Origin of the sequence: Stutzerimonas kunmingensis, assembly GCF_021432085.1 — a bacterium.
Lineage (GTDB): Bacteria > Pseudomonadota > Gammaproteobacteria > Pseudomonadales > Pseudomonadaceae > Stutzerimonas.
On the sequence record NZ_CP090366.1, the window covers coordinates 1,919,880 to 2,148,127 of the forward strand.

General features: G+C 62.0%; 197 protein-coding genes, 7 tRNA genes, 3 rRNA genes and 8 pseudogenes (2 of these 215 cut by a window edge). 129 read left to right on the forward strand and 86 right to left on the reverse strand.

Going from position 1 to position 228,248, the window contains the following annotated elements:
• Positions 1-1,074: the 3' portion of an ATP-binding protein gene (locus LW136_RS09160; protein ID WP_234175024.1), read on the forward strand. It extends 543 nt beyond the left edge of the window; only the last 1,074 of its 1,617 coding nucleotides appear in the window; its start codon lies beyond the left edge, outside the window; the stop codon is at positions 1,072-1,074.
• Positions 1,075-1,099: 25 nt separating this feature from the next.
• Here the strand turns inward: LW136_RS09160 and LW136_RS09165 are convergent, their stop codons facing one another.
• Complete coding sequence (locus LW136_RS09165) at positions 1,100-1,771, reverse strand: DUF4197 domain-containing protein (protein ID WP_014819999.1); 672 nt, start codon at positions 1,769-1,771, stop codon at positions 1,100-1,102.
• Positions 1,772-1,961: 190 nt separating this feature from the next.
• Here LW136_RS09165 and LW136_RS09170 point away from each other — a divergent pair.
• Positions 1,962-2,389, forward strand: a pseudogene (locus tag LW136_RS09170) (N-acetyltransferase).
• Positions 2,390-2,394: 5 nt separating this feature from the next.
• Here LW136_RS09170 and plsB read toward each other — a convergent pair.
• Positions 2,395-4,893, reverse strand: coding sequence for a glycerol-3-phosphate 1-O-acyltransferase PlsB (gene plsB, locus LW136_RS09175; RefSeq protein WP_045666458.1), 2,499 nt, complete (start codon positions 4,891-4,893; stop codon positions 2,395-2,397).
• 412 nt (positions 4,894-5,305) lie between these two features.
• Here plsB and katG point away from each other — a divergent pair, with 412 nt between their 5' ends.
• Positions 5,306-7,537 (forward strand): catalase/peroxidase HPI, encoded by a 2,232-nt coding sequence (katG, locus tag LW136_RS09180; RefSeq protein ID WP_234175025.1) that lies wholly within the window; start codon positions 5,306-5,308, stop codon positions 7,535-7,537.
• Between the two features lie 17 nt (positions 7,538-7,554).
• On the opposite strand, the gene LW136_RS09185 is transcribed toward katG, so the two are convergent.
• The 7 genes and pseudogenes from LW136_RS09185 to LW136_RS09215 all read right to left on the reverse strand — a co-directional run bounded on the left by LW136_RS09185 (position 7,555) and on the right by LW136_RS09215 (position 13,227).
• Positions 7,555-7,929 (reverse strand): hypothetical protein, encoded by a 375-nt coding sequence (locus tag LW136_RS09185; protein ID WP_228207231.1) that lies wholly within the window; start codon positions 7,927-7,929, stop codon positions 7,555-7,557.
• Between the two features lie 36 nt (positions 7,930-7,965).
• The gene (locus LW136_RS09190; protein WP_234175026.1) at positions 7,966-8,268 is read right to left on the reverse strand and encodes a hypothetical protein; all 303 of its coding nucleotides are present in this window, start codon (positions 8,266-8,268) and stop codon (positions 7,966-7,968) included.
• 170 nt (positions 8,269-8,438) lie between these two features.
• Positions 8,439-9,821, reverse strand: coding sequence for an IS1380 family transposase (locus tag LW136_RS09195; protein WP_034018616.1), 1,383 nt, complete (start codon positions 9,819-9,821; stop codon positions 8,439-8,441).
• Positions 9,822-9,915: 94 nt separating this feature from the next.
• A pseudogene (locus LW136_RS09200) lies at positions 9,916-10,335 on the reverse strand (class I SAM-dependent methyltransferase); the annotation flags it as partial.
• 69 nt (positions 10,336-10,404) lie between these two features.
• On the reverse strand, positions 10,405-11,187 hold the full coding sequence (blaOXA, locus tag LW136_RS09205; RefSeq protein ID WP_234175027.1) for a class D beta-lactamase: 783 nt from the start codon (positions 11,185-11,187) through the stop codon (positions 10,405-10,407).
• A gap of 95 nt (positions 11,188-11,282) precedes the next feature.
• Positions 11,283-11,852, reverse strand: a complete 570-nt coding sequence (locus tag LW136_RS09210) for a GNAT family N-acetyltransferase (RefSeq protein ID WP_234175028.1) — start codon at positions 11,850-11,852, stop codon at positions 11,283-11,285.
• A gap of 10 nt (positions 11,853-11,862) precedes the next feature.
• A complete protein-coding gene (locus tag LW136_RS09215) occupies positions 11,863-13,227 on the reverse strand; it encodes a serine hydrolase domain-containing protein (RefSeq protein ID WP_102833088.1) in 1,365 nt (454 codons plus the stop codon).
• Between the two features lie 270 nt (positions 13,228-13,497).
• On the opposite strand from LW136_RS09215, the gene LW136_RS09220 reads away from it, so the two are divergent.
• From LW136_RS09220 to LW136_RS09235, 4 genes are all read left to right on the forward strand, one after another.
• Positions 13,498-14,421 carry an ABC transporter ATP-binding protein gene (locus LW136_RS09220; protein WP_014820008.1) on the forward strand — a complete coding sequence of 308 codons (924 nt, stop codon included), beginning with the start codon at positions 13,498-13,500 and terminating at the stop codon, positions 14,419-14,421.
• Positions 14,418-15,149, forward strand: coding sequence for an ABC transporter permease subunit (locus LW136_RS09225; protein ID WP_003303946.1), 732 nt, complete (start codon positions 14,418-14,420; stop codon positions 15,147-15,149). Before LW136_RS09220 ends, LW136_RS09225 begins: the two co-directional genes overlap by 4 nt.
• A gap of 10 nt (positions 15,150-15,159) precedes the next feature.
• Positions 15,160-16,995, forward strand: coding sequence for a GldG family protein (locus tag LW136_RS09230; RefSeq protein WP_234175029.1), 1,836 nt, complete (start codon positions 15,160-15,162; stop codon positions 16,993-16,995).
• Between the two features lie 204 nt (positions 16,996-17,199).
• Positions 17,200-17,409, forward strand: coding sequence for a cold-shock protein (locus LW136_RS09235; protein ID WP_003283763.1), 210 nt, complete (start codon positions 17,200-17,202; stop codon positions 17,407-17,409).
• A 99-nt stretch (positions 17,410-17,508) separates the two neighbouring features.
• Here LW136_RS09235 and LW136_RS09240 read toward each other — a convergent pair whose 3' ends face one another.
• Genes LW136_RS09240 through dapE form a run of 3 tightly spaced genes read right to left on the reverse strand, consistent with a single transcriptional unit; the run spans position 17,509 to position 19,885 of the window.
• Entirely contained in the window at positions 17,509-17,880 is a 372-nt protein-coding gene (locus tag LW136_RS09240; protein ID WP_234175030.1) for a hypothetical protein, read from the reverse strand.
• Positions 17,881-17,936: 56 nt separating this feature from the next.
• Positions 17,937-18,743 carry a putative RNA methyltransferase gene (locus LW136_RS09245; protein ID WP_046621181.1) on the reverse strand — a complete coding sequence of 269 codons (807 nt, stop codon included), beginning with the start codon at positions 18,741-18,743 and terminating at the stop codon, positions 17,937-17,939.
• The gene (dapE, locus tag LW136_RS09250; protein WP_234175031.1) at positions 18,737-19,885 is read right to left on the reverse strand and encodes a succinyl-diaminopimelate desuccinylase; all 1,149 of its coding nucleotides are present in this window, start codon (positions 19,883-19,885) and stop codon (positions 18,737-18,739) included. Before dapE ends, LW136_RS09245 begins: the two co-directional genes overlap by 7 nt.
• A gap of 129 nt (positions 19,886-20,014) precedes the next feature.
• On the opposite strand from dapE, the gene tcdA reads away from it, so the two are divergent.
• The 3 genes from tcdA to LW136_RS09265 all read left to right on the forward strand — a co-directional run bounded on the left by tcdA (position 20,015) and on the right by LW136_RS09265 (position 23,495).
• Entirely contained in the window at positions 20,015-20,824 is an 810-nt protein-coding gene (tcdA, locus tag LW136_RS09255; protein WP_044314830.1) for a tRNA cyclic N6-threonylcarbamoyladenosine(37) synthase TcdA, read from the forward strand.
• A gap of 167 nt (positions 20,825-20,991) precedes the next feature.
• Positions 20,992-22,281: an OprO/OprP family phosphate-selective porin gene (locus LW136_RS09260; RefSeq protein ID WP_042928005.1), complete on the forward strand. Its 1,290-nt coding sequence runs from the start codon at positions 20,992-20,994 to the stop codon at positions 22,279-22,281.
• A gap of 83 nt (positions 22,282-22,364) precedes the next feature.
• Entirely contained in the window at positions 22,365-23,495 is a 1,131-nt protein-coding gene (locus LW136_RS09265; RefSeq protein ID WP_234175032.1) for a GNAT family N-acetyltransferase, read from the forward strand.
• A gap of 9 nt (positions 23,496-23,504) precedes the next feature.
• Here the strand turns inward: LW136_RS09265 and LW136_RS09270 are convergent, their stop codons facing one another.
• The 3 genes from LW136_RS09270 to LW136_RS09280 all read right to left on the reverse strand — a co-directional run bounded on the left by LW136_RS09270 (position 23,505) and on the right by LW136_RS09280 (position 25,516).
• The gene (locus tag LW136_RS09270; RefSeq protein WP_014820017.1) at positions 23,505-23,927 is read right to left on the reverse strand and encodes a DUF6306 domain-containing protein; all 423 of its coding nucleotides are present in this window, start codon (positions 23,925-23,927) and stop codon (positions 23,505-23,507) included.
• Between the two features lie 97 nt (positions 23,928-24,024).
• Positions 24,025-24,579 carry a peptidylprolyl isomerase gene (locus tag LW136_RS09275; RefSeq protein WP_041013647.1) on the reverse strand — a complete coding sequence of 185 codons (555 nt, stop codon included), beginning with the start codon at positions 24,577-24,579 and terminating at the stop codon, positions 24,025-24,027.
• A 28-nt stretch (positions 24,580-24,607) separates the two neighbouring features.
• Positions 24,608-25,516: a LysR family transcriptional regulator gene (locus tag LW136_RS09280; RefSeq protein ID WP_014820018.1), complete on the reverse strand. Its 909-nt coding sequence runs from the start codon at positions 25,514-25,516 to the stop codon at positions 24,608-24,610.
• A gap of 61 nt (positions 25,517-25,577) precedes the next feature.
• Between LW136_RS09280 and LW136_RS09285 the strand changes: the two genes are divergently transcribed.
• Positions 25,578-25,898 carry a hypothetical protein gene (locus tag LW136_RS09285; RefSeq protein ID WP_023447110.1) on the forward strand — a complete coding sequence of 107 codons (321 nt, stop codon included), beginning with the start codon at positions 25,578-25,580 and terminating at the stop codon, positions 25,896-25,898.
• A gap of 46 nt (positions 25,899-25,944) precedes the next feature.
• Here LW136_RS09285 and LW136_RS09290 read toward each other — a convergent pair whose 3' ends face one another.
• Positions 25,945-26,379: an anti-virulence regulator CigR family protein gene (locus LW136_RS09290; RefSeq protein ID WP_234175033.1), complete on the reverse strand. Its 435-nt coding sequence runs from the start codon at positions 26,377-26,379 to the stop codon at positions 25,945-25,947.
• A 149-nt stretch (positions 26,380-26,528) separates the two neighbouring features.
• Here LW136_RS09290 and LW136_RS09295 point away from each other — a divergent pair, with 149 nt between their 5' ends.
• A complete protein-coding gene (locus LW136_RS09295; RefSeq protein WP_003303968.1) occupies positions 26,529-27,860 on the forward strand; it encodes a DEAD/DEAH box helicase in 1,332 nt (443 codons plus the stop codon).
• Between the two features lie 16 nt (positions 27,861-27,876).
• On the opposite strand, the gene LW136_RS09300 is transcribed toward LW136_RS09295, so the two are convergent.
• Positions 27,877-28,173, reverse strand: coding sequence for a hypothetical protein (locus tag LW136_RS09300; RefSeq protein ID WP_023447113.1), 297 nt, complete (start codon positions 28,171-28,173; stop codon positions 27,877-27,879).
• 144 nt (positions 28,174-28,317) lie between these two features.
• Here LW136_RS09300 and LW136_RS09305 point away from each other — a divergent pair, with 144 nt between their 5' ends.
• Positions 28,318-28,695, forward strand: a complete 378-nt coding sequence (locus LW136_RS09305; RefSeq protein ID WP_234175034.1) for a transcriptional regulator — start codon at positions 28,318-28,320, stop codon at positions 28,693-28,695.
• Positions 28,696-28,707: 12 nt separating this feature from the next.
• On the opposite strand, the gene LW136_RS09310 is transcribed toward LW136_RS09305, so the two are convergent.
• On the reverse strand, positions 28,708-29,562 hold the full coding sequence (locus LW136_RS09310; RefSeq protein ID WP_003303972.1) for a LysR substrate-binding domain-containing protein: 855 nt from the start codon (positions 29,560-29,562) through the stop codon (positions 28,708-28,710).
• Between the two features lie 96 nt (positions 29,563-29,658).
• Here LW136_RS09310 and LW136_RS09315 point away from each other — a divergent pair, with 96 nt between their 5' ends.
• Positions 29,659-29,895: a DUF1127 domain-containing protein gene (locus LW136_RS09315; protein ID WP_234175248.1), complete on the forward strand. Its 237-nt coding sequence runs from the start codon at positions 29,659-29,661 to the stop codon at positions 29,893-29,895.
• On the opposite strand, the gene LW136_RS09320 is transcribed toward LW136_RS09315, so the two are convergent.
• From LW136_RS09320 to LW136_RS09340, 5 genes are all read right to left on the reverse strand, one after another.
• Positions 29,889-30,644, reverse strand: coding sequence for a sulfite exporter TauE/SafE family protein (locus LW136_RS09320; RefSeq protein ID WP_014820023.1), 756 nt, complete (start codon positions 30,642-30,644; stop codon positions 29,889-29,891). The two genes, LW136_RS09315 and LW136_RS09320, sit on opposite strands and share 7 nt — an antisense overlap.
• Positions 30,645-30,814: 170 nt before the next feature.
• Positions 30,815-31,375: a Tll0287-like domain-containing protein gene (locus tag LW136_RS09325; protein WP_234175035.1), complete on the reverse strand. Its 561-nt coding sequence runs from the start codon at positions 31,373-31,375 to the stop codon at positions 30,815-30,817.
• A 104-nt stretch (positions 31,376-31,479) separates the two neighbouring features.
• Positions 31,480-33,462, reverse strand: coding sequence for a bifunctional tRNA (5-methylaminomethyl-2-thiouridine)(34)-methyltransferase MnmC2/FAD-dependent 5-carboxymethylaminomethyl-2-thiouridine(34) oxidoreductase MnmC1 (gene mnmC, locus LW136_RS09330; protein WP_234175036.1), 1,983 nt, complete (start codon positions 33,460-33,462; stop codon positions 31,480-31,482).
• 71 nt (positions 33,463-33,533) lie between these two features.
• The gene (locus LW136_RS09335; protein ID WP_234175037.1) at positions 33,534-36,290 is read right to left on the reverse strand and encodes a response regulator; all 2,757 of its coding nucleotides are present in this window, start codon (positions 36,288-36,290) and stop codon (positions 33,534-33,536) included.
• Positions 36,291-36,381: 91 nt separating this feature from the next.
• Positions 36,382-37,008 (reverse strand): trimeric intracellular cation channel family protein, encoded by a 627-nt coding sequence (locus LW136_RS09340; RefSeq protein ID WP_234175038.1) that lies wholly within the window; start codon positions 37,006-37,008, stop codon positions 36,382-36,384.
• A gap of 140 nt (positions 37,009-37,148) precedes the next feature.
• Here LW136_RS09340 and LW136_RS09345 point away from each other — a divergent pair, with 140 nt between their 5' ends.
• From LW136_RS09345 to LW136_RS09380, 8 genes are all read left to right on the forward strand, one after another.
• Positions 37,149-38,042: an HTH-type transcriptional regulator ArgP gene (locus LW136_RS09345; protein ID WP_042927996.1), complete on the forward strand. Its 894-nt coding sequence runs from the start codon at positions 37,149-37,151 to the stop codon at positions 38,040-38,042.
• Between the two features lie 115 nt (positions 38,043-38,157).
• Positions 38,158-39,060, forward strand: a complete 903-nt coding sequence (gene cysM / locus LW136_RS09350) for a cysteine synthase CysM (protein WP_234175039.1) — start codon at positions 38,158-38,160, stop codon at positions 39,058-39,060.
• Between the two features lie 85 nt (positions 39,061-39,145).
• A complete protein-coding gene (gene rlmD, locus LW136_RS09355) occupies positions 39,146-40,498 on the forward strand; it encodes a 23S rRNA (uracil(1939)-C(5))-methyltransferase RlmD (RefSeq protein WP_234175040.1) in 1,353 nt (450 codons plus the stop codon).
• A 106-nt stretch (positions 40,499-40,604) separates the two neighbouring features.
• Positions 40,605-42,848: a GTP diphosphokinase gene (gene relA, locus LW136_RS09360; RefSeq protein ID WP_234175041.1), complete on the forward strand. Its 2,244-nt coding sequence runs from the start codon at positions 40,605-40,607 to the stop codon at positions 42,846-42,848.
• 186 nt (positions 42,849-43,034) lie between these two features.
• Positions 43,035-43,865 carry a nucleoside triphosphate pyrophosphohydrolase gene (gene mazG, locus LW136_RS09365; RefSeq protein ID WP_234175042.1) on the forward strand — a complete coding sequence of 277 codons (831 nt, stop codon included), beginning with the start codon at positions 43,035-43,037 and terminating at the stop codon, positions 43,863-43,865.
• Positions 43,866-43,976: 111 nt separating this feature from the next.
• Complete coding sequence (locus LW136_RS09370) at positions 43,977-44,516, forward strand: DUF2058 domain-containing protein (protein ID WP_014820031.1); 540 nt, start codon at positions 43,977-43,979, stop codon at positions 44,514-44,516.
• 108 nt (positions 44,517-44,624) lie between these two features.
• Complete coding sequence (locus LW136_RS09375) at positions 44,625-44,786, forward strand: hypothetical protein (RefSeq protein ID WP_023447123.1); 162 nt, start codon at positions 44,625-44,627, stop codon at positions 44,784-44,786.
• Between the two features lie 322 nt (positions 44,787-45,108).
• The gene (locus LW136_RS09380; protein WP_023447125.1) at positions 45,109-45,342 is read left to right on the forward strand and encodes a hypothetical protein; all 234 of its coding nucleotides are present in this window, start codon (positions 45,109-45,111) and stop codon (positions 45,340-45,342) included.
• On the opposite strand, the gene pdeM is transcribed toward LW136_RS09380, so the two are convergent.
• The 7 genes from pdeM to LW136_RS09415 form a co-directional block, all read right to left on the reverse strand.
• Positions 45,320-46,009, reverse strand: coding sequence for a ligase-associated DNA damage response endonuclease PdeM (gene pdeM, locus LW136_RS09385; protein WP_234175249.1), 690 nt, complete (start codon positions 46,007-46,009; stop codon positions 45,320-45,322). The two genes, LW136_RS09380 and pdeM, sit on opposite strands and share 23 nt — an antisense overlap.
• 28 nt (positions 46,010-46,037) lie before the next feature.
• Positions 46,038-48,686 (reverse strand): ligase-associated DNA damage response DEXH box helicase, encoded by a 2,649-nt coding sequence (locus LW136_RS09390; protein WP_234175043.1) that lies wholly within the window; start codon positions 48,684-48,686, stop codon positions 46,038-46,040.
• A gap of 218 nt (positions 48,687-48,904) precedes the next feature.
• The gene (locus tag LW136_RS09395) at positions 48,905-50,614 is read right to left on the reverse strand and encodes an ATP-dependent DNA ligase (protein WP_234175044.1); all 1,710 of its coding nucleotides are present in this window, start codon (positions 50,612-50,614) and stop codon (positions 48,905-48,907) included.
• 78 nt (positions 50,615-50,692) lie between these two features.
• Positions 50,693-51,709 (reverse strand): ligase-associated DNA damage response exonuclease, encoded by a 1,017-nt coding sequence (locus LW136_RS09400; protein ID WP_234175045.1) that lies wholly within the window; start codon positions 51,707-51,709, stop codon positions 50,693-50,695.
• A 120-nt stretch (positions 51,710-51,829) separates the two neighbouring features.
• Positions 51,830-54,274 carry an acyl-CoA dehydrogenase gene (locus LW136_RS09405; RefSeq protein WP_234175046.1) on the reverse strand — a complete coding sequence of 815 codons (2,445 nt, stop codon included), beginning with the start codon at positions 54,272-54,274 and terminating at the stop codon, positions 51,830-51,832.
• Between the two features lie 113 nt (positions 54,275-54,387).
• Positions 54,388-55,527 (reverse strand): mechanosensitive ion channel family protein, encoded by a 1,140-nt coding sequence (locus LW136_RS09410; protein WP_234175047.1) that lies wholly within the window; start codon positions 55,525-55,527, stop codon positions 54,388-54,390.
• A 132-nt stretch (positions 55,528-55,659) separates the two neighbouring features.
• Positions 55,660-56,016, reverse strand: a complete 357-nt coding sequence (locus LW136_RS09415; RefSeq protein WP_234175048.1) for a rhodanese-like domain-containing protein — start codon at positions 56,014-56,016, stop codon at positions 55,660-55,662.
• A gap of 350 nt (positions 56,017-56,366) precedes the next feature.
• Between LW136_RS09415 and LW136_RS22815 the strand changes: the two genes are divergently transcribed.
• Positions 56,367-56,879 (forward strand): hypothetical protein, encoded by a 513-nt coding sequence (locus LW136_RS22815; RefSeq protein WP_313403273.1) that lies wholly within the window; start codon positions 56,367-56,369, stop codon positions 56,877-56,879.
• Between the two features lie 12 nt (positions 56,880-56,891).
• Here the strand turns inward: LW136_RS22815 and LW136_RS09425 are convergent, their stop codons facing one another.
• Together LW136_RS09425 and LW136_RS09430 are read right to left on the reverse strand one after the other, a co-directional pair.
• Positions 56,892-57,332: a DUF1810 domain-containing protein gene (locus LW136_RS09425; RefSeq protein ID WP_234175049.1), complete on the reverse strand. Its 441-nt coding sequence runs from the start codon at positions 57,330-57,332 to the stop codon at positions 56,892-56,894.
• A gap of 155 nt (positions 57,333-57,487) precedes the next feature.
• A tRNA-Ser gene (locus LW136_RS09430) sits at positions 57,488-57,577 on the reverse strand.
• Between the two features lie 206 nt (positions 57,578-57,783).
• On the opposite strand from LW136_RS09430, the gene LW136_RS09435 reads away from it, so the two are divergent.
• From LW136_RS09435 to queF, 8 genes are all read left to right on the forward strand, one after another.
• Positions 57,784-59,070: an HD-GYP domain-containing protein gene (locus LW136_RS09435; protein ID WP_234175050.1), complete on the forward strand. Its 1,287-nt coding sequence runs from the start codon at positions 57,784-57,786 to the stop codon at positions 59,068-59,070.
• A gap of 129 nt (positions 59,071-59,199) precedes the next feature.
• On the forward strand, positions 59,200-59,889 hold the full coding sequence (locus LW136_RS09440; RefSeq protein ID WP_234175051.1) for a crotonase/enoyl-CoA hydratase family protein: 690 nt from the start codon (positions 59,200-59,202) through the stop codon (positions 59,887-59,889).
• 139 nt (positions 59,890-60,028) lie between these two features.
• A complete protein-coding gene (locus LW136_RS09445; RefSeq protein WP_044314957.1) occupies positions 60,029-61,249 on the forward strand; it encodes an aspartate aminotransferase family protein in 1,221 nt (406 codons plus the stop codon).
• Between the two features lie 57 nt (positions 61,250-61,306).
• A complete protein-coding gene (locus LW136_RS09450) occupies positions 61,307-61,588 on the forward strand; it encodes a hypothetical protein (protein ID WP_003282913.1) in 282 nt (93 codons plus the stop codon).
• Between the two features lie 12 nt (positions 61,589-61,600).
• Positions 61,601-62,593 carry a succinylglutamate desuccinylase gene (locus LW136_RS09455; RefSeq protein ID WP_234175052.1) on the forward strand — a complete coding sequence of 331 codons (993 nt, stop codon included), beginning with the start codon at positions 61,601-61,603 and terminating at the stop codon, positions 62,591-62,593.
• Positions 62,594-62,685: 92 nt separating this feature from the next.
• On the forward strand, positions 62,686-63,615 hold the full coding sequence (locus LW136_RS09460) for an ABC transporter ATP-binding protein (protein ID WP_023447139.1): 930 nt from the start codon (positions 62,686-62,688) through the stop codon (positions 63,613-63,615).
• Complete coding sequence (locus LW136_RS09465; RefSeq protein WP_044314955.1) at positions 63,612-64,391, forward strand: ABC transporter permease; 780 nt, start codon at positions 63,612-63,614, stop codon at positions 64,389-64,391. The genes LW136_RS09460 and LW136_RS09465 overlap by 4 nt, the downstream gene beginning before the upstream one ends.
• Before the next feature lie 93 nt (positions 64,392-64,484).
• Positions 64,485-65,315 (forward strand): NADPH-dependent 7-cyano-7-deazaguanine reductase QueF, encoded by an 831-nt coding sequence (gene queF, locus LW136_RS09470; RefSeq protein ID WP_023447140.1) that lies wholly within the window; start codon positions 64,485-64,487, stop codon positions 65,313-65,315.
• A 39-nt stretch (positions 65,316-65,354) separates the two neighbouring features.
• On the opposite strand, the gene LW136_RS09475 is transcribed toward queF, so the two are convergent.
• On the reverse strand, positions 65,355-65,621 hold the full coding sequence (locus LW136_RS09475; RefSeq protein ID WP_011912816.1) for a DUF4404 family protein: 267 nt from the start codon (positions 65,619-65,621) through the stop codon (positions 65,355-65,357).
• A gap of 229 nt (positions 65,622-65,850) precedes the next feature.
• Here LW136_RS09475 and LW136_RS09480 point away from each other — a divergent pair, with 229 nt between their 5' ends.
• Positions 65,851-66,552 carry an MlaA family lipoprotein gene (locus tag LW136_RS09480; RefSeq protein WP_234175053.1) on the forward strand — a complete coding sequence of 234 codons (702 nt, stop codon included), beginning with the start codon at positions 65,851-65,853 and terminating at the stop codon, positions 66,550-66,552.
• A gap of 39 nt (positions 66,553-66,591) precedes the next feature.
• Here the strand turns inward: LW136_RS09480 and LW136_RS09485 are convergent, their stop codons facing one another.
• Entirely contained in the window at positions 66,592-66,891 is a 300-nt protein-coding gene (locus LW136_RS09485) for a PilZ domain-containing protein (protein WP_014820049.1), read from the reverse strand.
• Positions 66,892-67,085: 194 nt separating this feature from the next.
• On the opposite strand from LW136_RS09485, the gene rssB reads away from it, so the two are divergent.
• Positions 67,086-68,270, forward strand: a complete 1,185-nt coding sequence (gene rssB, locus LW136_RS09490) for a two-component system response regulator RssB (protein WP_014820050.1) — start codon at positions 67,086-67,088, stop codon at positions 68,268-68,270.
• Positions 68,267-68,749, forward strand: a complete 483-nt coding sequence (gene rssC, locus LW136_RS09495) for an anti-sigma factor antagonist RssC (protein WP_003301853.1) — start codon at positions 68,267-68,269, stop codon at positions 68,747-68,749. Before rssB ends, rssC begins: the two co-directional genes overlap by 4 nt.
• Here rssC and tal read toward each other — a convergent pair whose 3' ends face one another.
• Positions 68,750-69,676, reverse strand: a complete 927-nt coding sequence (tal, locus tag LW136_RS09500; protein ID WP_014820051.1) for a transaldolase — start codon at positions 69,674-69,676, stop codon at positions 68,750-68,752.
• 132 nt (positions 69,677-69,808) lie between these two features.
• Entirely contained in the window at positions 69,809-70,747 is a 939-nt protein-coding gene (gene dusA / locus LW136_RS09505) for a tRNA dihydrouridine(20/20a) synthase DusA (RefSeq protein WP_234175054.1), read from the reverse strand.
• A 399-nt stretch (positions 70,748-71,146) separates the two neighbouring features.
• On the opposite strand from dusA, the gene LW136_RS09510 reads away from it, so the two are divergent.
• From LW136_RS09510 to LW136_RS09570, 13 genes and pseudogenes are all read left to right on the forward strand, one after another.
• Positions 71,147-72,100 carry an AraC family transcriptional regulator gene (locus LW136_RS09510; protein WP_104097840.1) on the forward strand — a complete coding sequence of 318 codons (954 nt, stop codon included), beginning with the start codon at positions 71,147-71,149 and terminating at the stop codon, positions 72,098-72,100.
• 237 nt (positions 72,101-72,337) lie between these two features.
• A complete protein-coding gene (benA, locus tag LW136_RS09515; protein ID WP_045666011.1) occupies positions 72,338-73,699 on the forward strand; it encodes a benzoate 1,2-dioxygenase large subunit in 1,362 nt (453 codons plus the stop codon).
• Positions 73,699-74,187, forward strand: a complete 489-nt coding sequence (benB, locus tag LW136_RS09520) for a benzoate 1,2-dioxygenase small subunit (RefSeq protein WP_041013672.1) — start codon at positions 73,699-73,701, stop codon at positions 74,185-74,187. The genes benA and benB overlap by 1 nt, the downstream gene beginning before the upstream one ends.
• Positions 74,188-74,197: 10 nt before the next feature.
• Positions 74,198-75,208 carry a benzoate 1,2-dioxygenase electron transfer component BenC gene (gene benC, locus LW136_RS09525; protein WP_041013673.1) on the forward strand — a complete coding sequence of 337 codons (1,011 nt, stop codon included), beginning with the start codon at positions 74,198-74,200 and terminating at the stop codon, positions 75,206-75,208.
• Positions 75,209-75,279: 71 nt separating this feature from the next.
• Positions 75,280-76,059 (forward strand): 1,6-dihydroxycyclohexa-2,4-diene-1-carboxylate dehydrogenase, encoded by a 780-nt coding sequence (locus tag LW136_RS09530; RefSeq protein ID WP_234175055.1) that lies wholly within the window; start codon positions 75,280-75,282, stop codon positions 76,057-76,059.
• A 104-nt stretch (positions 76,060-76,163) separates the two neighbouring features.
• Positions 76,164-77,507 (forward strand): MFS transporter, encoded by a 1,344-nt coding sequence (locus tag LW136_RS09535; RefSeq protein ID WP_234175056.1) that lies wholly within the window; start codon positions 76,164-76,166, stop codon positions 77,505-77,507.
• 29 nt (positions 77,508-77,536) lie between these two features.
• Positions 77,537-78,658 (forward strand): muconate cycloisomerase family protein, encoded by a 1,122-nt coding sequence (locus LW136_RS09540; protein ID WP_234175057.1) that lies wholly within the window; start codon positions 77,537-77,539, stop codon positions 78,656-78,658.
• A gap of 15 nt (positions 78,659-78,673) precedes the next feature.
• Complete coding sequence (gene catC, locus LW136_RS09545; protein ID WP_023445688.1) at positions 78,674-78,964, forward strand: muconolactone Delta-isomerase; 291 nt, start codon at positions 78,674-78,676, stop codon at positions 78,962-78,964.
• 74 nt (positions 78,965-79,038) lie between these two features.
• Positions 79,039-79,977 carry a catechol 1,2-dioxygenase gene (gene catA, locus LW136_RS09550; protein WP_044315799.1) on the forward strand — a complete coding sequence of 313 codons (939 nt, stop codon included), beginning with the start codon at positions 79,039-79,041 and terminating at the stop codon, positions 79,975-79,977.
• A 159-nt stretch (positions 79,978-80,136) separates the two neighbouring features.
• Positions 80,137-81,342, forward strand: coding sequence for a benzoate/H(+) symporter BenE family transporter (locus tag LW136_RS09555; RefSeq protein WP_044315798.1), 1,206 nt, complete (start codon positions 80,137-80,139; stop codon positions 81,340-81,342).
• A gap of 111 nt (positions 81,343-81,453) precedes the next feature.
• Positions 81,454-82,599, forward strand: a pseudogene (locus LW136_RS09560) (OprD family porin); the annotation flags it as partial.
• Between the two features lie 70 nt (positions 82,600-82,669).
• Positions 82,670-84,040, forward strand: coding sequence for an IS1182-like element ISCfr1 family transposase (locus LW136_RS09565; protein ID WP_003116647.1), 1,371 nt, complete (start codon positions 82,670-82,672; stop codon positions 84,038-84,040).
• A 162-nt stretch (positions 84,041-84,202) separates the two neighbouring features.
• A pseudogene (locus LW136_RS09570) lies at positions 84,203-84,325 on the forward strand (OprD family outer membrane porin); the annotation flags it as partial.
• A gap of 84 nt (positions 84,326-84,409) precedes the next feature.
• Here the strand turns inward: LW136_RS09570 and LW136_RS09575 are convergent.
• On the reverse strand, positions 84,410-84,850 hold the full coding sequence (locus LW136_RS09575) for a hypothetical protein (protein WP_042928852.1): 441 nt from the start codon (positions 84,848-84,850) through the stop codon (positions 84,410-84,412).
• 101 nt (positions 84,851-84,951) lie between these two features.
• Between LW136_RS09575 and LW136_RS09580 the strand changes: the two genes are divergently transcribed.
• The 5 genes from LW136_RS09580 (at position 84,952) to rrf (ending at position 90,155) form a co-directional block, all read left to right on the forward strand.
• A 16S ribosomal RNA gene (locus tag LW136_RS09580) occupies positions 84,952-86,488 on the forward strand.
• Positions 86,489-86,579: 91 nt separating this feature from the next.
• Positions 86,580-86,656: transfer RNA gene (locus tag LW136_RS09585), tRNA-Ile, on the forward strand.
• A 30-nt stretch (positions 86,657-86,686) separates the two neighbouring features.
• A tRNA-Ala gene (locus tag LW136_RS09590) sits at positions 86,687-86,762 on the forward strand.
• A gap of 253 nt (positions 86,763-87,015) precedes the next feature.
• Positions 87,016-89,906 (forward strand): 23S ribosomal RNA (locus LW136_RS09595).
• Between the two features lie 133 nt (positions 89,907-90,039).
• A 5S ribosomal RNA gene (rrf, locus tag LW136_RS09600) occupies positions 90,040-90,155 on the forward strand.
• The 16S, 23S and 5S rRNA genes sit together here with 2 tRNA genes alongside, the layout of an rRNA operon.
• A 363-nt stretch (positions 90,156-90,518) precedes the next feature.
• Here the strand turns inward: rrf and LW136_RS09605 are convergent.
• Positions 90,519-91,913: a class II fumarate hydratase gene (locus tag LW136_RS09605; RefSeq protein ID WP_044315350.1), complete on the reverse strand. Its 1,395-nt coding sequence runs from the start codon at positions 91,911-91,913 to the stop codon at positions 90,519-90,521.
• 146 nt (positions 91,914-92,059) lie between these two features.
• Between LW136_RS09605 and LW136_RS09610 the strand changes: the two genes are divergently transcribed.
• From LW136_RS09610 to LW136_RS09635, 6 genes are all read left to right on the forward strand, one after another.
• Positions 92,060-92,566 (forward strand): DUF2059 domain-containing protein, encoded by a 507-nt coding sequence (locus tag LW136_RS09610; RefSeq protein ID WP_014820627.1) that lies wholly within the window; start codon positions 92,060-92,062, stop codon positions 92,564-92,566.
• Positions 92,567-92,577: 11 nt separating this feature from the next.
• Complete coding sequence (locus LW136_RS09615; protein WP_014820626.1) at positions 92,578-92,874, forward strand: BolA family protein; 297 nt, start codon at positions 92,578-92,580, stop codon at positions 92,872-92,874.
• A 127-nt stretch (positions 92,875-93,001) separates the two neighbouring features.
• Positions 93,002-93,937 (forward strand): oxygen-dependent tRNA uridine(34) hydroxylase TrhO, encoded by a 936-nt coding sequence (gene trhO, locus LW136_RS09620; RefSeq protein WP_044315335.1) that lies wholly within the window; start codon positions 93,002-93,004, stop codon positions 93,935-93,937.
• Positions 93,938-94,008: 71 nt separating this feature from the next.
• Complete coding sequence (locus tag LW136_RS09625) at positions 94,009-94,608, forward strand: DsbA family protein (protein WP_080902113.1); 600 nt, start codon at positions 94,009-94,011, stop codon at positions 94,606-94,608.
• Positions 94,601-96,379 carry an ABC transporter ATP-binding protein gene (locus LW136_RS09630; protein WP_044315337.1) on the forward strand — a complete coding sequence of 593 codons (1,779 nt, stop codon included), beginning with the start codon at positions 94,601-94,603 and terminating at the stop codon, positions 96,377-96,379. Before LW136_RS09625 ends, LW136_RS09630 begins: the two co-directional genes overlap by 8 nt.
• 234 nt (positions 96,380-96,613) lie before the next feature.
• Positions 96,614-98,566, forward strand: coding sequence for a methyl-accepting chemotaxis protein (locus LW136_RS09635; protein ID WP_044315338.1), 1,953 nt, complete (start codon positions 96,614-96,616; stop codon positions 98,564-98,566).
• Positions 98,567-98,610: 44 nt separating this feature from the next.
• On the opposite strand, the gene LW136_RS09640 is transcribed toward LW136_RS09635, so the two are convergent.
• Complete coding sequence (locus LW136_RS09640; protein WP_234175058.1) at positions 98,611-99,654, reverse strand: metal-dependent hydrolase; 1,044 nt, start codon at positions 99,652-99,654, stop codon at positions 98,611-98,613.
• A 136-nt stretch (positions 99,655-99,790) separates the two neighbouring features.
• On the opposite strand from LW136_RS09640, the gene arfB reads away from it, so the two are divergent.
• A complete protein-coding gene (arfB, locus tag LW136_RS09645) occupies positions 99,791-100,204 on the forward strand; it encodes an alternative ribosome rescue aminoacyl-tRNA hydrolase ArfB (RefSeq protein ID WP_046622352.1) in 414 nt (137 codons plus the stop codon).
• 37 nt (positions 100,205-100,241) lie between these two features.
• Here arfB and LW136_RS09650 read toward each other — a convergent pair whose 3' ends face one another.
• Together LW136_RS09650 and LW136_RS09655 are read right to left on the reverse strand one after the other, a co-directional pair.
• The gene (locus LW136_RS09650; RefSeq protein WP_234175059.1) at positions 100,242-101,558 is read right to left on the reverse strand and encodes an MFS transporter; all 1,317 of its coding nucleotides are present in this window, start codon (positions 101,556-101,558) and stop codon (positions 100,242-100,244) included.
• A 387-nt stretch (positions 101,559-101,945) separates the two neighbouring features.
• Positions 101,946-102,305, reverse strand: coding sequence for a YgjP-like metallopeptidase domain-containing protein (locus tag LW136_RS09655; RefSeq protein WP_234175060.1), 360 nt, complete (start codon positions 102,303-102,305; stop codon positions 101,946-101,948).
• On the opposite strand from LW136_RS09655, the pseudogene LW136_RS09660 reads away from it, so the two are divergent.
• The 8 genes and pseudogenes from LW136_RS09660 to LW136_RS09695 all read left to right on the forward strand — a co-directional run.
• Positions 102,286-102,654 (forward strand): annotated as a pseudogene (locus LW136_RS09660) (Arm DNA-binding domain-containing protein); the annotation flags it as partial. The gene LW136_RS09655 and the pseudogene LW136_RS09660 overlap by 20 nt on opposite strands.
• Positions 102,651-102,917, forward strand: a pseudogene (locus LW136_RS09665) (S26 family signal peptidase); the annotation flags it as partial. The pseudogenes LW136_RS09660 and LW136_RS09665, both read left to right, overlap by 4 nt.
• Before the next feature lie 460 nt (positions 102,918-103,377).
• A complete protein-coding gene (locus LW136_RS09670; RefSeq protein WP_191122546.1) occupies positions 103,378-105,369 on the forward strand; it encodes a relaxase/mobilization nuclease domain-containing protein in 1,992 nt (663 codons plus the stop codon).
• Positions 105,370-105,479: 110 nt separating this feature from the next.
• Positions 105,480-105,878 (forward strand): BlaI/MecI/CopY family transcriptional regulator, encoded by a 399-nt coding sequence (locus LW136_RS09675; protein ID WP_023101672.1) that lies wholly within the window; start codon positions 105,480-105,482, stop codon positions 105,876-105,878.
• Positions 105,878-106,873 carry a M56 family metallopeptidase gene (locus tag LW136_RS09680; protein WP_191122549.1) on the forward strand — a complete coding sequence of 332 codons (996 nt, stop codon included), beginning with the start codon at positions 105,878-105,880 and terminating at the stop codon, positions 106,871-106,873. The genes LW136_RS09675 and LW136_RS09680 overlap by 1 nt, the downstream gene beginning before the upstream one ends.
• A 138-nt stretch (positions 106,874-107,011) precedes the next feature.
• Complete coding sequence (locus LW136_RS09685) at positions 107,012-108,259, forward strand: TolC family protein (RefSeq protein WP_191122545.1); 1,248 nt, start codon at positions 107,012-107,014, stop codon at positions 108,257-108,259.
• Positions 108,256-109,485, forward strand: coding sequence for an efflux RND transporter periplasmic adaptor subunit (locus LW136_RS09690; protein ID WP_191122544.1), 1,230 nt, complete (start codon positions 108,256-108,258; stop codon positions 109,483-109,485). Before LW136_RS09685 ends, LW136_RS09690 begins: the two co-directional genes overlap by 4 nt.
• 10 nt (positions 109,486-109,495) lie before the next feature.
• Positions 109,496-112,636: an efflux RND transporter permease subunit gene (locus LW136_RS09695; protein ID WP_234175061.1), complete on the forward strand. Its 3,141-nt coding sequence runs from the start codon at positions 109,496-109,498 to the stop codon at positions 112,634-112,636.
• A 286-nt stretch (positions 112,637-112,922) separates the two neighbouring features.
• Here the strand turns inward: LW136_RS09695 and LW136_RS09700 are convergent.
• Positions 112,923-113,381, reverse strand: a pseudogene (locus tag LW136_RS09700) (IS5 family transposase); the annotation flags it as partial.
• A gap of 72 nt (positions 113,382-113,453) precedes the next feature.
• Positions 113,454-114,959 carry a group II intron reverse transcriptase/maturase gene (gene ltrA / locus LW136_RS09705; RefSeq protein WP_011911882.1) on the reverse strand — a complete coding sequence of 502 codons (1,506 nt, stop codon included), beginning with the start codon at positions 114,957-114,959 and terminating at the stop codon, positions 113,454-113,456.
• Between the two features lie 763 nt (positions 114,960-115,722).
• Between ltrA and LW136_RS09710 the strand changes: the two genes are divergently transcribed.
• Together LW136_RS09710 and LW136_RS22865 are read left to right on the forward strand one after the other, a co-directional pair.
• Positions 115,723-115,986: a hypothetical protein gene (locus LW136_RS09710; RefSeq protein ID WP_191122542.1), complete on the forward strand. Its 264-nt coding sequence runs from the start codon at positions 115,723-115,725 to the stop codon at positions 115,984-115,986.
• Between the two features lie 115 nt (positions 115,987-116,101).
• Positions 116,102-116,194 (forward strand): hypothetical protein, encoded by a 93-nt coding sequence (locus tag LW136_RS22865; protein WP_419586381.1) that lies wholly within the window; start codon positions 116,102-116,104, stop codon positions 116,192-116,194.
• Between the two features lie 127 nt (positions 116,195-116,321).
• On the opposite strand, the gene LW136_RS09715 is transcribed toward LW136_RS22865, so the two are convergent.
• The 4 genes from LW136_RS09715 to LW136_RS09730 are packed head-to-tail and all read right to left on the reverse strand — an operon-like array spanning position 116,322 to position 118,958.
• Entirely contained in the window at positions 116,322-116,723 is a 402-nt protein-coding gene (locus LW136_RS09715; protein WP_191122541.1) for a DUF6957 family protein, read from the reverse strand.
• An 11-nt stretch (positions 116,724-116,734) separates the two neighbouring features.
• Positions 116,735-117,070, reverse strand: a complete 336-nt coding sequence (locus tag LW136_RS09720) for a hypothetical protein (protein ID WP_191122540.1) — start codon at positions 117,068-117,070, stop codon at positions 116,735-116,737.
• Positions 117,067-118,380 carry an N-6 DNA methylase gene (locus LW136_RS09725; protein ID WP_234175062.1) on the reverse strand — a complete coding sequence of 438 codons (1,314 nt, stop codon included), beginning with the start codon at positions 118,378-118,380 and terminating at the stop codon, positions 117,067-117,069. The genes LW136_RS09720 and LW136_RS09725 overlap by 4 nt, the downstream gene beginning before the upstream one ends.
• Positions 118,377-118,958, reverse strand: coding sequence for a restriction endonuclease subunit S domain-containing protein (locus LW136_RS09730; RefSeq protein ID WP_191122538.1), 582 nt, complete (start codon positions 118,956-118,958; stop codon positions 118,377-118,379). Before LW136_RS09730 ends, LW136_RS09725 begins: the two co-directional genes overlap by 4 nt.
• Before the next feature lie 131 nt (positions 118,959-119,089).
• On the opposite strand from LW136_RS09730, the gene LW136_RS09735 reads away from it, so the two are divergent.
• The 4 genes from LW136_RS09735 to LW136_RS09750 are packed head-to-tail and all read left to right on the forward strand — an operon-like array spanning position 119,090 to position 124,076.
• The gene (locus LW136_RS09735; RefSeq protein ID WP_234175063.1) at positions 119,090-119,719 is read left to right on the forward strand and encodes a TnsA endonuclease N-terminal domain-containing protein; all 630 of its coding nucleotides are present in this window, start codon (positions 119,090-119,092) and stop codon (positions 119,717-119,719) included.
• Between the two features lie 2 nt (positions 119,720-119,721).
• Positions 119,722-121,581, forward strand: a complete 1,860-nt coding sequence (locus tag LW136_RS09740; protein ID WP_234175064.1) for a hypothetical protein — start codon at positions 119,722-119,724, stop codon at positions 121,579-121,581.
• The gene (locus LW136_RS09745; protein ID WP_234175065.1) at positions 121,562-122,488 is read left to right on the forward strand and encodes a TniB family NTP-binding protein; all 927 of its coding nucleotides are present in this window, start codon (positions 121,562-121,564) and stop codon (positions 122,486-122,488) included. Before LW136_RS09740 ends, LW136_RS09745 begins: the two co-directional genes overlap by 20 nt.
• Positions 122,481-124,076, forward strand: a complete 1,596-nt coding sequence (locus LW136_RS09750) for a TniQ family protein (protein WP_234175066.1) — start codon at positions 122,481-122,483, stop codon at positions 124,074-124,076. The genes LW136_RS09745 and LW136_RS09750 overlap by 8 nt, the downstream gene beginning before the upstream one ends.
• Before the next feature lie 305 nt (positions 124,077-124,381).
• Here the strand turns inward: LW136_RS09750 and LW136_RS09755 are convergent, their stop codons facing one another.
• Positions 124,382-125,695, reverse strand: coding sequence for a DUF2254 domain-containing protein (locus LW136_RS09755; RefSeq protein ID WP_234175067.1), 1,314 nt, complete (start codon positions 125,693-125,695; stop codon positions 124,382-124,384).
• Positions 125,696-125,769: 74 nt separating this feature from the next.
• Positions 125,770-126,660: a LysR family transcriptional regulator gene (locus LW136_RS09760; RefSeq protein WP_234175068.1), complete on the reverse strand. Its 891-nt coding sequence runs from the start codon at positions 126,658-126,660 to the stop codon at positions 125,770-125,772.
• Between the two features lie 124 nt (positions 126,661-126,784).
• Between LW136_RS09760 and LW136_RS09765 the strand changes: the two genes are divergently transcribed.
• The 9 genes from LW136_RS09765 to LW136_RS09805 all read left to right on the forward strand — a co-directional run bounded on the left by LW136_RS09765 (position 126,785) and on the right by LW136_RS09805 (position 136,973).
• Positions 126,785-127,606 (forward strand): HTD2 family dehydratase, encoded by an 822-nt coding sequence (locus LW136_RS09765; protein ID WP_234175069.1) that lies wholly within the window; start codon positions 126,785-126,787, stop codon positions 127,604-127,606.
• 249 nt (positions 127,607-127,855) lie between these two features.
• Positions 127,856-129,019, forward strand: a complete 1,164-nt coding sequence (locus LW136_RS09770; protein ID WP_234175070.1) for an acyl-CoA dehydrogenase family protein — start codon at positions 127,856-127,858, stop codon at positions 129,017-129,019.
• A gap of 114 nt (positions 129,020-129,133) precedes the next feature.
• A complete protein-coding gene (locus LW136_RS09775; RefSeq protein ID WP_234175071.1) occupies positions 129,134-129,538 on the forward strand; it encodes a VOC family protein in 405 nt (134 codons plus the stop codon).
• A complete protein-coding gene (locus tag LW136_RS09780) occupies positions 129,535-130,887 on the forward strand; it encodes an MmgE/PrpD family protein (RefSeq protein WP_234175072.1) in 1,353 nt (450 codons plus the stop codon). Before LW136_RS09775 ends, LW136_RS09780 begins: the two co-directional genes overlap by 4 nt.
• A 202-nt stretch (positions 130,888-131,089) precedes the next feature.
• Positions 131,090-132,295 carry a CaiB/BaiF CoA transferase family protein gene (locus tag LW136_RS09785; RefSeq protein WP_234175073.1) on the forward strand — a complete coding sequence of 402 codons (1,206 nt, stop codon included), beginning with the start codon at positions 131,090-131,092 and terminating at the stop codon, positions 132,293-132,295.
• 20 nt (positions 132,296-132,315) lie between these two features.
• Positions 132,316-133,143 (forward strand): HpcH/HpaI aldolase/citrate lyase family protein, encoded by an 828-nt coding sequence (locus LW136_RS09790; RefSeq protein WP_234175074.1) that lies wholly within the window; start codon positions 132,316-132,318, stop codon positions 133,141-133,143.
• Between the two features lie 54 nt (positions 133,144-133,197).
• Positions 133,198-134,187 (forward strand): TRAP transporter substrate-binding protein, encoded by a 990-nt coding sequence (locus LW136_RS09795; RefSeq protein WP_234175075.1) that lies wholly within the window; start codon positions 133,198-133,200, stop codon positions 134,185-134,187.
• Positions 134,188-134,306: 119 nt separating this feature from the next.
• Complete coding sequence (locus tag LW136_RS09800) at positions 134,307-135,197, forward strand: alpha/beta fold hydrolase (RefSeq protein WP_234175076.1); 891 nt, start codon at positions 134,307-134,309, stop codon at positions 135,195-135,197.
• A gap of 1,191 nt (positions 135,198-136,388) precedes the next feature.
• Positions 136,389-136,973: a hypothetical protein gene (locus LW136_RS09805; RefSeq protein WP_234175077.1), complete on the forward strand. Its 585-nt coding sequence runs from the start codon at positions 136,389-136,391 to the stop codon at positions 136,971-136,973.
• 223 nt (positions 136,974-137,196) lie between these two features.
• On the opposite strand, the gene LW136_RS09810 is transcribed toward LW136_RS09805, so the two are convergent.
• Entirely contained in the window at positions 137,197-138,132 is a 936-nt protein-coding gene (locus LW136_RS09810; RefSeq protein ID WP_234175078.1) for a hydroxymethylglutaryl-CoA lyase, read from the reverse strand.
• A 191-nt stretch (positions 138,133-138,323) separates the two neighbouring features.
• Positions 138,324-139,526 (reverse strand): CaiB/BaiF CoA transferase family protein, encoded by a 1,203-nt coding sequence (locus LW136_RS09815; RefSeq protein WP_234175079.1) that lies wholly within the window; start codon positions 139,524-139,526, stop codon positions 138,324-138,326.
• A gap of 176 nt (positions 139,527-139,702) precedes the next feature.
• Between LW136_RS09815 and LW136_RS09820 the strand changes: the two genes are divergently transcribed.
• The 3 genes from LW136_RS09820 to acs all read left to right on the forward strand — a co-directional run bounded on the left by LW136_RS09820 (position 139,703) and on the right by acs (position 144,087).
• Complete coding sequence (locus tag LW136_RS09820; RefSeq protein WP_234175080.1) at positions 139,703-140,602, forward strand: LysR family transcriptional regulator; 900 nt, start codon at positions 139,703-139,705, stop codon at positions 140,600-140,602.
• 146 nt (positions 140,603-140,748) lie between these two features.
• Positions 140,749-141,747 carry a TRAP transporter substrate-binding protein gene (locus LW136_RS09825; protein WP_234175081.1) on the forward strand — a complete coding sequence of 333 codons (999 nt, stop codon included), beginning with the start codon at positions 140,749-140,751 and terminating at the stop codon, positions 141,745-141,747.
• Between the two features lie 384 nt (positions 141,748-142,131).
• Positions 142,132-144,087, forward strand: coding sequence for an acetate--CoA ligase (gene acs, locus LW136_RS09830; RefSeq protein WP_234175082.1), 1,956 nt, complete (start codon positions 142,132-142,134; stop codon positions 144,085-144,087).
• Positions 144,088-144,203: 116 nt separating this feature from the next.
• Here the strand turns inward: acs and LW136_RS09835 are convergent, their stop codons facing one another.
• On the reverse strand, positions 144,204-144,566 hold the full coding sequence (locus tag LW136_RS09835; RefSeq protein ID WP_014820602.1) for a YgaP-like transmembrane domain: 363 nt from the start codon (positions 144,564-144,566) through the stop codon (positions 144,204-144,206).
• A gap of 292 nt (positions 144,567-144,858) precedes the next feature.
• Positions 144,859-146,892, reverse strand: coding sequence for a S9 family peptidase (locus LW136_RS09840; RefSeq protein WP_234175083.1), 2,034 nt, complete (start codon positions 146,890-146,892; stop codon positions 144,859-144,861).
• Between the two features lie 439 nt (positions 146,893-147,331).
• Between LW136_RS09840 and fadB the strand changes: the two genes are divergently transcribed.
• The 5 genes from fadB (at position 147,332) to LW136_RS09865 (ending at position 154,589) form a co-directional block, all read left to right on the forward strand.
• Entirely contained in the window at positions 147,332-149,479 is a 2,148-nt protein-coding gene (fadB, locus tag LW136_RS09845) for a fatty acid oxidation complex subunit alpha FadB (protein ID WP_003285578.1), read from the forward strand.
• An 18-nt stretch (positions 149,480-149,497) separates the two neighbouring features.
• Complete coding sequence (fadA, locus tag LW136_RS09850; protein ID WP_003285577.1) at positions 149,498-150,673, forward strand: acetyl-CoA C-acyltransferase FadA; 1,176 nt, start codon at positions 149,498-149,500, stop codon at positions 150,671-150,673.
• Between the two features lie 134 nt (positions 150,674-150,807).
• Complete coding sequence (locus LW136_RS09855; protein WP_003285576.1) at positions 150,808-151,041, forward strand: DUF1653 domain-containing protein; 234 nt, start codon at positions 150,808-150,810, stop codon at positions 151,039-151,041.
• Positions 151,042-151,330: 289 nt separating this feature from the next.
• Positions 151,331-153,934: a type I DNA topoisomerase gene (topA, locus tag LW136_RS09860; protein ID WP_003285574.1), complete on the forward strand. Its 2,604-nt coding sequence runs from the start codon at positions 151,331-151,333 to the stop codon at positions 153,932-153,934.
• 136 nt (positions 153,935-154,070) lie between these two features.
• Positions 154,071-154,589, forward strand: coding sequence for a DUF6586 family protein (locus LW136_RS09865; RefSeq protein ID WP_234175084.1), 519 nt, complete (start codon positions 154,071-154,073; stop codon positions 154,587-154,589).
• A gap of 17 nt (positions 154,590-154,606) precedes the next feature.
• Here the strand turns inward: LW136_RS09865 and LW136_RS09870 are convergent, their stop codons facing one another.
• On the reverse strand, positions 154,607-155,446 hold the full coding sequence (locus LW136_RS09870) for a DMT family transporter (RefSeq protein ID WP_234175085.1): 840 nt from the start codon (positions 155,444-155,446) through the stop codon (positions 154,607-154,609).
• Positions 155,447-155,662: 216 nt separating this feature from the next.
• On the opposite strand from LW136_RS09870, the gene LW136_RS09875 reads away from it, so the two are divergent.
• Entirely contained in the window at positions 155,663-155,899 is a 237-nt protein-coding gene (locus LW136_RS09875; RefSeq protein WP_234175086.1) for a hypothetical protein, read from the forward strand.
• Positions 155,900-155,973: 74 nt separating this feature from the next.
• Here LW136_RS09875 and sulA read toward each other — a convergent pair whose 3' ends face one another.
• On the reverse strand, positions 155,974-156,450 hold the full coding sequence (sulA, locus tag LW136_RS09880) for an SOS-induced cell division inhibitor SulA (RefSeq protein ID WP_003285565.1): 477 nt from the start codon (positions 156,448-156,450) through the stop codon (positions 155,974-155,976).
• An 11-nt stretch (positions 156,451-156,461) separates the two neighbouring features.
• Positions 156,462-157,070: a transcriptional repressor LexA gene (gene lexA, locus LW136_RS09885; RefSeq protein WP_003285564.1), complete on the reverse strand. Its 609-nt coding sequence runs from the start codon at positions 157,068-157,070 to the stop codon at positions 156,462-156,464.
• A 208-nt stretch (positions 157,071-157,278) separates the two neighbouring features.
• Here lexA and LW136_RS09890 point away from each other — a divergent pair, with 208 nt between their 5' ends.
• The 8 genes from LW136_RS09890 to LW136_RS09925 all read left to right on the forward strand — a co-directional run bounded on the left by LW136_RS09890 (position 157,279) and on the right by LW136_RS09925 (position 164,245).
• Complete coding sequence (locus tag LW136_RS09890; protein ID WP_011912890.1) at positions 157,279-157,986, forward strand: TetR/AcrR family transcriptional regulator; 708 nt, start codon at positions 157,279-157,281, stop codon at positions 157,984-157,986.
• Between the two features lie 39 nt (positions 157,987-158,025).
• Complete coding sequence (locus tag LW136_RS09895; protein ID WP_234175087.1) at positions 158,026-158,550, forward strand: L,D-transpeptidase; 525 nt, start codon at positions 158,026-158,028, stop codon at positions 158,548-158,550.
• Positions 158,551-158,564: 14 nt separating this feature from the next.
• The gene (nagZ, locus tag LW136_RS09900) at positions 158,565-159,563 is read left to right on the forward strand and encodes a beta-N-acetylhexosaminidase (protein ID WP_234175088.1); all 999 of its coding nucleotides are present in this window, start codon (positions 158,565-158,567) and stop codon (positions 159,561-159,563) included.
• 24 nt (positions 159,564-159,587) lie between these two features.
• A complete protein-coding gene (locus LW136_RS09905) occupies positions 159,588-160,325 on the forward strand; it encodes an S-methyl-5'-thioinosine phosphorylase (protein ID WP_234175089.1) in 738 nt (245 codons plus the stop codon).
• Positions 160,326-160,469: 144 nt separating this feature from the next.
• Entirely contained in the window at positions 160,470-160,967 is a 498-nt protein-coding gene (locus LW136_RS09910; RefSeq protein WP_376752382.1) for an LEA/WHy family protein, read from the forward strand.
• Positions 160,968-160,974: 7 nt separating this feature from the next.
• A complete protein-coding gene (locus LW136_RS09915) occupies positions 160,975-161,163 on the forward strand; it encodes an SEC-C metal-binding domain-containing protein (RefSeq protein ID WP_003302497.1) in 189 nt (62 codons plus the stop codon).
• A 7-nt stretch (positions 161,164-161,170) separates the two neighbouring features.
• Positions 161,171-161,632: a DUF2489 domain-containing protein gene (locus LW136_RS09920; protein WP_003302495.1), complete on the forward strand. Its 462-nt coding sequence runs from the start codon at positions 161,171-161,173 to the stop codon at positions 161,630-161,632.
• Positions 161,633-161,707: 75 nt separating this feature from the next.
• On the forward strand, positions 161,708-164,245 hold the full coding sequence (locus LW136_RS09925) for a penicillin acylase family protein (RefSeq protein ID WP_234175090.1): 2,538 nt from the start codon (positions 161,708-161,710) through the stop codon (positions 164,243-164,245).
• Positions 164,246-164,264: 19 nt separating this feature from the next.
• Here LW136_RS09925 and tsaA read toward each other — a convergent pair whose 3' ends face one another.
• Both tsaA and trpB read right to left on the reverse strand, forming a co-directional pair.
• Positions 164,265-164,972, reverse strand: coding sequence for a tRNA (N6-threonylcarbamoyladenosine(37)-N6)-methyltransferase TrmO (gene tsaA / locus LW136_RS09930; protein WP_014820585.1), 708 nt, complete (start codon positions 164,970-164,972; stop codon positions 164,265-164,267).
• A gap of 112 nt (positions 164,973-165,084) precedes the next feature.
• A complete protein-coding gene (gene trpB / locus LW136_RS09935) occupies positions 165,085-166,293 on the reverse strand; it encodes a tryptophan synthase subunit beta (RefSeq protein ID WP_234175091.1) in 1,209 nt (402 codons plus the stop codon).
• On the opposite strand from trpB, the gene LW136_RS09940 reads away from it, so the two are divergent.
• The 4 genes from LW136_RS09940 (at position 166,292) to betA (ending at position 172,036) form a co-directional block, all read left to right on the forward strand.
• Positions 166,292-166,687 carry a hypothetical protein gene (locus LW136_RS09940; RefSeq protein ID WP_234175092.1) on the forward strand — a complete coding sequence of 132 codons (396 nt, stop codon included), beginning with the start codon at positions 166,292-166,294 and terminating at the stop codon, positions 166,685-166,687. The genes trpB and LW136_RS09940 overlap by 2 nt on opposite strands.
• 29 nt (positions 166,688-166,716) lie before the next feature.
• Positions 166,717-168,783, forward strand: coding sequence for a choline transporter (locus tag LW136_RS09945; RefSeq protein ID WP_234175093.1), 2,067 nt, complete (start codon positions 166,717-166,719; stop codon positions 168,781-168,783).
• Between the two features lie 92 nt (positions 168,784-168,875).
• On the forward strand, positions 168,876-170,348 hold the full coding sequence (gene betB / locus LW136_RS09950) for a betaine-aldehyde dehydrogenase (RefSeq protein ID WP_234175094.1): 1,473 nt from the start codon (positions 168,876-168,878) through the stop codon (positions 170,346-170,348).
• 14 nt (positions 170,349-170,362) lie between these two features.
• Positions 170,363-172,036, forward strand: a complete 1,674-nt coding sequence (gene betA, locus LW136_RS09955) for a choline dehydrogenase (protein WP_234175095.1) — start codon at positions 170,363-170,365, stop codon at positions 172,034-172,036.
• A gap of 121 nt (positions 172,037-172,157) precedes the next feature.
• On the opposite strand, the gene rimO is transcribed toward betA, so the two are convergent.
• Positions 172,158-173,480 (reverse strand): 30S ribosomal protein S12 methylthiotransferase RimO, encoded by a 1,323-nt coding sequence (gene rimO, locus LW136_RS09960; RefSeq protein ID WP_234175096.1) that lies wholly within the window; start codon positions 173,478-173,480, stop codon positions 172,158-172,160.
• Positions 173,481-173,738: 258 nt separating this feature from the next.
• Between rimO and LW136_RS09965 the strand changes: the two genes are divergently transcribed.
• Complete coding sequence (locus LW136_RS09965; protein WP_046620644.1) at positions 173,739-174,395, forward strand: hypothetical protein; 657 nt, start codon at positions 173,739-173,741, stop codon at positions 174,393-174,395.
• Positions 174,396-174,398: 3 nt separating this feature from the next.
• Here the strand turns inward: LW136_RS09965 and LW136_RS09970 are convergent, their stop codons facing one another.
• The 19 genes from LW136_RS09970 to LW136_RS10060 all read right to left on the reverse strand — a co-directional run bounded on the left by LW136_RS09970 (position 174,399) and on the right by LW136_RS10060 (position 193,978).
• The gene (locus tag LW136_RS09970) at positions 174,399-175,469 is read right to left on the reverse strand and encodes an acyltransferase family protein (RefSeq protein ID WP_234175097.1); all 1,071 of its coding nucleotides are present in this window, start codon (positions 175,467-175,469) and stop codon (positions 174,399-174,401) included.
• A 21-nt stretch (positions 175,470-175,490) separates the two neighbouring features.
• Entirely contained in the window at positions 175,491-176,564 is a 1,074-nt protein-coding gene (locus tag LW136_RS09975) for a glycosyltransferase (protein WP_191122209.1), read from the reverse strand.
• An 11-nt stretch (positions 176,565-176,575) separates the two neighbouring features.
• A complete protein-coding gene (locus tag LW136_RS09980; RefSeq protein ID WP_234175098.1) occupies positions 176,576-176,788 on the reverse strand; it encodes a hypothetical protein in 213 nt (70 codons plus the stop codon).
• A 38-nt stretch (positions 176,789-176,826) separates the two neighbouring features.
• Complete coding sequence (locus LW136_RS09985; RefSeq protein WP_234175099.1) at positions 176,827-177,156, reverse strand: hypothetical protein; 330 nt, start codon at positions 177,154-177,156, stop codon at positions 176,827-176,829.
• A gap of 42 nt (positions 177,157-177,198) precedes the next feature.
• The gene (locus LW136_RS09990; RefSeq protein WP_234175100.1) at positions 177,199-178,407 is read right to left on the reverse strand and encodes a glycosyltransferase family 4 protein; all 1,209 of its coding nucleotides are present in this window, start codon (positions 178,405-178,407) and stop codon (positions 177,199-177,201) included.
• 48 nt (positions 178,408-178,455) lie between these two features.
• Entirely contained in the window at positions 178,456-179,490 is a 1,035-nt protein-coding gene (locus LW136_RS09995; protein ID WP_234175101.1) for an acyltransferase, read from the reverse strand.
• Positions 179,491-179,544: 54 nt separating this feature from the next.
• Positions 179,545-180,651 (reverse strand): glycosyltransferase family 4 protein, encoded by a 1,107-nt coding sequence (locus LW136_RS10000; RefSeq protein WP_230356797.1) that lies wholly within the window; start codon positions 180,649-180,651, stop codon positions 179,545-179,547.
• Between the two features lie 159 nt (positions 180,652-180,810).
• Positions 180,811-182,124: a hypothetical protein gene (locus LW136_RS10005; protein WP_234175102.1), complete on the reverse strand. Its 1,314-nt coding sequence runs from the start codon at positions 182,122-182,124 to the stop codon at positions 180,811-180,813.
• A 24-nt stretch (positions 182,125-182,148) separates the two neighbouring features.
• Entirely contained in the window at positions 182,149-183,447 is a 1,299-nt protein-coding gene (locus LW136_RS10010) for a hypothetical protein (RefSeq protein ID WP_234175103.1), read from the reverse strand.
• On the reverse strand, positions 183,341-184,651 hold the full coding sequence (locus LW136_RS10015; protein WP_234175104.1) for a glycosyltransferase family 4 protein: 1,311 nt from the start codon (positions 184,649-184,651) through the stop codon (positions 183,341-183,343). Before LW136_RS10015 ends, LW136_RS10010 begins: the two co-directional genes overlap by 107 nt.
• 44 nt (positions 184,652-184,695) lie before the next feature.
• Entirely contained in the window at positions 184,696-185,199 is a 504-nt protein-coding gene (rfaH, locus tag LW136_RS10020; protein WP_234175105.1) for a transcription/translation regulatory transformer protein RfaH, read from the reverse strand.
• Positions 185,200-185,252: 53 nt separating this feature from the next.
• Positions 185,253-185,996 (reverse strand): WbqC family protein, encoded by a 744-nt coding sequence (locus tag LW136_RS10025; protein WP_234175106.1) that lies wholly within the window; start codon positions 185,994-185,996, stop codon positions 185,253-185,255.
• A gap of 22 nt (positions 185,997-186,018) precedes the next feature.
• Positions 186,019-188,229 (reverse strand): polysaccharide biosynthesis tyrosine autokinase, encoded by a 2,211-nt coding sequence (locus tag LW136_RS10030; protein WP_234175107.1) that lies wholly within the window; start codon positions 188,227-188,229, stop codon positions 186,019-186,021.
• Between the two features lie 48 nt (positions 188,230-188,277).
• Positions 188,278-189,210: a glycosyltransferase family 2 protein gene (locus LW136_RS10035; RefSeq protein WP_031298155.1), complete on the reverse strand. Its 933-nt coding sequence runs from the start codon at positions 189,208-189,210 to the stop codon at positions 188,278-188,280.
• The gene (locus tag LW136_RS10040; protein WP_023446367.1) at positions 189,179-190,741 is read right to left on the reverse strand and encodes a lipopolysaccharide biosynthesis protein; all 1,563 of its coding nucleotides are present in this window, start codon (positions 190,739-190,741) and stop codon (positions 189,179-189,181) included. The genes LW136_RS10035 and LW136_RS10040 overlap by 32 nt, the downstream gene beginning before the upstream one ends.
• A 3-nt stretch (positions 190,742-190,744) precedes the next feature.
• Complete coding sequence (locus LW136_RS10045; protein ID WP_234175108.1) at positions 190,745-191,947, reverse strand: DegT/DnrJ/EryC1/StrS family aminotransferase; 1,203 nt, start codon at positions 191,945-191,947, stop codon at positions 190,745-190,747.
• Positions 191,948-192,021: 74 nt separating this feature from the next.
• Positions 192,022-192,795: a hypothetical protein gene (locus LW136_RS10050; protein WP_185745431.1), complete on the reverse strand. Its 774-nt coding sequence runs from the start codon at positions 192,793-192,795 to the stop codon at positions 192,022-192,024.
• 860 nt (positions 192,796-193,655) lie between these two features.
• Positions 193,656-193,732, reverse strand: a tRNA-Met gene (locus LW136_RS10055).
• A 169-nt stretch (positions 193,733-193,901) separates the two neighbouring features.
• Positions 193,902-193,978 (reverse strand) — tRNA-Met (locus LW136_RS10060).
• Positions 193,979-194,377: 399 nt separating this feature from the next.
• Between LW136_RS10060 and LW136_RS10070 the strand changes: the two genes are divergently transcribed.
• The 3 genes from LW136_RS10070 (at position 194,378) to LW136_RS10080 (ending at position 196,081) form a co-directional block, all read left to right on the forward strand.
• The gene (locus LW136_RS10070) at positions 194,378-194,698 is read left to right on the forward strand and encodes a hypothetical protein (RefSeq protein WP_102831881.1); all 321 of its coding nucleotides are present in this window, start codon (positions 194,378-194,380) and stop codon (positions 194,696-194,698) included.
• Positions 194,699-194,726: 28 nt separating this feature from the next.
• Complete coding sequence (locus LW136_RS10075) at positions 194,727-195,026, forward strand: hypothetical protein (RefSeq protein ID WP_102831542.1); 300 nt, start codon at positions 194,727-194,729, stop codon at positions 195,024-195,026.
• An 80-nt stretch (positions 195,027-195,106) separates the two neighbouring features.
• Positions 195,107-196,081, forward strand: a complete 975-nt coding sequence (locus LW136_RS10080; protein ID WP_234175109.1) for a tRNA dihydrouridine synthase — start codon at positions 195,107-195,109, stop codon at positions 196,079-196,081.
• A gap of 5 nt (positions 196,082-196,086) precedes the next feature.
• On the opposite strand, the gene LW136_RS10085 is transcribed toward LW136_RS10080, so the two are convergent.
• Positions 196,087-196,833: an SDR family oxidoreductase gene (locus LW136_RS10085; RefSeq protein ID WP_234175110.1), complete on the reverse strand. Its 747-nt coding sequence runs from the start codon at positions 196,831-196,833 to the stop codon at positions 196,087-196,089.
• A 130-nt stretch (positions 196,834-196,963) separates the two neighbouring features.
• On the opposite strand from LW136_RS10085, the gene LW136_RS10090 reads away from it, so the two are divergent.
• Positions 196,964-197,410, forward strand: coding sequence for an Hsp20 family protein (locus LW136_RS10090; RefSeq protein ID WP_272890989.1), 447 nt, complete (start codon positions 196,964-196,966; stop codon positions 197,408-197,410).
• Positions 197,411-197,467: 57 nt separating this feature from the next.
• Here the strand turns inward: LW136_RS10090 and LW136_RS10095 are convergent, their stop codons facing one another.
• Positions 197,468-198,343: a LysR family transcriptional regulator gene (locus LW136_RS10095; RefSeq protein WP_003285298.1), complete on the reverse strand. Its 876-nt coding sequence runs from the start codon at positions 198,341-198,343 to the stop codon at positions 197,468-197,470.
• Positions 198,344-198,496: 153 nt separating this feature from the next.
• On the opposite strand from LW136_RS10095, the gene leuC reads away from it, so the two are divergent.
• From leuC to LW136_RS10165, 14 genes are all read left to right on the forward strand, one after another.
• Complete coding sequence (gene leuC, locus LW136_RS10100) at positions 198,497-199,924, forward strand: 3-isopropylmalate dehydratase large subunit (protein WP_058065902.1); 1,428 nt, start codon at positions 198,497-198,499, stop codon at positions 199,922-199,924.
• A gap of 11 nt (positions 199,925-199,935) precedes the next feature.
• Positions 199,936-200,583 (forward strand): 3-isopropylmalate dehydratase small subunit, encoded by a 648-nt coding sequence (gene leuD, locus LW136_RS10105; RefSeq protein WP_234175111.1) that lies wholly within the window; start codon positions 199,936-199,938, stop codon positions 200,581-200,583.
• A gap of 96 nt (positions 200,584-200,679) precedes the next feature.
• Positions 200,680-201,762 carry a 3-isopropylmalate dehydrogenase gene (gene leuB / locus LW136_RS10110; protein ID WP_234175112.1) on the forward strand — a complete coding sequence of 361 codons (1,083 nt, stop codon included), beginning with the start codon at positions 200,680-200,682 and terminating at the stop codon, positions 201,760-201,762.
• Positions 201,763-201,816: 54 nt separating this feature from the next.
• Positions 201,817-202,929, forward strand: a complete 1,113-nt coding sequence (gene asd, locus LW136_RS10115) for an aspartate-semialdehyde dehydrogenase (RefSeq protein WP_003301359.1) — start codon at positions 201,817-201,819, stop codon at positions 202,927-202,929.
• Between the two features lie 135 nt (positions 202,930-203,064).
• Complete coding sequence (locus LW136_RS10120; RefSeq protein ID WP_234175113.1) at positions 203,065-204,075, forward strand: aspartate-semialdehyde dehydrogenase; 1,011 nt, start codon at positions 203,065-203,067, stop codon at positions 204,073-204,075.
• A 144-nt stretch (positions 204,076-204,219) separates the two neighbouring features.
• Positions 204,220-206,970: a motility hub landmark protein FimV gene (locus tag LW136_RS10125; protein WP_125861798.1), complete on the forward strand. Its 2,751-nt coding sequence runs from the start codon at positions 204,220-204,222 to the stop codon at positions 206,968-206,970.
• 2 nt (positions 206,971-206,972) lie between these two features.
• Positions 206,973-207,833 carry a tRNA pseudouridine(38-40) synthase TruA gene (truA, locus tag LW136_RS10130; RefSeq protein ID WP_041014214.1) on the forward strand — a complete coding sequence of 287 codons (861 nt, stop codon included), beginning with the start codon at positions 206,973-206,975 and terminating at the stop codon, positions 207,831-207,833.
• 89 nt (positions 207,834-207,922) lie between these two features.
• Entirely contained in the window at positions 207,923-208,546 is a 624-nt protein-coding gene (locus tag LW136_RS10135) for a phosphoribosylanthranilate isomerase (RefSeq protein ID WP_234175114.1), read from the forward strand.
• Positions 208,547-208,748: 202 nt separating this feature from the next.
• Positions 208,749-209,642: an acetyl-CoA carboxylase, carboxyltransferase subunit beta gene (accD, locus tag LW136_RS10140; RefSeq protein WP_014820551.1), complete on the forward strand. Its 894-nt coding sequence runs from the start codon at positions 208,749-208,751 to the stop codon at positions 209,640-209,642.
• Positions 209,639-210,925 (forward strand): bifunctional tetrahydrofolate synthase/dihydrofolate synthase, encoded by a 1,287-nt coding sequence (gene folC / locus LW136_RS10145; protein WP_234175115.1) that lies wholly within the window; start codon positions 209,639-209,641, stop codon positions 210,923-210,925. Before accD ends, folC begins: the two co-directional genes overlap by 4 nt.
• Positions 210,926-211,546 (forward strand): SPOR domain-containing protein, encoded by a 621-nt coding sequence (locus tag LW136_RS10150; RefSeq protein ID WP_125898236.1) that lies wholly within the window; start codon positions 210,926-210,928, stop codon positions 211,544-211,546.
• 98 nt (positions 211,547-211,644) lie between these two features.
• Complete coding sequence (locus LW136_RS10155; protein WP_014820548.1) at positions 211,645-212,190, forward strand: CvpA family protein; 546 nt, start codon at positions 211,645-211,647, stop codon at positions 212,188-212,190.
• Positions 212,191-212,261: 71 nt separating this feature from the next.
• A complete protein-coding gene (purF, locus tag LW136_RS10160) occupies positions 212,262-213,767 on the forward strand; it encodes an amidophosphoribosyltransferase (protein WP_041014211.1) in 1,506 nt (501 codons plus the stop codon).
• A 48-nt stretch (positions 213,768-213,815) separates the two neighbouring features.
• Positions 213,816-215,027 (forward strand): O-succinylhomoserine sulfhydrylase, encoded by a 1,212-nt coding sequence (locus LW136_RS10165; RefSeq protein WP_014820547.1) that lies wholly within the window; start codon positions 213,816-213,818, stop codon positions 215,025-215,027.
• A gap of 68 nt (positions 215,028-215,095) precedes the next feature.
• Here LW136_RS10165 and gspD read toward each other — a convergent pair whose 3' ends face one another.
• Positions 215,096-217,033: a type II secretion system secretin GspD gene (gene gspD, locus LW136_RS10170; protein WP_014820546.1), complete on the reverse strand. Its 1,938-nt coding sequence runs from the start codon at positions 217,031-217,033 to the stop codon at positions 215,096-215,098.
• 3 nt (positions 217,034-217,036) lie between these two features.
• Positions 217,037-217,681 carry a type II secretion system protein N gene (locus LW136_RS10175; RefSeq protein ID WP_023446348.1) on the reverse strand — a complete coding sequence of 215 codons (645 nt, stop codon included), beginning with the start codon at positions 217,679-217,681 and terminating at the stop codon, positions 217,037-217,039.
• A 257-nt stretch (positions 217,682-217,938) separates the two neighbouring features.
• Between LW136_RS10175 and LW136_RS10180 the strand changes: the two genes are divergently transcribed.
• A tRNA-Val gene (locus tag LW136_RS10180) sits at positions 217,939-218,014 on the forward strand.
• A gap of 37 nt (positions 218,015-218,051) precedes the next feature.
• A tRNA-Asp gene (locus tag LW136_RS10185) sits at positions 218,052-218,128 on the forward strand.
• A 138-nt stretch (positions 218,129-218,266) separates the two neighbouring features.
• Here the strand turns inward: LW136_RS10185 and LW136_RS10190 are convergent.
• A pseudogene (locus LW136_RS10190) lies at positions 218,267-219,103 on the reverse strand (isocitrate lyase/PEP mutase family protein).
• Between the two features lie 358 nt (positions 219,104-219,461).
• On the opposite strand from LW136_RS10190, the gene LW136_RS10195 reads away from it, so the two are divergent.
• Positions 219,462-220,508, forward strand: a complete 1,047-nt coding sequence (locus LW136_RS10195) for a threonine aldolase family protein (protein WP_234175116.1) — start codon at positions 219,462-219,464, stop codon at positions 220,506-220,508.
• Between the two features lie 103 nt (positions 220,509-220,611).
• Here the strand turns inward: LW136_RS10195 and LW136_RS10200 are convergent, their stop codons facing one another.
• Entirely contained in the window at positions 220,612-221,520 is a 909-nt protein-coding gene (locus LW136_RS10200) for a LysR family transcriptional regulator (protein WP_234175117.1), read from the reverse strand.
• Between the two features lie 101 nt (positions 221,521-221,621).
• On the opposite strand from LW136_RS10200, the gene wrbA reads away from it, so the two are divergent.
• From wrbA to LW136_RS10215, 3 genes are all read left to right on the forward strand, one after another.
• Positions 221,622-222,248 (forward strand): NAD(P)H:quinone oxidoreductase, encoded by a 627-nt coding sequence (gene wrbA / locus LW136_RS10205; protein ID WP_234175118.1) that lies wholly within the window; start codon positions 221,622-221,624, stop codon positions 222,246-222,248.
• The gene (locus tag LW136_RS10210) at positions 222,245-223,474 is read left to right on the forward strand and encodes an MFS transporter (RefSeq protein WP_234175119.1); all 1,230 of its coding nucleotides are present in this window, start codon (positions 222,245-222,247) and stop codon (positions 223,472-223,474) included. The genes wrbA and LW136_RS10210 overlap by 4 nt, the downstream gene beginning before the upstream one ends.
• Before the next feature lie 283 nt (positions 223,475-223,757).
• Positions 223,758-225,893 (forward strand): putative bifunctional diguanylate cyclase/phosphodiesterase, encoded by a 2,136-nt coding sequence (locus LW136_RS10215; protein ID WP_234175120.1) that lies wholly within the window; start codon positions 223,758-223,760, stop codon positions 225,891-225,893.
• Here the strand turns inward: LW136_RS10215 and LW136_RS10220 are convergent.
• Together LW136_RS10220 and LW136_RS10225 are read right to left on the reverse strand one after the other, a co-directional pair.
• Positions 225,890-226,219 (reverse strand): protealysin inhibitor emfourin, encoded by a 330-nt coding sequence (locus LW136_RS10220; protein ID WP_234175121.1) that lies wholly within the window; start codon positions 226,217-226,219, stop codon positions 225,890-225,892. The two genes, LW136_RS10215 and LW136_RS10220, sit on opposite strands and share 4 nt — an antisense overlap.
• Before the next feature lie 9 nt (positions 226,220-226,228).
• Entirely contained in the window at positions 226,229-227,272 is a 1,044-nt protein-coding gene (locus tag LW136_RS10225; protein WP_234175122.1) for a M4 family metallopeptidase, read from the reverse strand.
• A 200-nt stretch (positions 227,273-227,472) separates the two neighbouring features.
• Between LW136_RS10225 and LW136_RS10230 the strand changes: the two genes are divergently transcribed.
• A protein-coding gene (locus LW136_RS10230) for a cytochrome ubiquinol oxidase subunit I (RefSeq protein ID WP_003301388.1) crosses the window boundary here: on the forward strand, positions 227,473-228,248 show its 5' portion. 664 nt of this gene lie beyond the right edge of the window; the window shows 776 of its 1,440 coding nt (coding positions 1-776); the start codon lies at positions 227,473-227,475; the stop codon falls past the right edge of the window.

The window sequence follows — 228,248 nt, forward strand, 5'->3', positions numbered from 1 at the left end:
CTCGATGACGACCAGCGTCGGCGGCTGGACGAGGGCGACACGGTGATGGCGCTCGCTCGCGGCGGTGATGCCGTGCGGGTGTTCGCGGCTATCGCCGGCACCGGCTGGATCATGCAGCTCGGTCCGCTGTACCAGATGAATCCCTATCCGCCGCAGTTGCTGATCTTGATCGGCCTGCTTGGTCTGTCGCTGATCGGTCTCACCGTGTATCTGCTGGTGCGCCAGCTGGAGCAGCGCCTGAGCGTGCTGGAAGGTGCGGCGACCCGTATCGCCGCGGGCAATCTGGAAACCCGCGTGCCGGATGTCGGTACCGATTCGGTCGGGCGCCTGGCGGCGGCGTTCAACGGTATGGCCAGGCATCTGCAGCGTTTGCTGGCGGTGCAGCGGGAGATGGTCAGCGCGGTGGCCCATGAACTGCGCACGCCGGTCGCGCGCCTGCGTTTCGGCCTGGAAATGAGCGCCGAGGCGCAGACCGACGAGGCCCGGCGCAAGTACCTGGAAGGCATGGACGGCGACATCGACGACCTCGATGCGCTGGTCGACGAAATGCTGGTGTATTCGCGGTTGGAGCGCGGCTCGCCGACCCTGCATTTCCTGCAGGTCGACCTGGGTGGGCTGGTCGATCAGGTGATCGGTGAGCTGGCGCCGCTCCGCGCCGATGTCAGCGTCAGCCGCGGAGAATGCACAACGGCAGCCGATGGCAGCTGCTGGGCCGAGGCGGAGCCGCAATACCTGCGCCGCGCCCTGAGCAACCTGATCACCAATGCCATGCGCCATGCCGAGAGTCGGGTGCAGGTCAGCTTCGCCATCGATGGGCAAACGGTGCGGCTGGAGGTGGACGACGATGGCCCCGGCGTGCCGGAAGCGGATTGGGAAAAGGTCTTCACCCCGTTCCTGCGCCTGGACGACAGCCGTACCCGCGCCTCGGGCGGGCACGGGCTGGGCTTGTCCATCGTGCGGCGGATCATCTACTGGCACGGCGGTCGCTCGCAGCTGGGGCACAGCGACCTGGGCGGCGCGCGTTTCAGTCTGGTCTGGCCGCGGCGCAGGGCGGACCGAGCAGCGGCTGGCTGAAGCCAGCGCAGCTCGACCCAATCTCTCAAAGCAGTCCGAACACCTTTTTCGCCAGGCTGGTGGCCGCGGCGGCGGGGTTCTTGCGAATGCTCGCTTCCTGCTCGGCGATCACGGTGAACAGGCCATCGAGCGCCTGTTCGGTGACATAGCTTTCGATATTCGCGTAACTGCCGTTCATGCCAGCCGGCACCTTGGCGGCGACGGCGTTGTATTGCTGCGCCAGGCCGACCTGGTCGGTGGCCTGTTTGACGATGGGCAGGAATTTCGCGCGAATCTGCTCGCGGCTGGACTGGTTGAGGTACTGGGTGGCCGAGTCATCGCCACCGGCGAGAATGGCCTTGGCGTCCTGCACGGTCATCTTGCGCACGGCATCGAGCAGTAGTTGCTGGGCTTCCGGCACCGCCTTCTCGGCGGCCAGGTTCATGCTGTTCTCCAGCTGCTCGACCTGCGCACCCATGCCGAGCATCTTCAGCATCCGCGAGGCCTTGCCGATGTTGCCCGGCAGCTCGATACGCACGTCCGGATCGCTGCTGAAACCGCCAGGGCGACCGAGCTGCTGCACGGCGACCTTGGCGCCCTGGCTCAAGGCATCCTTGAGGCCGGCGCTGGCGTCGCTCTGGGTCAGGTCGGAAAGTGAAAGGGCGAAAGCGCTGGCGGAAAGTGCCAGGCCTGCAACGAGAGTAGTGATGCGCAACATGGCGTTAACCTCATGTTCATTGAATGGTGCGGAAGCAGCGGGCTACTAACTGCCGTATGGTCTGGCGCCGATGCTAAAGCAATGCCGGGCAAGGCGCAGGCGTTTACCAGCAGTATGGGTCAGGCAGGCGGGGGACAGGTTGTTACTGATGCGCTAAGGTTGCGGCCCCGTCGTTATGGAGCCGACTCGCATGATCCGTCCCTTTCGCCCCGATGACCTGGAGCCGGTGCTGGCGATCTGGCTGGCTGCATCGATCCGCGCCCATGACTTCATTGCGCCGGCGTTCTGGGCGTCGAAGCTGGATGACATGCGCGATATCTATCTGCCGGCGGCGCAGATCTGGGTCGATGAGCGTGAAGGCGAGGTGCTGGGTTCGTCGCGCTGGTCGGGGACGTGCTGGCGGCGATCTTCGTGGCGCCGAGCGCCCAGGGCGGCGGTATCGGCTCGGCGCTGATCGAGCAGGCCAAGACCGTGCGTGAGCGGCTCGAGCTGACGGTCTACAGCGCCAATGCCGCCAGCGTCGCCTTCTATCGCCGACATGGCTTTGCCGTGATCAGCGAACAGCTGGACCCGCACACCGGCCATCCCGAACTGGCGATGGCCTGGCAGCGGGACTGACCGCGTCAGGCGGCCTCGGGAGGCGTCGAATCGGAATCGTCGTGATGACGCTCCAGCGCCACCTGACGGATCGACAGGCGAATCTCAGCTGGTAGCACGCGCTTGGCCGCGCCCTCGGCCAGTTCCGCGAGCTTTTCGTGATAGCCGAGCCGGCCGTTTTCATCCGGGCTGACCACGCCCTGTTCCTGCATGCTCTGGATGAAATGGCGGAACAGCGCCTTGTCGAAGAACTCCGGCGCGTTGAGCCCATGCAGGATCGACAGGCGCTGGGCCATGACCGTGCAGAGGTTTTCCAGCTCCTCGGCGCTCAGGCTGTGCTGGCCACTGTTGAGCAGCAGCGAGGTGGCCATGTAGAAGCGCTGCAGGGTCTGCACCACGACGCGAGCGAGAAGGGTGAGCAGGACGAACTGCCGCGAGCTCGGGGCCGGGCGCACGTAGTGGTTGCCGTCCACCTTGAGCAGGCCGCGCTCGACGAAGGCCGCCAGCCACTGGTCGACCACGGCTTCCAGCTCCTCGACTTCCCAGCGCATGAACAGCTCGGCACGCAGGTACGGGTACAGCGCCTCGGTGAAGCGCTGGATCTGCTCGCGGCTGATGCGCGAGCTGCTCTGGAAGAAGCTCGCCAGCAGTGCCGGCAACGCGAAGATGTGCATCACGTTGTTGCGGTAGTAGGTCATCAGGACGGCGTTCTGCTCGTCCAGATAGAGGATGTTGCCCAGCGCGTCCTTCTGTTCGGCGAGCAGGTCGAGGCTCTTCACGTACGCGATCAGCGCGTTGCCGTCGCCTTCCGGCAGCGTGGTGTGCGGCGAGTAGGGCACCGCACGCAACAGCGCCTGATAGAGATCGAGAATCCGCGCCAGGGACTGCTGGTCCAGGGCCTGGCGGCTGGTGGAGAGCATCGCCAGCGCCACCAGGTTGACCGGGTTGACCGCCGCCGCCTCGTTCAGGCGCTGGGCGATGCGCTCGGCCAGGCGATTGGTGGCGTCGTTCAGCCATTCGGGACGGTAATCCGGCGCGTAGGTCTGTTGGCGCCAGCCAGGCTGCTCCTGGTCGAGGAATTCGTTGAGCTTGAGCGGTTCGCCGAAGTTGACCCAGACCTGGCCGAAGCGCTGCTTGAGCGCACCGATGACCTTGAAGATATCGAAGATCGATTCCTTCTTCTTCGCCGCGCCGCGCAGTTCACCCAGGTAGGTGCGGCCTTCCAGCACGCGCTCGTAGCCGATGTAGACCGGCACGAACAGGATCGGCAGGCGTGACGAGCGCACGTAGCTGCGCAGGGTCAGGGCCAGCATGCCGGTCTTGGGTTGCAGCATGCGGCCGGTGCGCGAACGGCCGCCCTCGACGAAATACTCGACGGGGAAGCCGCGGGTGAACAGGTTGTGCAGGTATTCGTTGAACACCGAGGTGTACAGCGGGTTGCCCTTGAACGAGCGGCGCATGAAGAAGGCGCCACCGCGGCGCAGCAGGCTGCCGATCACCGGCATGTTGAGGTTGATGCCGGCGGCGATGTGCGGCGGCGTCAGGCCGTTGCGGAACAGCAGATAGGACAGCAGCAGGTAGTCGATATGGCTGCGATGGCAGGGAACGTAGATCACCTCGTAGCCGCGCACGGCTTCCTGCAGTGGCTCGATATGGTTGACGCGAATGCCGTCGTAGATCTTGTTCCAGAACCAGGACAGCACCACTTCGAGGAAGCGCACGGCGGTGTAGGCATAGTCCGAGGCCACCTCGTTGCCGTAGCGCAGCGCCCTGGCTTCGGCCCGCTCGATGGAAATGTTCTCGCGCTCGGCCTCGTCGCGAATCGCCTGCCGGACCTGCGGTGCGTGCACCAGGCCCTTGACCAGATTGCGCCGGTGCGATAGGTCAGGGCCGATCACGGCGGTCTTCTGGTTGCGGAAATGCACCCTCAGCATGCGGTGGACCATGCGCAGCGTGCGTTCTTGGCCTTTGTTCAGGGCGATCAGCTCGTTGAGCTGAATTGGTGCGGAGAACTGCACGCGGGTCTTGCGTCCCAGCACCAGGATGCTGAGCAGTTTGCGCAGGCGCCCGGTGACCGCCCAGCTGTCGGCGAACAGCAGCTTCCAGGCGCTGGTCTCGCGATTCGGCGACTGCCCCCAGAACACGCTGACCGGGATGATCTGCGCGTTTTCCACCGCGTTGTGCTCCAGTGCGCCGACCAGCCGGACCAGCGTTGGCGGCGCCACCAGACGCGTGCGTCGGCCAAACCAGCTCGTTGCCGGATTGAGAAAGAAGAACGCGGCCGGCTCGACGTGGTCGCCCACCGCCACATCGGCCACCGGGCGTGGTAGCCCGGCCTTGCTGCACTCGACGTCCAGCACCGCGAGATCACTCAGCGAGGGTTGCTGCAGCACGTAGAACACCGGCTTGCTGCGGTCCAGCTTGAGGGTGAAGGCAGACTGGTTGATGGTCTCCGAGCGCACCCAGAAGTACAGCACGCGGCGCAATACGGAGAAGATCAGACGGCGAAGGGGGGAGCGAGTCATACGGCAGATTCGGCTATGGAAGGGGCAATGCCCTCGAAGGCGGCAAGTGTGCCGCAAGCGGCGAGGGCGGGCAAAACTCTCTGCCGGCGAACCGCCAGCGATTGCAGGGCTACCGACGCCCGGATTCTCTGCGCAGACCTAACGCGGACACTGGAGTGTGAGGCGTAAATGGGGCGATAGGATGCGCTGTTTGAGGCTGCGCCTATCGTGCCGATAGGGAAATTCCATACGCGCCATTTCAGCCGCAGTCCGGGTAGCTGGAAGCCGCTTGGTTGCTGCGCTGGCGCCGCTTTCAGCCTCGTTCCTGCAGCCTTGAAAACGCCGTTCTGGCCTTTTGTTCGTTCATGAGCTCGGTGCTAGGTTGTTTCAAGCGGCGCCTGATCGCGTCATCGACAACCGTGAGGAGCAGAACATGAACGAAGAGACTGGCGAAAAGACGGGTGGTGGTTGCCCATTCGGTCATGGCGCTGGTGCGCCCCGCAAACGCCCGAGTAACCGGGACTGGTGGCCTGAAGCGCTGAGCCTCACATCGCTCAACCAGCACTCACCGCGTTCCAATCCATACGGTGGCGATTTCGACTACGCCGCGGAATTCAACTCCCTCGATCTCGACGCTGTGATTGCCGATCTTCACCAGGTGATGACCGATTCCCAGGACTGGTGGCCGGCGGATTTCGGCCATTACGGCGGGCTGTTCATTCGTCTGGCCTGGCACAGCGCCGGGACCTATCGGATCACCGATGGCCGCGGTGGCGCCGGTGGTGGTCAGCAGCGTTTCGCACCGCTCAACAGCTGGCCGGACAACGCCTCGCTGGACAAGGCGCGGCGCCTGCTCTGGCCGATCAAGCAGAAATACGGGCGCAAACTGTCGTGGGCCGACCTCTACGTGCTCACGGGCAACGTGGCGCTGGAATCCATGGGTTTCAAGACCTTTGGTTTCGCCGGCGGCCGTGCTGACACCTGGGAGCCGGAAGAACTCTTCTGGGGCCCCGAAGGCACCTGGCTGGGTGATGAGCGTTACAGCGGCGAGCGGCAGCTGCATCCGGGGCTGGGCGCCGTGCAGATGGGGTTGATCTACGTGAACCCGGAAGGCCCCAACGGCAATCCCGACCCCAAAGCCTCGGCCATCGATATCCGCGAAACCTTCGCCCGCATGGCGATGAACGACTATGAAACCGTGGCGCTGATCGCTGGCGGCCACACCTTTGGCAAAACCCACGGCGCTGGCGACCCCTCGCTGTTAGGGCCGGATCCGGAAGGCGCCGTTATCGAAGACCAGGGCTTGGGTTGGCGCAGCAGATTCCAGACCGGTGCGGGTGCAGACGCCATTACCTCGGGCCTGGAAGTCATCTGGAGTCAGACCCCGACGCAGTGGTCCAACTACTTCTTCGAGAACCTGTTCAACTTCGAATGGGAGCTGACCAAGAGCCCGGCCGGTGCGCATCAGTGGGTCGCAAAGGACGCGGGGGAAATCATTCCCGATCCCTTCGACCCGAACAAGAAGCGCAAGCCAACCATGCTTACCTCGGACCTGGCGCTGCGTTTCGATCCGATCTACGAAAAGATCTCCCGTCACTTCCTGGAGAACCCGGACGAGTTCGCCGATGCCTTTGCCAAGGCGTGGTTCAAGCTGACGCACCGCGACATGGGTCCCATCGGCCGCTACCTCGGGCCACTGGTGCCGCAGGAAAAGCTGATCTGGCAGGACCCGATTCCAGAGCGCGATCACCCGGTGATCGACGAGGCGGACATCGCCGCGCTGAAGCAGCAGCTGCTCGGTATGGGCTTTTCCGTGTCCGAGCTGGTGTCGGTAGCCTGGGCTTCGGCCGCCACCTATCGCGGATCGGACAAGCGCGGAGGCGCCAACGGTGCTCGTATCCGCTTCGCGCCGCAGAAGGATTGGGAGATCAACAACCCGGCCCTGCTGGATCGCGTGCTGCAGAAAATCGGCGAGATCCAGAACGCGTTCAACGCCTCGGCCAGCGGGGGCAAAAAGGTCTCCATGGCGGACCTGATCGTGCTCGCCGGCTGTGCCGCCATCGAGAAAGCGGCACAGGACGGCGGCGTGGCCGTCACCGTGCCCTTCACGCCAGGGCGGATGGATGCGCTCGAAGAGTGGACCGATGGGCCCTCGTTCGAAGCGCTGCGGCCGGTCGCCGATGGCTTCCGCAACTACTACCACGAGTCCCACTTCATGGCGCCCGAGGAAGCGCTGGTCGATAAGGCCCACCTGCTATGGCTGAGCGCGCCGGAAATGACCGTGCTGGTCGGCGGCATGCGTGTGCTCGGCACCAATTCAGACGGCGGTCAAGAGGGCGTCTTCACCAAGCGTGTGGGCACGCTTTCGAACGACTTCTTCGTCAACCTGCTGAGCATGCAGAACGAGTGGGTCGCGACTGAGCACAAGAACCGCTTTCAGGGCCTCGACCGCAAGACCCGCCAGCCCACCTGGACCGCCACTCGCGTGGACCTCATCTTCGGCGCGCAATCGGAACTGCGTGCCCAGGCCGAGGTATATGGCATGGCCGACGGCAACGAGAAGTTCGTGCAGGACTTCGTCAAAGCCTGGGACAAGGTGATGAACGTGGACCGGCTCGATATCGGCAAGCCCGCCGATAATTTCAGCCAGAAGCTCTCAGCCTAGAGCTCGCGGCGGCGCCATCAGGCGCCGCCACGGGGTGGCTGCTGCTTTCGAGCCTGCCATCTGGTTCGGGCTCGGGAGCCGACATAGGCTCCGGCGAGAAAGACCAGGGAGCACAGCAGCACGAACACCAGCCCGACGGGGAGCAATGGCCCTGTCGGCAACCAGCCGAGCAGATACAGAACCTGCCCGGCCACACAGCCTGCGTAGAGCGGCCACAATGGTTTCGGCGAAACGGAGCCACACAATCCGCCGCCCAGGGCCAGCGTTACGGGGTGATACAGGCCGCCGGCATCCCAGGGCTCGACATGGCCCGTCAGCAGCGGCGACAGGCTCCAGATCGCCGCACCGGCCAACGTGGCGAGAAGAAACGAACACAACACGGATCGCTTCATGCTCGGCCGGTCGGATACAGCCGCCATGCCGCGGCGTTATTGCGCATCGACCGTTGACCGCGTCGAGTACCAGGCGTGAATCAGCCCGGCCTGGTAGAACAGGACGGGGTCGGTAAAGCCGCCGGATTCGATGATGGCTGCGACCCGCTCGCGAGGCAGCACCGCCACATCGCGGGAGTAGGCTGCGCGCGTCTGCTCCACACCGGCGGCCGGGATGCCAGCCGCGGTCATCATGTTCATCCAGGTTTCGAGCAGGGCCGTGTATTCGGCTGAGGCGGTATCCGATGCCAGGTCGGAGCTGGCCAGGCGTGCGCCCGGGCGAAGCCGGCTAGCCCGCATTTCTCACAGCCCTGCGCATTGGGCCGTTTTGACGGACGCAGGTCGTCGCAGGTGGCGCAGGCTGCCGACAGCGCTGATTTCGGGCAAGCGCCTGCGAGCGCGCTTGAACAAGGCGCTTGCGGCAGGGTGGACGGGGTGTGATGTGGAGGGGGACGGTGGGTGTGCGGCTGTCAGCGCGCCGCGGCGCTCAAGACATCGAAGGCGTGATCGAACACCTCCTGCTGCGGGAAGGCCGAACTCATGGCCACTTTGACCCGGCGCACGCTCACGGTGATGACCGCGCCGATCTTGAGCAGCTTCAGGCGGATGCTACCGGCCGTGGCCTGGGCCAGTTCGGTCCCCGACAGCGCCAGCCTGCGCAGGCTTTCGAGCAGCACGTAGGCGAACGAGGACAGCCACAGCCGCAGCTGGTTGCTGCGCAGCGTCGCGGTGGAGGTGCGGTCGGCGAACAGGTCGAGCTGACACTCCTTGATGCGGTTCTCCATCTCGCCGCGCGCGCAGTAGAGATCCTCATACAGCGCCTTGTCCGGCCAGTCCCCGACCGCAAGCGTGGTCACCACGAAGCGTGGGTTGGTCTTGCCCGGCAAGGCCTCGGCCTTGGCCACCACCCGGCGCTCGGCGCTCCAGCTTTTCCTCGTGCGGTAGTGCAGTTCCTGGAACACCCGTGCCGGGACTCCCGTCGCTTCGCACTGCGCCTGGGCCTGCCGCAGGCTCGGGCCGATGGCCCGGGTCAGGCGCGCGTTGCGCGCCAGTCCGAAGACATAATCGACCGACTGTGCTTCGCACCAAGTCATCAGGTCATCCCGGCAGAACCCCGAGTCGGCGCGCAGCACGATGCGCGTGTCTGGCCAGCGGGCGCGAATCTGCTTGACGATGCGTTGCACCTCTTCCAGCGCCCCGGCGGCGCCATCGACGTTGGCCGGGCGCAACTTGGCGCACAGCAGGTGACGGCCGCAGAAGATGTACAGCGGCAGGTAACAGTAACCCCCGTAGTAGCCGTGAAAGAACCGGCCCTCCTGCTGCCCATGCAGCGGATCGTCGGTGGCATCCAGATCCAGGATGATCTCCTCTGGCGGCCTGCGGTGGGCGTCCAGAAACAGATCGACGAACAGATCCTCGATCATGCCGGCCTGCGGCCGGATCTTGTGATAGCGCGAACTGCCCTGCGCCTGGAAGCGCTCCAGCCGGTTGAGCGTGCTCTTGCCGGCCAAGGGCGCACAGCGCGCACGTCCGGACTGCAGCTTGCCGATCACCGCGCCCAGCAGCGGGTCGTGGCGCAGTTGCTCGTGATCGTTGAGATCCTCGTAGCCCAGCGCGATGCCCATCACCCGCTGCGCCACCAGCGTGCGCAGCGGAAACTCCACCGCCTCGGGCATCCGATCGTCCTGGAAACAGCCGGCCAGGCGATCGAACAACCCCACCGCTTCATCGGTTTGTTTGAGCAGCAACGCGCCGCCATCCGAACTCACCCGACCGCCATCAAATCCGGCTACCACCGCGCGCCGCCCCACCCCTGAAAACGTGTACTGCTTCGGATTACACTGTGTCTGCATCGGGCCGCTCTCCGTTGTCGCGCTAAATCGTTCTTTGCACAACAATTTTCGCGCATCCGACGGCCCGGTGCATCTCTTCCTGTGAGAAATGCGGGCTAGCGATGGCACGGAAAAACTCCGCACGGGCCCCTGGCTCCAGAATGAATTGCGACACGAGAAAGCACGTCGCGGCATCGAAGGCGTCCTGCTCGGGCAGCGATTGCAGATAGCCCTCATGGAACTGGCAGCGTTCGGCGTAGCCGCCCTCGATCGCCTTGTTGCGGCACACCTCGAGCATTGCACCGGAGGGCTCGACGGCGGTGAAGCTCCAGCGCGGGAAGCGCCTCGCCAGGTATGCGATTTCCTCGCCGGTGCCGGCACCGACGCACAGAATCCGGGCATCGGCTGGGAGGTCCGCAAACACGGCTTCCAGAAGGAAATGCAGAGCCTCGCGAATCGGCGCGGTTCTCGCCCAGCGCTCGTCGTAGCTGGTTGCCTGCTGGTCGAAGATGGCCTTGATTTCATCGTTGCGCATGGCGGATTTCCCAGGAGGTTGTTCAGGATGCGCGCCTAGGCGCGCCACCCGGGTTGCTGCTGAGTTGCTTCAGTCCGCCGGCAGAATGCCTTTGGCTCGCAATGCGTTCAGGGCGATCTGCTGACGCAACGGCAGGTCCCTGACGGTTCGGGTGTCCAGGTTCAAGGCGAACAGCCAGGTATTCTCACCAGTCTCCACGTAGCCGATGTACCAGCCGGTGCCGGGCGTGCTGCGGGCGGCCCAGCCGGTCTTGGCGTAAAGACGATAGTCCTTGGCGGCTTCGGTGAGCATCACTGTCTTCAATGTGTCGTAACTGCTGGTGCGGTACGGCAGGCTGCGCGCGGTCACGCGTTTGAGCAGCTCGATCTGTTGCTCGGCGCTGATGGTCAGCGAGCCATCCAGCCAGAACTCGGTACCGTTGAAGGGCTCGCGCAGCTGACCGTAATGCGCCTGGCGGATGTGTGGCGGATAGTCAGCCGCACCCACCCGCCGCGCCAGCCACTGATAGCACCAGACGCAACTGACCTGGAAGGCGCTCTTCAGCGTCTGGTCTTGGTTCCAGGCCTCGATCTCGTAACGGGTGTTGTCCCACGGGATGATCTCGTCGGCGCCGGCGATGGCGCCTTCCTCCAGCGCGATCAGCGTGTTCAGCACCTTGAATGTGGATGCGGCGGTGAACGGCTGCTTCGCGCGGGCTTCGTTGTGAACGTAGCGCTGGCCGGTTCCAGCCGATTCGATCACCAGTGTTCCGTCCACGCCAGCCTCGTCGAACAGCCGGGCAATATCGGCATCTTCCGCATGAGCGAAGCCGGAAAAGCCGAGGAACAGAAGCGCGAGGAACAGCTGAGGCATTGAAGAATATCCGTAGGGAGGGGGTGAGGGTCCGGCTATGCGCGTGCCGTTCTAACAGGGTTTCCAGCGAAGTCCAGCCAATCGTGAATGAACGGTCATTCAGCTGCAGCCAACTGCGCCGCAAAGCGTTCGCGATCCAGTCGATACAGGCAGTGCCGGCGAAGCGGATGGCCGACGGGAACTCCTGGATGCTCGAACTCCTCCGTTTCACGCATGCCAAGGCGCTCCATCAGCGCACGTGAGCGCCGGTTCTCGATAGCGGTGAAGGACAGGATTTCGGAAAGATCGAGCGTGCCGAACCCTGTCTTTAGCGCGGCGCACGCCGCCTCGCTGGCCAATCCCTGGCCCCAGTAATCAGCCGCCAGGCGCCAACCTATTTCCACACACGGCGAGAACGGCAAGGTTGCCGACGGCGTATGCAGACCGACGAAGCCGATGAATGCGCCGCTGGCTTTCAGCTCGACGGCCCAGAATCCCCAGCCGCGCTCTTCGATCAGTGCCTGACAGCGGTCAGCCATTGCATCGCTCTCGGCCCGGCTGAGCAGGGCGGGGAAGTGCCGCATGACCCTGGGGTCCGCATTCATCGTGGCGAACGGTGCGCGATCGGCTGGCTTCCATTGCCGCAGAAGCAGGCGCTTTGTCTGGAGGTCGCTCAGAACTGTCATCACAGGCCGTTCAATCCAGGGGTGTTCGCACCTTCCGCACGCTATCGGCGGCGTTCAGCAGATGCCTGGCGACCGCTTCATAGGCGGGCAAGGAAGTAGGGTCATTTGCCGCGTTGCTCGCCACTGGATGGCTGGCGAACCGTGCGATCACCATCTCCGCCAGCGGATCTACATAAAGCGCTTGTCCGTGGACCCCGCGGGCCATGAAAGCGCCATGCTCGTTATGGCTGACCCACCACATGTTGCGGTAGCTCCAGCCGGGTAGCAGTCGATAACCGGCTTTCGCAAAGTCGTCTCGATTTGCTCCACCACGGATATCTGCCACGACTTCCGGTGGCAGGATCTGAGTGCCGTTGTATCGACCTTCGTTACGCATCATTTCGCCAAAGCGCACAAGGTCGCGCAGGCTGGCATTCAGGCCGCCACCGGCAAACGGCGTACCGATGGAGTCTACCGACATGTAGGCATCCTGTTCCGCGCCCAATCGACTCCAGATGCGCTCCGACAACAGCTGTGCGACGTTCTGGCCGCTCACTCGCGCAATTACCCAGCCGAGAGCGTCGGAATTTGCGGTGCGGTAATTGAAGGCCTCGCCATGGCGACCTTGCGGTTTGACCGTTTGCAGAAACTCGTAATAGGTCCGTGGCCCCTGGTAATCAGCGGGTTTCGGCAGCGGATTGCCGGCGGCGGCGTGCGCCCATACTTCGGCCTTGGGGTCCGCATAATCCTCGCTGAAGTGAATGCCGGTGGTCATATCCATCAGCTGACGTACGCTGGCATCGCCAAAACCCGACGCTGCCAGCTCGGGAACGTAATCAGCGACCAGACGTTCGGGATCCAGCTTTTCTTCGGCCACAAGAAGCGCCGCCAATGTACCGGTGAAGGTTTTCGTAATCGACATGGCAGCATGCTGTCCTTGCGGCTTCAATACGCCGAAATAGCGCTCGTACACCAATTTCCCTCGGTGAAGGATGATGATGCCGTCGGTGTAATTGGCTTGCAGCGATTGCTGCCAGGTCATTGGCTCGCCCCCACCAAGAGGGACGAATGTCAGCGCATCGATCTCGTTGCTTGGCTGGTGCTCGAGTAGTGAAGACTCACCTAGGCCGCGTGAGACATTGACGGTAGGCATCAGCTGTCGAAAGTTGGCGACGCTCCAGCGCATCTGTGGGAAGCGAAAATAACTGCCATCCTCGAAGCGCAGGATTCGATCAGCCGGTGGCGGCGAGCCAACCATCCATCCCATTGTCGCTGGATCGCTGGTTTGTGCGTCTGGAAACTCCGCAGGCTCACTGGCGTACGCTGAGCACGCCATGGCGCCAAACAAACAGCAGAGATGTACTTTCGCTAGCTCTCTGGACCTGCGTAGTTTCATGGTTTGTCCTTGCTAATGGATCGGCGTGTCGCGGCATGCCTGCCTGGAAGTCTCTCAATCTCTGCCGGCATTCTGGGCGTCTACGATCCGTGCGGCATGGCCTTATAGCGAATTGCGCGCAGAGCGGTGATGAACAGCGTAGTCCTCTCAGTCGAGGGACTGGTTGCATTCGTCGGGTTGCTGTTCTTATAGTGCCGCCGGCATTTTTGCAGGACCTGGCTCGGGTCGCGCGGCGGCACGCCAGGGCCTTTGATGCACTGGTGAGAGTCCATGATCGAAATAAGCAACCTGACCAAGCGTTTCGCCCAGCACACCGCGGTCGACGACCTGTCATTCCAGGTCCAGCGCGGCGAGGTGCTGGGATTTCTCGGCCCGAATGGTGCCGGCAAGTCCACCACTATGAAGATGCTGACCGGCTTTCTCGCGCCGACGTCGGGCACGGCGAGCATCCTCGGCCACGACATTCGCACCCAGACCCTGCAGGCCCAGCGGCAGATCGGTTATCTGCCCGAAGGCGCGCCCTGCTACGGCGACATGACGGTGCGCGGTTTTCTCGAGTTCATCGCTGAAGTCCGCGGCTTCCGTGGGACGGACAAGCGCCAGCGGGTCGAAGCCGCGGTCGCCCAGGTGGAGCTGGAGAACGTGCTGGGGCAGACCATCGAGACGCTGTCCAAGGGCTTCAAGCGTCGCGTCGGCCTGGCCCAGGCGATCCTGCACGATCCGCAGGTGCTGATCCTCGACGAGCCCACCGATGGCCTCGATCCGAACCAGAAACACCAGGTACGTCAGCTGATCCAGGGGCTGGCGCAGGACAAGATTGTCATCATCTCTACGCATATCCTCGAAGAGGTCAGTGCGGTCTGCACCCGCGCGGTGGTCATCGCCCAGGGCCGACTGGTGGCCGACAGCACGCCGCTGGAGCTGGAGAGCCGGTCGAAATATCACCAGGCCGTCACGCTGGTCAGCGACGGTCCGCTGGACGACGTTGCCCTGGCCGCGTTGCCCGGCGTGGCCGGTGTCGAATTCAACGAGCCCGAGCATAGCCTGACGTTGCTGGCGCAGCCCGGGCAGGTGATTTTCCCCCAGGTCAGTGCTCTGATCGCCCAGCATGGCTGGGTGGTGAAGGAGCTGGACGTGGAACGCGGCCGGTTGGATGAGGTGTTCCGTAACCTGACTCGCGGGGAGTCGCTATGACCCAGTTGCCGGTTATCTTCAAGCGCGAGCTGGGCAGCTATTTCGCCACGCCGCTGGCCTACGTGTTCATCGTGATCTTCCTGGTGCTCTCCGGGGTGTTCACGTTCTACCTGGGCGGTTTCTACGAGCGCGGCCAGGCCGACCTCACGCCGTTCTTCAGCTTCCATACCTGGCTGTACCTGTTCCTGGTGCCGGCGATCGCCATGCGCCTGTGGGCGGAGGAGCGCAAGTCCGGCTCGATCGAGCTCTTGATGACGCTGCCGATTACGCGTTTCGAGGCGGTTACCGGCAAGTTCCTCGCCGCCTGGGTATTCGCCGGCATCGCGTTGCTGCTGACCTTCCCGATGGTCATCACCGTCAATTACCTGGGCGAGCCCGACAACGGTGTGATCGTCGCCGGTTATCTCGGCAGCTGGCTGCTGGCGGGTGCGTTTCTGGCGATCGGCTCGTGCATGTCGGCGCTGGCGAAGAACCAGGTGATCGCCTTCATCCTCGCGGTGGCGGTGTGTTTCCTGTTCATCGTGAGTGGCCTGCCGATGGTGCTGGATGCCTTCGCCTGGGCGCCGCAGTGGCTGATCGATGCGGTGGCTTCGCTGAGCTTCCTGATCCGTTTCGATTCCATCAGCAAGGGTGTGATCGACCTGCGTGACCTGCTGTATTTCGTCACGCTGATCGTCGCCTGGCTGGCTGCCACTGCCGTGGTCGTCGATCTGAAGAAAGCCGCCTGAGGGAACAGACATGAAACGAATCATCTATTCCGGTGCCGGGCTGCTGCTGATCGCACTGGCATTTCTGCTGTTCAACGGCGTGTCCGGCATGCTGTTCACCAATGCGCGGCTCGACCTGACCGAGCAGAAGCTCTACACCATTTCCGAGGGCACCGAGCGCATTCTTGACGGCCTGAAGGAACCGATCGAACTGCACTTCTTCTACTCGGACGAGACCTCCAAGGAGCTGGTGGCGCTGCGCAACTACGCACGTCGCGTCGAGGAGATGCTCAAGGCCTACGAGCGGGCCTCCGCTGGCAAGCTCAAGCTGCATGTGATCGACCCGCAGCCGTTCTCCGAAGAGGAGGACCGTGCCGCCGAGTTCGGCCTGCAGGCGGTGCCGCTCAACCAGGGCGGTGACAAGATCTACTTCGGCCTCGCCGGCACCAATGCCGAGGGCAGCACGCAGATCATTCCGTTCTTCCCGCTGGATCAGGAAGAGTTTCTCGAGTACGAGATCAGCCGCCTGGTGCAGGGCCTGGCTAGTGGCGAGCTGCCGGTGGTCGGCGTGCTGTCAGGGTTGCAGCTGACCGGCGGTTTCGACATGCGGACTCAGCAGGCGACGCCGCCGTGGATGGTGCTGGAGGAAGTCCGCCAGCTGTTCCATATCGAAAGCCTGCGCCGCGATGTGGACATGATCCCGACCAACGTCTCGGTGTTGCTGCTGATTCACCCGAAGGATCTGCCCGAGCAGACGCTGTACGCCATCGACCAGTTCGTCCTGCGTGGCGGCAAGCTGCTGGTATTCGTCGATCCGCACAGCGAGGCCGATCCGGGCATGGGCATCGGTCCAGGAGAATTCGGCGAGGAGCGTGCGTCCGACCTCGAGCCACTGTTCAAGGCCTGGGGCGTGCGCATGGTGCCGCAACAGGCGCTGGTCGATGCAGCCTACGCGATGTCGGTTGGCGTCGGTGCGGAGCGCCGTCCGGTGCGCCACGCAGGCTGGTTGAGCCTGCCGCGCAACGCGCTGGATCAGGATGACGTGACCACCGCCGCGCTGGAAAACATCACCATCGCCAGCGCCGGCATTCTGGAGCCGCTGGAGGACGCGACGACGCGCTTCACGCCGCTGTTCGGCAGTTCCGACTACGCCATGCCGGTGGAGGCCGAGCGCTTCGCCACGCTGGACAACCCGGAAACCCTGCTGCTTGGTCTCGAGCCGACCGGCGAGCGCTACACCCTGGCGGCGCGCATCCAGGGGCCGGCGAAAACTGCCTTTCCGGACGGCATCGAAGGCCGTGAAGAGGGCATCAAGGAAAGCCAGAACATCAACGTGATCGCCGTCGCCGATACCGATCTGCTGAGTGACCGCATGTGGGTGCAGGTGCAGGACTTCTTCGGCCAGCGCGTTCCGCAGCCGTGGGCGGACAATGGCGCGTTCGTGATCAATGCGCTGGACAACCTTTCCGGCACCGATGCGCTGATCAGCGTGCGTTCGCGTGGTCGCTTCACCCGTCCGTTCGTGATGGTAGAAACCTTGCAGCGCGAGGCCGAAGATCGTTTCCGCGAGAAGGAAGAAGTGCTGCAGCAGCGCCTGGCTGATACCGAGCAGCAACTGGCCGAGCTGCAGAGTCCGGACCCGGAGCAGGCGCTGGAGCTGACGGCTGAGCAGGAGCAGGCGTTGCGTCAGTTCCAGCAGGAGAAGGCGCGTATCCGCAAGGAGTTGCGTGAGGTGCGCTACCAGCTCAATGCCGACATCGAAGCGCTGGGGCGTACGCTGAAGTTCGCCAACATCGCGCTGGTGCCCTTGCTTCTGACCCTGGGCGTGCTCGCCTTGTGGCTATGGCGACGCCGCCGGAGCGCCTGAACAGAGCACCCGTTCCGGCATTGGCCGGGGCGGGCGAGGGTGTCAAATCCGCAGCGGAAAAAAGAGGCTGACAGCGAAAATCGTTGTTTTATACTCCGGCAACGGTCGCGTTCGAGTCGCATTTGCGCCGGAGCCGAATGCACGAAGGCCTGACCGTCGACCCCTCTTCTGAGGAATAACAAAAAGCGAGTTGGAGAAGTGGTAATGGCTGAGCGCGAGACCGGAACCGTCAAGTGGTTCAACGATGCAAAAGGCTATGGATTCATTCAGCGGGGTAATGGCGCCGACGTGTTCGTGCATTACCGCGCGATCCGTGGCGACGGCCACCGCTCGCTGGCCGAAGGGCAGCAGGTGGAGTTTTCGGTAACCCAGGGCCAGAAGGGCCTGCAGGCCGAAGACGTCGCCGGCGTGTAACTTCGGTTGCGCAATGACAAAGCCCGTCCAAGTGACGGGCTTTGTTTTGCTATTCGGTGGTTTCGGTCCACCACGGATGAGCGATACGGCCGATGCCGTTCAGCCCGTCCGCCAGACGATTTCCTCTTCACCGTCATCGCTGATGCGGATCCAGCGGTCGGCCTCTTCAACGGCTTCCTCTTCCTGCCAGCCGCCTGGCGCGCAGCGGATTTCCACACCCAAAGCCTGATGCGCCGCGCGGGCGCAGGCGAGGTCATCGTCCCAGGGGGTGGCATCGCTTTCCAGCAGCAGACAATGCCATTTGCCCACCGCCTTCGGCAGCCAGGTCACCGGAATGCCGGCGGCGCTGCACTTGAAGGTCTGGCCTTTCTGTTGCCAGGCGGAACATGAGCCAATGGCTTGGGCCAGCCACTCGCCGACGGCCTCCTGACTGGCATCCCTGAGGTAGATCTCGATATCGGGTTGACGCATGGGCGACTGCCTTATGTGGTGGTGCGAGGTTTTGGTCGTAGGCAAATATACGGACGCTAGGGTGTGCGTTCGATCCAGTCGTAGCGTATCGCAACCCGCACGCTGAGGTGACTGTCGATCACGGCGGCGCGGCGCTCGGCGCTGGCGCGCCAGCCGTGCGGGGTCATCGCCAGCAGGTCGGCACGGGCCTGGGCGTTGTCCAGCTGCAGCTCGTAGCTGAGGGTTTCGCTGTGGGCCAGGCGCATGCCTTCGGGAATCAGCGACAGGTGCTTCTCGTCATCGTAGTCGCGTACCTCGTCGTAGAGCCGGGCGCGTAGCTCCCATAGGTGCTCGCGGGTCGGTCCCATGCGCAGCAGTCCGCCGCCGGGTGCGAGCAGGCGTCGCGCCTCCTGCCAGTCCAGCGGGCTGAACACGCTGGCGAGCAGGTCGTAGCTGGCATCGGCCAGCGGCACGCGGGCCATGCTCGCCACCAGCCATTCCAGTTGCGGCGCGCGTTTGCAGGCGCGCTTGACCGCTTCGCGGGAGATGTCCAGTGCATAGCCTTCGGCGTCCGGTAATGCCTCGGCCAGCTGGGCGGTGTAGTAGCCCTCGCCACAGCCGATGTCCAGCCAGCGCTGCGGCGCGCGTTCGGCGGCCAGCTCGGCGAGGCGTCGGGCCAGCGGCGCATAGTGGCCGCCGTCGAGAAAGCGTCGCCGTGCTTCGACCATGGCCTGGTTGTCGCCCGGATCGCGGCTGTTCTTGTGCTGCACCGGAAGCAGGTTCAGGTAACCCTGACGCGCGCGGTCGAAACGGTGGTTGGCCGCGCAGACCACGCCGTTGTCGAGCGCGCTCAGCGGCGCCTGGCAGATCGGGCAGATCAGCATGCGAGCAGGTTCACCAGGGTCTGGTAGTAGATCTCGGTCAGCAGGTCGAGATCGCTGGCCAGGATGTGTTCGTCGACCTGGTGGATGGTCGCGTTGACCGGGCCGAGCTCGACCACCTGGGTGCCGAGGGCGGCGATAAAGCGCCCGTCCGAGGTGCCGCCGCTGGTGGACGGCGTGGTCTCTCGGCCGGTGACGCTGCGGATTGCCTTGGCCACGCCGTCGAGCAGCGCGCCCGGTTCGGTGAGGAACGGCAGGCCGGACAGTGCCCAGTCCACGTTCCAGTCCAGACCGTGCTTGTCGAGAATCGCGGCGGTGCGCTGCTTGAGTTGCTCGACGGTGGATTCGGTGGAGAAGCGGAAGTTGAACACCGCTTCCAGCGTGCCGGGAATGACATTGGTGGCGCCGGTGCCGGCATTCAGGTTGGAGATCTGGAAGCTGGTCGGCGGGAAGAACGCATTGCCATCGTCCCAGTGTTCGGCGGCCAGTTCGGCCAGTGCCGGCGCGGCTAGATGAATAGGGTTGCGCGCCAGATGCGGATAGGCCACATGGCCCTGCTGGCCGCGCACGGTGAGCGTGCCGCCCAGCGAGCCGCGGCGGCCGTTCTTCACCACGTCGCCCACCAGGCTGGTGCTCGAGGGTTCGCCGACGATGCACCAGTCCAGGCGCTGGCCGCGCTCGCGCAGGCGCTCGACCACCGCCTTGGTGCCATGGTGCGCCGGGCCTTCTTCATCGCTGGTGATCAGGAAGGCGATCTGTCCCTTGTGGTCCGGATGGTCGGCGGTGAAGCGTTCCACTGCCACGACCATGGCGGCCAGGCTGCCTTTCATGTCTGCCGCGCCGCGGCCGTGGAGCATGCCCTGCTCGTCGATGCGCGCACTGAACGGCGGGTTCTGCCAAGCCTGCAGCGGGCCGGTGGGGACCACGTCGGTATGGCCGGCGAAGCACAGCACCGGGCCTTCGTTGCCGCGAATGGCCCAGAAGTTCTCCACGTCCTCGATGTGCATCGGCTCGATGGCGAAGCCGCAAGCCGCCAGGCGCTGGCTCATCAGCTGCTGGCAGCCTTCGTCCAGCGGCGTCACGGAGGGGCGGTTGATTAGCTCGCAGGCCAGTGCGAGGGTCGGGGAGAGGGCGGGGGCGGTCATCACGGCTCCGGTACGGCGGGGGAAAGGGCGCCATATTAAAGCAAAGCCGGGGTGGCGGTGACGGCCGGATGCAGTGGTCGGCACGCGGTGAGGTCTTATAATCGCCAGGTTTTTCTCCGGGGAGTCGGCATGTCTATCGATGATCAGCGTTTCGGCGGTATTGCCCGCCTGTATGGCCGCGTCGGCCTCGAGCGGCTGACGGCTGCGCATGTGGCGGTGGTCGGCATCGGTGGCGTCGGCTCGTGGGCGGCCGAGGCGCTGGCGCGCAGCGGGGTAGGCGAGATCAGCCTGTTCGACCTGGACGATGTGTGCATCACCAATACCAACCGGCAGATTCACGCCCTCGATGGCGCAGTGGGCAAAGCCAAGGTCGACGAGATGGCCGCACGTATTCGCGCCATCAACCCGGCCTGCCAGGTTCATGCAGTGGCGGATTTCGTCACCCGCGAAACCATGGCCGAGTACATCACCGAAGACATGGACTGCGTCATCGACTGCATCGACAGCGTGCCGGCCAAGGCGGCGCTGATCGCCTGGTGCAAGCGCCGCAAGATCCAGATCATCACCACCGGCGGCGCCGGCGGGCAGGTCGATCCGACACAGATCCAGGTCACTGATCTGAACAAGACCTTCAACGATCCGCTGGCGGCAAAGGTGCGTTCGCTGCTGCGTCGCGAATACAACTTCTCGCGCACGCCGGGGCGCACCTACAGCGTGCCCTGCGTGTTCTCCACCGAACAGCTGCGCTACCCGAAGCCTGATGGCGGCGTGTGCCAGAGCAAGAGCTTCGTCGGCGAGGGCGTCAAGCTCGACTGCGCCGGTGGCTTCGGCGCGGTGACCATGGTCACCGCCACCTTCGGCATGGTCGCCGCCGCGAAGGCGGTCGACAAACTGGTCGCCGGAGCCCGGCGGCCTAGCGAGCGCAACGCCCGCAGCTGATGAAAACGTGCCGCAGCCGCTCTGCGATGCGGCTCCCCGGAAAGTTCCGCTGTCACAAAAGCTTTACATATCAGTCATTTGGCTGACATACGCCGTCGCCAAGATTGCCCCCAACACAAAGAGCCCATCTCGTGTGTTTCCGACGCTAAACATAAAGGGGAATTTTGATGATCCGTAAGCACTTCGCCGGTTTCGCTGCCAGCGCCCTGGCTCTGGCCGTTTCCGCCCAGGCTTTCGCCGGTACCGTCACCACCGACGGCGCCGATCTCGTTATCAAGACCAAGGGCGGCCTGGAGGTCGGAACCACCGACAAGGAGTTCTCGTTCAAGATCAATGGCCGCCTGCAGGCTGATGCCGACAGCTTCGATGGTTTCTACACCCAGAACGGCGAGCGCGCAGACGAGACCTATTTCCGTCGTGCGCGTCTGGAGATTTCCGGTGTTGCCTTCACCGATTGGGGCTACACCTTCTACCGGAACTTCACCAACGATTCCAGCAACTGGAACGAACTGGCCATCCACTACAACGGCTGGAAGCCGGTCCAGGTTTCGATTGGCCGTATCAAACCGACCTTTGGCCTGGAAGAAGCGGTCAGCTCCAAGTGGATCACCGCCATCGAGCGCTCGGCGATCTATGACCTGGCGCCCTGGCTGAACGACCACGAAGACGGCGAAGGCATCCGCGTGCGTACCACTGTCGGCATGTTCCACGGCGAGGCCGGTGCCTATCGTCAGGATGGTGGCGACGGCGTCGACATGCTCGAGGACGAAGATGGCGCCAACAACACCAGCTTCGTGCTGCGTGGCGTGATCGCCCCGATCGTCGAGAAGGACCAGGTGCTGCACTTGGGCGCGAGCTTCGGTCAGCGTGACGTGGAAGAAGGTTACCTGGAACGCATCCGTCCGCGCCTGTCCGTGCGTGGCACCACCGAAGACAGTGCCAACGGCAACCGCGCCACCTTCGGCGGCACTCGCACCGACGGCAGCGATCAGGCCTGGGGTCTGGAAGCGGCTTACATGATCGGCCCGTTCTCGGTTCAGGGCGAATACCTGACCCGCACCGTCGACGCCATGGAAGGTTTCGAAGACCTCGAAGCCACCGGCTACAACGTCCAGCTGGCCTACACCCTGACCGGCGAGTCGCGTTCCTACAAGCTTGATGGCGGCAAGTTCGACAAGATCAAGCCGGAGAACAAGCAGATCGGTGCTTGGGAAGTGTTCTACCGCTTCGACGATATCACCGTCGATGAAACCGGTGTTGCACCGAGCGGTTATGTCGGTGCGCTGGACAGCGCAGAAGCTGGTGCGAAGACCCACACCATCGGTCTCAACTGGTACGCCAACGAGTCGGTGAAGCTCTCGGCTAACTACCTGAAGACCAGCGTGGACGACGTGGTAAACGCCAATGGCGACGACGACGGCGACGCCATCAGCCTGCGCGCCCAGTACGTGTTCTAAAACATCACCTCATCCGTGATGCTCCATTGAGCCCCGCCCTGGCGGGGCTTTTTTTCGCCTGCGGGACAGGCCAGACTGCGCGCATGCCTATCCAGACCCTGTACCGCCTCGCCGAACTGCCCCCCGCCGAATGGGACGCGCTGCTGAGCGATGATCAGCCCTTCCTTCGTCACGCCTTCCTCTACGCGCTGGAAGACAGCGGCAGCGTGGGGGGGCGTAGCGGCTGGCAACCTGCCCATCTCCTGCTGCGCGACCCGCAGGGCGCGTTGCAGGCAGCCTTGCCGCTGTATCGCAAGTTTCATTCGTACGGTGAGTACGTGTTCGATTGGGCGTGGGCGGATGCCTGCCAGCGGGCCGGCATCGCCTACTACCCCAAGCTGCTTTGCGCGGTGCCTTTCACCCCGGTCACCGGCAGTCGCCTGCTGGGCGACGTACAGGCTGCCGGTGAGCTGCTCGATGTACTCACCGCTGGGCTTGAAAGGCAGGAACTGTCGGGGCTTCACGTGAATTTCAGCGAGCCGCGGGCCGATCAGCTGCTGGCGGGGCGGGATGGCTGGCTGGAGCGCATCGGCTGCCAGTTTCATTGGCACAACCGTGGTTACCGGGATTTTCAGGACTTTCTCGATGCACTGACCTCGCGCAAGCGCAAACAGTTGCGCAAGGAACGCGAACAGGTGGCGGGGCAGGGCATCAGCTTCGAGTGGCGCGATGGGCACGAACTCAGCGAGGCGGAATGGGATTTCGTCTATGCCTGCTACGCCAACACCTATCAGGTCCGCGGTCAGACGCCCTATCTGACTCGGCAATTCTTCAGCCTGTTGGCCGAGCGCATGCCGCAGGCGATTCGCGTGGTGCTGGCATTACAGGGTTCGAGGCCGGTGGCGATGGCCTTCAGCCTGCGCAGTGCGTCTGGCCTGTACGGTCGTTACTGGGGCTGTCTGGCGGAGTTTGACCGGCTGCACTTCGAGACGTGCTTCTACCAGGGTATCGATCAGGCCATCGCGGGCGGCCTGGAGCGGTTCGATGCCGGGACGCAGGGTGAGCACAAGCTCATTCGTGGCTTCGAGCCGGTGATCACGCGCTCCTGGCACTATCTGCAGCACCCCGGTTTGCGCGCCGCGGTAGCGGATTTCCTCCAGCAGGAACGTGCGGGGGTGCTGGCGTACGCCGAGGCGGCGCGCCAGGCGCTGCCGTACCGGCAGGCCGGCAGCTAGTCGTTTGTCTCAGGCGTGGGAGGCGGCGCTGTTCTCCTCGTGGATCAGCAGCATGCGTTGCAGTTCGCTACGCAGCAGCGGGTCCTGGCATCCCGGCAGGTACTCGCGCAGTTTGCGGATCACCCACTGCTGACCCCTGTCGATGAAGGGCAGACGCTCGTCCAGCGATTCGATAGCCATCGCCTTGCCGTAGAAGGCGCCGGTTTCCTTGTTGGGTTCCAGCCCCAGATGTTGCAGGCAGTTGAGCAGCAACTTGCAGCTTTCGATTTCGCCCTGGCGGACCTGCTCGAGCAGTTGCCGTTGCTCCGGTGTGCAGGGTTGTTGCAACGAGTCGCCGGCCACCTTGGCCCCGGCGCGCTCCGCGCTGAGCAGGTCCTGCAGCAGCTGGGCTTCGCCTTCCGGGGTGTTCAGTGGGCTTTGTGGTTCGGTCATGTCGCGATCTCCTGTCGGTTGAGGGTTTCGCACGCTGGCGGCAGCCGGGTATGTGCCGGCAGAAATGAAAAGGGCCGGTGAACCGGCCCCTCGGGGATCAGAGTTTCTTCGCGGTGATGATCTTCACCGGGGTCAGCGGCACGTTCTGCATCATGGCGCGGTTGCCGGTGGGCACCTGGGCGATCTGGTCGACCACCTCCATGCCGCGTACGACCTTGGCGAACACCGCGTAGCCAAAGTCGCGGCCACCGTGATCGAGGAAATCGTTGTCGCGATGGTTGATGAAGAACTGGCTGGTAGCCGAATTCACGTTCTGGGTCCGGGCCATTGCGACGGTGCCGCGCACGTTGTGCAGCCCATTGTCCGCCTCGTTCTTGATCGGGGCCTTGGTCGGCTTCTGGTTCAGGCCTTCGCCGAAGCCGCCGCCCTGGACCATGAAACCTGGAATGACGCGGTGGAACACGGTGCCGTCATAAAAGCCGCTGTCGACGTAGCCGAGGAAGTTCTCGACGCTGATCGGTGCCTTTTCCGCTTCGAGCTCCAGCTCGATCTCGCCCATGCTGGTGGTCAGCAGTACGCGAGGGTTTTCCGCGGCGAACAGGTTGCCGGCCAGCAGAACGGTACAGGCGGCGAGGGCGATGCGTTTCAACATGATGTCTTTCCTGATGTTGGGGAAGCTGTCAGCCGGCCAGTGGAGTGGCCTGGCCAGCATCGTACGTCTTGATCAGCTCGATGAGAATCCGGGTAGCCGGCCCGAGCGGTCTGTCGTGGTTAGTGTAGAGATAGAACAGTGGCCGGCGAATACTGCCTTGGACCAGTGGCAGCGGCTTGAGTATGCCCTCGGCCAGTTCGCGCCCGATCAGATGCCGGGGCAGCCAGGCGAAGCCCAGACCGCTGCTGACGAAGGCCACGGAAGTCGCCAGGCTGCCCACCGTCCAGCGCTGTTCGGCACCCAGCCATCCGGCATCACGAGGTTGGCGCAGGCCCGTATCACGCACCACAATCTGCATCTGGCTCTGCAGGTCCTGCACGCTGAGCTTGCGTCCGAGCTGGTGAAGGGCATGGTTGGCGTGTGCCACGGCGACGAACTCCACGGTACTGAGCTCGCTGCCCAGATAGCCGGTGATGTCCAGGCCGCTGATGGCGAGGTCCGCGGTGCCGTCCTTGAGCACTTCCTCGACCCCGGAGAGCACTTCCTCGCGCAGGCGCACCCGGCAGCCGCGGCTCTTTGGCATGAATTCGGTGAGCGCCTGGATCAGCTTGGCGCTGGGGTAGGCGGCATCGACAACCAGGCGCACCTCGGCTTCCCAGCCTTGTTCCATGTGGTGCGCCAGTTCTTCCAGCTGACTGGCCTGTGTGACCAGCTGTCGCGACCGGCGCAGCAGCACTTCTCCTGCCTCGGTCAGCACTGCCTTGCGCCCGTCTATGCGCAATAGCGGCACGCCCAGTTGTTCCTGCATGCGTGCCACGGTGTAGCTGACCGAAGACTGCGACCGATGCAGCGCTTCGGCCGCCTGGGCGAAGCCGCCGTGATCGATGACCGCCTGCAGGGTGCGCCACTGATCGAGGGTCACACGGGGCACTTTCATTCCTTCGGTTCCTTTAGCAAGGTCTGTTAGGCTGGCCACTCTGTAGAGGAGCCCAGTCAAAATGAAAACAATCGGTTACCTACTCGTCGCCTTGCTGCCACTCACGGCCAATGCGGTCACTTATCCGGTAGACGTCGAGCAGCAGCTCAACGGCGCGGAGATCACCGTCACCCCGCAGACCATTGATCGTGACCTCGCCGGGCTACTGCTGCTCAACTATGGGGGCACGGCTGCAGTGTGTACCGCCGTGTTCCAGAACGGCCCGGAAGCGCCGCGCACGCGACGCACGGAGTTGCAACCAGGTGAGCGCAAGGCACTGACGTCCAAGTTCAAGCGCGACGTGATTCGCCTGCGCATCAAGTTGACCTGCCAGCCAGAGTAGGACGCTAGGCTGCCCTCATCGCGCGGGCTGCCTGAACGCGAACCGATCAATCCAGTATGTTCTCGAGTATTTCGTAAACGATGCCGGTGGCGATGGCGACCAGAACCACGTCGCGGCCGATCTGTTTCCACTCGTAGCCTTCGTAGCGCGGCAGGCGTCCCAGCAGGCGGCTGTCCATGTTCTTGGCGATGCCCGGCGGTAGCGGCTTGCCGCGCGCCAGATTCTTCTGGATGCCCGGTGGCAGAGACGAGACCGGCGCTAGCAGATCGCGATGACTACGCAGGGTGATGCGGACCGAACCAATGTCCACCGACGGACCCTGGTAGCGATGCGGCTGCTGTGCCGAAGGCTGATGCTGTTGTGCGCGGTCGGGCTTGCCCTTGCCAGGGTGATCACTGTTCGGCTGCGCGGCGCCGGCAGCGGCGTATAACGCCAGTGAAAGTGCGCCAGTCAGCAATACCACTCGCTTTTTGGACATCATGCGAACCTCTTGAGTATTAAGCCGCTTCGATCTCCTCAGCTTAGCCTGTGTTTGCCTGGGAAAACATGGCGACCGTTACAGAACGCGCCTTTGCCCTGCAGACGAGTTACCCTATGCCATTGTTTTTTTCGACCTCCGAGGTAGCTCCCTTGTTTGACCAATTCGCCCTGCACGAACGCCTGCTAAAGGCCGTCGCCGAACTCAAATTCGTCGAGCCGACTCCAGTGCAGGTGGCGGCCATTCCGCCGGCGCTGGAAGGGCGTGACCTGCGGGTGACGGCACAGACTGGCAGCGGCAAGACCGCCGCCTTCGTACTGCCGATGCTCAATCGGCTGATTGGCGATGCCGTGGTGCGCACCGATGTTCGGGCGCTGATTCTGTTGCCGACCCGAGAGCTGGCGCAGCAGACGCTGAAGGAGGTCGAGCGTTTCTCGCAATTCACCTTCATCAAGTCGGCGATGATTACCGGTGGCGAGGACTTCAAGGTCCAGGCCGCAGTCATGCGCAAGGTGCCGGACATTCTCATCGGCACGCCTGGGCGCATGATCGAGCACCTGAATGCCGGCACGCTGGTCCTCAAGGATGTCGAGATGCTGATCCTCGACGAAGCCGACCGCATGCTCGACATGGGCTTTGCCGAGGACGTGCAGCGTCTGGTCGGCGAGTGCGCCAAACGCCAGCAGACGCTGCTGTTTTCCGCGACCAGTGGCGGCGCCGCGCTGCGCGAGATGACCGCCAGCGTGCTGCGCGATCCGCTGCACCTGCAGCTCAACCGCGTTAGCGAACTCAACGAAGGCACGCGCCAGCAGATCATCACTGCCGAAAACACCGAACATAAGGAAAAGTTGGTGCACTGGCTGCTCGCCAACGAGACGTACAAGAAGGCAGTGATCTTCACCAACACCCGCGTACAGGCCGACCGCCTCTACGGCCGGCTCGTTGCCGAGGGCGTGAAGGCGTTCGTGCTGCATGGCGACAAGGACCAGAAAGACCGCAAGCTGGCGATCGACCGGGTCAAGGAAGGCGGCGTCAAGGTGCTGGTCGCGACCGACGTGGCGGCGCGCGGGCTGGATATCGAAGGGCTGGATCTGGTGATCAACTTCGACATGCCGCGCTCGGGCGACGAGTACGTGCACCGTATCGGTCGTACGGGGCGCGCCGGTGGCGAAGGGCTGGCGATCTCGCTGATCTGCCACAACGACTGGAACCTGATGTCGAGCATCGAGCGTTATCTCAAGCAGCGTTTCGAGCGGCGGGTGATCAAGGGGCTGAAAGGCAGCTACATGGGCCCGAAGAACCTTAAAGCATCGGGCAAGGCAGCTGGCACCAAGAAGAAAAAGATCGAAAAGAAGAAAGGCACCGAGAAGAAATCCAAACCTGCCGGCAAGCGCCCGAATGGCGCCAAGCGCGAGTCACCGTCGCCGGTGGTGAGCCAGGATGGCATGGCGCCGCTCAAGCGCAAGAAGCCGACGGCCGAGTAACCGTCGGCCTTCAGCCTCAGCGCTGCGCGTCGGCCGGTGGGATGTCGGCCTCGCGTTCCGCTTCCTCGATCTGCTTCAGACGCTTGTCATAGGCCTCGCACTCGTCGCCCAACTGGTCGGCGGTGCGCTTGGCTTCCATCTGGCGAATCTCCTCATTGATTTCCTTGGCGCGCTCCGGATTGCTCTTGGTGAGCTGATTGACGCGTTCGGCCAGCTGTTCGGCCTTGGCATTCACTTCGTCCGGGGTGCACGCGGCGTGCACGGTCGGGCTGGCCAGTGCGGCGGCGGTCAGGGCAATCATCAGCAATTTCATGGCTCGCTCCTCGTTCAATCGGTCTGAACGGTGGATCGCAGCGCAGCCGCTTTAGTTCAGACAACGAACCGGTCGACGTGGTGAAAGGTCCCAATCAGTAGGCGCCTCATTCGCGAGGCGGACATCTGCTGAGGGAGAACGACCATGAGCTATAACTGGGGCCTTATCCAGCGTCTGTTGCATGAAGTTCAACGCGGCGCCAATGACAGTTTCAAGCCACGCCACTACGCCGAAGAACATGCGACGCAGATGGAAAGTGAAGGTCAGCCGATGCCGAATCTTGACAGCCTGCGTGCCGAGGCGGCCGACTACGAAAGCTTGCTATTCGAAGGTGGCTTCATTGTTTCGCGGCCCGAGGAGGAGGGCGGCAATGGCGAGAATTTCGTCCTTACCGAGCGCGGCTCGCGTTTGCTGGCGATTCTCGACGATCCACAGGAGACGCAGCGCCAGCACTTGGCGGAAAAGGGCGATGCGGCGCTAGTGCCGGAAGTGTTCGACGAGATGGCGGCCGGTCGCCCATGACCGGCGTTGTCGTTACAGGCGAAAGCCATCGGCGATGTAGCCGGCGAGCGTTTCGCTGACCGGTGACTGCTGCTGCGGGTTGCGCAGCAGCACGATGCTGGTTTGAGGCAGGCGCGGCAGGCCCTCCTTTTCACCGAGTATCTGCAGATCGGCAGGAATCAGGCTCTGCAGCTGCGCGGTCAGCGCCAATCCTGCCCCCACGATCGCCATGATCGCCGACAGGCTCGGGCTGCTATAGGCGATCCGGTACTCGATTTCCCGCGCATCCAGCGCATTGCATACCCAGGCGCGACAGAAACAATCGGTATTGAACGTTGCCAGCGGCAGGGGGCGATGCTCATGCAGGTCGAAGCCCGGGGCGGCGGCCCAGACCACGTGCTCCTGGCGCAACAACTGGCCAATCTCGGTGCCCGGTTCGCGGGTGACGATGCTCAGGTCCAGATCCCGTCGCTGCAACAACTGGGTCGATGGCTCGCAATGCACCTCGACTTGCACCAGCGGATACGCCTGGGCGAAGCGCGAAAGAATGCCGGGTAGAAAGCGCATGACATAGTCGTCCGGCGTGCCGATGCGTACCGCGCCGACCATGTGTGGCTGGCGCAGGGTGGTCATGACTTCGCCGTGCAGTTTGAGAATGCGCCGCGCGTAGCCCAGCAGTATCTGGCCCTCGGCAGTAAACCTGACCTGCCGACCGTTGCGCTCGAATAGCGGACGCTGCAACACATCCTCTTCCAGGCGTTTCATCTGCATGCTCACCGCCGACTGGGTGCGGTTCACCGCGGCTGCGGCACGGGTGAAACCGCCGTGGTCAGCGATGGCCACGAAGCTGCGCAGCAGCTCGGTGTCGATATTCGGGTAGTTGGCTATTCATCAATCCTCGAGATGCAAGGCATCAGGAACATTCGTTGGATTGATCTTAATCCGGGCGCGAGACTGACGCCAACCCAACTGGAGGGCGTCGTGATGAACATGCACAAAGTCGCTTTGCAATCTTTCCACCTGCCGAAGGCACTTCGGGCACCCGCGCCGGGATTGCTGCTGCAGGCCTGGCACAAGCTGCAGCGCTGGAGCGAACTGGCACGCCAACGGCGCCAGCTGGCCGCGCTCGGTGACGACATGCTCAAGGACATCGGCCGCAGCCGTGCCGACATCGAATGGGAAGTGAACCGGCCGTTCTGGGACGACCCTGATCGTCAGTGACCCAGCACCAGCTTTTGAATCCCCAGCGACAGGCTGACGGTGACCAACATGAGCGCGAACAGGCGCTGCAGCAGACTGCTGTTGAGGTATTGCGCCAAGCGGTTGCCGGCCAGCACGCCGAAGGCACCGCCCAGCGCCAGGCCGCCGAGCAGCGGTAGTGGTGGCTCGGCATCGGTAAGGTAGAGCAGGAAGCCACCGCCGCTGACGACGGCGATCACCGCCATCGATGTGGCCATGGCGCTGAGCAGCGATAGCGAAGTAAACCAGAGCAGCGCCGGGACGATGAGAAAGCCGCCGCCGACACCCATCAGCCCGGAGAGCAGTCCAACGCCAACGCCGATGCCCAGCAGCGCCAGCTGTCGATCCTCGACGTTCTCCTTGGCCGGCAGGTTGGCGCCGCGCCACATGCGCCAGGCGGACCACAGCACCAACAGGCAGAAACCGATGATCAGTGCGCGCTCCGGTATGAACTGCCCGAGCCATTGACCGGCAGCGTTGCCCGGCAAGCCGCAGACAGCCAGCAGCATGACCGGGCGCCAGGCGACCTGGCCGAGCCGCGCCCGCGGAATCGCGCCGATGAGTGCGGACATGGCCACCGCACCGAGGCTGACGCCGATGGCATCGCGCAATGGCAGGTGCAGGCTGAGTAGCAGGGGCAGGGCGACCAACGAGCCACCGGCGCCGGTGAGGCCAAGCAAGAGGCCGAGAATGAGGCCGATGCCCAGTGCTTCCAGCAGTAGAACGTCCATCAGGCAAAGCTGCCGGATGCCAGGGGAATGGTAGGGACCGTATCGGTTTGCATGCGTGCTCCGTCGTCAGCGTTCCATCGTCCATCGTTGGTACGCTCGCGCTGGCGAGCGTTCCTTGGATGAACGGCGGGTCGCAGTGGTGCCACGCACCCGCCGACGGAGTGTAAGGCCTATCGGCGTGGCAGGGCACGGCTGAGGGTGAAGGCGCCGCGCAGATCGCCCTCGCGAAACCCGCGGGCCTGATCCTGCGGGTAGTGCCGGTCGATCAGCTCCACCAGCTCCGGCTTGATCTTTTCGCCGTGACAACCCAGGCAGGCCTCAGCGGTGCCGATCGCCTGCATGTAGCGGTACTCGCCTGCCACTATCTCACCATGCTTGAGCTGTTCGATCGGTTCACCTGCAGCCGAGCGCTTGGCGAACTGCTCCAGCACCGAGCGCTCCCAGGTGTCTGGCGCGTTGTCCGGATTGCGCAGCTTCAGCGCGGTGCGGCCTACCTTCCAGGGCGCCTGGCTATGCTGGCTGGCGATTCCCGGCGCGAGAAGACGGCATGCCTTGACGGCTTCCGCCGGGCCACCGTCTGCCATCGCCTGCTTGACCGTGCCAAGCAACTGCTGCTGGAACGGTGGAATCAGGCTGGCAGCCTCGCCGCGCAGCTGCTCGGTATCGACGTCAGGCGCGGCGTGGGCCTGCAATGCAAACCAGCCGAGCGTCAGCAAAGACAGTGATTTCATGATGCCTCCCAGGATGTGAAATATAGTGGGGGGAGTATCCGTGCGGGCGACGCACGATGCAAGTCGCAGCCTGCGGTAGGCAGCGGCTCGGGCATCGGAGCGTCTCAGGTGCCGCGAATCAGCTTGCGTAGCAGGAAACGATTGGGGTGGCAGGCTTCGGCGACGTCCCGAGGCAGCGGCAACGGTTCGTCGTCCAGCCAGGCGGCCAGCAGCTCGCCGGACAGCGGGGCGCTGATCATTCCGCGCGAGCCATGTGCAGTATTGACGTACAGCCCGCCGAGCCACGGGCAGGGCGCGTGCAGCGACTGACGGGCGTTCTTGCCCAACGCCGCATAGGTTTCGGCGAAGGCCTCGGGCTCGGCCAGGGGCCCTATCAGCGGCAGATAGTCCGGGCTGGTACAGCGAAATGCCACGCGCCCGTCCAGCTCCTCGGTACGTTGCGGGTCCGCCTGCAGACGCTGGTACAGGTCCGCTGAAATCTGCTCGAGCATTTCCAGATTCGCCTGGTGTTCGGCGACGCTGGGGGTATCGTCGGTCTGCTGGAAGTTGAAGCTGGCACCCAGCGTGTGCGTGCCATCTCGGGGTGGCGCGACGTAGCCCTTGGCGCACAGCACGGTGCGCAGCTGGCCGCTCTGGGTGTTCGCCGGCAGGCAGGAAATCTGCCCGCGAATACGCTTGAGCGGCAGCCAGGCGCTCTGGCTGAAACGCGCGGCGTCCGCCGCGCCGGTCAGGATCACCACGGGCGCTTCGGCCAACAATGCTTGGCCGCCCAGCACCTGCCAGGATTGCCCGTTGCGGCGCAATTCGAGCGCTTCATGATGCCTGTGCAGCTCGATTCCCGGTCGCCGCAGCAGCCATTGGCATAGCGCCGGTGGGTTGGCCCAGCCGGCTTCGGGGTAGAACAATCCGCCCTCGGCCAGGGCCACTCCGGCCAGCGCCTCAGCGGCTTCGCGCGACAGCGGATGGACCAGCGAGGCTGGGAAGGCTGCCGCCAGCTCGGCCTGGCGTTCGCGCTCCTTTTCGTCGTAGATCAGTTGCAGTACGCCGCACGCCTGCCAGTCCTGGCCTGCTTGCAGATTGCTCAGCAACCGGCGCGTGTAGCTGAAGCCGCTGACCACCAGCCGCGACAGTGCGGTGCCGTGGGCAGAAAGCTTGAGGTAGAGCACGCCTTGCGGGTTGCCCGAGCCTTCCTGTGCCGCCGCGGCGTGGCGCTCGAGGACCGTCACCTTCCAGCCGCGGGCGGCCAGCGATGCAGCCGTCGCGCAGCCGGCCAGGCCGGCGCCGACGATTACCGCGTGGCGTTCGGCCGTCGTATAGCCCGGGCGAGCGAACCAGGGCTTGTCCGAAATGCTGACGTTGGCGGCTCGCAGGCGCCCGCGCAGAATCTCGCGTTTGTGGCCGTAGCCGGGCACCCGCTGCATGTCGAAGCCGGCCTCGATCAGGCCGCGCCGCACAAAGCCGGCGCTGGTGAACGTGCCCAGCGTTGCGTCGGGCGCGGAAAGCCTGGCCAGCTCGGCGAACAGCATCGGTTGCCACATCTGCGGATTCTTCGCCGGGGCAAAGCCGTCGAGGAACCAGGCATCGACCTGCGCATCCAGGCTCGACAGGCATTCGAGCACGTCGCCGATCAGCAGGGTCAGCACAACGCGGCCGCCAGCGAAGACGAAACGCTGATAGCCCGGATTCAGCGCCACGTACTGTTGCAGCAGTTGCCCGGACTGCGCTTGCAGCTCCGGCCACAGCGCCAGTGCGCGTTGCAAGTCCTCGCGGGTCAGCGGGTGTTTTTCGACGCTGATGAAGTGCAGCCGCGCCTGCGGGTGGGCTACGCGCTCGAACAGATGCCACGCACAAAGAAAGTTCAGCCCGGTACCGAAGCCGGTCTCACCAATCACCAGGCGCTGGTTGTCCTGTAGCGCGGCGAAGCGCCGGGGCAGATCGTTCTGCGTGAGGAACACATGTTCGGTCTCGGCCATGCCGCTGGCGCGGGAGAAGTACACGTCGCCGTACTGGCGGGACTGCGGCAGGCCGTTCTCGTCCCAGTCGAGTTCGGCATGCTGGAAGGCGTCGGAAGCGGGGTGGTCGTTCATGGTGGTTCCTGAAAGGACGGTGCAACGCGATGGGCGTCGCCGGGCGCAGATGAAGCACCCGGCACGGTCGATCAGCTGTCGACCTGGATTTCCTGCTCCAGGCGGCTGATGGCGGCGTCCAGCTCGTCGAGCGCGGCCTCGCTGTCCGGATGGTTCTGCTTGAGCAGGGTCTCGCTCTGCTGACAGGCGTTGCGCAACTGCGGCACGCCGCAATAACGGGTGGCGCCATGCAGGCGGTGTACGCGCTCGATCAACGCCTGGCGATCTCCTGCCTGGCGGGCTTCGCGAATGGTTCGGCGGTCGCCTTCCAGTGACTGCAGCAGCATGCCGAGCATGTCATCGGCGAGATCGGCCTTGCCTGCCGCCAGGCGCAGGCCTTCTTCCTCATCCAGCACTTTCAGGCTCGGTTCAGCCTGCTGCGGCGGCTCCGCTGCACGTTGCGGCTGGCTGCGTAGGGCCAGGCCGGTCCACTTCAGCACCACCTGGGCGAGCTGCCGGTCGCTGATCGGCTTGGTCAGGTAGTCGTCCATGCCGCTCTGCAGCAGCGAGCGTTTCTCGTTCGCCAGTGCATGAGCCGTGAGCGCGATGATCGGTAACGGCGCGCTGTTGTTGGTGTGCTCCCAGTGGCGAATGGCTTCGGTGGCCTGTCGGCCGTCCATGCCGGGCATTTGCACGTCCATAAGGATCAGGTCGAACGCATGCTGCTTGACCGCTTCCAGCGCGGCGTGGCCGTTATCCACCGCAACGACTTCGGCGCCCATATCGCCGAGCAGCGTTTTTACCAGCAGCAGGTTGGCCGGATTGTCATCCACGCAAAGCACACGCGCCGGCCGGTCGGGCGCCGCTGCGGTGGGTTCCGGGTAGCTTTGGTTGGGGCGTACCAGCGCCACCAGTACGCGTTGCAGCTTGCGCGTGCAGGCGGGTTTGCCCTGCAGCTGGGTATAGCTGTGGGCTTCCGGGAGGGCGTCGTGGTAGTGGCCCTGCTCGGTGGTCGGGCACAGCACCACGCATTTGCAGCCGAGCGCCTCGATTTCCATCAGGCGCCGGCTGAGCGCGTCCGGCTCGATTTCGCGGCCGGTGACGCCGAGCACGGCGAGGTCGATCAGCTGGCTGCCCTGGCGCTGAGCGCTGATGGTTTCCTGCATCTGGTCGAGGGTATCGAAGGTATGCACTTCGAGGCCGAGGCTTTCCAGCTGATGCTGCAATGCCTGGCGGGCCAGTGGGTGCTGCTCCAGCAATGCGATCCGCCGGCCCTGCAAGGCCGGGTGCGGCAGGTCTTCGATGTCGTCCCGTGCCTTCGGCAGGCTGAGGCTGATCCAGAACTCGGAGCCTTCGTCGGGGATGCTGTCGACACCGATCTCGCCGCCCATCTGCTCGATCAGTCGTTTGGAAATGACCAGTCCAAGGCCGGTACCGCCTGGCTGGCGCGACATGGAGTTGTCCGCCTGACTGAAGGCCTGGAACAGCGCGCGCAGGTCCTGATCGGTCAGGCCGATGCCGGTGTCCTGCACGCTGATGCGCAGCTGGGCGCGATCGGTATTGTCGTCCTCGACCATGGCGCGGACGGCGATGGTGCCTTCGTTGGTGAACTTGATGGCGTTGCTGATCAGATTGGTCAGCACCTGTTTGAGGCGCAGCGGATCGCCCAGCAGCGACAGCGGCGTGTCGCGATAGACCAGGCTGACCAGCTCCAGATGCTTGGTGTGTGCAGCCGGCGCGAGGATGGTCAGTGTGTCCTCGATCAGATCACGGAGGTTGAACGGGACACTGTCGAGCACCAGCTTGCCGGCCTCGATCTTGGAGAAGTCGAGAATCTCGTTGATGATTCCGAGCAGGCTGTCGGCGGACTGCTCGATGGTGCCCAGATAATCCTGCTGGCGCGGAGTGAGGTCGCTTTTCTGCAGCAGCTGGGTGAAGCCGAGGATGCCGTTCAGTGGCGTGCGGATCTCGTGGCTCATGTTGGCGAGGAATTCGGATTTGATCCGGCTGGCCTCCAGGGCCTCCTTGCGTGCCAGATCCAGTTCGATGTTCTGGATCTCGATGGTTTCCAGGTTCTGCTGCACATCCTCGGTGGCCTGGTCGATGCTCTGCTGCAGTTCTTCACGGGCGCTGAGCAGTGCTTCGGCCATGCGGTTGATGCCGGACGCGAGCTCGTCCATTTCATGGCTGCCCAATGGTGGCAGGCGGGTTTCCAGGTGGCCGTCCTTGAGCTGCGCGACGGCGCCTTTGACACGCTGCAGCGGCAGGCTGATGGCACGGCTCATGCGCAGAGCCAGCAGGGCGGTGATGATCAGGCCGGCACTCACCAGAAACAGGCTGGTCAGCAGGCTGCGATAGCCACGCAGCAGGGTGTTGTGGTGCGACAGCTCCAGCTCCAGCCAGCCGATCAGCTTTTCGTCCGGCCCGCGGGTTTCGTCGGCGAGGTTGAGGTGTCGGCTGAGCACCGGCATGAGGATGCGCGTGTGGTCCATGCTGCTGACGCGGGTCAGGCTCTCCGGATCGCCCGGCGGTGGCGGGGTCAGCATTCGCGGGCCGGCGTGTACGCGTTGAACGCGTTCGGGATCGAGAATGGTCACGGCGCGGACGTCGGCCTGATCCAGCACCTGGGTCAGGATGCGCTGCAGGCGTTTGTCGTAGCCCAGATTCATGGCCGGCGCGGCCAGTGGCGCCAGCTGCTCGGCGATGAGCTGGCCGCGCTCGTCGAGCTGGTGGCGCATCTCGGACAGCTGCATCCAGGTGAAGTAGCCACCGAGCACCACCGCCAGCAAGGTGCTGGGCAGCAGCGTCAGCATCAGCACGCGGCCACGAATTCCTAGGTCTTTCAGCACAGTCCGTCCACCGATCCTGATTGCAGCGCGCTAGTGTAGCGACTCGGCTCGGTGGAATCTGCACGCCAGGTCTAGCCGTGGCGTCGCAGCCTCAGTCGAGGCCGCGGATTTCCTTGCCGTTGAAGTCCGGCAGTTTCCAGTGGAAGGTCATCGCCAGGACGCGGAACAGGAAGCCGCTGCCCAATGCTGCCAGAGTGGCCAGCGTGGTATTGATCTCCAGCCACAGCATGCCGACGTAGAAGACACCGGTGAACAGCGCGACGGTGGCGTACAGCTCGCGCTGCAGGACCATCGGCACCTGGTTGCACAACACGTCGCGCATCAGCCCGCCGAAGATGCCGGTGATCACGCCAGCCAGTACGACGATGGACGGGTGCGCGCCCATGCCCATCGCCACATCGCAACCGATCACGGTGAACGCTACCAGGCCGAGGCCATCCACCAGCAGGAAGACCATGCGCAGGTGATGCAGGTAGCGGGCGATGAAGCCGGTGACGATCGCCGCGCCGATGGTGAAGGTCAGATACTCCGGGTGAGCGATCCAGCCGACCGGATAATGACCGAGCAGCACGTCCCGCGCGGTGCCGCCACCCAGCGCCGTCACGGTGCCGAGAAGGCAGATGCCGAACAGGTCCATGCCGCGGCGCATGCCCATGATGGCGCCGGACATCGCTTCGGCCGTGATGGCGATCAGGTAGATGGTATGCAGCAGTTCCACGACGATACTCCGGACGGGCTGGGCTGCACGCCAGTGGGGCGCTGCAGCGAGGGATGCGCGATTATGGAGCAATGATGGTTAAATTTGTCGTGGCTAAGTATTTTTAGGCCATCCAAACATTTTCTTAATCGGCAGGTCGCATGAATCTCGATCCGAAGCAGACCGAAGCGTTTCGCACGGTGATCCGTACTGGCAGCTTCGAACAGGCTGCGCAGCGCCTGCACCTGACGCCACCGGCGATTTCACAGCGGGTGCGCGCACTGGAGAGTGCGCTGGGCAGCGCCTTGGTTGTGCGCAGTCGACCCTGCCGACCCACCGAAACCGGGCAGCGCCTGCTGCAGTACCTCAAACGCGCCACGCTGCTCGAGGCCGATCTGCTGGCGGACCTCGCCGAGCGCAGCGATGCGCCACTGGTCGTGGTCGCGGCGCTCAATGCCGACAGCCTGGGCACCTGGTTCTTTCCGGCGCTGGCCGAGGTGCTGATTCGCGAGCGGGTCTTGCTCGATCTCACCGTCGAGGACCAGGATCACACCTACAGTCTGCTGGAGACGGGTCTGGCGATCGGTTGCATCAGCACTGAGCCCAAGCCGATGCGTGGCTGCACGGCCAGCCCGCTGGGCAGCATGCGCTACCGACTGGTGGCATCCAGCGAGTTCCGGCAGAAGCATTTTGCCAACGGGCTGACCCGCAACGCCGCGCGCAAGGCGCCGGTGGTCGCCTACACGCGCAAGGACACCCTGCAGTCGTCGTTCCTGCTGCGCCGCTTCGGGCTGCCGGACGGCGCCTATCCCTGCCATTTCGTCCCCGGTGCCGAACCGCATTTCAGCGCGATTCGCTTCGGGCTGGGGTACGGGATGGTGCCGGAACTGTTGCTGCATGATGCGCTGCAGACTGGCGAGGTGGTCGATCTGGCGGCCGACGAACCGCTGGAAATTGCCCTCTACTGGCACACCTGGAAGGTGCAATCACCGCGTATGGAGCACCTTTCGCGGCAGATCATCGAAGCGGCGCCGAAGATCCTCGCGCGGCCATAGTCTGATCGGGAGGGTCGGCGGGTGAGCCGATGTCGTGCCGGACAGGCAGAGACGGTCTGCCCGTCGTCGAGCGTTGCCGGTATCATGGCAACCTTTTCCGCTGCCGTGCGACGCCATGACTACACACTATCCGACCATTGCCGATTGCATCGGCAACACCCCGCTGGTTCGCCTGCAGCGGATGCCGGGTAAGACCAGTAACACCATTCTGGTCAAGCTCGAGGGCAACAATCCGGCCGGTTCGGTCAAGGACCGCCCGGCGCTGTCGATGATCATCCGTGCCGAGATGCGCGGCGACATCCAGCCCGGCGATACCCTGATTGAGGCGACCTCCGGCAATACTGGGATCGCCCTGGCCATGGCGGCGGCGATCAAAGGCTACCGGATGGTCCTGATCATGCCGGACAACTCCACCGCCGAGCGCAAGGCGGCGATGACCGCCTATGGCGCCGAGCTGATCCTGGTCAGCAAGGAAGAGGGCATGGAAGGTGCCCGCGACCTGGCGTTGAAGATGCAGGCTGAAGGTCGCGGCAAGGTGCTCGATCAGTTCGCCAATGGCGACAACCCGGAAGCGCACTACAACAGCACGGGGCCGGAGCTCTGGCGGCAGACTCACGGCAGCATCACCCATTTCATCAGCTCCATGGGTACCACCGGAACCATCATGGGCGTCTCGCGCTACCTCAAGGAGCAGAACGCCGCGGTGCAGATCGTCGGGCTGCAGCCGATGGAGGGGGCGGCTATCCCCGGCATCCGCCGCTGGCCGCAGGAATACCTGCCGAAGATCTATCAGGCCGAGCGCGTCGACCGCGTCGTCGACATGTCCCAGGCCGAGGCCGAGCAGGTCATGCGCCGTCTGGCCCGCGAAGAAGGCATCTTCTGTGGCGTGTCCTCCGGTGGCGCCGTTGCCGCGGCGTTGCGTCTGTCGCAGGAGGTCGAGAACGCGGTGATCGTGGCGATCATCTGCGACCGCGGCGACCGCTATCTGTCGACCGGTGTGTATGACGCGCCCAATTGACTCGCGCATCAGCGGTGCGCTCCCACGCGCCGCATTGCGTCGCCCATGACATTTTCAACGAACACAACAGCGCAGGTTTCAGCTGATGGCCAAACGTAGCGGCGCTCTGCGCTTTCAACCTAGCGGCGGCGAGCGCAAGCCCCAGGTGCCGGTCGGCAAGAAGCAGCGCCTGATTATCGAGCGACTGGCCAATGATGGGCGCGGCATTGCCTTCATCGAGGGGCGCACCTGGTTCGTCGAAGGCGCGCTGGCTGGCGAAGAGGTCGAGGCGCGCGTGCTGGCTGGGCGCAGTCAAATCGTCGAAGCGCGCTGCGAGCGCGTGATCCAGGCCAGTGCGCAGCGTCGGGCCGAACCCTGTCCGCATGCTCGCCGATGTGGCGGCTGCAACCTGCAGCATGTGCCCGTCGCCGATCAGCTTGCGCTGAAACAGCACACGCTCGCCGAGCAGTTCGCGCGGGTGGCCGATTTGCAGCCGGAGGTCTGGGCCGAGCCGCTGGTGGGACCGGCTTTCGGCTATCGCCGTCGCGCTCGGTTGGCGGTGCGCTGGGACGTCAAGCGCAAGCAGCTGGACATCGGTTTCCGCGCCAGCGCCAGCCAGGAAATCGTCTCCATCAGTGAATGCTCGGTTCTGGTACAGCCCTTGCAGACGCTGCTGCCGGCATTGCTGGCTGCATTGCGCGATCTGAGCAAGCCGCAGGCTATCGGCCACGTCGAACTCTTCAGTGGTACGGCCGAGGCGGTGCTGATCCGCCACACCGCAGCCTTGTCGGAAACAGACGTGGCACGTTTGCGCAGCTTCGCCACCGTCAATGGAGCGCAGCTCTGGTGGCAGGGCGAAGGTGAGCCTGAATCGGATGATCCCGCGGCGACGCTGGGTTACCGACTGGATGCCTGGGATCTGGAGCTGGCCTGGCGTCCGGGCGATTTCGTCCAGGTCAACGCGCCGGTCAATGATGCGATGGTCGCTCAGGCTCTGGAATGGCTGGACGCCGGCCAGGATGAGACAGTGCTTGATCTGTTCTGCGGGCTAGGCAATTTCAGCCTGCCGCTGGCGCGCTCGGGCGCTCAAGTAGTGGGTGTCGAGGGTGTAGAGACGATGGTTACGCGGGCGCAGGAAAATGCCCGTCGCAATGCTCTGGCGCACGCGCACTTTTATCGGGCCGACTTGTCGAAGCCGCTGGCTGACGCACCCTGGGCGCGCAATGATTTTGCCGCGGTGCTGCTCGATCCGCCGCGCGACGGCGCGCTGGAAATCGTTCGACAAATGTCGAAGCTGAAGGCGCGGCGCGTGGTCTATGTTTCATGCAATCCGGCCACCCTGGCGCGCGATGCGCGCGAGCTGGCCAGCCAGGGATATCGCCTGAAGCGTGCGGGTGTGCTGGACATGTTCCCGCAGACCGCCCACGTCGAGGCCATGGCGTTGTTCGAGCGGGGTTAGCGCTCGACGCTGCATTCTTGACAGGCGAATTGCCTGTGGTTCAACCGACCGGCACGCAGAATGCCGGCGTTCATGGCGCATTAGCTGCGCAGAAGGGAAGGTTTAGATGGTACAGGTCAGAGCGCTTCAGCCGATCAATACGGACGGTAGTATCAACCTGGATGGCTGGCTCGATCATGTGCTGGGGATGGACCCGGCACTCGACCGCGCGGCTCTTAAGGAGGCCTGCGAGTTTGCCCGCGAGGCGGAACAGCAGGCCAATGCGGCGCAGAACCTCTGGAGTGAAGGCACCTCCAGCTACCAGATCGGCCTCGAGATCGCCGAGATACTCGCCGACCTCAAGCTGGACCAGGACAGCCTGGTCGCCGCCGTTATCTACCGTGGCGTGCGTGAAGGCAAGATCCAGCTGGCCGATGTGAACCAGCGTTTTGGCCCGGTGGTGGCCAAGCTGGTCGAAGGCGTGCTTCGCATGGCGGCGATCAGCGCCAGTCTCAACCCACGCGAATCGCTCGTGCTCGGCTCCCAGGCGCAGGTGGAAAACCTGCGCAAGATGCTGGTGGCCATGGTCGATGACGTGCGCGTCGCGCTGATCAAGCTGGCCGAACGCACCTGTGCCATTCGCGCGGTGAAGCTGGCCGACGACGAGAAGCGTCAACGGGTTGCCCGCGAAGTCTTCGATATCTACGCGCCGCTGGCCCATCGCCTGGGCATCGGCCATATCAAGTGGGAGCTGGAGGACCTGTCCTTCCGCTACCTCGAGCCCGAGCAGTACAAGCAGATCGCCCAGCTCTTGCACGAGCGTCGCCTCGATCGCGAACAGTACATCCAGAACGTCGTGCAGCAACTCAGGGACGAACTGACTGCGACCGGCATCCAGCCCGACATCGACGGGCGTGCCAAGCACATCTATTCCATCTGGCGAAAGATGCAGAAGAAGGGCCTGCAGTTCAGCCAGATCTACGACGTTCGCGCCGTTCGCGTGCTGGTGCCGGAAGTCCGCGATTGCTACACCGCGCTGGGGATCGTGCATACGCTGTGGCGGCACATTCCGAAGGAGTTCGACGACTATATCGCCAACCCCAAGGAGAACGGCTATCGCTCGCTGCACACCGCGGTGATCGGCCCGGAGGGCAAGGTGCTGGAGGTGCAGATTCGCACCCACGCCATGCACGAAGAGGCCGAGCTGGGCGTCTGCGCGCACTGGCGCTACAAGGGCACCGATGTCAATTCCGGCTCCGACCATTACGAGGAGAAGATCGCCTGGTTGCGTCAGGTGCTCGAATGGCACGAAGAGCTCGGCGACATCGGTGGCCTGGCCGACCAGCTGCGGGTGGATATCGAGCCGGATCGGGTCTACGTGTTCACCCCCGACGGCCATGCCATCGACCTGCCCAAGGGCGCCACACCGCTGGACTTCGCCTATCGAGTGCATACCGAGATCGGCCACAACTGCCGCGGCGCCAAGGTCAACGGTCGCATCGTGCCGCTCAACTACAGCCTGCAGACCGGCGAGCAGGTGGAGATCATCACCAGCAAGCACGGCTCGCCGAGCCGCGACTGGCTGAACCCCAACCTGGGCTACATCACCACCTCGCGCTCGCGGGCGAAGATCGTCCACTGGTTCAAACTGCAGGCCCGTGATCAGAACGTCGCCGCCGGCAAGGCGCTGCTGGAGCGCGAACTGGGACGTCTGGATCTGCCGCCGGTGGACTTCGACAAGCTGGCCGAAAAAGCCAACCTGAAGAACGCCGAAGACATGTTTGCCGCGCTGGGTGCTGGCGACCTGCGCCTGGCGCACCTGGTCAACATGGCGCAACAGCTGGTCGAGCCGGAGCGCGGTTACGACCAGCTGGAGCTGATTCCGCGGCGTTCGGCACCGTACAAGCCGGGCAAGCGCGCTGACGTGCAGATCCAGGGCGTCGGCAACCTGCTGACGCAGATGGCCGGCTGCTGCCAGCCGCTGCCGGGCGACCCCATCGTCGGTTACATCACCCAGGGCCGCGGTGTCAGCATCCACCGTCAGGACTGCCCGTCGGTGCTGCAACTGGCCGGGCGCGAGCCGGAGCGGATTATCCAGGTCAGCTGGGGGCCGGTACCGGAGAAGACCTATCCGGTGGAAATCATGATCCGTGCCTACGACCGCGCCGGCCTGCTGCGCGACATCTCGCAGATGCTGCTCAACGAGCGCATCAACGTGCTGTCGATGAACACTCGTTCGAACAAGGAAGACAGCACAGCGCAGATGACGCTGACTATCGAGATTCCGGGGCTGAATGCTCTGGGTCGCCTGCTCAGCCGTATTTCGCAGCTGCCGAACATCATCGAAGCCAAGCGCCAAAGAGCGACGTAAGGCGCAGCGCAGAGGCGGCGCCAACCGCGCCATGGTGGATGGGTGAAGCGTCATCCACCCTACGATGCAATACGGGTTTTTTTGGGCGTTTGGCCCGTGACCGAACCGTAGGGTGGATGTCGCTTTTTACATCCACCGTGATGTCATCAGCGTCCCTCACCAGCCCTCGATTCGCTGAGGAATCCTATGTACCAACTCAACGATCTCCTGCACCTGATGGCCCGGCTGCGTGATCCACAGCATGGATGTCCGTGGGACCTGCAGCAGAACTACGCGAGCATCGTGCCGCATACGCTGGAAGAGGCCTACGAAGTGGCCGATGCCATCGAAAGCGGCGACTTCGATCATCTGCCCGGCGAGTTGGGTGACCTGCTGTTTCAGGTCGTCTACTACAGCCAGATGGCCCGGGAGGAAGGGCGTTTCGAGTTCGCCACGGTGGTCGATGCCATCACCCGCAAGCTGATCCGTCGCCACCCCCACGTGTTCCCCGATGGCGATCTGTACGGCTCGCCGGAGCTGCCGCGCCTCGACGAGATGGCCATCAAGCAGCGCTGGGAAGAGATCAAGGCCGAAGAGCGTGCCGAGAAAGCGGCCGCACCTGAACAATTGTCCCTGCTCGATGACGTGCCCAGCGCGCTGCCGGCGCTCAGCCGGGCCGCGAAACTGCAGAAGCGCGCGGCGCAGGTCGGCTTCGACTGGCCCGAGGCGCTGCCGGTGGTGGACAAGGTGCGCGAGGAACTCGGCGAAGTGCTGGAGGCAATGAGCGAGAACGATCCGCAGGCCATTGCCGAAGAGCTTGGCGATCTGCTGTTCGTCGTGGTCAACCTGGCGCGCCATCTCAAGGTCGATCCGGAGAACGCCTTGCGTGCCGCGAATGGCAAGTTCGAGCGGCGTTTTCGCTTCATCGAGCAGGCCTTGCGTGAGGCGGGGAGGCCAATCGAGAACTGCGATCTCGAAGAGCTTGACGCGCTCTGGGGCGAGGCGAAGAAGGCCGAACGATCGCCGTCCTGCGGCTAACTGCACTTTCCGGGTGGATGTGGCTTTTCACATCCACCACAATGCCGCTCGGTGGGCGGCCGAAGCGTCCACCCGCGTCCCACTTGAATTCACGACGAGACGAGCCGAAACATGAGTCTTTCCCTCCGTGATCAGCTGCTCAAAGCCGGGCTGGTCAACGAAAAGCAGGCCAAGCAGGCCGTCAAGCAGAAGCAGAAGCAGCAGCGCCTGGAGAAGAAAGGCCAGGTCGAGAAGGACGATTCGCAGCGCGAAGCGGCACTGAAGGCGCAGGCGGAAAAGATTGCCCGCGATCAGGAGCTCAACCGTCAGCAGCAGCAAAAGGCCGAACAGAAGGCCCGTACAGCGCAGATCAAGCAGTTGATCGAGACCAGCCGTCTGCCGAAGCTGACCACCGAGGATTACTACAACTTCGTCGACGACAAGAAGGTCAAGCGGCTGTCGGTGAACAAGCTGATGCGTGAAAAGCTGGCCAGCGGCTCGCTGGCCATCGTTCGTCATGGCGGCGGCTACGAAGTGATCCCGCGTGAAGCGGCGCTTAAGATTCAGGAGCGCGACCCGCAGCGGGTGGTGCAGCTCAACATCCGCACCGAAGAGCCGGATGCCGACGATCCCTACGCCGCCTATCAGGTGCCGGACGACCTGATGTGGTAATCCGCTGGGGCAGGTCGGCCGCCCGACGGAAGGTTGGATAGAAAGCGCCTGCCCCGACCTCTACTACAGACCAGCCCGCAGCTGCGGGTTAATGCAGTGGAGGACGTTATGGACGCTCGATCGAATCGCTATTTCCACGCCGCCGAAACCGATGGCTGGCACGCCGCCGGCATTCCGGGTGATCCGGAGGAGCCAGGCGTTCCCACCCAGCCGTCCGAGCCCGGCGAGCCCACCGTGCCCGACCAGCCGCCACCCGCACCTGTCGCCTGACCATTGGCGAGAGGGTCTGACGCGGCTTCCTCCCCGGAGGCCGCTCCGTTCCCGGTTTTTTCAGCTCATTGAATCCAAGGAGCCGGCCTGCTGAGCACATCATCGGGCTCTGCTCTGCGCGCGCTTTCCTGCGCATCGGCCGCCCCCTTGCTATCGCCAAGCCAGCCGCCGCGAGTCCAAGAGATACCTTCCACTCGCGACAAAGCTGCTACCGTTTAAGTGAGGGACCGAACTGCCGACGCCGGATGGGTCTAAGAACTTACAAAAACCAAATTGCGCGTTATTACGCACGACGGGTTGCTTTAAGGCGAGGGGCACTTTCATGACGACTTGGATCATTGCGTACAACAAAGACGGCAACACCGCGACACTGAAGATCGACTCGGCGCACCAGCCGGATATCGATGAGGCTGTGGAACTGGTGAGTCGCAAGGCAGAAGAGCTGTATCCGGATCAGGAGATCGAGCACGAGCACGAGCCCGATCTGGAGGACACCCCGGCCACACGCCTGGCCGAGCGTTATGGCATCACCATCACGGGCATATCCCAGGCCTGACCGGCGCAGGGCGTCTCAGCGGCCAGACCTCTCCATCCCCGATCACATAAATCTGCCAGTTGTCTTCGGCTGCCACCGTCATCGTTCCGGTGAAGTTGCCGAAGGCCGGCAGCAGGCTGAGCCGCGCTCCGATGCAAAAGCACGGCAGGCGCAGGCGCTGGCGGCCGCGGCCATGTAGCTGAAAGGCTGGATGTACGTGGCCAGCGAGTACGTGATGGGTCGGATGCGGGTCCGGCTCATGCTGCAGGGCATAGGGGCCGAGCAGCAACGGCTCGCTGACTACGCTTATGTCTAACTCGCGCGGTGGGTCGCCGGCACGGCGGTCGTGGTTGCCACGCACCAGCGTAATTTCCAATTGCGCATGTTGCGCACGCCATTCGGCCAGACGGGCCAGCGTGGATGGTGCACGGGACTCCGGCGCATGCAGGAAATCACCGAGAAAGATCAGCTGGCGGCAGGCGTACCGCCCCAGCAGATCGTCCAGCTGGCGCAGGTTGGCGTCGGTGGTGCCGTGGGGCACGGGCTGGCCCAGGCGCCGGTAGGCTGCGGCCTTGCCGAAATGTATATCTGCTATCAGCAACGCCTGCTGCTCAGGCCAGTAGACGGCCTTTTCCGCAAGCAGCCAGAGCGTACTGCCGGCCAGTTCGATGGGCTGGTAAGGATTCATGCGAGACATGGGCGTGCTGAGGCTAGCGTCATGGGGCGCGTTTCGGCTTCCTGAGCCGTGGCGTGCCGTCCTTGGTCTGCCGCGGTTTGCGCTTGGGCGCGGTTTCACGTTCGACCATGATGCTGGCATTCGCTTCCGACTGATAGCCGCCGGGACCAGCCGCCTTGTCCAGCTCGGCGACCATGCGGCGGATGCGGTCGGCGAGTTTTTCCGAACTCATGCTTTCGCGAAAGCGTTCGACCATCAACGGAAACGCCAACGGCGTGGTGCGTTTGACCTGATGGATGTCCAGTTGGCGCCCTTGCAGCCTGTTCATGGTCTGCTCCAGCCGCTCGACCTCCAGCTCCTGCCGCAGCACTTCTTCCTCGGCCTGGGTCAGTAAAAGGTTGGCCGGGTCGTATTGACGGAACACGTCGAAGAACAGGCCGCTGGATGCCTGCAGCTGGCGCGCGCTCTTCTGCGCGCCGGGGTAGCCGGAGAAAACTAGCCCCGCGATGCGCGCGATCTCCCGGAAGCGCCGGCGCGCCAGTTCGCCAGCGTTGAGGCTAGCGAGCACGTCCTGCAGCAGATTGTTCTGGCTGAATAGTTCGGGCGTCAGCCATTTCAGCCAGTCCACCTCGGTCGCAGAAAGCAGTTCGAAACCGTAGTCGTTGACCGCAATCGAAAAGGTCAGCGGCTGCTGCTGGCCCATGCGCCAGGCCAGCAGGCTTGCGAGGCCCAGATGTACGTGGCGGCCGGCAAAAGGGTAGAGGAACAGGTGCCAGCCCTCGCGGGACTTCATCACCTCGGCCAGCAGCGTGGTCTCGGTGGGCAGCGCGGACCAGTCCATCTGTACACGGAGCAGGGGCTCGACCAGGCGCATCTCGTCGCTTTCGAAACGGCCACGCGAGGCGGCGCCGAGTTGTTCCACAACCGCATCGGCCAGTTCGCTCGATAGCGGCATGCGGCCGCCGTTCCAGCGGGGCACGGCGGCCTTCTTTCCCGTGGCGCGGCTGACGTAGGCGGTCATGTTTTCGACCCGTACCAGCTCCAGCAAACGGCCGCCGAAGAGGAAGTTGTCGCCCGGGCGCAAGCGCGCGATGAACCCTTCCTCGATGGTGCCCAGCGAACGGCCACTGCCGCCCTTGGCCCAGAACTTCACCGTCAGGCTGGCATCGCTGACGATGGTGCCGATGCTCATGCGATGGCGCAGCGCCACACGGCGGCTCGGTACTTTCCACAGCCCGGTGTCGTCCGGCTCGACACGCTGGTAATCCGGGTAGGCGGTCAGGGAATGTCCGCCGTGCCGCACGAAGGCCAGCGCCCATTGCCAGTGATCGTCAGTGAGATCGCGGTACGACCAGGCTTGCCTAACCTCGTCGAACAATTCTTCCGGACGAAACCCACCGCCCAGCGCCATGCTCACCAGGTGCTGCACCAGTACGTCCAGTGGTCGATGGGACGCGCTGCGGGCTTCGATGCGGCGTTCGGCGATCGCGATCTGGGCGGCGGCGGCTTCCACTACTTCGACGCTGTGTGTAGGCACCAGCGTGACGCGGGAAGTCCGACCCGGCGCATGCCCGGAGCGACCGGCCCGTTGCATCAGCCGCGCCACGCCCTTGGGCGAACCGATCTGCAGGACCCGCTCAACGGGTAAAAAATCGACACCGAGATCCAGGCTCGAGGTGCAGACCACCGCTTTCAGCGCACCTTGTTTGAGGCCCAGCTCCACCCAGTCGCGCACCTCGCGAGCGAGCGAGCCGTGGTGCAACGCGATCAGCCCGGCCCAGTCCGGCCGCGCGCCGAGGATCGCCTGGTACCAGATCTCCGACTGCGAGCGGGTATTGGTAAAGACCAGCGTTGTGGCCGCCGAGTCGATCTGCTCGACCACTTGCGGCAGCATGCGTAGCCCGAGATGGCCGGCCCAGGGGAAGCGTTCAATGCTCGGCGGCAGCAAGGTATCAACACGCAGATCCTTGTCGACCCGACCTTGCACCAGCTTGCCGCGCCCCGGATGCAACAACACCTCCAGCGCATGGGGCTGGTTGCCGAGGGTCGCCGACAGCCCCCACACGATGAGCTCCGGCATCCACTGACGAAGCCGCGCCAGCGCCAGTTGCAGCTGCACGCCCCGCTTATTGCCCAGCAGCTCATGCCACTCGTCCACCACCAGCATGCGCAGGCCCGAGAAGGCCTGGCGCGCATCGGCGCGGGTCAGCAGCAGGGTCAGGCTTTCCGGTGTGGTGACCAGCGCGCTGGGTAGCCTTCGGCCCTGGCGCGCACGCTCGGAACTGCTGGTATCACCGGTGCGCAGGCCGATGCTCCAGTTGATGCCGAGATCATCCAGCGGTGCTTGCAGAGCCCGCGCGGTATCGGCCGCCAATGCGCGCATCGGGGTGATCCAGAGCACCGTCAAAGGCGCTGGCTTGTCCGTCGCGGTGGAAGAGGGTGCCTTGGTCGCAAAGCGATTCAGGGCTCCGAGCCAGACAGCGTAGGTCTTGCCGGAGCCGGTGGTGGCGTGCAGCAGCCCCGATTCGCCATGGCCTATCGCTTGCCACACCTCCTGCTGGAACGGGAAGGGTTGCCAGACACGGCTGGAAAACCAGCCCGCAGCGAGGCTCTCAGCCCCGTCCTTCACCCCCTCTCCCGGAAGGAGAGGGGAGTGATCGTGTGGCTGCTCGGCATCTTCGTCTGGCATGGCTCCGGTCTTGCTCCCTCTCGGAGAGGGTCGGGGTGCGGGCTGGCGCACGTCGGGGTCGCGTAACGCTTCCCTCACCCCCGGCCCCTCTCCCGGAGGGAGAGGGGGGTGATCGCGCGGTTGCTCAGCATTCTCGCCTGGCACTGCTCCGCTCTTGCTCCCTCTCCCTCTGGGAGAGGGTTGGGGTGAGGGCTGAGCGGGTGCCGGGTGACTTGGTTTCATCCCAGCAATTCCCGCAGGGTGGTCAGGGTATCGGCCTCATCCACCGGCTTGTCGAGGCGCCAGCGCAGCATGCGGGGGAAGCGCACGGCGATGCCGCTTTTGTGCCGGCTGCTGGCGGCGATGCCTTCGAAGCCCAGCTCGAACACCAGCGTCGGCGTCACGCTGCGCACGGGGCCGAACTTCTCCACGGTTGTCTTGCGCACGATGGCGTCGACCTTGCGCATCTCTTCGTCGGTCAGCCCGGAGTAGGCCTTGGCGAAGGGAACCAGTTTGCGCTCGGGGTCGCCCGGTTCACCGTCCCAGACGGCAAAGGTGTAGTCGGTGTAGAGGCTGGCGCGGCGGCCATGGCCGCGCTGGGCATAGATCAGCACGGCATCGACGGAGTAGGGGTCGATCTTCCATTTCCACCAGACGCCGACGTCCTTGGTCCGACCGACGCCGTACTGGGCGGCGCGCGCCTTGATCATCATGCCTTCCACGCCCAGCGCGCGGGAGGCTTCGCGCTGGCGGGCCAAGTCCTGCCAATCCGCTCCGCTCACCAGTGGCGAAAGCATCAGCCGCGGGCTGGGGCATTGGCGCACGACCGCCTCGAGCTGCTGGCGGCGTTCGCGGTGCTCGCGCTGCCGCCAGTCGTCGCCCTGCCATTCCAGCAGGTCGTAGGCGAGCACCGCGACGGGGGCGTCAGCCAGCACTTTCGCCGTGAGATTCTTGCGGCCGATACGCTGCTGCAGCAGCGAGAAGGATTGCACGCCGAAGCGTTCGGCTGTCTCTGAATCATCGCTATCGGAATGTTCGAAAAGATTGGTCGTAGGCTCGCCGGGGGCGTGCTTCCAGACCAGGATCTCGCCGTCGATCACAGTACCGTCCGGCAGTTCGCTGGCCAGCTCGCAGAGTTCCGGGAAGCGCTCGCTGACCAGCTCTTCGCCCCGCGACCACACCCAGATCTGCCCGTCGCGCTTGACCAGCTGGGCGCGGATGCCGTCCCACTTCCATTCGACGAACCAGTTCTCCGGCGCGCTGAGCAGGGTGTCGAACTCCTCGACCGGGGCCTGCAGCGGATGGGCGAGAAAGAAGGGGTAGGGCTGGCCGCCGCGCTGCGCATGTTCGTGTTCGGACTCGTCGCCAATCAGCGCGAGGTAGCCTTCGGCGCTGGGACGGTGCGACAGGTCGGTATAGCCAACCAGCCGCTGCGCGACCCGTTTAGGATCGAGATCGACCAGCGAGGCCAGCGCACGAGTGACCAGCAATTTCGACACGCCCACACGAAAGGCGCCAGTGATCAGCTTGATGCAGACCATCAGGCTGAGCCGGTCCAGCTGCGCCCAGAGTGCGGGCAATCGCTCAGCCAATTCTTCCGGCGGCAGGCCGCGCAAGGGCAGCAGCTTGTCCTGCATCCATACGGCCAGTCCGTCCTCGGAGCTGTGCTCGGCCTCGGGCATCAGCAGCGAGATGGTCTCGGCCATATCACCTACGGCCTGATAGCTTTCCTCGAACAGCCATTCCGGTAGCGCAGAAACTTTCATGGCGGTTTCGCGCAATACCTTGGTCGGCACCAGCTGGCGCGGTCTACCGCCGGCGAGGAAGTAGACGGCCCAAGCGGCGTCGGCCGGATCGGCGTCGCGGAAGTAATCGCGCATCGCTGCAAGCTTGGCGTTACTCGAGGTGGTCGCGTCGAGGCGGCTATAGAGCGTGGCGAGCGCTTTCATGCGGCGCCTCCGTACCGGTGTGGTGCGGCCGGTTTGCGCGCAAGCTCGCTCCTACAAGGCGGGTGGTGATCCGCCGAGTCATTCGGCCTCCTGGGTGTTCGCGTCGTCTTCTTCGCCATATTCGGTCTCGAAGGCCTGCGCATCGAGCCCGCGCATCTCACGCAGATAACGGACCAGGATCGGAACGGAACCGTGGGTGACCATCACCCGCTCGGCGCCGGTCTGCTCGATGGCCCAGAGCAGGCCCGGCCAGTCGGCGTGATCGGAGAGCACGAAGCCGCGGTCGACCCCGCGTCGACGACGGGTGCCGCGCAACATCATCCAGCCGCTGGCGAAGGCGTCGGCATAGTCACCGAAACGGCGCATCCAGGTGCTCCCGCCAGCTGACGGCGGCGCGACGATGATGGCCTGCTTCAGCCGAGGGTCGCCCTTTTTCAGGTCGCCGGCATAAATGGTCGGTGGAAGATAGACACCGCCTTCGCGATAGACCTTGTTCAGTGGCTCCACAGCGCCATGGACGACGATGGTGCCGATGTTCTCATCCAATCCGTGAAGGATGCGCTGCGCCTTGCCGAAGGCATAGCAGAACAGCACCGAGGCTCGCCCGGCCGCGGCGTTGGCGCGCCACCAGTCATTGATGTCGCGGAATACCTCGGCCTGGGACGGCCATTTGTAGACCGGCAAACCGAAGGTCGATTCGGTAATGAAGGTGTGGCAGCGCACCGGCTCGAACGGGGCGCAGGTGCCGTCCGGCTCGACCTTGTAGTCGCCTGAGGCCACCCAGACCTCGCCCTTGTATTCCAGTCGCACCTGAGCCGAGCCGAGCACATGGCCGGCCGGGTGGAAGCTGAGCTTTACGCCGTGATGTTCGATGGATTCCCCATAAGCCAGCGTTTGCAGCGGCATATCGGCGGCGATGCGTGAACGCAGAATGCCTTCGCTGTCGCTTGAAGCCAGGTAATGGCCCATGCCCCAGCGCGCGTGGTCGCCGTGAGCGTGGGTAATGACGGCGCGATCGACCGGACGCCAGGGATCGATGTAGAAATCACCGGGTGGGCAGTAGAGGCCTTCGGGACGAGCAACGACAAGATCCATGACGACTGGCAGTTCGATGGGCTTGCAGGGTTGGAGCCCGACGAGGCGTTTGGAGTTCGCTCGCCAGGCTATGGCAGTGGCAGGCCCGTTCAATGAACGGGCTGCAGGGCTGGTCGGAAATCAGCGGATTCGTCCTTCCTGCAACTGCAGGTTCTCCTTGGCGAAGTCGTCCACGTCGATGACTTTGCGCCGTGCGAGTTCTGCCATCTGCAGCTGCTCGGCCTCCACGGCATCTATGACGCCGGCAGCCAGCGCGGCATCGATCGAATTTTCGCCAGCGGCCGGCATAACCGCGCCTGACTTGAGCGCCTTGGCCAGCTTCTTCGCTGCGTCCTGGCTGGTGGCGAGGATCTCGAAGGCGTGCTTCAGCGCGCCGAGCGGCTGCTCGGGATTCTGCGGGCGGTACATGCCATCGAGGATGCGCTCCAAAGCCGGATCGCCTTCCGGGCGGCCGAGGAGGGCGGCGACCTCGGCGTCTAGGACGTCGGACGGCCCCTTGTGACGCGCACCGAAGGGGAACACCAGAGCATGCAGCAGGTGCCCGAGAATGCGGTTGGGGAAGTTGGCCAGCACGTCCTGCAGGGCGGATTCGGCCTTCTCCAGGCAGTCCTCCAGCGCCCAGCGCAGCAGCGGCTCCTGTTCAGTCGGATGGCCGAGGTCATGGAACTGCTTGAGTGCTGCGGAGGCGAGGTAGAGATGGCTGAGCACGTCGCCCAGCCGCGCCGACAGCCGCTCGCGACGCTTGAGCTCGCCGCCGAGCAGCATCATCGACAGATCGGCCAGCATCGCGAATGCCGCGGCGATGCGATTGAGCGCGCGGAAGTAGGGTTGCGTGACGCTCGTCCCCGGCACACGCCCCATCAGACCGAAGCTCAGACCCAGCAGCAGGGTGCTGGCCGTGTTGCTGACGGCGAAGCCGATGTGTTGCATCAACAGGTCATCGAATTTCACAACAGCGGCTTCACGATCCGGCTCGTGGACCAGCTCCATTTCGCGCAGGACGAACGGATGGCAGCGGATTGCGCCCTGGCCGAAGATCATCAGGTTGCGCGAGAGGATGTTGGCACCTTCCACGGTGATGGAGATCGGCGCCGACAGCCATAGGCGTCCGAGGTAATTGTTCGGGCCGAGGATGATGCCCTTGCCGCCGTGGATATCCATGGCGTCGGTGATGCAGGCTCGGCCGCGTTCGGTGAGGTGGTACTTCAGAATCGCCGAGAGCACCGAGGGCTTTTCGCCCAGGTCGACGGCGTTGGCGGTGAGAATTCGCGCCGCGTCCATCAGCCAGGCGTTGCCGCCGATGCGCGCCAACGGCTCCTGAATGCCTTCGAAGGCGGCCAACGGCACGTTGAACTGCTCGCGGACTTGCGCATAGCGACCGCTTACATAGCTGCAGACTTTGGCGGCGCTGGTGCCGGTCGCCGGCAGGGAGATCGAGCGGCCGACCGACAGGCAGTTCATCAGCATCATCCAGCCTTTGCCGATCATGTCGCGGCCGCCGATGATAGCAGCCAGCGGCACGAAGACATCCTTGCCCCAGTTCGGCCCGTTCATGAAGGCCGCACCCAGCGGCAGGTGGCGACGGCCGATGTCCACGCCGGGAGTGTCGGTGGGGATCAGCGCCAGGCTGATGCCGAGTTCTTCCTCATCGCCCAGCAAGTGATCCGGATCGTAGGTCTTGAAAGCTACGCCGAGCAGGGTCGCCACCGGGCCGAGGGTGATGTAGCGCTTCTCCCAGTTCAGCCGCAGGCCGAGCACTTCTTCGCCCTGCCACTGGCCGCGGCAGATCACGCCGCTGTCGTTCATGGCGCCGGCGTCGGAGCCTGCATATGGGCCGGTGAGGGCAAAGCAGGGAATGTCGGTGCCATTGGCCAGGCGCGGCAGGTAGTGGTTGCGCTGCTCATCGGTGCCGTAGTGCATCAGCAGCTCGGCCGGACCGAGAGAGTTGGGCACCATCACGGTGCTGGCCAGGTCACCGCTGCGGGTGGCGAGTTTCATCACGATCTGCGAGTGGGCGTAGGCGGAGAAGCCCTTGCCGCCGTATTCCTTGGGGATGATCAGGGCGAAGAAGCCTTCGGCCTTGATGTAGTCCCAGGCGGCGGGCGGCAGGTCCATGCGCTGGGCGATATCCCATTCGCTGACCAGGGCGCAGAGGGTTTCGGTAGGGCCGTCGAGGAAGGCCTGCTCTTCATCCGTGAGGCGCGCCTTCGGATAGCCGAGCAGGGTGTCCCAGTCCGGCCGGCCGCTGAACAGCTCGCCGTCCCACCAGACGGTGCCGGCGTCGATGGCGTCGCGCTCGGTGGCGGAAATCGGCGGTAGCACCTTCTTGAACCAGTCGAACATCGGCCCGCTGAAGTACTTGCGGCGCACGTCTGCGACCAATAGAGGCACCGCAATGGCGATCAAGGCGAGCCAGAGCAGGAGTACCACCACCCCGGAGGTGTCGGCAGCGGTCATGAAGACCAAGTAGGTGGCGACGATCACCAGTGCCGGCACCGGCGACAGGCGCAGGTGGGCGATTACGGCAATGCCGAGCAGTAGAACCAGCAACCAGAGCAGCGTCATGAGTCTTATCCTTTCAGATTCGAACAGCTTCCGTCTTCAGCATAGGCGCTTGCGCCGCAGCAGCGAAGGGACGAGGTGTCGCCGCCGGCCAACGGGCGGCGACGGGGGATGGTTCAGCTCGGCCGGGTGCCGAGCATTTGCGTGTCGGCATCGTCGGCGTTCTGGTTGGCTGCCGTCTTTTCCTGCGGCACGCCGGCAACATTGATTTCCGGCAATCGCCCACCGATGAATTCGATGCTGCGGGTGGGGAAGGCGAACTGCACGTCCATGTCGCGAATGCCCTGCAGCAGGGCGAGGTTGATCTCCTGCTGAGTGTCCATGTACTTGTTGTAGTCCGAGACCTGCATGATGTAGACGACCTCGAAGGTCAGCTGGCTGTCGTCGAAGCCGAGGAAATGCGCGCGGTCGAACTTCGCCACTTCGATGCCTTCGATGATGCGCTTCACCAGTTCTGCCACCTCTTTCACCTTTTCGGTTGGCGTGTCGTAGGTGATGCCGAACTTGAAGACGATCCGCCGCGTGTTCATGCGCTTGTAGTTGTGCACGATCTGCCGCAACAGGTCGGCGTTGGATACGACCACCTGTTCGCCGCTGAGGGCGCGAATGCGCGTGGTTTTCAGGCCGATGTGCTCGATGTTGCCGGCCACCTCGCCGAATACCACGAAGTCACCGATCTCGAACGGCTTGTCCACGCCGATGGACAGCGAGGCGAAGATGTCGCTGAGCAGCGTCTGTACTGCCAGGGCGATGGCGATACCGCCAACTCCGAGGCTGGCGATCATGGCGGTGATGTCGACACCCAGGTTGGCGAGGATCGATAGCAGCATCATGGTCCAGACCACGATACGGATCATGATGCCGATGATCGTGGTGGTGACCGGATTGCGGGCCTTGCCGTCGCGGGTCAGGCTCTCCATCCACAGGCGCGCGCCGGTGTCCATCCACAGCGCGAACTGGAACGCGAGGGCGATGAACCAGCCGTGGGACATTGTCGATTCCCAGCGGGGCGACAGTTCGACCGTCTTCAGTGCGATCAGTAGCGAGAACGCCAGGATCAGCAGATTGCTGGTGCGTGAAAGCAGTTCGGCGGCGATGCCGATGAACTTGGTCTTGGACCCGGTGGCGAGTTTGTTGAGGCGCCTGGTGACGATCCCGAGGATGGTGCGCAGAACCAGGTAGCTGACGATGGTGATCCCCAGCACGATCGCCAGGTTGATCCAGAGTGTCTCGTTGAGCAGGGCGTCCCAGTTCATCCATATCCTCCGATAAGGGTGCGCATGATGCAGCGAAGGCCACGTTTTTCAGTGGCCCTCGCTGCTCATAAGTTCCCTATGTCGGCGGCGGTATGGGTGGTGCTGGCGGACTTGATGGCCGCCTCGGTGCGATCAGTCGCTTGGTAACACAGTGGCGAGCTCGTCGTAGCCGCCCGCGTTGATGACCTGTGTGTAACCGAGCTTCTCGAGCACGTCCTGCGCTTCGGAGGCACGGCGGCCGCTGCGGCAGTAGAGCACGACCGGTGTGTCCTTTTCCGGGGCCAGTGTTCCGATCCGCTCGGCGATATCCGGAGTCTCGATGCGGACCGCGCCGGGCAGCGCTCCTTCGGCGAACTCGTCAGCAGTCCTTACATCGATCAGTACGGCGTCGGCTCGCTGCAGCATCTGCAGGGCGGTGGGCTGATCGATCTCGCCAGCCGATGCGTGCAGGCTCAGAGCCAGCAGTAGGGAAAGAATCGGGGCGCGCATGGGAACTCCTCGCAGCGCGCCGGTGGCGCGCTCAGCTGAATATACGGGTCAGGTTGGGCAGGATGAGAATCACTGCCGTGGCAATGACGATCAGGGTCGCCTGCCGAAATTTCTTCTGCTTGAGCATGACATGGCCTTTTATTCTTGTGTGTAGCGATTATCGCCTTGCCGAAGGGGCGGAGACGGTACGTGACCGCGATTTCCAGAATCCGACGCCGATAAACGAGACGTGCCGGACATTCGCCCAGACTCAAGAGAAAGCAATTTCCGCACCAGCGAACGCTTCCAGCGATGGAGCTGGTCGCTTCTTTTGGTTGTCTTCCGTTTTACACCGCATCGGAGGACAGACAATGAACAAGCCGAAGTTTCCGCTAGTACTGTTACTCGCCGCCATTTCCAGCGCTGCATTGGCGCAGCAGGAGGACATGACGCTGCAGCAGGAGCGTGACCAGATGGGTGCCGATTTGGAAGAAAATCGCCAGCAGATCGGTCGCGATATCAACCGTATCCGTGAGCCGGGCACCACTCGGGAGCAGACGCCTGGTATCAACCGAGGGGGCGTGCAGAGTGATGCGTACAATCCCCGCCCCAACGTTCCGGGTGCCACGAACCCGCCGACCGCGACCGGTTTGCCGAGTCCGCAGAACAATGTTCGCCAGCCGAACGGTGGCGTGGGCGCGAATCCTGCTCCGGGCACCACCCAGCCGCAGACCGCTCCGGGTGGTGCCAATGGAAACGCCAATCAGGGCGGCGTCACACCGCCGGGTGGAATCGGAACAGGTAGCGGTAACGGTGCAGGCGGGGCCAGCAGCGGCGGTGCGGCCAGCGGCGGCGCAACGGGTGGCGCAGCCGGCCAGCGTTGAGTCGGCCGGCGTTCAGCTGGTGGTGTCGCCGCTGCTCAGAAGTCTCAGGGTGGCCGGATCGGGCTGACCGTCAAAGAAGGCTTGCAGCGCCTGCTCGAACTGGGCGGAGTCTGGCGCTACATGGGCGAAGAGGGTCATGCAGGAGTGAAACTTCAGGTCGTCTGGGCTTCCCAGAATCTGCTGTGCGCAGTTGCGGTGATGCCCTAGCATCGCCTCGGTACAGGCCAGCAGACGTGGCCCCAGCAGCGGATGCTGCAGATAGGCTTCAGCCTCGGCTCGGCTCGAAATCGCGTAGCGCTGTGCCATGGCGCTGCGGCCAAGCCCCTGCAGCTGCGGAAAGATGAACCACATCCAGTGCGTACGTTTGCGCCCGCTGCGCAGTTCTGCCAGCGCCTGCGGATACTGGAGTTGTTGCGCGTCGACGAAGCGCTGCAGGTGGTAGGGATCGGCCATGGAAGTGATTGCATTATGAAAAGGACTGCGAGCAATCTGCTGCAGGGCAGACGGCACGACAATCGCTGACGGACGTATGGTGCCCTCGGATCGGGGCTCTAGAACGCAAAAACCCCTGACTTCGGGGAAGTCAGGGGTTTTGCTTGAATCGAATATGGCGGTGAGGAAGGGATTCGAACCCTTGATACGATTTCTCGTATACACACTTTCCAGGCGTGCTCCTTCAACCGCTCGGACACCTCACCGGATCGACGGAGGTTCATGTCCGTCGAGGCGCGCTAATGTAATCGAACGCACTGCCTTTGGCAAAAACTTTTTTAGCTTATTCATGTGCTTAACAAATTCGTCGCACTCAGGTGACAAGCTGCACGTTCCGCTAGACTCCTGATTGCAGCCTTGGCCGATGCCTGGGTTATTTTGAATAAGAAGCCGAGCGGAGCTCACCTGGTTCATGAAACTGACAAGCAAGTCAGGCAAGCATATCGATACCTTGCTGGTGCCGACCCGGCGTCGGGTTGCTGTCGCCCGTCTGGAATTGGGTATGTATGTCTGCGAGCTGGATCGGCCGTGGAATGAAACGAACTTTGCGTTTCAGGGTTTTCCGCTGCTGACGCCCGGTGAGGTACGCGCGCTGCGCAACTGTTGCGAGTATGTCTATGTCGACGACACGCGCCGGGTTCGCCTGCAGCACGACGCGCCGGTTCCGGTCGTCGGGCCGCGTGTGCGCAAGCCGATACAGCGCCCGCAGCAGGCATTGTCGACCGAAGTGGAGGAGGCCCGCGCTGCCTATCTGGATGGCTCTCGCCTGATTGATCAGGTACTGGCCGATGTGCAGCATGGACGGGTGATCGACACCCGCGCTTGCCATAGTGCGGTGAAGCGCAATCTGGCCAGCATGTTGCGCAATGAAAGCGCCATGCTCTGGCTGATCCGGTTGAAGAACAAGGACCTCTACACAAGCCTGCACTGCCTGTCGGTGTCGATCATGGCGATGGGGTTCGGCAATCATCTCGGCCTGCAGGACGACAAGCTGCAGCTGTTGGGTATGGCGGGATTGCTGCACGACGTCGGCAAGATGCGCATCGATCCGGAAATTCTCAACAAACCCGGGAAACTCACCGCCGAGGAGTTCGAGGTGATCAAGCGGCATCCGGTCTTCGGTCTGGAAGCGCTGCGGGCGCAACCCGGCATTCCGGAGGCTGCACTGCACGCCGCATACGGCCATCACGAGCGGCTCGATGGCACTGGATATCCGCTGGGTTCGGGCCCCGCGCAGATTTCCTACATGACGCGCATCATCACCATTGTCGACGCCTTCGACGCCATTACCAGCCACAGGGCCTACGATTGCGCGCGCCCGGTGCAATCGGCTTTCGAGATCCTGCGCAGTGCCAGCGGCAGGCAGTTCGACGAGGATCTGGTGCGCGAATTCATCCGCTGGCTGGGGGCGTTCCCGGTGGGTACGCTCGTCGAGTTGCATACCGGGGAGGTCGCCGTGGTAGTGGAAAAACATCGGCAATACCAACTCCGCCCCCGTGTGGTGGTGCTGCGCGATGCCGCCAAGCAGCGCTGCACGCCGCGTTATCTGGATCTGGCGCAGATCACCGTGGACGAGGAGGGCGCGCCTTACCGGATATCCGTCGGTCTGCCGGATGGCTCTTTCGGGCTGCATCTCGCCGACCCTGAGCTGCAGGCCATTCTGCACCCCGAGACACTGGCCGACTTCGAATCGAGCTGATCCTTCTGTACAGATACGTTTCGGTGCGGCTTTGACGCCTCTGGCGTGACCGGTCGGTCGGTCATCGCGCTTTACCTGAGCCTGAGCGCTGGGTAACGTCTGCCCACTTTAAAAACAAGGAATCTCGTCATGAGTGAGCTGGTCTCCTACCAATTCGAAGACGGCGTTGCCACGCTGACGCTGTGCAATGGCAAGGTCAACGCCCTTTCGCCTGCCGTGTTCGAGGCGCTCAACGCCGCGCTGGATCGCGCCGAGCAGGACCGTGCCGTCGTGATTCTCACCGGGCAGCCGGGCATCCTGTCCGGCGGCTACGATCTGAAGGTCATGACGTCGAGCCCGCAGAACGCCATGACGCTGGTCGCTACCGGTTCGACCTTCTCCCGCCGGATGCTGGCGCACCCGTTCCCGATCATCGTGGCGTGCCCAGGGCATGCGATCGCCAAGGGCGCCTTCCTGCTGTTGTCCGCCGATTACCGCATTGGTGTCGAAGGGCCATTCCATCTCGGCCTCAATGAGGTGCAGATCGGCATGACCATGCACCATGCAGGCATCGAGTTGGCGCGTGACCGTTTGCGCAAGTCAGCCTTCCATCGCTCGGTGATCAACGGCGAGATGTTCGATCCGATTGGCGCGGTGGATGCCGGTTTTCTCGACAAGGTGGTGCCGACCGGTGAGCTGCTGGCAGTCGCCAAAGCCGCGGCCGAGCAGCTGAAGAAGATCAACATGGTGGCGCACAAGAACACCAAGCTCAAAGTGCGCAAGGCCCTGCTGGAAACCCTGGACCAAGCGATCGCGCTGGACCAGCAGCACTTCGGCTGAAAGAGCGCGCGGAGCGCAAGAGAATTTCTTCTCGAGTGCGCACGAGGGCCGGCCCTGCGTTTACACTGCGCGAGTGACGCCCCGCCGATGGCGGGGCGTTTTCATTTCTCATTCCGTGTCGCCTCGCAGGAGAGCCCCGATGTCCGCCCCGCACACCCCGGTAGAACGCTCCGATTTCGACCAGGTCATTGTTCCCACCTTCGCCCCCGCAGCCTTCGTACCGGTACGTGGCCTGGGTTCGCGAGTATGGGATCAGAGCGGGCGAGAACTGGTGGACTTCGCTGGCGGCATCGCGGTCAACGCACTGGGCCATGCGCATCCGGCGATGGTCGCGGCGCTTACCGAGCAGGCTGGCAAGCTCTGGCACATTTCCAACATCTATACCAACGAGCCGGCGCTGCGCCTGGCGAAGAAGCTGACGGCAGCGACCTTCGCCGACCGCGCGTTCTTCTGCAATTCCGGCGCGGAAGCCAACGAGGCGGCGTTCAAGCTGGCCCGTCGTTACGCCCATGACGTCTACGGGCCGCAGAAATTCGAGATTATCTCGGCGCTCAACAGCTTCCACGGCCGCACCCTGTTCACCGTCACGGTGGGCGGGCAGTCGAAGTACTCCGACGGCTTCGGGCCAAAGATCGAAGGGATTACCCATGTTCCCTTCAACGATCTCGACGCCCTGAAAGCGGCGATCTCCGACAAGACCTGCGCGGTGGTGCTCGAGCCGATCCAGGGCGAGAGCGGCATCCTGCCGGGCGACCAGGCCTATCTGGAAGGCGCTCGCCAGCTGTGCAACGAGCACAACGCGCTGCTCATCTTCGATGAGGTGCAGACCGGCCTCGGCCGTACCGGTGAGCTGTTCGCCTACATGCACTACGGCGTCACGCCGGACATCCTGACCAACGCCAAGAGCCTGGGCGGCGGCTTCCCGATCGGGACGATGCTGACCACCAACGAGATCGCCGCGCACCTGAGCGTCGGCACCCACGGCACCACTTATGGCGGCAATCCGCTGGCCTGCGCAGTTGCCGAGACGGTGCTGGATATCGTCAATACGCCGGAGGTGCTCGAAGGCGTCAAGGCGCGACACGAGCGTTTCAAGGCGCGCCTGATGCAGATCGGTGAGCGCTATGGCGTGTTCAGCCTGGTGCGTGGCCGTGGCCTGCTGATCGGCTGTGTGTTGAGCGAGGCCTGGAAGGGCAAGGCCGGTGCCTTCTGCGCCGCCGCGGAGAAGCAAGCTCTCATGGTGCTGCAGGCCGGCCCCGACGTGGTGCGCCTGGCGCCGAGCCTGGTCATCGACGAAGCTGATATCGACGAAGGGCTGGATCGCCTCGAGCGCGCCGTCGCGACGCTGACCCAGGCCTGACCATTCCCCATGCGCAGCGCCGCGGGCGCCGCGCGTTCTACTAGCGAGAGCAATTCAATGAGCGATAGCCTGCAACTGGTTCTGGAAGATGTCGACGGAACCCAACTGGAAACGTCCTGCACCCGTTTTGCCGTGATTTGGCAGGGCCGCGAGGTCTGGATTCAGCAGGTCGGCAACGGTCAGCTGATGATTGGTGTGGACGTCGAGGACGGCGACACCGAGTACGCCAATCTGGTGCTGCGCCCGTTGGCGACCAACCTGGTCAGCCTGCAGCTGGAAATGGAGCCGGTCGAGGCCGATGACGACGAGCACGTCCACGGCCCTGACTGCAATCACTGACGGCAGACCGGCATGCTCGCTATCGGCAAGCTGCTGGAACTGACCCTCGCCGGGCGCGAGCCCTGCGAGAAAGTCCAGCTCACCCCTCGCGGGGTGAAGCTGCACTGGCTGGCCGAGGGCGCGTTGCTGGTATCGCCGCCGAGCGGCCAGGATCAAGGCGTCGACCTGGTCCTGTCGGCCGGCATACACGGCAATGAACTCATCCCCATACATGTCCTGGATCGCCTGATCCGTGCGCTCGCACGGGGCAATGTGCGGCCCCGTGCGCGACTGTTGCTGCTGTTCGCCAATCCTGCAGCGATGCGTCGCATGGTTCGGTACATCGAACATGACCTTAACCGTCTCTTTCTCGGTGCCCATGCTGATGTATGGGGCGGCGAAGCCATTCGTGCGTCAGAGCTTGAGGCATTGGTCGGAGGCTTCTTCAGCGTGTCCGGACGCCAGCGCCGGCACTATGACCTGCACTCAGCGATGCGCCCGTCGCGTCTCGCCCAGTTTGCGATCTGCCCTTGGCGCGAGGGAGGGGGCGCACAACCCAATGCGTTGGCCCGACTGCATGCTCTGGCAATCGACGGAGTGCTGTTGCAGCGCCAGCCCAGCTCTACCTTCAGTGCCATGACCGCCACGCTTCATGGCGCCGAGGCGTTTACCTTGGAGCTTGCCGAAGGCAAGGACGAGGCCCTGCCGCCGGCAGTGCTGCAGTTCGAGCAGGAGCTGATCGCAATGATCGAGGGGCGCGAGTTGTCTGCGGGTGCAGAGGCGCAACCGCAGCTGCTGAGTATTTCTCGAGAGATCATCAAGCGCAGCTCGCGGTTTCGGCTGTGTCTACCCGCTGACATCGAGAACTTTGCGCCATTGCCGCTTGGCAGCCTGCTTGCCGAGGACGACGGCATGCGCTGGGTGGTCGATGAACCGGACGCGTGCATTCTTTTCCCTATGGCCGATGTTGCCGAAGGACAGCGTGCTGCATTGATCGTTGTGCCATTGGAGCAGTCCGACACGTAGCACTGAGGCGCTCGCTCCGGAAATGGGCGGTTGCAATCGGTCACTTGTGCCCTTATCTAGCTTCACTCCCTTCGCGTTGTGTGCACCTTCTTATGAGTACTGCTCTATCCATCCGGCAGTTGACCAAGACCTACGGCAACGGCTTCCAGGCCCTCAAGGGTATCGATCTGGACGTGGCCGAAGGCGACTTCTTCGCCTTGCTCGGGCCCAATGGCGCCGGCAAGTCCACCACCATCGGCATCCTCTCCACCCTGGTGAACAAGAGCGGCGGCACGGTCAACGTGTTCGGTCACGATCTGGATCGCGACCCGTCCGGGCTCAAGCGCTGCCTGGGCGTGGTGCCGCAGGAATTCAACTTCAACCAGTTCGAGAAAGCCTTCGACATCCTGGTCACCCAGGCCGGCTACTACGGCATCCCGGCGAAGATTGCCAAGGAGCGCGCGGAGCGCTATCTCAACCAGCTGGGATTGTGGGACAAGCGTGATGTTTCCTCGCGGATGCTCTCCGGCGGCATGAAACGCCGCCTGATGATCGCCCGGGCGCTGATTCATCAGCCGCGGCTGTTGATTCTCGACGAGCCCACCGCGGGTGTGGATATCGAGCTGCGCCGCTCGATGTGGTCGTTCCTCACCGAGCTCAATCGTGAAGGCATCACCATCATCCTCACCACCCACTATCTGGAGGAGGCCGAACAGCTGTGCCGCAACATCGGCATCATCGACCATGGCCAGATCGTCAAGAACACCAGCATGCGCGAGCTGCTCTCGCAGCTGCACGTGGAAACCTTTCTGCTGGACCTCAAGGAGTCGCAACTGGTCGCGCCGGAGCTGGGCAGCTATCCGGCGCAGTTGATCGATCATCACACCCTCGAGGTGCAGGTGGAGAAGAGTCAGGGCGTGACCGAATTGTTCCGTCTGCTCAGCGCTCAGGGCATCGAGGTGCTGAGTCTGCGCAACAAGACCAACCGACTGGAGGAGCTGTTCGTGTCGCTGGTGGAGAACAACCTGAAGGTGAAGTCATGAGCGGCGAACTGCGTCCCAACCTGGTCGCGCTGCAGACCATCGTCCAGCGCGAGATCCGTCGCTACACCCGCATCTGGCCGCAGACGCTGCTGCCCCCAGCGATCACCATGGTGCTGTACTTCGTCATCTTCGGCAGCCTGATCGGTGCGCGGATTGGGGACATGGGCGGCTTCAGCTACATGGACTACATCGTCCCAGGCCTGATCATGATGTCGGTGATCACCAACTCCTACAGCAACGTGGTGTCGAGCTTCTTCAGCACCAAGTTCCAGCGCTCCATCGAGGAGCTGCTGGTCTCGCCGGTATCGCCGCATGTGATCGTCATTGGTTTTGCCCTGGGTGGCATCACCCGAGGGCTGGCGGTTGCGGTAATCGTCACGCTGCTGTCGATGTTCTTCACCGATCTGCAGGTGCACCACCTGGGCGTGACCGTTCTGGTGATCACCCTGACGGCGAGCATCTTCGCCCTGGGCGGCTTCATCAACGCGGTGTTCGCGCGCAATTTCGATGATATCTCGATCATCCCGACCTTCGTGCTGACGCCGTTGACCTACCTCGGTGGGGTGTTCTATTCGATCAACCTGCTGTCGCCGTTCTGGCAGACGCTGTCGCTGGCCAACCCGGTTCTGCACATGGTCAACGCTTTCCGTTACGGCATCCTCGGCGTATCCGATATCCGCATCGGTGTGGCGATCAGCTTCATGCTGGTGGCGGTGGCGGCGCTCTATCTGGTCTCCGTCGGGCTGCTCAAGAGTGGACGCGGGATGCGTCAATAGACCGCCGACCGTTCGACGGCTACGTCGATGCCGCTGAAAAGAACGCCGCGAAGCGCTAAACTTCGCGGCGTTTCTCGTTCAGGTCCATTCCCCATGCAGCATCCCGCCGAACATTCCCCGCTGGGCAAGTCCAGTGACTACGTCGCCACCTACAGCCCGCACCTACTGTTTCCGATTCCGCGCGCGCCGAAGTGGGCCGAGCTTGGTCTCACCGCCGAGACGCTGCCCTACCAGGGCGTGGATCTGTGGAATTGCTACGAACTGTCATGGTTGCTGCCTTCCGGCAAGCCGGTGGTGGCGATCGGTGAATTCGAGATTCCGGCGGACTCGCCGAGCATCATCGAATCCAAGTCGTTCAAGCTTTATCTGAACTCGCTGAACCAGTCGGTGTTCGAGTCGCGGGAAGCGCTGGCCGAGGTGATGAGCAGCGATCTTTCTGCGGCAGCCGGCAAGCCGGTGAAGGTGCGCCTGCGCACGCTGGATGAGGTGGCGGCCGAGGGTGTTGCGACGCTGCCGGGGCGCTGCGTCGACGATCTGGACGTGACCATCGAGCATTACGACCATCCTCAACCGGGACTGTTGGCCTGTGATGCCGGGCATATGGTCGAGGAGTCGCTGCACAGCCACTTGCTCAAGTCCAACTGTCCGGTGACCGGTCAGCCGGACTGGGGCAGCGTAGTCGTCGAGTACCGCGGCGCGGCGTTGCAGGCGGAGAGCCTGTTGGCCTATCTGGTGAGCTTCCGTCAGCATGCCGACTTTCACGAGCAATGCGTGGAGCGCATCTTTCTCGATCTGCAGCGTTTGCTGCAGCCGGAGAAGCTGACCGTCTACGCGCGTTACGTGCGCCGTGGCGGGCTGGACATCAATCCGTACCGCAGTACCGAGGCGATGGTCGTGGACAATCGCCGTCTGGTGCGCCAGTAACGCAGCGAGTCAGGGTCGCAGCGCGACCCGTGACCTGCTTCAGATGCCCATGTTGGCCAGGGTCTGCATGATGTTGCGCAGCGTCATGGCCATGCTTGGGTGGCTGACCTCGAAGCGCTCGACGGCCAGGTTGACGCCATCCACCAGCGAGTCGTTGTGGTCGGTGCTGCCCTGCGTCGCCAGGCGAACTTCGATGTCCTGGGCGATCGCTTGCAGCGAAGCCCGCTCCTCATCGGTCAGCGGCGTGTCCTGGGCCAGTTGATAACGCAGTTCTTCGAGCTGCGACTGCAGATCATGTTCCGGCATTTTGCTTCCCTCTCATGGGTTTACGGGCGGCGTGTAATGAACGTCGATAGCTGAAGGTTAAACCAGCGGCCAGGCCTTGTCTGTGCCTTTACCGGCGCTGGCGCAAGCGCCGGCCTGTGCCACGAAAGCCGAATATCCGGCTGACTGCCGAAAACAGGATGTTCACTCTATACTGCGCGGTCTGCGTCGGTGCGCCGCATGCACCAAATACCTAAGGGAGAGAAAAGTGATGCCCAAGATCGCTACGGCCTGGATCGCCGTGCTCAAGGCCGGTTTCGTCGCTACGATCGCCACGCTTGGCGCAGCGCCAGCGTTAGCGGCCGAAGAAGATCCGTGGGAAGGCGTCAACCGCGCGGTGTTTCGTTTCAATGACACCGCTGACACCTACACCCTCAAGCCCTTGGCCCAGGGCTACCAGAAAGTGACGCCGAGCTTCCTCGAGGACGGAATCGGCAATGTGTTCAGTAATCTCGGTGATGTGCTGGTGCTGACCAACGACCTGCTGCAGGGCAAGGTCCGCGATGCCGGCATCGACACCAGTCGTATCCTGTTCAATACCACATTCGGCGTGCTCGGTTTCTTCGACGTTGCCACCAGTATGGGGCTGCACAAGAACGATGAGGACTTCGGCCAGACGCTGGGTGCCTGGGGGCTGGGAAGTGGGCCATATGTCGTGCTGCCGCTGCTTGGGCCAAGCACGGTGCGTGATGCCGTCGGCCGGGTGCCGGATTCCTTCCTCGAACCGTATCCGCACATGGATCATGTGCCGACCCGCAACGTGACGCGGGGTGTGGACCTGGTCGATACGCGCGCAGGACTGCTGTCAGCCGAGAAGATGATTCAGGGTGATCGCTACATCTTCGTACGCAACGCCTACCTTCAGAATCGCGAATTCAGGGTCAAGGACGGGGAAGTCGAAGACGACTTCTGAAGCCTGGCCGCATTTGCTGCGGCCATCGCTGGAGCAGGGTCAGGACATCGAAAGGATTGCCAGACCCAGGCTCTGCCGGCCATCGTCGAGCTGGCTGACGCGTACGACTTCTGTCTGCGCGTCCAGTCCTTTCAGTTCGCTGTGCTCGGATGGAATGAGTACGCGGACCTTGTCGCCCATGCGTAGTTGGGCGCTGGCCAGAACCTGCATGCCGGTACTGGAGAGGTCGATACAGGTGCCGCTCAGTTTTGTATCGCCATGTTCCAGCGCAACGGTGGTTTCGATCTGCATTCGGATGAAATCGCGTTTTTCACTGTAATCGCGGTCTTTCTGGCTCATGGTTTCAACCTTTTATATATGGCTCGCGGCATTCTTATAGCTCCCCTCAATTCGACCTGTAAAGGCGCCAGCCGGTCGGCTTGAAACCCCGATCGTATGGGAGTACCGTCTGCGCCTTGAAACGAACCCAAGCCCGGCGTCATGCGGGGCCAATGTTTTCGCCAATCATCCTGGCGACCCCGCCTGGTAGGAACATGCATAAACCAAGCGCGACGCTGCTGATCATAGATGACGACGATGTGGTTCGAGCCAGTCTGGCTGCCTATCTGGATGACAGTGGTTTTCGTGTCTTGCAGGCCGGCAATGGCCCGCAGGGCATGGAGCTCTTCGAGTCGGAGCAGCCCGATCTGGTGATCTGCGATCTGCGCATGCCGCAGATGGATGGCCTTGAGCTGATCCGTCAGATCAGTGAGCGCCAGCTCGACCTCCCAGTGATCGTGGTTTCCGGTGCCGGCGTGATGAGCGACGCGGTGGAGGCCCTGCGCTTGGGTGCTGCCGACTACCTGATCAAGCCGCTCGAAGACCTGGCGATGCTTGAGCATTCGGTACGCCGGGCGCTGGACCGTTCTCGTCTGCGGCTGGAAAATCGCCGCTATCGTGAACAGCTCGAGACGGCCAATCGTGATTTGCAAGCCAGCCTGCACCTGTTGCAGGAAGACCAGGACGCCGGTCGCCAAGTGCAGATGAACATGCTGCCGGTGACGCCCTGGAGCGTCGATGGCTTCGACTTCGCCCACCAGATCATCCCATCGCTGTACCTGTCCGGTGACTTCGTCGACTATTTTCGCGTGGATGAGCGGCGCATCGGTTTCTACTTGGCCGATGTTTCCGGCCATGGTGCCTCCTCGGCGTTCGTGACCGTGCTGCTCAAGTTCATGACGACCCGCCTGCTGTACGAGTCGCGCCGTGGCGGCACGCTGCGCGAGTTCAAGCCGTCGGAAGTGCTAGATCACATCAACCGCGGGCTGATCAATTGCAAGCTGGGCAAGCACGTGACCATGCTGGGCGGCGTTATCGATCAGGAGCATGACGTGCTGCACTACAGCATTGGCGGTCATCTGCCTATGCCGGTGCTGTACACGGGAGAGGGCGCGCACTACCTCGAAGGGCGCGGGTTGCCGGTCGGGTTGTTCGTCGAGGCGACCTATCAGAATTTCGAGCTGAAGCTGCCCGAGACCTTCAGCTTGACCTTGCTCTCCGACGGCATTTTGGACCTTTTGCCCGGCGACACACTCAAAGAAAAAGAGTCCGCGCTGCCCGGTCTGATTACCGATGCCGGTGGCACGCTGGATGGATTACGTCGAGTCTTCGGGTTGGCCGAGCTGGCTGACATGCCCGACGATATCGCCTTGCTGGTGTTGAGCAGGAACCTTGCATGAGTACTGGTAGAATCCAGTTCGCCGAGATGGATGGCACCTTTGTTCTGAAGTTCATAGGTGAAATCCGTTTGACGCTCTGTTCGGCGCTGGATGCAACGATCGAGAAGATCTTCTCGTCGCGCAATTTTTCTTCGATTGTCATTGATCTGACCGAAAGCCGAAGCATTGACAGCACCACCTTGGGCCTCTTGGCCAAGCTGTCGATACTGTCGCGGCAGAAGGTGGGTATGTTGCCGACGCTGGTTACCACCCACCCGGACATCACCCGGCTGTTGCAGTCTATGGGCTTTGATCAGGTGTTCAATATCGTCGATACGCCGTTGCCTTGCCCGGAATGCCTGGCCGATCTGCCATCGCAGGATCAGTCCGAAGAGGTGGTGAAGGCCAAGGTGCTCGAGGCTCACCGCATCCTGATGAGCCTCAACGAATCCAACCGCGAGGCCTTCCATGACCTCGTCACCGCATTGGAGCGGTCCTGATCAGGCCAGCTTGGCCAGCAGGGCTTCGAGTTTCTCCTGGTCCCGCGCGAACTGACGGATGCCTTCGGCAAGCTTTTCGGTCGCCATCGCATCCTCGTTCAGGCCCCAGCGGAAGCTCTTTTCATCCAGACTGATACGTGCTTCTGACTCGCGGCCGGGCTGCAGTTTGCGTTCCAGCGCGCCGCTGGCTGCGGCCAGGTCGCCGAGCAGTTCCGGGCTGATGGTCAGCCGGTCGCAACCGGCCAGTGCCTCGATCTGTCCGACATTGCGGAAGCTCGCGCCCATCACTACCGTCTTGTATCCGTGAGCCTTGTAGTAGTCGTAGATGCGGCTGACCGACTGCACGCCCGGATCTTCCGCGCCTTGGTAATCACGACCTTCGTGCTTCTTGTACCAGTCATAGATGCGGCCAACGAATGGCGAGATCAGGAAGACGCCGGCCTCGGCGCATGCCACGGCCTGGGTGAAGGAGAACAGCAGGGTAAGGTTGGTCTGGATGCCGGCTTTCTCCAGCTGTTCGGCTGCGCGGATGCCTTCCCAGGTCGAAGCGATCTTGATCAGAACGCGCTCGCGGCTGATGCCAGCCTGCTCGTAAAGGCCGATCAGGCGCTCACCGCGCTGGACCATGGCTTGAGTGTCGAACGACAATCGCGCGTCGACCTCGGTGGAGATGCGCCCGGGGATCAGTTCCAGAATCTGCTTGCCTACCGCGACGGCGAACAGGTCGCACGCCAGACCGATGTCGCCGTGGCACTGCTTCATCGCGTTCGCCAGGTCATCGGCATAACGCGGCATGGCCGCTGCCTTGAGCAGCAGTGAAGGATTGGTGGTGGCGTCCACCGGTTTCAGGCGAGCAATGGCGTCGATGTCGCCAGTATCGGCGACGACAGTGGTGAACTGCTTGAGTTGTTCCAGCTTGGAAGTCATGTAAGAGGGGCTCCGTCCTGTGAGTGGCATGACCTTACCCGAGCCAGTCAGCCCGCTCAACGAGCGAGTGGATCCGGATGCGCCTGGCCTTTGATCGAAATGCCGGGGTTGCGTTCCTTGCGTGCGGAGCCTTCAGTGCCCTTCGAGCAGCGCCACCGCCTGATCGAGCAGCGCAAGGGGGTCGCTCGTCTTGTGGATGTCCACCGAAAGCAACTGGCGGAAGCGCCGCGCGCCGGGAAAGCCCTGACCCAGACCGAGTACATGACGGGTGATGTGATGCATAGCGCCACCGTCGCTCAGGTGCTGCTCGATATAAGGCCGCATGTCGCGCAGTGCCTGTGCCCGGCTGATCACCGGCGCCTCGCTACCGAACAGCTCCCGGTCGACGCGGGCCAGCAGATAGGGGTTGTGGTAGGCCTCGCGCCCTAGCATGACGCCATCGAAGGTTTGCAGGTGCGCGCGACACTCGTCCAGCGTCTTGATGCCGCCGTTCAGGATGATCTCGAGGTCCGGGAAGTCCTTCTTCAGCTGCACGGCGATGTCGTAACGCAATGGCGGCACCTCACGGTTCTGCTTCGGTGACAGCCCTTCGAGGATGGCTATGCGCGCGTGCACGGTGAAACTGCGGCATCCAGCGTCGCGTACCTGACCGACGAAATCGCACAGCTCGGCATAGCTGTCGCGTCCATTGATACCGATGCGATGCTTGACGGTGACCTCGATATCCACTGCATCGCGCATTGCCTTTACGCAATCGGCCACCAGTGGCGGGTGGCCCATCAGGCAGGCGCCGATCATGTTGTTCTGCACCCGATCGCTGGGGCAGCCGACGTTGAGGTTAACCTCGTCATAACCCGCGGCTTCGGCGAGCTTGGCGCACTCGGCCAGCTCCGCCGGCACACTGCCTCCCAGCTGCAGTGCCAGTGGGTGCTCAGTTTCGTCATACCGCAGAAACCGCTGCGCATCGCCATGCAGCAGCGCGCCGGTGGTGACCATCTCGGTGTAGAGCAACGCGTGTTGCGAAAGCTGGCGCAGGAAGTACCTACAGTGCCTATCAGTCCAATCCATCATGGGTGCGACGGAGAACTTTCTACTTGCAACAGACTGATTCGAATGAGGACTTTGCACTATCGGGCCGGATAACTTGGAGAGTCGGTGCAGGCGCACACGAGCGGTAAATGGGGGCGGCATTATACAGGATGCTGCCCATGGGCCAGCCCGGCTTGCAAGCCTGTCGTCCGGTCGGGATCAGCGGCGGCTGCCTTTTCCGAGTGCCCGTCTTGCGGTCCGCCAAAAACCGTGCGGTCACCGAACGACGGGGTGTCGTTCGTTGGTCGAATCTCCTATGCTCGAACGAAGCGATAGTCTTGACGAAGATCAAGCCTGAGCATGCATGTGCGTGGCAGGAATCGCCGCCGGCGTCGTTGACGATGGACCGGCCGACTATAAGAACAATGCGAGTGCCTGGTGATGGAACGACTGCTGAACGAGAAAAGCAGGATCTTCGAGCATGCTGATCCGCATGCCGTTTCGGACTACGTCAATCAGCACGTGGGGGCGCACTGCATCCAGCTGCCGCGCACCGACAGTCCGCAAGCCAGCCTCAGTCATTGCAAGTTCGGCAAGCTTGACCTGTGCCAGATCAGTTATGGCGGCAGCGTTCACGTCACTTCGCCGGCGCTCGAGACCATCTACCACCTGCAGCTGCTGCAGCGCGGCCATTGCCTGTGGCGCGGTCGGGGCCAGGAGCACTATTTCACCCCCGGCGAGCTGCTGCTGATCAATCCGGACGATCCGGTCGACCTGACCTATTCGGATGACTGCGAGAAGCTCATCGTCAAGCTGCCGGCTTCCTTTCTGGAGAAGGCCTGTAGCGAGAACCAGTGGCAGGCTCCGGCGGAGGGGATTCGCTTCGGCAGCAACCGACACGCGCTCAGCGAACTCGATGGGTTTGGCAGCCTGCTTGGATTGATCTGCCAAGAGGCGGGCTCTGAGCAGAGCATTCCGCAGATTCAGGAACAGTACAGCCGCATCATCGCCAGCAAGCTGCTCTGCAGCCTGGCCAGCAACATCCGCCGCGATCCGTTTGGCGACAGTTGCCCGTCCTTCGGGCGGATTGCCGACTATATAGATGAGCATCTGAAGCGTGACATTTCTGTCGAACAGCTGGCCGAGCTGGCCAACATGAGCCTGCGCTCGCTCTATCTGTTGTTCGAGCGCAAGGTCGGCACCACGCCGAAGTCCTATATCCGCCAGCGCAAGCTAGAGCAGATCCATGGCCGGCTAAGCGATCCTTCGGCCAAGGTGCGCAACATCACCGAAATCGCCATGGACTACGGCTTCATGCACCTGGGGCGTTTCTCGGAAAGCTACAAGAGCACCTTCGGTGAGCTACCTTCGGATACGTTGCGCCGCCATCACTGAGTCCCCTTGAGTCGCTGCCGGTCCGACGGAAGCGGCTCTTTTTTCCTTCCCTGCCTGTGCGCATTCGCTGCTCGTCACCCCGTGTGATGCGCGGGCGGGTTCCTGCGTGCCTGCGTCAATCTGTCCGCTTTCGCTTTGCAGAAAACGGATAAAGGTCCTGCAGGAAACGGATATTGATCCCTCTCCCCGCGCCGTAGCCTTCATCACGTAGACACAATAACAATGGAGGCCCCGGCCATGTCCCTGGGATTCGACTACCTTGATTCGCTGCTAGAAGAAGATAAAGAGAAGGGCGTCTTTCGCTGCAAGCGCGAGATGTTCACCGACCCTCGGTTGTTCGATCTGGAGATGAAACACATCTTCGAGGGCAACTGGCTGTACCTCGCTCACGAGAGCCAGATTCCCGAGAAGAACGACTACTACACCACCCAGATGGGGCGTCAGCCGATCTTCATCGCCCGCAACAAGGATGGCGAGCTCAACGCCTTCATCAATGCCTGCAGTCATCGCGGTGCCATGCTGTGCCGCTTCAAGAGCGGCAACAAGGCGACCTACACCTGCCCGTTTCATGGCTGGACCTTCAACAACTCCGGCAAGCTACTGAAGGTCAAGGACCCGAAAGAAGCCGGCTACCCCGACAGCTTCAACTGCGACGGATCCCACGACCTGAAGAAGATCGCCCGTTTCGAGTCCTACCGCGGCTTCCTGTTCGGCAGCTTGCGTGAAGACGTCGCGCCGCTGGAAGACTTCCTCGGCGAATCGAAGAAGATCATCGATATGGTCGTCGACCAGTCGCCGGACGGCATCGAAGTGCTACGCGGCTCGTCCACCTATGTCTATGAAGGCAACTGGAAGCTGCAGGCCGAAAACGGCGCCGACGGCTACCACGTCACCGCCGTACACTGGAACTACGCCGCCACCCAGCAGCAGAGAAAGCTGAAAGAGGCCGGTGACGACATCCGCGCCATGAGCGCCGGCGGCTGGGGCAAGAAGGGCGGTGGCTTTTACTCGTTTGAGAACGGCCACCTGCTGCTCTGGACCCGCTGGGACAACCCGGAAGACCGCCCGCTTTATGCGCGCCGTGACGAGATGATCGCCGAGGTCGGCCAGGCTCGCACCGACTGGATGATCGAAAACTCGCGCAACCTCTGCCTCTACCCGAACCTGTATCTGATGGACCAGTTCGGCTCGCAGCTGCGCATCGCCAAGCCGATCTCCGTCGACAGGACCGAAGTCACCATCTACTGCATCGCACCCAAGGGCGAGAGCGCCGAAGCCCGCGCCCGCCGCATCCGACAGTACGAAGACTTCTTCAACGTCAGCGGCATGGCCACGCCGGATGACCTCGAAGAGTTCCGCGCCTGTCAGCAGGGCTTTGCCGGCCGGGCGATGGAATGGAACGACATGTCCCGCGGTGCCAAGCACTGGATCGATGGCGCCGACGAAGGCGCGCAGGAGATCGACCTGCATCCGCTGATGAGCGGCGTGCGCACCGAGGATGAAGGCCTGTTCGTGCTGCAGCACCACTACTGGCAGCAACAGATGATCAAGGCGGTGCAGCAAGAGCAGGACCAGCTGATCCACGTGGAGGGCGCGTGATGACTCTCTCCTACGAAACTGCGCGCGACTTCCTCTATCGCGAAGCGCGCTATCTGGATGACAAGGACTGGGACGCCTGGCTCGAACTCTATGCGCCGGACGCCACCTTCTGGATGCCGGCCTGGGATGACCGCGACCAGCTGACCCAGGACCCGATGAGCGAAATTTCGCTGATCTGGTACGGCAACCGCAGCGGCCTCGAAGACCGGGTGTTCCGCATCCGCACCGAGCGCTCCAGCGCAACCATTCCGGACACCCGGACGAGCCACAACATCAGCAACCTCGAGTTGCTCGAGCAGGCCGACGGCGTCTGCAAGCTGCGCTTCAACTGGCACACGATGAGCTTTCGCTACAAGACGGTCGACCACTTCTACGGCACCAGCTTCTACACCCTTGATACGCGCGGCGAGAACCCGCTGATCAGGGCCAAGAAAGTCGTGCTGAAGAACGACTACATCCGCCAGATGATCGACGTGTACCACCTCTGAGGGCGCCGCCATGACTCACAAGATCGCATTGAACTTCGAAGACGGCGTCACCCGTTTCATCGACGCCAACTTAGGCGAAACCGTCGCCGATGCCGCCTACCGCCAAGGGATCAACGTCCCGCTGGATTGCCGGGACGGTGCCTGCGGAGCCTGCAAGTGCTTCGCCGAAAGCGGTCGCTACGACCTCGGCGAGGAATACATCGAGGACGCGCTGAGCGAAGCCGAAGCCGAGCAGGGTTACGTGCTGACCTGTCAGATGCGCGCCGAAAGCGACTGCGTGATTCGCGTGCCGGCCGCTTCTGACATCTGCAAGACCCAGCAGGCCAACTACCAGGCTGCGATCAGCAATGTGCGCCAGCTCTCCGAGAGCACCATTGCGCTGTCGATCAAGGGCGAATCGCTGAACCAGCTGGCGTTCCTGCCCGGGCAGTACGTCAATCTGCAGGTGCCTGGCAGCGATCAGACCCGCGCCTATTCCTTCAGCTCGCTGCAAAAGGATGGCGAAGTCAGCTTCCTGATCCGCAACGTGCCGGGCGGGCTGATGAGCAGCTTCCTGACCAACCTTGCCAAGGCTGGCGACAGCGTCAATCTCGCCGGGCCGCTCGGCGCCTTCTATCTGCGCGAGATCAAGCGGCCATTGTTATTGCTGGCCGGCGGCACCGGTCTCGCGCCGTTCACCGCAATGCTGGAGAAGATCGCCGAGCAGGGTAGCGAGCATCCGCTGCACCTGATCTACGGCGTCACCCACGACCACGACCTGGTGGAGATGGAGAAGCTCGAGGCCTTCGCCGCGCGCATCCCCAACTTCACTTACAGCGCCTGCGTCGCCAACCCGGACAGCGCCTATCCGCAGAAGGGCTACGTGACCCAGCACATCGACCCCAGGCACCTCAACGATGGTGAAGTGGACATCTACCTCTGCGGCCCGCCTCCGATGGTCGAGGCGGTCAGCGGCTTCATTCGTGAGCAAGGGCTGGAGCCTGCGAATTTCTACTACGAGAAGTTTGCCGCCAGCGCCTGACAGCCAACCGTAGGGTGGGCAACTGCGCCGCATTGCCCACCGAATTCCTCGCCATTCCAGAGGTTGGGTAGATGAACACACGTTTTCAGAACAAGGTCGCCGTCATCACCGGCGCGGCCCAGGGCATCGGCCGGCGTGTGGCCGAGCGCATGGGCGAAGAGGGTGGACGGCTGATTCTGGTCGACCGTTCCGAACTGGTTCACGAACTGGCCGATGAGCTGGGGGCGACGGGCGTCGAGGTGCTGACGCTCACCGCCGATCTCGAGCAATTTGCCGACTGCCATCGCGTCATGGACGCGGCGAAGGCGCGCTTCGGCCGCCTCGATATCTTGGTCAACAACGTCGGCGGCACCATCTGGGCCAAGCCCTTCGAGCATTACCAGGAACACGAGATCGAGGCCGAAGTGCGCCGCTCGCTGTTCCCCACGCTGTGGTGTTGTCACGCCGCGCTGCCGCACATGCTGGAGCAGGGCGCGGGCGCCATCGTCAACGTCTCTTCGATTGCCACGCGCAGCCTGAATCGCGTGCCCTATGGCGCGGCCAAGGGCGGGGTGAATGCGCTGACTGCGTGCCTGGCCTTCGAGAACGCCGAGCGCGGCATTCGCGTCAACGCCACCGCGCCGGGCGGCACCGAGGCGCCGCCGCGGCGCATTCCGCGCAACAGTGCCGAGCAGACTGAGCAGGAAAAGCTCTGGTACCAGCAGATCGTCGATCAGACCGTCGATTCATCGCTGATGAAGCGCTATGGGACGATCGACGAGCAGACCGGCGCGATCCTTTTCCTGGCATCGGACGACGCGTCCTACATCACCGGCGTGACCCTGCCGGTGGGTGGTGGCGATCTCGGCTGAATCACATAGACCGGCCTGACCGGACAACGCCAAGGCACCTCGGCAGCGCGGTGATTCACCGCTGCGGCCGACCGCGACTAACAAAAACAACAGAGAGTCTTGCCATGCGAAAAGTAGATGTACACGAAATCATCGATAACGCGCGCTTCAGCCGTTTCCATTGGCTCGTCGTGTGCCTCTGCGCACTGCTGCTGATCTTCGACGGCTACGACCTGTTCATCTATGGCGTAGTGCTGCCGGTGATCATGAAGGAATGGGGGCTGACCCCGCTGGAAGCTGGTGCCCTGGGTAGTTACGCGCTGTTCGGGATGATGTTCGGCGCGTTGGTCTTCGGCACCCTGGCTGACCGCATCGGTCGCAAGAAAGGCATTGCTATCTGCTTCGTACTGTTCAGCGGCGCCACCGTGCTCAATGGCTTCGCCAGCACACCGACCGAGTTCGGCATCTTCCGCTTTCTCGCCGGCCTCGGCTGCGGCGGGTTGATGCCCAATGTGGTGGCGCTGATGAATGAATACGCGCCGAAGAAACTGCGTAGCACGCTGGTGGCGGTCATGTTCAGCGGCTACTCGCTGGGCGGCATGCTTTCGGCCGGCCTCGGAATCTACATGCTGCCGCGCTTCGGCTGGGAAGCGATGTTCTTCGCCGCCGCGGTCCCGCTGCTGTTGTTGCCGGTGATCCTCTGGTATCTGCCGGAGTCGGTTGGCTTCCTGGTCCGCCAGGGCCGCGCTGAGCAGGCCCGGGCGTTGCTGAACAAGGTCGACCCGAGCCGCCAACTGACCGCGGCCGATGAACTGGTGATGACTGATGTGAAGGGCAAGAGCGCTTCGGTGCTGGAGCTGTTTCGCGACGGCCGTGGCGTGCGCACCTTCTCCCTGTGGCTGGCGTTCTTCTGCTGCCTGCTGATGGTTTACGCGCTGGGCTCCTGGCTGCCGAAACTGATGGCCAACGCCGGTTACAGCCTGGGCTCCAGCCTGTCGTTCCTGCTGGCGCTGAATTTCGGGGGGATGGCTGGCGCGATTCTCGGCGGCTGGCTGGGCGATCGCTACAACCTGTCCAAGGTAGTGGTGGTGTTCTTCGCCGTGTCGGTGGCCTCGATCAGCCTGCTGGGCTTCAAGACCCCGATGCCGGTGCTGTACACCCTGATCTTCATCGCCGGCGCCACGGTGATCGGCACGCAGATCCTGCTGTACGCGACCGCTGCACAGTTCTATGGCCTGTCGATTCGCTCCACCGGGCTTGGCTGGGCCTCGGGCATCGGCCGCAACGGCGCCATCGTCGGCCCGCTGCTGGGTGGTGCGCTGCTGGGCATCAACCTGCCGCTGCAACTCAACTTCATGGCCTTCGCCGTGCCGGGCGTCGTCGCCGCACTGGCCATGACCGCCTTCGCCATCTCCAGCAAGCGCAGCCCGGAAGCCGCACCAGTCGTGCTGTCGGCGGCCAAGGCGTGAACCCTGACATTGGTAAATCGGAAATCGATATGAGCCCCATCCTGATCGAAAGCATCCAGGCAATCGTCGTCGACCTGCCGACCATCCGCCCGCACAAGCTGGCGATGCACACCATGCAACAACAGACGCTGGTGATCATCCGTGTGCAGTGCAGCGACGGCATCGAAGGTATCGGTGAGTCCACCACCATCGGTGGTCTGGCCTACGGCAACGAGAGCCCGGAAAGCATCAAGCAGAACATCGACAGTCACCTCGGCCCGCTGCTGGTGAGGCAGGATGCGGCCAATATCAATGCGGCCATGCTGCGTCTGGACATGGCGGCCAAGGGCAACACCTTCGCTAAATCCGGCCTGGAAACCGCTTTGCTGGACGCTCAGGGCAAGCGTCTCGGGCTGCCGGTCAGCGAGCTGCTTGGTGGCAGAGTGCGCGACAGCCTGGAAGTGGCCTGGACGCTCGCCAGCGGCGACACCACAAAAGACATCGAGGAAGCCGAGCGCATGCTCGATATCCGCCGCCACCGCATCTTCAAGCTGAAGATCGGCGCGGGCGAAGTGAACGTCGATCTCAAGCACGTCATCGCCATCAAGCAGGCCCTTGGCGAGCGCGCCAGTGTGCGCGTCGATGTCAATCAGGCATGGGACGAGTCGGTGGCGCTGCGTGCCTGCCGCATCCTCGGCGACAACGGTATCGACCTGATCGAACAGCCGATCTCGCGGATCAACCGCGGCGGGCAGATTCGCCTGAATCAGCGCAGCCCGGCACCGATCATGGCCGACGAATCCATCGAGAGCGTCGAAGATGCCTTCAGCCTGGCCGCCGACGGCGCCGCAAGCATCTTCGCCCTGAAGATCGCCAAGAACGGCGGCCCGCGTGCCGTATTGCGCACCGCGCAGATCGCCGAGGCAGCCGGTATTGCGCTGTATGGCGGCACCATGCTCGAAGGCGCCATCGGCACCCTGGCCTCGGCGCATGCCTTCGTCACCCTCAATAAGTTGACCTGGGGCACCGAGCTGTTCGGCCCGCTGCTGCTCACCGAAGAAATCGTCGCCGAGCCGCCGGTCTACCGCGACTTCCATCTGGAAGTGCCGCGCACGCCGGGCCTTGGCCTGACCCTCGACGAAGAGCGCCTGGCGTTCTTCAGTCGCACGTAACCGGAGGCTGAACTGATGCTGTTCCACGTAAAGATGATCGTAAAACTGCCCGTCGATATGGACCCCGGCAAGGCGTTCAAGCTGAAGGCTGACGAGAAGGAACTGGCCCAGGGCCTGATGCGTGAAGGCAAGTGGCGGCACCTCTGGCGCATCGCCGGCCAGTACGCCAACTACAGCGTGTTCGATGTGGCCAGCGTTCAGGAACTGCACGACACCCTGATGCAGCTGCCGCTGTTCCCCTACATGGAGATCGAGGTCAATCCGCTGTGCCGGCATCCGTCCTCGATTCGTGAAGACGATAGCTGATCGAACCTGAAAAAGGCCGGTGTGCGCCGGCCAATCAACCCGCGTCACCACAACTACAAGACGAGGCCTGAGCCATGACTGTGAAAATCTCCCATTCCCCGGAAATCCAGAAGTTCTTCAAGGAAGCCAGCGGCTTCAACAATGACGAAGGCAGCCGCCGCATGAAGACGGTGGTCAACCGCATCCTGATCGATACCGCGAAGATCATCGAGGATCTGGAAATCACCCAGGATGAGTTCTGGAAAGCGGTGGACTACCTGAATCGTCTGGGCGGCCGCCACGAGGCAGGGCTGCTGGTCGCTGGTCTCGGTCTGGAGCATTTTCTCGATTTGCTGGAGGATGCCAAGGACGAACAGCATGGCCTGACTGGCGGCACGCCGCGCACCATCGAAGGCCCGCTGTATGTGGCCGGCGCGCCGATCGCTCAGGGCGTGACACGCATGGACGACGGCAGCGAGGATGATGTTGCCACGACGATGTTCCTGCAGGGTCGCGTCACCGGCCCGGACGGCAAGCCACTTGCCGGTGCGGTAGTCGACCTGTGGCACGCAAACACCAAGGGCAACTATTCCTACTTCGACAAGAGCCAGTCCGACTACAACCTGCGTCGGCGCATCGTCACCGACGAGAACGGCTGTTACCGCGCGCGCAGCATCGTGCCTTCTGGCTATGGCTGCTCGCCCGACGGTCCGACCCAGGAGGTGCTCGACACCCTCGGCCGCCACGGCCAGCGTCCGGCGCACATCCATTTCTTCATCTCCGCGCCGGGCTATCGCCATCTGACTACCCAGATCAACTTGGCCGGCGACAAGTACTTGTGGGACGACTTTGCTTACGCAACTCGCGACGGGCTGGTCGGTGACATTCACTTCATTGATGACGCCGAAGCCGCACGCAGCCGCGGTGTGCAAGGCCGCTTCGCCGAGGTCGACTTCGACTTCCAGCTGCAGAAAGCGCCCGCGCCGAAGGCCGAACAGCGCAGCTCGCGTCCGCGGGCTTTGCAGGAGGCGTAAGGCAGGCATGTCGGCGCCAGCCACGGATGGCTCTGCCGCGCCAACAATTAATGCGGTGCGGCGTGTCCCGCTGCGTTGTCGAGCCACTGAAACGATACACCTACAACAAGAGCCGTCCGGACACTGTCACGGATAGCCAGGCCTGACTTGCGAGGCTTCATGAAGACGCTACTCAGAGACTGTTCGCTTTCTGCCGTGGTCGCGGGGTTCATCGCGACGGTGATTTCGTACGCCGGCCCCCTGGTGATCATCTTCCAGGCAGCCAAGGCGGGTGGGTTGCCCCAAGACGTACTGTCGTCATGGGTCTGGACGATCTCCATCGGCAGCGGCGTGCTCGGCATTCTGCTAAGCCTGCGCTACAAAGTGCCGATCATCATTGCCTGGTCCGCGCCGGGCTCGGCGCTGCTGGTCACCATGCTGCCCGACATCACGCTGAATGAGGCTGTCGGTGCCTATGTCGTCACCAGCGTGGTGGTGTTGTTGGTGGGCCTATCAGGTGCATTCGACCGCATCATCAACCGCCTGCCGGCCGCGATTGCCGCAGGCATGCTCGCGGGGATCCTGTTCCGCTTCGGGACTGGCCTGTTCATCTCCATAAAGGAACAGCCCTGGCTGGTGTTGGCGATGTTCGCCACCTATCTGGCGTTCAAGCGTGCCTTGCCTCGCTACGCGGTGCTCGCGGTGCTGGTTGTCGGCGTAACGATCACCGTCGCCTCTGGCGAATTGCAAAGCGAGGCCCTGGTGATCGGCTTGGCGACGCCGACTTGGATCGCCCCCGAGTTCAGTTGGCAGGTGATGCTGAATATCGCCTTTCCGCTGGTGATGGTGGCGCTGACCGGGCAATTCGTTCCGGGCATGGCTGTTCTGCGCAACGACGGCTACAGCACGCCGGCCAGCCCGTTGATCAGCAGCAGCGCATTGGGTTCGTTGCTGCTGGCGCCGTTCGGTTGCCACGGGCTGAACCTTGCTGCAATCACGGCGGCGATCTGCACGGGCCGGGAAGCTCACGAGAATCCGGCGAAGCGTTACGTTGCGGGCGTATCGGGCGGTGTCTTCTATCTGCTGCTCGGGGTATTCGGCGCGACGCTGGTCTCCATCTTCACCGCGTTTCCCCCGGCTCTGATCGCAGCCCTGGCCGGTCTGGCACTACTGGCCGCAATTGGCGGCGCGCTGAGTGCCGCGATGGCAATGCCCGCAGACCGTGAGGCTGCCTTGATCACCTTTCTGGTGACGGCATCCGGTATGTCGTTCCTCGACCTGTCCGCGGCGTTCTGGGGGCTGATCTTCGGCATTGCTGCCCATCTCTTCTTGAAGCTTCGCCCCGTAGCGGCAAATCACGCGGAGGAGCGACAGCCGGCCCGCTGACCTCGATTTTCTCGGCGCGACAACCTAGTCACCCAACACGTAGTCCTCCCCGGCACCACGCCGGAGAGGTGGCTGCGTGCCCCCAGAAAACAACAACAAGAGACGAATGTCATGCAGAAACGATCAATCTCGAGACTTGCTCTGACCATTGCTGCCGCTTCCGCCGTGCCGTACGTGCATGCCGAGGCCGGTGGGTTCATCGAGGATGCGACTGCCACGCTACAGGCACGCAACTACTACTTCAGCCGCGACTTCTCGGATATCGAGGGGCCAAATCAGCAGTCGAAGGCGGAGGAGTGGGGGCAGGGATTCATTTTCAACTTCAAGTCCGGCTATACGCAGGGCACGGTTGGGGTAGGCGTCGATGCAATCGGGATGCTGGGAGTAAAGCTCGACAGCAGTCCTGATCGGGCGGGGGCGGGGCTCTTGCCGGTGGCCGATGATGGCCGGGGAGCGGATGATTACAGCCGCCTGGGTGCTGCGCTGAAAGTGCGAGTCTCGAGCACCGAATTGCGGATCGGCGAGCTACAGCCAAATCTCCCGGTGTTGGCCTTCAGCGACATCCGCCTGCTACCGCCTACTTATCAGGGCGTCAGTTTCGTTTCCAACGAGATCACCGGCCTTACCTTGCAGGGTGGACACCTGCGCTCGACCAGCCTTCGCAATGAAGCGGGTGATGACCGGATGCGTGCGATGTTGGGCCGCACGCCGCAAGCGGAGTTCAGCGATGCATTCAACTATGCTGGCGGCGATTATGCCTTTAACGCCAAGCGGACGTCGCTGAGTGCCTGGTACGCTCAGCTTGAAGACATATATAACCAGCGCTTCCTCGGTCTGAAGCACAGCGAGCCACTGGGCAGCTGGACGCTTGGCGCCAACCTGGGCGTCTATGACTCGCAGGCAGATGGCAGCAAGCTTGCGGGAGAGATTGATAATCGGGCGTTCTATTCGCTGCTATCTGCCAGGCACGGCGGCCACACATTCTATGTCGGCTCCCAGGCAATGTTCGGGGACAGCGCTTTTCCTCGGGTCTTCGCCAACGTAACGCCGCTCGGCAACGAGGTGCCAACCTACGAATTCGCCGAAAAGGATGAGCGTTCCTGGCAGGCGCGGTACGACTACGATTTCGCCGCGGTCGGCGTTCAGGGCCTGGTTGCAACGGTGCGTTATATCTCGAGCGATAACGTCGATACGGATCGGGGCTTCGAGGGTACCGCTCATGAACGCGACCTGGACGTCAGCTATACGATTGATTCTGTTGAAAAAGTAGCGGCCTCTCCATGCCGTTGGCAAAATTGCTCTGTCAGCGAGCGTGGGGGCGAACAGCATGATGGGGCAGTTACCGGGAGGACAGCAGCGCCTGTTCTACTCGTTCAACCTAGAAGATCACGTCCCGGCTCAACACCTCCTGCGCAGCATCGACCAGTGCCTGGATCTTAGTGATCTGCGCGCCTACCTGGCGGACTTCTATAGTCCCATCGGACGCCCCTCGATTGACCCGGAATTGATGGTGCGCATGCTGGTCGTCGGCTACTGCTATGGCATTCGTTCCGAGCGGCGATTGTGCGAAGAGGTGCACCTGAACCTGGCCTATCGCTGGTTCTGCCGGCTGGGTCTGGAAGACGAAGTCCCCAATCACTCGACCTTCTCGAAGAATCGCCATGGGCGTTTTCGTGACAGCGATCTGTTCCGCTGGTTGTTCAATGAGGTGCTGCGGCGTTGCATGGCAGCCGGCCTAGTCAAGGGCGAAGGTTTTGCCGTCGACGCTAGCATCATCAAGGCGGATGCCAGCCGGCAACGTGGGGTAGCGGGAGATGAGGTCGATTGGAACGATCCAAAGCTCAGCAGCCGCGCAGTGCGCGAGTACCTCGAAGCCCTTGATGAAGAGGCGCTGGCTGAGGCTCTTCCCAAGAAAATTTCGCTCACAGATCCTCAGTCCCGTTGGACAGCAGCGCCAGGTGGGCCGGCCTTTTTTGCCTACTCCACGAATTACCTGATCGACACTGAGCACGGTGTGATCATGGACGTGGAAGCTACCCCGGCGCACCGTACCGCCGAAGTCGATTCGACTAGGACGATGGTCGAGCGTGTCAAAGCTCAGTTCGATCTCACACCGGAACGCCTTATCGGCGATACCGCTTATGGCACCGCCCCGATGCTGGCCTGGATGGTCGAAGAAAAGGACATCGAGCCGCATGTGCCGGTGTGGGACAAGACTGAGCGCAAGGACGACAGCCTCTCCAGTAACGACTTCCACTGGAACCAGGAGGCCAATGAATACCGCTGCCCAGCCGGCAAACCACTACGCAGTGAGTGGCGCGCCTTCACCCAGAAAAGATCGCGGGTGACCAAGGCCAACACCATCATTTATCGCTCCAGCCAAACCGACTGCACTACCTGTCCGCTGAAAGCGAAATGCTGCCCCAACACGCCGAATCGGAAGATCGTCCGCAGTATCCATGAGGCTGCCCGCGATGTGGCCAGGCGCATCGCCAAGACACCGGAATACCTCGTCTCTCGCTGCGAACGAAAGAAGGTGGAGATGCTGTTCGCCCACCTCAAACGGATCATGAAACTCGATCGTTTACGACTGCGCGGCCTGACAGGTGCCACTGACGAATTCACTTTGGCGGCGGCGGTGCAGAACCTGCGACGCATGGCCAAGCTTTTGCCTCAAGGGCCACCGCTCACGGGATAGGTACGCCTGCTGAGAGCAGAAACCTTCAAATTAACCCTCAGGCCTGAGCAAGGACGCTCAGCGAAACGCCGAAAGGCAACCTGAAGTGGCTTGCAGTCACTTCGACAGCAGGCACACCTGATCGGCAGGCCGCCGCTAAACCTACTTTTTCAACAGAATCCGATTCAAAGCGGTCCGTTGAGGAACGTCGGCATTCGTATCCGCAATGTTGCAGCACGCTCTAACTACCGCAGTGACATTGATGAGAACCGGTTAATCCTCAGCTATACATTGGCGCTGTTCTGAATAGCAGATCGCCACCGTGGCAAACATAGGAGGGGCAGCCAGCCAAATCTGGCCTAAGTGGAAATAAACGGTTGACGTTGATTTTCAGGCTCCTATAATGCGCACCACTTCCGGCGCAGTCCTTAAGCAAAACCTCTTGTAAATCAAAAGGTTAGCGAAATAAAAGGGTTGCACGGATGGCGGATTCAGATAGAATGCGCCGGGCTGGCAGGGTGGTGGTTGAATCCTGTTAGCGGCTTCGGTCGGGTTGATCGGAAGCGGTTGAAAGAGGTGGTTGACAGCGGTTTTGAACGCTGTATGATTCGCCTCCCGCTGACGAGAGACGCAGGTTGATCTGAAGCGCAAGCGGTTGAGAAGAAAGAAAAACTTCTTCAAAAACAGCTTGACAGGTAACAAGGCTGCTGTAGAATGCGCGGCCTCGGTTGAGACGAAAGGCTTGATCGAAACGCTCTTTAACAACTGAATCAAGCAATTCGTGTGGGTGCTTGTGAATGTAAGACTGATGGTCAGATAGATTATCAGCATCACAAAGCAACACTCGTTTATTCGAGAGTTACTCTTTACTTGTAAAGAGATTTGCGATTGCTGAGCCAAGTTTAGGGTTTTCTCAAAACCCAAGCAGTATTGAACTGAAGAGTTTGATCATGGCTCAGATTGAACGCTGGCGGCAGGCCTAACACATGCAAGTCGAGCGGATGAAGAGAGCTTGCTCTCTGATTCAGCGGCGGACGGGTGAGTAATGCCTAGGAATCTGCCTGATAGTGGGGGACAACGTTTCGAAAGGAACGCTAATACCGCATACGTCCTACGGGAGAAAGCAGGGGACCTTCGGGCCTTGCGCTATCAGATGAGCCTAGGTCGGATTAGCTAGTTGGTGAGGTAACGGCTCACCAAGGCGACGATCCGTAACTGGTCTGAGAGGATGATCAGTCACACTGGAACTGAGACACGGTCCAGACTCCTACGGGAGGCAGCAGTGGGGAATATTGGACAATGGGCGAAAGCCTGATCCAGCCATGCCGCGTGTGTGAAGAAGGTCTTCGGATTGTAAAGCACTTTAAGTTGGGAGGAAGGGCATTAACCTAATACGTTAGTGTTTTGACGTTACCGACAGAATAAGCACCGGCTAACTTCGTGCCAGCAGCCGCGGTAATACGAAGGGTGCAAGCGTTAATCGGAATTACTGGGCGTAAAGCGCGCGTAGGTGGTTTGTTAAGTTGAATGTGAAAGCCCCGGGCTCAACCTGGGAACTGCATCCAAAACTGGCAAGCTAGAGTATGGCAGAGGGTGGTGGAATTTCCTGTGTAGCGGTGAAATGCGTAGATATAGGAAGGAACACCAGTGGCGAAGGCGACCACCTGGGCTAATACTGACACTGAGGTGCGAAAGCGTGGGGAGCAAACAGGATTAGATACCCTGGTAGTCCACGCCGTAAACGATGTCGACTAGCCGTTGGGATCCTTGAGATCTTAGTGGCGCAGCTAACGCATTAAGTCGACCGCCTGGGGAGTACGGCCGCAAGGTTAAAACTCAAATGAATTGACGGGGGCCCGCACAAGCGGTGGAGCATGTGGTTTAATTCGAAGCAACGCGAAGAACCTTACCAGGCCTTGACATGCAGAGAACTTTCCAGAGATGGATTGGTGCCTTCGGGAACTCTGACACAGGTGCTGCATGGCTGTCGTCAGCTCGTGTCGTGAGATGTTGGGTTAAGTCCCGTAACGAGCGCAACCCTTGTCCTTAGTTACCAGCACGTTAAGGTGGGCACTCTAAGGAGACTGCCGGTGACAAACCGGAGGAAGGTGGGGATGACGTCAAGTCATCATGGCCCTTACGGCCTGGGCTACACACGTGCTACAATGGTCGGTACAAAGGGTTGCCAAGCCGCGAGGTGGAGCTAATCCCATAAAACCGATCGTAGTCCGGATCGCAGTCTGCAACTCGACTGCGTGAAGTCGGAATCGCTAGTAATCGTGAATCAGAATGTCACGGTGAATACGTTCCCGGGCCTTGTACACACCGCCCGTCACACCATGGGAGTGGGTTGCTCCAGAAGTAGCTAGTCTAACCTTCGGGGGGACGGTTACCACGGAGTGATTCATGACTGGGGTGAAGTCGTAACAAGGTAGCCGTAGGGGAACCTGCGGCTGGATCACCTCCTTAATCGAAGACTTCAGCTTCTTCATAAGCTCCCACACGAATTGCTTGATTCACTAGCGAAAAGCGATTGGGTTTCGACCCGAGAGAGACGATTGGGTCTGTAGCTCAGTTGGTTAGAGCGCACCCCTGATAAGGGTGAGGTCGGCAGTTCGAATCTGCCCAGACCCACCAATTGTCATGGGATGTGGCCGATCTGTAGATGGGGCCATAGCTCAGCTGGGAGAGCGCCTGCTTTGCACGCAGGAGGTCAGCGGTTCGATCCCGCTTGGCTCCACCATTAACTCGAAAATCGCTGAAAGCTCAGAAATGAGTGCTGCTTGCGCATCCTGTGATGTGTGAGGGTATTGATTTCTGGTCTTTGCGCCAGAACTGTTCTTTAAAAATTTGGGTATGTGATAGAAGTAGATTTGAGTGGTCACTTTCACTGGTGATTATTCAAGTCAAGGTAAAATTTGCGTGTTCTCTATGCAAATTTTCGGCGAATGTCGTCTTCACGTTATAGACAGTAACCAGATTGCTTGGGGTTATATGGTCAAGTGAAGAAGCGCATACGGTGGATGCCTTGGCAGTCAGAGGCGATGAAAGACGTGGTAGCCTGCGAAAAGCTTCGGGGAGTCGGCAAACAGACTTTGATCCGGAGATGTCTGAATGGGGGAACCCAGCCATCATAAGATGGTTATCACACACTGAATACATAGGTGTGTGAGGCGAACCAGGGGAACTGAAACATCTAAGTACCCTGAGGAAAAGAAATCAACCGAGATTCCCTTAGTAGTGGCGAGCGAACGGGGATTAGCCCTTAAGCTTCTTTGATTTTAGCGGAACGCTCTGGAAAGTGCGGCCATAGTGGGTGATAGCCCTGTACGCGAAAAGGTCTTAGAAGTGAAATCGAGTAGGACGGAGCACGAGAAACTTTGTCTGAATATGGGGGGACCATCCTCCAAGGCTAAATACTACTGACTGACCGATAGTGAACCAGTACCGTGAGGGAAAGGCGAAAAGAACCCCGGAGAGGGGAGTGAAATAGAACCTGAAACCGTATGCGTACAAGCAGTGGGAGCCTACTTTGTTAGGTGACTGCGTACCTTTTGTATAATGGGTCAGCGACTTATTTTCAGTGGCGAGCTTAACCGAATAGGGGAGGCGTAGCGAAAGCGAGTCTTAATAGGGCGTCTAGTCGCTGGGAATAGACCCGAAACCGGGCGATCTATCCATGGGCAGGTTGAAGGTTAGGTAACACTGACTGGAGGACCGAACCGACTACCGTTGAAAAGTTAGCGGATGACCTGTGGATCGGAGTGAAAGGCTAATCAAGCTCGGAGATAGCTGGTTCTCCTCGAAAGCTATTTAGGTAGCGCCTCGTGTATCACTGCTGGGGGTAGAGCACTGTTTCGGCTAGGGGGTCATCCCGACTTACCAAACCGATGCAAACTCCGAATACCAGCAAGTGTCAGCACGGGAGACACACGGCGGGTGCTAACGTCCGTCGTGAAAAGGGAAACAACCCAGACCGTCAGCTAAGGTCCCAAAATCCTGGTTAAGTGGGAAACGATGTGGGAAGGCTTAGACAGCTAGGAGGTTGGCTTAGAAGCAGCCACCCTTTAAAGAAAGCGTAATAGCTCACTAGTCGAGTCGGCCTGCGCGGAAGATGTAACGGGGCTCAAACCAGGTACCGAAGCTACGGGTTCAACGTAAGTTGAGCGGTAGAGGAGCGTTCTGTAAGCCTGTGAAGGTCAGTTGAGAAGCTGGCTGGAGGTATCAGAAGTGCGAATGCTGACATGAGTAACGACAATGCGAGTGAAAAACTCGCACGCCGAAAGACCAAGGGTTCCTGCGCAACGTTAATCGACGCAGGGTGAGTCGGTCCCTAAGGCGAGGCTGAAGAGCGTAGTCGATGGGAAACGGGTTAATATTCCCGTACTTCTAGTTACTGCGATGGGGGGACGGAGAAGGCTAGGCCAGCAAGGCGTTGGTTGTCCTTGTTTAAGGTGGTAGGCAGAGATCTTAGGTAAATCCGGGATCTTAATGCCGAGAGCTGATGACGAGCTTTCTTTTAGAAAGCGAAGTGGTTGATGCCATGCTTCCAGGAAAAGCCTCTAAGCTTCAGGTAACTAGGAACCGTACCCCAAACCGACACAGGTGGTTGGGTAGAGAATACCAAGGCGCTTGAGAGAACTCGGGTGAAGGAACTAGGCAAAATGGCACCGTAACTTCGGGAGAAGGTGCGCCGGTGAGGGTGAAGTATTTACTACGTAAGCCCATGCCGGTCGAAGATACCAGGCCGCTGCGACTGTTTATTAAAAACACAGCACTCTGCAAACACGAAAGTGGACGTATAGGGTGTGACGCCTGCCCGGTGCCGGAAGGTTAATTGATGGGGTTAGCGCAAGCGAAGCTCTTGATCGAAGCCCCGGTAAACGGCGGCCGTAACTATAACGGTCCTAAGGTAGCGAAATTCCTTGTCGGGTAAGTTCCGACCTGCACGAATGGCGTAACGATGGCGGCGCTGTCTCCACCCGAGACTCAGTGAAATTGAAATCGCTGTGAAGATGCAGTGTATCCGCGGCTAGACGGAAAGACCCCGTGAACCTTTACTATAGCTTTGCACTGGACTTTGAATTTGCTTGTGTAGGATAGGTGGGAGGCTTTGAAGCGTGGACGCCAGTTCGCGTGGAGCCAACCTTGAAATACCACCCTGGCAACTTTGAGGTTCTAACTCTGGTCCGTTATCCGGATCGAGGACAGTGTATGGTGGGTAGTTTGACTGGGGCGGTCTCCTCCTAAAGAGTAACGGAGGAGTACGAAGGTGCGCTCAGACCGGTCGGAAATCGGTCGTAGAGTATAAAGGCAAAAGCGCGCTTGACTGCGAGACAGACACGTCGAGCAGGTACGAAAGTAGGTCTTAGTGATCCGGTGGTTCTGTATGGAAGGGCCATCGCTCAACGGATAAAAGGTACTCCGGGGATAACAGGCTGATACCGCCCAAGAGTTCATATCGACGGCGGTGTTTGGCACCTCGATGTCGGCTCATCACATCCTGGGGCTGAAGCCGGTCCCAAGGGTATGGCTGTTCGCCATTTAAAGTGGTACGCGAGCTGGGTTTAGAACGTCGTGAGACAGTTCGGTCCCTATCTGCCGTGGACGTTTGAGATTTGAGAGGGGCTGCTCCTAGTACGAGAGGACCGGAGTGGACGAACCTCTGGTGTTCCGGTTGTCACGCCAGTGGCATTGCCGGGTAGCTACGTTCGGAAGAGATAACCGCTGAAAGCATCTAAGCGGGAAACTTGCCTCAAGATGAGATCTCACTGGAGCCTTGAGCTCCCTGAAGGGCCGTCGAAGACTACGACGTTGATAGGTTGGGTGTGTAAGCGCTGTGAGGCGTTGAGCTAACCAATACTAATTGCCCGTGAGGCTTGACCATATAACACCCAAACAATTTGGCTGTTAGACGGAAAGTCGACAAACAGACCGAAAATCTGCACGAACACGCAATACCAATTCATCACATACCCGATTGGCTGCAGCGGCTAAACCCCGAGGCAGCAACTGAATTGCTTGACGACCATAGAGCGTTGGAACCACCTGATCCCTTCCCGAACTCAGTAGTGAAACGACGCATCGCCGATGGTAGTGTGGGGTCTCCCCATGTGAGAGTAGGTCATCGTCAAGCTCCTTTCCCAAACCCCCGACCCGCGTAAGCTGGTCGGGGGTTTGCTTTTGGGGCAGAGAAAAGCACAAGGCGCTAACGCGGTGCTGGAATTGCCGATAGTGCAGCTTTAGGCTGGTGTTAAAACAGAAGCCTGCCCCCGACAACCACGTAGTGTCAGTCCTAACAGCCCCGAAGTGCTGGAGCAGAGCCAGCCGTTGGGTCTTGGCCGGCACTAGCTAATGCTTGAGCTGGAGCCGCCCGCAGCTGTCGTCTAGATACATTGCTCCGGCTGGTCTTAGGCAGCCCCAGCCGGCACAGCGCGCGACCTAAGGTTCGCGGCAGGCGTGTGAGAGCACACAGCAGACAGACGCTTCCGCTACACCGTTATTCCCTTTGTCCGGCTTCAAGCATCGTCTCTGGACGAACCCATTGATCGAACTCCTCGCTGGTAAGGTAACCAAGCTCCATGGCTGCTTCGCGCAATGTGGTGCCTTGCGCATAGGCCTTCTTGGCGATTTCAGCTGCCCGGTCATAGCCGATATGAGGATTCAGTGCGGTTACCAGCATAAGCCCGCGTTCCAGATGCTCGGCCATACGCGCCGGGTCCGGCTCTAATCCGGAAATGCAATGAGCGTTGAAGTTGCGGCATCCGTCGGACAGCAGTTGGACCGATTGAAGCAGGTTATGAATGATCACCGGCTTGAATACGTTCAATTGCAGATGTCCCTGACTCGCTGCAAAGCTGATCGTCGTGTCATTGCCCATGACCTGGCAAGCGAGCATTGATAAGGCTTCGCATTGGGTTGGATTGACCTTGCCGGGCATGATCGAACTACCTGGTTCGTTGGCTGGCAATCGCACCTCAGCGAATCCCCCGCGCGGACCGGAGCCGAGCAGACGAAGATCATTGGCCAACTTCATCAACGCGACGGCCAGCGTCTTCAGCGCACCGGACATCGCGACCAGCGGCTCATGTCCGGCCAGCGCGGCGAACTTGTTTGGGGCAGAGACGAAGGGGAGGCCCGAGAGAGCGGCCAGCTCCGCTGCGATGGCTTCGGCGAAGCCGTGCGGCGAGTTCAAGCCGGTGCCTACCGCAGTACCCCCCTGCGCCAGTTCATAAACAGCCGGCAGGCACTGACGGATCGTGCGTTCGGCGATATCGAGCTGCGCGACAAACGCCGACATCTCCTGGCCGAAGGTAATCGGAGTTGCATCCATCAGATGGGTGCGTCCGGTCTTGATCAGCTTATTGTGTCGCACTGCAAGCTCTGCCAGTCCACCGGACAGTTCTGCAATGGCAGGCAGCAGTTGGCTGTGCACGGCTTTGGCGGCCGCAATGTGCATTGCTGTCGGGAAGCAGTCGTTGGAGCTCTGCGCGCGATTAACGTGATCGTTCGGATGGACTGGCGCCTTGCCGCCTCGGTTGCCGCCGGCCAGCTCGTTGGCGCGACCCGCGATCACCTCGTTGACGTTCATATTGCTCTGCGTGCCGCTGCCGGTTTGCCAGACGACCAGCGGAAACTGGCCGTCGTGCTGACCATGCAGAACCTCATCCGCGGCTTGCTCGATCAGGCGCGCGATGTCGGGCGGCAGATCACCAATTCGATTGTTTACACGCGCTGCAGCTTTCTTGATCAGCGCTAACGCATGCAGCACCTGGATCGGCATTCGCTCGCTACCAATCGCGAAGTTGCTCAGCGATCGCTGCGTCTGTGCGCCCCAGTAAGCCTGTTCCGGTACTTCGACTTGCCCCAGACTGTCGGTCTCTATACGCGTCATGCCATGCTCCTGCTCAATATTGCTGGTTAGGCTGCCCTGCGGCATCGGCAGTTCCGTAGCTTTGCCTTCGGCCGCTTGAGGCATTGGAACTCCGAGCGCAGAATGTGTCCATTGAGGGCTACCTATAGCCAGCCCAAGGATTTCCAATGTCGACTTTTCGTGTCCAGACCCTGCGCGCTGCAGCGCTGTTCATCTGTATCAGTTCATCGGCTTTTGCCGATAGTGCGAGCCATGCGGGAAGTGCAGAACGTTTTCTGCAGCTTGCCAATGCTGACCGGCTCGCCGTACCTGTTTATGCCCAAGTGCAGCAGATGTTTGCGCAGCGTTTTGCCGAAGCGCAGGCGCCAGATACCAAGAAGGCGCTGCTCGAGCGCTATCAGGCTCAGGCCAATACTGCTTTGGACAAGGCTATAGGGTGGGACAAGCTGAAGCCGGATCTGGTCGCTTTGTACACCAGCCAGTTCTCCGAAACGGAACTGAATCAGCTGATCGATTTTTATGAGTCGCCACTCGGCAAGAAGATGCTCAGCAAGCTGCCGGAGCTCAATGCTCGCTCGGCTCAGCTTACCCAGGTCAAGTTGGAAAGCGCGGTGCCGGAAGTGAATAACCTGCTGTCCGAGATGACGGCCGAACTCGAGAAACAGAAGCCTTAAGAGACCCTGCCATGCGCAAGCTCGATTTGATCCAAGACGCCCTGCAAGCCTTGCAGCCCGAGCACCTTGAAGTGCTCGATGAAAGCCACACACACAGTCGCGGGCAGGAAACACATTACAAAGCCGTGATCGTCAGCGAGCAGTTCACCGGACTGAATTCGGTCAAGCGTCACCAAAAGGCTTATGCCGCGATGGGGGCTCTGATGCAACAGATCCATGCCCTTGCGCTGCATACCTATACGCCTGAGGAGTGGGCGCAACAAGGCACGGCCCCGGCATCACCGGTTTGTGCTGGTGGGCATAAATAGCGTGCCGTCTCGCACGGGACCATTCTTGCCGTTCTTTGTTAGACTTCCTCCCCGCGCCGGCCCACGCCGGCGCTTTCGTTTGTATCCGGTCCACCCTTTACGCGGGTGACCACTGGCGGAAGTACCCATGACACGAAAAATCGTTGTGGCAGCGCTGTACAAGTTCGTATCGCTGCCTGATTACGTTGCGCTGCGCGAACCCCTGCTCGAAACCCTCACGCACAATGGCATCAAGGGCACCTTGTTGTTGGCCGAGGAGGGTATCAACGGCACGGTCTCCGGTACCCGCGAGGCCATCAATGCGCTGCTTGAATGGTTTCGGCTCGATGACCGCCTTACCGACATCGACCACAAGGAATCGTACTGCGACGAGCAGCCGTTCTATCGCACCAAGGTCAAGCTGAAGAAGGAGATCGTCACGCTCGGCGTTGAGGGTGTCGATCCGAATCGGCAGGTTGGAACCTATGTCGAGCCGCAAGACTGGAACGCGCTGATCGCCGATCCGGAAGTGTTGCTGATCGACACCCGTAACGACTACGAAGTGGCAATCGGTACGTTCGAAGGTGCGGTCGACCCGAAGACCAAATCGTTCCGAGACTTTCCTGACTACATCAAGGCTCACTACGACCCGGCAAAGCACAAGAAGGTCGCAATGTTCTGCACCGGCGGCATTCGCTGCGAGAAGGCGTCGAGCTATATGCTTGGTGAGGGCTTTGAGGAGGTTTATCACCTCAAGGGCGGCATCCTCAAGTATCTGGAGGAGGTGCCGGAGACGCAAAGTCGATGGCAAGGCGACTGCTTCGTGTTCGATAACCGCGTGACCGTGCGGCATGACCTCAGCGTCGGTGAGTTCGATCTGTGCCATGCCTGCCGCGCACCGCTATCCGTGGAAGATCGTCAATCGGAGCACTACGCTGCGGGTATCAGCTGTCCGCATTGCTGGGATACGTTAAGTGAGAAGACGCGCGCCGGCGCTCGCGAACGGCAGAAACAGATTGAGCTGGCGCGTCAGCGCAATCAGCCGCATCCCATCGGCCGCGACCCGCGAAAACTAGACCGCTGAGCCAACTGGCTGCTGCGCCAGCCTGCCATTGGAGTATCGAAGTGGCCCGACTGATCTATGTGATGGACCCAATGTGCTCCTGGTGCTGGGGATTCGCGCCGGTAGTGACGGCGCTGGCCGAGCAAGCCGCGGCTCAGGGCGTATCGCTAGGGCTGAGGGTGGGCGGGCTGCGTCGCGAGCAGGGCGTTATGGATCAGGCAGGGCGGCAGCGCACGCTGTCCTACTGGCAGGCCGTGCACTCGGCGACAGGTCAGTCGTTCAATCTGGATAAGGGCTTGCCTGACGCGTTGATCTACGACACAGAGCGCGCTTGCCGTGCGCTTGTCGCTGCTCGCAGCCTCGATGAATCTCGCGTCTGGTCGCTGTCATTGGCGATTCAGCAGGCGTTCTACCAGCACGGGTTCGATGTGACCCTGCCAGCGGTGCTGGTGGACCTGGCCGAGACCGCAGGTCTTTCGCGGAGTCAGTTCGCCGAGCGTTATGACGACCCGGCCACCAAGGCAGCCACCGTGTCTGACTTTACCTGGGTCGAGAACCTCGGCATTGCCGGCTTCCCCACACTGCTGGCCGAGCACGAAGGGCAACTGGCGCTGGTCACCAACGGTTATCAACCGCTGTCTGCACTAAGCCCGCTACTGGAACGCTGGCTGGAGCGTAACGCCCATGCCTGACCAACTCAGCTGGGCAGAGATACGCCGGCTCGCATTGCACCATCGCAAAGCGCTGATCCTGGCGAATCTGGTTGCCGTGCTGGCGACGCTCTGCAGTGTGCCGATTCCGTTGCTGCTGCCGCTGTTGGTCGACGAGGTGCTGCTCGGAGCGGGCGACTCGGCGCTGCAGATCATGGATCGCTTTCTGCCTGCCAGCTGGGAAACCGCTGTTGGCTATATCGGGCTCATGCTCGGCGTGACCCTGGTATTGCGGTCTTCTGCGCTGGTGTTCAACGTGCTGCAGGCGCGCCTGTTCGCTCGGCTTTCGAAGGACATCGTTTATCGCATTCGCGTGCGGCTGATCGAGCGGCTCAAGCGCATTGCCCTGGCGGAATACGAAAGCCTCGGCGGCGGCACGGTGGCGGCGCACCTGGTCACCGATCTGGAGACCATCGACAAGTTCATCGGCGATACGCTCAGCCGTCTGCTGGTGGCCGTGCTGTCGATTTTCGGCACGGCGGCCATTCTGGTGTGGATGCACTGGCAGTTGGCGTTGTTGATTCTCCTGTTCAATCCGCTGGTGATCTACGCCACGGTGCAGCTGGGCAAGCGCGTGAAGCACCTGAAGAAGCTGGAGAACGACAGCACGTCGCGCTTCACCCAGGCACTCACGGAAACCCTCGACGCCATCCAGGAAGTGCGCGCCGGCAACCGGCAGGGATTCTTCCTCGGTCGCCTGGGTTTGCGCGCGCGGGAGGTACGCGACTACGCGGTTGCTTCGCAGTGGAAGACCGACGCGTCCAACCGTGCCAGTGGCCTGCTGTTCCAGTTCGGTATTGACGTGTTTCGCGCCGCGGCAATGCTCACTGTGCTGTTTTCCGATCTGTCGATCGGCCAGATGCTGGCGGTCTTCAGCTACCTCTGGTTCATGATCGGTCCGGTGGAGCAACTGTTGAGCCTGCAGTACGCCTTCTACGCAGCTGGCGGTGCGCTGGGCCGCATCAACCAGCTGCTGGCGCGGGCGGACGAGCCGCAGTACGCCGGAGGACGCGATCCTTTCGCCGGCCAGACGACGGTGGCGATCGATGTACGAGGTCTGCGCTTTGCCTATCAGGATGAACCGATTCTGGAAGGGCTTGATCTCAGCATCGCGCCGGGCGAGAAGGTCGCAATCGTCGGAGCCAGCAGAGGAGGCAAGAGCACCCTGGTGCAGCTGCTGCTGGGGCTGTATCAGGCGCAGGCCGGGCGGATCCAGTTCGGCGGCGTGGCGCTTGAAGAGATCGGGCTGGGCACCGTGCGCGACAACGTTGCAGTAGTGCTGCAGCATCCCGCACTGTTCAACGACAGCGTGCGAGCCAACCTGATGATGGGCCGCGAGCGAGATGACGACGCCTGCTGGCGGGCGCTGGAGATCGCTCAGCTGGCCGATACCATTCGTCAATTACCGAACGGTCTGGACAGCATCGTCGGCCGTTCCGGTGTGCGTCTGTCCGGCGGTCAGCGGCAGCGCCTGGCCGTAGCACGCATGATCCTGGCCGAGCCAAAGGTCGTGATTCTCGATGAAGCCACCTCTGCGCTGGATGCGGCGACGGAGTATGCCCTGCACCAAGGCCTCAATCGTTTCCTTCAGGGGCGTACGACGCTGATCATTGCCCATCGCCTGTCGGCGGTGAAACAGGCGGATCGCGTACTGGTCTTCGACGGTGGCCGCATCGCCGAAGACGGCGGCCACCAGCAGCTCATCGCCGAGGGTGGGCTTTACGCTCGGCTCTATGGGCACCTGCAGCACTAGCTGCGCAGGCACGTCATTCACCCGCAGCGGGTCACCGAGTTCGCCGTTGGGACTTGGCCGAAAGCCGCAGCTGATCCGCACCCATAGGTGGGCGTCCTGGCGCCGGCCGCGACAGGCGAAGGTCGTTAGCACTTACCGTCAGTCTTAAGGCGCCAAAAATATCCAGCCGCCACGCTCAACTATTAGTAATCTCTGCCGACTTCCCGTTCGTGCCTCTTTTGTGGAACTTCTCTGATGGAACCAGTGCTGAATTCACTCACTAATCTCTCGGTCGGCAAAAAGCTCATCGGTGGTTTCGGCCTGGTACTGCTGCTCACGCTTGGAGTGGCCGGTACCGGGTTCGTTGCCGTCGATGAAATCCTTGGCCGGGCCCGGCAGATCGAGCAGCTTTCCAGCGTCAACGCCTCCATTCTGGCGGCGCGTGGTGCCGAGCGGGACTACGCGCTGACCCGTCAGTCGTCTTCAGCCGAAGCGCTGCACGGCTCGCTGCAGCAACTGAATCAGAAGCTCGCCGGCCTGACCACCAGCTCCGATGCCGCCGAGCGGGCCTATCTGACGCGGATCAGCCAGGCTGCGGATGAATACGCGCAAAAGTTCGACCGTTACATGCAGCTGATCGAGCGCGGCGGGGCGCTACGTACGCGGATGCAGGAGGCCGCTCAGGTCAGTCGCGAGGAGTTCGAGTTCATCGAGCTGGACATGTACGATGCGGTACGGGTGCTGCGACTGGAGGGAGATCGGCTCAAGGGAAGCGATCCGCTGACCGTCGCCGAGGCGACTTCGGGCCTGACCAAGCAGATCCTGGACATGCGTACCCTGGAGAATGTCTACGTTGCCAACAGCTCGGATGAAGCAGCCACCAGCTGGAGCGACTTGCACGGGAACGTGACCACCATCGGCAGCAATCTCAAGATCTGGCTGAACGATGACCAGAAGGCTTCCATGGACAAGGCCTTGGCCGAGCTGGACCAGTACAGGCTGGCGTTCGACGAGTTCCGTCAGAATCGTAGCGAACGCCTCGCGCTCGAACAGTCAATGGCCCAGCAGTCCGAAGTCGTGATCGCTGCTGCCGACGAGGCCTTGGCCAATGCCAGCAGCGCCATGCAGCAACAGAAAGGCAGCAGCTACATGTTGCTCGGCGTGATTGGCGCGCTGGCCATTCTCGTCGGCCTGCTGGCCGCCACGGTGATCTCGCGAATGATCGTCGGCCCGCTTCGCAGCACCGTCCAGCAGGCACAGCGGGTCGCCAGCGGTGATCTGACGTACTCCGCGGCAAGCTCGCGTCGTGACGAGGTCGGGCAACTGCAGAACGCCATGCACGACATGACCGAAAGCCTGCGCAACCTGATCGGTCGTATCGGTGGCAGCGTCAGCCAGATCGCCGCAGCCGCCGATCAGCTTTCGGCGGTGACCGCGCAAACCAGCGCCGGCGTACAGACTCAGCGCGTCGAGACCGAGCAGGTGGCCACCGCGATGCACGAGATGGCTGCGACGGTGCAGGAGGTTGCACGCAATGCCGAGCAGGCTTCCATTGCCGCGCGCCAGGCGGATCAGCAGGCGCGGCAGGGCGATCTGGTGGTGCAGGATGCCGTAGGACAGATCGGCAACCTGGCCGGCGAGGTGAATCAGTCGGCGCATGCGATCGAAGCGTTGCACGCCGAAAGTGGACGCATCGGCAGCGTGCTCGAGGTGATTCGAGCGGTTGCCGAGCAAACCAATCTGTTGGCACTCAATGCGGCCATCGAAGCGGCTCGTGCCGGCGAGCAGGGCCGCGGCTTCGCCGTGGTGGCTGACGAGGTTCGTGCCCTGGCGCGGCGTACCCATGATTCCACCGAGGAAATCGAGGGGCTTATCGCCAACCTGCAGCGGGTTGCGCAACAGGCGGTGGAGCAGATGCAGAGCAGCCGTGACCTGACTCAACGGACCGTAGATCTGGCCAACGAAGCCGGCGTCGCGCTTGGGCGCATCACGGAGTCGGTGTCGACCATCGAGCAGATGAACCAGCAGATCGCGGCAGCTGCCGAGCAGCAGAGCGCCGTGGCCGAGAACATTTCCGAGAGCGTGACCCGCGTGCGGGATATCGGTGACCAGAGCGCCAGTGCCACCGAGCACACCGCCAGTGCCAGCGCCGAGCTGGCACGCCTGGGACTGGAATTGCAGGAACTGGTTCGTCAGTTCCGCACCTGACCCGCGTAGGGGGTATGCGGCTCAAGCTCCTTGAGCCGCTTTCTTCAGCGACCGCCGTTCAGTTCAGCTGCCCAGGCGGCCAGAGGTAGCGCTGGCTCCTGCTGCCAGATGCGCTGCCACAGGCTGACCAGGCGGCTCATGTCGCCCCGGTTGGCGGGCAGTCGTTCGGGTTGCGCAATTAGCTGCCAGCCTTCGGCAGAGCGCTCTGCCAGCGGAAAGCGGAATGGATGAAAACCGGTCATGCCCAGGCGCAGATCGGTCACCAGCAGCTGATCGCCATCCACGTCATAGCGCAGCACGTTTCCGGTAAACCAGTTCAAGCGTTCGTGCTGATCTGAGCCATTGAGCTCCGAGGCCAGCTGCGCGTTGCGTGGAAGCCGCACGAGGCTGGGTGGTGCAGCATCCCACCAGCTGACCAGCGTTTCGTAATAGTGCTCGCCATCTACCAGAATCACCCGCCACAGCAGGCTGTTGAAGGGTGTTGGTGTGCTGAACATCTGCTCCGCCTGGATCCCCTGGCTAGCCATGGTCGCCTGCACGCGGTGCTCGGCCATCTGTTTGCCGGCCAGCGTGAACCCCAGATAACAGGTGGAAATGGCCAGGGCGTAGGCGGGCCATCTGGCTCTGCGTCCGCGCAGGCCAAACAGCAGACCCGCCAGCACCGCAATGAGCAGTGGCACGCTGTAGAGAGGATCGATGATGAATACGCTGGACCAGGCGATAGGCGGCGTGATCAGTGGCCAGAGCAGCTGCGTGCCATAGCTGGTGAAGGCGTCCAGCAGGACGTGAGTGATCAGCACCAGCCAGATGCCGAAGAACAGTCGTGTACCGGTGTATCGCTCGTCTGGGCGGAATCGCCTGATCAGCCAGGTCAGCAGAACGGCGAGCAGACTCAGCACGAACAACGAATGGCTGAAGCCGCGGTGATAGGTCATGTTGGCGACCGCATCGCCGTAGTCGATGACCACATCGAGGTCTGGTAGGGTCCCGAGCATGGCGCCGTAAACGAGCGCCTTGCGACCCTGCCAGCGACCGAGCATCGCGCCTTGTACACTGGCACCGAGTAGAGCCTGGGTGATCGAGTCCATGTTCAGATCCGTTGGGGCGGGCGTTTACCTTAGCCGAACGGCTGCCGGCAGCTGACGGCCAATGTTCTAAAAAGTGTGTCAGTGGCGCGCAGGTCATAGGACAATCACCGACACCCATCGTCCGCCGCGAGCTTTCATGCTGGAAATTTCCAATGCCGTGCAGTTGCCGGATGCCGAGATCGAACTGACTGCCATCCGCGCCCAGGGTGCGGGCGGGCAGAACGTCAACAAGGTTTCCAGCGCGTTGCACTTGCGCTTCGACATCCAGGCGTCGTCATTGCCGCCGTTCTACAAGGAGCGGCTGCTGGCCCTGCGCGATAGCCGGATCACCAGCGAAGGCGTGGTCGTCATCAAGGCGCAGCGGTATCGAACCCAGGAGCACAACCGCCTCGATGCGCTGGAGCGACTGGCTGAACTGATTCGCAGCGTGGCCAAGGTGGAGAAGGCGCGCCGCCCGACCAAGCCGACGCTCGGCTCGAAGAAGCGCCGGCTTGAAGGCAAGACCAAGCGCGGCGCGATCAAGGCGGGGCGAGGCAAGGTCGACTTCTGATCGGCGTGTGTCGCCACGCCGCCCGCGGAGCAGCCGGCTACAGGGTGCCGGTCCGTGGTGGCATCGGCTCGTCCTGCGCGACCGAATGCTCGTCGACCATTTCCGCCTCGTTGGCTGGCGCAGCATCAGCTTCGACTTCCGGGGTGTCGGGCATCAGCTCCAGCACGGTATGGCTGGTACGCAGCATGGGTGTGAAATGACCGTGCGGCTCGGTGACCAGATCCACTACGCGACGCGGGCGCCAGAACGAGTAGATCGCGAGGATGCCGAGCGACACGGCGAAGAACAGTGGCAGGGCGATGTGGCCGAACAGGTGCATCAGACCACCGGCGACCACCGGGCCGAACGCCGCACCGAAGCCGTTGGCCAGCAACAGGCCGCTGGAACCCGAAAGAATTTCGTCCGGGTGCAACTGATCGACCATCTGCGCAACGGCGATCGAATAGATCGAAAATGCCAGCCCGCCCCAGAGAAACATCAGCCCCAGCAGCAGCGAGCCGGACAGGATCGGTGTGATCACCAGCGCCAGGACCGCGGCGATCGCCACCACCCAGAGCAGCACGACGCGCCGGTCATGCTTGTCCGAGAACAGCCCGATTGGCCATTGCAGCACCGCGCCGCCGAGAATCGTGATGCTCATCAGCAGGCCGACACCGGCGGCATCGAAACCGACCTGGCTCGCATATACCGGCGCCAGACCCCAGAAACCGCCCAGCGTGAGCCCGGAAATACCGGCCGCCATCAACGGCAGCGGGGCGATGCGCGCCAGTTGCAGCAAGTCGGTGGCTGGCATGTCCGGCAGCGCGGGTTGCGCCTGGCGGGTCAGGGTGATCGGCATCAGCGCGCTGCTGATGAGAATGGCGGCCAGCGCGAACAGCGTGAAATTCATCGGTGTGTCGAGGCTCAACAGCTGTTGGGCAGCCGCCAGCGCGCCGAGGTTGACCGCCATGTACAGCGCGAACACCTGGCCGCGCTTCTCGCCGCTGACCTGCGCGTTCAGCCAGCTTTCGATGACCATGTACAGCGTGACCAGCGACACCCCGTAAAGCACCCGCAGCACCAGCCACACCCACGGGTTGACGATCAGCACGTGCACCAGTACGGCGACCGCCGCCAGCGCGGCATAGAAGGCGAAGGTGCGGATGTGGCCGATGCGGCGGATCAGCGAGGGCGCCAGCCAGGTGCCGATCAGGAAGCCGGCGAAATAGCCGGACATCAGCAGACCGATCATGCCGGTGGAGTAGCCTTCGGCAACGCCGCGCAGAGTCAGGAGTGTGTTGAGCAGTCCGTGGCCGAGCAGCAGCAAAGCTACTCCGCCCAGCAACGAACTGATGGGGGCAATCAAGGACTTCATGTCGAACAACCCTAGGCAACTAATACGGTGATGGCAACCTGCTTGTTCGCTGGCCACCGTGAAACATTATGTGCGGACGATGTGCTCGGCTGGGCTCTGCCGCCGGTTGCTTGGGCAGTTTTTCCCGTTCAGGATTCCGCGCACATCGGATTTTCCAGCGGAGCGTTGTGGCTGATGTGTCGTACGTCAGCTAACTGGAGAATTCCGTCAAGGATGAGAATTCAAAAAACCCTTCTGGATCAGATGCCTACGATTGGGCGCTGGTATGCCAATCAGCGAGTCGCGCATTTTTTCTCCTAACCTGCACTGCTGCTCACTGGTGGGACATGGCGATCTGATTGGCTGAAATTGACGTTATGAATGGGATCATGCGATGCAGCGAGCAGCCTAGAACTCAGCCAGCACCGATCCGTTAAGTTCCTCACGCAGCGTCCGCCATTGCGGCAAGTGCTGGTTAAGCAACCCGGTAAATCGCACGTTGTGATGGTGCTCCAACAGATGTGTCAGCTCATGCACAAGGATGTATTCCAGACATTGCGCCGGCTTTTTTGTTTCACGATGACTCCAGCCCGGTAGTTCGCTGGACTGCGCCGTAGCTCGATACAGCAGGTTTATCAATAGCTTACGCGCGTCCATCATATGCCGGTGCTTTCTGAAACTTGACCCGGTTTTCCCTCGCGCCGCTCCTATCTGGCTCTTGGAATCCGGGTCGTTCCAAGGAGTCATCATGGCAAAGATCAAGCTCACCAAAACCGCCGTGGAGGCGGCCCAGCCCCAAGCCAAGGATGTTGAACTGCGGGATACCGTGGTGCCTGGCTTCCTGTGCAAGATTACCCCGACCGGCCGCCGGGTGTTCATGCTCCAGTACCGCACGAACTCCGGCCAGCCCCGCAAGCCCTCGCTGGGGCTGTACGGGGAGCTGACCGTCGAACAGGCACGAGTCAAGGCACAGGACTGGCTGGCCGAGGTTCGCCGGGGCGGCGACCCCGGCGGCGCCAAGGCCGAGGCGCGCAAGGCGCCCACGATGGCCGAGTTGTGCAAGAAGTTCATGGAGGACTACTCCAAGAAGCGCAACAAGCCCAGCACGCAGGACGGCTAGGTGCGGTGGCGCCGCAAGAGGTGTGCATCGCTGACGGCAGCGTCCGCATCAACGGCGTGCCTTCGGCCGCCGTGCTGCCTGCCGACCGCTGGGGCCGCCCGCTGCCATCCTGGCAGCAGTGCCGCCGCCTTCGGCCTGGCGAGCTGTTCCTGCTCAGTGTCACCAATCCGGCGTCGTTCGACAGCCGGTATTTCGGGCCGGTCAGCGCATCCGCCGTGATCGGCGTCGCGCATCCGGTCTGGCTGGAATCCCGCCCATGATGGCCGTCGATTCGCTGCACGTTGCCGTGCATCTCATCGTGCCATCGGGCGTGTCGTCCTGCTGGTCGTCGCCGTGTCGTCGCGCGTGCAGTGCGGGTGCCAATCCTGCGCATTGGGCACCGCACTTCGCGCTGCCTTCGGCGCAGCCGTCCAACGTGCAGGCGTCTTGCCTCGAACGCGCCCGGCCTGCGGCCGTGTCCGCGTTCGCCGGCGCGCTGGCTGCTCGCGCAGCAGCGCCGCCGGGCCGCCGCTGCTCCGAGCGACAGCGAGGGGCAAAGGCGGAAGGCAAGACAAAAGGGTGCGGCACCTGTCGGCCCGCAAAGCCAGTCTGCACGTGCGGGTGGCGCGGCACGCAGCGGCTTCGCCGCCGTGCCGCGTGGGGCGCGAGGCTCGCGCCAATGCAGGCTTGTCCGCGTGCTTCGCACGACCAGACATGCCAGAGCTTGCAGGGAGCACAGCCATGACCGACCGCCGCGACGACGATTTCCGCATCCGCCCCGGCGCCCCAAAGAACCGCGACCAGAGCTTCGTCTCCAAGGTGCTCAAGCAGGCGGGCAAGGCCAGCAGCGGCAAGTCCGCTGTGCGCCGTCCTGGCACTGCCACCGGCACCGGCACCGGGAGGGGCACCGGCCAGCGGCCCGGCTCGCGCCTCGGGCGCGGCCACACAGCGGCGCGCTTCGCCGGCGCCAAGCTGACGCCCATGTCGCGGCGCGTGACCATCAAGACGCTGCTGGTCAACCAGCGCCAAGCCAGCCCGCAGTCGCTCGCCAAGCATCTACGCTACATCGAGCGCGACGGTGTGGGCCGCGATGGCGAGCCGGGCCAAGCCTACGGGCCGCAAACCGATGCCGCCGACCTCGACGCCTTCAAGGAACGCTGCGCTGACGACCGGCACCATTTCCGCTTCATCCTCTCGCCCGAGGATGGGGCCGAGCTGGAAGACCTACGCACCTACACGCGGCACCTGATGGGCCGCATGGAAGCCGACCTGGGCACGGGCCTCGATTGGGTAGCCGTCAACCACTGGAACACCGACAACCCGCACACGCACATCGTCGTGCGCGGACGCGACGACACCGGCAAAGACCTCATCATCGCGGGCGACTACATCGCCGATGGCTTCCGCCATCGCGCCGCAGAACTGGCGACCGAATGGCTGGGGCCGCGCAGCGAGCTGGAGATCCAGCAGACCTTGCAGCGCGAGGTGGAGCAAGAGCGGTGGACGAGCCTCGACCGCACGTTGCAGCGCGAGGCCGGCGAGGATGGCCGGGTGCAGATCGAACGCTTCAACGAACCTCGGCTGCAACGCCAGCGCCTGCTGCTGATCGGCCGGCTGCAACGCTTGCAGCGCCTGGGCCTGGCCGACGAGATGCAGCCGGGCACCTGGGCCGTCCATGCCGACGCGGAAAAGACCCTGCGCGCCCTGGGCGAACGTGGCGACATCATCCGCACCATGCAGCGGGCGATGCGCGGCGAGCCGCGCGAACTGGCGGTGTTCGAGCCGGGCGACGACGGCCGAACCATCCTCGGCCGAGTGGCCGCGAAGGGACTGGCCGACGAGCTGCGCGACCGGGGCTATCTGGTCATCGACGGCGTGGACGGCAAGGCCCACTACGTCGCGCTCAATGCCCGCGACGAGCTGGCGAACTACCCGACTGGCGCCGTGGTGGAGGTGAAGGGGTCGGCCGACGTGCGCGCGGCCGACAAGAACATCGCCGCGCTGGCGAGCGATGGCCTGTACCGCACTGACCACCACCTGGCCGTCGCGCAGGGTCAGGCCGTGCCGGGCCGCGATCCGCAGGAAGTCGTCGCGGCCCACGTCCGCCGGCTGGAAGCCCTGCGCCGCGCCGGCATCGTGGAGCGCGTGGCCGAGGGACTATGGAAGGTGCCGGACGACCTGGCCGAACAGGGCCGCCGCTATGACGCGCAGCGCCTGGGCGGCGTGGCGGTGGAACTGAAATCGCACCTGCCCATCGAGCGGCAGGCCCGCGTGATCGGCGCCACTTGGCTCGACCAGCAGTTGATCGGTGGCGGGTCGGGCCTGGGCGACCTGGGCTTTGGTAGTGAGGCCAAACAGGCGATGCAGCAGCGCGCCGACTTCCTGGCCGAACAGGGGCTGGCCGAGCGGCGCGGGCAGCGCGTGATTCTGGCGCGCAACCTGCTGGGCACGCTGCGCAACCGGGAGCTGGCGCAGGCCGCCAAGGACATTGCCGCCGAAACTGGCCTGGAGCATCGGCCCGTGACTGACGGGCAGCGCGTGGCGGGCATCTACAGGCGCTCCGTCATGCTCGCCAGTGGGCGCTACGCCATGCTCGATGGCGGCAAGGGGTTCAGCCTGGTGCCGTGGAAACCAGTGATCGAGCAGCGGCTAGGACAGCAGCTTGCCGCTACGGTGCGCGGTGGCGGGGTGTCTTGGGAGATCGGGCGGCAGCGTGGGCCTGCCGTCGGTTAACTGTTCACACTAGCAGAGTGTGGCGCCAGCGAGCCATGATAAACCGATTGACGGTCGGTTTTTTGTAAGGGATACTTCTAGGTTCGAGTCAAAGCTCGGAGTTGACAACCTTGACCAATCACAGCGTACCAACACTGGGCGATCTGGAGATCGCCGTGCTCGAAGACATCTGGCGCTTCGGCCCGTCCGACACCAAGGCGGTGTATGCCCGCATTGGGCAGGCTCGCTCGATTTCTCCGAACACCGTGCAATCTACGCTGGAACGTCTTTTTCGCAAGGCCATGCTCCGGCGAGAAAAGATCAGCCATGCCTATGAATATTCAGCACGAGTTTCCCGCCGCGAATTGATCCAGAAGTTGGTGGAATCCACGGTGCGTCGCGTCGCAGGCCCGCAGCCGGATGCGTTGCTGAGCGCCTTTGTCGATCTTGCTGCAAGGGCGGATGACGACCAGCTCAAGAGGCTGGAGGAGTTGATTGCCCATCGTCGCGCTGAATTGGATCAGACGTGATGACGAGTTATGGGCCACTGCTTCAATTTGCATTGCTATCCGGTTTCGTACTGGCGGTAACGCTGACCTTGCTGATTGGAGCCTGCGAGCGCCCATTGCGCCGTGCGCTGTCGGGAAAGACGCCTTCCCAGCGAGCAAGGGTATCGTGGTGGACGCTGGTAACACCTGCCTCGGCGGGTATTGCCTACGCGGCCATGACCATTGCCATGCCGTCGATGTTTGATGATTCGGCCCGATTTGCCGCTGCCTGCTCTGCACACGCTGAAACGCTCTTGCACCTGTGCGTTTGGCACCCGAGCGGCAATGGGCAAAGTGCTTGGCTATGGGGAGCATTGGCATTGTTGGCAGGATACGCGGCTTGGCTGGCTTCACGGGCCGCAGTGGGTCTTTGGCGTGCTCGGCGAACCCTTGCCTCGATGGTGCGCCTGAGCTGGCGTCCGGGGCATCCAGACAAACTTCGCGTGCTTGATGTCGATCAACCTATGGCGCTGGCCTGTGGCGTCGGGCAAGGTCACATCCTGCTTTCGACCTCGTTGATGCGGCGACTTGATCCGACGCAGTTGCGCGTGGTGTTGGCGCACGAACAGGCTCACATCGCCAATCGCGATGTTCTGCATCGTTTGATCGCCGTCGTATTGTCGAGCATCCAGTTGCCAGGTACTCGCCGCCGGTTGTTGCGTGATCTGGAACTCGCATTGGAACAGCGTTGTGATTTTGCCGCTGCAACCGAAGTGGGATGTCCTGTCGCCGTGGCCGAAACCATCGTTGTAGTGGAGAAGATATTTCGGCAACACGCCAAGGAACAGGTGCCATTGACGATGGCGTTCTTTTCCGATTTTGTCCCTGAGCGCGTCGAGGCGTTGCTGTCGCCCAAGCTCTCGTCTGTCTCATACTTGGGGCCGGTGCTAGGCAGTCTTGTTCTGGTGTTTTGCAGCCTCTCTACAGGCTGGCTGCATTCTGTAACCGAATCTCTCATCGCCGTGATGACGAGGTAACCATATGCCTGTGTGCTGTGTTTTTTTGTCCGAAAAACCGATTGATGCTCGGTTTTATGGTGATTTCGCTCCGGCGTGCGCGGGATGTCGTCACGCGGAATCATTTGCTCGCCAACTTTTGTCGTCATGAGGATTTCCATGAATTTGATCCGCGTAGTGGCCTTGGTGTTCGTCGGAGCCTGCGGCACGTCCGCAGCCGTGGCCGCCGAAACCTTGCGATTGGAGGATGCAGTCACCCGCGCATTGGCCGCTCACCCATCCATTGCCGCTGAAACGGCTCAACTCCAAGCCGTGCAAGCCCGCACGCAGCGCGAGGCGTTGCCACCGCCTTACACCATTGGCGGCGAGGTAGAGAACGTGGCCGGTAACGGCAACCTACGAGGTGTTCGCTCGGCGGAAACGACATTGCGCATTGGCCGGGTCATAGAACTCGGCGGCAAGCGCGAGGCCCGTCAGACGTTGGGCCGGGCCGAGATGAGGGAGCAAGAGCATCAGGCCACCAAAGTGCGGATCGACTTGGCCAGCCTGACTACAACTCGCTTCATCGAGGTGCTCGCCAGACAGCAGCGGCTGGCGTATGCCGAGGAACGTATCCAGCAAGCGGAGCGCACCCGCCAGGAGGTTGCAGCGTGGGTGCAGGCCGCTCGAAATCCCGAGTCGGATTTGCAGGCCGCGGAGATTGCGCTCGCTGAGGCGCAACTCAATCGCGAAAGTGCTGCACACGAGCTGGCTAGCGCAAAGATGACTTTAGCAGCGAGTTGGGGCGCGCTGGCACCCGACTTCGGTGAGGTCGTCGGTGACCTGCAAGCCTTGCCGACTGTGGCGCCGTTCGAGACGCTGGCTGCACGCTTGCCTTCGACGCCAGAACTGTGGGCCTCGCGATTGCGGGCCGACACCATTGGCGCCCGGCGCCGGCTCGCCGAGGCTGAGGCCAAACCAAACATCGACGTCAGCTTGGGCGTGCGACGCCTGGAAGCCTTCAAGGATCACGGCGTGGTGATGTCGATCTCGGTGCCGTTGGGTAGTCCAACGCGCTCTGGATACGCGGTGTCTCAAGCAAATGCGGAGCTTGCTGCGCTGGAAGCGCGGCGTGATGCCGAACGCTTCGAGCGCCACCAGACGCTGTTCGACAAATATCAGGAACTCACGCACGCGCGGCACGAAGCCGAATCGCTACGCACACGAATGCTGCCTATGGCTGAAAGTGCCTTAGCGACGACTCGGCGCGGCTTTGAACAAGGCCGCTTCTCTTATCTGTCACTGGCTCAAGCGCAGCGGACACTGTTCGATTTGCGTGCGCGAACTGTCGAAGCCGCCACCCGCTATCACCTTTTGCTGGTCGAGGTGGAACGCCTCACCGCCACCGTCGAGGACACCGCACCATGATTCGCATTCTCTCCCTGTTGCTCCTTTGCGTGCTTGCCACCGCTTGCGGCCCCGGCGGCGACAAATCCAAAGAGGAGGCCAGTGTCCAAGCCAGTGGAAGTTATGAGCGTGGGCCGAACAATGGCCGGCTACTGCGTGATGGAGACTTCGCCCTAGAAGTCACCATCTACGAAACCAACGCACCTCCGCATTACAGGCTCTACGCCTATCGCGATGGAAAGCCAGTCGCTGCCACCGATGTCGTTGCGACCATCAAACTCTCCCGTTTGGATGGCGAGGTCAACCAATTCACGTTCACGCCAGAGGGCAACTATCTAGTCGGCAGCGGCGAAGTGACCGAACCGCATTCGTTCGATGTCGCCGTGTCCGCCGAACATGCCGGAAAGAAGTCCACTTGGTCTTACGAGTCCTATGAGGGTCGCGTAACCATTCCGGCCGGCATCGCCAAGGATGCCGGTATCAAGACTGCATCGGCCGGGCCAGCAGTCATCCGAGATGTTGTGCGGTTGATGGGAACCGTTGTTCTGGATGCCGATAGACACGCGGCGGTTCGCGCACGCTTTCCCGGCATCGTGCGATCGGTGAACGTGCAACAGGGCGAACGAGTCCGCCGTGGCCAGACGCTGGCCGTCGTTGAGGGCAACGACAGTATGCGCACCTATCCAATTGTCGCGCCGTTCGATGGCGTGGTGCTCACGCGCAATACGAACGTGGGTGACGTGGCCGAGGCAGGTGCGCTGTTCGAGCTGGCTGACCCGTCCAACGTATGGATCGACTTGCGTGCCATTGGCACTGATGCCGAAGCCCTACAGCCAGGACAGCCAGTGCGAATCCGGTCAGCGACGGGAAAGACCGAAGCCAGCGGCAAGATTCAGCGACTGTTGCCGGTAGCTGGTAGCGGCCAGAGCCTCATTGCCCGCGTCAGCATCCCGAACCCGGAGGGACGCTGGCGCCCCGGAATGACCGTGGCGGCAGAGGTCACAGTAGGTACGCGCAACGTACCGCTGGCGGTGAGGGAGTCGGGGTTGCAGCGATTCCGCGATTTCACCGTGGTGTTCGCGCAGGTCGGCGACACATACGAAGTCCGAATGCTCGAACTCGGCGATCGTGATGGTGAGTACGTTGAAGTGACTGGCGGACTCAAGCCCGGCACTAACTACGTGGCCGAGCAAAGTTTCCTGATACGCCAAGACATCGAAAAGTCTGGCGCAAGCCACGATCACTGAGGACGCAGATATGCTCGAACGCATCATTCGCGCGTCCATCGCGCATCGCTGGCTCGTGCTTCTATTGGTGCTCGCCCTGTCCGGGCTGGGTATCTGGAACTACAGCCGCTTGCCGATCGACGCGATACCGGACATTACCAATGTCCAAGTGCAGATCAATACTGAGGCGCCAGGCTACTCGCCAATGGAGGCCGAGCAGCGCGTCACTTTCCCGGTTGAAACGGCGCTGGCCGGCCTTGCCCGGCTGGACTACACCCGCTCGATTTCCCGCTACGGTCTGTCGCAGGTCACTGCGGTCTTCGAGGACGGCACTGACATTTACTTCGCCCGTCAGCAGGTCGCCGAACGCTTGCAGCAGGCATCTTCGCAACTTCCGGCGGGCCTGAATCCCTCGCTCGGGCCAGTGGCAACCGGCCTGGGCGAGATATTCATGTACACCTTGGAACCCGAAAAGGGCTACGAGGAAATATGGACACCCACCACGCTGCGCACCTTGCAGGATTGGTCGGTACGTCCGCAGCTTCGCAATCTGAAAGGCGTCACCGAGGTCAACACCATCGGCGGCTACGTGCGTCAGTTCCACATCACGCCCGATCCGGTCAAATTGCTGGCCTACGAGTTGACGATGAATGACGTGCTGAACGCCGTCGCGCGGAACAACGCCAACGTCGGCGCCGGCTACATCGAACGTCATGGCGAGCAGTACCTGATCCGCATCCCCGGCCAGATTGGCGACATCGAGCGGCTGCGAAAAATCGTCGTGGCAACGCGCGATGGGCTGCCGCTGCGAATAAGCGATGTGGCGGAGGTGCTGGAGGGTAGCGAACTGCGAACCGGCGCAGCCACCAAGGACGGCAAAGAGGTCGTGTTGGGCACGGCTTTCATGTTGATTGGCGAGAACAGCCGGGCGGTTGCGCAGCGCACAGTAGAAAAGCTCGCTGAAATCGACGCGACACTACCAGAAGGAGTCCGCGCGCACGCCGTTTACGACCGCACTCAGCTCGTTGATCGCACCATTGCAACGGTGCAGAAGAATCTTCTGGAAGGCGCGCTGCTGGTGATAGCAGTGCTGTTCCTCCTGCTGGGCAACATGCGCGCGGCACTGATAACCGCGGCGGTGATCCCGATCGCCATGCTGCTGACGATTACCGGCATGGTGCAGAACCGCATCTCGGCCAACCTGATGAGCCTGGGCGCGCTGGATTTCGGCCTGATCGTCGATGGCGCGGTCATCATCGTGGAAAACTGCTTGCGCAGGTTCAGTGAGCGACAGCATCAGCTCGGTCGCCTGCTGACCCGTGATGAGCGTTTCTCGCTGGTTTCCAGCGCCAGCGCAGAGGTCATCAAGCCCGCCCTGTTCGGGTTGTTCATCATCACGGCTGTTTACCTTCCGATCTTCGCGTTGTCGGGCGTGGAAGGAAAGATGTTTCACCCGATGGCCCTCACCGTCGTGATCGCATTGACTGGTGCGATGGTGTTGTCGTTGACCTTTGTGCCTGCGGCTGTCGCACTGTTTGTCACCGGCAAAGTTTCCGAAAAAGAAACCAAGGTGATGCGCGGCATCAGCCGCTTCTATGCGCCACTTCTCCAGAAGGCAATCAAGCTGAGAGTCGTGGTTGCCGCGGCGGCGGCAGTGCTGGTGGTGCTGTCCGGTTTGCTTGCGACACGCTTGGGCACCGAGTTCATCCCCAATCTGGATGAGGGTGACATCGCCTTGCACGCGATGCGCATTCCCGGAACGAGTCTGACCCAGGCGATTGGTATGCAGCGCCAATTGGAAGCGCGGATCAAGGAGTTTCCAGAGGTGGAGGAAGTCGTCGCCAAGATCGGCACTGCCGAAGTTGCGACCGATCCCATGCCGCCTTCTGTGGCCGACACTTTCATCATGCTCAAGGATCGCAGCGAATGGCCCGATCCTCGCAAGCCGAGAGGCGTCCTGCTTGCGGAACTGGAGAAGGCGGTGAACGCCATTCCCGGCAACAACTACGAGTTCACTCAACCCGTGCAGATGCGCATGAATGAGTTGATCGCAGGTGTCCGTGCCGAGGTGGCGATCAAGGTGTATGGCGATGATATGGAGCAACTTGCCCGACTAGGCTCGGAGATTGAAGCTGTGGCCGAGAGCATCGAGGGGTCTGCTGACGTGGCGCTCGAACAGATCACGGGCCTGCCGATGATGACGATCACGCCGAACGTGGATGCGCTGTCCCGACACGGCTTGGCGATCGACGACATACAGCAGACGGTGGCAATCGCCCTTGGCGGCGCTGTCGCCGGCCAGGTATTTGAGGGAGATCGCCGGTTCGACATCGTGGTTCGGCTACCCGAAGCGCAACGCCAAGATCCGAAGGCACTGGCGACACTGACCATTCCGGTTTCGACCGGCATGGCTGCCGGGCTGGGCCAAGCTGCTTACGTGCCGCTCAGCCAGCTTGCATCCATCGAAGTGGCGCCCGGCCCCAATCAGATCAGCCGTGAGAACGGCAAGCGCCGGATCGTCATCACCAGCAACGTCCGCGGGCGCGATTTGGGGTCGTTCGTGGAAGAACTACGAGAGCGGGTAAGCCGCGAAATCACGCTGCCAGAGGGCTATTGGGTCAGCTACGGGGGGACGTTCGAGCAGCTCATTTCGGCAAGCCAGCGCCTGTCCGTCGTCGTGCCCGCCGTGTTGGTTCTGATCTTCGGCCTTCTGTTTATGGCCTTTGGTTCAGGCCGGGACGCCGCCATCGTCTTTAGTGGTGTGCCTTTGGCGCTGACCGGCGGCGTGGCTGCATTGTGGCTGCGCGACATTCCGCTTTCGATCTCAGCAGGGGTCGGCTTCATTGCCCTATCCGGTGTGGCGGTGCTCAACGGCCTGGTGATGGTGAGCTTCATCCGCAAGCTGCACCACGACGGAGCGCCGATTCAGGATGCCATTGTGAATGGCGCGATGACGCGGCTACGCCCGGTGCTGATGACCGCGCTGGTTGCAAGCCTTGGCTTTGTACCGATGGCAATCAATGTCGGCACCGGCGCGGAAGTGCAGCGACCGCTCGCAACTGTCGTCATCGGCGGCATTGTTTCCTCGACGCTGCTGACGCTACTGGTACTGCCGGCCTTGTATCGCCTGATTCATCGGCGTGCCGACCGCCAGGACACCACGCCAGCGTGAGAACGCTGATTCTTACCACCTGATCGCAGGATTGCGGCGATTGAAAATCAATTGCCGCTCTCGATCAAACGATTTGCGGAGTTTATTCAAGGTATGAGATTCATGCACGAAAGACTGTCTGGAGTATTGCCGAGTCCTAAGGAAGGTCTGAAGTAGCCCTGTATTTCCGGTCGACTTCAGCCCTCGCTGCTTTTGAAAGCGGGCCGTCGATCAAAATCGACCAGGTAACCCGCTCAGTTCTCCGTTTTTGGCCGCCGCGAGCACCTCGCAGCAGCCATTTTCCGCATTACAGGCGCACCTCTCCTGCGGTAGTCAGCAAATGTCGGCGCGCCATCCATAGGTTCGACAGCGCGAACAGCGTCACCAGCTGAGCGGTGTTCTTGGCCAGGCCACGGAAGCGCACCTTCACGTAACCGAACTGGCGCTTGATCACTCGAAACGGATGCTCGACCTTCGCTCGCACTTGTGCCTTGGCCTTCTCGATCTTGCGCTTGGCTTTGTACAGGGCACTGCGCTTATCGAGCTTCTTGTAGGTGCTGCGGCGTGCTGCGACCTGCCAGATCACTTCGTGGCCAGCATGTTCGGGGCGCTTTTCGACGCCGGTGTAGCCGGCATCCGCGCAGACGACGTTCTCGTCACCGTGCAGCAGTTTGTCGACCTGGGTGATATCCGCCACGTTGGCTGCCGTGCCTACCACGCTGTGTACCAGCCCCGACTCATCATCCACGCCGATGTGCGCCTTCAGTCGGGTAAAGCAGGAGTGTTACCACTCCTGCCTCCCCTAAGAACCGTACTTGAGAGTCACCCCTCATACGGCTCAAGCCTTCCAGCAGCCTGAGTGAGACTGGGTAACCTGACGATGCGCTCTTCGGCGCTCAAGGTAAAACGTCCATGCCGGATCGAACGGGTTCGCTGCACTGCATATTTTGATATGCCGCACGATCGAAACACTGGCGGCGGCATACAGCCAAGCGGGTTGACTCATGCCGCGCGCTTTCTCCTGGGTGGCGAAAACCCAGTGCCGTTGACCCACGACACGAAAGTAGCGTTGTTTTACCCAATGGGCACTTTTCATGGCGTGCCGGCGAACTGCCCAGCGCCATAACACTTGCCAAATCTGATGGTCGATCCATGCGAAACGCTTGGCGGCGACAACATGGCGATGATACATGGCCCATCCTCGGATCACCGGGTTCAGGGTCAAGATCAAGTTAGCTTGAGTCGCCGTCTTGTTTGCGTTCGCGATTTCCCGCACCTTATCCAGCAATGCCTTCACACTCTTGCGAGCCGGAGTGATGAGTAGCTTGCCGGCGTACTTGCGTACGTTCTGGCCCAGAAAATCGAAGCCTTGCGAGATATGCGTTATCTGAGTCTTTTCATCAGAGAGTTCCAAGCCTCGCTCTTTCAGGAACGCCTCAATTGCAGGACGAACCTGATGTTGCAAAACAGCTTTCGTGGCCCCTGTGATGATGAAGTCATCGGCATATCGTACGACGTGTATCTTGAATGGCTTACGCTTGCGCGCTGTCGAAGCCACGCTTGCATGGACGACATCTTCCAGGCCATCCAGCGTCCAATTCGCAAGTACCGGAGAGATGATTCCCCCTTGCGGGGTTCCTGCCTCCGTTGCGAACAAGGCTCCCTGATCGACATACCCCGCTCGAAGCCATTTGCGCAGAACCACCTTATCCATGGGCACGTTGGTGAGCAGCCAATCGTGACTGATATTGTCGAAACAGCCTCGAATGTCAGCTTCCAGTACCCAATGCGCCGAACCACGTTTCGCCAGTGCATTGAAGCAATGTGCGATTGCATCGGCAGTGGATCGCTGCGGCCGAAATCCATAGGAGTTGGGGTCTGCACGCGTTTCGGCAACCGGCTCAAGTGCCAGTTTCCACAGCGCCTGCATCGCACGATCCCGCATCGTTGGAATTCCCAGCGGACGCTTCTTGCCATTGCTTTTGGGTATGTAGATGCGTCTCAGCGGTTGAGGCCGATAGCCCCGATGCTGTAACGCTTGTGCTCCCGTCGATTTAGCCACCGGAGTCGACCAGATCTTGCCATCAACGCCCGGTGTTCTCTTGCCTCTGTTTTCCGTCACTCGTTTCACGGCCAACAGTTTGCCGCTGAACGAGCGAGTCAGCAGTCGTTGCAAGGCTTGCACCTTGCCCCACCTGCCTTCTCGTGTTGCCTTGGCGATACGTACCTGGAGTCGTTTCACTTGCGACTCGATCTGGTTCCAGTGTTGGGGCCAGGCCGATATGAAGTTCGAAGGCGCACCAATGCTCGCCGTTGCTTGCGCATTGGGTGCGAACACTGCCATCTGCTTTCCTCCGTACAACGATTGATCAGGTTTTCTCGCCATGGAAGACCGTGTGGAAGTCTGCTCGCTTTCGCGCCAGATGATGTTTCAATCTGTATTCACCCCATTACAGGGTGACCTTCGCTTTTTCCACATTCCTTTACCCGCAGCATCAACAGCTTGCTTTACAGCTCACCTGCCGAAATCGGCAACGCTACGGGCTTACCCTGTTCCGCATGGATTTCCGAACGGGTCGGGCTCCTCGATTTCGCCGGCGGCACCACATCCACGAGGGGCTATCGGTAAGAGCCCCTGCCTGGCCGCGCACCTTTTGGTTCAAGCCTGTCAGCATCTTTGGCTTGGCTACTATGACGACGTTTATATGAGATTCACTTGTGTTAGCCGTACCCGTTCATCCCTAGCACCTCTCCGCCTTGATGCTGGCAGATTCAGTCTGGCCTCGCGGTTCGACCTACCGAAATATCGGCGGTTACATTGTCCCCAGAGCTTCAGACCCGGCTGTTGCCGGCCACGCCTGTCTGGGTAGGGAACGAGTGGTGGAACAGTCGGTTCCGTCGGGCGTTAACCTGCGGAACAGAAACCCATGCGACTTTCAGGTCGCACTGCCGAAGTAGTACTGGTTGCCCTTCTTGGTCTGGTGCATCTCCGGGTCGCGCTTGCCGTCCTATGCACTCCCGCCGTCTTGCTGCGCCGTGCGCGTAACGGGCGGCCGAAGTTTCCCGCCCTGCCTTGTATGCAGGGCCTCACCCCAGGAGATAGTGAAATGAAGATTCGTCCATTTTTGATTGCCGCCCTGGCTCGCACGTTGCTCGCTTCGCCGTTCGTGATGGCCCATCCCGGTGGGCATGATGACGACGAGAAAGCGATGCCGAAGACATGCGAGCAATTGGCTGATACCAAGCGGTACATCAGCGATGTGGCTTATCCCGAAGTGAAGAAGCTGAAAGAGCAGTGCGACGCCGCGAAGAAGAAGCCGACTGCCACGCAGTCTCCGGCAACCCGCCGCTCGTCCAGCGGCGGGAACTGATTGCTCAAGGCTGTAGCCGTGACTCACCGGGTCGCGGCTACAGCCTGTGAGGCCCACTAGCTGAGAGTTATCTGTCTTTGACTCACGCAACTATGGATATCCACGGCTGGTAGATCTGTTCGCTGCCATCGACTTGTTCGAGATGAAGCGGATCAACAACCATCCACTGGTTCGCTACAAGCGTCGAGCTGCGGCCACCGTGGCTTGAAAAAGCCGACCAGGCATCAATCGAAGCAGGTTACTGGTAAGGAAAGCATTAACAAATTTGTTAATAAAATCACGACGTATCCTGAGGCTATCAGGCGTTACCTGGATTGGAGACTGTTGGCTGGTATTCAGAACACTATTCGCCCAACCGTCTCCAGTGCGGCCTGCTTTTTCTGACCGTCCCCGAGCAGCACATAAACTGAGTTGAGCGTCTGGAACAGGCAGCCGTCACGGAACTCTTGCAGCGGCGATGTTCGCACAAGGTCGCCTACGTCCCAGCGCCTTTGTGAGTCGTAGATGACCTTATGCGCAAAGATGATCACAGGTTTTCGACTTGTTTTCTCAAGCTCTGCCAACTGAAGTGGCGTGACAATGAGGTCAATCCAGACCCAATCTCTGACCAAGCAGTACTCGGTGTTCAGGCGTAGGTCGCGCATGAAATTGAGCGCCTGCTCGTCGGTCATTGGGGAACCTGTCATGACCTCTCCGTCCCCGTTGAACAGGTTCGACAATGAATCGAGCTCGCTCATAGTCGTTTCACTTAATGAACATGCCATAACGAATGGGATAGCCGAGCTGCCTCAAATTTTTCAGCAAGGTTTTCTATAGACTGACGACCACCGCGTGCAAAGGATGCGATGACGAAGAACTCATCATCACGAGTTTTGAGCATCCAACGATCTGGCGAAAAGAGCATGATCTGCATAATTTCTGTGCTGACCAGAGATTCGCCATTCCGATAGCCGAATGCCTTGAACACATTGCCCATCAGATGGAGGGACTCGATCCGTGCGTCAACGACGTAACCAGAGACCACGTCCGGATAGTCTTCAATCATCGCAGCGGCCAGCAAGGCCATCTTGCGCTGGTTTTTCATGGGGCGACCTTCTCAGCTAGCCTACTGAGCAATTCGTCAATCTGTCCCCCCACCTGCCAAAGCTCAAGCTTGAGGTACTCATGCTCACGGCTAAGGGCGTCGAGATCATGCTGTCCTTCATCAGCACGGGCGGAGAAATATCGCCCTGGGTTCAGCGCGAAGCCAGTGGCTTCAAGATCAGCTATGGACAGAAGAACAGCATTACCTTCAACAGGTTCACGACGGGAATAATGTTTCTGAATCTGCTGAATACCCTCAGCCGTGAGCGTGTTGAGGCTCTTTTCAGATGTGTACTGCTTGCTCGCATCTATGAGCAGCACCGAACTGCTTTGACGCGAAGACTTGAAGACCAAAATCGCAAGCGAGCGCGCATCACTGCGATAAAGCTTTGCCGGAAGATAGACTACAGCGTCGAGCAAATTGTTCTGCATGATCGCTCGTCTGATTTCAGCTTCCTTGCCCGCCCTTAGCAGGGCCGCTAGATCCACTACAGCGATTGCCACCCCTTGGTCTTTCCGCATGCACGCAAGCATGTGCTGTATGAGCGGCCACTCCCCTTTCCCTTTCGGGGCAATACCGTATTTGAATCGCCCGAATGGATCTCCGGCACCGAGCTCTGTAGCCCAGACGTCAGCACTTTCTGACAGGTCTGAAACCACCACATCAAAAGATTGAAGCCCCACTCCGTCATTGGGTGGTGACTTCAGGGCATCTGCCTTTTCGAATGTCAGAGAATCGTGCTGGAAGAAAGCGCGTAGCAGCCCATGCAGGATATCTTCGTCAGCAGAGGATTGGCCCAGCCCCCAAGCTGATGAGCTTGAGTTGGAAACGAGTTCGGCAAGCAGTCGTCCATTCGCGCTGAGGGGGTCGTAGTAAGAGCGCCCACCAGACTGCTGGCTTATGCCAGCGATCACTTGGATTAGCTCCTCAGGGCAAGGCCTTGTCCCTTCATAAGAGCCATCAGCTTCAAGCGATTGAAGGAGCATCTCCAGCAGCATTGGTCTTACCGAGTCATCCTTAGCTAATCCGTGTGCAATCGCACGGAAATACTCATGGTGAGCGGCTAGCGAGCCTGCCTCCAGCTTGTAGATATCAAGCTTTTTGCGGAGTGCATTGGCAAGCAAAGGCGAGGTCTCGCCGACTAGCCAAGCAGCACGGTAAAAGAATTCTTCTTCAAAGGATTCCGGCACTTCCTCATCAGACGAGTCGTGGTCATTCGGACTCCACAAGATCAGAAGGAATAGGTGCGTTGTAAGCGTCCTGTAGTCCGGACTGGCCGTGATTGACTCCAGGAGATCTACCCTGCTCATACCGTTCCCTTCCCGAGGACTTGACTGGCGACCGCCGCCATTTGTTGCTGCCTGGTTTTCATTAGAGACTCGAACAGAAGCTGCTCTCTTCTAGCGAGCGTGACCAGGTGATGAAGCTCTTGCTGCACTGCTCGTTCAGCGAACACGACAGGGGTTGCACTCAGGGTCGGCAACGTGATGTGCCGGGTGTTGACGTTTGGTGTGTTCAGGTCGAAGTGACGCTGAGCACATACCTGGTTCAGTTGCCATGCGATGAAAGCAGGACTGAACCGCTCGTCACGTACACGGATAACGAAGAAGTGTTGCGTGCAGACAACCTTGCTGAAAGGCACCTCAGTCAGACACACAGCGAAATTCTTGCGCCCACGTGCTTGGAAAAGGATGTCTCCAGCTTGTAACCAGTCCGGCTCTTTGCGAGCGGTGATGGTACAGCGCTCCAAACCTGCCCAATCCACCCCACTCTGTTGATCAGCATCGCGGATCTGGATCACCCGGCTGTGCGCTTCAAAGTCAGGCGTGATAGCGCCGCGGAACGCATGCCCTGCGCGGATTTCAGCGATTTCTGAGAGGGTCACCATCTCGCTTCCTTCTTGTGCGTATCACTCATCCTAGCTGCCAGGCATAACAACATCAACACGATGATGCTATTTTTCCTCTTGACAGGCATCCGAGATTCCATAGCATTAGCATCATCGCGTTGATTCATGTGGTGGCGCAGTTGAAACCAAAGCAAAAACCTAAGGGTGTCTGGTCTAAGCCGATCCGGCATTTCTACTCGGTGAAGAACCAGGCCAGGTTCTGGTGTGAAAGCTTGCTGGAGAGGGATGCCCTACTGACCCTAGAGTTTGATGAGGCGGTTGAGTCCTACAAGGCGCAACCCGTTTCATTTGCCTATACCGCAATTAACGGAAAACCTGCGAGATACACTCCAGACCAACTCGCCAAGTTTAGTGATGACCGTGGCTATCAGTTCCGCGAGATTAAAATGGCTAAACGCGTCGACGATGCCCTGCAAGAAAAAATGGCATGGATTCGTCGACACATAAATGATGCTTGTGGTGCAGGTCTAGAGATTGTCACAGATGAAGACATCCGGTTGGGCGATTCAATTTTCAATATGAATATGCTTTATCCTTACAAGAGAGTCTTTATCAGCCAGCCTGAAGTGTCAAAAATAAAGAAAGGAATGCCACAAGACATTAGTTTCTCGGAGCTAAAAGAATACCTAAAGCGCCTGGAATTGCCTGATACAACACCATTTGCACTTTTGGCTCATGGCGAATTTCGGTTCGACTTTGCTCTGCGCCTGACCGAGCAAACAGCACTTATCAAGGTGTAGCTATGCAAAATCTATATGTGGATTGTTTGCTTTCTTATGAGGGGCGAACCGGCAATCTTCGTCTCTTTGATGGCGATCTTGCCGTAATAAAATTTAAAGATGGAAAGGTAGAGAGCTTCACTCCAGAAGATCTGGAGCGTGCACGATCAGATGGGAAGCTTCATTTGTTCAGGACTCCTTCTTACAATCCGTGCCACATAAAGACCAGCACAGAGCAGGATGAAGAAATTGCACGCATGACTGCTTATTGCAGTGCGCTGAAGCTTGAGCCAAAGCCCTGCGCAAAAGGTGTTCGGGAGCTCGTTACAGCACGCATTTCATATATTATCTCGGACAGTAATCCGCCGAGCATTTCCCAGTTGCATAAGCTGTATAAGAAATGGATTGCCGCTAACGAGAACATGGCTGAGGTTCTTTTTGGTGGAAAGAGGATTCGAAACCCTTCCATCTCTGATGAAGTGTTCGAACTAATGGATGGGGTCATAAAAAAGGAATATCTCACCGAAGAAAAGCCGTCGATGTATGGCGTATATTTGATATTTTCTGCAAAGTACGCTGCTAGAGGGTACATTGCGCCCTGTCCATCTCTCTCAACCTTTGAGCGAAGAATTCGCGGGCTTGAGCGCATCGGCGTAATTGAGTGTCGGTACGGGAAAAGTGAAGCCCGGCATGAGGCCAGGTCTACAAATTCAAAAATTGAAATCGATAGAATACTTCAACGTGTAGAACTTGATACGGCGCATTTTAATGTTGGATTGAAAAATATATTTGGAAAATTCATAGGTAAGCCTAGCATCTATTTTGTTGTTGATGCCTATTCGCGTGTCGTATTAGGTTACGCCATTCATGTCGGAAGGCCGCGAGAGTCATCCGCCTGTGTAATTCATACGCTTCGCTATGCTATTTCACAAAAGAATGACCCTCTATATCCATTTTGCGGAATACCGGCGCGGGTCGTCATAGACCAAGGTGTTGCATACATCTCTGCTGACACCATGCGTTTTTTTGATAACTTGCGGGTCGAAGTGGATTGCACCGGTACCAAAATGGGTTGGGGCAAACCCATCGTGGAGCGATTCATTGGCACGACCCGTACAGGTCTATTTCAGGGACTCAAGGGCTATTTGGGGAAGCCTGATCACAGATACAAGTCTGACACCAGCATAAAGTCCTCTGCAAAACACACTTTTTCTGAATTCAGGAAATTGTTTAGTGAGTTCATTATCAAGTACCACAACCAGCCACATTCTGGATTGAATGGCCGAACCCCTGCCGAGGTTTGGCGTGAAAGTGCCAGAAAATACCCGCCAGTAATGGTCGATGAAATTGGACATGACAACTTGCTGCGCGGGCTACGTGAAGAGCATAACCTAGCTCATGTGAAGGGAATTACCTGTGACTATCAGGTTTTCAACAGTGACGAGCTTCAAGCAATTTACCATCGCTTACAAAGAAACCAAAAGCCTCATAAAAAAGATGAAGTCAAGGTGACTGCATACCGCGACCCGCTTGATGCCAGTGCCATTAGCGTTGTAGACCCTTTTACAAACCGACTTCTGGAGGTTCCAAATATCTTAGGGAGCAAGACCTCGGGACTTTCATTCTCAGAGCTTCGCGTGGGGCGAGTTTATCGCACGACGAAGGATGAATCGCCCATATGGGATGATGGCATCAATGAAGGCTATAGCGATCCTGAAAAGCCACGCCGTAAGGGGCCAGACATACCGCTTAACTCAGCGGGGACACCTATCGATCTTGAAATACTGCTGAAGTCGCCCGTCAAAGAATACTCAAAAGACAACATTTGTACTGTTTCAACCATTTTTGACGAGGATGACGACTATGCAATCACCATCGAGTAATGCCCCACGCCGAAAGCTGCACACGGAAGCATTCTTGCAGCTAACGATTCGAAACCAGCAGTTCGACCTGGCGTATCAAGCGATTAATCGGTGCCATAAAACTACCGGCCTGAAGCCCAAAAGCATGATGCTGCTTGGCGCCAGCGGAGCTGGTAAATCGACTTTGCTTCACTTATATCGTAAGGCGTTTCCAGATGCTGAGCTTGAAGACAGAACACTGCGTCCAATCCTCTACATTTCACTGCCGTCGCGGGTCACTGTAAATGACATTCTCAGTGGATTGCTTGAGGCTTGCGGCGATCCCGAGCCTCAGAAAGGTACGGCCAGGTCACTATTGAATCGCCTTTACGGCCTGACAAAATCACTGGGTGTCCAGCTAATCATCATTGATGAAATTCAACATGTGCTCCCCGAGCACACCCACCGGCGAACGCAAGAAGCCGCTGACATGATCAAAAGCATCATGGATCGAAGCCTAATTCCTTTTGTCCTGGCCGGACTTCCCCATGGCAATCGAATTTTGAATGACACCGTCAAAGGTAAGCACAGTGAAGATCAGCTGATTCGTAGATTTAACGCTTCTGTCCAGCTTAAGCCCCCTGCTCTAGGATCAAATGCTTGGAAAAACCTCATGGCTGTATATCAGAAAACCATTGGCGTTCCTTGCATCAACCTGAGCAGTGACGAGATGCTGAAGCGGTTCTATCTCGCCAGTAACGGGCTCCATGGTTTCATTGCCAACGTGCTTGAGCATGCTCTCGAAAGCACTGACGGGAATCAGCAGATCTGCATGACTCATTTGTCGGAGGCATTCGACGTCAGCAGTTGCGCAGATTTAATAGAAAATCCTTTCAAGATGTCCCTGCCTCAAGTCGAACGGGCCCTGGCGTTGCGGGCAAATGTCTGAGCTGCGACTTCTGCCGGTACGCCTTCGCCCCGAACCCGGTGAGCATTTTTCCGCTTATCTACTGCGCTTGGCTGTGGCTAATGGGCGCAGCTCTGTAAAGGAGCTGTTTTCTACCCTGAGAATTGGTGGCAGCAAAGCACAAAACCATCAATCGCCTGATACCCAGGCTGCGTTGGCAGGATGGTTAGGCCTGAGTCCGGCAGAGCTGAGTGGCTATGTCGTTCGAGATGAGATTCTCGCCAAAGTTACAGCACATGACTCCGCGCGAATTTACCGAAACCTTGAGCTTCGAGTTCCCCGAATCTGTACGGCCTGCCTTCGGGAGAAAAAACGGATCCCAGCATATTTTGGTCAGTTGCCATTCACTCATTGCTATGAGCATCGTCATGAGTTGATTCATGCCTGCCCGCACTGCAATGACCAGTTTGAGTGGTCAGAAGAGCTGTTTGAATGCCGTTGCCCTTCGTGCAAGGCTGACCTCAAAGACTCTACTAGGCCAGTACAGCTGCCGGCGTATGCTTCAGACCTTCGTTCACGTTTATCCGACTCGAATGGGCTCAACCATGTCATTCGGGATCTGCTACTAGCCCTTCAATGCATCCTTGTACCGTTGAACAGTGATCTGTCTGCTCGTGAGAGGCCGCCCACTGAAATCGCGCCTTGGCCTCAGCTTCTGGATCAGGCATACACCCTGCTCAATGAGTCAACGGCGATGCAGTCATGGGCCGAAACTTGTCGAGTACATAGATCGCCCACAGCTGTAATTGGCGCATTCGCCGTTTACCTGCCGATTTATTCGCTGGTGGAAAAACTGGCGCTGCCCTGGCCTCTTCGGGATTTGAATTGGCTTGCGGGGCGGCAGTCGGTCAAGGAGCCAGCAGCGGAGAACGCAACATCATTGGCGCTAGTTGATCATCGGTTGCTGTCACAAGTCCTGGGGTGTCAGCCAACCGAGATCCTGCCTTTACTTGAGTCATCTGCCCTCCGGGGACTCAGCGGCCAAAGGTCTATTCGGGATACCCGTTTTGACCTAGTTACATTGGCCAAGCAGGTTAAGCAGCTGGAGACAGTCGCTTCTGGCCAGGTCATCGATATGGTGCATGCTGCGCGAATCGCATCAGCGCATGGCGGCCATATGGGGCATGTACTGGCCGGCATCCTGTTAAAAGAAATTCCATTCCGTCCCAAGTCAGATCGGAAAGCTTTGCTTGATGGTGCCTTTGTGGGAGTTGACGGTCTGTTGGCCTGGATGGCGAAGCATCTCGCTTCGCTGGAGACTGCTCAATGCACGCTACTGGAAACCATCGCCATCACAGGGATGAACAAGCAAGAAATCACTACGGCTTGCTCCCTCGGGCTGATCAAGCCACTGGGCTGGAAACGTGAACTTTGTTTCCAGGGTGGCGAGATCAGTCGACTGCTCAGCAGCCATATCTCAATAAAACGGTGGTCGAAGATATCAGGGATTCCTGCTCGTCGGCCATTGGCAAGCCTCGCTGAATCCTCTTTCGAGGCCGCAATTGAGGGTGTTCTTTACAGCCGTACCGAAGAGCTAGATTCCTGGCTGAATCGCTTCACAAGCCGCTGAAGTCATTGCAGCCCGCAGGGCATCACATCCTGGCTCGACTGAGCCAATCCCATCCTTCTAGAGCCCCTTAACATCAAGGCTAACGGCCTACATCCCTCATTTGGCCAGTATTGACAAATTGTCAATGCGCGGCCACTCTCGCTCAGTGAAAGTCCATCCGGCAGACTCTGCGTGGCCGCCGCCAACACGGCTTTCAGGAAATTCTCCACTTAGATGATTTTCGCAATGAAAATCTCGCGATAGCTGACGTTTTCGGCCACAGAAAATCTCATGCTAGATGCATAAGTCATTGATTATCCAGTGACTTATATTCTCCAGTTAGCTGACGTACGACAGATGGCCTCGTTGAGCTGCTGCACGGCAGCGTCTATTGCCTCGCGGTCCGGCCGCAGGTCGATGCTTTCCTTCGCCTTGTCGAGCACTGCCTGCGCATGCGCCAGCAGAACGGCTTCGGTTTCGGGCTCAGGATCGCAGAACAAGAGGTTCTTGAAGCACTGCAACAGGCTGAGCACGACCTGGGTATCGCCGCCGCCATAGTGCCGTGGCGGCCCCAGTACGGCCAGGAGCATCTGTTGCAGCTCCAGCTCGCGAATGTACAGCCGCGGCGGTTCGTCGGGCTCGCTGGCAACGTCGAAATCCGGCAGCTTCAGGCGCTCGGCGAACAGCACACCAAGCATGTCGATCGCCTTGATCGCCGTGCCCGGGTCATTGATGCCTGGGCTTAGTGCCTTGCTGGCGATCTCGGATATCTGCTTGAAACCAAAGAAATAATGCTGATTCGCGTACTCCTCGACATAGAAGTCGAAGGCATCGAGTAGCGTCTCGGTCACTTCTCCATCGACCTGGCGGCTAAGCCTGAACAGTGGGTGACCAGGCATCACGAAAAAGCCGTTGTGCACCTCAATGGTCATGCGCAGGCCGTGCTTCTTCAGCAGCGCCTTGGCCGCCTCACTGTTGAAGGCCTTGAAGTAGCCAGCACGGGTCGAGCGGGTAACCGGCCAGCCCTGATCATCCGGCCACTGTTGGCGTTCGCTGAACTGACCGAACTTGCCTTGCTGCACCTGCAGTTCCTTCAGGGTCTTCTTGAACAGGCTGTTGAGGATGTAATCGACCTGAATCGATTGCGAGATACCGCGTATGAAAGTAATGAACAGGCACAGGCTGACGATCCCCAGCCCCAGCGCGAGAAAGATGCCGAGGCTCGGGATGTTGATGTCGTCGCCTTCCTGAATAGTCAGGATCAGCAGCAGCGAGTCGATGATGGTGCCCAGGTAGATTCCGAGTATGAACTGGTGGTTGCGGCTGCTGATCAGGCTCGGGATGACGCGCGGCGAGAGTGTCGAGGACGCCGCGTTGAGCACTACCATCACCATGCTGAAACTGAACACCATCAGCGAGACGATGCCGCCAACCAGGGTGCCGAGGATTAGGCGGGCATTTTCGGCGTTGTTGACCAGGCCAAGTTTGATGTCCTCCTTGTAGACCTGCAGGTAGGTCATCTCCAGCCAGATGCTGATGGCGCAGAGCAGCACCAGGCCGAGGGTGATCAGCGCGGGGTAGAAGGCGATGCTGCTGACGATGCGCTGGTAGAGGCGAAACAGCCGGTTGTTCGAGGCCATGCGGGGCGTCCGGTTTGCGGTGCGTACCGCTTTCGGCAGTACAGGCGAACAATTGTTCGAGCGCCGCCGGGATTTCAGGGCTGGGCGGGCACCAGGGTTGCGATTAGTGCACGAACGCTACCGGGCAGCGCGTCCAGTTCGCGCACCAGAATGCTGCGCTCGCGTACCGCCCAGGGCTCGTCCAGTGCCACCAGCGCAAGCTGCATGGTGCGGCTGTGCCGCCTTGCCGCGGATTCGGGAATGATGCCGATGCCCACACCGGCCTCGATCATCCGGCACACCGCTTCGAAGCTGGAGACCTGGATGCGCAGCGATAGCTGACCACCGAGTTTTTCCACCTGATCGCGCAAAAAGGTCAGCAGCGTGCTGCCCTCATGCAGGCCGATGTGCTGGCAGGCCAGCGTCTGGCGCAGCGTGACCTGTCGCTCGCCCGCCAGCGGATGGCCGATCGGCACGGCGAGCAGCAGGCGGTCGGTGCTGAAGTGCAGCACCTGCAGTCCCTCGGCGCGTACCGGCCCGGCGATGATGCCCATGTCGGTACTGCCGTCGAGCACGCCACGGACGATGTCGCGGCTCAGCCTTTCCTGCAGGTCCACCGTGACGCCGGGGCGCTCGGCGAGAAAACCGGCCAGCACCTCCGGTAGGAATTCGGTAACCGCGGTGGTGTTGGCGAAAATGCGGATGTGACCGGCCGAATCGGTGCCGTACTCGGTGAACTCACTTTTCAGATAATCGACCTGGCGCATGATCAGCCGTGCGTGCTGCAGCAGCTTGTGGCCGGCCGGCGTCAGCTCGACACCGCGGCTGTCGCGGTAGAGCAGGCGGCTGTCGAGCTGGCTTTCCAGTGCTTTGATGCGCGCGCTGGCTGCTGCCGGCGACAGATGGGCACGACGCGCGCCCTGGGTCAGGCTGGGGGATTCGGCGATATGAATGAACAGACGCAGGTCGGCCAGATCGAAATGCATGCTTGATACCGGTACTTGGAACGGCGTTCAGCTTAGCCGAACGCTGGTGTCGGTAAATACAAATTCTCGGAACGCCGCCTTCGTAGCATCCTGCGGCAAAACAAGACAACAGCGGAACCCGACGATGACCGATACCTCTGCCTGGATTGGCCGCAGCGAAGAAGTCCACGACCAGCTCAGCCGCAACCTGCTGATGCGCATTGCCGCGACCTTCGGTGAAAGCACTCCCGCCCATGGCGAAGCGCTGCCGCCTTTGTGGCAATGGTGCTTCTTCCAGGACCCGATTGCCGAAAACGGGCTGGGCGAGGACGGCCACCCGGCGCGCGGTGGCTTCCTCCCGCCGGCGGACAACCGCAACCGCATGTGGGCCGGTGGCCGCGTCGAATTCTTCCGCCCGCTGGAAGCGGGTGGCGAGGCCCGGCGGGTATCGACCATCAAGCACATCGAGGAGAAGCATGGCCGCACCGGTGCGTTGCTGTTCGTCACCGTGCAACACGACTACCTGCAGGACGGCCGCCTGGCCATCCGCGAGGAGCAGGACATCGTCTACCGCGAGCCGAGCCCGCCGAAGACCAGCAATGGCGAACCCATGGTCGCCGGTGGCTGGCGCGAGGCGGTAACGCCGACACCGACGCTGCTGTTCCGCTATTCGGCGGTCACCTTCAACGGCCATCGCATCCATTACGACTGGCCCTACGTCACCGAGGCCGAGGGCTATGCCGGTCTGGTCGTTCACGGCCCGCTGATCGCCACGCTGAACCTGCGCGCCTTTTGCCGCGCCAATCCCGACGCCCGCCTGCGCCGCTTCGCCTACCGCGGCCTGCGCCCGCTGATCGCGCCGCAGCCGTTCGAGGTCGGCGGTCGCATCGTGGCGCCGGGCAAGGCCGAACTCTGGGCCGGCGATCACAACGGCTTGGCACAGAAGGCCGAAGTGGAATTCGACTGAGGTGTATGGCGGGACTCCGCCCCCTCACCCTAACCCTCTCCCCGAGGGGGCGAGGGGACTGCATCTGCGGGGTGGTCAGGGGCGCAGGTGATAGTCGTCCCGCGGAAGAAAGTCTGGTGAGCCTCAAGCTGAGTGCGCTACCAGGCAGTCCAGCCATACGCGAATGCAGCCCCCTCTCCCGGAGGGAGAGGGCTGGGGTGAGGGGGAGAGGCAAGCCACTCGACATCGCCCGTTTTCTGAGGAACTGAGATGAACCCGAACAAGACCGAAGAACTCAATTTCATCCGTGAAGGCGTGCGTGCCCTCTGTGCCGAATTTCCCGCCGAATACTGGCGCAGGATCGATGAGGAAAAGGGCTTCCCGGAAGCCTTCGTCACCGCCATGACCGAGGCCGGCTGGCTCTCGGCGATGATTCCGGAAGAATACGGCGGCTCCGGCCTGGGTCTGGCCGAGGCTTCGGTGATTCTCGAGGAGGTCAACCGTTGCGGCGGCAACTCCGGGACCATTCATGGGCAGATGTACAACATGTTCACGCTGCTCAGAAACGGCAGCGAGGAGCAGAAACGCTACTACCTGCCGAAGCTGGCGAGCGGCGAGCTGCGCCTGCAGTCCATGGGCGTCACCGAGCCGACCACCGGAACCGACACCACCAAGATCAAGACCACCGCCGTGCGCCAGGGCGACAAGTACGTCATCAACGGGCAAAAGGTGTGGATCTCGCGCATCCAGCATTCCGACCTGATGATTCTGCTGGCACGCACCACGCCGCTGGCCGAGGTGCAGCGCAAGTCCGAGGGCATGTCGATCTTTCTCGTCGACCTGCGCGAGGCCATCGGCAACGGCCTGACCGTGCAGCCGATCGCCAACATGGTCAACCACGAGACCAACGAGCTGTTCTTCGACAACCTGGAGATTCCCGCCAGCAGCCTGATTGGCGAGGAGGGCAAGGGCTTTCGCTACATCCTTGACGGCCTGAATGCCGAGCGCACGCTGATCGCCGCCGAGTGCATCGGCGATGGCCGCTGGTTTGTCGAGAAGTCCGCGCAGTACGCCCGCGATCGCGTGGTATTCGGCCGGCCCATCGGGCAGAACCAGGGCGTGCAGTTTCCCATCGCCGAAGCGCATATCGAGATCGAGGCCGCCGACCTGATGCGCTGGCGCGCCTGCGAGGAATACGACGCCGGTCGCAATGCCGGGGCGGCCGCCAACATGGCCAAGTACCTGGCAGCGAAGGCCAGCTGGGAGGCGGCCAATGCCTGCCTGCAGACCCACGGCGGCTTCGGCTTCGCCAACGAATACGACGTCGAACGCAAGTTCCGCGAGACGCGGCTGTATCAGGTAGCGCCGATCTCCACCAACCTGATCCTGTCGTACGTGGCCGAGCACTTGCTCGAGCTGCCGCGTTCGTTCTAACGGAGCCAGACGTAGGATGGAAACGGCGAAGCCTTTTCCACGCATATCGAACAGGCGACACGGGTGGTGGAAATGCTTCGCGATTTCCATCCCTACGAAAAAGGGAAGTGCGTCATGAATATCAGCCATCTCGACCACCTGGTGCTGACCGTCGCTGACCTCGAGGCAACGATCGACTTCTACACCCGCGTGCTCGGCATGCAGGCGGTGACCTTCGGCGAAGGGCGCAAGGCGCTGACCTTCGGCAACCAGAAGATCAACCTGCACCAAGTCGGGCGCGAATTCGAGCCCAAGGCCGAGCGGCCGACGCCGGGTTCGGCGGACCTCTGCTTTATCGTCGCCACACCATTGGATCGAGTCATTGCGCACCTAGAAGCGCAGGGCGCCGCCATCGTCGAAGGACCGGTGCAGCGCACCGGCGCGACCGGACCGATCCGCTCGGTGTACCTGCGCGACCCCGACCACAACCTCATCGAACTGTCCAATCCGTTAGAGCATCCGCTGGAGCCCAACGCATGAGCCAGCACACCCGTGCCCTGACCGAATTCCTTGCCGGGCTCACCTACGAGCAGATCCCCGAGCCGGTGCTGGCCCGCACCGAGGATCTGTTTCTCGACTGGCTCGGCTCGGCCCTGGCCAGCGCCGGCTCGCATCCGATTCCGCTGTTCGAGCGTTACGCGCAGAAGATGGGCCCGGCCGAAGGACCGGCGCGCATTCTGGTCAGCGGCCAGAGCAGCTCGGCCTATTTCGCCGCGCTGGTGAACGCCGCCAGCTCGCATCTGGTGGAGCAGGACGACCTGCACAACAGCTCCGTGCTGCACCCGGCCACGGTGGTGTTTCCAGCCGCGCTGGCGGCGGCGCAGGATCTGGGCAAGTCCGGTCGCGAGCTTCTGGTGGCCTCGGTCGCCGGCTACGAGGCGGGTATCCGCATCGGCGAATTCCTCGGCCGCTCGCATTACCGCATCTTCCACACCACCGCGACGGTCGGCACCCTGGCCGCGGCGGTGGCCGTCGGCAAGCTGATGGATTTCGACCAGCAGCAGTTCACCCATCTGCTCGGCAGCGCCGGCACCCAGGCCGCGGGGCTGTGGGAGTTTCTTCGTGACGCGGCGGACTCCAAGCAGCTGCACACGGCCAAGGCCGCCGCCGATGGCCTGCTCGCCGCGTATCTGACAGCCGATGGCCTGACCGGCGCACAGAACATCCTCGAAGGCGAGCAGGGCATGGCCGCCGGAATGTCCAGCGATGCCAATCCGGGTGCGCTGTCCGACCGGCTCGGCAGTCGCTGGGCGCTGGCGGAAACCTCCTTCAAGTTTCACGCCTCCTGCCGGCATACCCATCCGGCCGCCGATGCGCTGCTGGCGCTGATGCAGCACGAAGGGCTCGGGGCCGATGACATCGCCTCGGTCACCACCCGCGTGCACCAGGGCGCGATTGACGTGCTCGGCCGCGTGACGGTGCCGCAGACGGTGCATCAAGCCAAGTTCTCAATGGGCACCGTGCTGGGGCTGATCGCTCTGTACGGCAAGGCCGGCCTGACCGAATTCCACAGCCATGCGCTCAGCGACCCGCGCGTCGGCGAGTTCCGCGAGAAGGTCTCGATGACGCTCGATCCCGAGGTGGACGGCGCCTACCCGGCACGCTGGCTCGGTCGCGTCGAAGTGACCACCGCCGATGGCCGCACGCTGCACGGCGCCATCGACGAGCCGAAGGGCGACCCGGGTAACACGCTGAGCCGCGCCGAGCTGGAGGACAAGTTCCGCCGCCTGGTGCAGTTCTCCGCGGCGCGCAGCGATGACGAGGCGGGCGCGCTGATCGATACGGTCTGGCGCCTGCGCGAGAGCGGGAATTTAGACATGTTGAGGTGACCGTAGGGTGGGCTTCAGCCCACCACAGAACGCTGCCCCGGTGGGCTGAAGCCCACCCTACGAAAAGCGCGCACGGTCCGTAGGGTGGATGACGGCGAAGCCTCATCCACCAAAGGGGCGCCAGAGTGCCCAGGGGCTTGAACAGACGCGTGGAAAAGGCTTCGCCGTTTTCCACCCTACGCCGAATTTGCAGGAACCGAACATGAACGACACCCAAGTCAAACCCCGCCCACTCGATGGCATCACCGTGGTCAGCCTCGAGCACGCCATCGCCGCGCCGTTCTGCACGCGCCAGCTGGCCGACCTCGGCGCACGGGTGATCAAGATCGAGCGGCCCGGTGCCGGCGACTTCGCCCGCGGCTACGACGAGCGGGTCGATGGGCTGGCCTCGCATTTCGTCTGGACCAACCGCTCGAAGGAAAGCCTGAGCCTGGACGTGAAGCAGGACGCCGCTGCCCAGGTGCTCGACCAGCTCTTGGCCAAGGCCGACGTGCTGGTGCAGAACCTGGCACCGGGCGCCGCCGCGCGCATGGGGTTGTCCTTCGAGGCGCTGCACGAGCGCTTTCCGCGGCTGATCGTCTGCGACATTTCCGGCTACGGCGAGGGCGGCCCCTACGAGCAGAAGAAGGCCTATGACCTGCTGATCCAGAGCGAGGGCGGCTTTCTCTCCGTCACCGGCGGGCCAGGTGAGACCGAGATGGCCAAGGCCGGCTGCTCCATCGCCGACATCGCCGCGGGCATGTACGCCTACACCGGCGTGCTCTCGGCGCTGATGCTGCGCGACAAGACCGGCGAGGGCAGCCGCGTCGACGTTTCCATGCTCGAAAGCCTGGTGGAGTGGATGGGCTATCCGTTGTATTACGCCTACAAGGGCGCGACGCCGCCGCCGCGTGCTGGCGCCGCCCACGCCACTATCTACCCCTACGGCCCGTTCCCCACCGGGGACGGCGGCACGGTGATGCTCGGCCTGCAGAACGAGCGTGAGTGGCTGGCGTTCTGCGACAAGGTGCTGCTGCAGCCGGAACTGGCGCAGGACGAGCGCTTCTCGAGCAACGCCCGGCGTTCGGAGCATCGCACCGAATTGCGTGCACTTATCGTCGAGGCGTTCAGCCACCTGAGCGCCGAAGAGGTGATCGCCCGGCTGGATGCTGCGCCCATCGCCAATGCGCATGTCAACGACATGGCCGGTGTCTGGGCGCATCCGCAGCTGGAGGCCCGCCGGCGCTGGAGCGAGGTGGACAGCCCGGCCGGTCGCCTGCCTGCGCTGCTGCCGCCGGGGCGCAACAGTGCCTTCGCCCCGCGCATGGATCCGATCCCCGCCTTGGGCCAGCACACCGACAGCCTGCTGGCCGAGCTGGGCTACGCCCCCGGCGACATTCAGCGCTTGCATGAGCAGGGCGCGGTATGAACGCACCCAGGAGCCAGCCCATGAACTCATCGATCATCCGTAGCGCGCTGTTCGTCCCGGCGACCCGTCCGGAGCGCATTCCCAAGGCGCTGGCGAGCGGCGCCGACGCGGTCATCGTCGACCTCGAGGATGCGGTCGCGGAGAACCTTAAGGCAGAGGCGAGGGGCAACCTCGATGCCTTCCTCGCTGCCAACCCGGCGGCGCGCCTGCTGGTGCGCATCAACGCGCCAACCCATGCCGAGCAGGCCGCGGACCTGGCGCTCTGTGCCCGTCATGCCGGTGTCACCGGCGTGCTGCTGCCGAAGGTCGAAAGCGCGGTGCAGGTTGCGCTGGCGGCCAGCTGCGGCAAGCCGGTCTGGCCAATCGTCGAAAGTGCCCGCGGGCTGGCCAATCTGGCGGAAATTGCCGGCGGCCAGGGTGTCGAGCGGCTGTCCTTCGGCGCGCTGGACCTGGGCCTCGATCTCGGCCTGGCCAACGGCACCGCCGGCGCCGAGCGCATGCTTGACCAGGCACGCTATGCGCTGCTGCTGCAGTCGCGATTGGCCGGGCTGGCAGCACCGCTGGACAGCGTCTTCCCCGACATCAAGAACCTCGAAGGCCTCGCCCGTGCCGCTGCCGATGCGCGAGACATGGGCTTTGGCGGCCTGCTGTGCATCCACCCGAGCCAGGTGGCCGTGGTGCACGAAACCCTGATGCCCAGTGCCGCGGAACTGGACTGGGCACAACGCATCCTCGCCGCCGGAGCTTCCGGCGATGGGGTATTCGTGGTGGACGGACAGATGGTCGACGCCCCCGTCATCGGCCGTGCCCGCCGCCTGCTGCAACGTGCCGGGCAAGCGGTGCCCTGACCGCAACGCTTGCCTGCGAAACGTACCAACCGACAAAAACAAGAGGGTACTTCCATGCTGAGTAACAAGCTCAAGGCACTCGCCTGCGCGCTTTCTTTCACCGTCGCCGGGCTGGTGCATGCCGATCCCGTGACCATCAAGTTCGCCCATGTAGTGGCGGACAACACGCCGAAGGGGCAGGGCGCCCTGCTGTTCAAGAAACTCGCCGAGGAACGCCTGCCCGGCAAGGTGAAGGTCGAGGTCTACCCGAACTCCTCGCTGTTCGGCGACGGCAAGGAAATGGAGGCCCTGCTGCTGGGTGATGTGCACATGCTGGCGCCTTCGCTGGCCAAGTTCGAGCATTACGCCAAGGCCATCCAGATATTCGATCTGCCGTTCCTGTTCGACGACCTGGCCGCTGCCGACCGCTTCCAGAGCAGCCCGCAGGGCCGGGCACTGCTGACCGCGATGGAGGACAAGAACATCACCGGCCTGGCCTATTGGCACAACGGCACCAAGCAGCTCTCGGCCAACAAGCCGCTGCGCGAACCCAAGGACGCGCGCGGCCTGAAGTTCCGCGTACAGGCTTCCGCGGTGCTCGACGAGCAGTTCAAGGCGGTGCGCGCCAACCCGCGCAAGATGAGCTTCGCCGAGGTCTATCAGGGCCTGCAGACCGGCGTGGTCAACGGCACCGAGAACACCTGGTCGAACTACGAGAGCCAGAAAGTGCACGAGGTACAGCCCTACATGACCGCCTCCGACCACGGCCTGATCGACTACATGGTGATCACCAACACCCAGTTCTGGAACGGTCTGCCGGAAGACGTGCGCGGCGAGCTGGAAACGATCATGGAAGAGGTCACCGCCGAGGTGAACCGTCAGGCCGACGACCTCAACCAGCAGGCGCGCCAGGCCATCGCCGCCTCCGGCAAGACCGAAATCATCGAATTGTCCCCCGAGCAGCGCGCCAAATGGCGCGAGGCGATGCAGCCGGTGTGGAAGAAGTTCGAGGGTGATATCGGTGCCGAGCTGATCGAAGCGGCGCAGGCGGCCAACCGCTCCTGAGCCTCCAAAGGCACCAAGCGGTGGAGAACGAACGGGCCTGTCCGATGTGACCGGCCCGTTCTTTTATGCCTGAAACCAGGCTTATGCTGACCGACCAGAGCGCGCGAGGAGACGCCGGCATGAGTCGTTACGCCACGGTCAGCACACCCGTGCTGGATATCGCTTATCTCGAATGGAACCCCCGCGGCCAGCAGGTGGCCGTGCTCGTGCACGGCTGGCCGGATTGCCCCGAAGGCTGGGAGCCCGTGGCCGAGCGCCTGGCCGCAGCGGGCTACCGGGTGCTCTGCCCGACGCTGCGCGGCTTCGGCCAGACACGCTTTCGCGATGCGCTGACCCCACGCAGCGGTCAGCTCGCCGCGCTGGGGCGCGACCTGCTGGATTTCATCGACGCATTGCGCCTCGACCAGCCGGTGCTGGTCGGCCATGACTGGGGCGCGCGGGCGGTGGCCAATGCCTGCGGGCTGCGCCATCACGCCGCCGCACGACTGGTAATGCTCGCGGTGGGCTACGGCACCAATGACCCGAACCAGCACATCTCGCTCAGCCAGGCGCGCAACTACTGGTACCACTGGTACATGGCCACCCCGCGCGGCGAGCAGACGGTAGTCGAGGATCGCGCGGCCTTCACGCGGCTGCTGTGGGATACCTGGTCACCGGCCGGCTGGTACGCCGAGGCGGATTTCATCCAGGCGCTGAAGGCGTTCGACAACCCGGACTGGGCCGCCGTGGTCCTGCATTCCTATCGCCACCGCTGGGGCTTCGTCGACGGCGATCCTGCCTATGCATCGGACGAGGCGCTGCTGCAACCGGCCCCGGTGCTCGCCGTGCCGACGCTGGTGCTGCACGGCGAGGCCGATACCTCCAACGCACCGGAAACCTCGGCCGGGCGTAAGGCCTTATTCAGCGGCCCATACCACCGTCAGTTGCTGCCAGGCGTCGGCCACTTCCCCCAGCGCGAAGCGCCACAGGCAGTAGCCGAGGCGATTCTGCAGTTCTGTCAGGGGGATTGAGCCGTTGCTAGATGCTGCGGGCGGCGAGACCTAACCGTTTCTCTGGCCTGCAGTGGTTGGTTTTTCTAGGGCTCTGCTAGGCCTGCCGCTTGTGCTGGCCAGCTTTCGTTTGCCTGGTAGACGTTCGGCGATCTCGACAACTCATCGACGCGGCAATGGTGGAGCGTGTGCGGAAGGTCGCAGGCGAGGCAAGGTTTGATCACATCAATTACATGCCTCCCGGAGCTGGTGTATAAACACCCGGCATCCCTGAGAAGCGCGAGCTAGAAGCTCGGAGGGAAAAGCGAGCGAAATGTTAGGCACCGATCCCGTTCAGCGTCTTATATATCACTTGGTATCTAAATATAGTTAGGCCTCATGTCGAAAATATCTCTCAACTCGCAGCTCAAGAAAATATTGGAGCCGGCATATGCTCCATGCCCGGGCTTTTCTGATACGTGCTTTGATATGCGGTGGGACCCCAAGACTGGCCATGTACCACGAGGATTTCGCGGTGCAACTGGAACTATTGCCGAGATTGAGCTCGTATTGGTGTATGCGGAGCCAGGCGATCCTCAGCCTGGAGAAACGCACGAAGGCCTCGCATCAGCTTACGATTTCGCGAACCGTTCTTTCGCTGCAGGTACAGATCTCTTTCATCGCAACGTAACCTTCATTCTAGATTCGTGCTGGCCAGAATTGTCCCTCGAAGAGCAGCTCCGGAAGGTCTGGATGACTGAGTCAGTGCTGTGTTCTGCGGCTAAGGAAGGCGGGCACGTGAGAGGTCAGGTGGCAAAGGAATGTGGCAAGCGCTATCTACTGAAACAGCTAGAGCTAGTCCCAGATGCTCTCGTTGTAGCTCTGGGTAACAAGGCCCGTAATCGACTTGTCGCACTTGGGTTCTTCAATTTTCTAGCGGTCAAATCCGTTGCTCCACCCGGCTGTAACTTTCGTGGTGCACGCGAGTCTTGGGCACAGATAGCTGAACGATTGAAAGCCCGAGATAAGGCCTAACAATGCGTTCAAGCCGAAACCGCTTCCTTCCACCAACATAGGGCAGAAAAATCTTGCCCTATGTTTGGCTCCATTACACAGTTCGGCTTAAATTTAGGCGTTAGGTGTCTCAATGCCCACAACACCAAAACATTGGAATTATTTCTTGGCCGTTGAGGCGGAATTACTTGCATATGTAGCGCAAAGGGAGTGGTCGCCATGCCAAACCTCACGGAGTTCCAGCAACGGCTCGAAACTATCATCGGTCGACCAACCGATCAGCGGCCTTTCGTCTGCGATGGCTCGCCCCTTGATTGTCGAGTTTTCATCGTCGGGCTGAACCCGGCGTCTGCTAGTGAGAGAGACTTTTGGGAGTTCTGGGATTGCGAGGCCGGCTTCAACAAGCGTGCCTGGTTTGAGAGCTATCTCGCCGAGCGAGCGAAACGCCCGCTTAAACCTGGCAAAACCCGTAGGAACCCCATCAGCAATACTCGTCGAGTCCTTGAGTGGGTCATATCCTCAGCGGGCGATACCCATATTCTCGAGACGAACATCTACGCATCGGCCACGGAAGACGCGAAGGATCTTGCTGGTAGCATGAGGCACTCGCGAGCATTCGATTTCTTGGTTGAAGCGCTCAAGCCGAGGCTAGTTGTGGCGCACGGTAACGATGCAGTTGAATATATCCGCACTAGGTATCCGACGGTGCAGACCATTGCTGTAAAGCACTTTTCACGGCGGTGGTCCCAGCAGGCTGCTCGGGATCTTGGGTTATCCATTACTCATGAGGCAGGCGCTTTCTAACAAATGCTTCAAATCGTTCGCTTCGCTCACTGGCACCGGCTAAAGCCCGCCCCTTAACCAAGCGTTCCGCAGCAGGATGCGTTTGTTCCGGCAGTCTCGCCTCTCACCACAAGCACTGGTCCACCTCATTGCTCATTCCCGCCGTAGGGCGGGCTTTGCGTTGTGCCTGTTGCCGCTGAACCGCCGCTCACGGCGCCACCATCCCGTAGAGCTCCGCACGCGGTCAAAGGCCAGCTTCCTCCATCCACTTCGGCTTCGGATAACGGCGATCTGCCTTGCCGGCCTTGAGTACCGCGCCCGGCACGTCGTGGCCAACCAGTTGCGGCAGGTCAGCGGCGCATTGCAGCAGGCGGTCGAGATCGACGCCGGTGTCTAGGCCCATGCGCTGGAACATATGCACGAGATCTTCGGTGCAGATATTGCCGCTGGCGCCTGGCGCGTAGGGGCAGCCGCCGAGTCCGCCGAGCGAGGCATCGAAGCGGTCGATGCCGGCGTTGAGCGCTGCCAGCGCGTTGGCCAGGCCCATGCCGCGGGTATTGTGGAAGTGTGCGGTGAATACTGCCTGTGGCCAGCTGTTCAGCGCTTCGCGGCAGATACGCTCGACCTGCGCCGGGTCGGCCATGCCGGTGGTGTCGCAGAGGGTGATGCCCTGCACGCCGATCTCCAGCAGGCGCTGCACCAGCTCATAGATGCGCCGCTCGGGCAGGTCGCCCTCGAAGGGGCAGCCGAAGGTGGTCGATAGCGAGGCGTTGATGAACACGCCACTGCCGCGAGTGACTTCGATGATTTCGCGGAACTGCACCAGCGACTGTTCGGGCGTCATGCGCAGGTTGGCCAGGCCGTGGGTGTCGCTGGCCGACATTACCAGGTTGATCTCGTCCACTTCGCAGGCCAGGGCGCGCTCGCAGCCCTTCACGTTGGGCACCAGCACGGTGTACTCGACGCCCTCCACGCGACGGATGCCGCGCATCACGTCCTCGGCGTCGCGCAGGTTGGGAATGGCCTTGGGCGAGGTGAAGGAGGTGACCTCGATCTTCGCCAGCCCGGTTTGCGAGAGGCGGTCGATCAGGGCGATCTTGGCTTCGGTCGGCACGAAGTCCGCTTCGATCTGGAAGCCGTCGCGGGTGGCGACTTCCTGGATATACAGGCGTTTGTTCATCAGTGAATCCTGGGGCGTAGGGTGGATGACGCTTTACCCATCCACCGTTGTGGCTTGCTGGCTGGTGGACAAGCTTCGCGTTGTCCACCCTACGTAGAGCTGTAGTCGTAGGGTGGATGCGCTCCACCCATCCACCGTTTCGGGAATGTCGCGGTGGATGAAAAAAAGCGTCATCCACCCTACGGGCAGTGTCAGATGATCCCGCGCTCGCGCAGGCCCTGGCGTTGTTCATCGGTGAGGCCAAGGCCGGCCAGCACGTCGTCGGTGTGTTCGCCCAGCTGCGGGCCGCCTTCGCCGATGCGCCCTGGCGTGCGCGACAGCTTGGGCAGCACGCCCGGCACCTTGAGCGGGCCGGCAAAGGTCTGCACTTGCTCGATCATCTGCCGCGCCAGGTAGTGCGGGTCCTTCACGATATCGGCGGCGGTGTAGGGATAGCCGGCCGGCACGCGGGCGCCCTTGAGTGCTTCGATCACCTCGTCGCGGCTGTGCTGGATGGTCCATTCGCCGATGGCGGCATCGATCAGCTCGGCGTGCTGGGCGCGGCCGTCGTTGTGGGCGAAGCGCGGGTCATCGGCGAGGTCTTGGCGGCCCATCAGGGTCATCAGGCGCTTGTAGATGCTGTCGCCATTGCCGGCGATCAGCACGTAGGCGCCGTCATTGCACAGGTAGGAGTTGGACGGGGTGATGCCGGGCAGGGCGCTGCCGGCTGGCTCGCGGACATAGCCGAAGGCGTCGTATTCGGGCACGAGGCTTTCCATCATGGCGAACACCGACTCGTACAGCGCCACGTCGATTTCCTGACCCAGGCCGCTACGGTTGCGCTCCTGCAGGGCGAGTAATACACCGATCACGCCATACAACGAGGACAGCGAATCGCCGATGCTGACGCCAACCCGCACCGGCGGCTGGCCCGGATAGCCGGAGAGGTGGCGCAGGCCACCCATGGCTTCGCCGATCACGCCGAAGCCCGGCAGGTCGCGATAGGGACCGGTCTGGCCGTAGCCGGAAATGCGCAGCATGATCAGCCGAGGGTTCAGCTTCGACAGCTCATCCCAGCCCAGGCCCCATTCTTCCAGCGTGCCGGGGCGGAAGTTCTCCACCAGGATGTCGGCTTCGGCCACCAGCTGGCGGACGATTGCCTGGCCTTCCGCGGCCTTGAGATCCAGCGTCACCGAGCGCTTGTTGCGCGACTGCACATGCCACCAGAGCGAGGTGCCGTCCTTGAGCTTGCGCCACTTGCGCAACGGGTCGCCGACCTTGGGCGGCTCGATCTTGATCACATCGGCGCCGAATTCGCCGAGCAGCTTGCTGGCGAAAGGGCCGGCGATTAGTTGGCCCATCTCGATCACCTTGAGGCCCTGCAGCGGCAGGTTCTTGTCTGTCTGTTCGCTCATCACGACACCTGTGCCGGTTGATTCATGGTGCCGAGCATGACCGACGCATCGGCAGCGGACAATTGGCCGTTTGCCAAGTTAGGTTTCGCGCTTCACGAAGGCTAAGACGAAAGGAGCTTTGAAAAACTCGGGCTGAGCGGCGCATGCTTCGTCTACCGCGAATACGGGAATCCAATATGCGCCGCATCGATTTCGTCACCCTTCGGCTGTTCGTCGCCATCGCCGAGACCCGCAGCCTGACCCGCGCTGCCGAGCGCGAGCATCTGGCGCTGGCGGCGGTGAGCAAGCGCGTCAGCGATCTGGAAGGGCAGCTCTGCGTCAGCCTGCTCTATCGCCAGCCCAAGGGCGTTGAGCTGACGCCGGCCGGCCACGCGCTGCTGCACCACGCGCGCAACCTGCTGGACAACCTGCAGCAGCTGGACGCTGACCTCAGCGAGTTCAGCCAGGGCGTGAAGGGCCATGTGCGCATCCACGCCAATACCTCGGCGGTGATCGAATTTCTGCCCGAGGACCTGAGTACCTTCACCCGTCAGCACCCGGAAGTGAAGATCGACCTGGAGGAGCGCGTCAGCAGTGACACCCTGCGCGCCCTGCGCGAGGGGCTGACCGATATCGGCATCTTCGCCGGGCACATGCCGGCCGGGGACCTGCAGGTGTTTCCCTACCGCGAGGATCGGCTGGTGCTGGTGACGCCCCGAGAGCATCCGCTGGCCGGGCGTGCAGAAATTGCCCTGCGCGATGCCGCCGGCTTCGATTTCATCGGCCTGCAGCAAGACGCCTCGCTGCATGCCCTGCTGCAGCAGTCGGCGCAACAGATGGGTACGCCGCTGCGCCTGCGCATCCAGGTACGCAGTTTCGAGGCGATCTGCCGGATGATCCATACCGGCATGGGCATCGGCGTGCTGCCCGAGCAGGTGGTGCGCAACTACCTGCCGGCGCTGGACGTGGCCATCGTGCCGCTGAGCGACGCCTGGGCGCGACGCGAGCTGAAGCTCGGCGTGCGCAATCTGGAAAGCCTGTCGGCGACTGCGAGGCAGATGCTCGAACACCTCACCGCTCGCGAAGGCAATGTCTGAAGAAGCGCGCCGGGACGTGTGATAACGCTGCTGCCTTCGCCAATCACGAAGTCGCGCTTGGCCAAATAGCAATTCAGTCCGCGGGGGGCAGCGGGGTAGAGTCGGACCAGCTGCATGGCTCAAACAACTACAAAACGGAGCTCCCCATGGCACGACTCACCCGTGGCATTACCCGTCTGCTCGCCGCTTCGGCGCTGTTTACCGCTCTCGGCGCCCAGGCCGATCCGATCCTGATCAAGTTCTCCCATATCACCGCCGACAGCACGCCGAAGGGCCAGGGCGCGCTGATGTTCAAGAAGCTCGTGGAAGAGCGCCTGCCCGGCCAGGTAGAAGTGCAGGTGTTCGCCAACTCCTCGCTGTATGGCGACGGCAAGGAGATGGAAGCGCTGCTGATGAATGAGGTACAGCTGCTGGCGCCGGCACCGTCGAAGCTCGAGCAATACACCAAGCAACTGCAGCTGTTCGACCTGATGTTCCTGTTCGACGATATGGCTGCGGCGCAGCGCTTCCAGCAGTCGGACAAGGGCCGCGCCATGCTCAAGTCGATGGAGGACAAGGGCATCACCGGCCTGGCCTACTGGCTCAACGGCATGCGCCACTTCACTGCCAACAAGCCGCTGCGCGAGCCGGCCGACGCCCGCGGACTGAAATTCCGCGTGCAGCCCTCGGACCTGCAGGCCGCCCAGTACACCGCCCTGCGGGCAGTACCGCGCAAGATGGCCTTCGCCGAAATCTATCAAGGGCTGCAGACCGGCGTGGTCAATGCCCAGGACAATCCCTGGTCGAACATCTACAGCCAGAAGTACCACGAGGTGCAGAAGTACATCACCGAGTCCGGTCACGGCATCGGCAACTACCTGCTGATCACCAACACCAGGTTCTGGAGCGGCCTGCCGGCAGAGGTGCGCGGCGAGCTGGAAGCGATCATCGACGAGGTCACCGTGGAGGTGAACCGCCAGGCCGAGGCGCTGAACGAGAAGGCCAAGCAGGGCGTCATCGACTCGGGCAAGAGCGAGATCCTGGTACTGACCGACGAGCAACGCGACAAGTGGCGCGACGCGGTGCAGCCGGCGTGGAAGAAGTTCGAAGCCGATATCGGCAAGGACCTGATCGAGGCCGCGCGCGCAGCTAACTCTGCGCCCTGAGGCAAGCCCGCCAATGGTCTGTTAGACCAATGTGCAGTTTCGGCAGCCGTGCTGGCTGCACAGAATGGCGGCGTCTATCTGCGTGATCGGACAAGTGTGTATTGCAACCGGATGGTTGACCGAGCGGCCCCTGAGGCCGCTTTTTTTTGCCCGCAAAACGCGTCCGCGGGTGTCGGGGCCGTAGCATTCAGCTACGCGAAAGCTCTGGCAAATGGCGGCAGTGCACACGCCATGCGGTGAGGCGCGGTCTATGCTTGAGCAAAGCCGATACGCCATGGGTGGCGTGCTTGGCTGGAGTGCACCGTCTGCCAGGCGCTGGGTTGGTCATTGGGTTCGCCTGCTGGACAGGGTTCTGCATACCAACAAGACAGACGAGGAACTGCCATGAGCGCTGCGTCCGTATATCCGGTTCGGCCCGAGGTGGCCGCTCAGTCACTGACCAACGAAGCCAGCTACAAGGCCATGTACCAACAGTCGGTGATCAATCCCGAGGGCTTCTGGCGTGAACAGGCGGCGCGGCTGGACTGGATCCGGCCTTTCACCGAGGTCAAGCGCACCTCCTTCGACGATCACCATGTGGATATCAAATGGTTCGCCGATGGCACGCTCAACGTCTCGGCCAACTGCCTGGATCGGCACCTGGCCGAGCGCGGCGATCAGCTGGCAATCATCTGGGAGGGCGATGATCCTTCCGAACACCGCGAGATCACCTACCGCGAGCTGCATCAGGAAGTCAGCAGGTTCGCCAATGCGCTGCGCGGCCAGGATGTGCATCGCGGCGACGTGGTGACCATCTACATGCCGATGATTCCCGAGGCCGCGGTGGCGATGCTGGCCTGTGCGCGCATCGGCGCTATCCACTCGGTGGTGTTCGGTGGCTTCTCCCCGGAAGCACTGGCCGGGCGCATCATCGATGGCCAGTCGAAAATCGTGATCACCGCCGACGAAGGCATTCGCGGCGGCAAACCCGTGCCGCTCAAGGAGAATGTCGACGAGGCGCTGACCAATCCCCAGACCAGCTGTGTGAAGAAGATCATCGTCGTGCGCCGCACGGGTGCGGGCATCCGCTGGCACTCGCATCGCGACATCTGCTACGACGACCTGATGCGCGTGGCCGGCGAGGTCTGCGCACCGAAGGAAATGGGTGCCGAGGAGTCGCTGTTCATTCTTTATACCTCCGGCTCCACGGGCAAGCCGAAGGGCGTTCTGCATACCTGCGGCGGCTATCTGCTCTATGCCGCACTGACCCATGAGCGGGTGTTCGACTACCGCCCCGGGGAGGTCTATTGGTGCACGGCCGATATCGGCTGGATCACCGGGCACAGCTACCTGATCTATGGTCCGCTGGCCAACGGCGCGACGACGCTGATGTACGAAGGCGTGCCAAATCATCCAGACGTTACCCGCATCGCCCGGATCATCGACAAGCACAAGGTGAACATCCTTTACACGGCGCCCACGGCGATCCGCGCCATGATGGCCGAGGGGGCCGCGGCGGTGGAGGGGGCCGATGGCTCCAGCCTGCGTCTGCTCGGCACGGTGGGCGAACCGATCAATCCCGAGGCGTGGCACTGGTATTACGAAACTGTCGGCCAATCGCGCTGCCCCATCGTCGATACCTGGTGGCAGACCGAGACCGGCGGCATCCTGATCAGCCCGCTGCCGGGGGCGACCGCGCTCAAGCCAGGCTCCGCCACGCGCCCGCTGTTCGGTGTGGTGCCGGGGTTGGTGGACAACCTCGGCAACCTGCTCGAAGGCCCTGCCGAGGGCAATCTGGTGATCCTCGACTCCTGGCCGGGGCAGATGCGCACCATCTACAAGGACCACGACCGCTTCGTCGACACCTACTTCAAGACCTTTCGCGGCATGTACTTCACCGGCGATGGCGCGCGTCGCGACGAGGATGGCTATTACTGGATCACCGGAAGGGTGGATGATGTGCTCAACGTGTCCGGGCACCGCATGGGCACCGCGGAGATAGAAAGCGCCATGGTCGCCCATGCCAAGGTGGCCGAAGCGGCAGCGGTGGGCGTTCCGCATGCGCTGAAGGGGCAGGCGATCTACGTGTATGTGACCTTGGTCAGCGGCGTGCAGCCCACGGATGCGCTGCGTCAGGAGCTGCAGCAATGGGTGCGCAAGGAGATCGGGCCGATCGCCGTACCGGATGTGATCCAATGGGCCCCTGGGCTGCCGAAGACGCGTTCCGGCAAGATCATGCGCCGGCTGCTGCGCAAGATCGCAACGGACGACTACGACGCGCTGGGCGATACCTCGACCCTGGCCGATCCTGGCGTGGTCGATCAGCTGATCGAAGCTCATGAGGCGGTGAGGAAGCGCTGAAGGCGAGGGCGACCGGAGCGCAGTTACGCAGCCGGTCGCCTCTACCCATGAGCCTGTGCCCGGAGGCTATGCCACGACTCGCCGGGCTCGATGTTCCCCGCTTGTATGGGCGAGGATCAGACGCCGGCAGGCGGGCTTTTCAGGCTGTCATTGCCGGTTACGGTAGTGCCGTTGGTGGCTGCCGCGGCGTTGGCCTGCAATTGCTGGCGATCCTTTTCCGAGCGTTCGAACGGCATGTGGTGCGAGCGGCCTTCGGCCATGCCGGCCTGTTCGTTGATTTCATTGAACACGCGCTTGGCCTCGCAGTGCCCGGTTACGCCACGGGATAGTGCCAGGCCGCCGATACCCAGCTGCAGCAGTCCGCCCAGGCCGCCGCGGCTGAGGCCCTTGGCAAGGAAATACAGCCCGCCGGCCAGGGACATGGCGCGCTCCCAGCCGTGGACGTTCTGATTCTGGTGGTTCGAGGACTTGTTGTTCATGGGTGGCTCCGACGAGGGCATTCTCAATGAATGACTCTCGCCAGCGCAGGCTGTTCGGTGCCGCAGGTCGGCATCTGGCGGAAACGCCGGTGAAGTGGCTGTTGTGGGAAGCCAAACGGACGCAGGGAGGAGGGAGCCAGGGCGCGCCAATGCGCGGGAGCGGTCCTGACCGCGAATCGTGAAAATGCGACGGACGAACTTCGCGGCCAACATTGGCGCGGGGTAGCCGTGCTTCACGGCTGGCCCCGAGGCTGAATGTCTAGCGCAACCCGACAGGCCGCGCGAGAGCGTGCTAAGCCGCCATGCCGAATACCTTGAGCACGAAGGCGTACTCCAGCGCCACGTCCTTGAGCGCCTGGTAGCGCCCACTCATGCCGCCGTGCCCGGCACCGAATTCGGTCTTGAGCAGCAGCAGGTTGTCGTCGGTGCGGGTGGCGCGCAGCTTGGCGACCCACTTGGCGGCTTCCCAGTACTGCACGCGGCTGTCGTTGTAGCCGGCCACTGCGAGCAGCGCGGGGTAGGCCTGGGAGCGGATGTTTTCATAGGGCGCGTAGGCCTTGATCCGCTCGTGCACCTCCGGCTGATTCGGATCGCCCCATTCGTCGTACTCGGTCACGGTCAGCGGCAGGTCGGCGTTGAGCATGGTGTTCAGCACATCGACGAAGGGCACCTCGGCGACGGCTGCGCCGAACAGCTCCGGGCGCATGTTCAGCACCGCGCCGATCAGCAGGCCGCCGGCGCTGCCGCCGCTGATGGCCAGGCGCGGCGAGGTGGTGTAGCCGTCGGCCAGCAGCTGCTCGGCGCAGGCGATGAAGTCGCGGAAGGTGTTCGGCTTGTGTTCCAGCTTGCCGGCGCGATACCAGGCTTCGCCGAGATCACCACCGCCACGCACATGCGCGATGGCGAAGACGAAACCGCGGTCGAGCAGCGACAGGCGCGCATGGGAGAACCACGGGTCGAGGCTGTGCCCATAGGCACCGTAGCCATAGAGATAGAGCGGAGCCGGCTTGCCGAAGCTGTCACGCCGGCCGACCAGGCTGATGGGAATCTGCGTGCCGTCCTGGGCGGTCGCCCAGATGCGTCGACTTTCATAGGCGTCCGCATCGAAGGGGCCTTCCACCGGGGTTTCCTTGAGCACTTCCTGCGTGCCGTCGGCCAGCGTCAGCTGACGGACTTGTGCCGGTCGGTTGAGCGCTTCATAGCGCAGGCGGATCACCGTGCTAGTGAACTCCAGCGAATTCTGTACGTGCAGGCTGTAGGCCGCATCGGGCAGCTGCAGGCGATAGGGCTGCACGCCCTGCGGCCGCACCTCGATCACTGGTAGGCCGCTTTCGCGCAGGGTCAGGGTGATCGCCTCGGCGTTCAGGCTGACATCCTCGAGCATCACCGCGTCGTCATGCGGGACCAGTTCCTGCCAATGCTCCCGCTCGGGCTGCGCCTCGCTGGCGAGATAGAGGGCGAAGTTGATGCCAGCCTGATTGCTGCGGATCAGCCAGCTCCACTGACCTTGGTGAAGGCCATGATCGGGAAAGTACTCGTGGTCTTCCTGGCGTGGTGCCAGGCACGTCCATTGACCTTCCGGCTCGTCCGCCGACAGCACCCAGGCTTCGCTGGTGGTCTTGCTGTGGGAAAGGATGACCAGCTGGCGCTCGGAGCTGGCGCGGTAGCAATGCACGAAGAAGCGCCCGTCCGGGTCGTGATAAACCTCGTTGCTGCCGGTTTCTCCGAGGCGATGGCGGTAGACCTTGTGCGGACGGTGGGTGTCGTCCAGTTCACCGTAGAACAGCGTCTGGCTGTCGTTGGCCCAGGTCATGCTGCCGTCGCAATCGTCGAAGGGCAGGGCGGTCACGTCGCCGCTGGCGAGGTCCTTGACGAACAGCCGGTAGATCTCGTCGCCTTCGCGGTCGAGGCTGTAGGCCAGTTTGCTGTGGTCCTGGCTGACGCTGAAGGCACCCAGCGAAAGGAAGCCGCCGCCGGCCAGCTCGTTGGGGTCGAGCAGCAGCTGTTCGGTGTTCTCGTCAACTGTGAGCGAGCCATCGACCGGGCGCGGGCAGCGATAGTGCCGCGGGTATTCGTCGCCAGCCGTGGTGCGCTGGTAGTACAGCCATGGCCCCCAGGGCGACGGCAGGGAGAGGTCGGTTTCGCGGATGCGGCCCTTGATTTCCTGGAACAGCGTCTCGCGCAGTTCGGCCTGGTCGGCGAGCTGTTCTTCGAGATAGGCATTCTCCGCCTTGAGGTATGCCAGCACGTCTTCGGCATCGCGATTCTCCAGCCAGCGGTAGGGATCGGTACCGGTGTCGGCGCGGGCGATGGGGGCGTGGGACATGTAGTAACTCCGGATTTGGTTCGCGGCCGGTAGGCCGGTGATGGCAAAGAGCGAGATGCGCCAGTGTAACTGCTCGGCTAGGTCTACGATTGACTCGGTGGGTACGGTGCGGTTTCAGCCAGTCGGCCAGCCCGAGCTTGCGATCATCGAGGCAGTGAATGCAGCACGATGGCTGCAGTCGATAATGACCCGACGGTCGCGAAATGTCCGCTTGCAGGTGGCTTTCGGTTAGGCAAACCAGCTGATTGACAATGCTGAGCTTTTCCCCGAAGGTGTGCCGACCCAAATCAAACGGGCGTATGAATCGAGCGTTTGCCAGAGCAGATGCCGGTCACCCGGATTATCGTGTCGGTGGGTGTCGTTCGCCGCAAGGCGCGGCCGAGTAGGGCCGAAGACGTGAGACACGTAACGTTCAGCTTCCATACCTGGAGATCAGTTGATGATTTACGAAGGTAAAGCCATCACGGTTAAGGCTCTTGAGAGCGGCATCGTCGAATTGAATTTCGACCTCAAGGGTGAGTCCGTCAACAAGTTCAATCGCCTCACTCTCAACGATCTGCGCCAGGCCGTCGATGCCATCAAGGCTGACGCGTCGGTGAAAGGCGTCATCGTTACTAGCGGCAAGGACGTATTCATCGTCGGCGCCGACATCACCGAATTCGTCGACAACTTCAAGATGGCTGACGAGGAACTGGTCGCCGGCAACCTCGAAGCGAACAAGATCTTCAGTGATTTCGAAGACCTGGGCGTACCCACCGTGGCCGCCATCAACGGCATCGCCCTGGGTGGCGGTTTCGAAATGTGCATGGCCGCCGACTATCGCGTCATGTCCACCGCCGCCAAGGTCGGTCTGCCGGAAGTGAAGCTGGGCATCTACCCGGGCTTCGGTGGCACCGTGCGCCTGCCGCGCCTGATCGGTGTGGATAACGCCGTCGAGTGGATCGCATCCGGCAAGGAAAACCGCGCCGAAGACGCGCTCAAGGTTCATGCAGTCGATGCCGTGGTCGCTCCGGAGAAGCTGCAGGCCGCTGCACTGGATCTGGTCAAGCGCGCCATTTCCGGCGAGCTGGACTACAAGGCCAAGCGTCAGCCGAAGCTGGACAAGCTCAAGCTCAACGCCATCGAGCAGATGATGGCTTTCGAAACCAGCAAGGCCTTCGTTGCTGGCCAGGCCGGCCCGAACTATCCGGCCCCGGTCGAAGCCATCAAGACCATCCAGAAAGCCGCCAACTTCACCCGTGACAAGGCCATCGAAGTCGAGGCCGCCGGCTTCGTCAAACTGGCCAAGACCTCGGTTGCACAGAGCCTGGTCGGCCTGTTCCTCAGCGATCAGGAGCTGAAGAAGAAAGCCAAGGCCTACGACAAGCAGGCGCGTGACGTGAAACTGGCTGCCGTACTCGGCGCTGGCATCATGGGTGGCGGCATCGCCTACCAGTCGGCCGTCAAGGGCACGCCGATCCTGATGAAGGATATCCGTGAAGAGGGTATCCAGATGGGTCTGGACGAGGCCTCCAAGCTGCTCGGCAAGCGTGTTGAAAAAGGTCGTCTGACCGCTGACAAGATGGCTCAGGCGCTCAACGCGATCCGCCCGACCATGTCCTACGGCGATTTCGGCAACGTCGACATCGTCGTCGAAGCCGTGGTCGAGAACCCGAAGGTCAAGCACGCCGTGCTGGCCGAGGTGGAAGGGCACGTTCGCGAAGACGCGATCATCGCCTCCAACACCTCGACGATCTCCATCAATTACCTGGCCCAGGCGCTCAAGCGTCCGGAAAACTTCTGCGGCATGCACTTCTTCAACCCGGTACACATGATGCCGCTGGTGGAAGTGATCCGTGGCGAGAAGACCAGCGAAGTGGCTATTGCTACCACCGTCGCCTACGCCAAGAAGATGGGCAAGAGTCCGGTCGTGGTCAACGATTGCCCGGGCTTCCTGGTCAACCGCGTGCTGTTCCCGTACTTCGGCGGCTTCGCCCGCGCCATCGCCCACGGTGTCGACTTCGTTCGCGCTGATAAGGTGATGGAGAAGTTCGGCTGGCCCATGGGTCCGGCTTATCTGATGGATGTCGTCGGCATGGACACCGGCCACCACGGCCGTGACGTGATGGCTGAAGGCTTCCCGGATCGCATGAAGGACGACACCCGCACGGCTGTCGACGTCATGTACGAGGCCAACCGTCTCGGCCAGAAGAACGGCAAGGGCTTCTACGCCTACGAGATGGACAAGAAGGGCAAGCCGAAGAAGGTCGTCGATGCCCAGGCCTACGAGCTGCTCAAGCCGATCGTTGCCGAGACTCGCGAGCTGTCCGACGAGGACATCATCAACTACATGATGATCCCTCTGTGCCTGGAAACCGTGCGCTGCCTGGAAGACGGCATCGTCGAGACCGCTGCCGAAGCTGACATGGGCCTGATCTATGGCATTGGCTTCCCACCCTTCCGTGGTGGTGCGCTGCGCTACATCGATTCGATCGGCGTCGCCGAGTTCGTCGCGATGGCCGACAAGTACGCCGACCTGGGCCCGCTGTACCACCCGACCGCGAAGCTGCGTGAGATGGCTGCCAACGGCCAGCGCTTCTACGGTTAATCGAGGGAGAGAGAATTCATGAGCCTGAATCCAAGAGATGCAGTCATCGTCGACTTCGGTCGCACCCCGATGGGGCGCTCCAAGGGCGGCATGCACCGTAATACCCGCGCTGAAACCATGTCCGCACACCTGATCGACGGCGTGCTGGCGCGCAACCCGAAGATCGACCCGGCCGAAGTCGAGGACGTGATCTGGGGCTGCGTGAACCAGACCCTCGAGCAGGGCTGGAACATCGCCCGCATGGCTTCGCTGATGACGCGTATCCCGCACACCAGCGCCGGCCAGACCGTGAGCCGTCTGTGCGGTTCGTCCATGAGCGCCCTGCACACTGCCGTGCAGGCCATCCAGACCAACAACGGTGACGTGTTCGTCATCGGTGGTGTGGAGCACATGGGCCACGTCAGCATGATGCACGGTGTCGACCCGAACCCGCAGCTGTCGCTGTACGCCGCGAAAGCGTCCGGCATGATGGGCCTGACTGCCGAAATGCTGGGCAAGATGCACGGCATCACCCGCGAGCAGCAGGACGCCTTTGGTGAGCGTTCGCACCGCCTGGCGCACAAGGCCACGCTGGAAGGCAACTTCAAGGATGAAATCATCCCGATGGAAGGCTATGACGAGGACGGCTTCCTCAAGGTCTTCGATTACGACGAAACCATCCGTCCGGACACCACCCTGGAAAGCCTGGCTGCGCTGAAGCCTGCGTTCAACCCGAAGGGCGGCACCGTGACTGCAGGTACTTCCTCGCAGATCACCGACGGCGCGTCCTGCATGATCGTCATGTCCGCCCAGCGCGCCAAGGATCTCGGCATCCAGCCGTTGGCCGTGGTTCGCGCCATGGCACTGGCTGGTGTCGATCCGGCAATCATGGGTTACGGCCCGGTTCCGTCCACCCAGAAGGTGCTCAAGCGCGCCGGTCTGACCATGGACGACATCAGCCACGTCGAGCTGAACGAAGCCTTCGCTGCACAGGCTCTGCCGGTGCTCAAGGACCTCAAGCTGCTCGACAAGATGGAAGAGAAGGTCAACCTGCATGGCGGCGCCATCGCCCTGGGTCACCCGTTCGGCTGCTCCGGTGCGCGTATCTCCGGCACCCTGCTGAACGTGATGAAGCAGAACAACGGTACGATCGGTATCGCCACCATGTGTATCGGTCTAGGCCAGGGGATCAGTACGGTCTTCGAACGCGTCTAACAGACAGATGCAAATGACTGCGCTAGGCTGACAGCCAATCTCGCTACTGAGCGGGAATATGATTGTCAGCCGGTGCATGGAAGCCGGGGCCTGGTGCCCCGGTTTTTCTTTTTTGTATTTGTGTGGAGGTAGGCATGCAGTTGCAGCCGGGGCGTTATCGCCATTACAAGGGGCCGGAGTATCGCGTGTTCGCCGTTGCGCGGCACTCCGAGACCGAGGAGTTTGTGGTGTTCTACCAGGCGCTGTATGGGGAACGCGGACTTTGGGTGCGCCCGTTGTCGATGTTCAGCGAGAGCGTCGAAGTCAATGGCGAAACGGTCCCGCGTTTCGCATTGATCGAAGCGGAAAAGAGTGTTTTTGAAGGCTGAGCTGGCATGCGGCCATCAGGCTCGCCCTTGACCTCACGTCCATCGCCACTATATATAGCGGTGCTTTTTAGGCAGAGCGAAAACCTCGACGTCTGGTTTATGGCATCGAACCGCTGCTCTGATTCGCACCAGACGGAGCCGAGCAGCACAAATTGTCCTGCCAGGTCGGCCCGTTCGCAAAACGCGCACTAACGTACGCCGATGCCTTGCCGATTAGCGCCGGTACGGGTATTCAAACTGTCGGAGGCGCCGCCTCTGTTCACCTCTAGATTCAGGAACTCTCCTCTCCATGGGTAAATCGCTGGTCATCGTGGAATCACCGGCCAAGGCCAAGACAATCAACAAGTATTTGGGTAACCAGTACGTGGTGAAGTCGAGTATCGGCCATATCCGCGACCTTCCCACCAGCGGTTCTGCCAACAAGGAGCCGGTCAAGCGCGGCAAGGCCGCGGCCGCCGAGGCGCCAGCGTTGTCGCCGAAGGAGAAGGCCAAGCGCCAGCTCGTCACGCGTATGGGCGTCGACCCGGAGCACGGCTGGAAGGCCAAGTACGAGATCCTGCCGGGCAAGGAGAAGGTCATCGAGGAACTGCGTCGTCTGGCCAAGGAAGCCGACACCATCTATCTCGCGACCGACTTGGATAGAGAGGGGGAGGCCATCGCCTGGCACCTGCGCGAATCGATTGGCGGCGATGACAGCCGCTACAAGCGCGTGGTGTTCAACGAGATCACCAAGAAGGCGATTCAGGAGGCGTTCTCCAAGCCTGGTGAGCTCGATCTGAACCGGGTCAACGCGCAGCAGGCGCGTCGTTTCCTTGATCGTGTGGTCGGCTACATGGTGTCGCCGCTGCTGTGGGCGAAGATCGCCCGCGGTCTGTCTGCCGGTCGCGTGCAGTCGGTGGCGGTGAAGCTGGTTGTCGAGCGCGAACGCGAGATCCGTGCTTTCGTTCCGGAAGAATACTGGGAAGTACACGCGGACCTGGCGAATGCTCAGCAGGCCAAGGTGCGCTTTGAGGTCGCGCGTGAAAACGGCGAAGCCTTCAAGCCGCTCAACGAAGCGCAAGCCACTGCTGCACTGGATAAGCTCAAGGGCGCGCAGTACAGCGTCAGCAAACGCGAAGACAAACCGACCAGCAGCAAGCCCTCGGCCCCCTTCATCACTTCGACCCTGCAGCAGGCGGCGAGCAATCGCCTCGGCTTCGGCGTGAAGAAGACCATGATGATGGCTCAGCGCCTGTACGAAGCCGGTTACATCACCTACATGCGTACCGACTCGACCAACCTCTCCGCTGATGCGGTCGGCATGGTGCGCGGTTTCATCGAAAGCGAGTTCGGTGACAAGTACTTGCCGGAGAAGCCGAACGTCTATTCGAGCAAGGAGGGCGCCCAGGAGGCGCACGAGGCGATTCGTCCGTCCGACGTCAACATGCGGCCGACCCAGCTGTCAGGCATGGAGCGTGATGCCGAGCGCCTCTATGAGCTGATCTGGCGCCAGTTCGTTGCCTGCCAGATGCCACCGGCACAGTACCTGTCCACCAGCGTGACCGTCGCTGCCGGCAATTTCGAGTTGCGCGCCAAGGGCCGCATCCTGAAGTTCGACGGCTACACCAAGGTCATGCCGCAGCAGAGCAAGGCCGGTGAGGATGACGTCTTGCCAGAGATGAACAAGGGCGACGACATGAAGCTGCTCAAGCTCGACCCGAGCCAGCACTTCACCAAGCCGCCGGCGCGCTACTCCGAAGCCAGCCTGGTCAAGGAGATGGAGAAGCGCGGTATCGGCCGGCCGTCCACCTACGCCGCGATCATTTCGACGATCCAGGACCGCGGCTACGTCTCGCTGCACAACCGCCGTTTCTATTCGGAGAAGATGGGTGACATCGTCACTGAGCGTCTGTCCGAGAGCTTCAACAATCTGATGGATTACGGCTTCACTGCCGGCATGGAAGAGCATCTCGACGACGTAGCCCAGGGCGAGCGCGACTGGAAGCACGTGCTGGACGAGTTCTACGGTGACTTCCGCAAGAAGCTCGAGGTTGCCGAAGCCAGCGAGAACGGCATGCGTGCCAACCAGCCGACCCTGACCGATATCCCCTGCAAGGTCTGCGGTCGGCCGATGATGATCCGTACCGCTTCCACCGGCGTGTTCCTTGGCTGCTCCGGCTACAGCCTGCCGCCGAAGGAGCGCTGCAAGTCGACGGTCAACCTGATCCCAGGTGACGAGATTGCGGCCGATGACGAGGGCGAGTCCGAATCCCGCGTGCTGCTTGGCAAGCACCGCTGTCCGATCTGCAGCACCGCGATGGATGCCTATCTGCTCGACGAGACGCAGAAGCTGCATATCTGCGGCAACAACCCGGATTGCTCCGGTTACGAGATCGAGAAGGGCCAGTACCGCATCAAGGGCTATGAAGGTCCCAGCCTGGAATGCGACAAGTGCGGCAGCGAGATGCAGCTCAAGACCGGCCGTTTCGGCAAGTTTTTCGGTTGCACCAATGCCGAGTGCAAGAACACCCGCAAGCTGCTGAAGAACGGTGAGGCCGCGCCGCCGAAGATGGATGCGGTGAAGATGCCCGAGCTCAAGTGCGAAAAGGTCGATGACACCTACGTGCTGCGTGACGGCGCTTCCGGGCTGTTCCTTGCTGCCAGTCAGTTCCCGAAGAATCGCGAAACCCGCGCGCCCCTGGTGCGTGAGCTGATTCCGCACAAGGACGAGATCGATCCCAAGTACCACTTCCTGCTCGATGCGCCGCAGAAAGATCCGGAAGGCCGCTTTGCGGTCATCCGCTTCAGCCGCAAGACCAAGGAGCAGTATGTGCAGACCGAAGTGGACGGCAAGCCGACCGGCTGGAAGGCGTTCTACGACGGCGGCAAGTGGAAGGTCGAAGACAAGCGCTGATTTCGCTGCGGTCGACCACTCAGCGGGTCGGCCGGAAGGCGCGCGTTCTTCAGATCGGCTGACGCTTCGTCAGCCGATCTGGTGCGGCAACCTGTGAAGGTCCATTCTCTGTTCATCTTCTTTCGGAGGGCATGCCATGGCTCACGAGCTCTACACGCGCACCAATCAGAAGATCTTCTTCGCCGGCTTGTCACTGGAAAGCTGGCGCAAGGCCGAAGAGTCTGCCTCGATGAATTCTCAAGGCATGATTCAGGCTGAGCGCGAGGCTTGCCTGTTCCACCTTTACGGTGCCTTGCTTGGGCTGTGCCATGAAATCGCTGGTTACTACCGATCGCCCGGTGCGGATGCGCCGATGGTCGAGGCGTTTCTAACCCGTAGCGTGCTCGATGCTGCGCCGAGCCCGGAACTCGCCGAATTGCTGGAGTTGTCGGAGCAGCCAAGCACCTGGCTCGGACAGTTGCTTGCTGCCTACAAGCAGCTCTTCCAGCCGCCACGCGCTCCTGCCAAGGCCAAGACCGATCCGCGGCAGCCGCTGATCGAGGCAGTCAGTGTCGAGGATGAAGTGCCGCCGCTGTCGCGTGTCGAGCTGGAAGCCTGGCGACAGAACCTCAAAGGCCTGGCGTTGCGTTTTCGTGAGTCGCTCACCGAGTGGTGACAGCGGGTGCCGCGGTATCAGCTGCGGTGCCTGATGCTCAGGACCATGGCGATGCCGCCGAGAATCGCGGCGCCTGAGATAATCAGCGTTGCCGTTAGCGCTTCATTCAGCAGCACAGCCCCGGCAATGGCGGTGAGTAGCGGAACGCTGAGCTGCACGCTCGCCGCCTGTATTGCCACAAGACCGGGCAGCGCTGCGTACCAGATGGCATAGCCGACGCCAGATGTCAGCGCCCCGGAGAGCAGGGCGTACATGATTCCTGGCGCATCCCATTGCTGCTGGCCAAGCATCACCAGACAAAGCACTGCAGCGAATGGCACGGCCTTGATGAAATTGCCCGCAGTTGCTGCCAGAGGATTGCTCGCGCCCCGTCCGCGCAGCGAATAGATGCCCCAGGCAACACCGGACAGCAGCATGAGCAGTGCGCCATCCAATTCGGGTGCACGGCTTCCCGGCAGCAGCAGGATCAGCAACCCACTCAACGCCAGCAGCAAACCGCCAATCTGCCCGCCGCTGAAGCGCTCGCCGCGCAGCAAGCCCCACGCAAGCATGCTCAACTGCACTGCGCCGAATAGCAGCAGAGCGCCCGCTCCGGCATCCAGGTTGATATAGGCATAGGAAAAGCTGGCCGCGTAGACGAACAGTGCCAGGGCGCTCAACCAGTCGCCACCTGCTGATTGTCTGGTCTTACCGATCTGTAACAGAAGCCAGAGCGTGAGTGCTCCGGCAAGGATCCGTAGACCGGTAAAACTGGCAGGGTCGATGGCGGTGTCCCGTAAGGCGATACGGCAAAGTATGGAATTGCCAGCGAAGGCCAGCATGGCCAGAGCGGTAAGCAGAAGTATGCGAGTGGTCATGCGCAAGTCCTTATTGCGAGGCACGGCGTGCACGCGCTTTTTTCAGCGCATGCTACGTGGCACTGCCTCATGTGCGTACCGTTTTCTGGAGGTGGATGGTTTGATTGCGCCGCAGTGCATGCGTCGATGGGCTGCATCGGTGCTCTGCGACTCAGCAAAGGCTGCCCAGAGACTGGTCGGCTGTTACAATGGCGGCCTTTCACGCGGAGCTGATCCATGCCTACATCTTTTCTGGAAATCGTCGAGCTACCGGACGGGCGCATCGTGCTTCGTCGTGCCGAGGACGAAGAGGTGCTGGTCACGTTGGATTTCTCCAGCGATGCCAAGGCGTTCCTGCAGGGGCAACACGTCGAGATCGCCAAGGCGATGTTCAACATCGGCGTTCAGATGGCTGGCCGTATGTCGGAAGGTGATTTCGAGCGTGACGATGACGAGCCGCGTGTTCTGCACTGAGCGTGCTGGAACTCGTACGCAGTACCGTCAGGACCCCATAAGCGATGTAACGGCACTTCCTTGTGCTCTGTCGCTCAGCATCCCAGGCGAATATTCAAGCTCTGCGCATCGCCCAAGCTCGCTGCAGCACGGAGCTTGCTGCGGGTCGCACCATTGAGCTGATCAAACCAGCTGACCACGGTATGGCTGCAGCCTGAGGCCAAGGCCTTGCAGGCGAGCTCCAGCGCACCTTCCGCGTCGCGTGGTTGCAGCAGGATGATCCGTTCGCGATTCAGGCCGCATTTACGCAGCCAGTTCTGCGAGAGGAAAGCGGGCGGTGCGATCAGCGTCAGCCACCGACTGTCTGTCGCATCACCGAGTTCACGCAGGACTGGAGCGAGCAACAGGTGGCAGTGTTCGCTGCTGCCGCTCAGGCTCAACTCGCTCAGGTGTTCCTTTTCCTGCTCGGGCTTGGTGCGTGGTTTGAGACTGCCGAACGGCGCCAGGCTTTGCGCTATGACGCCGTCGAACAACGAAAGTTGGGGCCGGGAAGTGCTGGTCTGGTACTGCATGAACCTTCTCCTTAGCGGCGTATGACGCCGACACTCAAGCCTTCTATCACCAGTTCCTGCTGTTCGAGGTCCACCTCGATGGGCGCGAACTCGGGGTTCTCCGCCAACAGCCAAATCTTCTTGCCGTCACGCTTGAAGCGTTTCACCGTGACTTCGTCGCCAATGCGAGCGACTACGATCTGGCCGTTGCGCGCTTCGCGGGTGGTGTGCACGGCGAGCAGGTCGCCGTCGAAGATGCCGACATCCTTCATGCTCATGCCGTGCACGCGTAGCAGATAATCGGCACGCGGATGGAAAAAGCCTGGGCTGATCTGGCAGGATTCCTCGACATGTTGCTGCGCCAGAATCGGCGCGCCAGCTGCAACGCGGCCGATGATCGGCAGGCCGTTTTCGGATGCGGCGGGTTCGAAGTCCGGAATACGTATCCCGCGAGACGCCCCAGGCGTCATCTCGATAGCGCCTTTGCGGGCAAGTGCCTTGAGATGTTCTTCGGCAGCGTTGGGTGACTTGAAGCCGAGTTCCTGAGCGATCTCTGCGCGAGTGGGTGGATACCCATTGTCTTCCAGGCAGCGCTTGATGAACGCGAGGATTTCCGTCTGGCGAGGCGTCAGCTTGATCATGTCGGTCTCTGTTCTTTTATACAGTGACTGGGATTATATACAGTGATCCGGCCTTGGCAACGAATGATTATGATGGTTTAGAAAGCACATCCGGCGTGCTCCGTGGTCTGTCTGCGACAATGACGCTAGTGCCACAAGGCGTTTCGTGGTTGACTTGCCGGTCGGTGAAACGTAAGTTTCAAACAGTTGTTTGTCTTTCGGAGGGGGCATGGCGCAGTCGGAAACAGTTGAGCGCATTCTTGATGCAGCGGAACAGCTGTTCGCGGAAAAAGGCTTCGCCGAAACCTCGCTTCGCCTGATCACCAGCAAGGCTGGGGTCAACCTCGCGGCAGTGAACTATCATTTCGGTTCGAAGAAGGCGCTGATCCAGGCGGTGTTCTCGCGTTTTCTCGGGCCATTCTGTGCCAGTCTCGAGCGTGAACTGGATCGACGCGAGGCATTGACCGACAAGAAGGACACGCTCGAGGAACTGCTGGAAATCCTCGTCGAGCAGGCCTTGGCGGTCAAACCGCGCAGCGGCGATGATCTGTCCATCTTCATGCGCCTGCTGGGCTTGTCTTTCAGTCAGAGCCAGGGCCACCTGCGCCGCTATCTGGAAGATATGTACGGCAAGGTGTTCCGTCGCTACATGCTCAAGGTGCATGATGCGGCGCCGGCCATTCCGCCCATCGAACTGTTCTGGCGTGTGCACTTCATGCTTGGTGCGGCCGCATTCAGCATGTCGGGTATCAAGGCACTGCGCGCTATTTCCGAGAACGATTTTGGCGTCAGAACCTCGATCGAGCAGGTCATGCGTATGATGGTGCCGTTTCTCGCGGCCGGCATGCGCGCCGACAGTGGCATTGATGACAACACGCTGGCGGCCGCGCAACCGATCGCACGGCGCAACGCAGTGGCCATTCCGGCGAAGGCTTGAGCTACAAGCCTGCCGGGTGATCGGCTAAGCTAGCCGCCCATGGCATTTCTCGATTTTCTGCATATTTCCATCGCCGATCAGCAGCTCTACGGCTTCGCCGAGGGCCAGTTGCGTCTGCGCTTTTCTGTCTCTACGGCACGCAATGGTGCGGGCGAGCTGAACGGTTCCGGTTGCACGCCGCGCGGTCTGCATCAGGTGCGTGCGCGCCTCGGTGACGGTTTGCCTCAAGGTGCGGTGTTGCGTGGGCGGCGCTGGACAGGGGAGGTATGGTCCCCTGAGCTTCACGGAATTTCTCCCGGTCGTGACTGGATCCTGACCCGGATTCTCTGGCTCAGCGGGTGCGAGCCTGGAGTCAATCGCCAGGGGCAGGTCGATACCTTCCGCCGTTACATCTACATTCACGGCACCCCCGATTGTGAGCCGATGGGCGTACCTCTTTCCCATGGTTGCATTCGCATGCGCAATTCCGACCTGCTGCAACTCTTCCCATTGGTGCCGCCTCACTGTGCGGTGCGCATCGACGAGGCGCCCTGTCCCGATTGGGCTGCCGCTGAACTCGAATAAGGATTCCTTTGCATATGCACGGTTCACTGATGCTGGACATTGCTGGTACCTGGTTGACTGCCGAAGATCGCCAGCTGCTTCGCCAGCCCGAGGTCGGTGGGCTTATTCTGTTTGCCCGAAACATCGAGCACTCGCGCCAGGTCGACGAGCTGTGTCGATCGATTCGAGCCGTGCGGCCAGACCTGCTGTTGGCGGTGGACCAGGAGGGTGGCCGCGTTCAGCGGCTGCGCCAGGGTTTCGTACGGCTTCCGCCGATGCGCGAACTTGCGCGCTGCTCCGACGCGCCGCGGCTGGCGGAAGCCTGCGGTTGGGTGATGGCGACCGAGGTACTCGCTGCGGGCCTGGATTTCAGCTTCGCACCGGTTCTCGATCTTGACCACCAGCGCAGTGCCGTGGTGGGAACGCGTGCATTCGAAGGCGATCCGCAGGCCGCCGTAGTGCTGATCGACGCGTTCATCCGTGGCATGCACGCGGCGGGTATGGCCGCAACCGGCAAGCACTTTCCCGGTCATGGCTGGGCCGAGGCGGACTCCCATGTCGCAATCCCGGTCGACGAACGAAGTCTTGAAGAGTTGCGCCGCTGTGATCTGATTCCCTTCAAGGCGCTGAGCGGCACGCTCGATGCGATCATGCCGGCGCACGTGATCTATCCTCAGGTCGATGACCAGCCCGCAGGTTTTTCGCGGCGCTGGCTGCAGGACATCCTGCGTAACGAGCTCGGCTTCAAGGGCGTGATCTTCAGTGACGATCTGTCGATGGCGGGCGCGCACGTCGCCGGCGATGCGGCCGATCGCATCCAGGCAGCGCTGGTTGCCGGCTGTGACATGGGGCTGGTGTGCAATGATCGGGCGGCGGCTGAACTCGCGTTGGCTGCGCTGCAGCGCCTCAGCGTCACGGCGCCGCCTGCGCTTTCGCGTATGCGCGCTCGCCGGGAGTTCGCTGCTGAGTACAAGCAGAATCCGCGTTGGCTTGACGCGATTGGCGCGCTCAAGGCCGCCGACCTGATTGACTGACCCTTTTTCTTTCAAGGAATACCCATGACTGTCCATGCCATCATCGGCGGCACCGGCCTGACTCAGTTGAGCGGCTTCAAGATGCAGCGCGCGCAGCTCATCGATACGCCCTACGGGCGCCCGTCCGGTGAGATCCTGCGTGGCGAATACAGCGGCCGAGAGGTGCTGTTCCTTGCACGGCATGGCCATCCGCACCGCATTCCGCCACATCAGGTGAATTACCGAGCCAACTTATGGGCGCTGAGGCAGGCCGGGGCGGAGGCGATTCTTGCAATCAATGCGGTCGGTGGCATCCATTCGGCCATGCGCTCCGGACATTTTTGCGTACCCCATCAGATTGTCGATTACACCTACGGTCGCGAACACACCTTCTTCGAAGGCGATATAGATCATGTGACCCACATCGATTTCAGCTATCCCTATGACGAAGCGCTGCGCGAGCGCCTGATCGGCGCACTCGCAGCCGAGGGCTATGCGTTCAGCAGTCACGGTGTGTATGGCTGCACGCAGGGGCCGCGGCTGGAAACAGTAGCGGAGATTACCCGTATGGAACGCGACGGTTGCGACATCGTCGGTATGACCGGAATGCCCGAGGCTGCGCTGGCGCGCGAACTCGACCTGCCTTATGCCTGCCTGGCGCTGGTGGTCAATCCGGCGGCCGGCAAGGCGAGCGGGGTGATCACCATGACCGAGATCGAGGCGGCACTGGCTGCCGGCATAGGCAAGGCGCGACTGGTCCTCGCAAACGTGCTAGCGACGTGAGTGATCCGCGGCGCACTGTAATGCGGGAGCGCTTTGTCTGAAACGTCGTTGTCATATTGCGGCCTGAGACTGGTATTTTTGCGGTGGCCCCCGTTGCGGCAAGCATGCTGCTTGCTACACTTGGCCGTCCTTTGGAGTACCGGAATGTTTTGCCAGGCACGCACAATAAGAATTCTTAGAACCGTCGTGTTGCTCTGCCTGCTTGGCGGCATGGCCGGATGCTCGACCTGGTTTTCGGGTGATTTCAAGGACCCTACGGTCGAGCTCACCAAGGTCGATATCATCAAGGCGCGGCTGCTGGAACAGCAATTCATGCTGCGCTTTCGTATCGACAACCCCAACGATCACAGCCTGCCGGTGCGAGGGCTGATCTACAAAGTCCATCTCAACGATGTGGAGCTGGCCAGTGGCGAGTCCAGTGGCTGGCTGACGGTGCCCGCCAACAGCTTCGAGTACTACGAAGTGCCGGTGCACACCAACCTCTGGCGTCATATGAAGTACATCGTGCGCCTGCTGGAGAAACCCGACCGTCCGATCGCCTACCGCCTGGCCGGTGAGCTCAAGACCGGGCTGATGATGGGCCGGCGCGTGCACATTTCCAACAATGGCGAGATAATCCCGGGCAACTTTATTCCGGAGTAGTACCCAGATGAGTCAAGAACCCCACGTACATGGTCCCGACTGCAACCACGATCACGACCATGACCATCACCACGTTCATGGCCCGCATTGCAATCACAGCCACGAACCTGTGCGTAACCCGCTGAAGGACGTCGGTCGCAATGACCCGTGCCCTTGTGGCAGCCAGCAGAAGTACAAGAAATGCCACGGCGCCTGAGCCTGTCATGACCCTGGCCATCGGTCTGTTCGTCATCGCCGCGCTGCTGATTGCTGCGCTGGGTGGCTATGCGCTGTATCTCTGGCGCCGTGTCTGGCGCAACGAGCGGTTGCAGGCAGAGGCGCGGACGCAGCAGCAGACCGCGCTGGCGGAGGATCTGCGAATCCTCGCCAGCTGCCTGCTGGAGGAGCAAGTCCCGCTCATCGAAGGGGCAATCCGCATCAAGGTGCTGCTCGACAACTATGATGTGGCGCTGGGGCAGCATCCTCGTTGTCAGGTCTTCCAGCAGCTGTTCGAGGCCACCGAGCAAGTGCCGACCCATGCGGCCTGGAAGGCTCTGGACAAGCAGGAGCGGCGCCGACATGAAGCGCAGTTCAGTGCCCTCGAGCTGCAGCACAAGGCCGAGGCTCGACGTTCGGCCCGTTGGCTGCTCGACGAAGCTCTGCCAAAATCCCGCGACGCGGCCTGATCGACCGATCTTCTTCGCCGCGCGCCCTCTAATCTGTCAGTACCATCCCTTGCCAAGCTCGCTCAGGAGTCTTTGATGTCTCTGCGTCTGCCGTTCGCCCTGGTTCGCTTGACGCTGGGGGCCGCGCTCGGCCTGGCCGGCCTTGGCGGTTGTCAGGCCTATCTCGATAATCGCTACAGCGCCAGCCTGCCGCCGTCGCAGGGCATTCAGCCGCTGACCGGCCTGGCAGGCAGCGCGAGCATCCGGCGCAATTCGCTGGGCATGCCGCTGATCGAAACCTCGTCGTTCCACGATGCGCTGTTCGCCATGGGTTACGTCCACGCCACCGATCGTCTGAGCCAGATGGTCAGCCTACGGCTGATGGCTCAAGGGAGGTTGGCGGAGATGGTCGGCCCCGGCGTGTTGGAGACCGACCGCTTCATGCGCGCGGTGAATCTGCGCCAGAGCGCCGAGCTGCTCTATCGCGAGTCCTCGCCGCGGATGAAGAAGTTCTTCGAGGTCTACGCCCGCGGCGTGAACGCCTACCTGTATCGCCATCAGGACAAGCTGCCGATGGACCTTGCCGAGTCCGGCTACAAGCCTGAGTACTGGAAGCCCGAGGACTCGGTGCTGGTGTTCTGTTTGCTCAACTTCGGGCTTTCGCAGAATCTGCAGGAAGAAGTGGCGGCGCTGCTGCTGGCGCAGAAGGTGGGTAGCGACAAGCTCGCCTGGTTGCTGCCGATCTATCCGGACGAAGCATTGCCGTTCGCCGAAGCCGACAAGCTCAAGGGACTCGCACTGGGTGGATCGGTACCAGAGCTGGCGGCGATCGAGCAGGCGGCGCAAAACTTGGCATCGTTGACCCCGACTGGGATGGCTGCGTCGAACAACTGGGCCATTGCCGGCAGCAACACCCGTAGCGGCAAACCGATTCTGGCCAACGACACGCACCTGCCGCTGTCGATGCCTTCGTACTGGAATTTCATGCAGGTCCGCGCACCGAAGTTCCTTGCCGCGGGTGTCACCATCGCCGGGGTGCCCGCAATGGTCGCCGGTTTCAACGGCAAGCTCGGCTGGGGCATGACCATGGTGATGGGCGACAATCAGGACCTCTATCTCGAGCAGGTGCGCCGCGAAGGCTCGCGGCTGATGTACCTGGCCGATGGCAAGTGGCTGCAGGCCCGCGAGCGGCACGAAACCTACTTCGTCAAAGGCGAGCGGCCGATTCGCGAGACCATCTACGAAACCCGTAATGGGCCTCTGCTGAACACGACGCTCGGCGAGCGCAAGCACCCCTTGCAACCGCTACAGCTCCGCAGTGGTTACGGCCTTGCGCTGAAAACCACGCAGCTGGAGGCCGATCGCACCCTGGATGCCTTCTTCGATCTGTCCCGCGCGCAATCGGTGGATCAGGCCTTCGAGGCGACCCGCGAAATTCGTGCGACGGCGCTGAATCTGGTGTTTGCTGACCAGCAGGGAATCGGCTGGCAGGTCACCGGACGCTTCCCAAATCGTCGCGAGGGATTGGGGCTGGTGCCGTCGCCGGGTTGGGACAATCGTTATGAATGGGACGGCTTTGCTGATCCGATGCTGCATCCCTACGACCAGGATCCGATCCAGGGCTGGCTCGGCACCGCCAACCATCGCAGTGTACCGCGCGGTTACGGGATGCAGCTTTCCAGCTCCTGGTATGGTCCCGAGCGCTATGAGCGCCTGGCGGAACTGGCGGGGCGGGGCAAGCATGACACCCGCAGTACTATCGCGATGCAGTACGACCAGGTCACGCCGTTCGCCGCCAAGCTCAGGACAATGTTCGAGGCGCCGGGCATGGCCGAGCCATTGCGCAAGGCGATCGATGCACTGCCGGCCGCCGAACGCAGCAAGGCGCGAGAAGCGCTGGATCGACTGATGGCGTTCAACGGCAAGCTCGCTGCGAATTCGGCCGATGCTGCGCTGTATGGCGCTTTCCTGCACGAAAGCGCGCGGCAGACGTTCCTCGACGAGCTGGGGCCGGAAGATACGCAGGCGTGGCGAGCGCTGGTGCAGACGGCCAACACCTCCTATTCGGCCCAGGCCGACCATCTGCTCGGGCGCGAGGACAGCCCGTTCTGGAATGACCAGCGCACCGCGCATGCCGAAGACAAGCCGGCAATCCTCGCGCGCAGCCTGGCCGCAGCAGTGACCTTGCTGGAAGGCCGTCTGGGCAACGGGCGCAGCGCCTGGCAATGGGGCAAGCTGCACACTGCCAGCTGGACCTCCGGCGCGACGCAGTTGGCGCCGCATATGCCGGCCAGCCAGCGGAGCAAGATCAACGCCATCGGCAGCTACCTGGATCGCGGCCCCTTTGCCATGGGCGGCGACCACAGCACGCTGAATGCCTCGGCCTATCATCTGGGAACGGACTTCGATACCTGGCTGATCCCGGCGATGCGCATTCTCGTCGACTTTGGCCGCGACGAGCCGATGATCGGCCTCAACAGTTCAGGCCAGTCGGGCAATCCGGCCAGCCCTCACTACGCCGATGGCATCGACGCGTGGATGAAGGCGAACTACATGAGTTTCCCGTTCAAGACGGAGAATCTCGACAAGGTCTACGGCACGCAGCGCCTGTTGCTGACACCTGCTGGTAAATGACGGGAGCGCCGCACCGGCATCAGGCCGGTTGCGGCGCTGCTGGCGCGACTTCCAGAACGCGGATCACGCCTGGCGTCGGGTAGTGCCAGCGTACGTCCACATCCCATAACTGCGCGCCGTAACGCCGTTCGGGCTCCGGCTTCTGATAGGCCGGGCGCGGGTCCTGCGCCAGGCACTGTTCGATGAGTTCGACCAGAGGCTCGCCCAGGCGCAGTGCTTCGCGGCGGGCTTGCAGCAATCCCGATTCCGACCATTGCACCTCAATCAACTCTGGCGCATCGGCGGCCATGTCGTTGCGTGCGTCAGGTAGCGCATCGGCGTAGGGCACGTAGGGTTTGATGTCCAGCACCGGGGTGCCGTCCAGCAGGTCGATGCCGGAAATGAACAGTCGTCCCGGCTCGACCTTATCCAGCCTGACCACCGACTGACCGATGCCATTGGGTCTGTGCGTTGCTCGCGTGGCGAACACGCCAACCATGCGATTGCCGCCCAGACGTGGCGGGCGAACCTTGAGGCGGGGTTTGCTTTCCAGCGCCTGATGGAAGAGAAACAGCAGCCACACGTGGCTGACCTGCTCGAGCCCGGCTACCGCATCACCACTGTCGAACGGCGGCAGCAGTTCCAGCACGCCACGTGCGGCTGGCGCCAGGCTGGGCTGGCGGGGGATGGCGAACTTCTCCTTGAAGCAGGAGCGGACGTAGCCGATCGGCGAGACGCTGTGATCCATGAAGGCTGGCCTGGGAAGCAGTCGGGCGGCTGCGCATCTTACCCGCTATGGCCGCCCGTTGCGCTTCCAGCAGGCCGACACGCACATGCATCGCCGGCCCGCCGTTGACGTGTTACAGGCCGAGCAGATTGGCGACGTAATCAGCATCCTTGTCGCCGCGGCCAGATAGATTGACGAGGATATGGCTGTCCTTGCTCAGCGTCGGCGCGGTGCGAATCGCCCAGGCCACCGCGTGGGCGCTTTCCAGGGCGGGAATGATGCCTTCCACGCACGACAGAGTCATGAAGGCATCCAGGCATTCCTGATCGGTCGCGGTCTGGTAGTTCACCCGGCCGATGTCCTTCAGGTAGCTGTGCTGCGGACCGACCCCCGGGTAGTCCAGGCCGGAGGCGATGGAGTGCACTGCCGATGGGTTGCCGTCTGCATCCTCCAGCACGTAGCAGGCCATGCCGTGCAGTTCGCCGGGTTTGCCCTTGGACAGCGTGGCCGAATGGCGACCGGGCTTGTCCAGGCTTTCGCCGGCCGGCTCGATACCCACCAGCTCGACCGCAGCATCTTCGAGAAAGGCGGTGAACATGCCCATGGCATTGGAGCCGCCACCGACGCAGGCAACCACGTGGTCGGGCAGGCGGCCATGTTTGGCGAGGAACTGCTCACGGGCCTCGGTGCCGATGATCGACTGGAAGTCGCGAACCATCTTCGGGAACGGGTGCGGGCCGACCACCGAGCCGATGGCGTAGATGTAGTTGTGCGGGTCCTTCAGGTATTCCTCGAAGGCGCTATCCACCGCTTCCTTGAGCGTCGCGGCGCCGCGGGTGACCGCTACCAGCTTGCAGCCGAGGATCTTCATCTTGGTGACGTTCGGGTGTTCCTTCTCGATGTCCACCTGTCCCATGTGGATCTCGCAGGGAATGCCGACCAGCGCGCAGGCAGTAGCCAGGGCAACCCCGTGCTGGCCGGCGCCAGTCTCCGCGATCACCTTCTTCTTGCCCATGAATTTGGCCAACAGCGCCTCGCCCAGGCAGTGATTGATCTTGTGCGCGCCGGTGTGGTTGAGATCTTCGCGCTTCAGATAGATCTGCGCGCCGCCGAGCTGCTCGGACAGCCGCCGCGCATGGAAGATCGGGCTTGGCCGACCTACGTAGTCGGCGAACAGTGCGGCCAGTTCCTGCTGGAAGTCATCGCGCTGGCGAATTTCCTCGTAGGCAAGGTTGATGTCGTCCATCGCTTGCTTGAGGTGCGGTGGGACCAGCTGGCCGCCATAGGGGCCGAAATATCCGTTGGCGTCGGGCATGGCGGTGAAGCGAGGATCGGACGACATGAACTCATCTCTGCAGGTGGAATGGGAAGAAGGATGCTGCTACGCGGGGCCGATCATAAGTCAGCGCACAATCGCTGAAAACGCCGAGCGGGGGCGGAGCGCTGCGCCGCTCGTGGCGAGGCGATTCGCATTGACCGAAGGCGCGGATCAAGGCGCTTGGGATGGTGCCGATTTCGCCGTGATTCGCGAAATTGACACTTATCGTGTAGGATGCACGCCGACTTCGCCATTATGGGAGCATGATTCAACTTTCATTTTTGTCGGCAGCAGCTTGCCGACGGGCATGGCTGTCATCAGTACGGCCGCTATGCATGCCCATCCCGCCCTTGGTGCGCAGCAATTTCGAAAGATTTGCCCGCCACCTGCCGCAATACGTCGCACTGCGATGTCGTAAAGCCAGAACAAGTTCAGGAGATCGAACTGATGAACGAGGCTGAGCTCTCGCCCAATGATTCCGAAGCGCCGGCTGACCGGATCAATCCCGTAGTGTTCTACGGTTCCGCAATCGCCATCGTGGCGTTTGCCATATGGACGATGTTCTTCACTGATCGCTCCCAAGCGGTCATCAATACGGTGCTTGGCTGGATATCCGACAGCTTCGGCTGGTTCTACTTTCTCGCCGTGCTGGTCTACCTGCTCTTCGTGGTGATCGTCGCCACCAGCCGCTACGGCAAGATCCGCCTCGGGCCGGATCATTCCAAACCCGAATTCAACGTGGTCACCTGGGCGGCGATGCTGTTTTCCGCCGGGATCGGCATCGACCTGCTCTTTTTCTGTATCGCCGAACCCATCACCCAATTTCTCGAGCCGCCGGTAGGCGAGGGCGGCACTACCCAGGCCGCACGCCACGCCATGGAGCTGACCTTTCTGCACTGGGGGCTTTCGGGCTGGGGCGTCTATACCCTGGTCGGCATGTCGCTGGCGTATTTCAGCTTCCGCCAAGGCTTGCCGCTGTCGATCCGCTCGGCGCTGTATCCGATCTTCGGCAAGCGCATCCACGGCCCCATCGGGCATACCGTCGATACCGCCGCGGTGCTCGGCACGGTGTTCGGCATAGCCACCAGTCTCGGCATCGGCATCATCCAGCTGAACTTCGGCCTCAACTACATCTTCGGCGTACCGGAAGGCACCTTCACCCAGGCCGTGCTGGTGGTGCTGATCGTGGTGTTCTCGGCGATCTCGGCGGCGACCGGGGTCGAGCGCGGGATTCGCCGGCTTTCCGAATTCAACATGCTGCTGGCGGTATTGCTGCTGCTGTTCGTGCTGGTGGTCGGCGATACGGTGTTCCTGCTCAACGCGCTGGTGATGAACGTTGGCGACTACTTCTCCAACTTCATCAGCCTGTCGCTGGACACCTACGCCTACCGCCGGCCGACCGACTGGCTGAACGCCTGGACGGTGTTCTTCTGGGCCTGGTGGATTGCCTGGGGACCGTTCGTGGGCCTGTTCCTGGCTCGCATTTCCCGGGGGCGTACCATCCGCGAGTTCGTCATCGGCACGTTGCTGCTACCGCTGGCTTTCATGATGGCCTGGATGTCGATCATGGGTAACAGCGCCATCGAGATGGTCATGGGCGGTGCCCTCGAATTCGGTCAGCAGGCGGTGAGCAACCCTGGCTCGTCGATCTATCTGTTCCTGCAGAGCCTGCCCTGGGCCGGTCTCACCACCATCGTGGTGACCATCCTCGCCATTGTGTTCTTCGTTACCTCAGGCGACTCCGGCTCGCTGGTGCTGTCGAACTTCACCTCCATCCTCAAGGATGTGAACAGCGATGCGCCGGTGTGGATGCGCATCCTCTGGGCGGCGATCATCGGCGTGCTCACCCTGGCGCTGCTGATTGCCGGCGGCCTGACCGCGCTGCAGGGCACCGTGGTGATCATGGGGCTGCCGTTCTCCATCGTCCTGCTGTTCATGATGTACGGGCTGTTCAAGGCATTGCACGTCGAGGGCGTCATGGCCGACAGCTACCAGAAGAGCCTGTCCGGCTATCTGTCCGGGCGCGCTACGCTGGAACACACGCAGATGAACTGGAGTCAGCGGCTGTCGCGGGCGATGAGCTTCCCCAGCCGTTCGCAGATCCGTCGTTACCTGAAGGATGTCTGCAAGCCGGCGATGGAAGAGATCCAGAAGGCGCTGGGCGAGAAGGGCGTGCCGGTGGATATCGTCGAAGGCGAGCCAGGCAACGAGCACCTGGCGCTGCACGTCAATCTGGGCAGCGAGCAGGACTTCACTTACCAGATCTGGCCGGTGCGCGGCACCATGCCATCCTTTGCCCTGCGCACGCAGAGCGGCAACGCCGACTACTACCGGCTCGAGGTGCATCTGCGTCAGGGCAGCCTGGGTTACGACCTGATGGGCTACTCCCGGCGCCAGCTGATCGAGGACATCCTCGACCACTACGAGCACCACATGCACTTCCTGCATCTGCAGCGCGAGAACGGTGGTGGTGAAAGCGGCATGCCCAACCCGGGCGCAACGCCGACACCTTGACCCTGCACGCCTCGGGCGATCCCCGAGGCGTTCCATTCATGTCGCGGTAGTGTCGATCCGCTGCCGCCACGACCAGTACGAAGAGGTAGAACATGGCCCGTTTCCCACGGCAGCAACTCTATATCCATGGCGGCTACGTCGACGCCAGCAGCAACCAGACCTTCGAGAGCATCAACCCGGCCAACGGCGAAGTCCTGGCCGAAGTGCCCGAGGCCGGTGCGGCCGATCTGGAACGTGCGGTTGAAAGCGCCGAGCAGGGCCAGCGCGTCTGGGCAGCACTGACCGGCATCGAGCGTGCGCGCATCATGCGGCGCGCGGTCGATCTCTTGCGCGAGCGCAACGACGAGTTGGCCCTGCTGGAAACCCTGGACACCGGCAAGCCGCTGAGCGAGACCCGCAGCGTTGACATCGTCACCGGTGCCGACGTGCTGGAGTACTACGCGGGCCTGGCTCCGGCCATCGAGGGCGAGCAGATTCCGCTGCGCGACAGCAGCTTCGTCTACACCCGGCGCGAACCGCTGGGCGTGGTGGCCGGCATCGGTGCCTGGAACTATCCGATCCAGATCGCCCTGTGGAAGGCCGCTCCGGCGCTGGCCGCGGGCAACGCGATGATCTTCAAGCCCAGTGAGGTCACGCCCCTGAGCGCGCTGAAACTGGCGGAGATCTTCAGCGAGGCTGGGCTGCCCGATGGCGTGTTCAACGTGCTGACTGGCAGTGGCGCCGGCGTCGGGGCGCTGATCACCGAGCACCCGCGCATCGCCAAGGTGTCCTTCACCGGCGGTGTGGCGACCGGCAAGAAGGTCATGGCCAGCGCGGCAGGCTCTTCGCTGAAGGACGTGACCATGGAACTGGGCGGCAAGTCGCCGCTGATCGTCTGCGAGGACGCCGATCTGGACCGCGCGGCCGATATCGCGGTCATGGCGAACTTCTTCAGCTCCGGCCAGGTGTGCACCAACGGCACCCGGGTGTTCGTCCCCGCGGGCCTGAAAGCGGCCTTCGAGGCCAAGCTGCTGGAGCGCGTGCAGCGCATTCGCCTGGGTGATCCGCAGCAGGATGAGACCAACTTCGGCCCACTGGTCAGCTTCGCGCACATGAACAAGGTGCTCGACTACATCGCTCAGGGCAAGGCCGCCGGCGCGCGGCTGCTCTGTGGCGGAGAGCGGGTGACCGAGGGCGAGTACACCAGGGGCGCCTTCGTCGCACCCACCGTCTTCAGCGACTGCAGCGACGACATGAGCATCGTGCGCGAAGAGATCTTCGGCCCGGTGCTGAGCCTGCTTGAGTATCAGGATGAGGACGAAGTCATCCGCCGCGCCAACGACACCGAGTACGGCCTCGCCGCCGGCGTGGTCACCAGCGATCTGGCGCGGGCGCACCGCATCATCCATCGCCTCGAGGCCGGCATCTGCTGGATCAATACCTGGGGCGAATCGCCGGCGCAGATGCCGGTCGGTGGCTACAAGCAGTCCGGCATCGGCCGCGAAAACGGCATCGCCTCGCTGGCGCACTACACGCGGGTCAAATCGGTACAGGTAGAGCTGGGCGAGTTCGCCTCGGTGTTCTGAAGGAGGTTTGAACCATGGAATATGACTACATCATCATCGGCGCCGGCTCGGCGGGTAACGTGCTCGCCGCGCGCCTGACCGAGGATGCCGACGTCAGCGTGCTGCTGCTGGAAGCCGGCGGCCCGGACTACCGGCTGGACTTCCGGACCCAGATGCCCGCCGCGCTGGCCTATCCGCTGCAGGGCACGCGCTACAACTGGGCCTACAAGACCGACCCCGAGCCGCACATGAACAACCGTCGCATGGACTGCGGTCGCGGCAAGGGCCTGGGTGGCTCATCGCTGATCAACGGCATGTGCTACATCCGCGGCAACGCGCTGGACTACGACAACTGGGCCAAGGCACCGGGACTAGAAGACTGGACCTACCTCGACTGCCTGCCGTATTTCCGCAAGGCCGAATCGCGCGACATCGGCCCCAACGACTACCATGGCGCTGTCGGCCCGGTCAGCGTGACCACGCCGAAGGCCGACAACAATGAGCTGTTCCACGCCATGGTCGAAGCCGGTGTGCAGGCCGGCTACCCGCGTACCGACGACCTCAACGGCTATCAGCAGGAAGGCTTCGGCCCGATGGACCGTACCGTGACGCCCCAGGGCCGGCGCGCCAGCACGGCGCGCGGCTATCTGGATCAGGCCAGGGAGCGGCCGAACCTGACCATCGAAACGCACGCGGTGACCGATCGGGTCCTTTTCGAAGGCAAGCGCGCGGTGGGCGTGCGCTACCTGCGCGATCGCAAGGACCCGTACATCGTGCGTGCGCGTCACGAGGTGCTGCTGTGCGGCGGGGCGATCGCCTCGCCGCAGATCCTGCAGCGCTCGGGCGTCGGGCCGGGCGAGCTGCTGCGCCGGGTCGGCGTGAAACTTGTCCACGAGCTGCCCGGCGTTGGCCAGAACTTGCAGGACCATCTGGAGATGTACTTGCAGTTCGAGTGCCTGAAGCCGGTTTCGCTGTATCCGGCGCTGAAATGGTGGAACCAGCCGGCCATCGGCGCCGAATGGCTGTTCCTCGGCAGCGGCATCGGCGCCAGCAACCAGTTCGAGGCCGGCGGCTTCATCCGCAGCAGTGAAGAGTTCGAATGGCCGAACATCCAGTTCCACTTCCTGCCGGTGGCGGTCAGCTACAACGGCAGCAACGCCCATGACGGTCACAGTTTCCAGGCCCACGTCGGCTCGATGCGCTCGCCCAGCCGCGGGCGTATCGAGATCCGCTCGACCGACCCGGCCGAGGACCCGAGCATCCTGTTCAACTACATGGCCCACGAGCAGGACTGGCGCGAGTTCCGCGATGCCATCCGCATCACCCGCGGGATCATCGCCCAGCCGGCGCTCGACCCTTACCGCGGTCGCGAGCTGAGCCCGGGTATCGATGCGCAGAGCGATGCCGAGCTGGACGCCTTCGTCCGCGAGCACGCCGAGACAGCCTATCACCCGTCCTGCTCCTGCAAGATGGGCAGCGACGGCATGGCCGTGGTCGACGGCCAGGGCCGGGTGCATGGGCTGGAAGGGTTGCGCGTGGTGGATGCCTCGATCATGCCGCAGATCATCACCGGCAACCTCAACGCGACCACCATCATGATCGCCGAGAAGATCGCCGATCGGATTCGCGGTCATGAGCCGCTGCCGCGCAGCACGGCGAAGTACTACGTGGCCGGCAATGCGCCGGTGCGGCAACCGCCGCAGCGTTGATGAGCCCGCAATCAGTCGGTGGGAAAGGCTTCGCCGTTTCCCTCCACCGGGCTGCCCAGGGCTCGTAGCGCAGAAATGAAAACGCCCCGCAGAAGCGGGGCGTTTTGTTTAACCGATCAGCTCAGATCACTTCGGCCCAGAGGTCGTACTCGTCGGCGTTGGTGACACGCACGCGGACCTTGTCGCCCGGCTGCAGAGGCTGTTCGCTGTCGACGTAGACCATGCCGTCGATCTCCGGGGCGTCGGCCCAGGAGCGGCCGATGGCACCGTCGTCGTCCACTTCGTCGATCAACACGTCCAGCTCCTTGCCGACCTTCAGCTGCAGGCGCGCGGCGCTGATGGCCTGCTGGTGCGCCATGAAGCGGTCCCAACGGTCCTGCTTGATCTCGTCCGGTACCGGTTCCAGGTCCATGGTCTCGGCCGGTGCGCCTTCGACCGGCGAATACTGGAAGCAGCCGACGCGGTCGAGCTGGGCTTCGGTCAGCCAGTCGAGCAGGTACTGGAAGTCTTCCTCGGTCTCGCCGGGGAAGCCGACAATAAAGGTCGAGCGGATGGTCAGCTCGGCGCAGATCTCGCGCCACTGCTTGATGCGCGCCAGGGTCTTGTCCTCGAAGGCCGGACGCTTCATGGCCTTGAGTACCTTCGGGCTGGCGTGCTGGAAGGGGATGTCCAGGTACGGCAGGATCTTGCCGGCGGCCATCAGCGGGATCACGTCGTCGACGTTGGGGTAGGGGTAGACGTAGTGCAGGCGCACCCAGACGCCCATCTTGCCCAGCTCCTCGCACAGCTCGAGCATGCGCGTCTTGACCGGTTGGCCGTTCCAGAAATCCAGCTTGTACTTAAGGTCGACGCCATAGGCGCTGGTGTCCTGGCTGATCACCAGAACTTCCTTGACGCCGGCCTTGACCAGGCGCTCGGCCTCGCTGAGCACATCGCCCACCGGGCGGCTGACCAGCTTGCCGCGCATGGAGGGGATGATGCAGAAGCTGCAGGTATGGTTGCAGCCTTCGGAAATCTTCAGATAGGCGTAGTGACGCGGGGTGAGCTTGATGCCCTGTGGCGGCACCAAATCGACGAAGGGATCGTGCTCGATGCTCGGCGGCACCACTTCGTGCACCGCATTGACCACCTGCTCGTACTGCTGCGGGCCGGTAACCGCCAGCACGCTGGGGTGCACGCCACGGATGTTGTTCTCGTCCACGCCCATGCAGCCGGTGACGATCACCTTGCCGTTCTCGGCGATCGCCTCGCCAATGGCGTCCAGCGATTCGGCCTTGGCACTGTCGATGAAGCCGCAGGTATTGACCACCACCACATCGGCATCCTCGTAGGACGGCACGATCTGGTAACCCTCCATGCGCAGCTGGGTGAGGATGCGTTCGGAGTCGACGGTTGCCTTTGGGCACCCCAGGCTGACGAACCCGACTGTTGGCGTTTTGCTCATCGACTTTGAACCTCGAAAACCACGCATTAAAAAGGCGCGCGAGTATATAGAGCTGAGCATTTTTTAGCCAGACTGAAAGCGGCAGCGCTCGACCGTTCAGCGGTTCACCGTTCCATTGCCTTGGCCGGGAGCGTGGCGGTCTGGCTGGGCTAAACCTCGAACCATTGGTCGCATGCGGCGGTCGTACTGCGAATCGTGTTGCGCGAGGTATCAAAAGCCTATCATTGCCGCCTTTATTCAACCGGGGAAATGGACTTCATGAAAACGTTGCTATCGAAAGGCCTGGCGATGACCGCTGCCATGGCGTTGTGCACGAGCGCTTTGGCCGATGATGCGCTGTTCAAGGAGCATGTGTATGGCGCGCCGTTCAGCAAATACAGCAATCAAGCTGGCTATTACGATTGTTCTGTAGAAATTGGCGCCACCGCACTGTGCATAGATGACGTCAAATTCGTGGGGCACGCTTTTACTGCCGCTTTACTGTTCTCCGGCGACAAGCTTTATATGGTCAGTCTGTTGTCAGCTTTTGAGCAGCAGGCCTATGTACAGGCGGTCGCTGCGCTGGCTAAGACCTTTGCGCTTGTCTCACTGGCTGATGCCAGTTCGCAGCTTGATCTTCTTGATCTGGACCGCCGTAGCAGCCGGCAGGATTTCGCAGCAAAGTTGTCCAGTTACGAAAGCGTGGCGGCTAACGCAGGAAACCTAACCTACACCTTCATCGAAGGCCTGGATCGCGCCAAGAAGCATCCTAATGTCACGACAGCCGTAGCTGCCGCCAAGGACAATACGCGTGTCGCTGAGCTGGTGATAATGGATGACGGCGCTGACTCGATACTTGCCGTCCGTTTTTCGTTTCCTAAACTGGAGGCAAGAAAGCTCAAGGACGCGCTCGCCAGTCCCGTAGAGGATTTCTAGCGATCAGCGATTGGATGTCGCAACTACCGGCGCCGTTGAGGGGCTCTGGCGCGGCAGGTAGCGCTTGAGCCGAAGCGCTGGCGATTCGACGAGGTGCCAGGACAGCACCGCGAGCGCCAGGCTGGCAGCGAAGCCAAGGAGCATGAAGGGAATCAGTGGCAGCTGGCCGTCGGTCCAGTGCATCAGTAGCTGCTGGACCGGGAAGCTGAAGATGTACAGGCCGTAGGAGAAGTCGCCGGCCTTGCCGAAGCCGGACAGCCTCGGAATGCGCAGTTGGGCGAGGTAGAGCGTCAGATAGGGCAGGGTCAGCACGTGCACCAGCTCCCAGTGATCGGTGCGGGCACTCACCAGGTTGGCAGCAACCAGCAGCGCGGCGATTTTCCAGTTCCAGCGAACGAGGTGCCGGTACAGATAGAGCAGCACGCCGGCATAGAAGAACATCCCCAGGCGAGTGGCCTTGCGCAGCAGGTCGCTCTGCATCTCGTAGATCGGCATCAGGTGGAAGTGCACGCCCACCATCAGAATCAGGCCGATCAGCGCGCTGCTGCGGCCGAATACCTTGACGATTCCGAGCGTCAGCACGGTGACGTACATCAGCACTTCGTAAGGCAGTGTCCAGAGCGAACCGTTGACGCTGTGGGGAAACGGGTTGGCCTCGAATACGCCGGGCAGGCGGAACTCGGTGATCAGCGCGGCGTTGGCCAGGTAGGCGAGCGTGCCGGGGGCGGTGAAGTAATCGCCAAGCGGCAGCTCGGTGGCCAGCGGGCCGATCAGCAGGACCACGAACAGCACCGAGACGATCAGTGCCGGCATGATGCGCAGGGCTCGCTTGGCGGCAAAATCCAGCACGCTGCGGCTGTTCAGCCAGGACGCCGCAATGAGGAAACCGCTCATCACGAAGAACACGTGTACGGCGATATCCGCCGAGTCGTAGCTGCCGCTGAACAGGCGCAGAGGTTCCCGGTCCGCCTGACCGGATAGGCCGTAGCTATGGCCGAACACGACCATCGAGGCGGCAAAGAAGCGCAGGAAATCGAAGTTGTTGTCTCTTGGCGCGGTGGTTGGCGCGTGCATCGGCTCCTCCTTGGAATGGGTTCAGCGCAACGGAAAGGTCTGATGCATCCCCAGCGAACGGTTCTCGCCGTCACGGATGGCCTGCTCGATCAGTTGCAGCCGTTCCGGAACCTGCTGTCGCCGGGCCACGTGCCGCAGCAGGCCGAGGAAGATGCTTCGGTTCAACCGATAGAGCCAGGGTGAGGCGGCCCAGACGTAGGTGTCGAACCAGGCTTGGTTGCGGGCGGTGTAGTAGGCGCGGAAATCGGAATCACCGAGCAGGAAGGCTTCGTAGATGTTGCGGGTGTGCGCCTTGATGTTCCAGGACAGCTCAAGCTCGTCGATCAGCGCATCGGTCACCAGACGCAGACGGCCACCTTTGGCGGTAATGCGACGGGTGTACTCGGTGTCGTCGGCGTAGAGCACCAGCTCGCGCAAGGGCACCCCGATCGCCTGGTACAGGCTGCGATGGGCGAGCATGCCGCCATAGGGGGCGAACGGCAGGTCGATGGCCCGCGGCGGCGTGCCTTTTGGCCGGCCCCAGGGCAGGCGGCGCCAGACCTTGTACGGCAGCTGCGCGACGTGAAAGCCGAAGTAGCTGGAACGTGGCTGGATGGCGAAACGGCTCGGTACGCCGCGGGCGATGTCTTCCTGCTGACTGGGGCGAAAGCCCAGCACGGCGGCACGATGCAGCCCTACCTCGTCCGCCATTCGCGCCAGTTCTTCATGCAGCAGACGCACCGCGGCCGCGGTGGGGCCGTTGTCGTCATCCATCATCCAGATGTACTGCGCGCCTTCGGCCAGCGCCGCTTCCAGCCCCACGGCATAGCCGTTGGCCGAGCCGGTGTTCTGCGCCAGTGGGATGATGCGCACCTGCCCTGGCCAGCGGCTGGTGAGCTGTTCGAGTGGTGCGGTCGAGGCATTGCTGACCACCAGTACGCGGGTGATCTGTTCGAAGGCGAAGGCCTGCTCGATCAGTCGGCGCAGGTAAACCAGGCGGTCGCCGTAGGTCACCGTGACGATGGTGGTTTGCCGTCGCACCGGCATCTCGCCGGCGCTGGCGGCGGCTGCCTGTGCACTCTGCTTGCAGGGTTCGACGCGCGCGGTGTTCTGCACGGAATATCTCCTCAGCTCTGTTCAGGCGTGGCCAACGACAGGCAGTCGGCCTGCTGCACGTCGGCTGTCGTGCCTTCTTCGTTGGGGCTGAAGAAGGCGTGGAAGATGCGGATGAATCCATTGCCCGACGGTCCGTCAGGCGCGTCGGGCGCGGGAATGAGTTCGGTGTAGGAATAGCCATCGGCCAGAATCAGCGACGTTCTGGATGTTTCTTCTGTGCTCATGCCTGTGCTCCTGCATAACCCGGTGCTGCGACGCCGGATCAGAATGAATAGCGCCTGCTGTCTGCCGGCGGACTCCAGAACGAACCGGACGCCGGTTCCGCGAATCGATACGGTTGATGACCGGATGGGCTTTCCTGCTGCCCGCCGCCATTGGAGCCACAGCGTGGCGTTGCGTCGGTTGACGAGTCGCTGTAGGCGATGACGCTCGCGCTGCCGGCGCTGCTGCAGGCCGGCAACTGGCCGGACGGGTTGGTCGGTTCGGTGATCAGCGTGTCGGCGTTCACCGCAGCGCTGGCTGGCTCGACCACTACAACGAGAGCGAACCCGAGCGCTCGGGTCACTCTCATCCACTTTTTTACTGTGTTCATCCTTGAAACCTCGTAAGTGAATGGGGTTGATGGGGACTACGCTCAGGCGTGCTTGATCGGCACCACGGCTGCCGGGTAGAGCGGCGTGCTGGGGGCCGGCAAGGGCGCGGAGCTCTGCTGAAGGTCGAAGGCGCTGGCTTCGCGCAGACGCGCGTCGACGAAAGCGCGGATTTCCTGCTGGAAGCGTTCGCTGGAGAAGCGCTCGGCATTGCGTCGGCAGTTTTCCGGGGTGATGCGCGAGCACTGGGCCTCGAACTCGCCGATGGCGGCGATGAGCGAGGCGGTGGTCTGCTCCGGGTAGAACACGCCCGTGGGTTCGGCATGTTCGAGCCCGCGTACGGTTTCCAGTACGCCGCCGCGCCCGTAGGCGACTACCGGCGTGCCACAGGCCTGCGCCTCGATCGGCGCGATGCCGAAATCTTCTTCGGCGGCGAAGACGAACGCCTTGGCGCGCTGCATGTGTTGCAGCAGCACCTCGAAACTCTGGTAGCCGAGCAGGGTGACGTTGGGCCCGGCCGCTTCACGGGCCTTGTCCATTTCCGGGCCGGTGCCGATGACGATCAGGCGCTTGTCCGGCATGGCCGCGAACGCCTCGATGATCATCGGCATCTTCTTGTAGGGCACCATCCGCGAAGCGGTGAGATAGAAGTCTTCCTTGGCCTCGTGCAGGGTGAACTGGCGGGTGTCGACCGGCGGGTAGATCACCGTGGACTGGCGCCGGTAGCTCTTGTTGATGCGCCGGCCGATGAAGTGCGAATTGGCGATGAACTCGTCGACGCCGCTGGCGGTGCGCTGGTCCCACATGCGCATGTAGTGCAGCAGCATGCGCGCCAGCTTGGCCTTGATGCCGCGCTCCAGGCTCGCTTCGTGCAGGTACTGGTGCTGCAGGTCCCAGGCGTAGCGGATGGGCGAATGCACGTAGCTGATGTGCAGCTGGTTGGGCCCGGTCAGCACGCCCTTGGCCACTGCGTGGCTGCTGGAAATGATCAGGTCATACGAGGACATGTCGAGCTGCTCGATGGCCAGCGGCATCAGCGGCAGGTACTTCTGGTAATGGGTGCGCGCCTTCGGCAGTTGCTGGATGAAGGTGGTGGTGGCGCGCTTGCCGCCGAGGTGGGCACGGTCGGCGTCGGAGAGAAAATCGATGACGGCGAACAGATCGGCGTCCGGCCAGACGGCGCACAGCCCGGCGAGCACGCGCTCGGCGCCGGCATACGTCACCAGCCAGTCGTGAACGATGGCAACTTTCATGGCATGACATCCTTGATCGAGAAAGAGTGAGCAGCGAGGCGGTGAGCCTCAGCGGCTGTGCAGGCGTGCCAGTGGCATCAGGTCGCCCTGTCTGGTCAGGCGCCTGCCGGCGTGAGCCAGCGGCAGATCCAGAAACTGACGGCAGAGCTGGGCGCTGCCGAGGGCCAGCAGCAGGCCGAACACAGCGCCAGCCAGGCTGGCGGTCGGGCCGGTCAGGCCGAGCGCCTGGGGCAGCAGTTCGCTCAGGCGCTGCATCGCTGGCAGCAACAGATAGAGCGAGTAGCTGAGGCTTCCAAGCCAGACGAGCGGCGGTGCCCGTAGCGGTAGTTGGCTGGTGACCAGCAGGAAGGTCACGATGGCCAGGGCATAGGTGAGCAGGTTCCGGGGCCAGGCGGTTGCGTCCGCAGACCAGCCGGCGAGGAAGATGATCGGCAGCACCAGCAGGTAGATTCGCAGCGTGTAGCGCGCATATTCGCGGGCTCGTCTGCGGGCGTAGCTGCTGCTTTCATGCTTGGCCTCGTACCTGAGTGACGCGAAAAACATCAGTGATAGCGCCAGCGGCAGCGTGACCGGTAGCTCTGTGCCCAGCAGCTGCCGCGCCAGGGCGAGCAGCAGCGCCACCGCCAGCAGCACGAGCGCGCAGCTGGTCCGCAGACTGACGCTGTGCAACAGGCCGAGCACCTGCAGCAGCAGGCACAATCCGTAGAACAGCAGGATTGGCAGCAGCGCTCCGTAAGCGCCGATGACCTCGAACGCCATGGCGCCGCCTGGCGCGGCCACACCCGGCAGCCAGGCCGGTGCCGTCGGCAACAGAATGGCGGTCAGCAGCACCGCCAGCAGGTAGACCGGCAGCAGGCGCAGCAGGCGGCGGACGACGAAGCCTCGCCCGCCGTCGACGCTGGTATGCAGGCTGGCCGGCACGATGAAACCGCAGCACAGCAGGAACCAGAGCACCGCCAGCAGTCCGGGGTCCAGGGCGTGCTGCAGTGCCCAGCCGTCTGACAGTGGCAACAGCAGGGTCTGGAAAATCAGGAGTAGGGCTGCGCTGCCGCGTAGCGCGTCGATATGCGCCAACCGTTCCATGGTCTGCCTCGCTTGGTTGATGGAGTTGAGTGTCGGGACTGCATTCGTCGGGCATCAGGGGCGGTCCGATGACCAGGCGATAAAGGACGGCGGGCTGGGTTTGCCCATTAGTGCCTTGTCGATCAGCTGCGACACGGTCTGCGCCGAGCGCTTCCAGGAGTAGCGCTCGACGTTGGCCAGGCCGAGGGTGCGCAGGTCGTCGCGCAGTCGCGCGTCCTGCAGCACGTGGCGCATGCAGCGGGCAATGTCCTCGATGTTCAGGGGCTCGAAATAGAGCACGCTCTCGCCGAGCACTTCCGGTATCGATGCGGCCCGCGCGGCGATCACCGGACACCCGCAGGCCTGGGCCTCCAGCGGCGGAATGCCGAAGCCTTCGTAGAGCGAAGGGAACACGAAGGCGGTGGCGCCCTGGTATTCGCGCACCAGCTGATCGTCGTTCAGCCGGCCGAGAATGCGTACGCGCGGATTGCCATCCATGCTGGAGGTGGAGCCGGAGAACACCGAGTGCGAGTCGCCGACTATATGCAGCTCCACGTCATCGAAGCCTTCCAGGCTGAGGAAGGCCGCGACCATCCGCGCGAAGTTCTTGTGCGCGTTCGGGGAGGACACCGCCAGTACGTATGGCCTGGCATTGCCGCTGCGATCCGCGCCACTCGGCGGATGGAACTTGGCCGCCACCGCATTGGGGACGACGCAGATCTTCTCGCTCGGGTAGCCGTAGTAGCGGGCGATTTCCTTGCGTGAGAAGTCGCTGACGGTGATCAGTGCCTTGATGCGCTTGAGCAGCAGCGGCGTGATGCCCTTGTAGACGCTGCGGAAGGTGCGCGAATAGCTTTCCGGATGGCGCACATAGGTGATGTCGTGATGGGTGGCGATCTGGTTGCGGTAGATCAGCGGTGCCGTGTTGCACAGTGACACCAGGGGCGGATAGCCATGGCGCGCCAGCCAGAGAGGCAGGTCCAGCTGTTCCCACAGATGCCCGTGGTTGCGGCCGATGCGCCGCACCTGCAGGCGCTCGGCGCTGGCGTGCATGCGGATATCGTCCGGTGCGACGAATGTCAGGTCCTTGCGCATGGCGGCAAGTTCCAGGCAGACCTGTTCGGCAAAACGTTGCACACCGCGGGTTTCCTGAGTCAGGAAACGGGCGTTGATGGCGATCATGTAGGGCTCTCCTTGCGGGGAAGGTGTGCGCTGCCAGGTGGCGGCTGGCGAAGCGATGCGTCGTGCTTGGCGGTCAATGTGGGTTGGCCCGCGCGTGCTGGTCCGGTTGCGTTTCGCCTGGGTGGCCGGTCGTGCGGTCAGTGCATGTTGCGACAGGGGTCAACCGTCGTTCTGCACCGCGCGCAGGCTGATGATTTTCGGGAATCCATCGAGCTCCACCTCGGTGCTGCAGGCCTGGCCTTTGCCCGGACACTTCCACTCGGTACTGGTCACCACACGGCCGTGCTGGGGCTGGGCGGTATTGATCAGCGCCACCTGACCCGCCTGGCCTTCGGTGTTCTGCAGCTTCACGGTCCGCGGCTTGCCGGTGCTCCAGGCGACCATCAGTTCATCGTCTCCGCGGGCGAATCGCAGCATCACCACGTCACCCGGGGTTTTCTCTTCGCGGCTGAGGAAGCTGTACTGGCTGACGATCTGGCTGATGGAGGCGAGCACCGAATAGGCCGGCTTGAGGGTGAAGTCCTGCCGTACCAGGCCGAAGTTGTGTTCGCGTTCGGTCTTGTCGGTGCCATCGTTGCGGAAGTCGTACCACCACATGCCCTTGATGCTCGGCAGTGTCTTGGCCAGGAAGAAGGCGCGGGCGAGGTAGGCCGCCTGCAGGCTTTCATCGATGCCGCATGCGCCCTGATGGGCAGGCCAGGCCATCTCCGTCAGGTAGAGCGGTACCGGGCGTCCGGCGGCGCGGGTCAGGTCCTTGTCGACCTCGCTCATCCATTCGATCCAGGCTTCCGGCGTGTTGCGTCGCCAGCCGCGGCAGTGCACGTAGGGGTGCAACGACAGGCCGTCGACCGATTGCATCAGGCCGTTCTCCAGCAGACGCAGGGCGAAACCGGAGTCGATACCCTGGCTGGTCACGGCGCCGGCGAGCACCTTGGCGTTCGGCGCGCGCTGCCGGATGATCCCGGACGCATCGGCGATCAGCCTCGCGTAATCCTGGGTGAACTCGGGGTCGCGCGGGTCCTCGACGTCCCATTCGTTCCAGATCTCGTAATAGGCGACCTTGCCTTTCAGTTCTTCGGTGATGAACTCGACATAGCGATTGAATGCCGCCCTTACCGGCTCGCTGCGGGGCTTTTCACCACCGCCGTAGTGCGAGTTGCCGTAGCCGAGGATGAACTGGGTGCTTAGCCCGTGAGCGGCTGTTGCCTTCAGGTAACGGTGCCAGGATGGCTCGATCTTCAATTGCCCAGGGCGGCGCTCGACGTAGGCCCAGTGAGCGTCGGTGCGCACGGAGGTGATGCCGGCATCGCGCATCATCGCGTAGGCGCGGCCGCTGGGGTCGCCCTTGTGCAGTTCATGGGCACAGACGCCGACCACGAAAGGCTCCTCGGTGGTCTGGGCCGGTGTAAACGGAGCAAGGCCAAGCAAGCCGCCCAGCAGCAGGATGTTGAGCGGGGTAGAGCGCTTCGTCATGTGGATCATCCGTGAAGGTAGGTCTCAGGTCAGGTGCTGCAACTCGGGCAGCCGTTGCGCCGCCAGGTTGTTGCTCGGGGCGCGGGCCGGGGTCAGCACGTGGGAGATCGCCAGGCCCAGGAACAGAGTGGCGATGGACACCTCCAGTACATCCGTGGCCCAGGCCACCAGGCAGATGCAGAAAACGATCGGCAGCAACGCGCTGCGCAGTCGCAGGCCCCGTTCATGCAGGCGCAGCATGAGCGGAAAGGTCAGCAGGTAGAGGAGCACACCGAACACGCCGAGCATGCCCCACAGGTACAGCGCGGTATTGTCGGCGACGCTCAGCAGCTCGAGGCCCGGTACGGGATAGACCTGTCCTGCGCTGCCCACCGCACCGAATCCCGCGCCCCACCAGCCCCATCCCTCGCGGGTGATGACCCCGATGAAGTTCGGCCAGCTGTTGATCAGACGGTCGGCGAATGAGGCCAGCAGCGAGCCGTTGTTCGCGGCGTTGGGGTCCAGGCTGAGCACCAGGCTAAACATCGGCAGCATCAGGCCGACCAGCACCGCGATCAGAAAGGCCGTGGCGCTGGCGAAGCGGTAGGCCGTGACGATCAGCATCAGCAGGGTCAGCACGTAGGCCGCCGCGGTGGATTTGTTGGTGGTCAGCACGATGCCGATCAGCGCTGCAATGTAGAGCATCAGGCGTAGCACGCGCGGCTGGATGAATGCGGCGATGAACAGGCTGTAGATCGCGATCATCACCGACAGCGCGGTGGACATGCGGGCGAAGCCGCCGATGCGGTCGATGTCGTCGAACGCCCACGAGCGGTTGGCGCTTAGTTCCACCTCGCCGACCATGTAGCTGTAGCCCTTCCACGGCACGCTGGTGAGCATGTCCAGCGCGATGCCGACGAAGCAGGCGATCAGGCAGAAGCCGATGATTCGGCGCAGCAGCCCGAGCCGCAACTCCAGATGGCGGCCGCAGATCAGACCGAACAGCAGCGGAATGTAGATGAACAGGCTGAAACCGATGTTGGCCAGCTCCGCGCCATGCATCAGTGCCAGCTGGGCGGAAGTGACAAGCCCCAGCAGCACCAGCCAGAACGCCGGCCAGCCGCGGTAGCGCAGCAGCTCCAGGCCCAGCGCGATCAGGCAGGCAATCTTGGGCAGGTACAGCAGCCAGGAAATCCCGGCCATGTCGAAGTAGTAGCGCAGTGCGCCGGAAAAGGTTTCAGTCAGCAGCAGCGAGGCGACGACAAGCGTCAACAATGTCGGCTTGTCGAAGGCCAACGGATTCGATTCGCGTCGCCGCGGGGTAATCAGCAGGCTCTGGTTCATGGTGGATTCTCGTTCCCTGAAGTGTTTCGCGCAGGATGGTCTGGTACTGATCCAGCATGCGTTCCATATCCAGCAGCGGCAGCACGCTGGCCCGTGCCTGGCTGGCGAGCCGCTGCCGCAGTGCGCCGTCGATGTAGAGCCAGAGCATGGCGATGCCGAGTGAGTCGGGATCATCGGGCGAGCAGAGCAGGCCGTTGCATTCGTCGCGGATGATCTCCGGCAGCCCGCCCATGTTGCTGGCGATCACCGGCAGGTTGTTGGCGCAGCCTTCGACGGCCACCAGGCCGAACGGCTCGCCCCACAGCGACGGCACCACCAGCACGTCGATGCTCTGCATGAACTCGTCGCTGTCGCAGTAGCCGAGAAAGCTGACCTTTTTCGGATCGGCCATGGCCTTCAGCCGGGCTTCGTAGTCCAGCTTGCCGCGCCCGGCGATATCCAGCCGCGCATCGATGTCCAGCCGCTGGAACTGCTCGATCAGCCAGCCGACGCCCTTGTTCTCCGACAGCGTGCCGATATAGCCGAAGCGCAGTGGATGGTTACTGCGCTGCCTGGGCTTGCTGCCCTGACCGGGGTTGGCCGGCGTGCAGTTGTGCACCACATGCTGGCGCGCGCCACTGAAATAGCCCTGTGCGGTGATGCGCTCGAGCACGAAGCGGCTGACACCGATCGCCGTGGCCACTTGCGCCGAGGCGCCGGCGTGGCGGAGACGGAACACCGAACACATACCGCACTGGCGCTGGCAGCTCTTGCCGTGGTTGAACATGGTGTCCTTCGGGCAGAGCAGGTACAGGTCGTGCAGTACCTGGACGATCGGCAGGCCGGCGGCGGTGATTTCGTCCCAGGCGGAAATCGACCAGCCGGTGAGGTTGTTGCAGACCACGATATCCGGCTGCTCCCGCGCGATCACATCGCGCACGTGGCAGCGCATGTCGCGGTTGTAGCGGTCGCGGTAGTGCCAGCCGAGGCGGGCGACGCGACTCGGGCGCTGCTGGGTGTAATGCCAGTAGCTGTTCGCCAGGTTGGCGCGATAGACCCGCACACCGTCCTGAATCTGCATGTTCAGCCCGGCATCCGGGCCGGTCGCCAGCACTGCCACCTCACAACCACGCCGCTGCAACCCTTCGGCCAGGTGCCGGAGGATGACTTCTGCGCCGCCGCCGACATGCGGGGTGTAGAACGCATTGAGGAATAGGATCTTCATCGGTTGGCTCGCTGATTGAACCTGTCAGGCTGCTCGCACCTGGGTCAGGGGTGGCACTGGAGATAGCGGGTGGGCACCCGGACCTTCTGTTCACGCTGCAACAGGTTGAGCAGGATGACCGAGCGCTCCTCGCCATCGCTGCTGACGAAGATCGCTTCGATATCGCTGAAGCTGCCGCCGCTGACCTGGACCCTTTCGCCGGGCGCGAAGGGCGCGGCGGCGGAGCTCTGCGGCTGGGCAAGACGTTGGCGCAGCTGTTCGATGAGTTCGTCGCGCACCGGTGTGGGCTGGCCGCCGAAGGTCACCACGCGGCTGACGCCGCGGGTGGATCGAATCGGGTACCAGTTGTCGTGGATGCAGTCGAGGCGGATGAACAGGTAGCCGGGAAACAGCGCCTCGCCGGACTTGCCGCCCTGGGCGCCGCGCGCGGGCGCCTTGATTGGCCGGTAGCACTCGAAGTGCTGACGCAGCAGGTGTTCCTCGGCGCGGGCTTCCTGACGCGGCTTGGTCTGTATCAGATACCAGCGCGCGGTATTGCTCGATGTCATGGGATTTCCTTCCCTGTTTGGCCTGCCCCAATCCGATGGCAGGCGAAATGTCTTCACGCCAGCGTCAGCGTTGCCCTTTTTTCCTGTCCCTCGACCACGCTGAAGCGCTGCAGCAGTTCCTTGACCTCTTCGCGGCTGTTGAACATCAGCACGTCGATGATCGACAGCGACGGAACGAACGGATGCCTGAGCTGCGGGTAGCCCACCTCATCCATGCGCAGGAAGCGCAGCAGCAGGCCGCCGGCGCGGAAGCGGGCCGGGCAGTACAGCTCCATGCCGCCGATGGGATTGAGGTAGAGCTCGCCATCCATGCGATGGGTGATCTGGATGACCCGGTCCTGCATGTCCATCTTCGCCGGCAAGCCGAGGCTGGAGCCGCGATAGATCGGCGTGCGGATGCCCAGGTAGGCGCAGAGGCAGCGCAGGGAGTTTTCGGTGAACAGCGCCAGATTGCGTTCCGGGCACTGCAGGATGCCGCGAATCAGCGGCAGCACCGCGTCGCGCTGGGGTGCCTTGGCGTAGCAGCGCTCGAGGGTCAGCATCAGGGCCGCGGCTTCCTTGTCGAAGTCGTCGCAGAGCCAGCGCTCGTTGATGCGCTCGGTCTGATGGCCCTTCTTCAGCGGAAAGCTGATCAGCTTGGGCTGGCCGTTGACGAGGATCCGGTTGCGGTTCATCCATGAGCCCCTGACGAATTGCAGGTCGTCGCCCAGCACGAACACATCGCTGAGCGCGATCAACTGAAAGTAGCCCAGGTACGGAAATAGGTAGGGCTGCATCATCGAGACGGTTCTGAGCATGGTGCACCTCCTTGTCTGGCGATCAGGCTTGCTGGGTGTAGGTGTAATAGCCGTAGGCGCCGCTGTCGTACGGCGAGGTCGAGGCCTTGCGCTTAACGGCATTGAGGATCACGCCCTTGAGCAGCACGCCGTTCTGCGCCAGCCGCCGCTTGGAGGCGTCGATCTGCGAGCTGGTGCTGAGGCCGAAGCGGGCCACCAGCAGGTTGGTCCCCGACTGCTGGGCGACCAATACCGCATCGGTGACGGCCAGCACCGGCGGCGTGTCGATGATGATGAAGTCGTAGAGCTTTTCCGCTTCGCGCAGCAGGCGGGAGAAGTTGTCGTGCATCAGCAGCTCGGACGGATTCGGCGCGGAGAACCCGGCGGAGATGAAGTGCAGGTTCTTCTGCTCGGTGCGGTTGCTGATCTCGGCCAGGCTCAGGCCGCTGGCCAGCGCATCCGACAGCCCGTGACGCGGCGCCATGCCAAACAGCGTGTGCAGGTAGCCGCGGCGCATGTCGGCATCGATCAGCAGCACGCGCTGGCCGGTCTGCGCGATGACCGCGGCGAGGTTGCTGGAGACGAACGACTTGCCCACCGACGGCGTCGGGCTGGTGATCATCAGCACCTTGTTGCGCGCCTCGAGCATGGCGAACTTGAGGCTGGTACGCAGGCTGCGCAGCGATTCAACGGCCAGATCGGTCGGCTCGGTGAGGCTGAGCAGTCGGGTCTTGCCGTCGCGGCTCTTGCGGCTGCGATTGAGCTGATCCTGAGAGGCGCTGTAGGGCAGGCCGGCATAGACCGGTACGCCAAGCTTCTCGATCACGTCCGGGCTTTCCACACCGCGGTAGAAGGCCTGGCGCAGCAGGATGACTGCCGCCGAGACGAGCAGGCCGACGAAGATCGCGATGGCCACCACCAGCGGTTTGACCGGTTTCGACGGCTTCTCGATCATCGAGTAGGCGTTGTCGATGATGCGCACGTTGCCGATGGTGCCGGCGCGCAGGATGTCTTGCTCCTGTGCCTGGTTCATCAGCAGCGTGTAGGTCTGGGTCGTGACTTCCAAGTCACGTTGGAGGCGCAGCAACTCCTGCTGCGTCATGGGGAGGGCGTCGACCTTCTTCAGCAGCTGGGCTTTCTGCGCCTGCAGCTCGTTCATCTGGGTGATGAGCGTGCGATAGGTCGGGTGCTCGCGGGTATAGAGGCGGTCGTACTCCACGCGTTTGAGAGACAGCTCGGAAATCTGCGTTTCCAGCGCGACGATCTGGTCGAGCACGCCCTTGGTTTCGATGCTGATATCCACCGACTTGGAGCTGGTCTGGTAGGCATTCAGCGCCGCCTCGGCCTTTTCCAGTTCCTTGCGCACCTGCGGCAGCTGCGAGCGCAAAAAGTCCAGACGCTGGGCTGCTTCCGCCGAGCTTCGCTGGATGTTCTGGCTGACGTACAGCCGACTGATCTCGTCCAGCACCTGATTGGCCAGTTGCGGGTCCGGGTCTTCCAGTGACATGTAGATGATCCCCGAATCCTTGCCGGCCTCACCGACCTTCAGGCGATTCTGGTAGTCCAGCGCGGTGGTCTGCGGACGGTTGCGGACCAGCGCGAACTCGGTGCCCGGACGCGCGTCCAGCTGGGCGATCTGCACCTTGAAACCCTGGTTCTCCACCGCCTGATTGACCTGGCCACGCAGGATCGGCTCGTGCTCGTCGTCATGCAGGGTGTAGGCCCCGGCGGTGCCGGCGACCAGTGTCAGCTCCACGCCCAGATAGGCTTCGGGCACATCGAGCTGGAACACTTCGAGCTTTTCCCCGCCCCAGGCGTAGCTGCTCAGGCCGAACAGCGGGGCGGCCAGCGCGCCATCGGTCGCCGGGTCGTGCCGGCGCGCCATGAAGGCGCCGAACACCGGGAAATGACGGGGCTGGGCGACGATGTAGAGCTTGAGCTCCTCGACAGCCTTGCCGAGCACCGCGCGGGATTTCAGCAGGGAGATCTCGGTAACCGCCTGGGACACCGAATCCGGCCGGGCCGATACTTCCGGTACGCCGGTGATGGCGGCTTTTTTCGGTTCGATCTGGATCATCGCCGTCGCCTGGTAGATCGGCGTGGCGATCAGGGCGTAGAGCACGCCCAGCGCAGCGAAGAAGCCGGTGATGGTGATGATCAGCGCCTTGTGGTCATAGGCGGTGCGCATTATCCCGGCAAGGTCGATGCGGTTGTCCGCGTCATATTCCAGCGAAGAGCGGGTCAAGGCAGTCATTGGGAATCCTTCCTCATGGTGCTATGTGCAAAGAAGCGGGGTAGGCGGTCAGCTCCTGGCCAGCCGTGGGCTCAACCGACGCAGCAGGTTGAGGCTGATGTTCTGGGCGATGGTCGAGAGCGCCTGGATCTTGCTGAACGGCGAGATCAGCGAGAGGCACTCGCCGAACACCTGGATCAGGAAGTACTCGTAGAGCGCGTTGTTGCCGATGCGGCTGTAGTAGCGCGCCAGCGAGTAGTGGGCGTGCATGGCCATCTGGATGCGTTGCCGGCTCGGCTGCATGGAGAAGATGCCGCCCTCGTGCACGCGGTAGGCGGCCGGGCTGATAGTTTCCAGGAACTTGCCTTTGCCGTAGGCGCCGAGCAGCGACCACCAGCAGATATCCAGCACTTTTACGCCTAGCAGTTCCGGCGGCAGCTCCTGCACCAGATTGCGAAAGCACACGGTGAGCGTCGAGAGCGGGCGACCCTGCATCAGCTCCTGCGCGGTGGCGTCCTTGCGCAGCTTTCCGGTCAGTTGCGGGCTCTGGATGATGCCCTTGCTGTTGAACATGAAGGCATCGTGATAGGTGATCACGTAGTCACGATGCTGCTCGAGGAAGTCCACCTGCTGCTGCAGTTTGGTCGGGTCGGTCCAGTAGTCGTCGCCTTCGCAGTAGGCGATGTACTTGCCCCCGGCGCGGGCGAACAGGCGCGTGCTGAACGGCTCGCCGAGGCTGAACTGGTTCTGCGTCTGATAGATCGGCTTGATGATGCGGGGGTAGCGCGCCGCGTAGTCGGCGATGATCGCGGCGGTGGTGTCGGTCGAGGCGTCGTCGTGGACGATCACCTCGAAAGGGAAATCCGTTTCCTGCTGGAGGAAGCTCTCCAGCGCCTTCCTGATAAAGGATGCGTGGTTGTAGGCCAGGCAGACGACGCTCAGCAGCGGCTCGGTCTTGCCGCCCCAGCGTTCAATCAAGGCTTGCTCGCTCTTCAATTCCATTTTTGGACGCTCGTTTGGTGATGAGTAGGTGAAGCTTGAGTCGCAGTGATTTCGAGGTGGCCGCGACCAGCGCCAGGCAAATGAATCCGCTTACGGCCAGCGCCATCAGCATGTCGAAGCGGTTGTCGCTGGCGATCAGCAGGAACAGCGGCTCGCCCAGCGCCACGCCGATCAGGGTCGCGGCGGTGATTCGCAAGATGTCACGCGTCCAGATGCCCTGCAGGCCGGGCGAGAAACGCCGATGCACCACCGGAGGCCAGATCACGAAGGTCGCCAGGCGCAGGAAGAACCAGGCAAGCGCCGCGCCATAGGCGCCGTGGGTGAGCGCTGCGTAGATCACGATCGGCACGCTGATGGCGGTGGAGACCACGCTGTACCAGATATGCAGGCGCAGCCGGCCATAGGCGTACTGCAGGTAGAACTGAAAGGCACCGACCGCCATCAGCGCGCTGCCCGGCACATACCAGAACAGCATGCGCTCGCTCCACTGCGCCGCGCCCGCGTCGCCGGTCCAGGCGAGGATCAGGGCATGCCCGTGCCAGGCGATCACCGCGGCCATCGGAAACAGCACGCTGCAGACGAAGCGGGTGGCGTTCAGGTACAGCCGCTCCATTTCGGCGATCCGGCCCTCGGCCACGAGCATGGTCATGCGCGGCAACAGCGTCTGCACCAGGGGGTTGGTCAGGGTCATGATGCCGGTGGTGATCAGCGCCACCAGCGAGAAGTAGCCGTACTCCTTGAGCAGCAGCACCTTAGAAAGCAGCACCTTGTCCAGCTGGGTCAGCACGATCCACAGCAGCGAGGTGAAGAACATGCCGCCGGCGAAGGGCAGCACCGGCCGCACCACGCGCCAGTCGATGCCACTGAGCAGCCTCGGGCTGGACAGCTGTATGTAGGCCTTGCTGGCGAAGGCAAGCGTTTCCACCAGCGCCACGGCGGTTTGAAACAGGAAGAAGTCCAGCGGTTCCTGCGAGACATAGGCGACCAGAAACAGGCCGCCGAGGTAGCGCAAGGTGGCGATCAGGGTGTTCGTTGCGTTCAGCCAGCCGTGCAGTTCGACGCCCTGCAGCCCGCTCTTGTACAGCGTCGCGTAGAGCCTCAGCGCGACCATCAGGCCCATGAGGCTGATGCACTGCATGATGGTGCCGGTGCTCAGTTCCCGCGCCTGCAGCCAGGCCCCGGCGATCCAGCCGCTGCCCAGGTAGATCGCCACGCAGGTCGCCAGGGCGATCGGCAGCAGCAGCAGCTCGAACGAACGCAGCAGCCGCCCTGCAGGCCCAGCCGCGGTGCTGAGATCGCCCTGGCCGCGGTAGTGTGCCACCTGCCGCACCAGTGCCGGCGACATCCCGGCATCGAGCAGCTGCAGCCAGGCCTGAAGTACCGCGAAGAAGCCAATCAGCCCGTAGGCTTCGGCGCCCAGATGCTTCAGATAGAACGGCAGGATCAGAATGCCGATCAGCAGGGCGTAGGCCTGGCCGAGGTAGTTCAGGCTGGTGTTGCGGATCACCGATAACCGCTTGGGATCTGACATGAGTTACTGCTGGCCTCCAGTGGTCAGGGGCATGCGCGGGTAATCCGAACCTGGCAGGCGCTCCACGCCGCTGAACAGCCCGAACGCATCGGCAAAGGGCTGGAACAGGGACCGGTTCGACTGTTCGCTGTGGATCGCTTCCTGGATCAGCGTCTGCATGACCTTTTCCTGCACCTTGCGCGGCAGCCCGGGGTAGATCGGCAGGCACAGCACCTTGCGGCTCAGGGCCCGCGAGCGTGGCTGCGGCACTTGCGGCTGCAGATGATCGAGCGTGTCCAGCGACGGGTAGAAGTAGCGGCGGGGGTTGATGCCGTTCTCGTTCAGTTGCGAGCGGCAGCGCAGGAGCTGGCTTTCGTCGGCGAGGGCAACGGGAAAGTAGCTGTAGTTGCACTGGGATTCCGGCTGCGCCCGTTGCAGATCGAAGTGTTCGCCAAGGCGGCGCTCGTAGCGATGGCCGATCTCTGCCCGGCACTCGAATATCAGCTCGATATCGTCGAGCACGCACATGCCCATCGCGGCGGAGAACTCGTTGAGCTTGGCGTTGATGCCGATGCCTTCGATCTGGTCGGTATCGACGATGCCGAAGTTGCAGAGCAGGCGTATGCGTTCGGCCAGGGCGTCATCGTTGGTGACGATGGCGCCGCCCTCGATGGTGTGGAACAGCTTGGTTGCATGGAAACTCAGCGTGCTGATATCGCCCCAGTCGTAGACCGAGCGACCCTTGTGACGAACGCCAAACGCATGGGCGCCGTCGTAGATGACTTTCAGGTTGTTCTTGCGCGCGATCTGCTCGATGCGTTCCACATCGCAGGGGTTGCCGAACACATGCGTGGCGACGATGGCGGAGGTGTCGGGCTGGATATTTCGCTCGATCTGCTCCGGGTCCAGATTCCAGGTTGCGGGGTCGATGTCGACGAAGAGCGGCTTGATGCCTTCCCACTGCAGCGAGCTGGTGGTGGCAACGAAGCTGAAGGGCGTGGTGATGGCGCTGCCCGTCAGCCCCAGCGCACGATACGCGACCTGCAGTGCGATGGTGCCATTGTTGGTGAGGATGATGTTCCTCACCCCGAGGTAGTCCTTGAGTCGTTGCTCCAGTGCGGTTACCAATGGTCCGTTGTTGGTGAGCCAGCCGGTGTTGTAGATCCTGTCTATGTAAGCCTTGAACTTGTTCTTGCTGCCCAGGTATGACTTGGTCACGTTGATCATGATGATTTCCTTATCGAAGCTCAGCCACCCTGGATGGCATCCGGGGATTCTCGCCGGGTAAATGCGGGTGGGCGTCACACCGCTTGCTGTGCGCCTATTGCGCTGGCCCGACGCGCCCTGCGTTGGTTGTGCCTGAGGATCATTCGGGTCATCAGGCTGCCGGCGTGGGGATCGCCGTAATGGAAGATGGCGGTGGCGCGCAGCTGCGCCGGATCGCAGGGTTCGTTGGCGTGCAGCGATCGATAACCCCAGAACAGGTAGAGATTGCCCGGCACCAGTTGCAGGCGCTGTGGCTTGAGCAGGCCGACGCCTATGGCGCGGGTGATCACTCGGCGACTCAGCTTGTTTTGCAGCAGCGCCTTCTCCAGCACATTCACCAGCACGTACTTGCGGAGCCTGCGCAGGTTTGGAAAAAGCAGCAGATCGCCGCGCTGGTCGCCTTCCTGCGGGATTTCCACAGGTAGCAATGCCGTTACCAGAGAAGCGTCGTAGTGGAAGCAGTTCGACTCCTTGCGTCCTGTCTGCCCCTGCACGCATCGCATCACCAGGTAGATGCGCTTGCTTGGCGCCGCCTTGCCAGCGCCGAGCTGATACACGTCGTCCAGCAGCGACTGGAACTCTGGCGCGCTGCTCAACGTGGCAAGCAGCGAGCCCGCAACCTGTTCACCGTCGTGATGAGCGAAATATTCCCCGTGATGCTGTCGAGCCTGCTCGTAAACTTGCTCGCGCAGTTGAGTTAGTTGCAGATTGTTCAAGTAGCCGGGTATGCAGGCGTAGCCATTCTGATTGATATCCCGCGCAATCAATGCCTTGTCCTGATCTTCCGTTCCATAAAAGATTGTTGACACTGTAGTTCTCCCTGCGCAAAGGCGAGGCGAAACGGTTTGTCGAACCGCAGCTATTGCCGCGCCGCTGCTGATCGGCGTCCTGGGTGGGAATAAAGAATTTCGGCGTAATGCCTGGGCAGTAGGCTTTTAGCCTGTGACGAAAGTTAATGCTGATCTAAATATTCTTTTATTTAGACAAAGCTACCGCCATCGACTTATTTACATGTCGATTTGAATAACTTGTACGTATTCCCCGTCATCTGCGATCGGCCAACGTCCGCGTGTGACCTTGAGAGAATCGGGCATGGCTACCGCACTCCGGGCACTCTGCGAGCCCCGGCTCTCTCAATGCTTATGGCGAACGAGCCCGCATCGCTTTATTAAAAGCGATACTAATCAGGCAGGGGGTTTAACTCTTGCGCCGCAAAACTTGACCTGTCCAGTTGGTCTTAAACCGCTCTGCAACGTATTGCTCCCTGTTGCAACTAGATATCCGTCATAACGTGAACCAAGTCAAGCTAGGGAGCCAAAAAAAAGTTGCAGATGGACGTCGCGAGGTGTTTAGAAGAGCCAACTAATTGAGTTGAAAGGAGTTTTGTTTTTGACGCAGGCTGGCCTAGAGCTATCATCAATGGTTATAGCGAATGCGGTAATTAGCTCTAAGCTGAATAAACCATCTGCTCCTTTGCTGGCCATAAATGACGTATGCATAAACAAAGGGAATATTATTCCGACTATGCTGAGCAACTATTCCGATAAAGAGTTAATTCTACGGACCTGTTGTTACAAGACGCGGCTTACTGGCCGGAGAGGGGCGCTGGTCTGACAAAAAAGACGCGCAAACGAAAAAGGCCACTCGTCTGAGTGGCCTTTTCGTGATTTGGTTGCGGGAGCCGGATTTGAACCGACGACCTTCGGGTTATGAGCCCGACGAGCTACCAGACTGCTCCATCCCGCGTCTGTAGGGCGCATTCTACAGCCCGATTACCCGTTGTCAATCAAAAGGAAGGAAAAAAGCGTATTTTATTCAAAAGGTTAGCGATTCATGCGAGGTCTGCTGCCAACACGAGCGTCTCAGAGTTTTGCGCGCACAAAAAAAGGCCACTCATCTGAGTGGCCTTTTAAATTGGTTGCGGGAGCCGGATTTGAACCGACGACCTTCGGGTTATGAGCCCGACGAGCTACCAGACTGCTCCATCCCGCGACGCGCATTCTACAGCTTTAAACGCGGCTGTCACGGGTTTATTTGAAATCAGATGGGAATACCGATCAGGCGTGCCATGAGGGCAGGGTGCCGGGAGCTGCTGTCTGGTGTGGTAGACACTGTTTGATTGCCGGGCGAGCCTGCGGCGGGTGATGGCGACGAGCGATCCTCATCATGCCCCAGAGCATGGAGAGCGCTACCGACAGCCAACCCAGGATCATCATCAGGAGTATCAGCGCAGGTTCCATCTGGAGCTTCCTCTTTGAATCCAATATTCGTCCTTGTGGTTGTGACCCCGCTCGCTGAAAGCGGTTCCGGCATGCCATCGGTCGCTCGCCGGCGCACTCCTTGGAATCGCCGCTGCCCAAGTATCAAGTGGATGATGCGGAGGTGTCGGACATGCGTATTCAGCTTGGTGTGCTGGTTGCAGCGCTTGCTTCAACAGTCAGCGCGCAGGATCTGGAGCGACCGTTCGCTGATATCCCGTTGGCTCAGAACACGGGCGCGGCGGATCGCGGCGCCGCCGGCAATGGCTCGATGGGCATTGGCGGCGGTATCGACTATCTGGAGGATGACCAGAGTCAGTCTGAGGCAGGTGACGCATCCTCCAAGAAGCCAGCGGCGGAGCAGTACGACGACACGGCCGAACCCGGCCATGGTGGCAATGAGACCGACATGGAGCACCGTCGCCGTCCCAAATTGGAAAGGCGTAGTGACTAACGCAGTCGTTCATTGATAGGAGGTAGCCATGAATTGGGCACTCACAGTGGTAACAGTATTGCTTCTGGCGGGTTCTGTCGGGGCGTATGCCGGTTCGGCGGAGAACGCCGATGACACTCGTCGTCCGGGAGCTGCAAACGAAAGCTCAGTTGAATCGAGCGAGCGTTCCGACCAGCACAGGGAAAAGTTTGAAGGCCATGACGGTCGGGACCATAAGGCGCAGCAGGGCAGTGACCTGGGCACTATGGGAACGGGTAATACCGGAACCACAGGCGGCATGGGAGCCACCACGGGAACCGACACCATTGGCGGGACCATCGAAGAATAGCCTGCTACCGGCCACGCAACATTCATAAAGCGGTCAGGCATCCGTACAATGCCCAACCTTTCAACATCTATTGGCCTGGTATGCAGATCGCTTTGGCGCCCATGGAGGGGCTGGTCGACGAAATCCTTCGCGACGTTCTGACTCGGATGGGTGGTGTCGACTGGTGCGTCACCGAGTTTATCCGGGTGTCTGATCGCCTGCTGCCGCAAAGCAGCTTTCGCAAACTCGCACCCGAACTACGGGATGGCGCCGTTACTCGCGCGGGAACCCCTGTGCGCGTTCAGTTGCTGGGCTCAGATCCCGCCTGCCTGGCTGATAACGCCGCCTATGCCTGCTCCCTGGGCGCACCCGCCATCGATCTGAATTTCGGTTGCCCGGCCAAGACGGTTAACAAGTCCCGCGGCGGGGCCATCCTGCTCAAGGAGCCTGATTTGCTGCACGCCATCCTCTGTGAGGTACGGCGAACTGTGCCGGCGCACATCCCGGTCACCGCCAAGATGCGCCTGGGTTTCGACAGCCCGGACGGTGCACTCGATTGCGCTCGGGCGCTGGTGGACGGCGGGGCAGGTCAGTTGGTGGTGCATGCGCGAACGAAGGTCGAAGGCTACAAGCCGCCGGCGCATTGGGAATGGGTGGCTCGCGTGCAGGAAGTCGTCGTGGTGCCGGTATACGCCAACGGCGATATCTGGTCGCTGGAAGACTGGCGTCGCTGTCGAGAAGTCAGCGGGGCGGAAAACATCATGCTGGGTCGCGGGCTTGTTTCGCGGCCAGACCTGGCACGGCAGATCGCCGCCGCCGAACAGGGGCAAAGCATCGCCGAGATGAGCTGGGCAGAGTTCCAGCCCACGTTGGTGGACTTCTGGCAGCAGGCGCGGGGCAAGATCGCGCCACGCTATGCGCCCGGCAGACTGAAGCAGTGGCTGGCTTTGCTTACGCGCAACTACCCCGAGGCGGTGGCGCTTTTCGCTGCGCTGCGTCGGGAAAACGACTGCGCGCGGATAGACACGATGCTCGGTGTCAATACCATGGGTATTCCGGTGGCGGCGCTGGGTTAGACCGATCAGCGTCCGCCGCTGACGTCCAGCAACGCGCCGGTGGTATAGCTGGCGCGCTCACTGGCGAGCCAGAGTATGGCCTCGGCAACTTCCTCGGCTTGCCCGCCGCGCCCCATGGGCACGCTTGCCTTGACCCGCTCGATGCGATCCGGCTCGCCGCCGCTGGCGTGAATCTCGGTATCGATCACGCCGGGTCGTACCGCATTCACCCGCATGCCTTCGCCGGCCACTTCCCTGGCCAGCCCGACCGTCATGCTGTCGATGGCGCCCTTGGCCGCGGCATAGTCGATGTACTCCCCAGGCGCACCAAGCTGCGCGGCGATCGAGGACAGATTGATGATCGAACCTCCCTGGCCGCCACGCTGAGTGGACATGCGCTTGATCGCCTCGCGCGCGCATAGAAAGCTGCCGATGACATTGGCACCGAGCACGCGCGTCCAGCGGGCGGCGTCCATCTGCTCCAGGCGCATCTGCTGTTCGAGCATGCCGGCGTTGTTGACCAGCACATCGAGGCGGCCGAACTCGCGATCGATCATGTCGAACATCTGCAGTACCTGGCTCTCGTCGGCGACATCGGCCTTGACGGTCATTGCCGATACGCCCGCAGCGCGGACCTGTTCGAGCACCTGTTTCACCGCGTCTTCGCGTTGGTGAAAGTTGAGGCACAGTGCGTAGCCCTGGTAGGCCGCCAGCCGGGCGGTGGCGGCGCCGATACCGCGGCTGGCACCTGTGATCAGCATGACTCTGGACATGGCAGTACCTCTCGTCGGCAGGCTCATTTTCTGTGCCTTGAAATCTGCAGAACGGTTCCTATCTAGAGATCAGCGGGATGCCGAAGGCGGGTCCCGCCTGTTTCAACTCGCTGATTTCAGGAGGTTTATCATGAGTTCGTTCCCCATGGCCCCTCTGTTCCGGCAATCCGTGGGCTTTGATCGTTTCAATGACTTGTTCGAGTCCGCCCTGCGTAACGACACCGGCAGCTCGTATCCACCCTATAACATCGAGAAACACGGTGACGACCAGTATCGAATCGTGGTCGCAGCCGCCGGCTTCGAGGAGTCCGACCTCGATCTGCAGGTCGAGCGCAGCGTGCTGACCATTAGCGGCGGGCGGCGCGAAAGCGAGACCGAGAATGTCACCTATCTGCATCAGGGAATCGCTCAGCGGGCGTTCAAGTTGTCGTTCCGGCTAGCCGACCACATCGAGGTGAAAGGTGCTGCGCTGAACAGTGGCCTGCTCAACATCGACCTGGTGCGCGTGGTGCCGGAAGAGGCCAAGCCCAAGCGCATCCCGATCAATGCCGATCAGCGGCCCGCGCTGGAGGGTTGATCTGCAAAGAAGAGAAGGGCGCCATAGGGCGCCCTTTCTCGTAGTTGTCTCGTCTGGTCAGTCACCGCGTTCAGCATCCAGCAGTGTCATGAACGCCCTGGCCGCATTGGACAGGGTGCGCTCCCGGTGCAAGATGTAGCCGAGTTGCCGGGTCAGCTGAATGCCTGGCAGAGGCAGGCTGACTACCTGTTCGTCGAGCATGCTGCGCGGTAACACGCTCCAGGCAATCCCGATGGAGACCATCATCTTGATGGTCTCCATATAGTTGGTGCTCATGGTGATATTGGGCGTCAGGCCCTCACGCTCGAACAGTCGCTGGGCGATGTGGTGAGTGAAGGTGTTGCCGCCGGGAAAGACGGCAGGATGGCCGGCAACGTCGGCCAGACGAATATCCGCCTTGCCCGCCAGCGGGTGCTCGGGCGCGACAACGAAATCCAGCGGGTCGTCCCATACCTTCATTGCCCGGACCGGCTCGGCAGTCTGCGGCGCCAGGGTGATGACCGCCAGTTCGGCGCGGCCATGCAGCACTTCGTCGTAGGCGACTTCCGAGTCGAGAAAACGAATATCCAGGCTGACCTGCGGATAAGCGCGGGTGAACGCGCGCAGCAAGGGCGGCAGGCGGTGCAGGCCGATGTGATGGCTGGTTGCCAGGCTCAGCCGGCCGCCAATGTCGCCGTTGAGGTTGGTCAAGGCGCGGCGGGTGTCGTCCAGTACATTCAGAATCTGATAGGCGCGGGGGAGCAGGGCTCTTCCTGCCTCGGTGAGGCCAATCTCGCGGCCAAGCCGGTCGAACAGGCGCACGTCCAGCTGTGATTCCAACGCGGCAATGCGTTTGCTGACTGCAGGCTGGGTCAGATGCAGGCGCTCGCCAGCCAAGGAAAAGCTGCCCGTTTCCGCGATGGCGATAAAGGCATTGAGGTTGGCCAGGTCCATGAACGATCTCTATCCGGTGATGATTCGGATTCCTGCAGGGAATGCTTGGGATGAAAAATATGAATTTGAGTAATTGAATGCAAGTCCCTAGCATCGTCCCCATAAGCGCAAGGGCTATTCGCCCCGCATAGAAAGCAGATGAGGAAAAGTCCGATGGCCGGCAAGACGCTCTACGACAAGCTCTGGGAAATGCACGAGGTGAAACGTCGCGACGATGGTTCGTCGCTGATCTACATCGACCGCCACATCCTGCATGAAGTGACTTCTCCACAAGCGTTCGAAGGTCTGCGTCTGGCCAACCGCAAGCCATGGCGCATCGACGCCAATATCGCCACGCCGGACCACAACGTTCCGACCACCAAGGGCGAGCGTCAGGGCGGCCTGGAAGCCATCGCTGACGAGGTCTCGCGCATCCAGGTGCAGACGCTGGACGAGAACTGCGACGATTTCGGCATCCTCGAATTCAAGATGAACGACGTGCGTCAGGGCATCGTCCACGTCATCGGCCCGGAGCAGGGCGCGACACTGCCCGGCATGACCGTGGTTTGCGGTGACTCGCATACCTCCACCCACGGCGCCTTCGGCGCGCTGGCCCACGGCATCGGCACCTCCGAGGTTGAGCATGTGCTCGCCACCCAGTGCCTGGTCGCCAAGAAGATGAAGAACATGCAGGTGCGCGTCGAAGGCAAGCTGCCTTTCGGCGTCACCGCGAAGGACATCGTGCTGGCGGTGATCGGCAAGATCGGCACCGCTGGCGGTAACGGCCATGCCCTGGAGTTCGCCGGCAGCGCGATTCGCGATCTGTCCATGGAAGGGCGCATGACCATCTGCAACATGTCCATCGAAGCCGGTGCCCGCGTAGGCATGGTGGCGGTGGATGAAAAGACCATCGCTTACGTCGAAGGTCGTCCGTTCGCGCCGAAGGGCGACGACTGGGACAAGGCGGTCGAGCTGTGGAAAGGTCTGGTCTCTGATGACGACGCGGTGTTCGACACCGTCGTCGAACTCAAGGCCGAGGACATCAAGCCGCAGGTCAGCTGGGGCACTTCGCCGGAAATGGTGCTGGCTGTCGATCAGAGCGTGCCGGACCCCGCAGCCGAAGCCGACCCGGTCAAGCGCGATTCCATCGTTCGTGCGCTGAAGTACATGGGCCTGGCGGCCAACCAGCCGATCACCGATATCAAGCTGGACCGCGTGTTCATTGGTTCCTGCACCAACTCGCGGATCGAGGATCTGCGTGCCGCAGCTGAGGTCGCCAAGGGACGCAAGGTGGCGGCGAACGTCAAGCAGGCGATGGTTGTGCCGGGCTCCGGCCTGGTGAAGCAGCAGGCCGAGGCTGAAGGGTTGGACAAGATCTTCGTCGAGGCTGGCTTCGAGTGGCGCGAGCCGGGTTGCTCCATGTGCCTGGCGATGAACCCCGACAAGCTGGGCAGCGGCGAGCATTGCGCCTCGACTTCCAACCGCAACTTCGAGGGGCGTCAGGGCGCCGGTGGACGCACACACCTGGTAAGCCCGGCTATGGCGGCCGCTGCGGCGGTAACCGGCCATTTCATTGATGTACGCGAACTGGTCCAGGCCTGAGGAGATAACGGATGAAAGCCTTTACCCAACACACCGGCCTGGTCTGTCCGCTGGATCGTGCCAACGTCGATACCGATCAGATCATCCCGAAGCAGTTTCTCAAGTCCATCAAGCGCACCGGCTTTGGCCCTAATCTGTTCGATGAGTGGCGCTACCTGGACGTCGGCCAGCCGAATCAGGATTGCTCGCAGCGTCCGGTGAACAAGGACTTCGTGCTGAACTTCCCGCGCTACCAAGGCGCCAGCGTGCTGCTGGCGCGCGAGAACTTCGGCTGCGGCTCCTCTCGCGAGCACGCGCCGTGGGCTCTGGAGGAGTACGGTTTCCGTACGATCATCGCGCCGAGCTTTGCCGACATTTTCTACAACAACAGCTTCAAGAACGGCCTGCTGCCGATCGTGCTGAAGGAAGAGGAAGTCGATGAGCTGTTCGCACAGGCCGAAGCCAACGAAGGCTACCAGCTGACCGTGGACCTCGCTGCGCAGGTCGTGACACGCCCGGACGGCAAGCAGTACGACTTTGAAGTCGATGCCTTCCGCAAGCACTGCCTGCTCAACGGCCTCGACGATATCGGCCTGACGCTGCAAGACGCGGACGCGATCAAGGCGTTCGAGACCCGTCACCAGCGGAGCCAGCCATGGCTGTTCGGCGCCATCAAGTGAGATAAGGGCAGGGTGGATGATGCGTCATCCATCCACTTGCAGGGTTTCGGTGGATGAACACAACGGCGTCCACCCAAGTGAAAATCGAGGAATGTGATGAGCAAACAGATTCTGGTTTTGCCCGGTGATGGTATCGGCCCGGAGATCATGGCCGAGGCGGTCAAGGTTCTGCAGCTGGCCAATGACAAGTTCCAGCTGGACTTCGAGCTGAGCTATGACGAGTTGGGTGGCGCAGCGGTCGACAAATATGGCGTGCCGCTGGCCGACGAAACCCTTGCGCGTGCACGTGCCGCCGATGCCATTCTGCTTGGCGCGGTGGGAGGCCCGAAGTGGGACAAGATCGATCCGGCCATTCGTCCCGAGCGCGGTCTGCTGAAGATTCGCTCCGAGCTGGGGCTGTTCGGTAACCTGCGTCCGGCACTGCTCTACCCGCAACTGGCCGATGCCTCGTCGCTGAAGCCTGAGATCGTGGCCGGTCTGGATATCCTCATCGTTCGCGAGTTGACCGGCGGCATTTATTTCGGCAAGCCGCGCGAAAGCAAGGTGCTGGAGAACGGTGAGCGCATGGCGTACGACACGCTGCCGTACAGTGAAAGCGAAATCCGTCGCATCGCCAAGGTCGGCTTCGACATGGCGATGGTGCGCAACAAGAAGCTCTGTTCGGTGGACAAGGCCAACGTGCTGGCGTCCAGCCAGCTGTGGCGTGCTGTGGTCGAGGAAGTGGCCAAGGACTATCCCGAGATCGAGCTGAGCCACATGTACGTCGACAACGCGGCAATGCAGCTGGTGCGTGCACCGAAGCAGTTCGACGTGATCGTCACCGACAACATGTTTGGCGACATCCTCTCCGACGAGGCATCGATGCTGACCGGTTCCATTGGCATGCTGCCGTCCGCCTCGCTGGATGCGGGCAACAAGGGCATGTACGAGCCGTGCCACGGTTCAGCGCCGGATATCGCTGGCCAGGGCATCGCCAATCCGTTGGCGACCATCCTGTCCGTTTCGATGATGCTGCGTTACAGCTTCAATCAGGTAGCGGCAGCCGATGCCATCGAGCAGGCGGTGAGTGATGTGCTCGATCAGGGCCTGCGTACCGGTGATATCTGGTCGGAAGGTTGTACCAAGGTCGGTACTCAGGTGATGGGCGATGCAGTAGTCGCGGCCCTCGCGAAGTTGTAATCTTCTGGCCCGCCTTAATCTGCGCGGGCCACTTTTTCTATAGGTGTAGTTGCGATGAAACGTGTAGGTCTGATCGGTTGGCGCGGTATGGTCGGTTCCGTGCTCATGCAGCGGATGCTGGAAGAGCGGGATTTCGACCTGATCGAGCCCGTGTTCTTCACCACTTCCAATGTCGGCGGCCAGGGCCCCGATATTGGCAAGGAAACCGCTGCGCTGAAGGACGCCTACAGCATCGACGAGCTGAAAGGCCTCGATGTGATCCTGACCTGTCAGGGCGGCGACTACACCAATGAAGTCTTCCCTAAGCTGCGTGAAGCGGGCTGGCAGGGCTACTGGATCGACGCGGCGTCCTCGCTGCGTATGCAGGACGATGCGGTGATCGTGCTCGATCCGGTGAACCGTCGCGTGATCGACCAGCAACTGGATGCCGGCACCAAGAACTACATCGGCGGCAACTGCACCGTCAGCCTGGCGCTGATGGGCCTTGGCGGTCTGTTCGAAGCCGGTCTGGTCGAGTGGATGAGCGCGATGACCTATCAGGCAGCCTCCGGCGCCGGCGCGCAGAACATGCGCGAACTGATCAAGCAGATGGGTGCAATCAATGCGGCCGTGGCCGATGATCTGGCCAATCCCGCCAGCGCGATCCTGGATATCGACCGTAAGGTGGCTGAAACCCAGCGTAGCGAAGCATTCCCGGTCGACAATTTCGGCGTGCCGCTGGCCGGCAGCCTGATTCCTTACATCGACAAGGAGTTGCCGAATGGGCAGAGCCGCGAAGAGTGGAAGGCGCAGGCTGAGACCAACAAGATCCTTGGTCGATTCAAGAGTCCGATCCCGGTTGACGGCATCTGCGTGCGCGTGGGTGCCATGCGTTGCCACAGCCAGGCGCTGACCATCAAGCTGAACAAGGATGTGCCGATCTCCGATATCGAAGGGCTGATCAGCCAGCACAATCCCTGGGTCAAGCTGGTGCCGAATCATCGTGATGCCAGCATGCAGGAGCTGAGTCCGGCCGCAGTCACCGGAACGCTAAGCGTGCCGGTCGGCCGTCTGCGCAAGCTCAACATGGGCTCGCACTACCTGGGCGCGTTCACCGTGGGCGACCAGCTGCTGTGGGGCGCCGCGGAGCCGCTGCGGCGCATGTTGCGTATCCTGCTGGAGCGTTGATGCGCTCTCGATGAAGTGCCAGACGCCGCGACTTGTTCGCGGCGTTTTCGTTTATGCGATGTGCCGCTCGGCGGCACTGGTTGCAGTGGTCTGCCATTTCGCTACAGTGCCGGTCCTTAGTGCGTGGAGGTGACGATGCCCACAGGTGTCGGTGTTGCGGTCGTAGGTGCGGTCAGCCTGGTAGGCGAAGCACTGGTCGAGGTGCTTGAGGAGCGGACGTTTCCGGTTGCCGAGCTGTATCTGTTGGGTGATAGCGAGGATGTCGGGCACACGGTGCCATTCAAGGGGCGGAATCTGCGTGTTGGCGAGGCGGATCGCTTCGACTTCAATCGGGCGCAGCTGGTGTTTCTGGTCGGTGCTTCGGAATTGGTGAGCGAGTGTCACGTCAAGGCAGTAGCGGCAGGCTGCCGAATCGTCGATCTGTCAGGCTCGATTCCCGTCAAGCAGCAGCTTTGCGTGGTGCCAGAGGTTAACGGCGGGCTGCTCGATTCGTTGCCCGATCAGCGCGCCATTGCCAGTCCACTGCCTGAAGCGGTCGCTCTGGCCATCGCATTGAAGCCGATCCAGCAACAGCTGGATTTGCATCGCGTGACTGTTACGGCCTGTTTGCCGGTATCAAGTCGTGGTGCGGCGGGCGTGAAGGAGCTTGCCCGGCAGACATCCGAATTGCTCAATGCGCGCCCTTTGGAGCCCCGAATATTCGGCCGGCAGATGGCTTTCAATATGCTCGCACAAGCCGAGGCGGTCGACGCGCAAGGATATGGAGCGCAGGAACGGCGTCTGGTTGAAGAGCTTCGTCAGCTCCTGGATATGCCTGAACTCGCCGTCTCTGTTACGTTCGTTCAAGCTCCGGTGTTCTTCGGAGAGAGCCTCATCGTCTCGTTGCAGGGTGGCGTCGAGGCCGATATGCCAGCGCTGTCTGCGGCTCTCGACGCGGCGCCAGGGGTTGAGCTGGTGGAGTCGGATGACTATCCGACAGCGGTTGGTGACGCAGTCGGGCAGGAGTCGATCTATGTTGGAAGACTTCGCAGAGGCATCTGTGATCCACGGGAAGTCAATTTGTGGATTGTGTCTGATAACGTGCGAAAAGGCGCGGCACTAAACGCTGTGCAGTCTGGTGAGTTGTTGATAAAAGACTATCTGTAAAAGATACTTACTGGTAATTCAAAGAATATTTCTAGCCGATGCGCTGAACGGCTTATCGCTGATGGGGAGCCACCGCCAGGTGGCGCGGGCAGTGACATAAGACCCTCTCGTAGTTCGAGAAAAAGATAAACAAGGGATTAAATAATGGTTCGGGTTCGCAATCTGGTGCTGGCAATCGCGGCTGCTACCGCGCTGACTACAGAAATGGCCCACGCGCTTGGGTTGGGAGAGGTCACGCTTCAGTCGTCATTGAATCAACCGCTGATCGCGGAAATCGAGCTGCTGGATGCAAACAGCCTGGCGCCTGGGGAGGTGATCCCGGTATTGGCCTCGCTCGAAGAATTCAATCGCGCCGGTATTGATCGCCAGTACTTTCTGACGGACCTGAAATTCACTCCAGTACTGCGTCCGAACGGAAAGAGCGTCATTCAGGTTTCGTCCAGCAAGCCGGTACGCGAACCCTATCTCAATTTTCTCGTAGAGGTGCTCTGGCCCAGTGGGCGCCTGCTCCGTGAGTACACCCTGCTGCTCGATCCGCCACTCTATTCACCGGAAACTGCAGCGGCCGCAGCACCGCAGTTGCCCATTTCCGCTCCGTCCCGAACAGTAGAGCCAGTACGCTCTGCGCCAGCTCGTCCGTCTACAACGCGCTCGACCGCAGTTCAGCCGGTAAGCGCGCCGCAGAGCGGCGGTAGCGAGTACAAGACTTCTGCGCGCGACACTCTCTGGGAGATCGCGGAGCGCAATCGTCGCAATGGAACGGTTCATCAGGCGATGCTGGCTATTCAGGATCTCAATCCTGATGCTTTCATTGGCGGCAATATCAACCGGATGAAGAGCGGGCAGGTACTTCGTCTGCCGGATGCCGAGCAGATATCGACTCGCTCTCAGGCCGAAGCGATCGCTCAGGTCGCGGAGCAGAACGCGGCATGGCGACAGGGTAGTGGTGGCGCGGTTGCAGGCGCTCGCCAACTGGACGCGACCCGTCGTACTGAAGCTGGAGCAGCACCGTCGCGTAGCGAGTCTCGTGACAGCCTCCGCCTGGTGGCGGCCGATGCGGGCAAGGAAACTGCCGGCTCCGACACCGGGTCTGCCGAAGGCGGCCAGGCCTTGCGTGACAAGCTGGCGGTGACCCAGGAGAGTCTGGACTCCAGCCGTCGTGAGAACGACGACCTCAAGGATCGTCTGAATGATCTACAGGGGCAGCTGGAAAAGCTGCAACGGCTTATGCAGCTCAAGGATGACCAGCTTGCCAAGCTGCAGGCCCAGGTCGGTGCCGAAGGCCAGGCCCCGGCGCTGGACGCCAACGCCAGCCCGCCTGCTGCCGCAAAAACAGAGCCCCAGGCAACTGAAGGTAGCACGCAAGAGCCGGCCCGCGCTGACGGTGACACCCAGGCTGATTCTGCTGTTGATACCCGGCAGGAACCTGCTCCAGTCGTAGCTCCGGCACCGGCCGAGCAGTCTGCGGCGTCCAAGCCTGCTGCAAAGCCAGCCAGCCCAGCGAAACCGGTCGCACCTGTTGTTGAGCCTGAGCCCAAGAGCCTGATTGACGATCTGCTGTCCAATACCTTGCTGCTCGGTGTCGTCGGCGGTAGTGCCCTGTTGCTGTTACTGCTGGGTCTGATGGCTCTTTCGCGCCGCAATGCGATGAAAGAGGCGGAGCTGCAGGAAAGTCTGATGGCGGATGACACGGTCGACGATCTGCGAGTGGAATCGCCCGCGTACGTCGATCTGGGGCAGGAGCATCAACTTGAACCGACTTCCTTCCATGCCGACGCTCCGGCTGCGTCGGATGAGCTGACTTCCACTACAGGTGATGCATTGGCCGAGGCGGACATCTACATCGCTTACGGCCGCTTCAATCAGGCTGCAGAACTGCTACAAAACGCCCTTAATGACGAGCCTCAGCGGAGCGATCTGCGGCTGAAGCTGATGGAAGTGTATGCGGAGCTTGGCAATCGCGATGGCTTCGCCCGTGAAGAAGCTGAGCTACGTGAAATCGGCGGCGCTACCACCGAAGTCGAACAGCTGAAGTACAAGTATCCCGCCATGGCCGCGGCGATCGGAGGCTCGGCAGCTGTCGCCGCCACTCATGTGGACATGGACAGCCTCGACCTTGATGATCTGCAGCTCGACGAGCCGGCCGCGCCGGCGGCAGGGCAGGATCTGGACGATGCATTCGACCTCAGCCTGGATGACCTGGACATCGATCTGAACGAGGAGCGTCCGGCTGCACCTGTGGACAACTCTTTGGACTTCGACGACCTGACGCTGGATGAGCCGGTTACCGAGCGTGAGGCCTCGCCTGCAGCCAGCGATTTCTCCTTCGATCTCGCAGAAGATAAGTCTGCGCAAGAGGCCGAGCAGGACGATCTTTCCGATTTCTCGTTCGATCTGGACAGCGACAAAGGAACGGAGCAAGCCCCCACAGAGTTTTCGCTCAATCTCGACGAGGAGCCGGTTGAAGGTCCTGCTGCGTTTGAAAGTGATGATCTCGATTTCGAACTGTCGGAGCCTGTAGCGAATCCGAGCGACGATTTGCCCGAAGGGTTCGATATTTCGCTGGATGAGCCCGAGTTTGAGGCGCAACCGGAAACCTTTGCCGACAAGCTGAACGAAGTGGAGGCTGATCTGGATGATCTGTCCAAGGAGCTGGAGGAGCCGGCCACTGCTCATGCTGACAACTTGGCTACGACTGACGCCGACGGCGGTGGGGAGGACGACTTCGATTTCTTCTCCGACACCGACGAAACTACCACCAAGCTGGATCTCGCCAGAGCCTATATCGACATGGGCGACGCTGAAGGTGCACGCGACATCCTGGATGAAGTGATTTCCGAGGGTAGCGATGTCCAGCAGCAAGAGGCGCGAGAGATGCTCGCCAAACTAGCCTGATCATGACCCAAGCAGTACCCCAAACGGCAGCCGAAATGGCTGCCGTCGGCGTTTCCAGGATCGCGCTTGGCGTCGAATACAAGGGATCGCGCTATCGCGGATTTCAGCGTCAGCGCGCCGGTGTGCCATCCATTCAGGAATCACTCGAAACCGCGTTGACCAAAGTGGCGGGTGGTCACTCCGTCACGCTGAGCTGTGCAGGTCGCACAGACGCGTTGGTCCATGCCAGCGGGCAGGTCGTGCACTTCGACACGCCGGTCTCGCGAACCATGCACGCATGGGTGATGGGCGCGAACATGAACCTCCCTTCCGACATCAGCGTCACCTGGGCGAAGGAGATGCCGCGTCATTTCGATGCGCGCTTCAGCGCGATGGCTCGTCGTTATCGCTATGTGATCTACAACGATCAGATACGGCCGGCGCACATGGCCGAAGAGGTTACCTGGAACCATCGCCCACTCGATATCGAGCGTATGCGTGCCGCTGCCACGGCGTTCGTGGGAACACATGATTTCAGTGCCTTCCGGGCCAGGCAGTGTCAGGCCAAGTCGCCGATCAAAACCATTCATCACCTGGAGCTGCTGGAGCATGGCCGGCTGATCGTCATAGATGTTCGGGCCAATGCCTTTCTGCATCATATGGTGCGCAACTTCGCTGGCGTTCTGATGACCATTGGTGCGGGTGAGCGGCCAGTGGAATGGGCTGCGCAAGTGCTGGAGTCTCGTGTGCGCCGAACGGGCGGAGTGACAGCGCACCCGTACGGGCTCTATCTCATCGAGGTCGATTATCCCGAAGAGTTCGAGCTGCCGAAGCGCTATCTCGGTCCGCACTTCCTGTCGGGTTTGCCGGACGTGCGGCGCTAATGAATTAGGCGGGAGCCGTTTTGCCTATTCGCTTGCAGGTGGCAGGTCTTTTGTTACCATCCGGTTTCCTTTTTGGCAGGTAGCATCCGTTGTCAGTCGTTCGCAGCAAAATATGCGGGATCACTCGCGTCGACGACGCCTTGACAGCAGCCAAGGCGGGCGCCGATGCCATCGGCCTGGTTTTCTATGCCAAGAGTCCGCGTGCCGTCGATGTGCGGCAGGCACGTGAGATCGTCGCGGCATTGCCACCGTTCGTCACGACGGTAGGCCTGTTCGTCAACGCCAGCCGCTGCGAGATCAACGAGATACTCGACGCCGTTCCGTTGGACATGCTGCAGTTTCACGGCGATGAAGCACCGGCGCAGTGCGAGGGGTTTCATCGGCCTTGGTTCAAGGCGCTACGGGTAGGGAACGGCGAGGATATCGAGGCTGAGGTCGCGCGTTATGCAAATGCCAGCGGCATCCTTCTGGATACTTTCGTGGCAGGGGTGCCGGGTGGGACGGGCGAACGCTTCGATTGGTCGCTGATCCCGGCGGCGCTGGCCAAGCCGCTGATTCTGGCAGGTGGACTGACCGCCGAGAACGTTCAGCAAGCCATTGCCCAGGTTCGTCCGTACGCAGTGGATGTCAGCGGCGGGGTGGAGGCGAGCAAGGGCGTCAAGGATGCTTCCAAGGTGATGGCCTTTGTCGGTCAGGTTCGATCGGCTATGTGACGCCTGGGCAGCCTTTGCCGTCCAGTAACGAGTCGCTGGTGAGACAGTAGCGTGATTCCTTGCCTGAAGGAGTCGGAGTTTCGCGGCTGCGCCGATAGGCGCATCGCTCACGCGACCAAGAGCGCCTGATACGCGTGGTCGCAACAATGAATCTGCCTGCAGCGCGAGTGCGCTCGGGACTGAAGCTTTGGAGAACAAGAGCATGAGCAACTGGCTGGTAGACAAACTGATCCCTTCGATCATGCGGTCGGAGACGCAAAAGAGCTCGGTCCCCGAAGGCCTTTGGCACAAGTGCCCCTCTTGCGAGGCGGTTCTATACCGCCCTGAGCTGGAAAAGACGCTCGATGTTTGCCCCAAGTGCCAGCATCACATGCGCATCGATGCCCGTAGCCGGCTCGATATCTTCCTCGATGCCGAGGGCCGCGAAGAGATCGCTGCCGAGCTGGAGCCGGTCGACCGCCTGAAGTTCCGTGATAGCAAGAAGTACAAGGATCGCCTCTCTGCAGCACAGAAGCAGACCGGCGAGAAAGATGCGCTGATAGCAATGAGCGGAAAGGTCGTCAACATCCCGGTCGTGGCTTGTGCATTCGAATTCTCGTTCATGGGTGGCTCCATGGGAGCAATCGTTGGCGAGCGTTTCGTGCGGGCCGCCAATGTTGCTCTTGAAAAGCGTTGCCCGCTGGTGTGCTTCTCCGCGTCAGGCGGTGCCCGGATGCAGGAAGCTCTGATCTCCCTGATGCAGATGGCAAAGACTTCCGCCGTGCTGGCCCGCATGCGTGAAGAGGGCCTGCCGTTTATCTCCGTACTGACCGATCCGGTCTACGGTGGTGTGTCTGCGAGTCTGGCGATGCTTGGTGATGTGATCGTCGCCGAGCCCAAGGCATTGATCGGCTTCGCCGGCCCGCGAGTGATTGAGCAGACCGTACGAGAAAAACTGCCGGAAGGCTTCCAGCGCAGCGAGTTCCTGCTGGACCATGGTGCTATCGATCTGATCATTCATCGCTCCGAACTGCGTACTCGCTTGTCGCGCTTGCTGGCCCAGATGCAGAAATTGCCAAGCCCTGTGGAACCCGCCCAGGTAACGGCTACTGCATGACCGGTCGGAGTCTGGCCGACTGGCTCGCCTATCTCGAGCAGCTGCATCCCACTGCCATAGACATGGGCCTGGACAGGGTCCGAGCGGTGGTGGGACGGCTTGGCCTGACACGGCCGGCTCCGCTGGTGATTACCGTCACGGGTACGAATGGCAAAGGCTCTACCTGCGCGTTCATCGCTGCTCTGTTGAGCAGCCGGGGATACAAGGTCGGTAGCTACAGCTCGCCGCATCTTCTGCGTTACAACGAGCGCGTTCAGTTCGACGGGCACCAGGCCAGCAATGACCAGCTTTGCCAGGCCTTTTCCGCAGTGGAGGCGGCGCGAGGCGAGGTTTCGCTGACCTATTTCGAAATGGGCACGCTTGCAGCCTTCTGGCTGTTCGAGCAGAGCGGGCTCGACGCCGTGGTACTGGAAGTCGGTCTTGGTGGTCGTCTCGATGCCGTCAACGTCATTGACGCCGATCTGGCGGTGATCACCAATATCGGACTCGATCATGCAGATTGGCTGGGTGATACCCGCGACAGCGTTGCGTATGAAAAGGCCGGGATCATGCGCGACGGAGTCCCCGCGCTTTGTGGCGATCTGGATGTTCCGGGGCCATTGCTTGAGCACGCAGAGTCCCTGAAATCACCGCTGTTTCTGCGCGGAAGAGATTTCGACCTGGCGCTTGAGCCCCACTCCTGGCATTGGCGGGGCGCCGGGCCTGGCGGCGAGCCGTTGGAGCTGCATGACCTGCCGCTGCTGTCATTGCCGATGGAGAACGCTGCTCTTGCCCTGCAAGCCTATGCCACGCTTGCCTTGCCATGGGAGCCGGCGGCGTTGTCCGCGGCGCTTCAGCGGACACGCGTTGTAGGGCGCCTCGATAGTCGGCAGATCAGCTGGCGCGGCCGCGAGATCGCGCTGCTGCTGGACGTTGGACACAATCCTCATGCTGCAAGCTACCTCGCGCAACGCCTTGAGCAGCGGCCAGTAGATGGTCGTCGCTTGGCTGTTTTTGGTCTGCTGGCGGATAAGGATCTCAACGGTGTGCTCGAAGCCATGTCCTCGTGCATCGCTGATTGGGCCGTCGCTCCACTGCCTACGCCGCGAACGCAATCAGCTACACAATTGGCTGCAGCGCTGCTTGAGCGGGGCGCGTCGGTCAGCCAGTATGCCAGCTTCGAGCAGGCGCTCGATGCTCAATGCGCGAAGGCCGAAGCCGATGATGAAGTAGTGGTTTTCGGATCGTTCTACTGCGTGGCGGCGGCGCTTGACTGGCTGGAACAACGGGCGGGGGAGAGTTGAATGGCGATGCTGGATAAGGGATTGCTGCAGCGTATGGTTGGCGCTCTCGTGTTGATTGCGCTGGCGGTTATATTCGTGCCGATGCTGTTCAATCGTGAGGACGATCTGCGCCACGTCACCGTCGATGCGCCCACCATCCCTGCTGCACCGGCACCGGCTGAAATCGAGATGCAGGAGGTCGAAGTGCCAGAGCCGGCGTCGGAGCCTGAAGGTTTCGAGATCATCGAGGAAGGTGCCGAAGCAGAAGCGGCATCACCCGTCGGTGAGCAGGCTTCGGAGCCGATCGTGCCGGTCGCTCCGAGCGAGCCTGCGCCAGTTGCGCAGCCGCCAGTGGAACAACCGCAGGCGGCGAAAGTCGAGCCACGGCTCGATAACGACAACCTGCCGGTCAGCTGGTCGATCCAACTCGCCAGCCTGTCCAATCGCGCCAGCGCCGAAAGCCTGCAGCAGACCTTGCGTTCGCAGGGCTACAACGCCTACATCCGCACTGCGGATGGTATGAATCGCGTCTTCGTCGGACCGCTGGTGGAGCGCAGCGAAGCGAATCGGCTTCGCGATGTGTTGCAGCGCCAGCAGAAACTCGATGGCTTCGTCGTTCGTTTCAAGCCGGAAGGAAGCTGAATCGTTGAAGCGCTGGCCGGGGTACTGACGACAGGCCCCGGGTGCGGAGTTGCCGTCGGGTAGTCAGCGCGTATTCCTGGCGCTCCTGCTCTGCTAAAATGCGCCGCCTTTTCCCCATTGCAGAAGACATCGTGGCATTCACCTGGGTCGATTGGGCCATCATCGCCGTCATTGCAGTATCGAGCCTGATCAGCTTGAAGCGTGGTTTCGTGAAGGAAGCGCTTTCGCTGGTTACCTGGATCGTTGCCGGTGTGGTCGCATGGATGTTCGGTGGTGCGTTGTCCCACCATCTCGCGGAATACATCAGCACGCCGTCGGCGCAAGTCATCGCAGCCTGCGCGTTGCTGTTCGTGGCTACCTTGCTGGTAGGAGCACTGGTTAATTTTCTGATTGGCGAGCTGATCAGAGTGACGGGGTTGTCCGGCACCGATCGCTTTCTCGGCATGGTGTTTGGTGCGGCACGGGGTGGTCTATTGGTGGTGGTGCTTGCAGGGTTGCTGAGCCTGGCTCCGGTCGAGCAGGACCTCTGGTGGCGCGAGTCGACGTTGTTGCCGCACTTTCTCCTGATCGCCGACTGGTCGAAGAACCTCATTCTAGGGTTCAGCGGCCAGTGGTTCGCCGGATCACTCAACCCGCCCGGTTGAGTCCCTTTTTCTACGGATGCTCGGCCTGCCGTCGTATCCGGTCTGCCTGTAATAACTGAGAGGTTCCTTGCATGTGTGGCATTGTCGGCATCGTCGGTAAGTCGAACGTCAATCAGGCGCTGTATGACGCGCTTACCGTACTGCAGCACCGCGGCCAGGATGCAGCCGGTATCGTCACGAGCCATGACGGCCGGCTGTTTCTGCGCAAGGATAACGGCCTAGTACGCGACGTCTTTCAGCAGCGCCATATGCAGCGCCTGGTCGGCAACATGGGGATCGGCCACATCCGTTACCCCACCGCGGGGAGCTCCAGTTCCGCCGAGGCACAGCCGTTCTACGTCAACTCGCCTTACGGCATTACCCTGGCGCACAACGGCAACCTGACCAATGTCGATCAGCTGACCAAGGAGATCTACGAGTCGGATCTGCGCCATGTGAATACCAGCTCCGACTCGGAAGTGCTGCTCAACGTGTTCGCTCACGAACTTGCCGTGCGCGGCAAGCTGCAGCCGACCGAGGAGGACGTCTTCGCCGCAGTGAGCAAGGTTCACGAGCGCTGCCGCGGTGGCTACGCGGTAGTGGCGATGGTCACCGGTTACGGCATCGTCGGCTTCCGCGACCCCAATGCTATTCGCCCGATCGTGTTCGGCCAGCGCCATACCGACGAAGGCGTCGAGTACATGATCGCCTCCGAAAGCGTATCGCTCGACGTGCTCGGCTTTACCCTGATTCGTGACCTGGCGCCGGGCGAAGCGGTTTACATCACGGCTGACGGCAAGCTCTTCACGCGCCAGTGCGCGGATGCGCCGAAACTCGCACCCTGCATCTTCGAGTACGTTTACCTGGCGCGTTCCGACTCCCTGATGGATGGTGTCTCGGTTTACAAGGCTCGGCTGCGCATGGGTGAGAAGCTGGCGGACAAGATCCTGCGCGAGCGTCCAGAGCACGATATCGACGTGGTCATCCCGATTCCCGACACCAGCCGTACCGCTGCGCTGGAGCTGGCCAATCGCCTCGGTGTGAAGTTCCGCGAAGGCTTCGTCAAGAACCGCTACATCGGTCGTACTTTCATCATGCCCGGCCAGGCCGCGCGGAAGAAATCGGTACGGCAGAAGCTCAATGCCATCGACCTCGAGTTCCGTGGCAAGAACGTGATGCTGGTGGATGATTCCATCGTGCGCGGCACCACCTGCAAGCAGATCATTCAGATGGCGCGCGAGGCAGGGGCGAAGAACGTCTACTTCTGTTCCGCTGCGCCGGCAGTGCGTTATCCGAATGTGTACGGCATCGACATGCCCAGTGCCCACGAGCTGATCGCGCACAACCGCACCACCGAAGAGGTCGCCGAGCTGATCGGTGCCGATTGGCTGATCTACCAGGATCTGGAAGACCTCGTCGACGCCGTTGGTGGCGGCAAAGTCAAGATCGACAACTTTGACTGTGCAGTTTTCGACGGCAATTACATCACCGGTGATATCGACGAAGCCTATCTGCACAAGATCGAGCAGGCGCGCAATGATCTGAGCAAGGTCAAGACGAACGCGGTCAGCGCCATCATCGATCTCTACAACAACTGATTCATGCCGGCGTGGCAGCTTCGGCTGCCCGCGGCCGAGGTAAGAGCTATGACGACTGAATGGGATGCCGGACGGCTGGACAGTGATCTTCAAGGCGTCGGGCTCGATACGCTTGCGGTACGCGCCGGACAACGGCGCACACCGGAAGCCGAACACGGTGAGCCGCTGTTCTTCACTTCCAGTTACGTGTTTCGCAGTGCCGCCGATGCTGCGGCGCGCTTCGCCGGTGACGTGCCGGGCAATGTCTATTCGCGTTACACCAATCCCACCGTCCGTGCGTTCGAAGAACGTATGGCGGCGCTCGAGGGCGCAGAGCAGGCGGTCGCCACGGCATCCGGCATGGCGGCCATCCTCGCCACCGTGATGAGCCTGTGCTCGGCAGGCGATCACGTGCTGGTCTCGCGCAGCGTATTCGGCGCCACCGTTTCCTTGTTCGAGAAGTACTTCAAGCGTTTCGGTGTGCAGGTCGACTATGTGCCGCTCACCGATTTTGCCGCCTGGGAGTCCGCGTTCAAGGAGAACACCAAGCTGGTGTTCGTCGAATCGCCATCCAATCCCTTGGCAGAGTTGGTGGACATCGCCGCGCTGGCGCAGCTTTGCCACGCCAAGGGCGCGATGTTGGCCGTCGACAACTGCTTCTGCACACCGGTATTGCAGCAGCCGCTGGCACTGGGTGCCGATATCGTCATTCATTCCGCGACCAAGTACATCGATGGCCAGGGCCGTTGCCTGGGCGGTGTGATTGCAGGTCGCAGCGAGCAGATGAAGGAACTGGTCGGATTTTTGCGTACCGCCGGCCCGACGCTCAGTCCGTTCAATGCCTGGGTCTTCCTAAAGGGACTGGAAACGTTGCGGCTGCGCATGCAGGCGCACTGCGCCAGCGCTCAGGAGCTTGCCGAATGGCTCGAGCAGCAGCCCGGTATCCAGCGCGTCTACTATGCGGGTTTGTCCAGCCATCCACAGCACGAGCTGGCCAAGCGTCAGCAGAAGGGGTTCGGTGCGGTGGTGAGCTTCGAGGTTGCTGGAGGCAAGGAGGCCGCCTGGCGCTTCATCGATGCGACTCGACTGATCTCGATTACGGCCAATTTGGGCGATAGCAAGACCACCATTACCCATCCAGGCTCGACCACACATGGTCGGCTGTCCGCCGAGGATCGCGCGACCGCAGGCATTTCGGACAGCCTGATTCGGGTAGCGGTGGGGCTGGAAGATGTCGCTGACCTCAAGGCCGATCTGGCTCGCGGTCTCGCAGCGCTCTAGATCAACTCATCAGGATGCCGTGCCCGGCCTGCGCAAGCAGGTCGGGCACGAACGCTTGTGTCCTTTTTTCACTGACGCAGATCGATAGCCGGTGCGGGCTCGCCCCGTCCGTCGAACAGCTGCGCGGGATTCGCCGGCAGGATGCTCGGGCTGGCCGAATCCGTTTCGATGACCCGAATATCGCTGTATTTCTTCCCGGAAAGAGCCGCCAGGCCGGCACGGTCGCGAATGACCGTAGGTCGCAGGAACACCATCAGGTTGCGTTTGACGTGGGTTTCCTGAGTCGAGCGGAACAGAGCACCCAGAAACGGAATGTCTCCGAGTAGCGGCACCTTGGCGTTGGTGCGGGTGACGTCGTCCTGAATCAGGCCGCCAAGCACGATGACCTGGCCATCTTCGGCAAGGATGGTGCTTTTGATGGCGCGCTTGTTGGTCACCAGGTCCACCGCCTGGGCCGTCAGGCTGGCGCTGGGCGCGATCGAGGAGATCTCCTGCTCGATCTGCAGGCGTAGCGTGGCGCCTTCGTTGATGTGCGGAGTCACCTTGAGGGTCACCCCGATGTCCTGGCGCTCGATGGTGGTGAAGGGGTTGTTCGCGCCCGCCGCATCGGTGGTGTAGGAGCCCGTCTGGAACGGGACGTTCTGGCCGACAAGAATCTCGGCTTCCTGGTTATCCAGCGTCAGCAGGCTCGGCGTCGACAGCAGATTGCTCTTGCTGTTGGACGACAGTGCGGTAATCAGCGCGCCGAAACTGCGAGTTCCAACGCCGATGATCGCGCCGTCGGGCAGGTTCTCCGGGATCTCGTTCTCGTTGATGGCATTGAGCACGCTGCCGACCGAGATACCGGTGTTGCCAAAGCTGACGCCACCGGCTCCACCAGTGCCTCCGCGCGCGTCGACCGCCCATTGCACGCCGAGGGCGTCGGTGATGTCGCCGGAAACCTCGACGATAGCCGCTTCGACCATGACCTGCGCACGGGGAACATCCAGCTGGCGAACGATGCTTTCCAGAGTGCCGATCAGCTCTGGATCAGCGAGAAGGACCAGTGCGTTCAGGCTTTCGTCGGCGCGGATGAGGATGTTTTGCGGCCGGGCAGTGGTGGCGGATTCGCCGCTTTCGGGGTTTTTCAGACCTTCGGAAATATCACCCAGGGTCTCGGCCAGGGATTTCGCATCGTTGTGGCGCAAACGGATAACGCGCGTGTTGGCCGAACGCGTGGTTGGCGTGTCGAGCGATTGGGCCAGTGCCGCCAGCTTGCCTCGGGCCTCGCTGGGGCCAATGAAGATCAATCGGTTGGTGCGTGAATCGGCGATGATCTGCACGCCGGAGGTGGTTTTCGCATCACCGCGCATCAGCGAGTTGCGCAGCACTTCAGCGATATCCATCGCCCAGCCGTGCTGCAGATTGAGCACGGCGTAATCGTTGCTCTCAGCACGATCGAGCTGGCGCACCAGGTCCTCAATGCGCGCGATATTGGCGCTGCGATCACTGATGATCAGTGCATTGGCCGACGACACCGCAGCAAGATGGCCGAACTGCGGGACAAGCGGGCGGATCAGGGGTATCAGTTCGGCTGCGGAAGTGTGCTGCACCTGGATCACCCGTGTTTCCAATTGGTCGCCGCCGGTAGGCCCGCTGCCCGCTTCGGCCTTGGCCTCTGCATTCGGAACTACTCGGGCGACATCGCCCTGGGTCAGCACGCTGAACCCGTGCGTCGCCATGACCGAGAGGAACAGCTGATACACCTCGCTCAGCGACAGTGTGGCATTGGATACCACGCTGACTTGCCCCTTCACTCGCGGATCGACGATGAACGTCTGTCCGCTGAGCTGGCTGATCTGATCGATGAAGGCGCGGATATCCGCGTCCTTGAGATTGATGGTCCAGCCGTCCTGTTGATTGGGGCTTGGCTCGATACCGGGTTCGACGGCAAGCAAAGGCAGAGGAGCGGCCAGCAGGCCGGTGGCGAGCAGGGCAAGCAACGGGCGCGAAAAAGGCTTCGGCATCGGTCAATTGTCTTCCGTGGGCTGATCGTTGGCGGGGGCGGCATCGGGTTGGTTGACGGCTTCTTCCAGCTGCTGACGCAAGGCGTCCATCTGCTGCTGCATCAGCTGCGTCTCCTCGTCCGGTGGCTCGGCATAGGGTGGTTGATCCTGATAGGGCGCTTCGGTCATCTCCTCGGGAATGTAGCTAGGCGAGCGTACCTGAGGAAAATGCAGCACTTCGACGGCGCCGTTGCGCGCCAGCTCCACGCGATCAGGGTAGACCTGATGCAGACTGACGCCACTGGCTAGCTCTTCGCCCTGCCAGTAGAGCCGTGGCGGCTGCCCGTCGACTTGAACAATGGCGCTGGAGCGCTGCGGATCCATGTGCACGAAGCTGCCGCGCAGGGTAAAACCGCTGGCAGCCGCGGTGGGCGCGTAGGAGTCAGAAGGGGCCGCCGAGCCGAACAGTATTTCCAGCCGCTGCATATCGGGCTGCCCCAGATTGCCGGCTTGTTGTTCATAGACGTCGGTGGGGGTAGGTGCGCGAGACAGGTTCATCCATTGCTCAATCTGCATCGCGAGGTAGAGCGCGAACACGCAGAGCAGCACGGTACTGATGATGAGTGGGACGTAGCGGCGGTAGTTGTCCAGTTTTCCCGGCAGTGGCAAGCGAAATACTCCGTGGCGCTTTTGTTGTTCGGTTCCCTAGTACGCGGGTTGCCTCTGTCAGGCGATACAGCACTTTTAGAACACTTTCGCGGACGCCGCAGCGAATTTACAGGTGCTCTTGGCGAATCGATGGTGCAGGACCAAGGTTACAAAGTGACGCGGCAGCTCCTGTTGACCACGGTTCCATAAAAAAAATTCAATGTTATTGTTGACTTAGCGTAGGGGGCTGAGTAAATTGCGCGCCTCGCAAGGCGATCGGCTGATTAGCTCAGCTGGGAGAGCACCTGCATCACACGCAGGGGGTCGGCGGTTCGATCCCGTCATCAGCCACCAACCTTTGTGAGATTTCGGACGAAAGTCCGGCCGACGCGCAGCGGTAGTTCAGTCGGTTAGAATACCGGCCTGTCACGCCGGGGGTCGCGGGTTCGAGTCCCGTCCGCTGCGCCATATCCCTCCACTTCCTTTAGAAGTGATGAGACAAGAGAAGCTGCCCAAGGGCAGCTTTTTTTGTGCCTGTCGAATGGCGATGTGATTGGTGAACCCTGCACTATCCAATCCCCATGGGCGACCCGTTTCGGCGGAATCCTACGGCCTCTCGCATTTGCCAAACAGCGCGTCGAGCTCCGCTCCAGAGGCCGCGTTGGCAAAACCATCGAATCGTCCATGCTCGGCGATGGACCGTGCCGCCTGCAGAAAACCGCCCCACGCCGCTCTGGCCAAGGCGCCGCCGACGCTGATGCGTCTGACGCCTAAGTCGGCGAGGTCCTGCACGGTCAGGTCGCTGTTCCAGCCAATCAGTACATTGACCGGCTTTGGCGAGACTGCCTCGATGACGGCGCTGATCTGCTCGCGGGTTCTCAGGCCTGGTGCATACAGGCAGTCGGCGCCTGCATCGGCATAGGCTTTCAGGCGTGCAAGGGTATCGTCGAGATCAGGCCGATCGACGAAGAAGTTCTCGGCGCGGCCGATCAGCAAGGTTTCACCTCCGGTAGCGTCGATCGCCTCACGCGCCGCGCACATCCGTTCGGTGGCCTCGGCAAGCTCGCGCAACGGCTCGCGTGGGTCACCTGTGGAGTCCTCGATGGAAATACCCGCGACGCCGGTTCCGACCGCCATGTGCACGCTTTCGGCCACGCCTTCGGGCGTATCGGCGTAGCCACTCTCGAAATCGGCGTTCACCGGCAGATGGGTGGCTTGGACCATATAGCGCATATGGGCCAGGACCTCGTCCCGCGGCATCTGTCCGTCGGCGCGGGCGCACGACCAGGCGTAGCCGGAGCTGGTCGTCGCCAGCGCCTTGAAACCGAGGCCTGCGAGGACGCTCGCACTGCCGGCATCTCAGGGGTTGGGCAGGACGAAGCAGCCCGCTTGGTGCAGCGCACGAAAAGCGGCACGTTTTTGCGACACACTGGGATGGACCATGAACCCTCCTGGTTGGTGAGATGGGTGGGGTACGACACTTTTCGATTCGCCGCAGTGCGTCGTCAAGACTAGATCGGATAGGGCGTGCCGTGGTTTTCAGAACATGCGCTGCAGGGTGCCACAGCGCTACTGAATTTCCCTGCGGGCGACCGTGACTATGCGCCGCCGTGATATCCGCGCTGGGCACCTCGCTGCGCTACGACGTTGCGTGAAGACTGAAGAGGGCGGATGTGATGACTGGCGGAGAGGGCATCGCCCGCACCTGCCCGTCTGACGTACCGTTTGCGCTCGCGTGTCCGGGCTTCTACAACGTAACGTGCAGCCACCAACCGCCCGGCAATGCCATAACGAGGATTTGATGACGACCGACAAGCAGCAATTTGCCAGCGACAACTATTCCGGCATCTGCCCTGAAGCCTGGGAAGCCATGGCGAGGGCGAACCAAGGCCACGACAGGGCGTACGGCGACGACCAATGGACAGCCCGCGCGGCTGATCACTTCCGCGCACTGTTCGAGACCGACTGCGAGGTGTTCTTCGCCTTCAACGGTACAGCGGCCAATTCCCTGGCGTTGTCGTCCCTTTGCCAGAGCTACCACAGCGTGATCTGCGCCGACATCGCCCACGTCGAGACGGACGAATGCGGCGCGCCGGAGTTCTTCTCCAACGGCTCCAAGCTGCTGCTCGGCAGGACCGAGCAGGGCAAGCTGACGCCTGCTGCCATTCGCGAGATCGCGCTGAAGCGCAAGGACATCCATTACCCCAAGCCACGCGTGGTCAGCCTGACCCAGGCCACGGAAGTCGGTACCGTCTACCAGCCCGCCGAGCTGCGTGCCATCAGCGACACCTGCAAGGACCTCGGGCTGCACCTGCACATGGACGGCGCGCGCTTCGCCAATGCCTGCGCTCACCTGGGCATGTCGCCCGCCGAACTGAGCTGGAAAGCCGGCGTCGATGTGCTCTGTTTCGGTGGCACCAAGAACGGTATGGCGGTCGGCGAGGCCATCCTGTTCTTCAATCGCGAACTGGCCACCGATTTCGAGTACCGCTGCAAGCAGGCTGGCCAGCTTGCCTCCAAGATGCGATTTCTGTCGGCACCGTGGGTCGGGCTTCTGGAAAACGGCGCGTGGCTGAGATACGCCGAACACGCCAACTGTTGTGCCCAGCTGCTGGCCGAGTTGATTCAACCGTTGCCTGGCGTCGAGTTGATGTTTCCGGTGCAGGCCAATGGCGTCTTCGTCAGCCTGCCGCCATCGGCACTGGAGACGCTCAAGAACCGCGGCTGGATGTTCTACACCTTCATCGGCGTCGGCGGTGCGCGCTTCATGTGCTCGTGGGACACCAGCGAAGCGCGGGTACGCCAGCTGGCCGATGATATACGCGCGGCCGTAACCGACGCCCTGTAGCTGCCGACGATGTGCCCGCTCGCGAGGTGGCCTCGGCAATACACGGGCAGCGGCTACTGAGCGCTGCTCATTTGGATAAGGTTGGACGAGCACTGTCGTGAGGCTAGATGCTGGCTTGCTCGAGCAAGGCGCGGCGGAACGCCTGTGCCACAGGCCCGAGTGGCTCATCCAGCCGGTGCGCCAGGTAGGCTTCGGATTGCACCTCGCTGTTCCTGCCAAGGTCGGGAATGGCGACGCGCGCCAGTCGCCCTGAAGCCAGATCCTCCTCAATCAGCCATGCCGGGAGCCGTCCCCAGCCGAGTCCGGCGCGAATCAGTGCGACCTTCGCTTCCTGGGTATTCACCCGACAGGTGAAGGGCGACAGAACGCCGAATGAGCGGCCCTCGGAGAGTGGCGTGGGATCGGCAAGTACGATCTGCAGATGGCCGGCGAGATCCGGCACGCCGAGTGGCGCACGGCTGCCGAGTTCGGCCAGCGGATGATCGCTGCGTACGACGGCAATCTGCGCAATCGAGCCAATCGCCTCCAGCGCCAGCCGGGGATTGCGAAAATCCTCGCCGACGATGATCGCGAGCGTGCAGCGACTCTCATCCAGTGCTGCGATGGGGCCGCCCAGGGCCTGTGACTCCAGGCGAAAGCTGGTGGAAGGAAATTCGACGCTGGCCCGGGTAATGGCGAGCGCCACCGATTCGATCGGAAACAGCGTATCCACCACCAGGGTCAGTTCCAGCTCGACACCCGCACCCAGCGCCCGCGCCCGAGCACGCATGGCATCGGCGCGCAGCAGGATGTCGCGTGCGTGGGCCAGCAGTGCCTGACCTTCCTGAGTGAGGACGGGGCGGTAGCCGCTGCGATCGAACAGCTGCAGGCCCAGCTCTGTCTCCAGGTTCGCGATGGCATGGCTGATGGCCGATTGCACGCGTAGCAGCCGTGCCGCGCCGGATCGAAAGCTGCCGCTGTCGGCCACAGTTACAAACGTACGAATCTGATCCAGTGTCATGCCATCGAGCATGATCTGCTCCATAGATCGAGTTGATCGAAATTTAATCACTCTGCGAGAGCGTTTTTAGTCATTAGCCTGGCTCCAGTCAATGCCATCGGAGGACTGCAGCAATGACGAACGTACTGGTGCTCTATTACTCATCCTATGGGCATGTCGAAGCACTTGCCCATGCCGTCGCCGAGGGCGCACGCGAAGCGGGCGCGTTGGCAGACGTCAAACGGGTGCCCGAACTCATTCCGCAAGAGGTCGCGCGGAACGCGGGGTACAAGATGGTCCAGCCCGCGGATACGGCGACCGTGGCGGAACTGCCGAACTACGACGCCATCGTGATCGGCACGCCGACGCGTTTCGGCAACATGGCCGCGCAGATGAAGAACTTCCTCGATCGATGTGGCGGGCTATGGGCCGAGGACCGGCTGGTCGGCAAGGTGGGCAGCGTGTTCACCTCGACCGGCAGCCAGCACGGGGGCCAGGAGAGCACGATTCTGGCGACGCACACCGTACTGCTTCATCTGGGGATGGTTGTGGTCGGGCTGCCGTACAGCTTCAAGGGGCAGCTGCGGATGGATGCCATAACCGGTGGCACGCCCTATGGCGCCTCGACACTGGCCGATGACGGCAGCGGCGGTGACCGCCAGCCGAGCGAAAATGAACTGCAGGGCGCCCGTTACCAGGGCTGGCACGTCGCTCGCGTGGCCGCCGCACTCGCCGCCAATCCGGTCGGGGTGCCTGAATGAATGCCGCCCGGCAGCTCCGCGCGAGGCTGGTCGTCTGGGTCGTGCTCGGCTGCGGAGTCGTGGCGGCTCTGCACTTGGGTAAGGCTGCCATTGCCACACCGTTGCTACAGGCGGACCTTGGGGTCGATCTCGCCGGAGCCGGCTGGCTGACCGGCATATTCGCGGTGCTCGGCTTGCTCGGGGGAGCGGCGGCCGGTGCGGTGGTGGCGGCAGTCGGAGATCGGCGGGCCCTGCTGTTGGGGCTCGGGGTAACCGCGGTTGCCGGCGTCGCGGGCGCCGCCGCGCCGTCATTCGCGCTGCTGCTGATTTCCCGGCTGCTGGAAGGACTCGGATTCCTGCTCATCATCGTCGCCGGGCCGGCGATTCTGGAACGGTTGACGACCGGCGCTGCGCGGGACAGCGCCTTCTCGCTGTGGAGTTGCTTCATGCCGAGCGGTATGGCGCTGGCCATGGTCGCCGGGCCGCTGTTCCAGACATGGCAGGGGTTGTGGTGGACGGGTTCGGCGGTGGCGGTAATCGCCGCGGTGGCGGTGGGCTGCTGTATACCCGCTGGCGTTTCGTCTGGCATGCCCGGACGGCTACTGGGAAATATTCGGCGCGTGCTGTTTTCCCGAGCCAGCGTTTTGCTGGCGGTTGGTTTCGCGCTGTACAGCCTGATGTTCTTCGCCCTGTTCAGCTTTCTGCCGGTTCTGCTGATGGAGCGTATGGATATCTCATATCGAAGTGCGGGGCTGTTGAGCGCACTGGCCAGTGTGGTCAATGTCAGCGGCAACCTTGCTGCTGGCTATCTGCTCACGCGCGGCGCCGGGCGTGGTTCGCTGATCCTGTTTGCCAGCGGCGTTATGGGTGCGTCCGGGATAGGCATATTCCTGGGCTGGTTCGAACCGCAGGCGACCTTCCTGCTGTGCCTGCTGTTTTCAGCCGTGGGTGGGTTGATTCCGGCCACGCTGCTGGCATCCGCACCGTTGGCTGCGCGGGAGACCTTCCTCGTTCCAATTGCGGTCGGCCTGATGATGCAGGGCAGCAACCTGGGACAACTGCTGGGCCCGGTAGTGGTCGGCGGCGTGACCGCGGCTTTCGGTTGGAACGCCGCCGGCCCGGTCGTGTTGCTTGCGGCGCTGGCCGCTGGCGTGACTGCGCTTCTTTTGCCAGCAGCACTGCAGCGCAGCGAGCCGGCGAAGGAGGGTAGCCCTGAGCGTTCCAGAAGCGGCGACGTCCAGTGCTGATCCGATGCGTGCCGAGCCGCGCTTGGATAGCAGGCACCATGGCAGAACAGGATGAGGCGATCCGGTGCCCTGAAAAGGGGCTCGGCTGTGACCGGTTCGTCACAATATGGTGCGCGGTTCCGGGCTGGAGGAAGGACGAGGGCTCGATCAGTGGCCATGTGCCATCCATGGAGCGTTTCTTGCTGCGCATCGGTTTTCTGCCTTTCCTGCAGACCTCCGGGCGACAGCCTCAGCATTGTCGCGGCTCCGGGTCATGCAGGATCAACACTTCAAGCCCAGATCAATGACCCAAGAACTTTCTGCCAGAACCAACCGCCGGAGCAGTCTGCTCACCTGTGAGGTGCTGGACCGCTCGCGTGTGCTCGACACGCTGGTCAACAACCTCGAAGGCATGGCCTACCGCTGCCGCAACGACGCGCCTTGGACGATGATCTTCGTCAGTCAGGGCTCGCAAGGCTTGTGCGGCTACAGTGCTGCGGATCTGGTCGACGACAACGGCATCTCATGGGACCGGATCACCCATCCGGATGACCGGCTTCGCGTCCGCCGCTGCATCGATAATGCTGTCGCCGGAAGGGGGCGATTCACCGTGCATTACCGGATCCGCACCGCCGCGGGGAACCTCAAATGGGTCATCGAGCGCGGCGTCGCGGTGCCCGATGAGCAGGGCGAGATCGTGGTGGAGGGCTTCATTGAGGACATCACCGCCCAGAAGGCCGTGCTCGAAGCGCTGGAACAGGCCGAACTGCGTTATCGCAGCATCTTCGAGAACGCTTCGGAGGGCATTTTCCAGTCCACCCGCGATGGCCGCTATCTGGCCGCCAATCCTGCGTTGGCGCGCATTTACGGATACGACAGTGCGTCCGAGCTGGTGGCCGATCTCGCTGACATAGAGCGTCGCCTGTACGTCGAGGGTGGGCGTCGCGAAGTGTTCTGCCAGCTGATGGAGCAGCAGGGCGAGGTGCTCAACTTCGAGTCCGAGGTCTATCGGCGCGACGGCACACGCATCTGGATATCCGAGAACGCGCACGTGGTGCGAGGCGCCAGCGGCGAGTTCATCTGCTACGAAGGCACCGTGCAGGACATCTCCGAGCGCAAGCATTATCAGCAGCAGCTCGAACGTCAGGCCAACCATGATCTGCTGACCGGCCTGCCCAATCGCATCCTGCTCAACGACCGCATCGAGCAGGGCCTGGCCCGTGCGGCTCGCCTGGGCTACTACCTGACGCTGGTATTCATCGACCTGGACAACTTCAAGTTCATCAACGACGGCCTCGGGCATGTCGCTGGTGACGAGCTGCTCAAGAGTATTGCGGCGCGGCTGGCCGGTAGCCTGCGCAGCTCCGACACCGTGGCGCGGGTCGGTGGGGATGAATTCGTGCTGGTGCTCAGTGATCACTACCGCATCAGCACAGTGATCTCGCTATTGGAGCGTGTGCTGAACGAAATCCGCCGGCCGGTCATGCTCGCCGGTCGCGAGTTTCAGGTCGGCGCCAGCCTGGGTGTGGCGATGTTCCCCGACGACGGCGAGGATGCGCAAAGCTTGCTCAAACACGCCGATATCGCCATGTACGCGGCGAAGAAGCGTGGGCGCAACAATTTCCAGTTCTTCACCCACGATCTCAACCGGATCGCCGATGAGCGTCTGAATCTCGAGGCCGCCATGCGCGTGGCGCTGGAGCGCAACGAGTTGTCGGTGCACTACCAGCCGAAGGTCGATGCGACGCGGCGGATTGTCGGTGTCGAGGCGCTGGCGCGTTGGACCCACGCGGAGCTGGGGGTGATAGGGCCGGATCGTTTCATCCCGGTGGCCGAAGAGAGCGAGCTGATCATGCCGCTGACCCTGGCCATCCTGCGCCGCGCCTTCACCGATGCTCGGCAGTGGAACGAGGGGCGTGCCACGCCGCTGCTGATTGCGGTGAACCTGTCGCCGCTGCTGTTTCTTGGCGACGATGTGGTCGAACGCATCCTCGTGGTGCTCGACGAAATAGGGCTGCCGCCGACCCAAGTGGAACTAGAAATCACCGAAACGGTATTCCTCGGAGACGGCACCCGCGCGGTTTCCATCCTGGCCGAGTTCAAGGCGCGGGGCTTTCGCTTGGCGATGGACGATTTCGGTACCGGCTACTCGGCGCTCAGCTATCTGCGGCGTTTTCCGCTAGACATCATCAAGATCGATCGATCGCTGGTCACCGGGCTCGAACAGGAGGAGGAGGTGGCGATGATCGCCCGTGCCGCCATTTCGCTGGGCAAGAGACTGCACAAGACGGTGGTGGCCGAAGGGGTCGAGAACGCCGCGCAGTTCGATTTCCTGCGTCGCAACGGTTGCGACGAGTTCCAGGGCTACCTGCTCTCACGCCCGCTGCCGGCGGCGCAGATCACCGCATTGCTTGCGGACGGCGGCGTGATCCGCTTCTAGCTGTCGCCGGGGATGGCGCCGTTCTGCCAGAGCTGCATCAGTTCCTGTGGCGCTCGGTCCTCGGCGATCTGCAGGATCAGTTCGGCGTCGGTGTCCTCGCGTCGGTAGTGCAGTTCGACCCGGAAGAAGCGCTGATCGCCGGCACCGACGTTCTTGCTGGCGACCGGCAGGCAGCGTTCGACCACCGAGCAGAGGCCGCGGCGCTGTTCGGCATCGTAGTCGGCGAATTCGATCTGACGGGGTCGCGCCAGGCCTGGCGCCGCGACGAAACCGCCCTGGCGCGATACGCGCAACGATGTTTCCGGTCCCAGTACTGGCATCTTCATCCTGCCTCCTCAGCGCAGGGCTACGCCCACTGACGTCCAGGCTTCATACAGCGCCTGAACCTGAGGCGACTGGCGACCGAACAGCTGCGCCGCGTGGTTCAGCGTCACACCGGCGAAGGTTGCGAAGTCCGCATCATTGGGCAGTTGTGGATCACAGATGGTGGCGTACCAGATTCGTCCGGCCTGCTCCCAGGCGTAACCACCCAGCGCCATGGCCGCGAGGTAGAAGGCGCGGTTGGGAATGCCGGAGTTGAGGTGTACGCCACCGTTGTCGTCGCGGGTCTCGATGAAGTCGCGCATGTGCGCAGGCTGCGGGTCGCGGCCGAGCAGCGGATCGTCGTAGGCGCTGCCCGGGTTGGCCATGGAACGCAGGGCGACGCCGTTGACCTTGTCGGTCAGCAGCTCGGCGCCGACCAGCCAGTCGGCCTCCGCCGCGGTCTGGCCGAGCGCATGCTGTTTGGTCAGCCCGCCGAACACGTCCGACACTGATTCGTTGAGCGCTCCTGGCTGGTTGAAATAGACCAGCCCGGCTTCGCTCTCGATCAGGCCGTGGGTCAGTTCGTGGGCGACCACGTCCAGCGAGCGGGTGAAGCGCTGGAACAGCTCACCGTCGCCATCGCCGAACACCATCTGCTCGCCGTTCCAGAAGGCGTTCTCGTAGCCCTGGCCGTAGTGCACGGTGCCGATCAACGGCATCCCCAGGTCATCGATCGAGTCGCGCTGGAAAACCTGCCAGAAGAATGTGTAGGTCGCGCCGAGCGCGTCGTAGGCTTCGTCCACCGCGGCGTCGCCGGAGGCCGGCTGACCTTCGCGACGTCGCAGGGTGCCCGGCAGCTGCATCTGCTGCTCGGCGTCATGGATTCGTCGTTGTGCGTGGCCGGGCGTGCGCAGCTCGCCAAGCTCGGCGATGGCTGTGGGTCGTGGCGGGCCGGGGTTGGGCAGCAGGCTCTGCACGTGGTGCAACGTCTGTTGAGCGCAGCCGCGCTGGTAGGGCGAGCCGCGGTCGATGATGCGGTCGAGAATATATGGCGGGATGAAGGTGTGAATCGGCACCGGCGGTACTCCAAGGCTGACGCGGCTACGACCAGCATAGACCGCTGGAGCGCGATGGATCGACCGCCGATCCAGAGGGCGCGACGAGATGGCGCGGCATACGCGGCGCACCCTTGGCGCGTTCTGCTGTCACTTGTGCTGGACCCCGTTTTTACCGTCATAGACGACGCGGGCGCTCATTTGACGAGGAGTTGTTGCCCATGTTCGGATTGGAAGCACTAGAGCTGGCGCGCGTCCAGTTCGCTTTCACCATCACCTTTCACATCATCTTCCCGGCGATCACCATCGGGCTCGCCAGCTTTCTCGCCGTGCTCGAGGGGCTCTGGCTGAAGACCCGGCAGGAGGTCTATCGCGACCTCTATCACTTCTGGCTGAAGATATTCGCGGTCAATTTCGGCATGGGTGTGGTGTCGGGAATCGTCATGGCGTACCAGTTTGGCACCAACTGGAGTGCCTACTCCGAGTTCGCCGGCAGTGTCACCGGGCCGCTGCTGGCCTATGAGGTGCTGACCGCGTTCTTCCTGGAGGCGGGTTTCCTCGGGGTCATGCTGTTCGGCTGGAATCGGGTCGGCGAACGCCTGCATTTCTTTTCCACGCTCATGGTGGCCGTGGGCACGCTGATCTCAACCTTCTGGATTCTGGCGTCCAACAGCTGGATGCACACGCCGCAGGGGCACGAGATCATCGACGGCATCGTGGTGCCGGTGGACTGGCTGGCGATCATCTTCAACCCGTCGTTCCCTTATCGACTGGCGCACATGGCGGTCGCCGCGTTCCTCGCCACGGCGTTCTTCGTCGGCGCGTCGGCGGCCTGGCAGCTGTTGCGCGGCAAGGACAACCCGGCGATCCGCAAGATGCTCTCGATGGCCATGTGGATGGCCCTCCTGGTGGCACCGGTGCAGGCGGTGATCGGTGATTTTCATGGGCTGAACACCCTCGAATATCAGCCGGCGAAGATCGCCGCGATGGAAGGGCA

What these genes read in the sequence shown, in the direction of transcription:
- LW136_RS10220 (WP_234175121.1), bottom strand. Translation starts at nt 226,219, where the DNA reads ATGAAGATGCCAGTACTGGGACCGGAAACATCGTTGCGCGTATCGCGC.
- LW136_RS09215 (WP_102833088.1), bottom strand. Translation starts at nt 13,227, where the DNA reads ATGAAACTACGCAGGTCCAGAGAGCTAGCGAAAGTACATCTCTGCTGT.
- LW136_RS09710 (WP_191122542.1), top strand. Translation starts at nt 115,723, where the DNA reads ATGAAGATTCGTCCATTTTTGATTGCCGCCCTGGCTCGCACGTTGCTC.
- LW136_RS09380 (WP_023447125.1), top strand. Translation starts at nt 45,109, where the DNA reads ATGACGACTTGGATCATTGCGTACAACAAAGACGGCAACACCGCGACA.
- LW136_RS10125 (WP_125861798.1), top strand. Translation starts at nt 204,220, where the DNA reads ATGGTTCGGGTTCGCAATCTGGTGCTGGCAATCGCGGCTGCTACCGCG.
- LW136_RS09915 (WP_003302497.1), top strand. Translation starts at nt 160,975, where the DNA reads ATGAGTCAAGAACCCCACGTACATGGTCCCGACTGCAACCACGATCAC.
- LW136_RS09235 (WP_003283763.1), top strand. Translation starts at nt 17,200, where the DNA reads ATGGCTGAGCGCGAGACCGGAACCGTCAAGTGGTTCAACGATGCAAAA.
- LW136_RS09870 (WP_234175085.1), bottom strand. Translation starts at nt 155,446, where the DNA reads ATGACCACTCGCATACTTCTGCTTACCGCTCTGGCCATGCTGGCCTTC.
- queF (WP_023447140.1), top strand. Translation starts at nt 64,485, where the DNA reads ATGCAGCATCCCGCCGAACATTCCCCGCTGGGCAAGTCCAGTGACTAC.
- pdeM (WP_234175249.1), bottom strand. Translation starts at nt 46,009, where the DNA reads ATGAATCCTTACCAGCCCATCGAACTGGCCGGCAGTACGCTCTGGCTG.
- LW136_RS09275 (WP_041013647.1), bottom strand. Translation starts at nt 24,579, where the DNA reads ATGTTGAAACGCATCGCCCTCGCCGCCTGTACCGTTCTGCTGGCCGGC.
- LW136_RS09435 (WP_234175050.1), top strand. Translation starts at nt 57,784, where the DNA reads ATGAAACTGACAAGCAAGTCAGGCAAGCATATCGATACCTTGCTGGTG.
- LW136_RS10080 (WP_234175109.1), top strand. Translation starts at nt 195,107, where the DNA reads ATGCAGATCGCTTTGGCGCCCATGGAGGGGCTGGTCGACGAAATCCTT.
- LW136_RS09920 (WP_003302495.1), top strand. Translation starts at nt 161,171, where the DNA reads ATGACCCTGGCCATCGGTCTGTTCGTCATCGCCGCGCTGCTGATTGCT.
- LW136_RS09940 (WP_234175092.1), top strand. Translation starts at nt 166,292, where the DNA reads ATGAACTCATCTCTGCAGGTGGAATGGGAAGAAGGATGCTGCTACGCG.
- leuD (WP_234175111.1), top strand. Translation starts at nt 199,936, where the DNA reads ATGAAAGCCTTTACCCAACACACCGGCCTGGTCTGTCCGCTGGATCGT.
- LW136_RS10035 (WP_031298155.1), bottom strand. Translation starts at nt 189,210, where the DNA reads ATGGAATTGAAGAGCGAGCAAGCCTTGATTGAACGCTGGGGCGGCAAG.
- LW136_RS09185 (WP_228207231.1), bottom strand. Translation starts at nt 7,929, where the DNA reads ATGAAGCGATCCGTGTTGTGTTCGTTTCTTCTCGCCACGTTGGCCGGT.
- LW136_RS09575 (WP_042928852.1), bottom strand. Translation starts at nt 84,850, where the DNA reads ATGCTGATAATCTATCTGACCATCAGTCTTACATTCACAAGCACCCAC.
- LW136_RS09865 (WP_234175084.1), top strand. Translation starts at nt 154,071, where the DNA reads ATGGCTCACGAGCTCTACACGCGCACCAATCAGAAGATCTTCTTCGCC.
- LW136_RS09225 (WP_003303946.1), top strand. Translation starts at nt 14,418, where the DNA reads ATGACCCAGTTGCCGGTTATCTTCAAGCGCGAGCTGGGCAGCTATTTC.
- LW136_RS09630 (WP_044315337.1), top strand. Translation starts at nt 94,601, where the DNA reads ATGCCTGACCAACTCAGCTGGGCAGAGATACGCCGGCTCGCATTGCAC.
- LW136_RS09990 (WP_234175100.1), bottom strand. Translation starts at nt 178,407, where the DNA reads ATGAAAGTTGCCATCGTTCACGACTGGCTGGTGACGTATGCCGGCGCC.
- LW136_RS10150 (WP_125898236.1), top strand. Translation starts at nt 210,926, where the DNA reads ATGGCGATGCTGGATAAGGGATTGCTGCAGCGTATGGTTGGCGCTCTC.
- acs (WP_234175082.1), top strand. Translation starts at nt 142,132, where the DNA reads ATGAGCGCTGCGTCCGTATATCCGGTTCGGCCCGAGGTGGCCGCTCAG.
- LW136_RS09370 (WP_014820031.1), top strand. Translation starts at nt 43,977, where the DNA reads ATGAGTCTTTCCCTCCGTGATCAGCTGCTCAAAGCCGGGCTGGTCAAC.
- LW136_RS09245 (WP_046621181.1), bottom strand. Translation starts at nt 18,743, where the DNA reads ATGCTGATCTGCCCGATCTGCCAGGCGCCGCTGAGCGCGCTCGACAAC.
- katG (WP_234175025.1), top strand. Translation starts at nt 5,306, where the DNA reads ATGAACGAAGAGACTGGCGAAAAGACGGGTGGTGGTTGCCCATTCGGT.
- LW136_RS09480 (WP_234175053.1), top strand. Translation starts at nt 65,851, where the DNA reads ATGCCCAAGATCGCTACGGCCTGGATCGCCGTGCTCAAGGCCGGTTTC.
- LW136_RS09995 (WP_234175101.1), bottom strand. Translation starts at nt 179,490, where the DNA reads ATGGAACGGTTGGCGCATATCGACGCGCTACGCGGCAGCGCAGCCCTA.
- LW136_RS10015 (WP_234175104.1), bottom strand. Translation starts at nt 184,651, where the DNA reads ATGAAGATCCTATTCCTCAATGCGTTCTACACCCCGCATGTCGGCGGC.
- rlmD (WP_234175040.1), top strand. Translation starts at nt 39,146, where the DNA reads ATGGCCAAACGTAGCGGCGCTCTGCGCTTTCAACCTAGCGGCGGCGAG.
- LW136_RS09445 (WP_044314957.1), top strand. Translation starts at nt 60,029, where the DNA reads ATGTCCGCCCCGCACACCCCGGTAGAACGCTCCGATTTCGACCAGGTC.
- purF (WP_041014211.1), top strand. Translation starts at nt 212,262, where the DNA reads ATGTGTGGCATTGTCGGCATCGTCGGTAAGTCGAACGTCAATCAGGCG.
- LW136_RS09530 (WP_234175055.1), top strand. Translation starts at nt 75,280, where the DNA reads ATGAACACACGTTTTCAGAACAAGGTCGCCGTCATCACCGGCGCGGCC.
- LW136_RS09325 (WP_234175035.1), bottom strand. Translation starts at nt 31,375, where the DNA reads ATGAAATCACTGTCTTTGCTGACGCTCGGCTGGTTTGCATTGCAGGCC.
- LW136_RS09535 (WP_234175056.1), top strand. Translation starts at nt 76,164, where the DNA reads ATGCGAAAAGTAGATGTACACGAAATCATCGATAACGCGCGCTTCAGC.
- LW136_RS10040 (WP_023446367.1), bottom strand. Translation starts at nt 190,741, where the DNA reads ATGTCAGATCCCAAGCGGTTATCGGTGATCCGCAACACCAGCCTGAAC.
- leuC (WP_058065902.1), top strand. Translation starts at nt 198,497, where the DNA reads ATGGCCGGCAAGACGCTCTACGACAAGCTCTGGGAAATGCACGAGGTG.
- trhO (WP_044315335.1), top strand. Translation starts at nt 93,002, where the DNA reads ATGACACGAAAAATCGTTGTGGCAGCGCTGTACAAGTTCGTATCGCTG.
- LW136_RS09815 (WP_234175079.1), bottom strand. Translation starts at nt 139,526, where the DNA reads ATGAGCGAACAGACAGACAAGAACCTGCCGCTGCAGGGCCTCAAGGTG.
- mnmC (WP_234175036.1), bottom strand. Translation starts at nt 33,462, where the DNA reads ATGAACGACCACCCCGCTTCCGACGCCTTCCAGCATGCCGAACTCGAC.
- LW136_RS09390 (WP_234175043.1), bottom strand. Translation starts at nt 48,686, where the DNA reads ATGCCAGACGAAGATGCCGAGCAGCCACACGATCACTCCCCTCTCCTT.
- rfaH (WP_234175105.1), bottom strand. Translation starts at nt 185,199, where the DNA reads ATGACATCGAGCAATACCGCGCGCTGGTATCTGATACAGACCAAGCCG.
- LW136_RS09220 (WP_014820008.1), top strand. Translation starts at nt 13,498, where the DNA reads ATGATCGAAATAAGCAACCTGACCAAGCGTTTCGCCCAGCACACCGCG.
- LW136_RS09795 (WP_234175075.1), top strand. Translation starts at nt 133,198, where the DNA reads ATGCTGAGTAACAAGCTCAAGGCACTCGCCTGCGCGCTTTCTTTCACC.
- relA (WP_234175041.1), top strand. Translation starts at nt 40,605, where the DNA reads ATGGTACAGGTCAGAGCGCTTCAGCCGATCAATACGGACGGTAGTATC.
- LW136_RS09670 (WP_191122546.1), top strand. Translation starts at nt 103,378, where the DNA reads ATGACCGACCGCCGCGACGACGATTTCCGCATCCGCCCCGGCGCCCCA.
- LW136_RS09400 (WP_234175045.1), bottom strand. Translation starts at nt 51,709, where the DNA reads ATGGATCTTGTCGTTGCTCGTCCCGAAGGCCTCTACTGCCCACCCGGT.
- LW136_RS09460 (WP_023447139.1), top strand. Translation starts at nt 62,686, where the DNA reads ATGAGTACTGCTCTATCCATCCGGCAGTTGACCAAGACCTACGGCAAC.
- LW136_RS09695 (WP_234175061.1), top strand. Translation starts at nt 109,496, where the DNA reads ATGCTCGAACGCATCATTCGCGCGTCCATCGCGCATCGCTGGCTCGTG.
- LW136_RS09270 (WP_014820017.1), bottom strand. Translation starts at nt 23,927, where the DNA reads ATGACCGAACCACAAAGCCCACTGAACACCCCGGAAGGCGAAGCCCAG.
- dusA (WP_234175054.1), bottom strand. Translation starts at nt 70,747, where the DNA reads ATGATGGATTGGACTGATAGGCACTGTAGGTACTTCCTGCGCCAGCTT.
- LW136_RS09810 (WP_234175078.1), bottom strand. Translation starts at nt 138,132, where the DNA reads ATGAACAAACGCCTGTATATCCAGGAAGTCGCCACCCGCGACGGCTTC.
- LW136_RS09210 (WP_234175028.1), bottom strand. Translation starts at nt 11,852, where the DNA reads ATGACAGTTCTGAGCGACCTCCAGACAAAGCGCCTGCTTCTGCGGCAA.
- nagZ (WP_234175088.1), top strand. Translation starts at nt 158,565, where the DNA reads ATGCACGGTTCACTGATGCTGGACATTGCTGGTACCTGGTTGACTGCC.
- benC (WP_041013673.1), top strand. Translation starts at nt 74,198, where the DNA reads ATGACTCACAAGATCGCATTGAACTTCGAAGACGGCGTCACCCGTTTC.
- LW136_RS22815 (WP_313403273.1), top strand. Translation starts at nt 56,367, where the DNA reads ATGAACAAGCCGAAGTTTCCGCTAGTACTGTTACTCGCCGCCATTTCC.
- LW136_RS09820 (WP_234175080.1), top strand. Translation starts at nt 139,703, where the DNA reads ATGCGCCGCATCGATTTCGTCACCCTTCGGCTGTTCGTCGCCATCGCC.
- lexA (WP_003285564.1), bottom strand. Translation starts at nt 157,070, where the DNA reads ATGATCAAGCTGACGCCTCGCCAGACGGAAATCCTCGCGTTCATCAAG.
- LW136_RS10025 (WP_234175106.1), bottom strand. Translation starts at nt 185,996, where the DNA reads ATGCTCAGAACCGTCTCGATGATGCAGCCCTACCTATTTCCGTACCTG.
- LW136_RS09725 (WP_234175062.1), bottom strand. Translation starts at nt 118,380, where the DNA reads ATGAGCAGGGTAGATCTCCTGGAGTCAATCACGGCCAGTCCGGACTAC.
- accD (WP_014820551.1), top strand. Translation starts at nt 208,749, where the DNA reads ATGAGCAACTGGCTGGTAGACAAACTGATCCCTTCGATCATGCGGTCG.
- LW136_RS09540 (WP_234175057.1), top strand. Translation starts at nt 77,537, where the DNA reads ATGAGCCCCATCCTGATCGAAAGCATCCAGGCAATCGTCGTCGACCTG.
- LW136_RS09230 (WP_234175029.1), top strand. Translation starts at nt 15,160, where the DNA reads ATGAAACGAATCATCTATTCCGGTGCCGGGCTGCTGCTGATCGCACTG.
- LW136_RS09320 (WP_014820023.1), bottom strand. Translation starts at nt 30,644, where the DNA reads ATGGACGTTCTACTGCTGGAAGCACTGGGCATCGGCCTCATTCTCGGC.
- sulA (WP_003285565.1), bottom strand. Translation starts at nt 156,450, where the DNA reads ATGCAGTACCAGACCAGCACTTCCCGGCCCCAACTTTCGTTGTTCGAC.
- benB (WP_041013672.1), top strand. Translation starts at nt 73,699, where the DNA reads ATGACTCTCTCCTACGAAACTGCGCGCGACTTCCTCTATCGCGAAGCG.
- catA (WP_044315799.1), top strand. Translation starts at nt 79,039, where the DNA reads ATGACTGTGAAAATCTCCCATTCCCCGGAAATCCAGAAGTTCTTCAAG.
- LW136_RS10210 (WP_234175119.1), top strand. Translation starts at nt 222,245, where the DNA reads ATGAATGCCGCCCGGCAGCTCCGCGCGAGGCTGGTCGTCTGGGTCGTG.
- LW136_RS09475 (WP_011912816.1), bottom strand. Translation starts at nt 65,621, where the DNA reads ATGCCGGAACATGATCTGCAGTCGCAGCTCGAAGAACTGCGTTATCAA.
- LW136_RS09910 (WP_376752382.1), top strand. Translation starts at nt 160,470, where the DNA reads ATGTTTTGCCAGGCACGCACAATAAGAATTCTTAGAACCGTCGTGTTG.
- LW136_RS09605 (WP_044315350.1), bottom strand. Translation starts at nt 91,913, where the DNA reads ATGACGCGTATAGAGACCGACAGTCTGGGGCAAGTCGAAGTACCGGAA.
- ltrA (WP_011911882.1), bottom strand. Translation starts at nt 114,959, where the DNA reads ATGGCAGTGTTCGCACCCAATGCGCAAGCAACGGCGAGCATTGGTGCG.
- LW136_RS09375 (WP_023447123.1), top strand. Translation starts at nt 44,625, where the DNA reads ATGGACGCTCGATCGAATCGCTATTTCCACGCCGCCGAAACCGATGGC.
- LW136_RS09965 (WP_046620644.1), top strand. Translation starts at nt 173,739, where the DNA reads ATGAAAACGTTGCTATCGAAAGGCCTGGCGATGACCGCTGCCATGGCG.
- LW136_RS09895 (WP_234175087.1), top strand. Translation starts at nt 158,026, where the DNA reads ATGGCATTTCTCGATTTTCTGCATATTTCCATCGCCGATCAGCAGCTC.
- fadA (WP_003285577.1), top strand. Translation starts at nt 149,498, where the DNA reads ATGAGCCTGAATCCAAGAGATGCAGTCATCGTCGACTTCGGTCGCACC.
- LW136_RS09770 (WP_234175070.1), top strand. Translation starts at nt 127,856, where the DNA reads ATGAACCCGAACAAGACCGAAGAACTCAATTTCATCCGTGAAGGCGTG.
- LW136_RS09745 (WP_234175065.1), top strand. Translation starts at nt 121,562, where the DNA reads ATGCAATCACCATCGAGTAATGCCCCACGCCGAAAGCTGCACACGGAA.
- LW136_RS10000 (WP_230356797.1), bottom strand. Translation starts at nt 180,651, where the DNA reads ATGATCGCCATCAACGCCCGTTTCCTGACTCAGGAAACCCGCGGTGTG.
- LW136_RS09755 (WP_234175067.1), bottom strand. Translation starts at nt 125,695, where the DNA reads ATGGCCTCGAACAACCGGCTGTTTCGCCTCTACCAGCGCATCGTCAGC.
- LW136_RS09610 (WP_014820627.1), top strand. Translation starts at nt 92,060, where the DNA reads ATGTCGACTTTTCGTGTCCAGACCCTGCGCGCTGCAGCGCTGTTCATC.
- LW136_RS09195 (WP_034018616.1), bottom strand. Translation starts at nt 9,821, where the DNA reads ATGCAGACACAGTGTAATCCGAAGCAGTACACGTTTTCAGGGGTGGGG.
- LW136_RS09720 (WP_191122540.1), bottom strand. Translation starts at nt 117,070, where the DNA reads ATGAAAAACCAGCGCAAGATGGCCTTGCTGGCCGCTGCGATGATTGAA.
- LW136_RS09835 (WP_014820602.1), bottom strand. Translation starts at nt 144,566, where the DNA reads ATGAACAACAAGTCCTCGAACCACCAGAATCAGAACGTCCACGGCTGG.
- LW136_RS09300 (WP_023447113.1), bottom strand. Translation starts at nt 28,173, where the DNA reads ATGAAATTGCTGATGATTGCCCTGACCGCCGCCGCACTGGCCAGCCCG.
- blaOXA (WP_234175027.1), bottom strand. Translation starts at nt 11,187, where the DNA reads ATGCCTCAGCTGTTCCTCGCGCTTCTGTTCCTCGGCTTTTCCGGCTTC.
- LW136_RS09760 (WP_234175068.1), bottom strand. Translation starts at nt 126,660, where the DNA reads ATGCATTTCGATCTGGCCGACCTGCGTCTGTTCATTCATATCGCCGAA.
- LW136_RS10120 (WP_234175113.1), top strand. Translation starts at nt 203,065, where the DNA reads ATGCCCACAGGTGTCGGTGTTGCGGTCGTAGGTGCGGTCAGCCTGGTA.
- LW136_RS09625 (WP_080902113.1), top strand. Translation starts at nt 94,009, where the DNA reads ATGTGCTCCTGGTGCTGGGGATTCGCGCCGGTAGTGACGGCGCTGGCC.
- LW136_RS10155 (WP_014820548.1), top strand. Translation starts at nt 211,645, where the DNA reads ATGCGCCGCCTTTTCCCCATTGCAGAAGACATCGTGGCATTCACCTGG.
- LW136_RS09785 (WP_234175073.1), top strand. Translation starts at nt 131,090, where the DNA reads ATGAACGACACCCAAGTCAAACCCCGCCCACTCGATGGCATCACCGTG.
- LW136_RS09945 (WP_234175093.1), top strand. Translation starts at nt 166,717, where the DNA reads ATGAACGAGGCTGAGCTCTCGCCCAATGATTCCGAAGCGCCGGCTGAC.
- LW136_RS09615 (WP_014820626.1), top strand. Translation starts at nt 92,578, where the DNA reads ATGCGCAAGCTCGATTTGATCCAAGACGCCCTGCAAGCCTTGCAGCCC.
- LW136_RS10005 (WP_234175102.1), bottom strand. Translation starts at nt 182,124, where the DNA reads ATGACGAAGCGCTCTACCCCGCTCAACATCCTGCTGCTGGGCGGCTTG.
- rimO (WP_234175096.1), bottom strand. Translation starts at nt 173,480, where the DNA reads ATGAGCAAAACGCCAACAGTCGGGTTCGTCAGCCTGGGGTGCCCAAAG.
- LW136_RS09690 (WP_191122544.1), top strand. Translation starts at nt 108,256, where the DNA reads ATGATTCGCATTCTCTCCCTGTTGCTCCTTTGCGTGCTTGCCACCGCT.
- LW136_RS10045 (WP_234175108.1), bottom strand. Translation starts at nt 191,947, where the DNA reads ATGATCAACGTGACCAAGTCATACCTGGGCAGCAAGAACAAGTTCAAG.
- LW136_RS09715 (WP_191122541.1), bottom strand. Translation starts at nt 116,723, where the DNA reads ATGAGCGAGCTCGATTCATTGTCGAACCTGTTCAACGGGGACGGAGAG.
- LW136_RS09790 (WP_234175074.1), top strand. Translation starts at nt 132,316, where the DNA reads ATGAACTCATCGATCATCCGTAGCGCGCTGTTCGTCCCGGCGACCCGT.
- LW136_RS09190 (WP_234175026.1), bottom strand. Translation starts at nt 8,268, where the DNA reads ATGCGGGCTAGCCGGCTTCGCCCGGGCGCACGCCTGGCCAGCTCCGAC.
- LW136_RS09565 (WP_003116647.1), top strand. Translation starts at nt 82,670, where the DNA reads ATGATGGGGCAGTTACCGGGAGGACAGCAGCGCCTGTTCTACTCGTTC.
- LW136_RS10090 (WP_272890989.1), top strand. Translation starts at nt 196,964, where the DNA reads ATGAGTTCGTTCCCCATGGCCCCTCTGTTCCGGCAATCCGTGGGCTTT.
- LW136_RS09800 (WP_234175076.1), top strand. Translation starts at nt 134,307, where the DNA reads ATGAGTCGTTACGCCACGGTCAGCACACCCGTGCTGGATATCGCTTAT.
- rssC (WP_003301853.1), top strand. Translation starts at nt 68,267, where the DNA reads ATGAGTACTGGTAGAATCCAGTTCGCCGAGATGGATGGCACCTTTGTT.
- LW136_RS09980 (WP_234175098.1), bottom strand. Translation starts at nt 176,788, where the DNA reads ATGAGCACAGAAGAAACATCCAGAACGTCGCTGATTCTGGCCGATGGC.
- LW136_RS09905 (WP_234175089.1), top strand. Translation starts at nt 159,588, where the DNA reads ATGACTGTCCATGCCATCATCGGCGGCACCGGCCTGACTCAGTTGAGC.
- LW136_RS10095 (WP_003285298.1), bottom strand. Translation starts at nt 198,343, where the DNA reads ATGGACCTGGCCAACCTCAATGCCTTTATCGCCATCGCGGAAACGGGC.
- LW136_RS09635 (WP_044315338.1), top strand. Translation starts at nt 96,614, where the DNA reads ATGGAACCAGTGCTGAATTCACTCACTAATCTCTCGGTCGGCAAAAAG.
- LW136_RS09425 (WP_234175049.1), bottom strand. Translation starts at nt 57,332, where the DNA reads ATGGCCGATCCCTACCACCTGCAGCGCTTCGTCGACGCGCAACAACTC.
- LW136_RS09260 (WP_042928005.1), top strand. Translation starts at nt 20,992, where the DNA reads ATGATCCGTAAGCACTTCGCCGGTTTCGCTGCCAGCGCCCTGGCTCTG.
- LW136_RS10215 (WP_234175120.1), top strand. Translation starts at nt 223,758, where the DNA reads ATGACCCAAGAACTTTCTGCCAGAACCAACCGCCGGAGCAGTCTGCTC.
- dapE (WP_234175031.1), bottom strand. Translation starts at nt 19,885, where the DNA reads ATGACCGCCCCCGCCCTCTCCCCGACCCTCGCACTGGCCTGCGAGCTA.
- LW136_RS10200 (WP_234175117.1), bottom strand. Translation starts at nt 221,520, where the DNA reads ATGCTCGATGGCATGACACTGGATCAGATTCGTACGTTTGTAACTGTG.
- topA (WP_003285574.1), top strand. Translation starts at nt 151,331, where the DNA reads ATGGGTAAATCGCTGGTCATCGTGGAATCACCGGCCAAGGCCAAGACA.
- LW136_RS09650 (WP_234175059.1), bottom strand. Translation starts at nt 101,558, where the DNA reads ATGAAGTCCTTGATTGCCCCCATCAGTTCGTTGCTGGGCGGAGTAGCT.
- LW136_RS09415 (WP_234175048.1), bottom strand. Translation starts at nt 56,016, where the DNA reads ATGCGCGCCCCGATTCTTTCCCTACTGCTGGCTCTGAGCCTGCACGCA.
- LW136_RS09290 (WP_234175033.1), bottom strand. Translation starts at nt 26,379, where the DNA reads ATGATGTCCAAAAAGCGAGTGGTATTGCTGACTGGCGCACTTTCACTG.
- LW136_RS09730 (WP_191122538.1), bottom strand. Translation starts at nt 118,958, where the DNA reads ATGGTGACCCTCTCAGAAATCGCTGAAATCCGCGCAGGGCATGCGTTC.
- tsaA (WP_014820585.1), bottom strand. Translation starts at nt 164,972, where the DNA reads ATGGATCACAGCGTCTCGCCGATCGGCTACGTCCGCTCCTGCTTCAAG.
- LW136_RS10070 (WP_102831881.1), top strand. Translation starts at nt 194,378, where the DNA reads ATGCGTATTCAGCTTGGTGTGCTGGTTGCAGCGCTTGCTTCAACAGTC.
- LW136_RS09555 (WP_044315798.1), top strand. Translation starts at nt 80,137, where the DNA reads ATGAAGACGCTACTCAGAGACTGTTCGCTTTCTGCCGTGGTCGCGGGG.
- rssB (WP_014820050.1), top strand. Translation starts at nt 67,086, where the DNA reads ATGCATAAACCAAGCGCGACGCTGCTGATCATAGATGACGACGATGTG.
- LW136_RS09780 (WP_234175072.1), top strand. Translation starts at nt 129,535, where the DNA reads ATGAGCCAGCACACCCGTGCCCTGACCGAATTCCTTGCCGGGCTCACC.
- LW136_RS09840 (WP_234175083.1), bottom strand. Translation starts at nt 146,892, where the DNA reads ATGTCCCACGCCCCCATCGCCCGCGCCGACACCGGTACCGATCCCTAC.
- LW136_RS09925 (WP_234175090.1), top strand. Translation starts at nt 161,708, where the DNA reads ATGTCTCTGCGTCTGCCGTTCGCCCTGGTTCGCTTGACGCTGGGGGCC.
- LW136_RS10030 (WP_234175107.1), bottom strand. Translation starts at nt 188,229, where the DNA reads ATGACTGCCTTGACCCGCTCTTCGCTGGAATATGACGCGGACAACCGC.
- asd (WP_003301359.1), top strand. Translation starts at nt 201,817, where the DNA reads ATGAAACGTGTAGGTCTGATCGGTTGGCGCGGTATGGTCGGTTCCGTG.
- LW136_RS09345 (WP_042927996.1), top strand. Translation starts at nt 37,149, where the DNA reads ATGAATCTCGATCCGAAGCAGACCGAAGCGTTTCGCACGGTGATCCGT.
- LW136_RS09410 (WP_234175047.1), bottom strand. Translation starts at nt 55,527, where the DNA reads ATGAACTGGGACGCCCTGCTCAACGAGACACTCTGGATCAACCTGGCG.
- LW136_RS09805 (WP_234175077.1), top strand. Translation starts at nt 136,389, where the DNA reads ATGCCAAACCTCACGGAGTTCCAGCAACGGCTCGAAACTATCATCGGT.
- arfB (WP_046622352.1), top strand. Translation starts at nt 99,791, where the DNA reads ATGCTGGAAATTTCCAATGCCGTGCAGTTGCCGGATGCCGAGATCGAA.
- LW136_RS09395 (WP_234175044.1), bottom strand. Translation starts at nt 50,614, where the DNA reads ATGAAAGCGCTCGCCACGCTCTATAGCCGCCTCGACGCGACCACCTCG.
- LW136_RS10195 (WP_234175116.1), top strand. Translation starts at nt 219,462, where the DNA reads ATGACGACCGACAAGCAGCAATTTGCCAGCGACAACTATTCCGGCATC.
- trpB (WP_234175091.1), bottom strand. Translation starts at nt 166,293, where the DNA reads ATGTCGTCCGATCCTCGCTTCACCGCCATGCCCGACGCCAACGGATAT.
- LW136_RS09890 (WP_011912890.1), top strand. Translation starts at nt 157,279, where the DNA reads ATGGCGCAGTCGGAAACAGTTGAGCGCATTCTTGATGCAGCGGAACAG.
- tal (WP_014820051.1), bottom strand. Translation starts at nt 69,676, where the DNA reads ATGACTTCCAAGCTGGAACAACTCAAGCAGTTCACCACTGTCGTCGCC.
- LW136_RS09485 (WP_014820049.1), bottom strand. Translation starts at nt 66,891, where the DNA reads ATGAGCCAGAAAGACCGCGATTACAGTGAAAAACGCGATTTCATCCGA.
- LW136_RS09405 (WP_234175046.1), bottom strand. Translation starts at nt 54,274, where the DNA reads ATGACGCTGCTCTGGTTGCTGGTTCTACTGCTCGGCATTGCCGTAATC.
- LW136_RS09825 (WP_234175081.1), top strand. Translation starts at nt 140,749, where the DNA reads ATGGCACGACTCACCCGTGGCATTACCCGTCTGCTCGCCGCTTCGGCG.
- gspD (WP_014820546.1), bottom strand. Translation starts at nt 217,033, where the DNA reads ATGCCGAAGCCTTTTTCGCGCCCGTTGCTTGCCCTGCTCGCCACCGGC.
- LW136_RS09465 (WP_044314955.1), top strand. Translation starts at nt 63,612, where the DNA reads ATGAGCGGCGAACTGCGTCCCAACCTGGTCGCGCTGCAGACCATCGTC.
- tcdA (WP_044314830.1), top strand. Translation starts at nt 20,015, where the DNA reads ATGTCTATCGATGATCAGCGTTTCGGCGGTATTGCCCGCCTGTATGGC.
- LW136_RS09165 (WP_014819999.1), bottom strand. Translation starts at nt 1,771, where the DNA reads ATGTTGCGCATCACTACTCTCGTTGCAGGCCTGGCACTTTCCGCCAGC.
- LW136_RS09765 (WP_234175069.1), top strand. Translation starts at nt 126,785, where the DNA reads ATGACCGATACCTCTGCCTGGATTGGCCGCAGCGAAGAAGTCCACGAC.
- fadB (WP_003285578.1), top strand. Translation starts at nt 147,332, where the DNA reads ATGATTTACGAAGGTAAAGCCATCACGGTTAAGGCTCTTGAGAGCGGC.
- LW136_RS10165 (WP_014820547.1), top strand. Translation starts at nt 213,816, where the DNA reads ATGACGACTGAATGGGATGCCGGACGGCTGGACAGTGATCTTCAAGGC.
- LW136_RS09315 (WP_234175248.1), top strand. Translation starts at nt 29,659, where the DNA reads ATGAACATGCACAAAGTCGCTTTGCAATCTTTCCACCTGCCGAAGGCA.
- wrbA (WP_234175118.1), top strand. Translation starts at nt 221,622, where the DNA reads ATGACGAACGTACTGGTGCTCTATTACTCATCCTATGGGCATGTCGAA.
- LW136_RS09685 (WP_191122545.1), top strand. Translation starts at nt 107,012, where the DNA reads ATGAATTTGATCCGCGTAGTGGCCTTGGTGTTCGTCGGAGCCTGCGGC.
- LW136_RS09640 (WP_234175058.1), bottom strand. Translation starts at nt 99,654, where the DNA reads ATGGACTCGATCACCCAGGCTCTACTCGGTGCCAGTGTACAAGGCGCG.
- LW136_RS09775 (WP_234175071.1), top strand. Translation starts at nt 129,134, where the DNA reads ATGAATATCAGCCATCTCGACCACCTGGTGCTGACCGTCGCTGACCTC.
- LW136_RS10010 (WP_234175103.1), bottom strand. Translation starts at nt 183,447, where the DNA reads ATGAACCAGAGCCTGCTGATTACCCCGCGGCGACGCGAATCGAATCCG.
- LW136_RS09265 (WP_234175032.1), top strand. Translation starts at nt 22,365, where the DNA reads ATGCCTATCCAGACCCTGTACCGCCTCGCCGAACTGCCCCCCGCCGAA.
- betA (WP_234175095.1), top strand. Translation starts at nt 170,363, where the DNA reads ATGGAATATGACTACATCATCATCGGCGCCGGCTCGGCGGGTAACGTG.
- truA (WP_041014214.1), top strand. Translation starts at nt 206,973, where the DNA reads ATGACCCAAGCAGTACCCCAAACGGCAGCCGAAATGGCTGCCGTCGGC.
- catC (WP_023445688.1), top strand. Translation starts at nt 78,674, where the DNA reads ATGCTGTTCCACGTAAAGATGATCGTAAAACTGCCCGTCGATATGGAC.
- LW136_RS09750 (WP_234175066.1), top strand. Translation starts at nt 122,481, where the DNA reads ATGTCTGAGCTGCGACTTCTGCCGGTACGCCTTCGCCCCGAACCCGGT.
- benA (WP_045666011.1), top strand. Translation starts at nt 72,338, where the DNA reads ATGTCCCTGGGATTCGACTACCTTGATTCGCTGCTAGAAGAAGATAAA.
- mazG (WP_234175042.1), top strand. Translation starts at nt 43,035, where the DNA reads ATGTACCAACTCAACGATCTCCTGCACCTGATGGCCCGGCTGCGTGAT.
- LW136_RS09970 (WP_234175097.1), bottom strand. Translation starts at nt 175,469, where the DNA reads ATGCACGCGCCAACCACCGCGCCAAGAGACAACAACTTCGATTTCCTG.
- LW136_RS09740 (WP_234175064.1), top strand. Translation starts at nt 119,722, where the DNA reads ATGCAAAATCTATATGTGGATTGTTTGCTTTCTTATGAGGGGCGAACC.
- LW136_RS09680 (WP_191122549.1), top strand. Translation starts at nt 105,878, where the DNA reads ATGACGAGTTATGGGCCACTGCTTCAATTTGCATTGCTATCCGGTTTC.
- LW136_RS09240 (WP_234175030.1), bottom strand. Translation starts at nt 17,880, where the DNA reads ATGCGTCAACCCGATATCGAGATCTACCTCAGGGATGCCAGTCAGGAG.
- LW136_RS09855 (WP_003285576.1), top strand. Translation starts at nt 150,808, where the DNA reads ATGCAGTTGCAGCCGGGGCGTTATCGCCATTACAAGGGGCCGGAGTAT.
- LW136_RS09510 (WP_104097840.1), top strand. Translation starts at nt 71,147, where the DNA reads ATGGAACGACTGCTGAACGAGAAAAGCAGGATCTTCGAGCATGCTGAT.
- cysM (WP_234175039.1), top strand. Translation starts at nt 38,158, where the DNA reads ATGACTACACACTATCCGACCATTGCCGATTGCATCGGCAACACCCCG.
- LW136_RS09455 (WP_234175052.1), top strand. Translation starts at nt 61,601, where the DNA reads ATGCTCGCTATCGGCAAGCTGCTGGAACTGACCCTCGCCGGGCGCGAG.
- LW136_RS09285 (WP_023447110.1), top strand. Translation starts at nt 25,578, where the DNA reads ATGAAAACAATCGGTTACCTACTCGTCGCCTTGCTGCCACTCACGGCC.
- LW136_RS10085 (WP_234175110.1), bottom strand. Translation starts at nt 196,833, where the DNA reads ATGTCCAGAGTCATGCTGATCACAGGTGCCAGCCGCGGTATCGGCGCC.
- LW136_RS09985 (WP_234175099.1), bottom strand. Translation starts at nt 177,156, where the DNA reads ATGAACACAGTAAAAAAGTGGATGAGAGTGACCCGAGCGCTCGGGTTC.
- LW136_RS09440 (WP_234175051.1), top strand. Translation starts at nt 59,200, where the DNA reads ATGAGTGAGCTGGTCTCCTACCAATTCGAAGACGGCGTTGCCACGCTG.
- LW136_RS10075 (WP_102831542.1), top strand. Translation starts at nt 194,727, where the DNA reads ATGAATTGGGCACTCACAGTGGTAACAGTATTGCTTCTGGCGGGTTCT.
- LW136_RS09875 (WP_234175086.1), top strand. Translation starts at nt 155,663, where the DNA reads ATGCCTACATCTTTTCTGGAAATCGTCGAGCTACCGGACGGGCGCATC.
- LW136_RS09450 (WP_003282913.1), top strand. Translation starts at nt 61,307, where the DNA reads ATGAGCGATAGCCTGCAACTGGTTCTGGAAGATGTCGACGGAACCCAA.
- plsB (WP_045666458.1), bottom strand. Translation starts at nt 4,893, where the DNA reads ATGACTCGCTCCCCCCTTCGCCGTCTGATCTTCTCCGTATTGCGCCGC.
- LW136_RS09305 (WP_234175034.1), top strand. Translation starts at nt 28,318, where the DNA reads ATGAGCTATAACTGGGGCCTTATCCAGCGTCTGTTGCATGAAGTTCAA.
- betB (WP_234175094.1), top strand. Translation starts at nt 168,876, where the DNA reads ATGGCCCGTTTCCCACGGCAGCAACTCTATATCCATGGCGGCTACGTC.
- leuB (WP_234175112.1), top strand. Translation starts at nt 200,680, where the DNA reads ATGAGCAAACAGATTCTGGTTTTGCCCGGTGATGGTATCGGCCCGGAG.
- folC (WP_234175115.1), top strand. Translation starts at nt 209,639, where the DNA reads ATGACCGGTCGGAGTCTGGCCGACTGGCTCGCCTATCTCGAGCAGCTG.
- LW136_RS09280 (WP_014820018.1), bottom strand. Translation starts at nt 25,516, where the DNA reads ATGAAAGTGCCCCGTGTGACCCTCGATCAGTGGCGCACCCTGCAGGCG.